Source organism: Paenibacillus mendelii, assembly GCF_024498075.1.
GTDB lineage: Bacteria > Bacillota > Bacilli > Paenibacillales > Paenibacillaceae > Paenibacillus_Z > Paenibacillus_Z mendelii.
Genome location: NZ_JANHOF010000005.1, coordinates 230686 through 461371, shown reverse-complemented (window position 1 = coordinate 461371; position 230686 = coordinate 230686). Strand labels below are relative to the sequence as shown.

At 51.4% G+C, this 230686-nt stretch carries 203 protein-coding genes, 2 tRNA genes and 1 other annotated feature (2 of these 206 running past the window's edge); of the genes, 36 read left to right on the top strand and 169 right to left on the bottom strand.

From position 1 onward, the window contains the following. The 10 genes from hisS to NNL21_RS19430 all read right to left on the bottom strand — a co-directional run. Positions 1 to 558, bottom strand: the 5' end (the start) of a protein-coding gene (gene hisS / locus NNL21_RS19475; protein WP_204818866.1) for a histidine--tRNA ligase. The gene continues 690 nt to the left of window position 1, outside the view; 558 of the gene's 1248 nt are visible here — the first part of the coding sequence; its start codon is at positions 556 to 558; the stop codon falls past the left edge of the window. 670 nt (positions 559 to 1228) lie between these two features. Next, positions 1229 to 1399 carry a hypothetical protein gene (locus NNL21_RS19470; protein WP_204818865.1) on the bottom strand — a complete coding sequence of 57 codons (171 nt, stop codon included), beginning with the start codon at positions 1397 to 1399 and terminating at the stop codon, positions 1229 to 1231. 139 nt (positions 1400 to 1538) lie between these two features. Next, complete coding sequence (gene dtd / locus NNL21_RS19465) at positions 1539 to 1985, bottom strand: D-aminoacyl-tRNA deacylase (RefSeq protein WP_204818864.1); 447 nt, start codon at positions 1983 to 1985, stop codon at positions 1539 to 1541. 29 nt (positions 1986 to 2014) lie between these two features. Further along, positions 2015 to 4198, bottom strand: a complete 2184-nt coding sequence (locus tag NNL21_RS19460; protein WP_204818863.1) for a RelA/SpoT family protein — start codon at positions 4196 to 4198, stop codon at positions 2015 to 2017. Positions 4199 to 4394: 196 nt separating this feature from the next. After that, on the bottom strand, positions 4395 to 4907 hold the full coding sequence (locus tag NNL21_RS19455; protein WP_204818862.1) for an adenine phosphoribosyltransferase: 513 nt from the start codon (positions 4905 to 4907) through the stop codon (positions 4395 to 4397). Next, positions 4904 to 7405, bottom strand: coding sequence for a single-stranded-DNA-specific exonuclease RecJ (gene recJ, locus NNL21_RS19450; RefSeq protein WP_256555338.1), 2502 nt, complete (start codon positions 7403 to 7405; stop codon positions 4904 to 4906). Before recJ ends, NNL21_RS19455 begins: the two co-directional genes overlap by 4 nt. A 19-nt stretch (positions 7406 to 7424) precedes the next feature. Further along, positions 7425 to 8333, bottom strand: a complete 909-nt coding sequence (locus NNL21_RS19445; RefSeq protein ID WP_204818861.1) for a cation diffusion facilitator family transporter — start codon at positions 8331 to 8333, stop codon at positions 7425 to 7427. A gap of 100 nt (positions 8334 to 8433) precedes the next feature. Next, entirely contained in the window at positions 8434 to 9351 is a 918-nt protein-coding gene (gene secF, locus NNL21_RS19440; protein ID WP_204818860.1) for a protein translocase subunit SecF, read from the bottom strand. Continuing rightward, complete coding sequence (secD, locus tag NNL21_RS19435) at positions 9341 to 10573, bottom strand: protein translocase subunit SecD (protein WP_204818859.1); 1233 nt, start codon at positions 10571 to 10573, stop codon at positions 9341 to 9343. The genes secF and secD overlap by 11 nt, the downstream gene beginning before the upstream one ends. Before the next feature lie 87 nt (positions 10574 to 10660). Further along, the gene (locus NNL21_RS19430; RefSeq protein WP_204818858.1) at positions 10661 to 10900 is read right to left on the bottom strand and encodes a post-transcriptional regulator; all 240 of its coding nucleotides are present in this window, start codon (positions 10898 to 10900) and stop codon (positions 10661 to 10663) included. Positions 10901 to 11092: 192 nt separating this feature from the next. On the opposite strand from NNL21_RS19430, the gene spoVB reads away from it, so the two are divergent. Then, complete coding sequence (gene spoVB, locus NNL21_RS19425) at positions 11093 to 12703, top strand: stage V sporulation protein B (protein WP_204818857.1); 1611 nt, start codon at positions 11093 to 11095, stop codon at positions 12701 to 12703. A 40-nt stretch (positions 12704 to 12743) separates the two neighbouring features. Here spoVB and NNL21_RS19420 read toward each other — a convergent pair whose 3' ends face one another. Next, positions 12744 to 13478, bottom strand: a complete 735-nt coding sequence (locus NNL21_RS19420; RefSeq protein ID WP_256555337.1) for a DUF421 domain-containing protein — start codon at positions 13476 to 13478, stop codon at positions 12744 to 12746. A 465-nt stretch (positions 13479 to 13943) separates the two neighbouring features. Between NNL21_RS19420 and NNL21_RS19415 the strand changes: the two genes are divergently transcribed. The 3 genes from NNL21_RS19415 to NNL21_RS19405 all read left to right on the top strand — a co-directional run bounded on the left by NNL21_RS19415 (position 13944) and on the right by NNL21_RS19405 (position 16458). Continuing rightward, positions 13944 to 14342, top strand: coding sequence for a TIGR04086 family membrane protein (locus NNL21_RS19415; protein WP_256555336.1), 399 nt, complete (start codon positions 13944 to 13946; stop codon positions 14340 to 14342). A gap of 119 nt (positions 14343 to 14461) precedes the next feature. After that, complete coding sequence (locus NNL21_RS19410; protein ID WP_204818856.1) at positions 14462 to 15322, top strand: phosphatase PAP2 family protein; 861 nt, start codon at positions 14462 to 14464, stop codon at positions 15320 to 15322. Between the two features lie 158 nt (positions 15323 to 15480). Further along, positions 15481 to 16458 (top strand): helix-turn-helix transcriptional regulator, encoded by a 978-nt coding sequence (locus tag NNL21_RS19405; RefSeq protein ID WP_204818855.1) that lies wholly within the window; start codon positions 15481 to 15483, stop codon positions 16456 to 16458. Between the two features lie 131 nt (positions 16459 to 16589). Here the strand turns inward: NNL21_RS19405 and yajC are convergent, their stop codons facing one another. The 21 genes from yajC to rplU all read right to left on the bottom strand — a co-directional run bounded on the left by yajC (position 16590) and on the right by rplU (position 35752). Further along, the gene (yajC, locus tag NNL21_RS19400; protein WP_204818854.1) at positions 16590 to 16937 is read right to left on the bottom strand and encodes a preprotein translocase subunit YajC; all 348 of its coding nucleotides are present in this window, start codon (positions 16935 to 16937) and stop codon (positions 16590 to 16592) included. 14 nt (positions 16938 to 16951) lie between these two features. Next, positions 16952 to 18085, bottom strand: coding sequence for a tRNA guanosine(34) transglycosylase Tgt (gene tgt, locus NNL21_RS19395; protein ID WP_204818853.1), 1134 nt, complete (start codon positions 18083 to 18085; stop codon positions 16952 to 16954). Between the two features lie 18 nt (positions 18086 to 18103). Next, entirely contained in the window at positions 18104 to 19150 is a 1047-nt protein-coding gene (gene queA, locus NNL21_RS19390; RefSeq protein ID WP_204818852.1) for a tRNA preQ1(34) S-adenosylmethionine ribosyltransferase-isomerase QueA, read from the bottom strand. A 9-nt stretch (positions 19151 to 19159) separates the two neighbouring features. Continuing rightward, a complete protein-coding gene (locus NNL21_RS19385; protein ID WP_204818851.1) occupies positions 19160 to 21301 on the bottom strand; it encodes a SpoIID/LytB domain-containing protein in 2142 nt (713 codons plus the stop codon). Further along, entirely contained in the window at positions 21298 to 21738 is a 441-nt protein-coding gene (locus NNL21_RS19380; protein ID WP_204818850.1) for a thiol-disulfide oxidoreductase DCC family protein, read from the bottom strand. The genes NNL21_RS19385 and NNL21_RS19380 overlap by 4 nt, the downstream gene beginning before the upstream one ends. Next, positions 21738 to 22775 (bottom strand): Holliday junction branch migration DNA helicase RuvB, encoded by a 1038-nt coding sequence (gene ruvB, locus NNL21_RS19375; protein ID WP_204818849.1) that lies wholly within the window; start codon positions 22773 to 22775, stop codon positions 21738 to 21740. The genes NNL21_RS19380 and ruvB overlap by 1 nt, the downstream gene beginning before the upstream one ends. A gap of 20 nt (positions 22776 to 22795) precedes the next feature. Continuing rightward, entirely contained in the window at positions 22796 to 23434 is a 639-nt protein-coding gene (gene ruvA / locus NNL21_RS19370; RefSeq protein ID WP_204818848.1) for a Holliday junction branch migration protein RuvA, read from the bottom strand. Beyond that, the gene (gene ruvC / locus NNL21_RS19365; protein WP_204818847.1) at positions 23431 to 23934 is read right to left on the bottom strand and encodes a crossover junction endodeoxyribonuclease RuvC; all 504 of its coding nucleotides are present in this window, start codon (positions 23932 to 23934) and stop codon (positions 23431 to 23433) included. The genes ruvA and ruvC overlap by 4 nt, the downstream gene beginning before the upstream one ends. 167 nt (positions 23935 to 24101) lie before the next feature. Next, entirely contained in the window at positions 24102 to 24791 is a 690-nt protein-coding gene (locus NNL21_RS19360; RefSeq protein ID WP_204818846.1) for a BofC C-terminal domain-containing protein, read from the bottom strand. A gap of 164 nt (positions 24792 to 24955) precedes the next feature. Beyond that, positions 24956 to 26587, bottom strand: a complete 1632-nt coding sequence (locus NNL21_RS19355) for a LysM peptidoglycan-binding domain-containing protein (RefSeq protein WP_256555335.1) — start codon at positions 26585 to 26587, stop codon at positions 24956 to 24958. Between the two features lie 162 nt (positions 26588 to 26749). Continuing rightward, complete coding sequence (ilvE, locus tag NNL21_RS19350; protein WP_204818844.1) at positions 26750 to 27631, bottom strand: branched-chain-amino-acid transaminase; 882 nt, start codon at positions 27629 to 27631, stop codon at positions 26750 to 26752. Positions 27632 to 27667: 36 nt separating this feature from the next. Next, a complete protein-coding gene (gene pheA / locus NNL21_RS19345) occupies positions 27668 to 28534 on the bottom strand; it encodes a prephenate dehydratase (protein WP_204818843.1) in 867 nt (288 codons plus the stop codon). Then, entirely contained in the window at positions 28531 to 29508 is a 978-nt protein-coding gene (gene thrB / locus NNL21_RS19340; protein ID WP_204818842.1) for a homoserine kinase, read from the bottom strand. Before thrB ends, pheA begins: the two co-directional genes overlap by 4 nt. Then, a complete protein-coding gene (gene thrC / locus NNL21_RS19335) occupies positions 29508 to 30575 on the bottom strand; it encodes a threonine synthase (protein WP_204818841.1) in 1068 nt (355 codons plus the stop codon). Before thrC ends, thrB begins: the two co-directional genes overlap by 1 nt. A 35-nt stretch (positions 30576 to 30610) precedes the next feature. Beyond that, a complete protein-coding gene (locus NNL21_RS19330; RefSeq protein ID WP_204818840.1) occupies positions 30611 to 31897 on the bottom strand; it encodes a homoserine dehydrogenase in 1287 nt (428 codons plus the stop codon). A 24-nt stretch (positions 31898 to 31921) separates the two neighbouring features. Next, entirely contained in the window at positions 31922 to 32359 is a 438-nt protein-coding gene (locus NNL21_RS19325) for an ACT domain-containing protein (RefSeq protein ID WP_204818839.1), read from the bottom strand. 173 nt (positions 32360 to 32532) lie between these two features. After that, positions 32533 to 33855 (bottom strand): GTPase ObgE, encoded by a 1323-nt coding sequence (obgE, locus tag NNL21_RS19320; protein ID WP_204818838.1) that lies wholly within the window; start codon positions 33853 to 33855, stop codon positions 32533 to 32535. 13 nt (positions 33856 to 33868) lie between these two features. After that, positions 33869 to 34606: a Spo0B domain-containing protein gene (locus tag NNL21_RS19315; RefSeq protein WP_204818837.1), complete on the bottom strand. Its 738-nt coding sequence runs from the start codon at positions 34604 to 34606 to the stop codon at positions 33869 to 33871. Between the two features lie 160 nt (positions 34607 to 34766). After that, the gene (gene rpmA / locus NNL21_RS19310; RefSeq protein WP_204818836.1) at positions 34767 to 35078 is read right to left on the bottom strand and encodes a 50S ribosomal protein L27; all 312 of its coding nucleotides are present in this window, start codon (positions 35076 to 35078) and stop codon (positions 34767 to 34769) included. A gap of 16 nt (positions 35079 to 35094) precedes the next feature. Continuing rightward, positions 35095 to 35430 carry a ribosomal-processing cysteine protease Prp gene (locus NNL21_RS19305; RefSeq protein WP_204818835.1) on the bottom strand — a complete coding sequence of 112 codons (336 nt, stop codon included), beginning with the start codon at positions 35428 to 35430 and terminating at the stop codon, positions 35095 to 35097. Positions 35431 to 35440: 10 nt separating this feature from the next. Continuing rightward, on the bottom strand, positions 35441 to 35752 hold the full coding sequence (gene rplU / locus NNL21_RS19300; protein ID WP_204818834.1) for a 50S ribosomal protein L21: 312 nt from the start codon (positions 35750 to 35752) through the stop codon (positions 35441 to 35443). Positions 35753 to 36080: 328 nt separating this feature from the next. Here rplU and NNL21_RS19295 point away from each other — a divergent pair, with 328 nt between their 5' ends. Then, positions 36081 to 36245 (top strand): hypothetical protein, encoded by a 165-nt coding sequence (locus tag NNL21_RS19295; RefSeq protein ID WP_204818833.1) that lies wholly within the window; start codon positions 36081 to 36083, stop codon positions 36243 to 36245. Positions 36246 to 36275: 30 nt separating this feature from the next. Continuing rightward, a complete protein-coding gene (locus tag NNL21_RS19290; RefSeq protein ID WP_204818832.1) occupies positions 36276 to 37643 on the top strand; it encodes an arsenic transporter in 1368 nt (455 codons plus the stop codon). A gap of 217 nt (positions 37644 to 37860) precedes the next feature. On the opposite strand, the gene NNL21_RS19285 is transcribed toward NNL21_RS19290, so the two are convergent. The 35 genes from NNL21_RS19285 to NNL21_RS19115 form a co-directional block, all read right to left on the bottom strand. After that, positions 37861 to 39105, bottom strand: a complete 1245-nt coding sequence (locus NNL21_RS19285) for an Rne/Rng family ribonuclease (protein ID WP_204818831.1) — start codon at positions 39103 to 39105, stop codon at positions 37861 to 37863. 48 nt (positions 39106 to 39153) lie between these two features. Further along, on the bottom strand, positions 39154 to 40038 hold the full coding sequence (locus NNL21_RS19280) for a site-2 protease family protein (RefSeq protein WP_204818830.1): 885 nt from the start codon (positions 40036 to 40038) through the stop codon (positions 39154 to 39156). Then, positions 40031 to 40978 carry a M23 family metallopeptidase gene (locus tag NNL21_RS19275; RefSeq protein ID WP_204818829.1) on the bottom strand — a complete coding sequence of 316 codons (948 nt, stop codon included), beginning with the start codon at positions 40976 to 40978 and terminating at the stop codon, positions 40031 to 40033. Before NNL21_RS19275 ends, NNL21_RS19280 begins: the two co-directional genes overlap by 8 nt. 181 nt (positions 40979 to 41159) lie before the next feature. Then, on the bottom strand, positions 41160 to 42332 hold the full coding sequence (locus NNL21_RS19270) for an FtsW/RodA/SpoVE family cell cycle protein (protein WP_204818828.1): 1173 nt from the start codon (positions 42330 to 42332) through the stop codon (positions 41160 to 41162). A gap of 7 nt (positions 42333 to 42339) precedes the next feature. After that, positions 42340 to 43131: a septum site-determining protein MinD gene (gene minD, locus NNL21_RS19265; RefSeq protein WP_204818827.1), complete on the bottom strand. Its 792-nt coding sequence runs from the start codon at positions 43129 to 43131 to the stop codon at positions 42340 to 42342. Positions 43132 to 43187: 56 nt separating this feature from the next. Continuing rightward, on the bottom strand, positions 43188 to 43847 hold the full coding sequence (gene minC / locus NNL21_RS19260) for a septum site-determining protein MinC (RefSeq protein WP_204818826.1): 660 nt from the start codon (positions 43845 to 43847) through the stop codon (positions 43188 to 43190). A 63-nt stretch (positions 43848 to 43910) separates the two neighbouring features. Then, a complete protein-coding gene (gene mreD / locus NNL21_RS19255) occupies positions 43911 to 44435 on the bottom strand; it encodes a rod shape-determining protein MreD (protein WP_204818825.1) in 525 nt (174 codons plus the stop codon). Then, positions 44432 to 45280: a rod shape-determining protein MreC gene (gene mreC, locus NNL21_RS19250; protein WP_309145340.1), complete on the bottom strand. Its 849-nt coding sequence runs from the start codon at positions 45278 to 45280 to the stop codon at positions 44432 to 44434. Before mreC ends, mreD begins: the two co-directional genes overlap by 4 nt. An 82-nt stretch (positions 45281 to 45362) precedes the next feature. Next, positions 45363 to 46394 (bottom strand): rod shape-determining protein, encoded by a 1032-nt coding sequence (locus tag NNL21_RS19245; RefSeq protein ID WP_204819104.1) that lies wholly within the window; start codon positions 46392 to 46394, stop codon positions 45363 to 45365. Positions 46395 to 46438: 44 nt separating this feature from the next. Beyond that, positions 46439 to 47128, bottom strand: a complete 690-nt coding sequence (gene radC, locus NNL21_RS19240; RefSeq protein WP_204818824.1) for a RadC family protein — start codon at positions 47126 to 47128, stop codon at positions 46439 to 46441. Positions 47129 to 47164: 36 nt separating this feature from the next. After that, complete coding sequence (locus NNL21_RS19235; protein WP_204818823.1) at positions 47165 to 47794, bottom strand: Maf family protein; 630 nt, start codon at positions 47792 to 47794, stop codon at positions 47165 to 47167. Positions 47795 to 47839: 45 nt separating this feature from the next. Beyond that, positions 47840 to 48082: a DUF4321 domain-containing protein gene (locus tag NNL21_RS19230; RefSeq protein ID WP_204818822.1), complete on the bottom strand. Its 243-nt coding sequence runs from the start codon at positions 48080 to 48082 to the stop codon at positions 47840 to 47842. Between the two features lie 60 nt (positions 48083 to 48142). Continuing rightward, entirely contained in the window at positions 48143 to 49588 is a 1446-nt protein-coding gene (locus tag NNL21_RS19225) for an SPOR domain-containing protein (protein WP_204818821.1), read from the bottom strand. 274 nt (positions 49589 to 49862) lie between these two features. Further along, positions 49863 to 51263 (bottom strand): UDP-N-acetylmuramate--L-alanine ligase, encoded by a 1401-nt coding sequence (gene murC, locus NNL21_RS19220; RefSeq protein ID WP_204818820.1) that lies wholly within the window; start codon positions 51261 to 51263, stop codon positions 49863 to 49865. Positions 51264 to 51270: 7 nt separating this feature from the next. Beyond that, on the bottom strand, positions 51271 to 52647 hold the full coding sequence (locus tag NNL21_RS19215; RefSeq protein WP_204818819.1) for a bifunctional folylpolyglutamate synthase/dihydrofolate synthase: 1377 nt from the start codon (positions 52645 to 52647) through the stop codon (positions 51271 to 51273). A 51-nt stretch (positions 52648 to 52698) separates the two neighbouring features. Further along, positions 52699 to 55362 carry a valine--tRNA ligase gene (locus tag NNL21_RS19210; protein ID WP_204818818.1) on the bottom strand — a complete coding sequence of 888 codons (2664 nt, stop codon included), beginning with the start codon at positions 55360 to 55362 and terminating at the stop codon, positions 52699 to 52701. Positions 55363 to 55474: 112 nt separating this feature from the next. After that, positions 55475 to 55719: a binding site (T-box leader), on the bottom strand. 154 nt (positions 55720 to 55873) lie between these two features. Then, a complete protein-coding gene (locus tag NNL21_RS36560; RefSeq protein ID WP_444875340.1) occupies positions 55874 to 57241 on the bottom strand; it encodes a LysM peptidoglycan-binding domain-containing protein in 1368 nt (455 codons plus the stop codon). Positions 57242 to 57327: 86 nt separating this feature from the next. After that, the gene (locus NNL21_RS19200; protein ID WP_204818816.1) at positions 57328 to 58308 is read right to left on the bottom strand and encodes an RluA family pseudouridine synthase; all 981 of its coding nucleotides are present in this window, start codon (positions 58306 to 58308) and stop codon (positions 57328 to 57330) included. A gap of 14 nt (positions 58309 to 58322) precedes the next feature. After that, the gene (gene hemL, locus NNL21_RS19195; RefSeq protein WP_204818815.1) at positions 58323 to 59624 is read right to left on the bottom strand and encodes a glutamate-1-semialdehyde 2,1-aminomutase; all 1302 of its coding nucleotides are present in this window, start codon (positions 59622 to 59624) and stop codon (positions 58323 to 58325) included. Between the two features lie 107 nt (positions 59625 to 59731). Beyond that, positions 59732 to 60727, bottom strand: a complete 996-nt coding sequence (gene hemB / locus NNL21_RS19190; protein WP_204818814.1) for a porphobilinogen synthase — start codon at positions 60725 to 60727, stop codon at positions 59732 to 59734. After that, entirely contained in the window at positions 60724 to 62295 is a 1572-nt protein-coding gene (gene cobA, locus NNL21_RS19185) for a uroporphyrinogen-III C-methyltransferase (RefSeq protein ID WP_204819103.1), read from the bottom strand. Before cobA ends, hemB begins: the two co-directional genes overlap by 4 nt. A 9-nt stretch (positions 62296 to 62304) precedes the next feature. Then, positions 62305 to 63267, bottom strand: a complete 963-nt coding sequence (gene hemC / locus NNL21_RS19180) for a hydroxymethylbilane synthase (protein ID WP_204818813.1) — start codon at positions 63265 to 63267, stop codon at positions 62305 to 62307. 1 nt (position 63268) lies between these two features. Continuing rightward, a complete protein-coding gene (locus NNL21_RS19175) occupies positions 63269 to 63934 on the bottom strand; it encodes a precorrin-2 dehydrogenase/sirohydrochlorin ferrochelatase family protein (protein WP_204818812.1) in 666 nt (221 codons plus the stop codon). Positions 63935 to 63977: 43 nt separating this feature from the next. Next, positions 63978 to 64796: a cytochrome C assembly family protein gene (locus NNL21_RS19170; protein ID WP_204818811.1), complete on the bottom strand. Its 819-nt coding sequence runs from the start codon at positions 64794 to 64796 to the stop codon at positions 63978 to 63980. A gap of 75 nt (positions 64797 to 64871) precedes the next feature. Beyond that, the gene (gene hemA / locus NNL21_RS19165) at positions 64872 to 66278 is read right to left on the bottom strand and encodes a glutamyl-tRNA reductase (RefSeq protein WP_204818810.1); all 1407 of its coding nucleotides are present in this window, start codon (positions 66276 to 66278) and stop codon (positions 64872 to 64874) included. Between the two features lie 177 nt (positions 66279 to 66455). Next, on the bottom strand, positions 66456 to 66854 hold the full coding sequence (gene speD, locus NNL21_RS19160) for an adenosylmethionine decarboxylase (RefSeq protein WP_204818809.1): 399 nt from the start codon (positions 66852 to 66854) through the stop codon (positions 66456 to 66458). Positions 66855 to 67190: 336 nt separating this feature from the next. Continuing rightward, positions 67191 to 67781, bottom strand: a complete 591-nt coding sequence (locus tag NNL21_RS19155) for a non-ribosomal peptide synthetase module (protein ID WP_204818808.1) — start codon at positions 67779 to 67781, stop codon at positions 67191 to 67193. 207 nt (positions 67782 to 67988) lie between these two features. Continuing rightward, positions 67989 to 68591 (bottom strand): ribosome biogenesis GTP-binding protein YihA/YsxC, encoded by a 603-nt coding sequence (gene yihA, locus NNL21_RS19150; RefSeq protein ID WP_204818807.1) that lies wholly within the window; start codon positions 68589 to 68591, stop codon positions 67989 to 67991. A 69-nt stretch (positions 68592 to 68660) separates the two neighbouring features. Next, the gene (lon, locus tag NNL21_RS19145) at positions 68661 to 71003 is read right to left on the bottom strand and encodes an endopeptidase La (protein WP_204818806.1); all 2343 of its coding nucleotides are present in this window, start codon (positions 71001 to 71003) and stop codon (positions 68661 to 68663) included. A 90-nt stretch (positions 71004 to 71093) separates the two neighbouring features. Then, the gene (gene lonB, locus NNL21_RS19140) at positions 71094 to 72797 is read right to left on the bottom strand and encodes an ATP-dependent protease LonB (RefSeq protein ID WP_204818805.1); all 1704 of its coding nucleotides are present in this window, start codon (positions 72795 to 72797) and stop codon (positions 71094 to 71096) included. 119 nt (positions 72798 to 72916) lie between these two features. Continuing rightward, the gene (gene ispG / locus NNL21_RS19135; protein WP_204818804.1) at positions 72917 to 74032 is read right to left on the bottom strand and encodes a flavodoxin-dependent (E)-4-hydroxy-3-methylbut-2-enyl-diphosphate synthase; all 1116 of its coding nucleotides are present in this window, start codon (positions 74030 to 74032) and stop codon (positions 72917 to 72919) included. A gap of 94 nt (positions 74033 to 74126) precedes the next feature. After that, positions 74127 to 75383 carry an ATP-dependent protease ATP-binding subunit ClpX gene (gene clpX, locus NNL21_RS19130; RefSeq protein ID WP_204818803.1) on the bottom strand — a complete coding sequence of 419 codons (1257 nt, stop codon included), beginning with the start codon at positions 75381 to 75383 and terminating at the stop codon, positions 74127 to 74129. A gap of 24 nt (positions 75384 to 75407) precedes the next feature. Next, positions 75408 to 75995 (bottom strand): ATP-dependent Clp endopeptidase proteolytic subunit ClpP, encoded by a 588-nt coding sequence (gene clpP / locus NNL21_RS19125; RefSeq protein ID WP_204818802.1) that lies wholly within the window; start codon positions 75993 to 75995, stop codon positions 75408 to 75410. A 396-nt stretch (positions 75996 to 76391) separates the two neighbouring features. Further along, positions 76392 to 77693 (bottom strand): trigger factor, encoded by a 1302-nt coding sequence (tig, locus tag NNL21_RS19120; protein WP_204818801.1) that lies wholly within the window; start codon positions 77691 to 77693, stop codon positions 76392 to 76394. A gap of 94 nt (positions 77694 to 77787) precedes the next feature. Continuing rightward, positions 77788 to 78768 carry a hypothetical protein gene (locus NNL21_RS19115; RefSeq protein ID WP_256555333.1) on the bottom strand — a complete coding sequence of 327 codons (981 nt, stop codon included), beginning with the start codon at positions 78766 to 78768 and terminating at the stop codon, positions 77788 to 77790. Positions 78769 to 78875: 107 nt separating this feature from the next. Here NNL21_RS19115 and NNL21_RS19110 point away from each other — a divergent pair. After that, positions 78876 to 78949: transfer RNA gene (locus tag NNL21_RS19110), tRNA-Gly, on the top strand. Positions 78950 to 79294: 345 nt separating this feature from the next. Here the strand turns inward: NNL21_RS19110 and NNL21_RS19105 are convergent. Continuing rightward, entirely contained in the window at positions 79295 to 80182 is an 888-nt protein-coding gene (locus NNL21_RS19105; protein ID WP_204818800.1) for a TetR/AcrR family transcriptional regulator, read from the bottom strand. Positions 80183 to 80200: 18 nt separating this feature from the next. Further along, positions 80201 to 83371 carry an efflux RND transporter permease subunit gene (locus tag NNL21_RS19100; RefSeq protein ID WP_204818799.1) on the bottom strand — a complete coding sequence of 1057 codons (3171 nt, stop codon included), beginning with the start codon at positions 83369 to 83371 and terminating at the stop codon, positions 80201 to 80203. A gap of 171 nt (positions 83372 to 83542) precedes the next feature. Between NNL21_RS19100 and NNL21_RS19095 the strand changes: the two genes are divergently transcribed. Together NNL21_RS19095 and NNL21_RS19090 are read left to right on the top strand one after the other, a co-directional pair. After that, positions 83543 to 83619 (top strand) — tRNA-Arg (locus NNL21_RS19095). Positions 83620 to 84146: 527 nt separating this feature from the next. Beyond that, entirely contained in the window at positions 84147 to 85025 is an 879-nt protein-coding gene (locus tag NNL21_RS19090) for an SDR family oxidoreductase (RefSeq protein WP_204819101.1), read from the top strand. An 87-nt stretch (positions 85026 to 85112) separates the two neighbouring features. Here NNL21_RS19090 and NNL21_RS19085 read toward each other — a convergent pair whose 3' ends face one another. The 3 genes from NNL21_RS19085 to NNL21_RS19075 form a co-directional block, all read right to left on the bottom strand. Next, positions 85113 to 86405 (bottom strand): 5'-deoxyadenosine deaminase, encoded by a 1293-nt coding sequence (locus tag NNL21_RS19085; RefSeq protein WP_373567581.1) that lies wholly within the window; start codon positions 86403 to 86405, stop codon positions 85113 to 85115. Between the two features lie 127 nt (positions 86406 to 86532). After that, entirely contained in the window at positions 86533 to 86658 is a 126-nt protein-coding gene (locus NNL21_RS19080; RefSeq protein WP_256555331.1) for a hypothetical protein, read from the bottom strand. 82 nt (positions 86659 to 86740) lie between these two features. Beyond that, entirely contained in the window at positions 86741 to 87124 is a 384-nt protein-coding gene (locus NNL21_RS19075) for a hypothetical protein (RefSeq protein ID WP_256555330.1), read from the bottom strand. 154 nt (positions 87125 to 87278) lie between these two features. On the opposite strand from NNL21_RS19075, the gene asnB reads away from it, so the two are divergent. Continuing rightward, positions 87279 to 89123, top strand: coding sequence for an asparagine synthase (glutamine-hydrolyzing) (gene asnB / locus NNL21_RS19070; protein ID WP_204819099.1), 1845 nt, complete (start codon positions 87279 to 87281; stop codon positions 89121 to 89123). A 103-nt stretch (positions 89124 to 89226) separates the two neighbouring features. Here asnB and NNL21_RS19065 read toward each other — a convergent pair whose 3' ends face one another. The 4 genes from NNL21_RS19065 to NNL21_RS19050 form a co-directional block, all read right to left on the bottom strand. Further along, positions 89227 to 90090: a DODA-type extradiol aromatic ring-opening family dioxygenase gene (locus NNL21_RS19065; protein WP_204818797.1), complete on the bottom strand. Its 864-nt coding sequence runs from the start codon at positions 90088 to 90090 to the stop codon at positions 89227 to 89229. 35 nt (positions 90091 to 90125) lie between these two features. Beyond that, a complete protein-coding gene (gene rdgB / locus NNL21_RS19060) occupies positions 90126 to 90764 on the bottom strand; it encodes an RdgB/HAM1 family non-canonical purine NTP pyrophosphatase (RefSeq protein WP_204818796.1) in 639 nt (212 codons plus the stop codon). Then, positions 90761 to 91507, bottom strand: coding sequence for a ribonuclease PH (gene rph, locus NNL21_RS19055; RefSeq protein ID WP_204818795.1), 747 nt, complete (start codon positions 91505 to 91507; stop codon positions 90761 to 90763). Before rph ends, rdgB begins: the two co-directional genes overlap by 4 nt. A 265-nt stretch (positions 91508 to 91772) precedes the next feature. Then, positions 91773 to 92828: a GerMN domain-containing protein gene (locus NNL21_RS19050; protein ID WP_204818794.1), complete on the bottom strand. Its 1056-nt coding sequence runs from the start codon at positions 92826 to 92828 to the stop codon at positions 91773 to 91775. 128 nt (positions 92829 to 92956) lie between these two features. Here NNL21_RS19050 and NNL21_RS19045 point away from each other — a divergent pair, with 128 nt between their 5' ends. Next, positions 92957 to 93496 (top strand): phosphatidylglycerophosphatase A family protein, encoded by a 540-nt coding sequence (locus NNL21_RS19045; RefSeq protein ID WP_204818793.1) that lies wholly within the window; start codon positions 92957 to 92959, stop codon positions 93494 to 93496. A 232-nt stretch (positions 93497 to 93728) separates the two neighbouring features. On the opposite strand, the gene hemG is transcribed toward NNL21_RS19045, so the two are convergent. The 3 genes from hemG to hemE form a co-directional block, all read right to left on the bottom strand. After that, a complete protein-coding gene (gene hemG, locus NNL21_RS19040; RefSeq protein WP_204818792.1) occupies positions 93729 to 95216 on the bottom strand; it encodes a protoporphyrinogen oxidase in 1488 nt (495 codons plus the stop codon). Between the two features lie 84 nt (positions 95217 to 95300). After that, positions 95301 to 96224, bottom strand: a complete 924-nt coding sequence (gene hemH / locus NNL21_RS19035) for a ferrochelatase (RefSeq protein WP_256555329.1) — start codon at positions 96222 to 96224, stop codon at positions 95301 to 95303. Next, a complete protein-coding gene (gene hemE, locus NNL21_RS19030) occupies positions 96217 to 97287 on the bottom strand; it encodes a uroporphyrinogen decarboxylase (protein ID WP_204818790.1) in 1071 nt (356 codons plus the stop codon). The genes hemH and hemE overlap by 8 nt, the downstream gene beginning before the upstream one ends. 218 nt (positions 97288 to 97505) lie before the next feature. Here hemE and NNL21_RS19025 point away from each other — a divergent pair, with 218 nt between their 5' ends. The 4 genes from NNL21_RS19025 (at position 97506) to NNL21_RS19010 (ending at position 101506) form a co-directional block, all read left to right on the top strand. Beyond that, positions 97506 to 99173: a PhoX family protein gene (locus NNL21_RS19025; RefSeq protein ID WP_204819098.1), complete on the top strand. Its 1668-nt coding sequence runs from the start codon at positions 97506 to 97508 to the stop codon at positions 99171 to 99173. Between the two features lie 22 nt (positions 99174 to 99195). Then, positions 99196 to 99411, top strand: coding sequence for a twin-arginine translocase TatA/TatE family subunit (tatA, locus tag NNL21_RS19020; RefSeq protein WP_204818789.1), 216 nt, complete (start codon positions 99196 to 99198; stop codon positions 99409 to 99411). Position 99412: 1 nt separating this feature from the next. Next, positions 99413 to 100141, top strand: a complete 729-nt coding sequence (gene tatC, locus NNL21_RS19015) for a twin-arginine translocase subunit TatC (RefSeq protein WP_204819097.1) — start codon at positions 99413 to 99415, stop codon at positions 100139 to 100141. A 153-nt stretch (positions 100142 to 100294) separates the two neighbouring features. After that, complete coding sequence (locus NNL21_RS19010) at positions 100295 to 101506, top strand: MFS transporter (protein WP_204818788.1); 1212 nt, start codon at positions 100295 to 100297, stop codon at positions 101504 to 101506. A 45-nt stretch (positions 101507 to 101551) separates the two neighbouring features. On the opposite strand, the gene NNL21_RS19005 is transcribed toward NNL21_RS19010, so the two are convergent. After that, positions 101552 to 102178: an O-methyltransferase gene (locus NNL21_RS19005; protein ID WP_204818787.1), complete on the bottom strand. Its 627-nt coding sequence runs from the start codon at positions 102176 to 102178 to the stop codon at positions 101552 to 101554. A gap of 114 nt (positions 102179 to 102292) precedes the next feature. Between NNL21_RS19005 and NNL21_RS19000 the strand changes: the two genes are divergently transcribed. Together NNL21_RS19000 and NNL21_RS18995 are read left to right on the top strand one after the other, a co-directional pair. Next, positions 102293 to 103453 carry a THUMP domain-containing class I SAM-dependent RNA methyltransferase gene (locus tag NNL21_RS19000; RefSeq protein ID WP_204818786.1) on the top strand — a complete coding sequence of 387 codons (1161 nt, stop codon included), beginning with the start codon at positions 102293 to 102295 and terminating at the stop codon, positions 103451 to 103453. A gap of 129 nt (positions 103454 to 103582) precedes the next feature. Beyond that, a complete protein-coding gene (locus tag NNL21_RS18995) occupies positions 103583 to 105520 on the top strand; it encodes an LTA synthase family protein (protein WP_309145337.1) in 1938 nt (645 codons plus the stop codon). Between the two features lie 146 nt (positions 105521 to 105666). Here the strand turns inward: NNL21_RS18995 and NNL21_RS18990 are convergent, their stop codons facing one another. From NNL21_RS18990 to NNL21_RS18970, 5 genes are all read right to left on the bottom strand, one after another. Further along, positions 105667 to 105969, bottom strand: a complete 303-nt coding sequence (locus NNL21_RS18990; RefSeq protein WP_204818784.1) for an iron-sulfur cluster assembly accessory protein — start codon at positions 105967 to 105969, stop codon at positions 105667 to 105669. A 98-nt stretch (positions 105970 to 106067) separates the two neighbouring features. Next, positions 106068 to 106307: a hypothetical protein gene (locus tag NNL21_RS18985; protein WP_204818783.1), complete on the bottom strand. Its 240-nt coding sequence runs from the start codon at positions 106305 to 106307 to the stop codon at positions 106068 to 106070. Positions 106308 to 106397: 90 nt separating this feature from the next. Next, positions 106398 to 107612 carry a M14 family metallopeptidase gene (locus NNL21_RS18980; protein ID WP_305880867.1) on the bottom strand — a complete coding sequence of 405 codons (1215 nt, stop codon included), beginning with the start codon at positions 107610 to 107612 and terminating at the stop codon, positions 106398 to 106400. A 144-nt stretch (positions 107613 to 107756) separates the two neighbouring features. Beyond that, a complete protein-coding gene (gene racE / locus NNL21_RS18975; protein ID WP_309145336.1) occupies positions 107757 to 108566 on the bottom strand; it encodes a glutamate racemase in 810 nt (269 codons plus the stop codon). Between the two features lie 291 nt (positions 108567 to 108857). Continuing rightward, complete coding sequence (locus NNL21_RS18970; protein ID WP_204818781.1) at positions 108858 to 110159, bottom strand: alpha-glucosidase/alpha-galactosidase; 1302 nt, start codon at positions 110157 to 110159, stop codon at positions 108858 to 108860. A gap of 188 nt (positions 110160 to 110347) precedes the next feature. On the opposite strand from NNL21_RS18970, the gene NNL21_RS18965 reads away from it, so the two are divergent. Continuing rightward, entirely contained in the window at positions 110348 to 111211 is an 864-nt protein-coding gene (locus tag NNL21_RS18965) for an AraC family transcriptional regulator (protein WP_204818780.1), read from the top strand. 43 nt (positions 111212 to 111254) lie between these two features. Further along, entirely contained in the window at positions 111255 to 111716 is a 462-nt protein-coding gene (locus tag NNL21_RS18960; protein ID WP_204818779.1) for a MarR family winged helix-turn-helix transcriptional regulator, read from the top strand. Positions 111717 to 111811: 95 nt separating this feature from the next. Here the strand turns inward: NNL21_RS18960 and NNL21_RS18955 are convergent, their stop codons facing one another. The 5 genes from NNL21_RS18955 to NNL21_RS18935 form a co-directional block, all read right to left on the bottom strand. Then, positions 111812 to 112213, bottom strand: a complete 402-nt coding sequence (locus tag NNL21_RS18955) for a YtxH domain-containing protein (RefSeq protein WP_309145335.1) — start codon at positions 112211 to 112213, stop codon at positions 111812 to 111814. A gap of 107 nt (positions 112214 to 112320) precedes the next feature. Further along, entirely contained in the window at positions 112321 to 112803 is a 483-nt protein-coding gene (locus NNL21_RS18950) for a DUF948 domain-containing protein (protein ID WP_204818778.1), read from the bottom strand. Positions 112804 to 113001: 198 nt separating this feature from the next. Further along, positions 113002 to 113664, bottom strand: coding sequence for a helix-turn-helix transcriptional regulator (locus tag NNL21_RS18945; RefSeq protein ID WP_256555328.1), 663 nt, complete (start codon positions 113662 to 113664; stop codon positions 113002 to 113004). A 119-nt stretch (positions 113665 to 113783) separates the two neighbouring features. Then, positions 113784 to 114209 carry a DUF86 domain-containing protein gene (locus NNL21_RS18940; RefSeq protein ID WP_204818776.1) on the bottom strand — a complete coding sequence of 142 codons (426 nt, stop codon included), beginning with the start codon at positions 114207 to 114209 and terminating at the stop codon, positions 113784 to 113786. A gap of 147 nt (positions 114210 to 114356) precedes the next feature. Beyond that, on the bottom strand, positions 114357 to 114644 hold the full coding sequence (locus tag NNL21_RS18935; protein ID WP_204818775.1) for a Dabb family protein: 288 nt from the start codon (positions 114642 to 114644) through the stop codon (positions 114357 to 114359). Between the two features lie 151 nt (positions 114645 to 114795). Here NNL21_RS18935 and NNL21_RS18930 point away from each other — a divergent pair, with 151 nt between their 5' ends. Then, positions 114796 to 115050, top strand: coding sequence for a hypothetical protein (locus tag NNL21_RS18930; protein ID WP_204818774.1), 255 nt, complete (start codon positions 114796 to 114798; stop codon positions 115048 to 115050). Positions 115051 to 115137: 87 nt separating this feature from the next. Here NNL21_RS18930 and NNL21_RS18925 read toward each other — a convergent pair whose 3' ends face one another. From NNL21_RS18925 to NNL21_RS18885, 9 genes are all read right to left on the bottom strand, one after another. Continuing rightward, complete coding sequence (locus tag NNL21_RS18925; protein ID WP_204818773.1) at positions 115138 to 115521, bottom strand: cupredoxin domain-containing protein; 384 nt, start codon at positions 115519 to 115521, stop codon at positions 115138 to 115140. A gap of 125 nt (positions 115522 to 115646) precedes the next feature. After that, positions 115647 to 116021, bottom strand: coding sequence for a YhjD family protein (locus NNL21_RS18920; protein ID WP_204818772.1), 375 nt, complete (start codon positions 116019 to 116021; stop codon positions 115647 to 115649). 150 nt (positions 116022 to 116171) lie between these two features. Next, a complete protein-coding gene (locus NNL21_RS18915; RefSeq protein ID WP_204819094.1) occupies positions 116172 to 116561 on the bottom strand; it encodes a phage holin family protein in 390 nt (129 codons plus the stop codon). Between the two features lie 133 nt (positions 116562 to 116694). Beyond that, complete coding sequence (locus NNL21_RS18910) at positions 116695 to 117837, bottom strand: Ger(x)C family spore germination protein (RefSeq protein WP_204818771.1); 1143 nt, start codon at positions 117835 to 117837, stop codon at positions 116695 to 116697. Beyond that, the gene (locus tag NNL21_RS18905) at positions 117834 to 119234 is read right to left on the bottom strand and encodes a spore germination protein (protein WP_204818770.1); all 1401 of its coding nucleotides are present in this window, start codon (positions 119232 to 119234) and stop codon (positions 117834 to 117836) included. The genes NNL21_RS18910 and NNL21_RS18905 overlap by 4 nt, the downstream gene beginning before the upstream one ends. After that, positions 119209 to 120321, bottom strand: coding sequence for a GerAB/ArcD/ProY family transporter (locus NNL21_RS18900; protein WP_204818769.1), 1113 nt, complete (start codon positions 120319 to 120321; stop codon positions 119209 to 119211). The genes NNL21_RS18905 and NNL21_RS18900 overlap by 26 nt, the downstream gene beginning before the upstream one ends. A 233-nt stretch (positions 120322 to 120554) precedes the next feature. Beyond that, entirely contained in the window at positions 120555 to 121349 is a 795-nt protein-coding gene (locus NNL21_RS18895; RefSeq protein ID WP_204818768.1) for an SDR family NAD(P)-dependent oxidoreductase, read from the bottom strand. 31 nt (positions 121350 to 121380) lie between these two features. Then, complete coding sequence (locus NNL21_RS18890; protein WP_204818767.1) at positions 121381 to 122547, bottom strand: UxaA family hydrolase; 1167 nt, start codon at positions 122545 to 122547, stop codon at positions 121381 to 121383. Further along, positions 122547 to 122876 (bottom strand): UxaA family hydrolase, encoded by a 330-nt coding sequence (locus tag NNL21_RS18885; protein WP_204818766.1) that lies wholly within the window; start codon positions 122874 to 122876, stop codon positions 122547 to 122549. The genes NNL21_RS18890 and NNL21_RS18885 overlap by 1 nt, the downstream gene beginning before the upstream one ends. 130 nt (positions 122877 to 123006) lie before the next feature. On the opposite strand from NNL21_RS18885, the gene NNL21_RS18880 reads away from it, so the two are divergent. After that, positions 123007 to 124035: a LacI family DNA-binding transcriptional regulator gene (locus tag NNL21_RS18880; protein ID WP_204818765.1), complete on the top strand. Its 1029-nt coding sequence runs from the start codon at positions 123007 to 123009 to the stop codon at positions 124033 to 124035. 267 nt (positions 124036 to 124302) lie between these two features. On the opposite strand, the gene NNL21_RS18875 is transcribed toward NNL21_RS18880, so the two are convergent. From NNL21_RS18875 to NNL21_RS18850, 6 genes are all read right to left on the bottom strand, one after another. After that, entirely contained in the window at positions 124303 to 126555 is a 2253-nt protein-coding gene (locus tag NNL21_RS18875; RefSeq protein WP_204818764.1) for a poly(ethylene terephthalate) hydrolase family protein, read from the bottom strand. A gap of 70 nt (positions 126556 to 126625) precedes the next feature. Then, on the bottom strand, positions 126626 to 128473 hold the full coding sequence (locus tag NNL21_RS18870) for an ABC transporter ATP-binding protein (RefSeq protein WP_204818763.1): 1848 nt from the start codon (positions 128471 to 128473) through the stop codon (positions 126626 to 126628). Then, entirely contained in the window at positions 128466 to 130220 is a 1755-nt protein-coding gene (locus tag NNL21_RS18865) for an ABC transporter ATP-binding protein (protein WP_204818762.1), read from the bottom strand. Before NNL21_RS18865 ends, NNL21_RS18870 begins: the two co-directional genes overlap by 8 nt. Before the next feature lie 24 nt (positions 130221 to 130244). Further along, a complete protein-coding gene (locus tag NNL21_RS18860) occupies positions 130245 to 130688 on the bottom strand; it encodes a MarR family winged helix-turn-helix transcriptional regulator (protein ID WP_373567576.1) in 444 nt (147 codons plus the stop codon). Between the two features lie 192 nt (positions 130689 to 130880). Beyond that, positions 130881 to 131123, bottom strand: coding sequence for a histidine phosphatase family protein (locus NNL21_RS18855; protein ID WP_256555346.1), 243 nt, complete (start codon positions 131121 to 131123; stop codon positions 130881 to 130883). A gap of 30 nt (positions 131124 to 131153) precedes the next feature. After that, the gene (locus tag NNL21_RS18850) at positions 131154 to 132068 is read right to left on the bottom strand and encodes an NHL repeat-containing protein (RefSeq protein ID WP_204818761.1); all 915 of its coding nucleotides are present in this window, start codon (positions 132066 to 132068) and stop codon (positions 131154 to 131156) included. Between the two features lie 181 nt (positions 132069 to 132249). On the opposite strand from NNL21_RS18850, the gene NNL21_RS18845 reads away from it, so the two are divergent. Then, entirely contained in the window at positions 132250 to 133281 is a 1032-nt protein-coding gene (locus tag NNL21_RS18845) for a LacI family DNA-binding transcriptional regulator (protein ID WP_204818760.1), read from the top strand. 36 nt (positions 133282 to 133317) lie between these two features. On the opposite strand, the gene NNL21_RS18840 is transcribed toward NNL21_RS18845, so the two are convergent. The 9 genes from NNL21_RS18840 to NNL21_RS18800 form a co-directional block, all read right to left on the bottom strand. Next, positions 133318 to 135465, bottom strand: coding sequence for an alpha-L-rhamnosidase C-terminal domain-containing protein (locus NNL21_RS18840; protein WP_204818759.1), 2148 nt, complete (start codon positions 135463 to 135465; stop codon positions 133318 to 133320). Between the two features lie 519 nt (positions 135466 to 135984). Further along, a complete protein-coding gene (locus NNL21_RS18835; protein ID WP_204818758.1) occupies positions 135985 to 136878 on the bottom strand; it encodes an AraC family transcriptional regulator in 894 nt (297 codons plus the stop codon). A 113-nt stretch (positions 136879 to 136991) separates the two neighbouring features. Then, positions 136992 to 138386 carry a sulfatase family protein gene (locus tag NNL21_RS18830; RefSeq protein WP_204818757.1) on the bottom strand — a complete coding sequence of 465 codons (1395 nt, stop codon included), beginning with the start codon at positions 138384 to 138386 and terminating at the stop codon, positions 136992 to 136994. Then, positions 138383 to 139795: a sulfatase family protein gene (locus tag NNL21_RS18825; RefSeq protein WP_204818756.1), complete on the bottom strand. Its 1413-nt coding sequence runs from the start codon at positions 139793 to 139795 to the stop codon at positions 138383 to 138385. The genes NNL21_RS18830 and NNL21_RS18825 overlap by 4 nt, the downstream gene beginning before the upstream one ends. Further along, positions 139792 to 140346, bottom strand: a complete 555-nt coding sequence (gene cysC / locus NNL21_RS18820; RefSeq protein ID WP_204818755.1) for an adenylyl-sulfate kinase — start codon at positions 140344 to 140346, stop codon at positions 139792 to 139794. The genes NNL21_RS18825 and cysC overlap by 4 nt, the downstream gene beginning before the upstream one ends. Then, positions 140343 to 141377: a Gfo/Idh/MocA family protein gene (locus NNL21_RS18815; protein WP_204818754.1), complete on the bottom strand. Its 1035-nt coding sequence runs from the start codon at positions 141375 to 141377 to the stop codon at positions 140343 to 140345. The genes cysC and NNL21_RS18815 overlap by 4 nt, the downstream gene beginning before the upstream one ends. A 13-nt stretch (positions 141378 to 141390) precedes the next feature. Then, the gene (locus NNL21_RS18810; RefSeq protein WP_204818753.1) at positions 141391 to 142788 is read right to left on the bottom strand and encodes a sulfatase family protein; all 1398 of its coding nucleotides are present in this window, start codon (positions 142786 to 142788) and stop codon (positions 141391 to 141393) included. 18 nt (positions 142789 to 142806) lie between these two features. Beyond that, complete coding sequence (locus NNL21_RS18805; RefSeq protein WP_204818752.1) at positions 142807 to 143643, bottom strand: sugar phosphate isomerase/epimerase family protein; 837 nt, start codon at positions 143641 to 143643, stop codon at positions 142807 to 142809. Between the two features lie 14 nt (positions 143644 to 143657). Continuing rightward, positions 143658 to 144650, bottom strand: a complete 993-nt coding sequence (locus NNL21_RS18800) for a Gfo/Idh/MocA family protein (protein ID WP_204818751.1) — start codon at positions 144648 to 144650, stop codon at positions 143658 to 143660. Positions 144651 to 144974: 324 nt separating this feature from the next. Here NNL21_RS18800 and NNL21_RS18795 point away from each other — a divergent pair, with 324 nt between their 5' ends. Together NNL21_RS18795 and NNL21_RS18790 are read left to right on the top strand one after the other, a co-directional pair. Beyond that, positions 144975 to 145757 (top strand): phytanoyl-CoA dioxygenase family protein, encoded by a 783-nt coding sequence (locus NNL21_RS18795; protein WP_204818750.1) that lies wholly within the window; start codon positions 144975 to 144977, stop codon positions 145755 to 145757. A gap of 146 nt (positions 145758 to 145903) precedes the next feature. Continuing rightward, positions 145904 to 146803, top strand: coding sequence for a helix-turn-helix transcriptional regulator (locus tag NNL21_RS18790; RefSeq protein ID WP_204818749.1), 900 nt, complete (start codon positions 145904 to 145906; stop codon positions 146801 to 146803). Positions 146804 to 146922: 119 nt separating this feature from the next. Here the strand turns inward: NNL21_RS18790 and NNL21_RS18785 are convergent, their stop codons facing one another. The 3 genes from NNL21_RS18785 to NNL21_RS18775 all read right to left on the bottom strand — a co-directional run bounded on the left by NNL21_RS18785 (position 146923) and on the right by NNL21_RS18775 (position 149683). Continuing rightward, positions 146923 to 147408 (bottom strand): GNAT family N-acetyltransferase, encoded by a 486-nt coding sequence (locus tag NNL21_RS18785; RefSeq protein WP_256555326.1) that lies wholly within the window; start codon positions 147406 to 147408, stop codon positions 146923 to 146925. A gap of 111 nt (positions 147409 to 147519) precedes the next feature. Further along, on the bottom strand, positions 147520 to 148380 hold the full coding sequence (locus NNL21_RS18780) for an AraC family transcriptional regulator (RefSeq protein ID WP_204818747.1): 861 nt from the start codon (positions 148378 to 148380) through the stop codon (positions 147520 to 147522). A 439-nt stretch (positions 148381 to 148819) separates the two neighbouring features. After that, on the bottom strand, positions 148820 to 149683 hold the full coding sequence (locus tag NNL21_RS18775; RefSeq protein ID WP_204818746.1) for a phytanoyl-CoA dioxygenase family protein: 864 nt from the start codon (positions 149681 to 149683) through the stop codon (positions 148820 to 148822). A 178-nt stretch (positions 149684 to 149861) separates the two neighbouring features. Here NNL21_RS18775 and NNL21_RS18770 point away from each other — a divergent pair, with 178 nt between their 5' ends. Further along, positions 149862 to 150728 carry an AraC family transcriptional regulator gene (locus NNL21_RS18770; protein ID WP_204818745.1) on the top strand — a complete coding sequence of 289 codons (867 nt, stop codon included), beginning with the start codon at positions 149862 to 149864 and terminating at the stop codon, positions 150726 to 150728. Positions 150729 to 150868: 140 nt separating this feature from the next. Here NNL21_RS18770 and NNL21_RS18765 read toward each other — a convergent pair whose 3' ends face one another. From NNL21_RS18765 to NNL21_RS18755, 3 genes are all read right to left on the bottom strand, one after another. Continuing rightward, a complete protein-coding gene (locus NNL21_RS18765) occupies positions 150869 to 152023 on the bottom strand; it encodes a DNA sulfur modification protein DndB (RefSeq protein WP_204818744.1) in 1155 nt (384 codons plus the stop codon). Beyond that, a complete protein-coding gene (locus tag NNL21_RS18760; RefSeq protein ID WP_204818743.1) occupies positions 152023 to 153159 on the bottom strand; it encodes a DGQHR domain-containing protein in 1137 nt (378 codons plus the stop codon). The genes NNL21_RS18765 and NNL21_RS18760 overlap by 1 nt, the downstream gene beginning before the upstream one ends. A gap of 148 nt (positions 153160 to 153307) precedes the next feature. After that, a complete protein-coding gene (locus tag NNL21_RS18755) occupies positions 153308 to 154402 on the bottom strand; it encodes a GntR family transcriptional regulator (RefSeq protein ID WP_204818742.1) in 1095 nt (364 codons plus the stop codon). Positions 154403 to 154556: 154 nt separating this feature from the next. Here NNL21_RS18755 and NNL21_RS18750 point away from each other — a divergent pair, with 154 nt between their 5' ends. After that, entirely contained in the window at positions 154557 to 157316 is a 2760-nt protein-coding gene (locus NNL21_RS18750; RefSeq protein WP_204818741.1) for an alpha-mannosidase, read from the top strand. A 96-nt stretch (positions 157317 to 157412) separates the two neighbouring features. Here NNL21_RS18750 and NNL21_RS18745 read toward each other — a convergent pair whose 3' ends face one another. Continuing rightward, positions 157413 to 158216, bottom strand: a complete 804-nt coding sequence (locus NNL21_RS18745; RefSeq protein ID WP_204818740.1) for a DUF6492 family protein — start codon at positions 158214 to 158216, stop codon at positions 157413 to 157415. A gap of 211 nt (positions 158217 to 158427) precedes the next feature. On the opposite strand from NNL21_RS18745, the gene NNL21_RS18740 reads away from it, so the two are divergent. Beyond that, the gene (locus NNL21_RS18740) at positions 158428 to 159237 is read left to right on the top strand and encodes an AraC family transcriptional regulator (protein WP_204818739.1); all 810 of its coding nucleotides are present in this window, start codon (positions 158428 to 158430) and stop codon (positions 159235 to 159237) included. Positions 159238 to 159328: 91 nt separating this feature from the next. Beyond that, a complete protein-coding gene (locus tag NNL21_RS18735; RefSeq protein WP_204818738.1) occupies positions 159329 to 160003 on the top strand; it encodes a phytanoyl-CoA dioxygenase family protein in 675 nt (224 codons plus the stop codon). Positions 160004 to 160102: 99 nt separating this feature from the next. Here the strand turns inward: NNL21_RS18735 and NNL21_RS18730 are convergent, their stop codons facing one another. From NNL21_RS18730 to NNL21_RS18695, 8 genes are all read right to left on the bottom strand, one after another. Then, on the bottom strand, positions 160103 to 160924 hold the full coding sequence (locus tag NNL21_RS18730; RefSeq protein WP_204818737.1) for a sugar phosphate isomerase/epimerase family protein: 822 nt from the start codon (positions 160922 to 160924) through the stop codon (positions 160103 to 160105). A gap of 78 nt (positions 160925 to 161002) precedes the next feature. Then, positions 161003 to 161521, bottom strand: coding sequence for a hypothetical protein (locus tag NNL21_RS18725; protein WP_204818736.1), 519 nt, complete (start codon positions 161519 to 161521; stop codon positions 161003 to 161005). Between the two features lie 72 nt (positions 161522 to 161593). Next, entirely contained in the window at positions 161594 to 162730 is a 1137-nt protein-coding gene (locus NNL21_RS18720; protein ID WP_204818735.1) for a Gfo/Idh/MocA family protein, read from the bottom strand. Positions 162731 to 162833: 103 nt separating this feature from the next. After that, a complete protein-coding gene (locus NNL21_RS36555) occupies positions 162834 to 163076 on the bottom strand; it encodes an S-layer homology domain-containing protein (protein WP_204818734.1) in 243 nt (80 codons plus the stop codon). Between the two features lie 73 nt (positions 163077 to 163149). Further along, complete coding sequence (locus NNL21_RS18710) at positions 163150 to 164940, bottom strand: L-fucose isomerase (RefSeq protein WP_256555325.1); 1791 nt, start codon at positions 164938 to 164940, stop codon at positions 163150 to 163152. A 43-nt stretch (positions 164941 to 164983) separates the two neighbouring features. Further along, a complete protein-coding gene (locus NNL21_RS18705) occupies positions 164984 to 165985 on the bottom strand; it encodes a LacI family DNA-binding transcriptional regulator (RefSeq protein WP_204818732.1) in 1002 nt (333 codons plus the stop codon). Between the two features lie 176 nt (positions 165986 to 166161). Further along, positions 166162 to 167169 carry a LacI family DNA-binding transcriptional regulator gene (locus NNL21_RS18700; protein ID WP_204818731.1) on the bottom strand — a complete coding sequence of 336 codons (1008 nt, stop codon included), beginning with the start codon at positions 167167 to 167169 and terminating at the stop codon, positions 166162 to 166164. 132 nt (positions 167170 to 167301) lie between these two features. Further along, positions 167302 to 168525 carry a purple acid phosphatase family protein gene (locus tag NNL21_RS18695; RefSeq protein ID WP_204818730.1) on the bottom strand — a complete coding sequence of 408 codons (1224 nt, stop codon included), beginning with the start codon at positions 168523 to 168525 and terminating at the stop codon, positions 167302 to 167304. A gap of 187 nt (positions 168526 to 168712) precedes the next feature. Here NNL21_RS18695 and NNL21_RS18690 point away from each other — a divergent pair, with 187 nt between their 5' ends. From NNL21_RS18690 to NNL21_RS18680, 3 genes are read left to right on the top strand one after another with little or no spacing between them, the layout of a single operon-like run. Continuing rightward, positions 168713 to 169426, top strand: coding sequence for a polyphosphate polymerase domain-containing protein (locus NNL21_RS18690; protein WP_204819091.1), 714 nt, complete (start codon positions 168713 to 168715; stop codon positions 169424 to 169426). Position 169427: 1 nt separating this feature from the next. Then, positions 169428 to 170168 carry an MgtC/SapB family protein gene (locus tag NNL21_RS18685; RefSeq protein WP_204818729.1) on the top strand — a complete coding sequence of 247 codons (741 nt, stop codon included), beginning with the start codon at positions 169428 to 169430 and terminating at the stop codon, positions 170166 to 170168. Between the two features lie 14 nt (positions 170169 to 170182). Beyond that, positions 170183 to 172291 carry a CotH kinase family protein gene (locus NNL21_RS18680; protein WP_204818728.1) on the top strand — a complete coding sequence of 703 codons (2109 nt, stop codon included), beginning with the start codon at positions 170183 to 170185 and terminating at the stop codon, positions 172289 to 172291. A 93-nt stretch (positions 172292 to 172384) separates the two neighbouring features. Here the strand turns inward: NNL21_RS18680 and araA are convergent, their stop codons facing one another. The 20 genes from araA to NNL21_RS18580 all read right to left on the bottom strand — a co-directional run bounded on the left by araA (position 172385) and on the right by NNL21_RS18580 (position 199872). Further along, positions 172385 to 173884: an L-arabinose isomerase gene (gene araA / locus NNL21_RS18675; RefSeq protein ID WP_204818727.1), complete on the bottom strand. Its 1500-nt coding sequence runs from the start codon at positions 173882 to 173884 to the stop codon at positions 172385 to 172387. Between the two features lie 148 nt (positions 173885 to 174032). Beyond that, positions 174033 to 174908 carry a class II fructose-bisphosphate aldolase gene (locus NNL21_RS18670; protein WP_204818726.1) on the bottom strand — a complete coding sequence of 292 codons (876 nt, stop codon included), beginning with the start codon at positions 174906 to 174908 and terminating at the stop codon, positions 174033 to 174035. A gap of 290 nt (positions 174909 to 175198) precedes the next feature. Next, positions 175199 to 176515 (bottom strand): FAD-dependent oxidoreductase, encoded by a 1317-nt coding sequence (locus NNL21_RS18665; protein WP_204818725.1) that lies wholly within the window; start codon positions 176513 to 176515, stop codon positions 175199 to 175201. A 322-nt stretch (positions 176516 to 176837) separates the two neighbouring features. Then, positions 176838 to 177284 carry a response regulator gene (locus tag NNL21_RS18660; protein WP_204818724.1) on the bottom strand — a complete coding sequence of 149 codons (447 nt, stop codon included), beginning with the start codon at positions 177282 to 177284 and terminating at the stop codon, positions 176838 to 176840. 287 nt (positions 177285 to 177571) lie between these two features. Next, complete coding sequence (locus NNL21_RS18655; protein WP_204818723.1) at positions 177572 to 178522, bottom strand: phytanoyl-CoA dioxygenase family protein; 951 nt, start codon at positions 178520 to 178522, stop codon at positions 177572 to 177574. Positions 178523 to 178607: 85 nt separating this feature from the next. Continuing rightward, positions 178608 to 181298 (bottom strand): pyruvate, phosphate dikinase, encoded by a 2691-nt coding sequence (gene ppdK / locus NNL21_RS18650; protein ID WP_204818722.1) that lies wholly within the window; start codon positions 181296 to 181298, stop codon positions 178608 to 178610. A 2-nt stretch (positions 181299 to 181300) separates the two neighbouring features. Further along, positions 181301 to 181474 carry a GapA-binding peptide SR1P gene (locus tag NNL21_RS18645; RefSeq protein WP_204818721.1) on the bottom strand — a complete coding sequence of 58 codons (174 nt, stop codon included), beginning with the start codon at positions 181472 to 181474 and terminating at the stop codon, positions 181301 to 181303. 209 nt (positions 181475 to 181683) lie between these two features. Next, the gene (locus NNL21_RS18640; RefSeq protein ID WP_204818720.1) at positions 181684 to 182358 is read right to left on the bottom strand and encodes an ABC transporter ATP-binding protein; all 675 of its coding nucleotides are present in this window, start codon (positions 182356 to 182358) and stop codon (positions 181684 to 181686) included. Beyond that, entirely contained in the window at positions 182355 to 184007 is a 1653-nt protein-coding gene (locus NNL21_RS18635) for an ABC transporter permease (RefSeq protein ID WP_204818719.1), read from the bottom strand. The genes NNL21_RS18640 and NNL21_RS18635 overlap by 4 nt, the downstream gene beginning before the upstream one ends. A 2-nt stretch (positions 184008 to 184009) precedes the next feature. Next, entirely contained in the window at positions 184010 to 185122 is a 1113-nt protein-coding gene (locus NNL21_RS18630) for a Fe(3+) ABC transporter substrate-binding protein (protein WP_204818718.1), read from the bottom strand. A gap of 190 nt (positions 185123 to 185312) precedes the next feature. Continuing rightward, positions 185313 to 186743: a HAMP domain-containing sensor histidine kinase gene (locus NNL21_RS18625; protein ID WP_204818717.1), complete on the bottom strand. Its 1431-nt coding sequence runs from the start codon at positions 186741 to 186743 to the stop codon at positions 185313 to 185315. Then, entirely contained in the window at positions 186740 to 187417 is a 678-nt protein-coding gene (locus NNL21_RS18620) for a response regulator transcription factor (protein WP_204819090.1), read from the bottom strand. The genes NNL21_RS18625 and NNL21_RS18620 overlap by 4 nt, the downstream gene beginning before the upstream one ends. A gap of 165 nt (positions 187418 to 187582) precedes the next feature. Then, complete coding sequence (locus NNL21_RS18615) at positions 187583 to 189055, bottom strand: arylsulfatase (protein ID WP_204818716.1); 1473 nt, start codon at positions 189053 to 189055, stop codon at positions 187583 to 187585. 27 nt (positions 189056 to 189082) lie between these two features. Then, positions 189083 to 190636, bottom strand: coding sequence for a sulfatase family protein (locus NNL21_RS18610; RefSeq protein ID WP_204818715.1), 1554 nt, complete (start codon positions 190634 to 190636; stop codon positions 189083 to 189085). A gap of 16 nt (positions 190637 to 190652) precedes the next feature. Next, on the bottom strand, positions 190653 to 192161 hold the full coding sequence (locus tag NNL21_RS18605) for a sulfatase family protein (protein ID WP_204818714.1): 1509 nt from the start codon (positions 192159 to 192161) through the stop codon (positions 190653 to 190655). A 317-nt stretch (positions 192162 to 192478) separates the two neighbouring features. Further along, on the bottom strand, positions 192479 to 194107 hold the full coding sequence (locus tag NNL21_RS18600; RefSeq protein WP_204818713.1) for a type 2 periplasmic-binding domain-containing protein: 1629 nt from the start codon (positions 194105 to 194107) through the stop codon (positions 192479 to 192481). 68 nt (positions 194108 to 194175) lie between these two features. Then, on the bottom strand, positions 194176 to 195060 hold the full coding sequence (locus NNL21_RS18595) for a carbohydrate ABC transporter permease (RefSeq protein ID WP_204818712.1): 885 nt from the start codon (positions 195058 to 195060) through the stop codon (positions 194176 to 194178). 15 nt (positions 195061 to 195075) lie between these two features. After that, a complete protein-coding gene (locus NNL21_RS18590; RefSeq protein WP_204818711.1) occupies positions 195076 to 196011 on the bottom strand; it encodes an ABC transporter permease in 936 nt (311 codons plus the stop codon). Between the two features lie 177 nt (positions 196012 to 196188). Continuing rightward, positions 196189 to 198450 carry a helix-turn-helix domain-containing protein gene (locus tag NNL21_RS18585; protein WP_204818710.1) on the bottom strand — a complete coding sequence of 754 codons (2262 nt, stop codon included), beginning with the start codon at positions 198448 to 198450 and terminating at the stop codon, positions 196189 to 196191. A 234-nt stretch (positions 198451 to 198684) separates the two neighbouring features. After that, positions 198685 to 199872 (bottom strand): AraC family transcriptional regulator, encoded by a 1188-nt coding sequence (locus NNL21_RS18580; RefSeq protein ID WP_204818709.1) that lies wholly within the window; start codon positions 199870 to 199872, stop codon positions 198685 to 198687. Positions 199873 to 200042: 170 nt separating this feature from the next. Between NNL21_RS18580 and NNL21_RS18575 the strand changes: the two genes are divergently transcribed. Genes NNL21_RS18575 through NNL21_RS18565 form a run of 3 tightly spaced genes read left to right on the top strand, consistent with a single transcriptional unit; the run spans position 200043 to position 203058 of the window. Beyond that, a complete protein-coding gene (locus tag NNL21_RS18575) occupies positions 200043 to 201161 on the top strand; it encodes a Gfo/Idh/MocA family protein (protein ID WP_256555324.1) in 1119 nt (372 codons plus the stop codon). A 14-nt stretch (positions 201162 to 201175) separates the two neighbouring features. Beyond that, complete coding sequence (locus NNL21_RS18570; protein WP_204818708.1) at positions 201176 to 202039, top strand: DUF6807 domain-containing protein; 864 nt, start codon at positions 201176 to 201178, stop codon at positions 202037 to 202039. Then, the gene (locus NNL21_RS18565; RefSeq protein WP_204818707.1) at positions 202036 to 203058 is read left to right on the top strand and encodes an NAD(P)-dependent oxidoreductase; all 1023 of its coding nucleotides are present in this window, start codon (positions 202036 to 202038) and stop codon (positions 203056 to 203058) included. Before NNL21_RS18570 ends, NNL21_RS18565 begins: the two co-directional genes overlap by 4 nt. Before the next feature lie 139 nt (positions 203059 to 203197). Here the strand turns inward: NNL21_RS18565 and NNL21_RS18560 are convergent, their stop codons facing one another. Both NNL21_RS18560 and NNL21_RS18555 read right to left on the bottom strand, forming a co-directional pair. Further along, positions 203198 to 203875 (bottom strand): GntR family transcriptional regulator, encoded by a 678-nt coding sequence (locus NNL21_RS18560; RefSeq protein WP_204818706.1) that lies wholly within the window; start codon positions 203873 to 203875, stop codon positions 203198 to 203200. A gap of 201 nt (positions 203876 to 204076) precedes the next feature. Beyond that, positions 204077 to 204898: a phytanoyl-CoA dioxygenase family protein gene (locus tag NNL21_RS18555; RefSeq protein ID WP_204818705.1), complete on the bottom strand. Its 822-nt coding sequence runs from the start codon at positions 204896 to 204898 to the stop codon at positions 204077 to 204079. A gap of 680 nt (positions 204899 to 205578) precedes the next feature. On the opposite strand from NNL21_RS18555, the gene NNL21_RS18550 reads away from it, so the two are divergent. Further along, positions 205579 to 206652, top strand: a complete 1074-nt coding sequence (locus tag NNL21_RS18550; RefSeq protein WP_204818704.1) for a bifunctional 3-deoxy-7-phosphoheptulonate synthase/chorismate mutase — start codon at positions 205579 to 205581, stop codon at positions 206650 to 206652. 100 nt (positions 206653 to 206752) lie between these two features. Here NNL21_RS18550 and NNL21_RS18545 read toward each other — a convergent pair whose 3' ends face one another. Both NNL21_RS18545 and NNL21_RS18540 read right to left on the bottom strand, forming a co-directional pair. Beyond that, positions 206753 to 208345 carry a SulP family inorganic anion transporter gene (locus NNL21_RS18545; RefSeq protein WP_204818703.1) on the bottom strand — a complete coding sequence of 531 codons (1593 nt, stop codon included), beginning with the start codon at positions 208343 to 208345 and terminating at the stop codon, positions 206753 to 206755. Between the two features lie 184 nt (positions 208346 to 208529). After that, positions 208530 to 208859: an ArsR/SmtB family transcription factor gene (locus NNL21_RS18540; protein ID WP_204818702.1), complete on the bottom strand. Its 330-nt coding sequence runs from the start codon at positions 208857 to 208859 to the stop codon at positions 208530 to 208532. A 223-nt stretch (positions 208860 to 209082) separates the two neighbouring features. Between NNL21_RS18540 and NNL21_RS18535 the strand changes: the two genes are divergently transcribed. Then, the gene (locus NNL21_RS18535) at positions 209083 to 209703 is read left to right on the top strand and encodes a hypothetical protein (protein WP_204818701.1); all 621 of its coding nucleotides are present in this window, start codon (positions 209083 to 209085) and stop codon (positions 209701 to 209703) included. Positions 209704 to 209804: 101 nt separating this feature from the next. Here NNL21_RS18535 and NNL21_RS18530 read toward each other — a convergent pair whose 3' ends face one another. From NNL21_RS18530 to NNL21_RS18455, 16 genes are all read right to left on the bottom strand, one after another. After that, positions 209805 to 211193, bottom strand: coding sequence for an MFS transporter (locus NNL21_RS18530; RefSeq protein WP_204818700.1), 1389 nt, complete (start codon positions 211191 to 211193; stop codon positions 209805 to 209807). Positions 211194 to 211224: 31 nt separating this feature from the next. After that, positions 211225 to 211650 (bottom strand): MarR family winged helix-turn-helix transcriptional regulator, encoded by a 426-nt coding sequence (locus NNL21_RS18525; protein ID WP_204818699.1) that lies wholly within the window; start codon positions 211648 to 211650, stop codon positions 211225 to 211227. A gap of 345 nt (positions 211651 to 211995) precedes the next feature. Continuing rightward, on the bottom strand, positions 211996 to 213009 hold the full coding sequence (locus tag NNL21_RS18520; RefSeq protein ID WP_204818698.1) for a hypothetical protein: 1014 nt from the start codon (positions 213007 to 213009) through the stop codon (positions 211996 to 211998). Next, the gene (locus NNL21_RS18515) at positions 212996 to 213361 is read right to left on the bottom strand and encodes a PadR family transcriptional regulator (RefSeq protein ID WP_204818697.1); all 366 of its coding nucleotides are present in this window, start codon (positions 213359 to 213361) and stop codon (positions 212996 to 212998) included. The genes NNL21_RS18520 and NNL21_RS18515 overlap by 14 nt, the downstream gene beginning before the upstream one ends. Positions 213362 to 213582: 221 nt before the next feature. Beyond that, a complete protein-coding gene (locus tag NNL21_RS18510; RefSeq protein ID WP_204818696.1) occupies positions 213583 to 214617 on the bottom strand; it encodes a family 20 glycosylhydrolase in 1035 nt (344 codons plus the stop codon). A 56-nt stretch (positions 214618 to 214673) separates the two neighbouring features. Beyond that, positions 214674 to 215627 carry a carbohydrate ABC transporter permease gene (locus NNL21_RS18505; RefSeq protein ID WP_204818695.1) on the bottom strand — a complete coding sequence of 318 codons (954 nt, stop codon included), beginning with the start codon at positions 215625 to 215627 and terminating at the stop codon, positions 214674 to 214676. 15 nt (positions 215628 to 215642) lie between these two features. Further along, positions 215643 to 216539, bottom strand: coding sequence for a carbohydrate ABC transporter permease (locus tag NNL21_RS18500; protein WP_204818694.1), 897 nt, complete (start codon positions 216537 to 216539; stop codon positions 215643 to 215645). After that, entirely contained in the window at positions 216540 to 219152 is a 2613-nt protein-coding gene (locus tag NNL21_RS18495) for a DUF5696 domain-containing protein (RefSeq protein WP_204818693.1), read from the bottom strand. It lies immediately after the preceding gene. Positions 219153 to 219193: 41 nt separating this feature from the next. Then, a complete protein-coding gene (locus NNL21_RS18490; protein ID WP_204818692.1) occupies positions 219194 to 221251 on the bottom strand; it encodes a YIP1 family protein in 2058 nt (685 codons plus the stop codon). A 14-nt stretch (positions 221252 to 221265) separates the two neighbouring features. Further along, a complete protein-coding gene (locus tag NNL21_RS18485; RefSeq protein WP_204818691.1) occupies positions 221266 to 222132 on the bottom strand; it encodes a carbohydrate ABC transporter permease in 867 nt (288 codons plus the stop codon). Between the two features lies 1 nt (position 222133). After that, complete coding sequence (locus tag NNL21_RS18480; protein ID WP_256555345.1) at positions 222134 to 223030, bottom strand: carbohydrate ABC transporter permease; 897 nt, start codon at positions 223028 to 223030, stop codon at positions 222134 to 222136. 4 nt (positions 223031 to 223034) lie between these two features. After that, positions 223035 to 225986, bottom strand: a complete 2952-nt coding sequence (locus tag NNL21_RS18475; RefSeq protein ID WP_204818690.1) for an extracellular solute-binding protein — start codon at positions 225984 to 225986, stop codon at positions 223035 to 223037. A gap of 90 nt (positions 225987 to 226076) precedes the next feature. Next, the gene (locus NNL21_RS18470) at positions 226077 to 227504 is read right to left on the bottom strand and encodes an extracellular solute-binding protein (RefSeq protein ID WP_204818689.1); all 1428 of its coding nucleotides are present in this window, start codon (positions 227502 to 227504) and stop codon (positions 226077 to 226079) included. Between the two features lie 432 nt (positions 227505 to 227936). Continuing rightward, entirely contained in the window at positions 227937 to 229073 is a 1137-nt protein-coding gene (locus NNL21_RS18465) for a GntR family transcriptional regulator (protein ID WP_204818688.1), read from the bottom strand. A gap of 243 nt (positions 229074 to 229316) precedes the next feature. After that, on the bottom strand, positions 229317 to 229790 hold the full coding sequence (greA, locus tag NNL21_RS18460; protein WP_204818687.1) for a transcription elongation factor GreA: 474 nt from the start codon (positions 229788 to 229790) through the stop codon (positions 229317 to 229319). Positions 229791 to 230142: 352 nt separating this feature from the next. Continuing rightward, positions 230143 to 230686, bottom strand: the 3' portion of a protein-coding gene (locus tag NNL21_RS18455) for an RraA family protein (RefSeq protein ID WP_204818686.1). It continues 113 nt past the right edge of the window; 544 of the gene's 657 nt are visible here — the last part of the coding sequence; its start codon lies off the right edge, out of view — the gene reads right to left on this strand; the stop codon is at positions 230143 to 230145.

The window sequence follows — 230686 nt, the reverse complement described above, 5'->3', positions numbered from 1 at the left end:
TTTAGGCGCCAGGAAGGCCAGCAGCCGCTCACGGAATGCAGCGCGGACAGCGGGGGTCCCGACCGAATTGATTTCAACCCGTACCCCTTTTAGTCCAACCTCCGTATAGAAGGTGTAGCCCAAAGCGATAACCTCCGCATCCAGCGCTGGATCGACGGAGCCGAGTGCTTCAACGCCGAACTGATGAAATTGACGGTAACGGCCTGCTTGCTGACGCTCATAACGAAACATGGGGCCGATATAATACAATTTCGTCAGATCAGGCTCGCCATATAGCTTGTTCTCCACGAATGCGCGAACGACTCCGGCGGTTCCTTCCGGACGAAGCGTGATGCTGCGGTCCCCTCTGTCCGTGAACGTGTACATTTCTTTCTCAACAATGTCCGTCGTCTCGCCCACACCGCGCTGATACAGCTCGGTTGCTTCAAAAATAGGCGTCCGGATTTCCCGGAAATTAAAACGCCGGCATATGTCTCTTGCCTTGCTCTCGACAAACTGCCATCTCTCTACCGAATTCGGCAGGAAATCCTGCGTGCCCGGCGGCTTCTGAAAGCCCATTCTAACCCCTCCTTAAACATCGCTTTGTCATTATGTCCGCACAGAGCTTCTTGCTTTTCTAAGACCGATTTGGGCCATCAAAAAAGCTCCCGCCCCTCGCCTATACTTAGGCAAAAAGGGACGAGAGCTGCGCGTTTGACGTAGCTACCGTGGTACCACCCACATTCCGAACCGATGAACGACGCATGAAAGATCGCGTGCTTAAGGATTCGCTTCATTCGGTTAACGCCCGACTACGCAGACCAACTACTAGGTACGGTGCATGTTACCCTCGCATCCGTTCCATTCGCAGGCTGTCCTCCGGGAAGTCTGTTCGTTCAAGCACGCTAAGGATTCTTGCAGCCTTGGAATCCCTCTCTGAGTAGGTGTAATTGAGCGAAGCGGTCCCATCTCTGGATCGACACAATATAACAATCATTTTATCCATGGGAATGTTGCCTGTCAAGGGGCAGAAAAAAACCTACAAACAATGTTGTAGGTCCAAATTATATATATATTCAAAAAAGGGGGTCGTCTATTAGTATAGGCGAACCATGTTAAAGCAAGATTGAAAACACGTTACATTATGATTACAAAAAATAAAGCGTTTTCCGCCTGATCGATTTATGCAATCCACTTGTTTTACAGGCACCCGGCAGCGCATACGGGATGCGGACACGCTGCTTGCAGACTATCGGCTTCCGGGCTTTTCCCGCCGGATGGACAAACCGCTTACCCCAAGTTCGGATGAGGCCTCTATGCTGGCTTCCATCTCCGCGAAAATCATGGCTTCGCGTCTGTCCGATTGAATCAGCTGTCTTGACGACCGTTCCAGTCCTTGCTCCTTGCGTGATTGATGCATTTGCAGGGCTCCTTCCACCATATACCGCTATTCGTGCAGCGGCTCTATTTTGCAATATGGCTTAGTGTTGCCTGCATTCGACCATCTAACTCCCTCGAGCAGAAAAAAAGCTGCTTCTTGCGAACAAGACAAGAAGAGCCTAAGACATTTTGCTGTCGATGATCAGTGTAACCGGTCCCCAATTGACGAGCTGTACGTCCATCATTGCACCGAAACGACCGGTCGCAACGCGAAGACCGGTCTTCCGTAGGGCTTCATTGAATGCTTCATACAATACTTCCGCTTGTTCTGGTCTGGCCGCAGCCATGAAATTAGGTCTTCTTCCTTTGCGGCAGTCCCCGTATAACGTGAATTGGGATACTGACAATATTTCGCCGCCGATTTCCAAGACGGACAAGTTCATCTTCCCATTCTCATCTTCGAAAATGCGCAGACCCGCGACCTTATCCGCCATCCACCTGACGTCTGCCTCTGTATCCTCATGGGTGATCCCGACTAACAGCACAAGCCCCTGCTCGATCGCACCGACATTCTCACCGCTTACCGTGACTGAGGCGGCTTTGCTGCGTTGAACAACGACTTTCATTTCCCCCAAACACTCCTTACGTTCAAACGCTATTGCATAATTCGTTGTACGGTATATACATCCCGAACACGTTTAACTTTCTCCACGACAGATTGCAGATGATCGATATTCCGGATCAGAATCGTCATATGGATGGTTGCTAATTTATTTTTATCCGAACGGCCGGATACGGCAGAAATATTCGTCTTGCTCTCCGATACCGCTTGAAGGACTTCATGAAGCAGGTTGTCGCGATTGTGACCGGTAATCTCGATGTCGACGCTGTAATTCGCCTCAACCGATTCCTCCCAATCCACCTCTATGACACGTGCTGCTTCATCCCCTTCGTCAGCTGTAGGGATGTTCTGGCAATCCAACCGATGCACCGAGACTCCCCTGCCGCGTGTAATATACCCGATAATCTCATCTCCGGGTACTGGGTTGCAGCAGCGGGCGAAGCGAACCAGAAGGTTGTCCACACCCTTGACCGTTACCCCATGCGAAGGTCTAGTCTTGCGATGGGCGGGCGCAGCCTTGACCTCTTTCATTTCTTTGGTCAGTTCGATCTGGTTGGCCTCTTCAGCCTCTCTGCGCATCTTCTCGGTCATCTTGTTCACGATTTGGGCCGCTGTAATTCCACCGAATCCGATCGCTGACAGCATATCCTCAATATCATTAAATGTGAATTTGGTAGCCGCTTCCTGCAATTTATCATCAACGAGCCACACGGCTGGCTCTAAACCAATACGTTTCACTTCACGCTCCAGAGCTTCGCGGCCTTTGGCTACGTTCTCCTCGCGCTTCTCTTTTTTGAACCACTGTTTGATTTTGCTGCGGGCATGTGAAGATTGGGCAACTTTAATCCAATCCTGACTCGGACCATACGAGTGCTTAGAGGTCAAGATCTCTACAATATCGCCGGTCTTCAGCTTATGGTCAAGCGGAACGATACGGCCATTCACCTTGGCGCCAATTGTCCGGTTGCCCACCTCCGTATGGACGCGGTAAGCAAAATCGAGCGGTACCGAGCCGGCGGGCAGCTCGAACACTTCCCCCTTAGGCGAGAACACAAATACAAGATCGGAGAAGAAATCCATCTTAAGCGATTCTACAAATTCCGAAGCATCGCGAGCCTCGTGCTGCAGCTCGATAATCTCGCGGAACAGCGTCATCTTATCTTCAAAATTGTCGCCCGGTATTACAGAGCCTTCCTTGTAAGCCCAGTGAGCAGCGATCCCGAACTCGCTCGTGCGGTGCATGTCCCACGTCCGGATTTGCACCTCAGTCGGTTCACCAGTCGGCCCGATGACCGTCGTATGAAGGGATTGATACATATTGGCCTTCGGCATCGCGATATAATCTTTGAACCTTCCCGGCATCGGCTTCCATAACGTATGGATGATACCAAGTGTAGCATAGCAGTCTTTAATATTGTCAACAATGATCCGAATGGCCAATAGATCGTAGATCTCGTTAAATTGTTTATTCCTGGCGGTCATCTTTTTGTAAATGCTGTAGATATGCTTCGGCCGACCGGAAATATCGCCCTCGATCCCCATCTCTTCCAGCTTCTCTGTAATTCTCTTGATGACATCTTTAATATATTGTTCGCGCTCGGCGCGCTTCTTCTTCATCAGGTTCGCGATCCGGTAGTACTGCTGCGGGTTCAGATATCGAATTGCGATATCTTCCATTTCCCATTTGATAGCAGATATCCCCAGCCGGTGTGCGATGGGACAAAAGATTTCCAGCGTTTCATAAGCAATTCTGCGCTGGGCTTCTTCTGATTGATATTTCAACGTACGCATATTGTGCAGTCTGTCAGCCAGCTTGATGAGAATGACACGAATGTCCTGCGCCATGGCGACGAACATTTTGCGATAATTTTCGTTCTGCTGCTCTTCCTTGGAGCGGAACTGGATCTTCTCAAGCTTAGTCAGTCCGTCCACCAGCATAGCAACCGTCTCTCCGAAACGTGAGCGGACCTCGACAAGCGGAACTGTCGTATCCTCTACGACGTCATGCAGAAGAGCCGCAATAATTGACAACACATCCATCTGCATATTGACGAGTATTTCGGCAACCGCAACCGGATGCAGAATATAAGGCTCGCCCGACTTGCGGACTTGTCCATGGTGGGCCTGATCCGCAAACGCGTAGGCTTCTTTGATGAGACTGATGTCTTGTTCCTTCAGGTAGGTTGATGACTTTTCGAGTAACTGCTCAATGCCCATGAAACGTCCCTTTCCGACTGCTATTTCTACTATTATGCCTCCTTGGATAGCGTGACGTCAACTATTCCTGCCAGCCAACTCCAGCATACTGCATCTTTAAGGAACTAATTAACCAAGCTCTTCGTCTCCAGGCGCAAAAAAGCGGCAAGCATCGGCTTTACTGCCAATACTTGCCGCTTTGTGAATCCATAACATCCTAATAAGTGATTAGCGAGAAGATGTCGATCCCTTCCAGTTTGCTGCGACCGTCCAAGTACCCGAGCTCGATCAGGAAAGCCGATCCTACGACTTCTCCACCAAGCTGGCGGATCAGATCAATCGTAGTTGCGATCGTCCCGCCTGTTGCGAGCAAATCATCAGCAATCAGTATCCGCTGACCGGGCTTGATGGCATCCTTGTGCACCGCCAATTTATCCTTGCCGTATTCCAGTGCATAGCTGGCTTCGACGACTTCTCCGGGCAGCTTGCCGCTCTTGCGGATGGGTACGAATCCGACCCCTAGCGTTACGGCAAGCGGTGCGCCGATGATAAAGCCGCGTGCTTCCGGACCAGCAATAAGATCGATTTTCTTATCCGCAACCTCGCGGCTGATGGCCTCAATCGCCGCCCGGTAAACCTCGCCATTATTAATAAGCGTTGTAATATCCTTGAAACGAATACCTGGTTGTGGAAAGTCCGGAATCACCCGGATATAGTCTTTGAAATTCATGAAACGGCAGCTCCTTCTTCTACTTGAGATCTAGATAATTGTTGTTGCTTCCTAATCCATTCAACGAATAATGTGAAATCCCCGAACAGAATTTGTTCCGCTTCCGCAGTACGCAATCCATTCCGGTATGTAGCAGAATGGGTAAGTTCCCGCTTTATAGGCGAGACGACCAGGCTAATCCGGTCTCCCTCAACCGTCGTAAATTCCAGCTCGTGAAATACCTTTAGCATAAACGCGATCGTATCCGCCGGCCAGCCCATCATCGTCGCCAACCGCTCTTCACATCCCGATTCTGCCAGAGGACAAACCCGGCGCAGCGTCTGATACAATTGCGCAAATTGTTCTCTTCCGGGAAAGTCCGCTGTCCATGCGGTCTCAACAGGCCGCGATCTATCCTTGCCCTTGCCTGATGAGCCGGACTTCATTTGACTATCCGGCGATGCAGCCTGATTATATACCGCATATATCCTCTCGATTGCGATGCAGCATTGAATGACAGCACTAAGCTTTACCGCGGATGGAGGTCTACCGAGCAGCAGCAGCGCTTTGCATTCCTTTTCACCCGCTTGCTCGAACTCGCCGTACGTATAGATCGGCAGCTTGCTCGAAATCGAGGAATCATGGCGAACTGCTTCTCGCCAAGCGTCGTCAGGCACAACGATAACAGCCGTATCGAGTGAGTCCTCTGCCATGAGCTTGCGCAAGCTTTGAAGAGACGAGGCATCACTGCGGCGGTCAATCAGCTGCACATGCTCCACACGAATATCCTGAATCATAAACTGCGCCTTACGCTGACCGTTCCATTCGTTCAAGGACAGCTCGCCGACAAGCTCTATGGCTGTCCCATCATTGAACCGGCTTGATAACGAGCCATAGCCGAAACCGATTGCATCAAGGAGCTTCCCTTGCGCGCTGAGCGACAGCTTTAAGTGTTTGCCTTCTTTGCCTATCACACGGCGATCGGCAACGACCGTATCGCGAAGCAGCAGCTTCGGGGCGGGATTGCCTGCTCCGAACGGTTCCAGCAGCGATAATTGTTCAATGACTTTCAGTGAGGCATCCTCGATCCCGCATGCGAGATCGACGGTCGTCTTCGGAATCCAATCCTCCGGCTGAAGCCACTTATCCGCCAGCTGCCCAAGCCGCTGCTCGAACGCCGCCAGATTGTCCCGGTGAATGCTCATTCCTGCCGCGGCCTGATGTCCACCGTAATGGTCCAATAAGTCGTGGCATTCGGTTAGAGCAGCATACAAATCATAGCCTTCGATCGATCGGGCGGAGCCTTTACACATTCCCGTCTCCGGATCTATACCGAGTATAAGCGCAGGCTTGTACAGCTTCTCAATAAACTTGGATGCCACAATACCGACAACGCCTGCATTCCAGTCTTCCCCCGCCAATACGATGACGGACGGTTCCGGGCGTCCCGCACGGGCAGCTTCCTCGCACTTGTCCATCCATAACGACTCGGCCTGCTGCACAATCGACTCCACAACCTGCTGACGTTCGCGATTTAGCGTGTCTAAGGTGATGGCGGCAGCAATAGCTGAATCCTCGCTGCTTGCCGTCAATAAGCGAACAGCACCGTCAGCATGGTCAAGACGTCCTGCCGCATTGATCCGCGGTGCCATGCCAAACGCAATATTCGTCGACGTTATGGACTGGAGGTCAATGCCCGCTACGTCAGCGAGCGCCCGAAAACCGTACTTATCCGTTTGACGCAGCTGCTTCAGTCCAAATTGAACAAGTATCCGATTCTCATCCTGCAGCGGCATCAAATCGGCAATTGTTCCAAGCGCAACGATGTCCGTCCATTCCAGCGGAGGCTCGCCGAGTATAGCCTGTGCCAGCTTGAAGGCGACACCGACGCCTGCCAATCCCTTGAACGGGTAGCCGCAATCGTGCTGCTTCGGATTGATGAGCGCAAGCGCCTCCGGCAGAACAGCCGGCGGCTCGTGGTGGTCTGTGACGATGACGTCAATCCCGACAGACTGCGCATAGGCGATCTGAGCAACAGCGCTAATTCCAGTATCCACTGTCACGATAAGCTGTACGCCTGCCTCAGAAGCTAAGTCGATCGCCCGCTCATTCAAACCATAGCCCTCAAGCGTACGGTGAGGAATGTAATGATCGAAGTCCATTTCCAGTCTTCGGAACAGACAAGTCATTAACGTTGTTGAGGACACCCCATCGGCATCATAATCGCCATAAATCCGGACCCGTTCCCCGCGTTCCCTCGCTTGATTAATGCGGTCGACGGCTTCCTTCATTCCTTTCAAACGGAATGGATCATGAAGTCCTTCTATTCCGCCGTACAAAAAAGCTTCCGCGGTATCCGCCTGATCGAACCCCCGCTGAATGAGCAGCTTGGCAACCAGCAGCGGCAGCTTCAATTTCTTCGCTAATACCGCTGCTTGCTGCTCGCCCTCCGGATCGAGCGATGCTACGATCCATTGTGTTTTGGCATGAATCAGAACAGCATCTCCCCCTTTCTTCAAAAAACAAACGCCGCCGCTGCTATTGCAGCAGCGTCGGCATTTGCTCCTGATTCGGATCGTGATTCGATTTGTATGGATATCCAGGATCATAAGGTTCAACATGCACCGTGACGTCCGTTACATGACCAAACCGTCTCATAAGAAAATACCTTACCCGTTTGGCGATTTCATTGCCTTCCAGAACGGTAATCCGCGGGTTGACACTGATTACCACATCCGCAACAACATAATGGCCATGCTCGCGCGCGCGCAGTTCTTCCACTGTGACAACGCCTTCGATCCGCTGCACGGCCGCTTTGAACTCATTAATATCTGCCGGCTCTTCCTCAAAGTATCGGCTCTTAAGGACCGATGCCGTCGCAATGCGATATCCGTTCGTGAAGATGATAACAACAATGATCATGGAGGCCGCCGGATCGAAATAATACAGCACTGGCAGATCTAACGGGCTGCCCAACGCCGCGGTCCCCGTTCCAACGAATGCCGCCAATGAGGCATATAGATCGGAACGGCGTTCCTTGACGGGAAATATGAATTCTTTAATAAGGAAAGCAATAATTACCGTGGCGACTGCAGGCCAGCCTGGCCCTTCCTCCACCCCGTCTGCAATCGACTTCATTGCCGAAATGCCGATCTCCAGTCCTATAATCATGAGCAGAATCGAAGCAATGACACCCGAGGCGCCTTCCGTCCTTCCGCGCACGGCCGGAACCGGAGCGTCAGGAGCTCCGAATTGACGGCATCGACGCAAACTCGTCAATGAAACGAACGAGGATGCCGCATCGGAGGCTGACCGGCACGCGTCTGCCAGAAGAGCTTTGCTCCCTAGCAATCCAACGCCGCCTTTTATCGCCGCGATCCCGACATTGCCTAGAAGACCCATCCATGCGGCTGCTTCCGCTTTCGCATATCGATCATTCGCAGACATTCAGAAATCCTCCTTCAAGTTTTCCGCCAGAACATCTCGCTGCTGCTTCCAAGTAAAAGCGGAAACCGCATAGAACCATGTTTGATCCATTGACATCAGCCTACAGTGATGCCGGAGTTTTTGCTGCTTTAGGCTTCGGATCACCTTTTAACTTGAGCCACAGCGGGCTGGCAATACAGATCGAAGAATACGCGCCGCTTGTCAGTCCGATGATCTTGGCCAGGGCAAACAGCTTAATGGACTCGCTGCCGAATATAAACAAGCATATGGCGACAACAAGAACAGCTAGAACCGTATAGATATTACGTGCCATCGTCTGCCAGATACTATTGTTAACCATATCCGCCAGCTGTTCTTTGTTTTTAAATTTACCAAACCGGAGATTTTCCCGAATCCGGTCAAAAATAACGATTTTATCGTTGATCGAGTATCCAATCGTCGTCAATACGGCTGCGATGAACGGCAGATCCACCTCAAGCCGGAAGATCGAGAACAGCGCAACGACAACGAATGCATCGTATAGGATCGCGATATTCGCCGCAAGCGCGAAACGCCACTCGAAACGGATCGTGACATAAAGCATGATGGCTACGCTTGCGATAATAACGGCATAGATGGTTTTGTATCCCAGCTCTTGGGCCATATCCGGAGACACGACGTTGACCTCGGCATCGACCTGATCGCCGAATTTAGCCTTAAAGGCATCTTGGATTTTTTTGATTTCGTCTTGACCCAACACTTCATCGAACCGTGCGGTTACCCGCTCATTGCGAGCACCGCCAATGGTAGGCGTCATTTCTTCATAGCCGGCTTGCTTCAGCACTTCTACGGCTTCTGCTTGTGTGATTGGTTTGCCTATTGCCAGATCCATACTGGTACCGGCTTTGAAATCAACACCAAAGTTCAAGCTAAAGAACAGAAGCGATAAGATTCCGATCACCGTCAATGCGATCGAGAATGTATAGAACTTCTTCCTGTGTTTAATGAAATCGAAATGTACCTTCGCATTAAAGTGCACGGATTTCTTCCTCCTTCACGCCGTAATAGCTTGGTTTGGTGAACAGCTTGCTCTGGATGAGCAAATAGATCAGAAGGCGCGATAGGAAGACGTTCGTCAGAATACTGACCAGAATACTGAATATCATCGTCAGAGCAAATCCGCGAACGGCTCCGTTCCCGATATAATAGAGAACAACGCTCGAAATAATGTTCGTTATGTTCGCATCCATAATCGTACGGAACGAGTTCTTGGAGCCTGTCTTGAGTGAAGAGAGCAAGCTCTTGCCGCTTCGTATTTCTTCCTTGATCCGTTCATACATAATAATATTCGCGTCGACGGCCATCCCGATCCCGAGCACGAACGCCGCAATCCCCGGAAGCGTCAGCGTCGCATTCAGTAGGTTAAACACGACGACGAGCAGCCATGTATACGTGATGACTGTGATTCCCGCAACGACACCCGGAATACGGAATAGAATAACCAGGAAGATCAGAATGATAACTGTGCCGATAACTCCCGCTTCCACTGTCTTTTGAAGCGATTCCTGTCCCAGCGTAGCGCCTACGCTTTGTGTATATTTCTCCGTCAGCTTGAGCGGAAGCGCGCCAAGATTGATGGTGTCGCTCAGCTTGGTCGCTTCTTCCATCGTGTAGTCACCGCTAATTTGCGCGCTGCCGCCGGGGATTGGATAATTAACCGATGGGTTGGAGAGCATTTCCTCGTCCAAATAGATACCCAGGGTTTTCCCTGTCAAACGCGTGGTCACGTCTTCGAACTTCTTGGCATTCTTGAGCTTAATGGTAACCATAGGCTTGCCTAGCTGATCGAACTCGACCTTGGCCCCATTCTGCTCAAAATCGTTACCTTGAAGCTCGATTGTGCCATCCGGCGCACGGAATGTCAGATTGATCGGTTTCTTAAGCATCGCGCGGACTTCGTCCTCGTTGGTTACGCCAGCAAGCTTGAGACGAATGCGGTTGCTGCCCTCAGTCGTGATCTCCGGCTCGGCGATACCAAACTTGTCGGCCCGGGCTTCCAGGCTCTTGGCCGTTTCCTTCAGCGAGGCCGGCGTTACCTTCTCGCCGCCTTCAATAGGCGACGCTTCGTACAGCACCTCGAAGCCGCCCTTCAGATCCAATCCTAAGCGGATGTCCTTCACAAGTGAAGGGCTTGTCCATGCGATAGCACCGAACATGATGACTACGATCGCAAGGAAGGCTAATAATCTCTTCCCGTTCATAACGTGCTTTATCCCCCTTATGATCTGATCTCAATATTGCTATTATACTTGGGTACAAAATTCGAGTCAAAAAAAAGAGCCCATATGTCAAAAATGGGTTCCCCGATACGCGCTGATCGTCATGAAATTCATAAACTTCATTACTTTCAGCGATAGAATATCGTTTACCACCTCATGCATGGCGGGTTCGCCTGTTTTTGCGTATTTAGAGCTCACACATTCCCAAACTTCCTTCGCGGTTACATGCTCGTACCCGACCAGCTTAAATTCCTCCACTTTGCTCTCGCAAAGCGTTTCGATGGTTTGGAGCCATTCTTCTTCCGTCACCCGCGTTACCCCCTTCAACAAGCCCTCTGCTCGTTATTCATTCGTGACGATAGGTAACGATTCCTGCTGGAGTGTTAATAAAATAACGCTTTACCAGCATGTAACAGACATGGAAACGGACATGCCGTGCATATGCTTGAGCATGGACTAGTCTTATTATCACTCGACCCTAGAAAAGAGAGGGAATTCGCCTTGACTAAACAATCGTTTATAAAAGGAGCGCTGATCCTGCTCACGGCCGGCGTCATTAACCGGATACTCGGTTTTGCCCCGCGTATCGCATTGCCTCGGATCATAGGGGCTGAAGGTGTCGGTCTTTATCAATTGGGCTACCCTTTTCTTATCGTCCTACTGACACTGATTACAGGCGGAATTCCGTTAGCTGTTGCAAAGTGGATTGCTGAAGCGCAAACGAATGGCGACACGAAAAGAGTAAAGCATATTTTCCGGGCTGCAATGGGACTGACGGTAACCATATCCGTTGTTCTCACTGGTGTATTCCTATGGCTAACCCCTTGGGTAACAAGGACATTGCTGACTGATTCCCGCGTCTACCAGACTTTCCTAAGCATGAGTCCCATGCTTATCATCGTCGGGATCTCCTCTGTTTATCGCGGGTACTTTCAAGGCATGCAGAATATGGTCCCGACCGCTGTATCGCAAACCATCGAGACGCTTTTCCGAATTGTCTTTCAGCTGCTATTGGCCGTTATGCTGCTTCCTTATGGACTGGCCTGGGCTGCTGCAGGCGCTATGCTTGGCGTCGTTGCCGGGGAAATTGCCGGACTTGCCATATTGCTCTGGCAATACAAGCGCCATAAAAAACATGAACCGGAAGCAGAGACAACTAAGGACGAGACTCTTACAGCTGCGCCTCTTCCGAAGTCCTTCTCAAAAGCGGGTATGCCGATGAAACGGCAGCCGGTTCTGCGTCGGCTTATCGGACTATCTGTACCTGTAACGGCAAGCAGGATGATCGGCTCGATTTCCTATTTATTGGAATCGATACTGACAGCTCGCGCACTTGCCGCGGCCGGGATCGCAACAGGTGTTGCGACTGCCCAATACGGCTCTCTGCAGGGCATGATCATACCCATACTCCTGCTGCCGACAGCGCTTACCTATTCGCTGGCCGTATCGTTAGTGCCCTCACTGTCGGAGGCGGCCGCACAAGGGAATCGGCCGTTGATTCACAAGCGGCTTCATCAATCGATGCGCCTCGCACTCGTATCCGGCGCCCCCTTCGTCGTCGTGATGTCCCTCTTTGCCGAACCGATCTGCCGGATCTTATACAATCATGCCGATATCGCCCCTATGCTTTTATTGATGGCACCTATTGGATTGTTTATTTATTTGCAGGCGCCGCTGCAAGCTTCATTGCAAGCGCTCAATAAACCAGGTACAGCGCTTCTTAACACGTTTATCGGAGCAGTTGTGAAGCTGCTGCTCATTATCAAGCTGGCGTCGGATCCTGAGCTCGGCATTTACGGCGCCCTGATCGCCATTAATGTCAATATTGTATTGGTTACGGTCTTGCACGCTATCAGCGTCTACCGCTTCGTAGGATTTCGGATGCAGCTCCTTGATTTCGTCAAGGTCGGTGCTGCGATGGTTATCATGGGTGCTGCAGCCCTGTGGGTTATGAACCGCCAGGCACTGCCGGCACTTTGGCATAACCTTATTATGGCCTGTATGGCAGGTGTTGTCGTTTATCTGCTCCTCATGATACTGCTCGGAATCATCAACCGTTATGATCTTGCCCGGATCCCGCTTATCGGACATTGGTTCAGCAAACCTGTTTAAGCAGAAAGAGGCCGCCAACTTCCTTCGCTCCTTGCGAAGGTTACGTTCGCGGCACTTTCTGTTTATTGATATACAATCTCCCACGCTGATCAACGGTACAAAGAAATACCTGTTTGAAATCCGAAACACCATTTTCTTTCAAATGGTTATTAAGCCAGAACCGGTCTTTTCCTAGGGATACTAAATTGTCGTTCATCAGCTTCCCGTCCATAATGAGCGGAACAGGCAGCGTCTCGAAACGATAATTTTTCGGGAAATTTAATTGCCCAGCGCTTCTGGGCGGGGACGTTTGTCCGGCTTCTGCGGGACTTGACGAGTAATCCCCATCCTTCTTCTGGATGACCGAAAGCTTGCCTGTCGTCTCCAAGATCGCAAACTCAACTTCTGATACGGAAGCCACTTGATTCTCCCGCAGCTGCTGCATCAAGTCATCCAAGTTATAGCGCTGCTTGCGCAACGCATCACGACTAATCTCACCCCGGTCAATCAATACCGTTGGTTTGCCATCGAAAAAATGCCGCAGCTTACGGCTCTTTAGCGTAAGCAAAGCCAAACCGACCTGAACAACCAGAAGCACCACCATCGGGATTACGCCATGAACGAATGGCCGGTCTGTATCTTCAATGACGATGACCGCAATTTCAGCCACCATGACGGAGATGACGAGGTCGAATACGGACAGCTTTCCAATTTCCCTTTTCCCCATCAAACGAATGACCAGGAACACGATAAAATAAATCGTAAACGTACGGATAACGTGATCCCACAGATCCAAGCGGAACCGCTCCCTTCGTTTTATTGTCCCAGGCGTGACTCCTACCTTGGCCGCCGTACAGCTATTGTCACCGGAGACCATGATCGTCATACGGAGGATGTATATCGAATATATGGCAGCAAATCCAGCTGGCCCTTAGCTCATGCAACTTAGAGAACATGCACTATCACGGATTACTCCTTATTCAGGAATAAGTCATCTTATACGCGAACTCCTTGTACTATTTATGCCTGCTTGACCATATGGTGTACTAATCATGCTTACGAACGAAGTTATACCGCAATATGTACATTACCGGGAGGCTCAGGCTTCACAAAAATGTAGTCCATGCTTTCGAAGATGTTTTGTTGCGAAGAGAATTCGTGAAGCTTAAGCTTCACAAAACTTAGTCCATGCTTTCGAAGTTGTTTTGTTGCGAAGAGAATTCGTGAAGCTTAAGCTTCACAAAACTTAAGGAGGAACGAAATGAAAACGGTGAATTCGTTAAAGACTCCACCCAAGGTACATGTTGCTTCGCCCATGCTCTCCGGTGTTTTGTACGCGGCCATATGGCTGGCTGTCGGTGCGCTTGTCCTGTCTGCTTTACTCCGCTGGGGGAACCTGCAGGAAGACCAGCTCCCAATGTACAGCATGATCGTGCATGCGCTCGCTTCCTTTGCCGGCGGGTTCGTTGCTGGTAAACGGTCCAGCAAACGCGGATGGTATTACGGTGGGTTCCTCGGCGCTGCGTATGGTCTCCTGATTCTGCTTATCGGCTTCCTTGCCTCCAATGCCGGGATCAATGGAAGATCGCTTACCGTATTAGCGGAAACGCTCGCCTGCGGTTCCCTCGGCGGTATGATTGGTGTTAATACGAGACGATAGTCTATCACTTCTTACTGGAAATAGTTGGTCGATTATGAACTCCCCTTTATATTGTGCTATACTAGACCGAGTACATCGACGAACGGATTTGCTACTTATTTTGGGGGGAAAGACTAGCCATGATTTTGTTTGACAATATGACGACCGTAGCCATTTATACCACGCTTGTCGTCATTCTCTTGCTTTGGTACGGAGCATTGACAAATCCATTTCGGATCGGCGGTCTTTTTCTAAAAGAGCTTGCCACCTCAAGGGCCTATTTGTTACATTTTGTTGCATTGATGGCGATTCTATTCTTAAATAAAATCGAACTCATGATAGAGAATAACATGACTTCGTATACCGTTGATTTCACTTCGTTCTTTCAATCTATTGAAGGCAGCTTCGTCAGCAATCTGCAGCATACGTTTGAGAACGAGATTCTCACCTTGGTCGTTTCTTTTGTATACGTCGTTGTCTTTCAAGCCATGCTCATTGCATCCATCGGGATCTATACGTTTCAGGACAAAACAAAACAAATGTACTATGCAACATGTTATGCGATCATGATCAATTATCTGGTAGCCATTCCATTCTACTTCTTCTTCCCGGTCAATGAGGTATGGGCTCATGATCCAAGCGTCCGGTTTCTCATGCTTGACGTGTTCCCTAATTTCGAAACCGAATATCGTGCCCTTTCTGGACTCAATAATTGCTTTCCCAGCCTGCATACCTCGATTTCCGTCACGCTAGCCGTTCTGGCACTTCGGTCTGGCAACAAGCGCTGGGCTTGGTTTTGCAGCATTTGCGCGGCAATCGTCATATTCGCCATTTTCTATCTGGGGATCCACTGGCTTATTGATATGCTCGGCGGCCTACTGCTCGGTCTGTTCGCATCGACAGCAGGCATATATCTTAGCAAGGCTGGATTGTTCCTGCGCAGCCGCAGCGGAAAGCGGCGTCTCGCCCAGCTCACATATGCTCAAGAGGATGCCAAGTAATTGATACGTGTTAATCAAATGTTATGCAGACCACCATGCCGCCATTATGACGGCATGGTGGTTTTTTCATTCCATATATGACAGCAGATGTCCTGATTCGTAAGCTATACTAGAACAGATGCTTGATTGTCTTCATCCGAAATTAAAGGAGCGTTGCTATGCGCGGCGATAGATTGCTTTCCATCCTTCTTATGCTTCAGGATTCCGGGTTAATAACCGCAAAGGTGCTCGCCGAACGACTCGAAGTTTCGGAACGGACGATTCACCGCGATATGGAGGCGCTTAGCTCAGCCGGCATACCTGTTATGGCCGACCGCGGATCAGTTGGCGGCTGGCGGCTGATGGAGGGCTACAAGACCGATTTGACGGGATTAACCCGCGAGGAGCTTCAAGCCCTGCTGCTTGCCGCTTCCGTCCGATTGCCCACCGATACGGATCTGCGTGTTAAGCTTGAATCTGCGCTGATCAAGCTGGTCACTGCCGCGCCGTCCGAGCATTTATCTGACGTGAGGCGCATACGTGAAAGGCTTCATATTGACGGGATCGGCTGGAACAACCATCATGAACCGACTCCTTGGTTGTCTCTTATCCAAGAAGCGGTATGGAATGATCATCGAATTGAATTTAGTTATAACAAAGGGGATCAAACCGTAGTACGGATCGCCGAACCATTAGGAATCGTTGCCAAGGGAAAGGTTTGGTATATGATTGCTACCGTAGATACGGAAACGAGAACATACCGTATATCTCGTATCACAGAAGCTAGGTTGACCGGCGATCACTACGACCGCCCCGTTGATTTTGATTTGGCTGCATGGTGGCAAGCGTCAACCGCTGCTTTCTATGAACAGCTGCCGCGGTTCCATGCGTTATTGCGGATGGAGGAGGATCAGCTCGCCAAACTTAAACGAATTCGATACGTTAACGTACAAGCAGTTCGAGACACTCCTTCCTTGCGTGTCGAAGATGTATCCCCAGAACATTTACTCGAGGTCGAGGTCGTATTTGATTCTATCGAGGTGGCCTGCGAGGTTTTATTTTCATTTGCATCTACCGTGGAAGCACTTGAACCTGCGATTCTGAGGGAGACCATGCTCGAGCGGGCTCAACTTCTTGTCGCGCGATATCAGGCGTAAAAAAAAAGCGGAGATTCGAGGCTATCGCCCCATCTCCGCTTTACCTATAACATATGCATGACCGTATTCACTTCTTACATGCCGGCGGAATTGACCGTCTTATGTATCACTCACACCGAAAGCTGCATGAATTAAGCCTTCGTTTCTTCCGTTTTGTCTTCTTTCTTCTCAACCGGCGCTGCGGCGCTCGACGACACATTATTAATCGCACTGCGGTCAAACGTGACCTTCGTCGTATCGTTGATGCGAAGAACTACCACATCATCCGTAATTTCCAAGATCGTACCATGCATCCCGCCGATCGTGACGACTTTATCGCCCTTCTTCAGCTGGTTTAGCATAGCGCTCCGATGCTTCTGTTTACGCTGCTGCGGACGAATAAGGAGAAAATAGAAAACCGCAAACATTAACACGAACGGTAGAATGGAGCCAAGCGCCCCTAAACCGCCTAAACCACCAGTCTCAGCTGCTACCCACATTGATTTCACCCCTTTCAAAATCCTTTATCATTGTCAAGCAGTCCGTACTTGGCGAAGAAGGCATCCCGGAAATCGAGCAGCCGATCCTCCATAATCGCTTGACGTACGTCCCGCATGAGCTGCAATAAGAAATGTAAATTGTGATACGTAGTCAACCGTAAACCGAATGTCTCGTCCGCTTTAATGAGATGACGGAGATACGCGCGCGAGTAATTCGTACACGTATAGCAGGAACACTCTGGATCCAACGGACCGAAGTCATCCGTAAATTTCGCATTGCGAATGACCAACCGTCCTGAGCTCGTCATCGTCGTTCCATTACGCGCAATGCGAGTCGGAAGTACGCAATCGAACATATCGATTCCGCGGATGGAGCCATCCAACAGCGCATCCGGTGAACCGACTCCCATCAGATAACGGGGCTTGTCCGCCGGAAGCAGCGGAACCGTGCTTTCCAGCACTCTATACATGATATCTTTTGGTTCTCCGACACTTAATCCTCCAATAGCATACCCCGGGAAATCCATGGAAGTCAACTCGGACGCACTCTGACGGCGCAAATCATCGTACATCCCGCCTTGCACGATAGCGAAGAGAGCTTGATCATGCGGTCTTGCATGTGATTTCAAGCAGCGCTCGGCCCAGCGTGTCGTACGTTCGAGCGATTGCTTCACGTAATCATACTCTGCCGGATATGGTGCACACTCATCGAACGCCATCATAATGTCTGGGCCGAGTGCGTTCTGGATTTCCATTGCTTTCTCTGGTGAGATGAACAGCTTGTCTCCATTCAGATGGGAACGAAAATCAACGCCCTCTTCCCTGATCTTGCGCATCTTACTTAAGCTGAACACTTGAAAGCCGCCGCTATCGGTCAAGATCGGACGATCCCAGTTCATAAACTTATGAAGACCGCCGGCCTGACGCACGATTTCGTGTCCGGGACGGACGAACAGATGATACGTATTGCTCAATATGATGTGCGCATCCATCTGCTTGAGCTCTTCCGGACTCATTGTCTTTACCGTTGCCTGTGTGCCCACCGGCATAAAGGTAGGGGTGTCAATAATACCGTGAGGTGTATGAATCCTACCTAAACGGGCTCCCGATTGCTTGCATACTTTGATTAACTCATATTTGATCGCCATTATACATTCGTCCAATCCTTAGTAGATAAACATTGCGTCGCCAAAGCTGAAGAAACGATATTCCTTGTCGATTGCCTCGCGATAAGCGTTCATCACGTGATCCCGTCCTGCCAGAGCACTGACGAGCATGACCAGCGTCGACTTCGGCAGATGAAAATTCGTAAGAAGAGCATCGACCAGCTTAAACGAGTATCCCGGGAATAGAAAGATATCGGTCCAGCCGCTGCAGGCTTGAACATCGCCGGAAGGGAAGCGCGCCGCTGCAGTTTCAAGCGTACGTGCTGATGTCGTGCCTACGGCTACAACACGGCCTCCTCTTGCCTTCGTTTGCCTCAATAATGATGCCGTCGAATCACTCAATTCATAGTACTCGGCATGCATCGTATGCTCTTCTACCCGTTCTACGGACATTGGCCGGAACGTGCCTAGTCCAACATGGAGCGTCACATATGCGATATTAACGCCTTTAGCGCTCAGCTGATCGAGGAACGGCTGTGTAAAATGGAGCCCTGCTGTTGGCGCAGCAGCCGAACCTTCGTGCTTGGCATATACCGTCTGGTATCGCTCCCTGTCATTAAGACGTTCCTTAATATACGGTGGCAGCGGCATCTCGCCAAGGCGATCAAGCAGCTCTTGAAATATGCCTTCGTATTGAAATTCCACTACGCGTGAACCCATATCTCCTTCGCCGGTCACAACGGCGCTCAGGAGTGGATTACCTGTCCCATCGTCTCCGAAAGCCAGCTTAGCACCCAGCTTGAGCCGTTTCGCAGGCTTGGCCAGCGTCTCCCAGCGATCGCCTTCGATCTGCTTCAACAGCAGCAGCTCCACTTTGGCCCCTGTGTCCGACTTGACGCCTAGTAGACGTGCAGGCAGAACGCGTGTGTCATTCAAAACGAGGGTATCGCCTGGTTGCAGCATATCGGCAAGCTCCGTGAAGCGGTGATGCCCGATTGCACCCGAGTCCTTGCTGAGTGAGAGAAGCCTTGAGGCCGTTCGTTCCAGCAGCGGTGTCTGGGCAATCAGTGATTCCGGTAATTCAAAATCAAATTCGTCAACATTCATCGAATAGTCTCATTCCTTAACGATCGATACGTCTCTATAGTAGTATTGCAAAATGTACTTATAGTCATACCCTGATTCTGCCAATCCGCGGGCACCGTATTGAGATAAGCCGACGCCATGACCGTATCCGTTCCCTATGAACCGGAAAGTCGGTTCCTTCGTGGCCGCGCGTATGTCTCCTTGACCATTCAGGATGAACAGGTTTCCGCCGCTTGGCTCCGCGGGTTTTCCGTCTCCGCCAAGCACCATCAGCGCACCGCTGTCCTTCGGGCGTTCAGAGACCCGGTTTCCGGATGCAGCTATCGTCATTCTCGCCGTTTCGTCAATCTCGAGCCTTGTGCTCGGAAGACCGCCCAGAGCCGAACGGAACGAATCCGGGTTCTTCACTTCAAGCGCTCTGCCATTCACAAGCAGCTCTGTCAAGCGTCCCGAAGGGCCCTTGCTGCCTGCTTCCAGTGTGCGTACCGGGCCTTGGACCGCTGCCGATATCTTATTCATTGAGGAAAGGAGCGTAGCCGGTGTGAAGGGACCGCGTACCCACGACATCTCGTTGGATTGAATAACGCGTTCCAGCACAACGACTGACGTATTGCGTCCAACTTGGCCGACCGGCGGAACATTATCTTGTACGAGCGGGATTGGCCGAACCATGACTCCGTCACTTTTAACCCGCATGATCTTGCTTCCCGCTGCCGTCGTATCTGCTGTCGTTTCCAACAAGTCTTCACGGATGTAACCTGTTTCACCGCTCGGCAGCACGACCCTGTACCAATACATCAGCCCTTTCTCTGAAGATTGATCGGGGCTTGTAACTGACTTCAAATAAGGGACGACGTTACCCCATATTTCTGAGGCGTCGGCGCTTGCTCCCCCTGCACTGGATGAGAACAGCGATTCGATCACCTTGCCGCCGTGCATCGCGATTTCACCGCTCGTCGCGTCAACCGCTTTGATCGTCGCCGGCTTCTCCGCACCGATGCCTCCGTATACTTGACTAAGTGTCGTATCCACGACATGCGCGATTTGAAAACCGAACCCTTGATAAATCGCGTAGGTCCTTGCCGCCACTGCTTGGGCTTTAAGCGCTTCGGCATGCCAGGATGCAGGCATCTCTCCGCCTACGACAGCATATAAATATTGCTCGAACGGCAGCTCATTAATAACCGCCAGCTTGCTGCTTAGCCCACTCAGTTCAAATTGCCCACGGTATGTACGGCCATAACGCTCAGCCAGCTTAATGCCGGTTGCGGCATCCGTCGATACCCATAGCTTCGTACCGGTCAAGGGTACCGAATATAAAGGCATTGAAGACTTTGCCGACTCCGATATGGAGTGGTCATCGCGTATGAGAACATACACCGTGCTGGCATCCGCGGCTTTCAGAGTCCCCCCGCCAGCTGCCTTCGCCTTCACGGCATTCAAGCCGGCTTGATCGACGGCTGCTCCAACGAGAACCGTATATTGTCCCGATCCATTGCCTGCTTGTTTCATCGCCGCGAAAGCGTCAACCCCCAAACCGCGGAAAGCTCCCGCCGCTTGTTCTGCTTCCGTTTGGGATGCAAACGTTCCCGATTCATAATGAAGAGGCCCCATCAACTCGACTTTGGAAGCGCCTTTCAGACCCGCGAGCACACTGTCCTTGCTCCAACGCTCCGAAGCCGTCTTCGCTTCAGCTGCACTCCGGTATGATCCTTCGAGGATTTGATAGAAAGCTGCATTGTTTTTGGACACGGAAGTTAAGAATCCGGTCCCGCCTGCTGCTTTCAATCGTTTGACCATGGCAAGCGCGGTTGTGAACTCGGATGTTTCCGCGACCTTCACCTTATAGTCATCCAAGGTAAAGCGGATGGTTGCACCGGCCTTCGTTTGAAGCAGCGTCTTCACCCCGGCAGGCTGCCTGACGCCCACAGCCATGGCACCAGCAGATGTGAAGGTTGCCGATGCCGTATTAAGCTTATATCTTGCGTGTTCGATAAACAGAGCGACTCGTATCGTCTCAAGCTTCGGTACAGCCCCTTGCGAAGGCCACACAGTCCACACGGATACGAGAAGCAGCAGCGACACGAGCAGCAGCAATAACCGTATAGGCTTTGAACGGTTTCGCTGGCTATCGTAAGCGGTCTGGCTGCCGCTTACATCCACGATTTTCATTTGCCGTTCATCCTCCTATCTTCCGGATGATGATTAGGCAAGGCGCATACACCATTCTCACAGCCTTCATCCGTCTTACCAAACCAGTCATAACGCCGCTTGGCAACATAGCGATACAAGATATCAGCCAACCGGTTCATCCCAGGAATTCTATACAGCACGGCCATCCAAGATAATCCCCTAGACGTCCGCATGATCCGGACGACACCGTCCGCTCCCGCATAAGCGCGTCCTGCTTCATCCACGACATGCAGCTTGGCAAGAAGCCTTTCCTTATCGATGGAGCCGAACTCCGGAACTGCTTCGCTTGTTCCTTCCAGATAAGATTGAATGGAGACAAAACGAAGCTCGGCTGACGTGTGAAGTTCCCTGAGCCGTTTAACGCTCGCCAAGCATAGCCTGCACTGATTATCATACAGTACGTAAAGCTTCTCCATTAATTCACATCCTCAGCCTGTCCTGCTCCTCCGCCGAACTGTTCCGGCACCGGCAAGCCTAGATGTCGATAGGCTTGCGGAGCAACAACTCGACCTCTAGGCGTCCGCTGCAGAAAACCGATCTGCATCAAGTATGGCTCATAGACATCCTCGATGGTCTGACTCTCCTCACCGATTGTTGCTGCAATGGTATCCAGACCGACAGGTCCGCCCCGATAATGGGTAATCATCGTTACGAGCATCTTATGATCGATACGGTCGAGACCAAGTGGATCTACTTGTATCAATTCCATCGCATCACGGGCAAGCTCATGCGTAATAATTCCATCCCCGCGCACCTGCGCAAAATCGCGAACCCGCTTGAGCAGACGGTTGGCAATGCGCGGCGTCCCCCTGGAGCGCATCGCAATTTCGCGAGCCGCTTCTCCAACAACGCCGACGCCGAGAATTTCCGAAGTGCGCGATACGATGTAAGCGAGCTCGTCTACTGTGTAAAATTCGAGGCGGCTCACGACCCCGAACCGGTCGCGCAGCGGCGCCGAGAGAAGACCTGCTCGAGTAGTCGCGCCAATAAGGGTAAACGGCGGCAGCTCGAGCCGCACCGACCTGGCGCTAGGGCCTTTGCCGATCATAATATCAAGCGCAAAGTCCTCCATGGCCGGATACAGCACCTCTTCAACCGTACGATGCAGACGGTGAATCTCATCGATGAAAAGGACGTCGCCTTCTTGCAAATTCGTCAGCAATGCGGCCAGATCTCCGGGGCGTTCGATAGCCGGCCCGCTGGTTGTTCGCAAATTGACGCCCAGTTCATTGGCAATAATGTTCGACAGCGTCGTCTTCCCAAGGCCGGGAGGCCCATAGAGCAGTACGTGATCCAATGCTTCTTTGCGGAACTTGGCCGCCTCGATGAATACTTTCAAATTATCCTTCACTTTGGTCTGACCGATATATTCAGCTAAATAACGGGGACGCAAGCTAAGCTCCACCGCAGCATCTTCCATCATGAGGTTGGCGGAAATAATCCGGTCTTCCATAGGCGTATCCCCCTTTCCACTCAACCTTTAAACAACTGCTGAAGCGCTCGTTTCATGAGCGAATCAACCGTCTCGTCCGGCTTAACCGTTTCTTGCAGCGAATGCCATGCCCGTTCAAGCTCAGCAGACGTATAGCCGAGTGCCATAAGCGCTTCCCTTGCTTCCTGCCAAGCTTTGCCGCCGTCTGCATTCCCTTCCGGCTCCGAGAACAGATCGTCCATCGTCGCCAACCCGACAGCAGCCGAAGCAAAGCCCGTATGAAAGGCATCCAGCTTGTCCTTAAGGTCCAGAACCATACGCTGCGCTGTTTTCTTGCCGATCCCCGGAAGCTTGGTTAGGAATCCGATATTCTCCTGTTTAATCGCAGCAGCTACCGATTCCGGCTTTCCGCCGGCCAATATGCCCAGCGCAACGCGCGGCCCGATGCCGGAGACCTCGAGCAGCTTGCGAAACATGGATTGCTCTTCTCTTGTAGTGAAACCAAACAAATATGTAGCATCTTCACGGACATGATGATGTGTAAAGATCGTGACATCGTCGTCGCTCTTGGCAAAGCTGTACGGATTAGGCGTAAACACACGATAGCCTATGTCCCGAACATCGACAACGACATATTCGGTATCCCAATGCACGACCCTGCCTTTTACATAATCGATCACCGGCGGGTCACCTCGTTAATTTTTTGTGTGAGTACGGATGAATGGGCATGGCAGATCGCGACGGCAAGCGCATCCGCTACATCGTCCGGCTTAGGTATAGCCGACAACTTCAGAAACATGCGAACCATCTCCTGCACCTGGCGTTTCTCCGCTCTTCCGTAGCCGACAACCGCCTGCTTTACTTGCAGCGGCGTATACTCCGTAACCGGGAGTCCCCGCTGTGCGGCCGCCAAGATGATTACGCCCCGCGCTTGTCCAACCGCAAACGCGGTTGTGACATTCTTGTTGAAAAACAGCTTCTCCACTGCAACTGTGTCCGGCTTGTATTTATCCATCAGCGCGCAGGCCGAATCATAGACTTGCTTCAGTCTCGTTTCTTGAGGCGTGTGCGCTTCCGTTTCAATGCAGCCGTACTGTACGGGAACAAGCTTGCTCCCGATCTTATCAATAAAACCGAACCCGGCTATCGCTATGCCCGGATCTATGCCTAGTACGCGCAACCTGGTTCTCTCCTCACGCCATAGGGAATTATTAAAAATAGGACTTCCTCTTATTATAGCAAATGATTCCGGGAATGAGAACACGCGTTTTGTTCCACATCGTCATACCTTTCGCCGCGCAACAAAAAAAGGACGGCAGCTCGTGCCCTCCTTTCTCTTCTATCGCATCAATAGGTTGGTTTCATGACTCGCTCGCTTTGATCGAGCGCATAGTCGCTGAAGGTCGACAGCACGCTGTTATACTCGTCCTTATCGCTGACGCGTATGCCGTTGTTAAGCTGCTCCAGCCGCTCTTTGGGAAGACTGCTTTCCATGTACTGGACATCGAGCTGAAAGAAGGTTCGCAGAACCTTTTCTTTTTTGGGCGGACCGTCAAACAGCGACAGATTCCCTGCTTTATCGACGCTAAAGTAAGCGCTGCGCTTGCATCCCTCGGATAAGTCGTCAATCTTCTGTTCCATCGTAACGGTGCCGTCCTTATCTAACATGGCCATCCATTCAGGATGCTGCCTGAGCATGCGAATAACCGTATTCGCATCCACGCTGCCGAGTGCGCTCCACTCTTCACCACACAGATAGGTTCGATGCAATTTCACCGTGAAAGGACCTTCCTGCGATGCTAGCTTCGCAATAACGCTCCGGCTTGGCTCATTTACTTCAATCCGGTCCAGGTTGTTAACCTTTGCCAGCGCGGGCAATAAGACCGGATGAGCGGATTGCTGCAGCGCATTCGCCGCAAGAGCTGTATGCGGCATCATAAGCGTGAGCATTCCCAGCAAACAGCCCAATGTCAGAACGGATCTTCTTCCTCGCCTCAGACGTTTCTTTAATTGTTTCCAGAGGCTGAATTCCTTCATATCGGAACTCCCCATTTCCCCTTTTTTGTTAGTCTCTCTCCACCTCTGGGGAAATATGCATGGAATAAGTGAAGCGTCCCTATGCACAAAGAAAAAACTCCCCAATTTAGCCTTGGAGAGTCCGCAATAAATTCTTTGTTCACGCCCAGCCCGTTCAACAATAGTTATTGATTAATCCAAGGGAGACTTCCGCTTCGGCGTTTGGGCGTCACGGGGCGGGATGAGTGTACGACGGCTTTCTTGGCAGGTTTGCGGGGGGCCGCTGTCTTATTGCTATGCGACAGCTTCACTTTCGCTTCCGGCTCGTCGTCTTCCGAATCTTCACGTTTATCTTTACAACCGCATTTGCAAGGCTTCTCGGATGTCTCGGCCGTTTGACTCGGATTCATCTGCCCTTGTCCGTGGCCGAACGGCATATTCCAAGGACTATTCGCTGCAGGAGATATACCCGATGGACCATATCCATATCCTTGACCATAAGGACCTTCACTCATCGGTGATACCATTCCGGAGCCGTATCCGTATCCATGCGGGCCTTCACTCATCGGTGACACCATTCCGGAGTCATATCCGTATCCATGCGGGCCTTCACTCATCGGCGACACCATTCCGGAGCCATATCCGTATCCATGCGGGCCTTCACTCATCGGCGACAGTCCATAAGGTCCGCAATCTTCACCCATCCCGAATGGGCTCAAACCCGTCTCTTGGTAAGGCGTGGCTTGGTAACCATAGCCATGCGGAACAGGATTCGGCGCTCCCCATGGCAGCGTAGATGCTCCAAGATTCTCGGGTGGACACCAATCCGGCATTCCTTGCGAGGCTGGGCTGACGAGCGGCTGCTGCCAGCCGTAGCCGCCGGCTGTCGGCGAGACTTGCGGCTGACCGTAACCATAGCCATGATGACCCATCTGTACAGGAGACACAGCCTCCGGCATTGTCGGCATATCATATAGTGACATCACTTCAGTCGCAGGCACGCCGTATTGTTGAAATAAATCGATGTGCTGCTCATATTGTACATGTACCGGGTAACCCTTCTTCTCTGCTGGCTTTTCTGCCGCAGGTTTTTGCAGCGGCATTGGAGCTGGCGCTACGTTAGGCGACACATTTGGTGCTACATTAGGAGCGATGTTCGGTGCAACGTTAACATTCGGCGATATATTAGGCTGTACATTAGGCGATACATTCGGCGTAACGTTCGACGAAACATCCGGTGCCTGATTGGATGCAGGCGCTGGTACCGGTGAAGGAACCTCCTTCGGTGCCGTCTCCGCTTTAGGAACGTTTGTCGCGATCGGAGCCGTTGGTTTCTTACCGACAAGCGCTCCAAGCGCTCCTGTAGGTATTTTGCCTGTTGGAATTTTGCCCATCAAGCCTTGAACGCCTTGCATCACAGACATCGGATGAAGCGGATGATGCGTTCCTTCTTCACTCTGGGATTCATTCGTGCCCGGTAACGTGGCCGTCATTCCCGGCTTCGGAATATTGACCACTTCACCTGTCAGCAGCACGTTCGGGTTTTTCAGCTGCGGATTTGCCTTGATCATGTCGCTTAACGGTACACCCCAAGCCTTAGACAGCTTCCACAGCGTGTCGCCCTGAACCACCACATGCTGGTGTAGAATGTTCATGTCGGCAGGCTTCGATGAAGGGATCTTCACTTTCTCTCCGACATCAATCACGTCCGGGTTCGTGATGTTCGGGTTAAGCTTCAGCACTTCTTCCAGCGAGACATCGTACTTCTGTGCGATCAAGTATAATGATTCGCCTTTTTTCACAATATGAATTTTCACTCGCCACTAACCTCCTGACACGTTCTTACATTCGTAACAGGCAATCGCCCGTTATCAATCCCTACATCCTATGCAGAACGTGGGCGAGTGTCCCCCCAAGAGGCAAAAAAAAATTGAGACCCGTCCGGCATACCGCCGGCAAGAGCCTCAACTTTCTATTCGTTATTTAAACACCTGCACGCCATCGATATCGACTAGCTTGCGGAATTCTTCCAGCAAATGCGTGGTAATCGGACCCGCTTTCCCTGTGCCGATCGTACGTCCATCTACTTCGCGAACCGCAATGACTTCCGCTGCCGTGCCCGTGAAGAAGACTTCATCCGCAACATAAACATCATGCAATGTGAAAGGAATCTCTTTCAGCGTATAGCCCAGTTTATCGCATAGTTCCATAATAGCCGCTCGCGTAATTCCTTCAAGCGCTCCAACATAACAAGGCGGCGTGTATACCACGTCATTCTTAATGATGAAGATGTTGTCGCTGGACCCTTCGGCTACATAGCCCTGCGAATTAAGCATAATGGCTTCGCCGACGCCGGCTAGATTAGCTTGAATCTTCACGAGAATATTATTCAAATAATTCAAGGATTTGATCTTAGGATTAAGCGCATCCGGAATATTGCGGCGCTGAGATACCGAGACCGAAATCAAGCCGTTCTTATACGCCTCCTCAGGGTAAATCGCCAGCTGTTCGACAATAATGATAACCCATGCACTCGGGCAGCGTTTCGGATCAAGCCCCAGATTGCCCGGTCCGCGGGAAACCACGAGGCGGATATAACCGTCCTGCATGTCATTGCGCTGAATCGTTTCCACTAATGCTGCCTCCATCTCTTCATAGGAGAGGGGAATGTCCAGCATGATCGATTTGGCTGAATCGTACAGTCGATTAAGATGCTCCTTGCATTTGAAAATGTTCCCGTTATAGATGCGAATGCCTTCAAATATACCGTCTCCGTATAGAAAGCCATGATCGTATACCGAGACTTTTGCATTTTCTTTCGTGACGAACTCTCCGTTTAAATAGATAACTTGCTCTGCCATGATAGGTAAACACCTCCAGGTTAATTGAACCTTTCGTTAGCCTTCATATGTAAAGCTCGGATAGCTACCTAAAATTCGGATTTGACAGCCCAGCGCTTCGATTTCGGTGAAAGCAGCCGGTAATAAGACGGAATCGAGCGACATCTCGATATCAATAAAGAAATAGTAGTTGCCCAGCTTCTTCTTCGTTGGGCGCGATTCGATGCGCGATAGATTAATGCGGCGCCATGCGAATACCGAAAGCAGCTGATGCAGGGCACCAGGGAAATCCTCCGGCAGCGTAACGAGGATGCTTGTCTTTTGTTTCTCCGAGGATCGGACCGTGAACGGCTTCTCGCCAACGAGAAGGAAACGTGTGTAATTGTTATCATGATCCGTTACGCCCTTGTCCAAGACATCCAATCCGTTGTTTGCCGCTGCTATCGTAGTGCCGATCGCCGCCCAACCGCTCTGAGGGTGATCGCGTACGATTCTGACGGCTTCAGCGGTGCTGCTCACATGCTCAAGGTCAGCGTGAGGCAGATGCTCGCGGATGTATTGCAGGCACTGCGCCATAGCGACAGGATGGCTTAACACCTTCACAACGCGGCTGTAATCAACCGCTTGATTATCGCCGGCGAGTTCATCGAGACGACCAATTAAATTTTGAATGGATGGATAGATCCACTCCGCCTGAATCGGGAGATCGACCTCATGAACGATCCAATCCATATGCAAGCTTACGGATCCTTCAATCGTGTTCTCGATTGGAATGACACTGTAATCGGTACGGCCGTTAGCTGTCGATAGAAAAACATCCGCAATGAGTTTATGGTAGTTCAGGTCCACCTCTGTTCCTGCAAACAGATAACGGGCCGCTTCGTCCGAGACCGAACCTTGCGGCAGCAATGCTACATTAATCATGCCTTGACTTCTCCTTTAATGCGCTCCATGAAAGCCGGAACGACTTCATCGCGTACCAGCGTGGTTACCTCTGGTCCGCCTGCGCATGGCTTCAGCCATAAAGTCTTTGCCTCGATACCTTCTCTGCGCAGCGTTGCAAGCAGAAATTGCTCAAGCTCGTCCTTCCGTGGACTGCTTGCTTCGACTAGTGCCAACAGCGTTGGTCCGGCTCCGCTCAGCGCAGTTCCCAGCGCGCCATGTTCCGTCGCTTTCTCCAGAATCTCCGCCATTCCCGGAATGAAAGCAGCGCGATAAGGCTGGTGAAGCCGGTCCCGCATGGCATGTCCGATCAGCTCCAATTGACCGCTTGCAAAAGCTGCAACAAGAAGAGAACTGCAGCCGACATTAAAGACGGCATCTCCCATTGCAATTTCCTTCGGAAGCGCATGACGCGCTTTCTCAGTAGCCAATTGAAACGCCGGTATAGCAACGAGCACTTCCAGCTCCGGATGCGGCTCCAGCCGCACCTTCTCCGCCCGGGTACCATCCCAAGCGGAGACGACAATGCCGCCGAACAGCGATGCCCCAACATTGTCCGGATGCCCTTCGAGCTTGGTTGCTAGCTGGAATAAGCGATCCTCGGTTAGCGGACTTCCGATGAGCGCATTCGCCGCAACCAGCGCCCCAACGATTGCTGACGCACTGCTGCCTAGCCCTCTTGTTAACGGAATGTCGCTGTACATCGAAATATGCAGCTCGGGTACAGCGACACCCGCTTCTTTAAATACAAGTTGCGCAACTTTATAGATCAGATTGGACTTGTCCCTAGGCACACCTTCCAAACCGCTGCCATAAAGGTTAATAACCGTTTCATCTTCAGATGCTGCTAGCTCGATCCAAGCATACAGCGATAGCGCCATGCCGAGCGTATCGAATCCCGGTCCGAGATTGGCCGTACTGGCCGGCACCTTCACGATTACCCGGCGTTCTGTCATTACGCTTCACCTTCCAGCTTGCGAATTGCCTCCATAACCGCCTCTTCGGTATCCGCAACGACCATCGGCTCTGCATTCACGCTTTTAATCGCGATATTAGGATCCTTCAGACCATGGCCTGTCAACACGCAGACGACCGTCTCGCCGCCCTTGAACACGCCTTCGCGCTTCAATTTCATTACGCCTGCAATAGAGGCTGCCGACGCAGGCTCCGCAAATATCCCCTCGCGTGCAGCAATCGTCTTATAAGCATGAAGAATTTCTTCATCCGTGACAAAGTTAATTTGCCCGCCTGATTCTTCCGCCGCCGCAACAGCTGTTTTCCAGCTGGCCGGGTTACCGATACGGATGGCAGTCGCCACTGTTTCCGGATCCGCAATTGGCTCTCCTTTGACGATGGCCATTGCGCCCTCGGCTTCAAAGCCGACCATCTTCGGCAGAGAAGAGATCTTGCCTGCGGCATGATACTCCTTAAAGCCTTTCCAGTAAGCGGAAATGTTGCCCGCATTACCTACAGGAATCGCTAGGTAGTCCGGAGCCTTGCCAAGCTGCTCGCTCACTTCGAATGCAGCCGTTTTCTGCCCTTCAATCCGGTATGGATTGACAGAATTGACTAGCGTAATCGGATGCTTGGCCGTAATTTCGCGAACGATTTCCAATGCCCGGTCGAAGTTGCCTTCGATGGCAATAACTTTGGCACCATATATGATGGCTTGAGCAAGCTTACCGAGCGCAATGTTATTATTCGGAATGATGACGATGCAGTTCAACCCGCCGCGTGCCGCATAAGCCGCCGCTGCAGCCGACGTATTACCCGTAGAGGCGCACATTATCGTCTTGCTGCCTTCCTCCATCGCTTTGGCTACTGCCATAACCATACCGCGGTCTTTGAACGATCCAGTAGGGTTTAAGCCTTCATATTTAAAGTAAAGATCCAGCCCGAGCTCTTCCGACAAATTTTCCGCCCGCACGAGCGGTGTATTGCCTTCTTGAAGGGTAAGCAACGGTGTCTTGTCGGTAACCGGCAAGTTCTCTTTGAATGTTTGTATCAATCCCATGTATCTCATAAACGGTTAAGACTCCTTTATTGTAAGGGTATTGGTTAGCCTTCGACGCGGTACACGCTCTTCACGCACTTCACAACGTCCATATCGTTGAACGCCGCAAGCACCTTGTTCACCGATGCTTTGCTCGCGTCATGTGTAATGATGATGATTTCCGCTTCCGGATGGGACGGGTTAGGCTGTTGAACAACGGATTCCAGACTGACCTCGGTGTCCGCGAACGCCTGTGTAATACGAGCGAGAACGCCAGCCCGGTCATCCACATGCAGCAGCATAAAATATTTCGAAGAAATCTGCTCGTCCGTTTTGAGCTTCTTCTCCTTATATGTCAGTGTCAGTTGTTTGCCGTTGACGCCGAGCTTCAAATTCTTAACGACAGCCACCAGATCGGCTACAATAGATGTTGCCGTCGGCAGCTCGCCTGCACCCGCTCCGTAGAACATCGTCTCTCCAACCGCTTCGCCATATACATAAACGGCGTTAAATACACCGTTGACGCCCGCGATCGGATGCGTGTTTCTAACCATGGTCGGTTGTACGCTGACGCTAATAAACTCGTCTTGACGCTCCGCAATGCCGAGCAGCTTCACTTCATAGCCAAGCCGCTTACCGTAAGCGATGTCTTCGCGGCTAACCGACGATATCCCTTTCACATCGACGTCCTCGAGTGCAACGTTCGCTCGGAAGCCGAGTGTCGCAAGAATCGTCATCTTACGCGCCGCATCCAGTCCTTCGACATCGGATGTCGGATCGGCCTCTGCATAACCAAGCTCCTGCGCTTCCTTCAGCACGTCAGCATAGGCAGCGCCTTCTTGACTCATCTTCGACAGGATATAGTTGGTCGTGCCGTTCACGATGCCCATTATTTTCGTAATCCGATCGGATGAGAAGCCCTCGATCAGTGTCCGTATGATTGGAATTCCGCCGGCAACGCTCGCTTCATATAGGATGTCGCACTGCTGCTCCTGCGCCTTTGCCAAAATTTCCGGACCGTGTAGCGCCATTAAATCCTTATTGGCTGTTACGACATGCTTACCGCGTGCAAGCGCTTCAAGAATATAACCTTTGGTTTGCTCAATGCCGCCCATAACTTCAACGACAACATCGATTTCAGGGTTATGAATAATTTCCCATGGATCCTCAGTCAACTTATCGGGATCTATGTTAATACTCCGAGCCTTACTCTTATTCTGTACGAGCACCTTCTCGATAATGATCGGCGAGCCAACCTGGCTTTCCAAATCAACCTGATGACCTTCTACGATGCGAACAACACCCGTACCGACCGTTCCGAGTCCGAGCAATCCTACTTTTACCGGTTTCATATGCGTCTCCCCCATCTTTTCGTTCTATCCTTGTCCGATGACTGAAGTCTTACGTACGCCATCCTGACTTCGAATCGCATCGATAAGCTCGGACAATCCGTCATTCATCCCTGATGTATCCATAGAGATGACAACATTCGCCAATCCTTGCAGCGGAATGGTCTGGTGAATCGTGAGCACATTCCCTTCTGAGCCGGCAAGCAAGCCCAGCACTTTGGACAATACGCCCGAGCGGTGCTCCAAGTCCATCGAGATTGTAACGATTCGCTCACGCTGCAATTGGTTAAGCGTATAGACGCCGTCTTTGTATTTATAGAAGGCACTTCGGCTTAGTCCCACACGTTCTGTCGCTTCATGGACTGTAGCCGCTTCGCCGCGCTGGAGCATATCTTTGACCTGGATCGTCTTGACGATCGCTTCAGGTAAAATGTCCTCGCGGACGACAAAGTATCGTTCTCCCACCGACCGTCCTCCTATAAAAGACATTTGTTCTCGTATAGTGGACATTATATCGAAAAATACGTTTATCGGCAATAGGCAATACGTTTGAATACAACAAAGGACTGACCCGCGCGCAGTCAGTCCAATATGCAGACCACTGGCGGGACAGCCCTTCGAAACGTCTAACTGGATGGTTATTCGTACATATAGTCGCTGCCTTCGAAAAACTCGAACGAGAAGTCACCGATCAATATGAGACTGCCATCCTTCGCTCCTGCTTTACGAAGAGCGTCATCCAGGCCCATCTTGCGCATTGTGCGGGCAAACCGCATAATCGCGTCATATGAATTCAAGTTTACACGCTTGATAAACCGTTCGATGGATTCGCTCTCGACGACAAACGACTCATTTTCCCTGCGGATCGTGAACGATTGGTCTTCCTGCTTCTCGAGCGTGTAGACCTTGCGCTCCGCAACGTCTCTTACTTCCTCGATAAGCGGCATTTCTGGAACGGTCTCCAGCAGGTCTGCCGCCTTATAGAGCAGTTCTTGAACGCCTTGCTTGGTCAGCGAGGACATCGGGACGATATCATATTGAATATCCGTGTCATGCTCAGCCAACTGTTCCCGGAACATGGCAAGCTGTTCATCCGAATCCGGCATATCCATCTTATTGGCGACAATGATCTGAGGCCGTTCCGCGAGAAGCGGATTGTACTGCCTCAATTCATCGTTAATTTTGATCCAGTCCTCGAACGGGTCGCGGCCTTCGGAGCCGGACATGTCCACCACGTGAAGAATGACACGAGTACGTTCCACGTGACGCAGAAAATCATGTCCCAAACCAACGCCCTCGTGAGCTCCTTCGATCAGCCCAGGCAAATCTGCCATTACGAAGCTCCGGCCATCACCAACATCCACCACGCCCAGATTCGGGGTTAACGTCGTAAAATGATAGGCGCCGATCTTCGGAGTAGCGGCCGAGACGACCGACAGCAATGTCGACTTGCCGACGCTTGGGAATCCGACCAAACCGACATCCGCCATAACCTTCAGCTCGAGAATTACCCAGCGCTCTTGGCCCTCTTCACCATTCTCGGCGAACCCCGGCGCAGGATTGCTCGACGTGGCAAAGCGCGCATTGCCGCGTCCGCCGCGTCCGCCGCGAGCAACCACTACTTCTTGACCATGCCGCGTCATATCGGCAATGATTTCCTGTGTATCCTCATCGAGAATAATGGTCCCCGGAGGAATGCGAACGATCATCTTCTCCGCATTTGCGCCATGCATACTCTTGACCTTGCCCCGTTCACCGCGCTCGCCCTTGAAATGCTTCTGATAGCGGAAATCCATAAGCGTACGCAGTCCCTCGTCCACTCGGAATATTACGTCTGCGCCTTTGCCGCCGTCGCCGCCTGCTGGTCCGCCTTCCGGTACATATTTCTCCCGACGGTACGAGACAATTCCGTCGCCGCCGTTGCCGCCTTTTACAAATATCTTCGCTTTATCGACAAACATGATGTTCCTCCGTTCAATTTCCGAGCTCCGCCTGAAGCAGCAATTGCTCCGGCAGTTGCTTGGCTCCCAGCGGCTGCAGCGGCGTATCCTTCACCCGCTGCCTCCACTTCTGCTGCCATTCGTTCACATCGCCGATCTCACCCTCGAATAAGAAAGCGAGCTGCAGCCCCTTCTCGTCCAAATCAAGCTCGACGGTCAGCTTGGCCACTTCCCCCAAGCCGGGTTTGATTGCAAATCGATATACATTAATGATTTCCACTATTGCGTTAGATACACGTTCTCCATCCAGCGGCAGCTGTGATAAATTAAGTTCCCCGTCAATATCCACTTCCAGCAAAAGGGAGTTCGTCATTGTACGGAACGATTGTATATACGTCACTAGCGAGGGTATACCGAGCTTGGCGATCTTGCTTTCTGTCACCATTCTGTCTCTTATCTGTTCCACGCACTGTACAGATCTATCCGCTTTTCCCATGCGAATATAACCATACAATACCTGGAGATCATTCATCCAGTCATGGCGGTGGTGATTGAGCGTGCGAATCGATGCGGTTTGCAGGGCGTGAGTCATTCTGCTCATTCGATTCGATTGCTCTTGCCGCTCGCACCATACCCATAACACCGCAGCTGCAGCAACCCAGCCGATAAAGACGGCAAGAAGCCACAACTCCGAGCGCCAGATCAGTACGCTTGCCGCAGGAAGCAGTATGGATGCGGCCGCATAGTGCTTCATTGTTCTTATGCGATTCATGCCCACAATCCTACCTTCCTATTCTTTCCTAGCCCTAAATAGTATAGCACGACAGCACAGAAAGATCACGCGAATAACACATGGAAGAGGGTTGTGCTGATCATAGGGATTCACATAAAAAAGCCCCGGCCTGCAAAGCAGACCGAGGCATTCATGACGATTAAACTTCCACTGCTGCGGCTACCGGAGCAGCATCGATTGGATAAACGCTAACTTTCTTACGATCGCGTCCCCAACGTTCAAACTTGACAACGCCCTCTACTTTAGCAAAAAGCGTATCGTCTTTACCGATCCCGACATTGTTGCCTGGATGGATCTTCGTTCCGCGTTGACGGTAAAGAATGCTGCCAGCCGTTACCGTCTGACCGTCTGCACGCTTCGCGCCAAGACGTTTCGATTGGCTGTCGCGACCGTTACGTGTGGAACCGACACCTTTCTTCGAAGCGAATAGCTGAAGATTCAGTTTCAACATAGTGTTTCCTCCTTCATCACCGATATTGTTCCCTAACTTCGACGTACTTCCCATAGGATTCGGCAATCGTGCTGAGCATGACAATCATAGATTCTATCAGCAATTGAACCTTCTCGTTAACCGAGTCGTTCTCCTGCGCGGGAATATCGGATTGCAGCCAACCGTTCTTCATGGAAGCCGGAAGCTCGAGACCCGTTAATTGCTCGATGGCGTTAACTGTTCCTACCGTAACGGCTGAAACACCAGCACACACGATATCCTTACCGGGCTTGGCGAACTTGGCATGGCCTTCAACGGCGAATGCTGCGATTCGCTTGTCATCCGTGTAACGTTCGATCGTAACGATAATCATGGCATTGTCCTTACGCTTGGATCTTGCCGATTGTTACTTTCGTGTACGGTTGACGATGGCCTTGCTTGCGGCGGTAGTTCTTTTTCGCCTTATATTTGTAGACGATAATTTTTTGACCTTTGCCGTGTTTCTCGACTTTAGCCGAAACGGTTGCGCCGGAAACGATCGGAGTGCCGGTTACGAGACCGTCACCTTTAGAAACAGCTAGTACGCGATCAAACGTAACGCTGTCGCCTTCCGTTACTTCCAATTTCTCGATGTACAAGACATCGCCTTCTTGGACTTTGTATTGCTTTCCACCGGTTTCAATGATTGCGAACATGGGTTGCACCTCCTTATTGTCGAAGACTCGCCTGATGCAGGTGTTGAACGACTGAGCCATTCAAGCTTCTTGACCTGTTCTGTGCGGTATTGAGCATGTGAAGAAGATAGCTCTTCCACACGCACCATAACATTCTACCACACGGGCACGCCCAAGAGCAATAACCTGCTCAAAAAAGTTTCTTCTGGGGATGAAATGTTCATTCATTCCGCTCATTTCGCCGCCATTCGTCCATTCCAACTCTATTGGCAGGACATAGATTAACAGTATCAATAGCTACTAAGGACATTTGGTAGTTTCAGATAATTGTCATAGGAGGCGAATAACCATGTTTGTTTTACTTGTTATCGCGATTGCGGGCTCTGTCCTCTATGCCCTGTTGAAACCCGCTGTTTCTGAGACGGAAGCATCTCCACAGCTCGAGAGCTTCCATGAAGCCGATGCACCTGTTCATCAATCCGAGCTGCCGCAGCACACACGCATTCATCTGTAATGATCCGGATCTGAAAGGGGTGAGATGACTATGTATGGGCCCGTCACCACTACGCTAACCATCTTCGCGTTTGCTATGACGGTACTGCTAATCCTATGGCGACCTAAAGACATGAATGAAGCGATACCTTCGACGATCGGAGCTGCGCTTGTCCTTGCCAGCGGGAGCGTTTCCCTATCCGATTTCGGTCAGATTAGCTCCACTGTAAGCGGCGCGGCTATCACGATTATGTCAACCATTGTGATGGCGGTCGTCCTGGAAAGCTTCGGCTTCTTCGTTTGGGCGGCGGAAGGATTAGCGGCCAGAGCAAAGGGCTCCGGTATCCGCCTTTTTTGGTATGTCAATCTCATTTGTTTTTTAATGACACTCTTCTTCAATAATGACGGAAGCATTCTGATTACTACGCCGATTCTCCTCATCCTGCTGCAGAACTTCCGGCTCAAGCATCATCAGAAAATTCCGTATTTACTCTCGGGGGCCCTTGTTGCAACGGCATCGAGCGCACCGATCGGCGTCAGTAATATCGTGAATCTCATCGCCATGAAAATCGTTCATATGGATTTGTACATGCATACCCTGATGATGTTCGTACCTTCGTCGCTCGGTTTGCTGTTTCTCGTTTTGTTACTGTTCCTGTGCAGCTACCGGATCCTTCCGAAGAAATTACCGCCCATCGCTGGCAGCATGTGGTTGTCTAGTGACGCCCGAAAGCATCCCCTGCAGACCCAGCCGAAATCCCCGCATATACCTATGGATGCCAAGCAGAAGACCCGGTTTATGCAAAAAATATTAGTGTTCGTGTTCCTGGTGCGAGCCGGCTTATTCATCGCTTCTTATTTTCACGTGCCCATTGAACTCGTATCTGTGATCGGGTCCTTCCTGCTCCTCGGCTGGCGGTGGTATTACCTGAAAATGGCACCGCTGGATATGCTGAAGAAGACACCCTGGCATATTCTTATCTTCGCCTTCGGCATGTATGTCATCATCTACGGGATGCATAACATCGGGTTCACGAATTGGCTCGTCGCTTTGTTCCATCCCCTTGTCAGCGGCAGTCTGCTGAACGCCAGCCTAATTATGGGCGGCATCCAGAGCCTCATGTCCACACTGTTCAACAATCATCCAGCGCTCATGATCGGCACATTGACCCTGACTGAAATGAATTTGGACCCCTTATCGCTGAAAATCGCCTATTTGGCCAATGTCATCGGGAGTGATATCGGCTCCTTGCTGCTTCCGATCGGAACGTTGGCGTCCCTAATATGGATGCACATTTTACGAAAAAACAAAGTGAAGATCCATTGGAAGGATTACACACGCGTGACGATTATCGTCATACCTCCGACAGTCGTCTTTACATTATTCGTTCTCTACTACTGGGTCAACTGGATTTATTGAAACGCGGGGAACAAAGGGGGCTGCTCGCAACGATCCAAGCTCCCAACCATGATACCGGCAGGAGCACAAACGTACACGAGGCTGCTTAGGATCCTTGTACAATTCCAGTAATGCCAAGCCGCGCCATGGCGGTATCCATGGTTGTATCCTTGCTTGTTGGAGGTCAATCCGATCGATCAGATTCCAGGGATGGAGATCTTGGCCTCTTGCCAATTTATCATTTGCCGAGGGATTGAATCTTTCCCCGGCCTTTACAGCTCATGCATGTTTCGTAAGGTTGGTTCATCGCATGATTGCGGGCCTTCTTGCGCGTCAGTTCAAGTAAGCCTAACCGGGTCCAGCCGACGACCTGGCACTTGGTCCGATCCAGCCGGACAAGCGCTTCAAGCCGATGCAGAATCTGTTCGCGGTGCTGCTCCAGCTCCATGTCGATGAAATCAACGATAATAATACCGCCTACATCCCGGAGCCTGAGCAGTCTGGCAATTTGTTCGGCTGCTTCCATGTTCGTGCGGAATACTGTATCTTCAAGATCACTTGTCCCAACGAATTTTCCTGTGTTGACATCGATGACCGTCAAGGCTTCTGTCGTATCCCATACCAGGTCACCTCCGCAATCGAGCCTTGTTCGACGATCGAAGGCCTCGTTTAATTGAACGTTGATCCGATAGCGGGCAAACATCGCTTCGCGCTGCTCGTAATGCTTCAGCCGCTTCAGCATCGAAGGGGCCATCTGACGAATGAGCGTTTCCGTTTCCATAAACCGATTGCGGTCATCGATCCATACCTCGTCGGTTTCGGCGGTCAGGAAGTCTCTAACGATTCGGTGGGCAAGGCCGGCTTCACGATGCAGCTCTGCCGGAGCGGTCATTCGCCGGGCGCGTTCCTCGATGCCTGACCACAACCCCCGCAAGAAATCCACATCCCCTTGAAGGGACTGGACACTCTCGCCTTCCGCCGCCGTTCTCAAGATGACGCCTTCGCCCTCCTGCCGGATGGAATCGCCAACAAAACGCAACCGGCCGCGCTCTTGCTCACCGTTCACCTTCTTGGATACACCGACATAATCCGCCTCGGGCATGTACACCAAGTAACGTCCAGGCAGGGAATAGTGCGTCGTAACTCTTGCACCTTTACCGCCAAGCGGTTCCTTCACCACCTGAACGATCAGCTCCTGCCCCGGCTGCAGCAGCTCCGTTATCAACGGTTTTTCCTTCGGCTGCCGCTCCAGATGCGGATGCAGCACGTCGTCAATATAGAGGAATGCATTCTTGATCAATCCGATATCGACAAAAGCGGCCTGCATGCCAGGCAGCACGTTAATAACCTTCCCTTTGTACAAGCTGCCGACCAATTGCCCCGCAGCCTCGGTTTTCTCCATATCAAATTCCACGAGACGACCTTCTTGTATAATCGCCGTTTGCAGCATATCGCTTTGACTATGTACCAACATTTGTTTCATCGCAAATTCGACCACCTATCCCAGCCTAGTCTGCTGTTCAGGTCTATTTTACATGAAAAGGTCGCAAACTGCACGGTCTGGCTTCCCATCTTCTAAAAATCCGTTAACGAGCTGCTGCTCTGGAAGGATGCCAAGTATGCGCCCCCGCTCTTCCATGACAACGATAAGGTGATAACGATCCCGCTTAAAAAGCCTTAGTGCCGCTGTCACGGTATGCCGCTGCGACACCACGATCGGCTGTGCCCAAACACCTCTAATAATGTGACGGGTCGAGGCCGTTCCGCGGCTCGTCAAGAATCTCAGAAACAGAAACGGGATATGACGATTGTAGGTCCAATTCGTCATAAACAGAAAGATCCCGACGGCAAGCAGATTTAACTGTATCCCTCTGCCGCCTCCTTGAAACAAAGGCGAGAAGGCGTATAAGACCATCCCCGCACTCAGCAGCAGGCTAATGCGAGCCCCCCACGTCAGCATTTGGTGATAGGTAAGCGAGCGACTTAAGACAACCTGTAGCAGCTTACCGCCATCGAGGGGCAGGATGGGGAGCAGGTTGAATAAGCCGATCATGATATTCGCTTGAAGAACATATGCCGCCCATTCGCTGTCCCACCAGCCTAATTGCCCCATCCCCCATGCAGCTGCCCCCATCCATACGTTCTGCAGCGGACCCGCTAAGACCACGACTGCCTCTTCCTTGGCAGGCAAGCCTCCCGTATCCTCCACCTCAGCAACGCCGCCGAAGGGCAGCAGCTTCACCTCGCGGATCGTCCATCCATAGCCGCGGGCGACGATTACATGACCAAGCTCGTGAACAAGGACGATGCCAAATAGGGTGATCAGCTCTGCAAAATAGCCCGTCACGATGGAAGCGATCATGACGAGCACAAAGAGAGGATGGATGGACCATACGATGCCGCGAAACTTAATCAATCGGGAAGACGTCAGCGGGATTGACGTACCGGCCTTTCTCCTTCACCGCAAAGAACAACAAGCTGTTCTCTCCATCTGCCGCGGCTTTGAGCTTCCCGATCGGCCGGCCTGCTTCCACCCAATCGTTCAAGGCAACCTGCGTTTCCTCCAGCATGCCATAAACCGTTACCCGCTGATTCGCATGCTGGATCACAACCGTCTTCCCGGTCTTCTCATCTTCGCTTACAAGCAGCACGCGCCCGGTTTCCGAAGCCAATACATCTTCATTGGCATTACCGGCGATATCGACGCCGCTAAGTGTCTCCGCAAACGACCTGACGATCGTACCTTGCTTCAGCGGAGCAAACGTCGGGAGCTCGATATCGCCCTCGGCTAACTCAGCTTGCTTGGTATTAGAACCGTCAAATATCGGAATAAACGAAGGTGCCCCTGCAAACACCGAACGGTACCATTCCGCGGCTGATTGGAAGTCCAGTGTGTCGGTGAGCGCGGCTGTCACGATTTGCTGTCCCTTCTTAGCAATCGGATGGTCCAATTTATACATAGCGAATACGATGACGAAGAGAATACCCGCAATAATCGTTTGAATGAATAGACCGCGTATGAAAGTACCTCCGCCAGGACCGCCGCTTTTGACCGAAGCTCTCTCGCCTTTAGGAGCTAGCTTGGTAGTCATATTCCACCCGGCGTTCTCCCACGGGCTGGTACGTTCCTTCCAATCCCGCTCAGGATCACGTTCTGCCAATCGGTCAACCGGTACACTGCCAGGAGAATATTCGCTATCTCTGGATGACTTTACTTCTTGCAGCGGAATCGGAAGCTTCTGATTGCGATCTTCTTTTGCCGTTGAACTCGGCGGCTTTGCAAGGTTCTGCTGTTCCTCCATGATACGGCGTATCCGCTCTTGACGGCGATGCCGAACCCCGCTTTTCGTATCCATGTTCATCCCCTCCATACAATCGGCATGCCTGTCCTCAAGTCCTAGCGGCACCTGTGTGTTATACGTGCTTATACATACAGACAAGCAGCAGCTTGTTCGATTTATGTATATGTGAGAGGAAACCTAATTATGTTGTACTTGCCGAATCGTCCTTGTTCTGGTCCAATAAAAAAAAGCCGTCTCAGCGGGCGGTCCGCTGAACGGCTACATGTTCGATCTCATATTTCTCCTGATGTGCCTTAACGCTGAACACCAGGCCGATACAGAGCATGTTAAGAAGCAAGGATGTACCGCCATAGCTGATAAAGGGCAGTGTAATACCGGTAATCGGCATAAGTCCGATCATCATCCCGATATTTTGGAAAATTTGGAACACGTACATCGATACGATGCCAATGATGATAAATGAGCCTCGTATATCATAGCAGTGGAAGGAAATGATGATCATCCGATATATGAGCAGAAAATAAAGCAGCAGCACGACCGCAGCGCCTTGGAAGCCGAACTCTTCGCCGATAACGACGAATATGGCATCCGAATACGGATAGGGAATGAATTTTCGGTTCTTGGAATCCCCCTGCATATAACCATCGCCTGTTAAACCACCTGAGCCGATAGCAATTTTAGCTTTATTCGCCTGATAAACTTCCTTGTCAGAGGCTTCGTTCGGGTTAATGAAGCCGTTGATCCTCTCATACCAGTGGACCTTATTCTTGCTGTCCAAGTAATCATGGATCTCTTGGCTGTATTGATTAAATAGAAAGACAGACACCATGAGTCCGCCGACAACGATGACCAGTCCTATGAGTACATGGGTGTACTTGACATTGCCGATCCACAGCATTCCTAGCACGATCACCAGATAGATGATCGCATTCCCAAGATCCGGTTGAATCATGACGAGCGCGAACGGAATGAAGGAGAAGGCGGCCACGACGAGTAAGTCATGCCGGATGCGAAGCGGATCCCCTTGGCGCCGCCCCATCAAGAAAGCGATCGTAATAATGAGGATGATCTTCTCCATCTCGGCCGGCTGAAACTGCAGTCCGCCGGGAAGCTCAAACCATGCGCGGGCGCCGTTGATCTCCTCAGCGGTCAGATAAACCACGATAAGCAGGACGATACCGATTCCGTACAGGACGTACCAGCCTTTTAACAAAACCCGGTAATCCAGAAGCGTCATCATAATGGCGAGAACAAAGCCCGCTCCGTAGAAAATAAGTGTCTTCGTATCATAATTCGCATAACCAGGATTGCCGAAAGTCGCGCTTCGAACAAGCAAGGTGCTTATAACCATTAGGACGAGGAGAATAAGAATGATACCCCAGTCGATTTTCTTCAGTTTACCTAACACGATTAAATCATCCTATCCCAAGAAACTTTCGGAACCGTTTCAGAACGCCCGATTTTTCCTCCAATGGCATAAGCGGAACCATGTCGCCAAGCATGCGCCGAGCGATGTTCCGGTAAGCAATGGCTGCGCGTGACGTCGGATCCATGACGGTTGGTTCACCCGAATTGGCCGCTTTGATCACTTTCTCATCATCGGGTACAATGCCGAGCAAATCAATCGCCAATACTTGGCAGATCTCGTCAATATCGAGCATCTCACCCGATTTCACCATGCTGGCACGAATACGGTTAATAATCAAACGGGCAGGTACACTGGCTTGCTCGAGCAGACCGATCACCCGATCGGCATCTCTGACTGCAGCATTCTCAGGCGTCGTAACGATGATAGCCCTGTCCGCGCCCGCAACCGCATTGCGGAATCCTTGCTCGATGCCCGCGGGACAATCGATAACGACATATTCGAACTCTTTCTTGAGCTCCAATATGATATCCCGCACTTGTTCCGGAGAAACGTCCTGCTTATCTTTGGTTTGCGCAGCGGGAAGCATATACAGCTCATCGAACCGCTTATCCTTCACAAGCGCTTGATTAAGCCGGCAGCGCCCTTCCGCAACGTCAATCAAATCGTAAATAATCCGATTCTCAAGACCCATCACGACATCCAGATTACGTAATCCGATATCCGTATCCACCATGCATACTTTTTTGCCGAGCAGAGCCAACGCCGTACCTAAGTTGGCTGATGTCGTCGTTTTCCCTACTCCGCCCTTACCCGATGTTACTACAATCGCCTCACCCATGACAGACACTCCCCACTGCTAATTCGATCCGGCCCTGTCACCGATCGTCTATACGATTATGCTTTAAATAGAATCGGTTGTTTTCGTAAACGGTTCAGCTGCGTCATCTTGTCGATCTTCATGACGCCTTCGTTCAAGTAAGCGAACTCCATTGAGGCATCCCCGGTTATCCACTCGTCAGGCGGCCGGCTGATGACATCTGCGATACGAAGCTGCGTAGGCCGCAGCAGTGAAGCCGCAATGACGACGTCCGTACGTCCGTCTTTCCCCGCATGCGCCAGCCCGCGAAGAGCCCCCAATACGTAGATATCGCCTGTACAGAGCAAGGATCCGCCCGGATTCAAGTCTCCCATGAGCAGCAGGTTTCCTTCATGCTCCACGGTCTGGCCTGAACGGACGATGCCGGTCAGCAGTTTAATATTGTTGCCTGGTTCATCCTCCGGAATCGCAGGGGCCTCGCTCTCGATCGACTGTACGAGCAGATTGCCCTGCGCCCGTATAATCGTTCGAAGCTGCTCCAGCTCCTCCTCGGAGAGATGGCGGGAACCCAGCTTGACTTGAACGTGAACGATCGGACCCGTCAGCAGCTGCTGATGCGACTTTTCCAATTTGTACTGCAGTTCTTCAAGCAACACGGAAAAATCGCAGGCATCGTCAAGTAGAAACACGAGACCTTCTTTGACGCCTTTAATCGTAATATGCTGCTTCTCGGTCACGCTCGTCCCTCCCCTATACGTATACGATTCTTTCCGATACGTGCCGATTCCTGCTTATCCGCTCTATTCTTCTTCTTCTTCACCTTTCTTTTTCGCCGTGCCCTCGAACCATCGCCGAGCCGGTACGTAGATGACAAGCACAAAGCCAAGCTGTAAGAAGAGACTCGGAATTATATGATCCATAAGTGCCCATTCATAAGTCTGATGCGTCAGGCGGAACACTCTATAAACAAAATAGACGACCGTTTCGTACACAAGCGTAGATAGTAAAATCATTGTAAGAGCCATCAACAGCGTACTTCTTTTGCGTTCCAAAAGAAGTCCTGTCATGTAACCAACCAATCCCATCGAGAACGAATGCACGCCGATGATGTTTCCATAATAGACAATATCCTGAAGGAGTCCGAAGGACAAGCCTAGCAGCACAGCCGTATGGCGCCCGCGGTACAACGAAGCGAACAGCACGAAAGCCAGCGTGAAATGAGGAACGACACGAGATACGAGGTTTCCCGGCAGCAGCCAATAGAAGATCGTGCCTTCTATGAAGAAGATGAGCAGCATAATGGGAATAATCCGCTGCATACTCATTCCGCGGTCTCCTCCATGCTCGGTACCTCGACGACGAACACTTCCGTCAAGTGATCGAAATCAGCCGCCGGTTTAATCGTGGCCGTACGGGTCAGACCGATGTCGCCAACCTGTACATTCTCAACCGTACCGATAATCATTCCTTGTGGGAATACATTGCCCTGGCCCGATGTAATAATGACATCATTCTTGGTCAAGGGGTCATTCTCTGCAATTCTGGACATTGACAGCTTCCCGGTTTCGGCATCGAAATTGTCCACCATTCCGAATGATAAGCTTTCCTTACCGAGTACCGTAGCGGCATACTGCTTCGAATCCGGCGATTTGTCATCCAGCTCTGTCAGCGGCATAACGTTAGACGAGAATGGCGTGACTCGGCTAATGTGCCCGACTAGGCCATCCCTTGTGACGACAACCATGTTCGGTTGGATCCCGTCCTTGGAACCGAGATTGATACGGATGGTCTGATTGTACGGATCGTTGCTCACCGCAATCACCTGAGCAATCAAGTAGCGGTAATCATTCAGACCTTTTTGCCTTTCAGTAAAGTTTAGATCTTCTTTCAACCTTTTATTTTGTTGCTCGGAAATATTGTATTTGTTCTTATCTCGCGCATAAGCCGCAGCCATCTTGCGGAGCTCCTCGTTCTCTTTATAGATGCCGCGCAGGTTGGTCAAATCTTCAAACAAGCCCGCTATGTATCCAGCGGGCTTGTAGAACCATTGCTGCACGACTCCAGAAGCATCGAGTACAAAGTTTTCCGGCCAGGTCAGCTTCTTCCTGTCCCCGATCGAGAAACCCATAACTGCCACAAACAAGACTACGATTATCATCAGCACGAACATCCGTCTGTTTCGCATCCAATTAAACACGTATCTTCACCCGCCCATTCCAATCATCCGTCCGTCCTATTTCCCCATCCGGAGATTAGCGCTTGGAACGGGAAACCGGGCCTCCCCGTGTTTTGAACAAATCGATATTATCAAGCGCACGTCCGGTTCCGATTGCTACGCAATCGAGCGGATTCTCCGCTACGATGACCGGCATGCCGGTTTCACGGGCCAGCAGCTTGTCCAGATTGCGGAGCAGCGCCCCTCCGCCCGTCAGCACGATGCCGCGGTCCATAATATCGGCCGACAGCTCCGGCGGACATTTCTCCAGCGTAACCTTCACAGCATCAACGATCGAGTTCACCGTGTCGGTAAGAGCTTCGTTAATTTCATCGGAAGTAATCGTGAGTGTCTTAGGCAAGCCTGTGACGAGGTCGCGGCCGCGGATTTCGGTAGTTTCCGTCTCTTCCAGCGCAAGCGCCGTACCGATCTCCATCTTCAATTGCTCCGCCGTTCTCTCACCGATCATCAAGTTATACATGCGCTTGATATATTGCGTGACCGCTTCGTCCATCTCATCGCCAGCAATGCGGATCGAACGGCTTGTAACGATACCGCCCAGAGAGATGACGGCAACTTCCGTCGTGCCTCCGCCAATATCAACTACCATGCTGCCTGTCGGTTCCCATACCGGCAGATCCGCTCCGATTGCCGCTGCGAACGGCTCTTCGATCGTGAAGGCTTCCTTCGCGCCGGCTTGCTCTGTCGCATCCTTCACGGCACGCTGCTCAACGGCTGTAATCCCCGACGGCACACATACCATTACATTGGGATGGCGCGGAAATAAGCTGCGGCTCTTTTGGGCTTGTCTTATAAAATATCTAATCATCGTCGTCGTTGTTTCAAAATCGGCGATGACGCCGTCCTTCATTGGACGAACGGCACGAATGTTGCCAGGCGTACGGCCAATCATCTTCTTCGCCGATTCGCCTACCGCTTCGATTGTTTTTGTATCGGTACGCAGAGCAACCACAGACGGTTCTCTGACGACAATGCCTTTGCCTCTCAAGTAAACAAGCGTATTCGCCGTTCCGAGGTCAATTCCCAAATCCTTAGAGCCACCAAACATATTCATTCTTCCTTTCCTTTTGAAAGACAATCCTATTTATTATATTACATCAGACCCTGCTCCTTCAAACTGATAAAACGGTTGTCACCGATTACCAGATGATCAAGCACGTCGATGCCGACAAGCTCGCCCGCTTCCTGCAAACGCTTAGTCATCGCAATGTCTTCCGGGCTAGGAGTTGGATCTCCGCTCGGATGATTATGTAAGCAAATGATCGAAGCGCTGCTGCACTTGATGGCGGCGCGAAATACTTCGCGAGGGTGAACGAGCGATGCATTTAAGGTTCCGACGGACAATGTTTCTTTAGCAATGACCTGATTCTTGGTATTCAGAAAGAGGCAGACGAAGTGTTCTTTCTTGAAGTAACGAAGCTCCTCCATCATGAGCTCTGCGGCGTCGGCTGGCTTGCGGATCGCAGGCATTTCCCCTTGACGGCTCTTAGCTAGCCGGCGTCCGAGCTCGATACCCGCTCGAAGCTGTACGGCCTTTACGGGGCCGACGCCTCGGATCGCGGTCAGTTCCTCAATACTCATATCGACCAATCCAAGCAGGCTGCCGCTTTCCTTCAAAATTCGGGAAGCAAGCAGCACAGCCGACTCGCTCTTCGTTCCCGTTCTTAATAATATAGCAAGCAATTCCGCATGACTTAACGCCTCAGCCCCAACAGTCATCAAGCGCTCTCTAGGTCGTTCTTCGTTAGGGACATCCCGCAGCACGTATTGGTGCGCTTCCATGTCCTTCCCCGCCTTATCGCCAGTGTGGTGGATCCTCTAAAACACCTCGACGCCGTAAGCTGACAGCATCTCCGCTAGCAGAGATATCGGCAGTCCGACGACGTTGAAGTAGCATCCCTCGATCGAGTCGACGATGACTGCGCCCAGCCCTTGAATGGCGTAGCTTCCCGCTTTATCCATCGGTTCACCGGTGGCCACATAGCGCTCGATTCGATCCGTATCCAATGCCTTCATCTTCACGCGTGTCATGCGGTGTCTGACAAGCTCCTTGCCATCGCCGGTTCCGATGCATGCGACGCCGGTATAAACCTGATGCTCCCGCCCTTGCAAGCGGCTAAGCATCTGCACGGCATCCGCCGCATCCTTTGGTTTGCCCATTACTTCTCCGCCTTGCACAACGATCGTATCCGCACCTACAACGACCGAGTTTAGCACTAGGTCACCCTGAAGTGATTCGATAGCAGCTCTCGCTTTGCGAAGTGCAAGCTGCTCGACAATATAAGCTGGCGCCCAATCCGCAGGCGTCGTCTCGTCCGCATCTGTCGACAAAATGAGAACCGGCAGGGAGAGGTCGAGCGATGCGACCAGTTCCCGCCGGCGCGGAGAAGATGAAGCCAGAACAAGCTGGCGAATGTGTAATGAATGAGTTGAGAGGGAAATATCCATCCTTGTAAGCACTCCTTGAGGCAGGGGATATCGATATAGATTTCCCTACATTTTACGATACAACCATATTGCGATGATTAGTCCAATAACACTCAGCAGGCTGACCTCGATTCGAATGGTGAGATCGTAGCTGAGTACAAGCAGATCGGCTGCTGGCGACCAGACGACTGGTGAAGTTTTCGTTAGAAAGGAAAGTCCGGGAACTGGCTGCAGCCACCGTGATACCAGTGCCCCAGCCAACATGCCAATGAGGATGAATAGCAGCAATATCCAAAAGTTTTTCTTCATCTTCCAACGTCCCTCGCCATATTTTGACACCCTCTTCATTATACGCGCGATAGAAACGCTTTACAATCCATCGATCGATGTAAACCATGTCTTCTCGATAAAGATGGCCTCCATGAGCGACGATTGAATCGACCATAAGTGGGCTTCCGAGGCTTTATTCTCATATTCACTTGCCGCAACGGCTGCATTATTAAGCGCTTGGCCAAGCTTGCGGAATGCCTCTATTCCCGCTTGATCCTTAATTCCCGCTTCCATGCCCGCCCGTTCACGCGTCCATTTCTGATGGGCTTCTTTCCAATCTCCCGCTTCTTGCTTCTGCTCTCCGAGATTCGCGGACGTGAACGTACTCAGAGCATGTATGAGCTCTCTTGTCTGATTCAGAAAAGTTTGTGCCGCAGACGCTTCACCGGCGAAAGGAAACTTGGCAAGTGCCGGAACTTCGATCAGCTTCATGTAGACCTCTCGATCGGCGAGCAGCTGACTGAGCATAAGGGCATTGCTTTGGTCGGCAGCCATTCCAATGTAAACTCTAAAGTCTTCTCCCGTCGTTAAGGAAGCCGCCGCAAGACCTTTCTCTTTCAGCTCAGCAATGGCGTTATCCATGCCCTCTTTATTGCTGAAGACACCGTATTGAAGCATATAATAGTCAGATTGCGGGACTTGGATGGCGACACTATTGACTGCTGCTCCGGAATTCGATGTAGGGTTTGCGCTGTCGTCTGCCCCGCTTGCTTGCGGTTTATCAGTCTTGCCCCCTGCAGTGGCGTTCCCGCTGCCGGCATTTCCGTTTCCTTTGCCACCCGGCTCGACGATCGCGCTGCTGCCTGCCGGCTCTGTCAGCACATTGGATTCCCCGGGTGAACCGCCGCCGGTGAACAAAGTTAGTACAAGATAACCGAAGACTGCCCCAGTTGCGACTGCTCCCGTAACCGATGCGAATACTTTATACCACGAAGGCCCCCGGGAGGTACGATAGGAAGGCTCCCTGTGGAATTCTGCAGGTCCTTTAGCCGGTTGCCTTGGGTCTAGCTCAGGATCAATGACTGGGCCTTCGCTAACCAGATCTTTCGTCGTTACTCCCCGATATAAGTCCGTACCCGGCCCATATCCATCAAATGCATCGCCCAGCGGAATCGAATTCAAGTCCTCTGCTTTCTCTTCCTCCAGGGGCAGCCCATTTGGAGTATTTGGCCCAAACTTATACGTAATTGACGTAGTTTCGGTTTTATTCAGGCCGCTTCCGCGCGGCTCATCCTGACGGTGATTATTTGCGGCAGAGGCTTCTGTCTTCTCGCGTTCTGTATCTCGAATGAGCTGTTCGAGCGCATGGGCATCGTCCTGAAAAGGGCTGTTCCATGTTCCGATTTCCGATGTGAATTTCAACTCCTCTTGGAAGAAAGGCACTACATTCGATTTGACAGGGGGGGCTGAGGGCTCCGGCTTCCGTTCCATGCGCGATCCATTGTTCTTGTCGAAGCGATACGTAATGCGAGCTTTAGAATTCATGTCACTCTCTCCTTGTCCACATTCTACTTTTAGTAGATTATGAACGAAATGAGAGAATTAGAACCTGAATTGCCTGCTCGCGAACCGCCGCGATTATGTGTCACTTATTAAGACGACAGTCAGGCAGCCTTTGCTTTAAAAACTTACTAGAAAGATCGAGAAAGCTCAATGAACAAGATTTACCTATTCTGTTCACCGGATCAAACCAGCTCGGCCTGCAGAAAAACAATAACCGGCTCTCCCGCCGTTGTATGGCGATCGAACCGGTTATTTGTTATGAACCGTATTGAACTCGCAAAGTTTTAGCCAGACCATCGGCCGCTTTCCAAATGTCGCCGGCCCCCATCGTAATGACAAGATCTCCTGGTGCCACGCGTTCCGCAAGATTATGCTGCACTTCTTCTTTGGTCGGAATGTATGTCGTGTTCGCATTGCTATTATTAATGATCATCTCGACTAGCTTCTTGGAATGGACGCCCTCGATCTGCTGTTCGCCGGCAGGAGAGTAAATGTCGGTAATAATGACCTCGTCCGCTTCCGTAAACGCCCGGCTGAATTGTTCCAGAAGGAAATAGGTGCGCGTATAGCGCTGCGGCTGGAAAATCGCGATAATACGTTTCCCTGTCGCCTTAGCAGCACTGATCGTCGCTTGAATTTCAGTCGGGTGATGCGCGTAATCGTCGATGACGAGTATATCATTCACTTCTCCGAGCACCTGGAACCGCCGTTTGGCGCCGCGGAACTCGACAATCGCCGCCGCGATCGCTTCGAATGAAACACCCGCTTCCAGACATGTAATGACCGTGGCCATTGCATTATAAACATTGTGGCGGCCCGGTACCGATAAATCGATCCGACCGAGCACAACTCCATGATGTGCCATATCGAACGAGACCTTCCGGTCGCCCAGCACGATATTTCGTGCGGTGTAGGCCGCTTCCCGGTCGATCGCATACGTAACGAGCGCCCCGCTGCCCAGCGGCTCAGTTTCGAGCTGGGGCAGTAATTCCCGAATCGTTTCGTCATCTGCGCAGACGATTGCATTGCCGCCTGGCTTAACTTGACTCAAAAACTGCAGATAAGCGGCTTTCAATTTCGCAAAATCGCCATCGTAGTTTTCGAGATGATCCGGTTCGATGTTGGTTACAATCGCAACGCTAGGATGATACTGCAGGAAAGAACCGTCGCTCTCATCCGCTTCCGCAACTACATATTCGCCTTTACCCGCCTTCGCATTAGTGCCGACGTTCACAATTTCACCGCCGATGATATAGGTCGGATCGAGCTTACAAGTTTCCATGACCAATGCAATCATGGAGGACGTCGTTGTCTTACCGTGAGCGCCGGCTACAGCTACGCCTTTACCGTTGTTCATCAGCCTGGCCAACATTTGCGCCCGATGCAGAATTGGAATATTAAGCTCTTCCGCAGCCTTCCGCTCTACGTTATCGCGTGATAACGCCGTCGAATAGACAACAAGATCCGCACCTTTGACATTCTCTGGTTCATGGCCGATATAAATGCGTGCACCTTTAGCCGCCAACTTCTCTGCAAGCTCCTGAAGCACAACGTCAGAGCCCGATACTTTATAGCCCATTTCCAGCATTACTCGCGCGATGGCGCTCATGCCGTAACCGCCGATACCGATGAAATGAACGTGTTCTGCCGTATTCAAAGACGGTTCACCATCCTTTTTCAGATTCCGTATTATAGAGCAACTTGGAGCGGACGTCGGCAATCAAATAGAGCGTTCCGGTTACGACCGCCAAATCGGCTTCGCCGGAAAGCGTCTGCAGCTGCTGAAGCGCCTGCTTCCAATTCGGTTCTACGATGAGCTCGAAGGAACGGCCGCTCTGCTCTCGCATAGAATGCACGAGTTCCGCTAGTTCTCCTGCGGGCATCGCCTTACGAAAATCAGGCTCGGTCACAACTAGCGTATCCACTAGAGGTAGTATATGCCGTAATGTGTCATGATGATTCTTATTTGCCAGCATACCCATCATGAGATGAAGACGCTCGTACCGGTATGTATCCCTTAGCGCAGCCGCAAGCGTCTCTGCTCCTTCCGGATTATGGGCACCGTCAAGAAGAAGACGCGGTGACTGCTTGACCATCTCCAGCCGTCCTGGCCATGTCGCATTGCGCAACCCTTGCAGTAGATTCTCCTCATCGACGATTAAGGCATAATATTGACGCAGCACTTCCAGCGCCATCACAGCTACAGCGGCATTCATGCGCTGATGCGCACCGTTCATCGTGATAGCTAGCGGCTCGATTGAGCGGAACGGTCCGTCGAACCGGAATGATTGCTCATCCTCGCGCAGCATCAGAGGCGTCTCCGTGAACTGCTCTCCCAATAGATACAACGCGCTGTTATTCGCCTTTGCGGTGTCAATGATGACTTGAGCCGCTTCTGGCTGGGTGACAGCGCTTATAACAGGCACGCCGGATTTAATAATACCGGCCTTCTCCCGCGCCACTTCTTCGATCGTATTGCCGAGAATGTCCATATGGTCGTGACCGACATTCGTAATGATCGAGACGACCGGCGTCACGATATTCGTCACGTCAAGCCTGCCGCCAAGACCGGTCTCCCAGACGACGTAGTCGGGGTAAGACTCACTGCCATAATACAATATGGCCAGTGCAGTGGATACCTCGAACATGGACGGCGAACCAAGCTCCGTTGCTGCGATGGCGTCAACATGAGGCTTCAAGCGGTTCGTTAACCGAAGAAGCGTTTCTTCCGGTATATCCGTTCCATTATATTGAAATCGGTTTGTGAACTTCGTTAAGTACGGGGACGTATAGGTCCCTACATCATAACCGCATTGCAGCAGCACGCTAGTCAAGTAAGAGCAAACGGAGCCTTTGCCGTTCGTTCCGGCAACATGAATAAACTTTAACCGGCGCTGCGGATTTCCAAAGGCCTCCATAAGCTGGTTAATTCGTTCCATGCCCGGGCGAATACCGAACGGCACAAGCCCTTCAATCCAAGCTCTTGCATCCTGATACGTCGCAAACGATTGCGCGGCAGCCTTCTCCAACTGATCCGTCATGGCTCTCTCTTCCTTCTTCCTGCTATCTTCATTTACTAGCCGAGCTTCGCATTATGCGCGAAGCTCCGCCAATCTTGCTTGTACTTTATCGCGTTTGTCCGCATAATCAGCCATCTTCGCCCGTTCCTCTTCAATGACCTTCTCCGGTGCTTTCGCAACGAATCCGGCATTCGCGAGTTTCTTCTCCACGCGCTCCACTTCGGCAGTCAAGTGGCTGATTTCTTTCTCAAGACGGACGATTTCCTGCGTAATATCAATCAATCCCGCAAGCGGCAAATACAGCTCCGCACCCGTTACGACAGCAGTCATCGCCTTGTCCGGAGCCGATAGCTCCAGGCTGATTACTAGCTTAGAGGTACCGCAGAAACGGCTGACAAACTCCTCGTTGCGGCTGAGAATTGCCGCTGCAGCTTCACTGGAAGGCTTGATGAGCAATTCGACTTTCTTACTCATCGGAACGTTCACTTCCGCGCGAATATTGCGTACAGCGCGAATCAGATCCATCAACAGCTCCATCTCTGCTACAGCATCCGGTGCTTCGAGAGCCTCATCATACACCGGCCAGGCGGCCAGAGTAATCGTCTCGCCCTCGTGCGGCAAGTGCTGCCAGATCTCTTCGCTTATAAACGGCATGAACGGATGGATCAGCCGCTGTGTACGGTCCAATACATACGCCAAGACCGATTGTGTCGCGCGTTTAGCCTCGGCATCCTCGCCATACAGGTTAAGCTTCGCGAATTCAATATACCAATCGCAAAGATCGTCCCAAATAAAGTTGGTCAGCGATCTGCCTGTCTCGCCGAATTCATAACTATCGATCAGACGGGTAACCTCACGCGATGTTTCACCCAGCCGGTGCAGAATCCAACGGTCCGCTGTGCCCAGCTTGCCTGTAATATCAATATCAGCCGCTGTAACGCCCTCTAGATTCATCAGCGCAAATCGGGAAGCATTCCATATCTTGTTGGCGAAATTGCGCGCCTGCTCCACACGTTCCCAACGGAAGCGCAAATCCTGTCCTGCCGTGCTGCTCGTGGACAGCATGAAGCGCATCGCATCGGCACCGTATTTCTCAATTACTTCGAGCGGGTCGACGCCGTTGCCCTTTGATTTGGACATCTTCTGTCCATTCTCGTCGCGAACAAGACCGTGCATGAGCACATCCTTGAACGGAATCTGGTCCGTGAATTCAAGCGCCGTGAAGATCATCCGTGCAACCCAGAAATATATAATATCGTAACCGGTCACAAGCACATCGGTCGGATAGAATCGTTTGAGATCATTCGTTTCGTCCGGCCAGCCGAGCGTGGAGAACGGCCACAGCGCGGAGCTGAACCAGGTATCCAGCACATCCTCGTCTTGACGGAGCGAAGTGCTTCCGCATTTGTCGCAAGAGGTCAGATCCTCACGAGCAACATGCATGGCGCCACAGCCGTCGCAATACCAAGCCGGAATGCGATGGCCCCACCATAATTGACGGGAAATGCACCAGTCGCGAACATTCTCGATCCAGTTCAGATAGATCTTTTCGAATCGGTCCGGTACAAATTGTACGCCACCGCCCGCGCGCTGTGCTTCGATCGCTCTTTCCGCCAGCGGTTTCATGGACACGAACCACTGTGTCGACAAGTACGGCTCAACCACGGCACCGCTGCGCTCGCTATGACCCACTTGATGGACGTGATCCTCGATACGGATGCACACGCCCTGCTCCTGTAGATCCGCTACGATCGCTTTGCGGCATTCCGCCCGGTCAAGTCCTTTATACGGTCCAGCCTCGTCATTCATGATTCCGCTCTCGTCCATTACGACGATTTGCGGAAGCGCGTGACGGGCCCCCACCTCGAAATCGTTCGGATCATGTGCTGGCGTAATTTTCACCGCACCAGAGCCGAACTCCTTCTCCACGTACTCGTCTGCAATAACCGGTATTTCCCGTCCAATGATCGGCAGGATCAGCGACTTACCGATCAAATGCTTATAGCGCTCGTCTTCCGGATGAACAGCTACGGCGGTATCGCCAAGCATCGTCTCCGGACGCGTCGTCGCAACCGTCAAATAACCGCTGCCGTCTTTGAGCGGATACTGCAAATGATAGAGATGGCCGTTCACTTCTTTATATTCAACCTCGATATCCGACAGCGCTGTGCGGGCAGCCGGATCCCAGTTAATAATCTTCTTGCCGCGATAGATCAAGCCCTTATCATAGAGCTTAACGAACACTTCGCGAACAGCCTGGGAAAGACCCTCGTCGAGCGTAAAGCGTTCGCGTGAATAGTCGAGCGAGAAGCCCATCTTCGCCCACTGATCATGAATCGTGTTCGCATAGAGATCCTTCCACTCCCATACTTTCTCCAGAAATTTCTCTCGGCCGAGATCGTAACGGGAAAGACCTTCTTCACGCAGCTTCTGTTCAACCTTGGTTTGCGTTGCGATGCCTGCATGATCGCTGCCAGGCAGCCATAAGGTGTCAAAGCCCTGCATACGCTTTGCTCGGATCATAATATCCTGCAGCGTAAAATCGAGCGCATGCCCGATATGCAGCATGCCCGTTACGTTCGGCGGCGGAATTACAATCGTAAACGTCTCCGCATCCGGTCTTTTGCCGGCTTCAAAAAAGTTTCCTTTCATCCAATATTCGTACCACTTCGCTTCCGACGCCTTCGGATCGTAAGTCGTCGGCATGGCAGTGGTCGTCGTTTGATTATCAGACATGGCTTCCTACCTCCAATGAATGTCGCAAACCGGTTGTTGACGCTTATGAACGCCTCTCCGGATGTCGTTTAATTATCGTGTATGGCAAAAAAATAAACCCTTCGCCCTTGTTGCAAAGGACGAAAGGTTAAGCTTCCGCGGTACCACCTTTGTTTCGCACGGCGCTGTACTTAGCTCATGCGACACCTCAAGCAGATAACGGCTGCGGACCGGCGGGAACTAACGAGGATAAGAAGTCTCGATTCATTCCGGCAACTCCGGGGCGACCTGTCGCAGTTTCATCCTGCAGAACCTCGCAGCCTATCGGTTCCGCTCTCTGAAGGCATCACTGCCACTCTTCCCCTTCAACGTCTTTAGAAGAAAGTATTACCGTATCTTAACTATCATACACGTAATTATTTATTATAGTCAACCCAAATAGGCTTAAAAGACAGCCTCTAATCGCATCCAAACGACAAAAACCCCCGAAGATGAATGATCGTTCATCTTCGGGGGTTCATTTACATCCAAATCAAGGGATATATAATACTTGCCCCTCCGCTACGTTCTGATCCGCTAAACGGTTGTACAACGCGATCTCCCGCGGCTGGAGATGGTACCTGACCGCGATGAGCTCCAGCGTTTCCTCCCGCTGCACGATGCAGATGCGCACCTTGCGGAACGAATTATCGTCAGAGGTTCGATTTAGGAAAAGCGTCTTCCATTCGATCTCGTCGCCGGAAGACTGCTTCGCCTCCTCCGCCGCTCGTTGTGCAGACTGCTCTGCAACAGCCCTGGCTTCCTGCTCTCGCTTGCTCGACTGCAGCAAAGAACGGAACCCAACTCCTCCGGATGGCTGCGCAGCCTCATCCGACGAAGGCTTGCTTCCCAGTGCAACCCGCATTTCCTTCCGGGTTGGCTCTGCTTCGGCAAGACTCATATCCCCATAGGCTTGTATCGGGATCTCCGCTTCAGCCTCCAGAACATCCTGGTCTGCTTCTTCGATCTGGGCTACGAGCTCGTCAATCTCACTGCTTCGATCAAGCTGCTGATCGTCCTGAGCTTCCACTGTTTCCTGGCCAAAGGATTCAAGCTCAGCAGCTTCACGCAGTATCGCTTCGTGAGCAGCGGCTTCGCGCTCAAGCAGCTCGGCGGCTTCGCGTTCCTGCTGCTCGGCTTGTTGACGCTCCCGTTCGGCGATTTCAAGCATATAGGCTTCATGCCGCTCTTGCTCTGCGAGTTCTTGTAAATAAGCGGCTTCCTGTTCCCGCTCCGCCTCCCGTATCAACTCTGCTTGATGTTCACGTTCTTCAGCTTCCCGGCCCGATGCCTCCCGATTAATCGACTCTTGAGACGATTGGGAGGGATCGGCAGCCCAACCTTGAGCGTCCGTAACCGGTTGAAAAAACGGAGAGGCTTGCGGCTCCTGCTCAGGAGCTGATGAGAGCTCTCCCGATTCAACAGGCTCCCGCCTGTGGACAACGGTGAACGGTTCCTCGTGCCAGCCCTCCGTTTCCCGCGGCTGTTCCACCTCGATGCCAAGCAGCGACAGAACGCCGGTTATATTAAGCGTTCTTGCCGAAAGCAGGTCCACATCGAAATTATCAATTTCCACCGATATGTCGTCCAGCCGGTTCACCCGATTGAGGGGTAACGTAATCTCAACAGGAATCCAATGCTCAAGCGATTGGATCTCGGATCGTTCGGTCTGCGCGCGATAACTTCCAGTAAGCAGCAGGTGGCCCTTTAACAGCACCTGCTCGCCTTGCTGTACGATTTGAATGCGGGGGACAAGCTCGATTTCGTCCAGCTCATCAATACCCGCCACGTCTTCGGGCAAATGTACGCGTTCGTACACGTCAAATCGTAAACCGCTCGTAAAGTTCGACACGTTAGTCATCCTCCTTTCCCCTTCTCATAGCTTGGTTATAGCTATCTTCCCTATTTATCTATATGGCAAGGGGTAGGCGGGCATGACTACGATTTTCACAGAACGCTAAGCTTTTGCCGCAAGGCGCGGAACCAGTCAGGTTCAACCGAATTAACCATGACGGGTAAACCGGTTAAGGGATGGGGGAATAGCAGCCGTTCACCCCGAAGCGCTTGATGGCGCAATAAATCAACGCGTCCTCCATAGAGCTGATCACCAACGATCGGATATCCTGCATGGCTCAGATGCACCCGAATTTGATGCGTTCTGCCCGTCTCCAGCTGAAGGCGAAGCAGCGAGGCACTCTTGTAGACGGCTAGCGTCTCATAATGGGTTACGGCATGATCGCCTGTTGGGGTGACGCGACGTCTTGCCCCGTGATGGCGGTCCTTGCCAATCGGTTCGTTGATGGTTCCCCGGCTCTTCGCGGGCTTCCCGTGAACGAGCGCTTCGTACTGTCTATCAACTCGCTTATCTCGCATCGCCTCGTCCAGAACCATCTGTGCCAGATCATTCTTGGCATATAGGACCGGCCCAGCCGTATCGTCATCGAGACGATGAATATGTTTCACCGGCAGCGCATCTCCGGTTTGCAGGCAGTGGCGGGCTGCAGCCTCGTCAAGCGTCCCCCGCTGCCGGGGAGCATTCGGATGAACGGGCATCCCGGTTGGCTTATCGAATACAAGGCACCAGTCATCCTCATAGAGGACGGGGACATGATCCACAGCAGTATCCCCACTCTTTAGCTGCGCAAGCTGATAGATCGGTTCAGCCTCAATGTCAACAGGTACGAATGTGCGCAAACCTACGATGCCATTCTCGATACGAATGCCCCCTACCGAGAACAACCGGTTAATCCATTTGGCTGGAAATACAGCAAGAGCCAGCAGCCGCTGCCGCACGTCATGCGGATGACTGCCAGCCCCCAAGGGCTGAAGAACGCCCGCAATACCGGTATGCTCGAAGCGGTTGAGCGCTTCGAGCGGAATCTCGAGCCACTGCCTATTACGGGTGAATTCAGATCTATAAGTGAACATGATGCCGCTCCTGGCTACAGACGACGGAGCGCTTCGTCATGCGCCGCAATCGTAGCGTCAATCGCTGCTTCATCATGAACGGCCGACACGAACATGCCTTCGAATTGAGAAGGCGCAACACTTACGCCAAGATCGAGCATGTTAGCGAAATATGCTTTGAATCGTTCCAGATCAGACGTTTTGGCTGTGTCATAATTGACCACATGCATCTCGGTAAAGAACGGGCATACCATTGACCCGACGCGATTAATGGTGCTCGGAATCCCATACTTCGCGGCATTGGCTTCAAATCCGAGCTGCAGCCGCACAGAAAGCCGTTCAAGCAGCTCGTAGACTTCTGGCGTCAATAGACTAAGCGTCGTGTAGCCAGCCGCCATCGCCAACGGATTGCCGGATAACGTCCCGGCTTGATAAATCGGGCCGCTTGGCGCGATCTGCTCCATAATTTCACGCTTCCCGCCGTATGCGCCTACAGGAAGGCCGCCGCCGATTACTTTTCCCATGCAGGTCAAATCCGGCGTAATTCCGAATAAACCTTGCGCACAGTTATAATGAACGCGGAATCCGGTCATGACTTCATCGAAGATGAGCAAGCTTCCGTATGTAGTCGTCACATCGCGAAGCCCTTGCAGAAAGCCAGGCAGCGGTGGCACAACGCCCATATTGCCTGCGACCGGTTCAACGATTATACATGCGATTTGTTCCCCGAATTTCTCGAACACAGCTTTGACTGCTTGCAGATCGTTATACGGAACAGTAATCGTGTGCGACGCGATGCTTTCGGGTACACCTGGGCTATCTGGAAGACCCAGCGTAGCTACGCCAGAGCCGGCTTTAATCAGCAGGCTGTCGGCATGTCCATGATATGACCCTTCGAATTTCAAGATCTTGGTGCGTTTCGTATAGCCGCGTGCCAGGCGCAGTGCGCTCATTGTCGCCTCTGTGCCGGAGTTTACCATTCGGACGACTTCCACGGAGGGAACACGCTCGCAGACCATCTCCGCCATCATGGTTTCCAGCTCGGTCGGAGCCCCGAAGCTTGTCCCTTTCTCAGCGGTACGCACGATCGCTTCAATGACTTTCGGATGGGCGTGACCCATGATAAGCGGTCCCCAAGAACCCACATAATCGATATAGCTGTTGCCATCGATATCATAGACGCGGTACCCTTCCCCGCGATCCACGAATACCGGATTCAGCCCTACCGAACGGAATGCGCGCACAGGTGAATTAACTCCGCCTGGAATAACCGTCTTTGCTTTGGCGAATGCCTCTTTGGATCGCTCATCCTGCCGTTTTTGAACCTTTTCGCTCATTGTCGACACTCCTGCCTTATCGTTTATGTGATCGAATAATGGAAGAAAGTCCAGCTACCCGGTGGGCAGTCAAGCCCGAAGCAGCTGGAGCCTCTAATGTCTATGAACTATTCGCCCTTCAACCAGCGAGCGGCATCTAAAGCATGGTACGTGATAATCAGATCGGCTCCGGCCCGCTTCATACCAAGCAGCGTCTCAAGCACGATCGACTTCTCGTCGATCCAACCGTTCGCAGCCGCGGCTTTAACCATCGAGTATTCCGCGCTCACGTTATATGCCGCAACTGGAAGATCGAAATGCTCCTTCAGCATGCGGAGTACGTCCAGATAGGCAAGCGCCGGTTTTACCATCAGCATATCTGCGCCTTCGATTACATCCGCTTCCGCCTCGCGCAGAGCTTCACGCACATTGGCCGGATCCATCTGATACGTCTTACGGTCGCCAAACTGTGGTGCGGAATGCGCAGCGTCACGGAAGGGACCATAGTACGCGGAGGAGTACTTGACCGAATATGATAATATCGGGATATCCTCGAAGCCCGCTGCATCCAATCCTTCACGAATCGCATGCACGAAGCCGTCCATCATATTGGATGGCGCAATAATATCGGCTCCGGCCTCCGCTTGAGAAACGGCCGTACGGACCAGCAGCTCTAGAGAAGCATCGTTCGATACTTCCGCAATCCCCGTTGCCATGTTCTGATGAATGACTCCACAATGGCCATGGTCGGTAAACTGGCAGAGGCATGTATCTGCAATCACCACAAGCTCCGGCGCCCATGCTTTGACGGCCCGCGTCGCTTCCTGCACGATGCCGTTCGGATCATAGGCGGAGGTGCCTGTAGCATCCTTCCGGTCCGGTACGCCAAACAGCAGAACAGATTGAATGCCAGCTGCCACAACGGCATCAATCTCCTCCTTAAGAAGATCGATCGAGAAGTGATGAACACCCGGCATCGAAGGAATCTCTTCCTTAATGCCGCTTCCATGCGTGACAAATATCGGATATATGAAATCATTCGTCGACAGTGTCGTCTCCCGCACTAAATTACGAAGTGCCGGAGTACGGCGCAGACGACGCAGTCTTGTGATCGGGTAACTCATTGTTCATGCGCCTCCTTCTTATTCAACCTTGATTCCAATCGATAAGCGGCCATAGCTTCGATAAGTGCATCGAGCGTTGAATCATTCGGTTGTATATTCACATGCAGCCCAGCCTTGATCGCCGTCTCGGCCGTAACCGGCCCAATGCAAGCAATCGTTACGTCCTTCAACAACGCCACTGGATCCTCTACTCCCATTCGCCTCAGGACGGCGAGCAGATTCGTGACAGTCGATGAGCTGGCGAAGGTAATAATATGAACTTTACCTTCCTTGAGCAGCTCCAACGTTTCCTCATCCTGATTCTCGGCAATCACCGTCTGATAGACATCAAGCTCGATTGGCGTTAACCCCCAAGCTGCAAGCTCGCGGGGCAGTATATCCCGTCCAAGATCTCCGCGGGGCAGCAGCACCCGTTGTCCGGGAAGAAGCGAGCCTTGTAAACCCTCTAGCAGACCTTCCGCCTGAAATAGAACCGGAAGAACGTCAATGGACAAGCCTCGATTCTCCAGTGCTTCTGCCGTCTTCGGCCCGACAGCGGCGATCCGTGCGCGATGAAAGCGCCGGATATCGATACCAAACCGTTTCAACCACTTGAAGAAATAATCGACGCCGTTCACGCTCGTGAACATGAGCCAATCATAGCTTTCCGCATCCGTCAGAGCGGCTTCCAGCTTGCCGATCGATTCGCTGTCATTCGGTTCCCGCATCTCGATTACGGGGAACTCGCAGGCCTCGCCCCCAAGCGATTCAATCTGATCGGCCAGCTCGCTGCTCTGCGTTCTCGCCCGCGTGACCAGAACCCGGGTCCCGAACAAGGGCTTACGTTCTACCCACTGCAGCTTCTGACGCTGCTTGACCACGTCGCCGACGACGATAACGGCCGGCGGCTGAAAATTAGCCGCATTCACGATTGCTTCGATCGTCTCCAGGGTGCCCACAAGGGTTTCCTGTTCAACGCGTGTTCCCCAGCGAATTAATGCGACAGGCGTTTGCGGCGGCTTCCCGTGCTTCATCAGCTGCTCCGAGATATAACCGACTTTAGACACGCCCATGAGGAAGATAAGCGTACCGGTTGCGTTCGTCACCTTGTCCCAGTGTATGGATCGATCCAGCTTGTCCGGACTTTCATGTCCGGTAATGATCGATAACGATGACGCCATATCACGATGCGTAACGGGAATGCCGGCATACGCTGGAACGGCGATCGCAGATGTAATACCAGGTACGATCTCGAATTCGATGCCATTGTCATGCAGCAGCTCGGCTTCTTCACCTACACGGCCAAAGATGGTCGGATCTCCGCCTTTCAAGCGGGTCACGACTTTCCCCTGCAGGGCCAAATCAACGAGAAGCTGATTGATATCCACCTGCTTCATCGTATGCCGGTCAGGCAGCTTGCCCACATACACTTTCTCCGCGCCAGGCTTAAGGTCACGAAGCAATCGCGGGCTGGCCAGCCGATCGTATACGATCACGTCGCAAGCTTTAATACATTCCAGACCGCGAAGCGTGATCAGCTTCGGATCGCCGGGACCGGCACCTACGAGGTAGACTTTCCCTTTCCCCATGTCCATCGTTCATCCTCCAACTTCCGCAAGTATGCGGTCTGCCCCTCTCGCCCTGAGCGCCTCTGCCGCTTCAATTCCAACCCGCTGGGGATCCGTTCCGAGGCGGGTTTCCTTCAACAGAACGGATCCGTCCGGTGATCCGACAATCCCTGTCAACGACAATTGCAGCGAACCATCAGCCGCCCGCTCTTCAAGCAATGTCGCATGAGCGCCGATCGGAATTTGACATCCTCCGTTAAGCGCACCTAGAAAGCTGCGTTCCGCTTGAACAGCGAATGCCGTTTCCGGATCGTTAATCATGTCCAGCAATTCGCGAACCCCGCTGTCGTTCACCCGGCACTCAATACCAAGGGCGCCTTGCCCGACCGCCGGTACACATACATCCACGGGTACGTATGAGGAAATCCGATCCTCCCAGCCCATCCGGTAAAGCCCTGCCGCGGCAAGAACGACCGCATCGAATCCTTCGGTTTCCAGCTTGCGAATACGGGTGTCAATGTTGCCCCGGACGGACTCCATACGCAAGTCCGGTCTAATGTGCTTCAGCTGGCTGGCGCGCCGCAGACTGCTCGTCCCAACCAAAGCCCCTTCCGGCAGCTGGTCAAACGTTAGTCCCCCGTTCGTGATCAGACAATCGCGCGGATCGACCCGCTTCGGAATCGCGCCGTTCATTAAGCCTTCCGGCAGGGAGTAAGGCATATCCTTCATACTGTGTACGGCAAAGTCAATCTCCTTGTTCAGCAGCGATTCCTCGATTTCTTTAACGAATAGTCCTTTACCGCCGACCTTCGAAAGCATGACATCCAGAATCCGGTCACCCTTCGTCACAATCTTGCGCACTTCGAAATCGTATGGCAGGTTATGCTCACTGCATACGGCCTTGAGTTGCTCGATGACTTGCCCTGTCTGAGTGAGCGCAAGTGCGCTTTGCCTTGTGCCCACGACGATAGTACGCTTGATCGCCTGTTTCATCTTATGTCAGCCTCCTGTCGGCCGCCGCTTGCAGCCGCCTTATCCATTCTTCCATTTGCTCTTCATCACCGTCATCACTTGGCTCAGCCGAGGATGCAGTGTTCAATTCTTCAGCCGCCAGTCTTAGCACGGCACGGCGTTCTTCCGGATTGGAGAGACGCTTCAACACCTGCTCTCTCAGCTCTCGTAAACGCACGACCTTCCCTGCATAATCGGGACCGTACCTCACCTGGAGCTCACGGCCGATTAAGCTTGCTAGTGCCGGACTTGCGCCTCCTGTTGTCAACGCTATGACTAAATCACCGCGCCTGATCACTGCTGGCGTAACGAAATCCCCCTGATGCGAGTCATCGGCTACATTGACCAATGCCCCCACGGCAGTTGCAGCGGCGGCCAAGGAATGATTCAATATCGGGTCGTCGGTTGCTGCGAATACGAGACTCGCGTTATTCAAGTCCTGTTCTAGGTATTCCCTTCGTTCCAGAACGATAGACCCGCCAGCCGCCAGTCCTTCAATGCCTTCCGTCACGACCGGACTTATGGCTCGCACACGGTCAGCATCAGCATCCAGCAGGCTGCGAATCTTACGCTCAGCCACCGATCCGCCACCGATCACAACGCATAGCTTCCCTTTCAAATCCAGCATTAACGGGTAGTAGCCGGCCATCCTATAGGGCTCCCTCCGGTTTTTTTGAACACTGTTGCTCCCGTCAAGACCAGCTGTGGAACGAAGAAGCATGGTTTAGAAACAGGTTCAACAGCATGACCGCAAAGCTGAACAGATTCCACCTGGCCGTCTTCCAGCTCGGACCTCCAAACCAATACCGCTGCAGGATGGTTCCGATATAAAGTCCCAATGCGAGAAGTGAAGCTAGCACTTTCAAATCAAGCAGAAGTCCATATCGGCCTTCCGTCAATATGGATGTCACTGCGATCGCAAGCGACATCATCAGCAGCGGAGTCCCGATCAGCGCACATCGGCACATGAAGCGATCTATCATCTCGAGACTCGGCAGCCTTCTCACCGATTGCGTCCACTGCTTTCCCTTCAACCTTCTGTGCAGAAATAAGTACATCCCCGAAAAAATCGCATTGATTGTCAAAGCTGCATAAGCGCAAATCATTAAGCTAATATGAGCATATAGCAGCTTCCTTACAATTTCCCAACGGTCAAGCGATACGCCCGAACCGATGTCGAATAAATTCAAGGCCAGCACGGCAAAGCCGACGACATTCACAATAAAAACGAAGAACTCAATTCGAAAAAAACGGCTGGCGACAAGTGAAATCGTAACAAGCAGCCATGAGAACAAGAGCAAGTTTTCAAATAAAGAGAGCGTCGTCATATCCAAATGAGACCAAATGCGGTGAACGAGAAATACGGTTTGTAAAACCCATACGAAAATAAGGAGCCCTGTTCCCATCTGTTTCGCTCTCCGGTTTCGGTCGACGAAATCGGAGAAGTAAAACAGGAGGCTCAGGGCGTAGATAATAAGCATCGCGTCATATAGAAAGTTTTGCGTAACCATGTGTGCCTCCACACTTTACGGTATCAGTATCGTCCACAAGCACGCTTGCATCCAGGGCGTTTCTGCAACCTTGTTCTAGTGCGTAACGGCAGCCGCAATCGCTGAAGCGACTGCAGGAACCTTCATACTCGGAGAGTTCCTTTGCACGCGCTGAGTAGAGGTAACGGCGTGCGGTTCTGGCGAAGCAGATCGAAGCTTTTCTTTCCCTTGTGTAATCGTCTCTTCAAGTGCAAACAATTTCACAAACATATCCATCGCTTCATCACTATGCTTCTCGCCAGCCATTTCTTTGATCCGAAGTATCGGATCCTGCATCATTTGGTTGACGATGCTTTTCGTGAGCTTGCGAATGACCTTCATCTCACGTTCATCAAGGTTCGGCAGCTTCTTGGTCAGACTGGACATCGTTTCTTCATGAATGGTAACGGCTTTATCTTGAAGCGCTTGAATGAGCGGTACGACGCCAAGCGTCTTATACCATTGCCGGAATACATCCAGCTCCGCTGCAATCAACGAATCAATCTTAGCCGTTTCCTGACGCCGCAGCTCCAGATTGCTCTCTACAATCCCTTCCAGGTCGTCAATGTCGTACAAGAAGACGTTCTCCACCGAAGCAATTGCGGGATCCAAATCCCTAGGCACCGCGATATCAATCATATACAACGGTCTCGACTTGCGCCTCGCCATTGCTGCGGCAACTTGTTTGCGATTCAAGACGTAACCTTCCGAGCCTGTTGAACTGATCAGAATATCCGCTTCATGCAGCCGGTCGATCGCATCGGCCATGGAGTATGGAACTCCGTTAAACTTGTCCGCAAGCTCCACTGCCCGATCATAGGTCCGGTTTACGACAATGACCCGTTCAATGCCGTTCGCATATAGATGCTTTGCCGTCAGCTCGCTCATCTTGCCAGCACCCAGAATCATGACGGTTTTGCCGCCGAAGTGGCCGAATATGCGCTTACCCAACTCTACTGCTGCATAGCTGACGGATACCGCGGTTTCGCCGATCGAAGTTTCGGAATGCGCTCGTTTAGCCACCGTTACGGCTTGCTTGAATATCATGTTAAAAATTGTACCTGTCGTCTTGTGCTCCTGAGCAAGCAAGAAAGCATTTCGAACTTGACCCAAGATTTGAGTTTCGCCGATCACCATCGAATCCAGCCCCGATGTTACACGGAACAAATGATCGATAGCCTGCTCATCCTCATACATGTATAAATGATTGGTAAACTGCTGTCTAGGCAGTTTGAACCACTGCTCCATAAAGTTACGAATGTAATGCCCGCACAATTGATGCCGGTCGACTACCGCATACAACTCCGTACGATTGCAGGTCGCCACAATGACACACTCCATGATGCCCTTCGTCTGCTTGAGCTGCAGGAGAGCTTCCGGCAAGTCCCGTTCCGCAAATGTAAACCGTTCGCGAACTTCAACGGGTGCCGTCCTGTAATTAAGCCCCACAACGACGATGTGCATGCGCGTTCACCTGCCCTTTCATTAGTGTTTTCATCATCAATTAGTATAGCACAATTCGACAACATGTACCCCCGCAAATATGAAAAATTTTTGAAAACGATGTGTCGGAGATGCGTCTGCCGGCATTAAAAAAGACCATGGAATTTCCCATGGCCTTTCGGATCTTTGTTGGTAGTGTTAGACGTATTGCGGCTGTTTCATTTCGGGCTCGACGACCTTCAGTTCGCCCATTCCCCGAACGAGCTTCTTCCCATGCGTGGTTGTAGGCTTAAGCACGGAAAGCATATAATCGATCGCAAGCTGCGGATCCACTGTCTCGCCACAAGTGTAACAATCAAGTGCAGCAAAACCTTTTTCCGGATACGTGTGAATCGAGAGATGACTTTCAGACAACAGTACGAGCACAGTTGCTCCTTGTGGCTCGAATTGTTTGGACTGCACAGAGAGTACGGTAGCGCCACACGCTTCGGCAGCCTCCACCATTTGGGCTTGTAAAAATTCCGCGTTGTTGAGTAACTCAAAGTCTACACCCCAAGTATCTACAGCAACGTGTCTTCCGAAAGTTGAGTATTCCATCTTCCGGTTCCCCCTTCCTAGGAATAAAATGTTTGAAAAATTTCATCCGCTAGGACCTACGTCATTCACTGCCCGAGGGAATAATCTCTCGCAACATTACCATGTCCTGAGTGAATCCTGGTTCCTATTTTTCATTTCAACGAGAATAAAAATAACATCTATCAGAGAGAAATGCAACCCTTTTTTTAAAAACAGATTCAATTGGCGGCAAGTTGCAACTCCAGTAATAAGCGTATGTCACAGGAAGTTGTCCTGTGAGCGGTCTTCGGGACGTTCCAAAATAAAAAAAGCCGCTTATTCGCGGCTTTAGGTCTTATTCTGTAAAGGACTTGAGTGCTACGCCTCCAAAACAAACAGCTGATGTGTATAATTCTTCAGTTTCTCATCAATCAAGTCAATTTGGGCACGATCCGTGCATTGGTTCCGCAAATCAAGCAGCTCATTAATGGTGCTCTGCAAATTGTCGATGGATTGCTCAATCATGTTGCTCTGGAATTGCGCCTCCAGCATGCCGAGCGTATCTTTGTATTCGAACACGACTCTTGCTTCGCCTTTCGCATGTTCTGTAATCTTGCGAACCGCACCTTGTTCATACTGATAATTCATCGTATAGTTCGGATAAATACGATTTACGATGGCATCCCCGTGAAAGGTCGAAACCGCCTTGCGCATGGCATTCGTTAATTTCGGATAAATCAAGCGGCAGGATAGTACACATACATAACGATCCTGTTGACGCTCAAAAATTAAGCGGACTTCTTCCCGCCCTGCGTCGTCTTCGAGAACCATTTCGTGATTGCCGTTATCGAGCACCCGCACCTGCTGTCTCACATGCTGCTCTTCAAAAAACCGGACAAATCCCGCCATCTCTTCAGAAGTTAATTGCAGAGAAGCTTTAACGTATTCCGTGGCTATCCGCTGAGCCATAAAAATCTCCTCAATTCTATAAACTTGCACGTTCCGTCACTTAGACGGGCGTCAACCGATTGTTTCTTGCTTACGTATATTATACTTGATAAGAGCTGTTTATTCCTGCCGCTTGGTCTTGATATTCACGCATATTTCAGAAAAAACACGGGGATTTTACGTTGAGTCCGTCATATTATCCGTTATCCTCACTTTTCGAAGGGAACATCACTGACTTTCTGCCGGATCCTCAATCGCTTTCATAATGACGCTCCAAAGTTGATCACGTCCAAGACCCGTTTCCGAGGATACCAGCACCATCGGGTCGGCCGGATCGGCTTCCAGCGTTACTTTGACAATCTTCATATGCTTATCCCATTTACTGCGCGGAATTTTGTCCGCTTTCGTGACGACGATGCAAACAGGGATCTGAAAATGTTTTAGCCATTTATACATCAGACAATCGTCCTTGGAAGGAGGGTGCCTGACATCGATAATGTGCAGCACCATCTTAAGCGGTTCCCTGTCGCGCAGGAACGACTCGATCATACCGCCCCATTGCTCACGCTGTGTCTTCGAAACCTTCGCATAGCCATAACCGGGAAAGTCGACAAAATATAATTGATCGTTGATTCGGTAATAATTCAACTGCTGTGTCTTGCCTGGCTGCGAGCTTGTACGGGCAAGCGCTTTACGCTCTAGCATTTTATTAATAAGTGACGATTTTCCGACATTCGAACGCCCTGCCAGAGCAATCTCCGGCAAGGCGTCCTCGGGATATTGATGCGGCTTGACCGCGCTGATGACGAATTCAGCCTGCGTAATCTTCATATTTCTCGTTAACCCGCTTTCTTCAATCCTCAGCCTCCTGCATCAGTCATGATGCAGGAGGCCGATTTTCTAGTGCGTTTCCACTGGTGCCTGTTCCAGCGCATGCTCCAATACTTCATCCATATGACCAACCGGAATAAAGACCATATCGCCTCTAATGCTTTCCGGAATGTCGCGAAGGTCGCGTTCGTTATCCTTCGGCATCAGTATCTTTCGAATCCCTGCGCGATGTGCGGCAAGCGACTTTTCCTTGAGCCCGCCAATCGGCAGAACCCGTCCACGGAGCGTGATTTCTCCTGTCATGGCGACTTCCTTCGAAACATAGCGTCCGGTCAATGCCGAGATTAACGCGGTAGCCATCGTTATTCCTGCAGAAGGTCCGTCCTTGGGGATGGCCCCTTCCGGGATATGAATGTGAATATCGTTCTTCTCATGGAAATCCGGTTCGATCTGCAGCTCCTTGGCTTTGGATCGCGTATAGCTGAATGCCGCTTGAGCCGATTCCTTCATAACATCACCGAGCTTGCCCGTTAAGGTGAGCTTCCCGCTTCCCGGCAGCACGGTCACTTCAATCACGAGGGTGTCTCCGCCAACCTCGGTCCAGGCTAATCCGGTTACCGCTCCGATCTGATCCTCGGCCTCCGCTAATCCATAGCGGAATTTCGGTGGTCCCAACCATTCTTTAACCTTATCCGGGTCGACCTGAATCGCGGTTCGATCCGGATCTGAAACGATCGTTTTGGCGGCTTTGCGGCATAACGACGCCACCTGCTGCTCCAGGTTCCGGACACCGGATTCCCTTGTATACTCTCGGATGACGAGCATCAGCGCATCTTCCGTTATTTCGATCTGTTCCTGCTTTAATCCATGCTCGCCTATTTGCTTCGGCAGCAAATAGCGCTCGGCGATCTGCATTTTCTCCAGCTCCGTATACCCTGGAATATAGAGCACTTCCATGCGGTCAAGCAGCGGACGCGGGATATTATGAATCGCATTGGCTGTCGTAATGAACATGACTTTGGACAGGTCAAAGGGCAATTCAATAAAGTGGTCGCTGAAGGTATTATTCTGCTCCGGATCAAGTACCTCCAGCAAAGCAGATGCAGGGTCGCCGCGGAAATCCATCGCCATCTTATCGATTTCATCCAGCAGGAAGACCGGATTAGACGTTCCTGCCGACTTCATCCCTTGAACGACCCGTCCCGGCATGGCGCCTACATACGTGCGCCGGTGACCGCGGATTTCGGCCTCATCGCGAACCCCGCCAAGTGAAATCCGGACGAATTGCCGTCCAAGCGACTTGGCAATGGAACGGGCCATGGACGTCTTGCCGACACCCGGAGGACCGACCAGGCACAGGATCGGGCCCTTGAGCTTCTTTACGAGCTGTTGAACAGCCAAGTATTCGAGCACCCGTTCCTTCGGCTTCTCGAGACCGTAATGATCCTCGTTCAGGATCGCCTCGGCTTTGGATATATCCAGGTCATCCTCCGTCAATTTGCTCCATGGAAGCGAGAGCAACCAATCAATATAATTGCGGATGACGCCGCCTTCTGCAGAAGTGGACGGCATCTTCTCTAGACGGTCGATTTCTTTCTCGACCTTCTCTTTTACTTTCTCCGGCAGCTCGGCTTCGGCCATCTGTGTGCGCAGCTCTTCTACCTCGCCCGCACGGCCTTCCTTCTCTCCAAGCTCCTTCTGGATCGCCTTCATTTGCTCGCGCAAGTAATATTCCTTCTGCGTCTTCTCCATCTGTTTCTTGACGCGCTGGCTGATCTTGCGTTCGAGCTCAAGCACTTCGCGTTCATTGTTCAAGATGTCGAGCAGCTTCTCCAGCCGCTTTCGAACGTCGATCGTCTCCAGAATGTCCTGTTTATCTTTAATCTTTAAGGACAAATGACTGCTTATGACATCGGCAAGCCGCCCCGGCTCATCGATGTCAGAAACGGCTGCATGTGTTTCTGGCGTCACTTTCTTCGATAAATTGATGTAATGCTCGAACTGATTCAATACCGTCCGCATCAGTGCATCGATTTCAGGATCTGTCGATTCAGCTTCCGGTTTTTCCTTCACCGTCACCTCATAGAAATCGTCATTAGGCAAATAATCGACAATTTCCGCCCTAACGACGCCTTCTACGAGTACTCGGATCGTACCATTCGGCAGCTTTAGCATCTGCCTTACCCGTGCAATCGTCCCCACACGGTAGATGTCTTCCTGAGACGGCTCTTCAATATTGACCTCCGACTGCGAACAAAGCAAAATCATATGATCGTCAATCATAGCGCGGTCTAGCGCGCGAACGGACTTTTCCCTACCCACATCAAGGTGAAGCACCATGCTGGGATATACAAGGAGCCCCCTGAGTGGCAGTAGGGGCAGCCGACGACCTTTCCATTTAGCAGGTCCCATACCAGCACCTCCATTATCGCTGAAGTTTTCTATAACTTCGTTTGTATAGAAAACTCGCTGAAGCATTTTCCACCTATCTATTCCATTTTATCACTCAACCGAATCCGCCTGCAAATAGGGCAAGCCGGTGGCGATGAAAACATCCGAAGCTTGGGCTTGCTGCAAGGGCGAAACTCTTGGCTCTTCAAGCGGAAACACATGCTTGAGCACATCATTGATATGATCCGCTGGAATGACCTCCAGCCCTTGCAGATCAGCAAATATAACCTGCCAGTTCTCGCGCGGAATGATAACGCGGGTTGCCCCCGCCTGGAATGCGGCTTCGACTTTAGCCAGTACGCCTCCTACCGGCTTCACGTCCCCGTGAATACCCACTTCACCGGTCATCGCGAGCTTATTGTCAATCGGTTCGCCTTTAATGGCCGATGCGATAGCAGTAGCCATTGCGATTCCGGCTGACGGGCCGTCAATTGGCGTTCCGCCGGGAAAGTTAATATGCAAGTCGTAGTTCTCGGGTTTATACCCAATACGGCGGAGGACCGTCAATACATTCTCAACCGACCCTTTGGCCATGCTTTTACGCCGCAGTGTCCGGCTTCCGCCGCCCAGTTCCTCTTCATCGACAACGCCCGTTATCGTGAAGCGGCCCCGGCCGGTACGGGCCGGTATCGCGCTGACCTCGATCTCCAGCAGCGTGCCCATGTTGGGACCATATACAGCCAAACCGTTGACGAAGCCCACTTGAGGGGCTGCAGGAACCTTACGGTCGGGACGAGGCGGAATCTGACTGCTGTTGACGACCCACTCGATATCCGCCGCTGTGATGCCATCCCGCTTCTCCGACAAAGCCAGACCTGCGGCAAGCTGAATAACATTGACCGCCTCCCGGCCATTCGTTGCGTAGCGCTGTACGACCTCCACTGCCTCCTGACAAGGAGGCAGCCCGATTTTCTTCAATGCGTTAACGGCAATTTGTCCGATTTCTTCGGCAAGCAGCGGCCGGAAATAGATCTCCATGCAGCGCGATCGCAGTGCAGGTGGCAGCTCCTGCGGCGAACGCGTCGTTGCTCCAACAAGCCGGAAATCAGCGGGCAAGCCATTCTGAAAGATGTCATGGATGTATGTCGGAATGTTCGTATCCTCGGAGTTGTAATACGCACTCTCCAAAAACACTTTCCGGTCCTCTAGTACTTTCAGTAATTTATTCATCTGAATCGGGTGCAGTTCGCCGATCTCATCAATAAACAGCATGCCCCCATGCGCTTTCGTGACCGCTCCCGGCTTAGGCTGCGGAATTCCCGCCACGCCCATGGCGCCGGCACCCTGGTAGATCGGATCGTGAACCGAACCAATTAACGGGTCGGCAATTCCACGCTCATCGAACCGGGCCGTAGTCGCATCAATTTCGGTGAACTTCGCCTCCTGCTGGAACGGCGATGTCGGATTCTTCTTCGCTTCTTCCAAGACGACTCTGGCCGCAGCCGTTTTACCTACGCCCGGAGGTCCGTAAATGATGACATGCTGCGGATTCGCGCTGCAAAGTGCCGCCTTAAGCGCACGAAGCCCGTCACGCTGGCCGACGATGTCGTTCATCGTTTGCGGGCGCGTCTTCTCCGAGAGCGGTTTCGTCAGCGATATGGAACGAAGCTTCCGTAATTTGTCCATTTCCTTGCGGGATTCCTTATCCACAGCACTGCGGTTCGATTTCTGATTGCGAAGCAGGTTCCAAAAATACAGTCCAATCACGATGGCAAAGAACACTTGAATTAGCATTAGAATCAAACTTAGGCTCATAGCGTAATTACTCCTCTCCAAAAAAAACATCCGGCATACCGGGACTCATACTTGTCAGTATTGCCCCTTGCCGGATGGAATAATCGCTATGAGCTCGCAAATTTGCGGCGAATCAATCGTTATATGGACGAAACATGATGTTCTTTACGTCCAGGAATCTCACCCGTCTCTTCAAAGACGCGTACGATTTCGTCAATTTCCTTCTTCAACTCGCTGAGCAGTTCCGCTTCAGGCACCTTACGGATCATCTCTCCATAACGGAACAGCAACCCTTCGCCACGCGCTCCCGCGATGCCGATATCCGCCTCGCGCGCTTCACCTGGACCATTGACAGCACAACCAAGGACCGACACTTTAATCGGCACTTTAATTTTGCTGATATATTCTTCTACCTCGTTAGCAATAGAGAACAGGTCGATATCCAAGCGACCGCATGTCGGGCATGAAACGAGCGTTGCCGCATTCGTAATCAGGCCGAAGCACTTAAGCAGTTCGCGTGCCACCTTCACTTCTTCTACCGGGTCCGCGCTCAAGCTGATGCGCAGCGTGTTGCCGATTCCCATTGCAAGCAAGGCACCGATCCCTGCCGAGCTCTTGATCGTACCGGAGTGAAGCGTTCCGGCTTCGGTAATCCCCAGGTGCAGCGGGTATTTAATACGCTCTGCAGCCATCCGGTAGGCTGCAATAGCCATCGGTACGTCTGATGCTTTAAGAGAAACAATAATATCGTGAAAATCGAGCTCTTCTAAAATCCCGATGTGAAACAAAGCGCTCTCGACCATAGCTTCCGGTGTAGGATAACCGTATTTCTCAAGAAGATGATTCTCCAGGGATCCTGCGTTCACGCCGATCCGAATCGGAATCCCGCGCTCCTTGCAGGCCCGTACGACCATCTCGATCTTGTCCCGCTTACCGATATTGCCCGGGTTGATCCGTACTTTATCGATACCGTTCTCGATGGCAGCCAGCGCAAGGCGGTAATCAAAATGGATATCCGCTACAAGAGGGATATGAATCCGCTTTTTGATTTCCTTAATCGCAGCCGCCGCTTCTTTGTTGTTTACCGTAACACGGACCATCTGACAGCCCGCTTCTTCCAAGCGCAAAATCTCGGCAACGGTTGCTTCCACATCCGCTGTTTTTGTCGTACACATGCTTTGAATAATGACTTCATCACTACCGCCGATCGTATGGAATCCCACTTTAACCGGAACTGTGTCTTTTCTTAAATACATCAGGTAACCTCTCCCATGAACGTCAAAGTCCACCCCTGTATAAACGGCTTTGAAGCCGTCTATCAAAGGTGGATGATTGACAGTATATAGTGGATCAGGCGCTTTCTTCTTTTTTCTTGCCCTTCTTCGACGTCAACTCAGGCATAATCTTCTCCTGAACAACCTTCTCCGTTATCATGCAGTTGGCGACATCATCGCGTGATGGCACTTCGTACATCACTTCGAGCAAAAAGTCCTCAATAATTGCCCGCAGGCCGCGGGCGCCGGTATTTCGTTTCATGGCTTCCTTGGCTATGGCTTCAAGAGCTGCAGGCTCAAAGTCGAGCTTCACATTATCCATCTCCAGAAGCTTCTGGTACTGCTTCACGAGCGCATTCTTCGGCTCGGACAGAATCCGGACAAGTGCGGGCTCATCAAGCGGCTCCAACGTCGAGATGACCGGCAGACGGCCGACAAACTCTGGAATCAGACCAAATTTGAGCAAGTCCTCTGGAAGTACCATGGACAAATATTCGCCAGCTTTCAAGTCCTTCTGGCCATCACCGGAGGTATTAAAGCCAATGACTTTCTTACCGATACGGCGTTTGATGAGCTGCTCCAGACCGTCGAACGCGCCGCCGCAAATAAAGAGAATGCTCGTCGTGTCGATTTGGATAAACTCTTGATGCGGATGCTTACGCCCGCCTTGAGGCGGAACCGATGCAACCGTTCCTTCCAAGATTTTAAGCAGCGCCTGCTGTACGCCTTCACCAGATACGTCACGGGTAATCGATGGATTCTCCGATTTACGGGCTACTTTATCGATTTCATCGATGTAGATAATGCCGCGTTCCGCTTTCTCCACATCGTAATCTGCTGCTTGAATAAGCTTCAGTAAGATATTCTCGACGTCCTCACCGACATAACCGGCTTCAGTCAGTGAAGTCGCATCAGCAATAGCAAAAGGTACGTTCAAGATCTTCGCCATCGTTTGGGCGAGGAGCGTCTTACCGGAACCCGTAGGGCCGACAAGCAGGATGTTGCTCTTTTGAAGCTCGACATCCTCAAGTTTGTTTTGCGAATTAATGCGTTTGTAATGGTTGTATACGGCTACGGATAGCGATTTCTTCGCTTGCTCTTGACCAATTACATATTGGTCAAGAATGTTGCGGATGTCCTTCGGCTTCGGAATGTCCTTCAGATCAAGTTCTTCCTCGTGTCCGAGCTCCTCCTCAACGATTTCCGTACACAGCTCGATACATTCATCACATATATAGACGCCGGGACCGGCAACCAGCTTGCGCACCTGATCCTGCGATTTACCGCAGAACGAGCATTTCAACTGGCCTTTTTCGTCGTTGAATTTAAACATGGGATCACCCCTTCATTTCGTAGATTACTGAACCGATGAAGTTACGACTTTGTCGATAAGCCCGTAGTTCAGCGCTTCTTCCGCGCTCATGAAATAATCACGGTCTGTGTCGCGGTCGACCTTCTCATACGGCTGACCGGTACGGTCGACTAGAATTTGGTTCAGCTTCTGTTTGGTTTTGAGTATCCAATCGGCATGTATCTTGATATCGGACGCTTGCCCTCGTACACCGCCGAGAGGCTGGTGAATCATAACCTCGCTGTTAGGAAGCGCAAACCGCTTGCCCTTCGCGCCTGCCGTAAGCAGCAGTGAACCCATGCTAGCAGCCAAGCCGACGCAAATCGTCGATACATCAGGTTTAATGAACTGCATCGTATCATAAATACCCATACCAGCGGTAACTGAACCGCCTGGCGAGTTAATGTACAAGTGGATATCCTTCTCCGGATCGTCTGCCGCTAGAAAAAGCAGCTGCGCAATGATGGAATTCGCAACATCATCGTCGATCGCACTTCCTAGAAAAATAATCCGATCCTTCAAGAGACGGGAGTAAATGTCGTAAGAACGTTCTCCTCGATTCGTTTGTTCAACGACAATTGGTACCAGATTCATGCGACCAACCTCCTTTAATGTGGTGTGACTCCAAATTCCATAAACGCATCAATATCCTAAAGCGCTGTCCACATCAAGTATAGCCCTCAATGGGTTGACTCAAAACTGGCGTATAAGGATAGTTGTGGTTTCTATGTTATTTTATCATGTTCCGAGAGCAATGTCATTTTTCAAGCGGGATAGCTTGTATCAGCGCTAAACGGCATTGTTCTCGGTACCGAATAATACATTATACGGCTGTGCCGCAATGATATGTACAGGGTCAAGCCCTATGGTGCAGGTATTACTTATGTACCCTCCGGGACGGGTTACAATCCCGATTGAGTTGAAAGCAGGCACGCATGTACGTGCCTGCCCATTGAAAGAATGAGCCGTCCTAGGACGGCTGCAGTCTCCTTACGCCACTTCGGTAGCGACTTTGCTGTTATCGAGGAGGAACTTGATGGTTTTACGGATGATGAGATCCGCTTTCAGGTTCTCCAGATTACCGTTACCGGAGAAGATCTCGCGAAGCTCTTCAGCAGGACGGTTATACATAGCTGATAATTTCTCGAGCTCTTCGCTCAATTCTTGCTCGCCTGCTTCAATGCCTTCGTTCTTGGAGATTTGTTCCAGAACCAGGTTGTTGCGCACGCGCTTCTCAGCGTCAATGTTCATTTGACCGCGCAGAGCGGACTCGTCTTGACCGGAGAACTGGTAGTACAGATCCAAGTTCATCCCTTGCGAACGCAAACGGTTCTCGAAATCACGAACCAGATAATCAACTTCAGCTTCGATCATAGCAGCCGGGATTTCGATTTCTGCTGTTTCTGCAGCTTTCTCCACGACAGCAACTTCACGGGCTTGCTCGTTTTCTTTCTCTTTACGCTCAGACAGCTTCTTCGCAAGATCTTCCTTGAATTCGTCAAGCGTATCGAACTCGCTGATGTCTTTGGCGAACTCATCGTCGAGTGCCGGCAGATTCTTGCGTTTGATTTCGTGAAGCTTCACTTTGAACGTAGCCGCTTTGCCGGCAAGCTCATCGGAGTGATAGTTTTCCGGGAACGTTACTTCAATGTCCTTGAAGTCGCCTGTTGCCATTCCCACTACTTGTCCTTCGAAGCCCGGGATAAACGAACCGGATCCAAGCTCAAGGGAGTAACGCTCGCTCTTGCCGCCTTCGAACGGCTCGCCATTGATATAACCGTCAAAATCGATGACGGTCATGTCGCCGTCTTGTGCTGCGCCTTCATCGATGACAGTAAGTTCAGCGTGACGCTGCTGCAGACGATCCAATTCTGCCGTAATTTCTTCTTCGCTCACGCTGACGTCAGCAGAAGGAATTTCAAGGCCTTTGTATTCGCCAAGCTTAACTTCCGGCTTAACCGTAACTTTTGCTTTGAATTTGAACGGCTGGCCTTTACCGAATTGCTCGACATCGATGTCCGGACGATCAACCGGCTCGATTCCTGTTTCTTTAAGCGCGAAGGAATAAGCATCGGGCAGCAGAATATCAATGGCATCCTGATACAGACTTTCTGCACCGAAACGCTTCTCAAACATAGCCCGCGGCACTTTGCCTCTGCGGAATCCAGGTACGTTAACTTTCTGAACGACTTTCTTGAAGGCCTTGTCCAACGCTTCCGTAACTTGTCCCTCTTCGATCTCGACATCGATGGCGACAAGATTCTTGTCTATTTTTTCCCATGTTGCTTTCATGTTATGCTTTCCCCTCCAGATAAAATCACGCATTCATGCGCACAAGTTTCACGAATCATAAACCATTACATTATAATCAACATTGGCCGGAATATCAAGGCTCGCTCCCGTTATCGTCGCCATGAAATTGTGCCACCATCCGTAAAGCCCGACATGCCTGTTCGTACCGGAAGCGAAGTGCGTCCGTAATACCGTATGTATCGCGTAATTGATCGTCATCCGATCTTCCGTATAATGACAATTCCAGCGACTGATGCAGTGCCGCTGCAAAGCAATCCACCGTCTCCTCTTCGTCCTTCACCATCAAGTTGTAGACTGATGTGCCATAGAGACATTGCAAGCATTCCTTCCACAATTCCTTGGCAAAATGCGGCAGCGTCGAATCCATCACTTCCGTCACGGACTCTACTCTCTCGACGACATGTGTCACAACAACCGGAAAATCATCCATCGAGAGCGGAGTCTCTTCGATTTCCAAATCAACGGTTTCACCCAGCCGCTGCAGGCGAATTTGCCCCGTAACTTCCCGCTTCCGCAAACATTGGAGCGCTTTAAATTGGAGAGCAGGATGCAGCTCTTTGCCTGTGAGCCAAGAAACGATGGCCTCGTCCACCTCGGGATGATCCAGATGCACGGCCCGTTCTAATGCAAGAATTTGCTGATCAACGACAGGATGATTCTGCATGATATACAAAATCTGCTCGACATAAGCATCGTCTTGCTTATCAGAGGTTAACACCTGCCGCCGGATTGAATCCTCATCTTCTTCCTCCTCTTCGGGAACCAATAGAGCATCGTTGTGCCCATTGCTTCCGCCCGTATCAGGAAAAGCCATATCCAGCCACGTAAGGAGATTACCCCATTCCTCATAATGGCGCCGGTCCTCGCCTTGGCACCGGAGCAGAAACAGAAGAAGAGTCTTCGCTTCTCCATATTGCTCGGCTTCAAGCATTCGGGTCAGCTGAATCTGGTATTGATCCAGCATGCTTGGGAACAAATAAACATTATCCTTGTTGTCGCCTTGCGACGTTCTTGAAGTCGTAATGGAATCACCACCTTGTATCGGGTGCAGCAATGTTAGATGCCGGCCCTAACCCCCGCTGTCTATTTCGTTAACGATTATAACACTGTCTATTATTGATTTCCATGAGAGGCTGTGCTATCATGATCCTACTTAACTTTGCGGGTGTAGTTCAATGGTAGAACGCCAGCTTCCCAAGCTTGAGGCGAGGGTTCGATTCCCTTCACCCGCTCCATAATGATTACGCTGCTTTAAGAAAGGGGATTGAACCCTAACCGGTTCGACCGTCCGTGGAAGCTTCTGTGAATCATCTCAGGACGAGCGTCGAAATCCACCTATTTAAGAAGTTTCCGTATGGGAACCCTTTAATCAGATTTCGAGTATTCCCTTCACCAGCTCCACTCTTATATCCATACACATTTGACTTGCAAATCAAACCTGCCGCCGGATCTTCCGGCGGCATTTATTTATTTTCCCTCTCTCCCCCCTCCACATCTCTTCCTGCATCCATCGAGTCAATGAAGGATCGTACACATCAAAACGCCCGCTCCCCATTTACGTGGACAGCGGGCGTTTTAGCTTATAGAAGTTCCAGTACCTGGCTCTCCAGCTTCACGACTTGCTTCTTGATTTTGGCCGAATGGATCGTCTTCAACAATGCAAGCATGCCTTTAATAACCACGGGCTGGGGCTCCGCTTTCTCGAACTCGGCACCCAGCACCTCCAGCGTCGAATGAACCTCGTCCAGTTCAGCCTCTTGCAAATCAGCTTGATCCACCGCCTTTTTCAAGGCATCGATTTCCAAGAGAATCCCCGTCTTCCCGCCTTGACCGGCTACAACGGTAGCATTCCATTGCTCCAGGGTTTCATCGCCTAGCATGGTAGCCGCCTGCGATTCGATCAGCTGATGGACTAGAACGTCCGTCCGATCCCGCACATAGCTTCCCAGCCTCTCCGTATCGAAGTTCTGGTTCCCCATCACGGCAAGGCCGAGGTAGCCATCCATGATCGCTTGAAAGAGTACCGCCGCATCACAAGCGTAAGGCCTCACACGTTCCCCGTATACACGTATAATCATCTGATGGCAATAGAACAGTCCCTGTCTGCGGGCCCCCACTATAAGCTCATGCATCTCGGCATTCACTTCAAGCCTCTCCTGCATCAGCAGCGAGAAGAAATTCTTGTGTTTATCGTACATGCGATAGCTCATAATAACGTGCTCGCGAAGCAGATCCTCCGTCGATAGATCAACGCGTTCGATTAATTCTTGGAATTCGTCATTAATGGTTTTCAAATAATATTTGATAATCGATAAGAGAAGATCCTCTTTCGACTTGAAATAAAAGTATAACGATCCTTTCGCAATCCCAATCGAATCCGCTATATCCTGAATGGAAGTGCCTCGATAGCCCTTTTCAGAAAAGCATTTGATTGCGGAATGAATGATTTTCTGTTTTTTTCCTTCCAAACGCACCTCACCGCCTTATTACTGTTCGTCTGCGGTTTTTCTACGGAACTTGGCCAAAAATTCGTAAACGATCGGTACGATAAGCAGCGTCAGCAGCGTTGAGCTGGCCAAACCTCCGATAACCGTTACGCCCAGTCCTTTCGAAATCAAACCACCGCTGCCCCCTTCGAAGCCCAGAACCAGTGGAAGCAATGCACCTATCGTTGCAAGTGCAGTCATGAGAATCGGTCTAAGACGCGTTCCGGCAGCTTCTATAAGCGCATCCCGGGTGCTCAGTCCCGCTTTCTCCATATGCAGAACGCGATCCAACAGTACAATCGCATTCGTCACGACGATGCCGATCAGCATGAGCATCCCCATCATGGCCGTGGCGCTGATTGTCTCCCCTGCCAAATAAAGACCTACCAATGCCCCGATAATCGTGAATGGCAGAGAGAACAGGATGGCAAATGGTGTTATGGCACCGCCAAACGTGATTACGAGAAGCAAGTAGACGATAGCGATAGCGGCAGCCATTGCAAGTCCAAGCTGTGTGAAGGTTTCGTTGATCTGCTCGGTCACGCCTCCGAAATCAACCTTAACCGATTCCGGCTTCTCGATTTTGTTTACTTCTGCCTGCAAATCCGTTGAGACTTTGCCGACGTTCTTATCTTTGACGTTCGCAGACACCTCGACGTAGAGCTTGCCGTCCTTGCGGGTAACGGTGTTGGACGAAGTCCCCTTCTCGACCTTCACTACGTCTTTGAGCGCAACCGTAACGCCGAGCGGCGACGTGATTGTCTCATTCTCGATATCCGCGATGGTCTTGTACTGCTTCTGATCCACTTCGATATACACTTTATACTGCTTGCCATCCACAGCGACTTCGGTTAGAACCAAACGTTCGCGCATCGGGCTCAGTTTCATCGCAACCTGACCAGCAGTCAAGCCAAGACTGCTCAGCTTCTCTTGATCGGCTACAAGCGTGTACTGCTCATACGTTTTGGAAAGCGAAGTATCCACTTTTTCTAATGAGCTGTTTTTCTCCATGAGACTTTGAATATTCTCCACAACTGGCTTGATATCATCCAGCGTGTCACCGTAAACGAACAGGCTTAGCTTACTCCCGCCCATTCCACCGCTAAAGTCCATCTGACTCCATTTACCGGTCGGCTCCAGCTTCTGAAGATCCTCAACAAGCTTTTCTTTCTCTGCAGAGAAATCGTTCATGTCGTTCTCATATTGAATGTAGAACAATGCGCTCTTGCTCGGACCGAAGCTCATCGGATTCTGTCCGCCGACGGAATACTGCAGGTTCGTCATGCCCTCACGCTTCATTATGAGCTTCTCGGCTTCAAGTGAAGTTTTCTCTACGTCCGTGAGCAGTTTGCCAGGACCCGGCGCATACGTAATCATCACGTACTTTTCTTCTTCTTCCGGCAAGAAGCTGACCCCTACAAGCGGGGTGAGGAAGCAGCTTGCGATTAGAATGACAACCGCCGTTAGGAATGTGAACAGTTTATGATTCAACGACCAGTTCAACACTTTGCGGTATTGAGTGCTTAGTCTTCCTGGCTTCTCCTCATGCGTTTGGCTCGCTTTGAGCCCTTTGCGGAACATCATATGCGTCATCATCGGCACGACCGTTACCGCAACAAGCAGCGACGCAAGAAGGGCAAATACCATCGTAAGCGCGAAAGGCATAAACATCTCGCCGATTGGACCGCTGACTGTGCCAAGCGGAACGAATACAGCAATGGTTACGAGCGTCGAGGACAGAATAGGGATAAACATCTCCCGTGTCGCATCGATAATGAGCTCCTTGCCTTTAAGCTTCTCGGAACGCATCGCCATCCGCCGGTAATTGTTCTCGATAACCACAATCGAATCATCGACTACCCGGCCAATCGCGACCGTCATGGCCCCAAGAGTCATAATATTAAGAGTGATATCCATCTGCTTCAATACAAGCAGTGCGATAACAAGGGATAGCGGAATCGAGACGACTGATATAATCGTCGTGCGGAAATTACGAAGGAAGAGCATGATGACAACAACAGCAAACAATGCACCGAACAGCGCCTTATCAATCATTGTACTTACGGAGTCTTCGATAGGCTTGCCTTGGTCTAACAGAACAACTGTACTGACACCCTCATGATTGCTCATGAATTTGTCGGCTTCATCCTTCACGCCATTGACGACCTCAACCGTATTCGCATCCGAAGTCTTAGTCGCATTAATACCGATCGACAGCTCGCCATTCGTCCGCGAAATCGACTCCGCTTTATCGACAAGCTTAACATCGGCTATATCCGACAGCTTCACGGTAGGAATGCCCGCTGCGCCTTGTGCGCCTGCAGCCGGCGCTCCTGCGACAGGTGCTTCTGGGGCAGATGCTCCGGGCGCCTGCATACCAGTGCCAGCGGCTCCTCCTGCTCCTGCACCTGCTCCGCCTGCCGAAGACGGAATAGCCGGTATCGCCACATTATTAAGCTGCTCCAGCGTTGTGACATTACCGTCAACGACAATCGTCTTCTCTGAATTGTCGAGTTCGAACAAGCCAAGCGGCGCCTTAATTGCCGATGCTTGTACAATTCCTTTCACTGTTTCTTCCGAAAGGCCAAGTGCATCCATCTTATCTTTATTAAAGACCAGGACAACCTCTTTCACATTCTGTCCCGATATAGCAACAGTTCCTATCCCATCTATGCCCTCTAGTGCAGGCTTAAGTTCGCTCTCCACGAGCTTCGTTACTTCTTCTAAAGACATCCCCTTGCCCGAGACACTGAGTGAGACGACTGGGAAATCATTCAGGCTAATTTTTGAAATTTGCGGATCTTGAGCCCCTTCAGGCTTCTCATAACCATCCACAATATCACGAAGCTCAGCCTCTGCTTCCTTCAAATCCTTCGAATAGTCATATTCAACAACGATGGAGGAGACATTCTCGCTGGAAGTCGAGCTTACCGATGTCACTCCGTTTAAATTCTCGATTCGCTGCTCTAGCGGCTTGGACACATTATCCGCCACTTCTTCCGGAGCTGCGCCGACATAAACTGTATTCACCATCAGAATCGGCACATTAATATTCGGAATCGTTTCTTGCTTCATGCTGAGACCGGAATAAAGACCTCCAGCCACTACGATGAGCGTCATGATCCAAATGGCAAACTTGTTATTCAGTGAAAACCGAATAATACCTCTCACACTTCCACTCCCTGTCTCTTCTAGTATCCGTTTTGACCAACGTTCGAATATAATAAGATTTTATTTGACCGATGTTCAAATGTCAAATGAACGAACGGTCAATGATCTGAAATAAATTATAAATAACTATTGCATTCATAAAATATACCGTGCTATAATAACGCTTGTCGTGTCCCAGTAGCTCAGCTGGATAGAGCAACGCCCTTCTAAGGCGTTGGTCGGGGGTTCGAATCCCTCCTGGGACGCCATTTATAATTATAAAGCCTCCTTTAGGACATATACAATGAACCAGCCCCTCTTCATGAAGAGGGGCTTTATATTTGTCACTTTTTGGACATGAAATATCCATTAAAAATACACAATATACAAAAACCGGAAGGACCGCCAATAGCGGTAACCTTCCGGTTTTCTTTGGGCTTCGTTATGATTTGCCAGATCTGGCCGCCAGCTCGATGATCATTACGACGAGTATGAGTAGTTGAATGAGCAGCTCTGCTCCCATTTCATTCCCTCCATAACGTGTAATGCTCCTTCGGTCCGGTTTCTCCTCTCACAGAGTAAAACCATTCACGTCTCCCACTCTATATCTATTCTGTTCTATCCATATATATGCCCCTCATATAAGATGTTCCCTTCGCTCATTCGATCCCGCCATATTGGCTTGCCACCGGTCAAATCGGGTAATAGAGGATAGCCGTAATGTGTAAAACGGCGTCAAGAAAGGAATGCTATCCCTTGGAAAGGAGTGTTTACCTTGACACAACAGCAGAATAACATGCCTCAGAGCCAGCAGCTGCAGCAGCGGCCGGCCTCGTTCCCGCCGCAGCATCAGAATCAGCAGCCCGGAATTGAATCTCAGATGAGTCCGCGGCCACAATTCGACTCGCCTGCCTACCTCCCGGCCGGCAAGCTTAAGGGCAAGGTAGCAGTAATTAGCGGAGGAGACAGCGGCATCGGCCGCGCCGTCTCCGTCGCCTTCGCCAAAGAAGGCGCAGATATGGTCATCGTATACTTGAATGAAGACGGCGATGCGCAGGAAACAAAACGTCTCACGGAAGCATACGGCGTGCGATGCCTTCTATTAACAGGCGATATCGGGGACCCCGAATTTGGCAAGAAAACGATTGATGAGACGATCCGCCAATTCGGCAAGCTCGATATTGTCGTCAATAACGCCGCCGAGCAGCACCCGCAGGATTCCCTGGAGCAAATTACGCCAGAGCAGCTGGAGCGAACCTTCAGAACGAATGTGTTCGGCATGTTTTACTTGACTCAAGCGGCGGCTCCGCATCTCCATAAAGGCGCTTCCATTATTAATACCGCTTCCGTTACCGCTTATAAGGGCAGTCCCAAGCTGCTTGATTACTCGGCCACGAAGGGCGCAGTCGTCTCCTTTACCCGCGCGCTATCCATGAACCTGAACGCGAGGGGCATCCGGGTCAACGCCGTCGCGCCAGGCCCTGTATGGACACCGCTTATCCCGTCTACCTTCGATGCGCAAACCGTAACGGCCTTCGGCTCGGACACGCCTCTGGGAAGGTGCGGACAGCCTGATGAGATGGCTGCGGCATATGTATACCTGGCAAGTGAAGATTCGTCCTACATGAGCGGTCAAGTAATGCATATTAACGGCGGAGAAATTGTGAACGGTTAGTCGAGTATACAAACAAGCGGATTGCTTAACGCAATCCGCTTGTTTCCTATGTTATGGCATATTGTGCCTAATCTGATATCCCCCCCATCAAACCCGCTTTAGCAGCCGTTTAATCGAGCGGTCCGATTCCCGCAGAACAACCCTTTTATCCATTGAAAGCACACGTCCGTTATGGACTAGACGCTTGCCGCCAACCCAGACCGAGTCGACATTGCCGCGAGAGGCCGCATATACGATACGGGAATAAGGATCCGCCTCGTAGGACGGGAAAGTGTGGTAATCATTCAAGTCGAGCAGCACCAAGTCTGCCTGCTTCCCCGCCTCGATGCTGCCGATCAGATGATCGAGGCCCAGTGTACGAGCACCGCCGATCGTTGCCATACGAAGCACAGTCCGTGCATCCATCGCTTCGGGTCCGCAGCGCACCTTATGCAGCAATGCAGTCAGGCGAATCTCATGAAACATATCCAGCGTATTATTGCAGGGAGCACCGTCGGCGCCTATCCCGATCTCGACGCCTTCCGCCAACAATTCAGGCACCGTCGCGATTCCAGAGGAAAGCTTCAGGTTCGAGCCTGGACAATGCGCCATTCTCGTACCCGAGCGTCTGAGAATCGCTTTCTCCTCCTCATCCAGCCAGATGCAATGCGCGAGAACGAGCCTGGGGCCAGTCAGCCCGATATGATCGAGATACACGATATTTCGCATGCCCCGCTGATGTCTAACCAGTTCGATTTCTTCCCGATTCTCGGCAGCATGCGTATGCACGAGTACTTGATGCTTGGCGGCTAAATCACGCACTTCCTTCAACAGCTGCTCTGAACAAGAAACCACGAATCGCGGACAATAGGCATATCCGATCCGTCCACCGTCATAGCCGTGCCATCGTTCTAGCAGCGCGGTGCTCTCTTCGATCGAACGGTTCGTGTCCTCCTGAAGACCAACCGGAATATCCCCGCCCGCATCCATCATGACTTTGCCGGATATGGCACGGATCCCGCTGTCTGCTATCGCACGAAACGCCGATTCGGTATGGCTGACCGTCTCCATATCAAGAATCGTCGTCGTTCCGCTCCGCAGCAGCTCACCGATGCCGAGCATTGCCGAGTAATAGACCGACTCCTCGTCATGAGCCGCTTCGAGCGGCCATATTCGCTTGCGAAGCCAATCCATGAGCGCCATGTCATCCGCTCGTCCGCGAAACAAGGTTTGGCATAGATGGATATGCGTTTGTACAAAGCCCGGAAGCAGTACTTTCCCCTTCGCCTGAACGATGGCCGTATCACCACTCACATCCAATCGTTCCCCAACCGCCTGAATAATCCCCCCGTTTATGAGCACATCCGCTGCCAACACTTCATCCTGGTTATTCATCGTCATAATCGTCGCATTCCGGATTAATGTTTTTGTCGCCACGCAAAAACCGCCTCCTCGCATTCGCACGCGCCACTATTGTAGCACGAATGAATACCAAGGAGACGGTGGCGGAGCTTGCGTTTGTTCGCAATTATTTATCGACGCTCGTACTTGCATTGTTTTGCGCAGGCTTCTTGGCGTTCTTCTCAATTACTTCATCCGCATAGTTCTGGTTCTTCGCGTATTTCTGGCTCTTATTATCCTTGATTTGCTCCATGACAGTCGTCACCTCCCTTCACAGACGGTCGGTTATCGGCTGTCAAAGCCCGCGAACGAAGCTTTCCTTACCATGGCTTCTATCAAGACAGCGTACCTTCCGGGAATAATCCCATCGATGCGATATGCCGCTTCGTCTCCGGCGTCCCCAGCTCGTGCAGCAGCTTATAGATATCCTCGATAAATCCATCGTAAGCCGAATTGATCCGCTCTACTGGAGTGCTGCCGTATGGGTGCGAGGTGAAATGAGCCGCTTCCGCCTCATCCTCGCTTACCAGCTCTTCGAATAGCTCCTGCAGCCGGTTCAGCTCCTCTTCATTCGCCCATATCTCCAATTCATAGGCAGCGGCTTCGGGATCCTCCAGGATCGAACCCGCTTGAACGGATACATAGTAATGTTTGCGGGCGTAGAAGGCTTCTCGATCCTCATCCGCAGCCGCTTTATAAGCGTCATGTTGTTCATGCATAGCAAATTCATCTCCTTAGCCTAACGTTTCCCTCCAAAGTAGCATCCCCACAGGGACAGACATTTTATCCTTTTTCACCGCATAACCATCATAGTATCGCTGTTTTCGAAACCGTATAGAAGCTATATGCCCTGCATAGAGAGGAATGAGAACCATGTGTGGATTTACGGGCTGGATTGATTGGACCGACGACCTCACCAAACATGCTGCCATACTGGAAAGAATGACGGAGACGTTATCGAATCGCGGACCGGATGCTTCGGGTACCTGGATTTCCCCCAATTGCGCGCTCGGACATAGACGCTTATCCGTCATCGATCCCGCTAACGGCGCGCAGCCGATGATCCGAGTATCCGGGGATGATACCTACGTTGTCGTATATAATGGCGAGCTCTACAATGCTTTAGAATTGAAACGGGAGCTTGAGGGAAGAGGCAGAAGGTTTACGACTACCTGCGACACCGAGGTGCTTCTCGTCGCCTATATGGAGTGGGGACCTTCTTGCGTAGAGAAATTCAATGGAATCTTCGCCTTTGCCATCTGGGATACACAGGAGCAGCAGCTGTTTCTGGCGCGTGACCGGCTTGGCGTGAAGCCGCTCTTCATCGCGAAGCAGCTTGGCCGCTTTATATTTGGCTCGGAACCGAAGTCACTGCTCGCGCATCCATCTGTGAAAGCAGAGGTTGGACCCGAGGGTTTGGCTGAGATCTTCATTCTAGGCCCCGCCCGAACACCAGGGCATGGCGTATACAGAGACATCAGCGAGCTGCTCCCGGGCCACTGCGCAACCGTCACCCGTTCAGGCGTCTCCATAACCCAATATTGGCGTCTGGAAAGCCGCCCTCATACGGAAGACGCCGAGAAGACCGCACAGACGGTAGGCGAGCTCCTGAAGGATACCGTCGAACGCCAGCTGGTCTCCGACGTGCCCTTATGCACTCTGCTGTCAGGAGGTCTTGATTCCAGCGCATTGACATCGCTCGCCGTCCGCTATTATGAACAAACCGGTCAAGGAGCCGTTCATACATTCTCGGTCGATTACGTCGATAACGACAAGCATTTTAAGGCGCATGACTTTCAACCCAATGCAGACGCCCCTTGGATCGAGCGAATGAATGCTTATCTGGGCACAATCCATCACCCTGTACAATTCGATACGCCTGAACTGATCACTGCCTTACGGGAAGCGATGCTGGCACGGGACTTACCCGGCATGGCTGATGTCGACGCTTCGCTGCTTCTCTTTTGCCGGGAAATTAAGAAAGAAGCGACTGTCGCCATCTCCGGCGAAGCGGCGGACGAGATCTTCGGCGGCTACCCTTGGTTCCACCGGGAGGAATCGCTGAACTCGAATACATTCCCGTGGTCGTTGGCAAGCGGAATGAGAGCTGGCCTGCTGTCTCAAGATGTAGCCGCATGGATTCGCCCACTCGAATATATTGGCGACCGCTACAGTGATGCCCTCAGCGAGGTGCCTCACTTGAACGGCGAGGATGAAGCCGCCGCCCGGATGCGTATTATGTCCTATCTGAATATCACCCGCTTCATGCCGACGCTGCTTGACCGCAAAGATCGAATGAGCATGGCCGTAGGCCTCGAGGTCCGCGTCCCCTATTGCGATCATCGTCTTGTCGATTATGTCTTCAACATTCCCTGGGAGATTAAAACCGCCGGCGACCGGGAGAAAGGCATTCTTCGCCGATCACTGGAAGGCGTGCTCCCTAACGATGTGCTATATCGCAAAAAAAGCCCTTATCCGAAAACGCATAACCCTAATTACTTAGATGCCGTACGCACACAGGTGCTGGACTTAATCCATGAAGGCACATCACCGCTATTACCGCTCATCGACGTCAAAAAAATTCGCGAAATTGCAGAGTCCGAATCCGCCAGCACCAATCTGCCCTGGTTTGGCCAGCTGATGTCCGGCCCGCAGCTGTTTGCCTATCTGCTGCAAATCGATATGTGGCTCCGCGAATACAAGGTTTCGATCCGATAGCGAGCCCCCTCTCTTCAGGCTCCAAAAAAAGCGGCCCGCAGTATCCTGCTGGGCCGCTTGTATGCGTAAATTGGTGGTATGAGTCACGCTGTAACAATTACAGCTACATAAATTGCCATACATTCAAGCTTAAAGATCCGTATTGATACCCTTGAAACAACCTCTCCGCTTGCCTGCCTTCATCGCCTGCCCCCATCGCATAGAACAGTGGAGCCAGGTGCTCGCTGCCACCTGGCGGAACCGCGTCTATCGCATGGGGTGCCAGCTCCGCATAAGCGAACAGGTTGTCGGTGTTCCATATGACCAGCTGCTCGGCGATCCACGCATCGAATTGCTGCGCCCAAGCTGTCTCTTCGTCTGCATTCAGGTCGATACGGCTCTGATTGTGCACCGTACCGCCGCTGCCAATAATGAGCACACCATCTTGGCGTAATGCAGAAAGCGCGCGTCCGATGGCATACTGCCTGGAAGGTTGCAGGGAAGGGTCGACAGATAGTCCGATCACAGGTATCGAGGCATCCGGATACATATGGATCAACGGAGCCCATACACCATGATCAAGTCCTCTGCCCGGTTTCATTCCGCATGGTGTCCCGATATCCCGCAGTAGCTTCAATATGCGCGTCGCGACGATACTGCTGCCATGAACCGGATAGGTGAGACGGTAAAGCTCTTCTTGAAATCCCTTAAAATCATGCAGTGTCCGGTGAAGCTTGTTGTCCTTGTTCGTCACCCGAACGCCCGGCTGCTCCATCGATCCGCTGTAAGCCGACCCGCCGTTTCCTTGTGGCCCTCCGTCGATCAGCTGCTCTCCCCGATGGTCCCAATGCGCGGAGAAGACGACGATGGCCGTTGGTTTCGGCCATTGCTCCGTCATCTCTTGCAGCTTGTTCGTATAACCGCTGCGTTCGATGGCAAGCGAAGGTTCACCGTGTGCAATAAACAAAGCAGGCATTAATGTATGCATGGAACCACCCCTACAATAATATGAAAGGTTTCTTATTATGATAACTGCTGTAAGAGCGCTTCAAGCGCCTGTCCCCGGTGGCTGATGGCATTCTTCTCCTCCGGCGTCAGCTCGGCCATGGATCTGCCGAACTTCGGCAGCCAGAATAATGGATCATAGCCGAACCCGTTCTGACCTCTTGGACGATCCGTGATTTGACCTGTCATAAAGCCCTCCGATTCGATGAACGTTTCCGCATGCGGATCGTATAGCGCAAGCGCGCATACAAATCGTGCATCGCTAAGAAGCTTCGATCCATCCGATAGCGTCTCTAACCCATCTGCTTCATCCTCTGTGCATCGCGAGAGCTCTGTAAGCAGCTTGACGTTGTTGCTGGCATCGTTAGCCCCCGGCCCTGAATACCGAGCCGAATAGATGCCAGGCTCGCCGCCAAGCCTCGCCACGTCCAGACCGGAATCGTCTGCAAGCACCGGTAGCTTCAGCGCCTCCGCAACCGTCCGCGCCTTCTTACGCGCATTCTCGGCGAAGGTGGCTCCATCCTCTACCACCTCGGGCAAATCCGGGTAATCAAACATACTGACGACATTCATGCCCAACTTCCCGAATGCATGGGCAAATTCCCGCACCTTGCCAGCGTTTTTCGTAGCTACGACAACCGTGTCGCCGCTCTTCATACGAGTGTCACTCCGATACGGCTTCCGATGGGACCAAGCGCTTCCCGCTGTTTGGCAATGAGCTGGCCAATGCCGTTCTCTGCAGCAGCAAGGAGGGAATCAAGCTCTTGACGTGAGAATGGAGACTCTTCGCCCGTTCCTTGAACCTCCACGAATTTGCCCGCTCCGGTCATGACCACATTCATGTCGACCTTAGCCTTGGAATCCTCTTCATAGTTCAAATCAAGCAGCGTCTTCTCTTGAATGACGCCGACGCTGACAGATGCCAAGTAGTCCGTAATCGGATATTTGGCGAATTCATGATTCTGGTTAAGCTTATGTACAGCCATCGCCAGTGCTATGAACGCCCCGGTAATCGATGTCGTCCTCGTTCCGCCGTCCGCCTGAATGACGTCGCAATCCAGCGTGATGGTCCGTTCACCGAGCGCCTGCAGGTCAACGACTGAGCGAAGGGCCCTGCCAATCAGTCGCTGGATTTCCATGGTCCGGCCGGTCAGCTTTCCTTTGGCGGATTCACGATGATTCCGGGATTGTGTAGCACGCGGGAGCATCGAGTATTCCGCTGTAATCCAGCCTTTACCCTGCCCTTTCATAAAGGGCGGAACCCTCTCCTCCACAGAGGCCGTGCAGATCACTTTCGTATCGCCAAATTCTATAAGTACGGAGCCTTCCGCGTATTTATTCGTGTTCATTGAAATGGTAACCGGCCGAAGCTCGTTCCATTGACGTCCTTCTGTTCTCATGTTCCGTAATCCTCCATATTCATCGTACACATTAGGTACCCGGCACTAAGCCAGCCCATACCATTTTAACAAAGACAAGCGCGAAATGCACCTGAAGCTCCCCACCTGCAATGATCTTATAAGGATAAATAATTCAGAAAAGCCGAATTTGAATCCTTTATAGAAAAAGAGCCCACGCCGCGATAGCAAGCAGCCTGAGCTCGAATCTCTTTATTACCTCGCCAAAAATCCTGTCCGGGCAGGCCCGAACAGGATTTGGATTGAATTATGATTTAAAGGCGTTCATATGTTCCGGACGGCTGACCGGTTGGCTGTAGGATTGATTATTCGTGTCAATCACATCGGTTTTTCCATTTATTTTAATCTGAACCTTGCCAAGACCTGTATTTTCAGTCAGCGCAAGCACGACAGCCTGAAGCATCTCTGCCGGTGTCTGGACCCCCGTCTTATAGGCGCTGTCCTCCAGATCGATGGTAACAATATCATTCTTCTTCGTAATATCCTTGACGACCACATCGGGTGTGATCACCGCATTCAATTGCGAGCCATTGTTAAGCGGACCGGCAATTAGCTGCTCGATAGCGGCTTTCGCCTTATTGTTCGTACGGTTAATGAGGCGCGTAACAGGCACATAATACGCTTCATCGTCTGGCGTAACCGCGGAGAAGTACAGCGTCACCGCAGTCGATTGGCTGTAATTGAGGCCTTCAGCGGCTTCGAGGTTGATGCCTACCGCCCTAGTCAGCGGCTCGTCTAGCGGCAAACCTTCTACGGGCATTTCGCTAAGCTCTTCGCCTTCCAGCCAAATCTGAACCTTCTGAATACCCTCCATACCTGTCAGCGTCCATGTCACAGCCTCTACGATTCTGCGCTCCTCGGAAGCGCTGTAGTCCCCGAAGGATTTGGAGAAATCGACGATGGCCAGCTTTTGATCAGGGACGGTCTTAAAGTCCTTTACTTGAGTCCCCTTCGGCAATACCGCCGCGAACCCTTCAGGCAATTCGCTTTCAAGCGCGCCGCCTTCAACCATCATCTCGAGTGCCTTCTGGCCTGGCTTCTCCTCTGTCCCGAGTGCAGCAAGCACAGTGACCGGGGCAAGTAAGTTATTGGAATCCTTCAAGTACACGGTCATCTGTGTCTGCCCTTCCGTGCTGATTTGTCCGGTTGTGTTGCTCGGGTTCGAGTTGTTCTGGGTTGCATTTTGAGGCGGATCGATCTGATTGCTTGCTTCCTGCGAGAATAACCCGCAGCCGGTTGTCAGAATGGGCAGCGCCAGCGCTCCGGCGAGCGCAGCCCGGCGAAACAGGCGGTAGTGAGTCATGTCGGTTTTTCCTCCCTTTTCGAATGGATGCATTTGGTACAAGTCTTCTTTTGTAGTACTATGTATACGAGCCCCAAATAGGAATTAGACCAGATTTGTCCCACAAATCGAGACAAGAGGTGCATCACATGACGAAATCCAATATGTACAGCTTAAACAGCCAAAAGGTCGCAGCAGCAACTGAAGAGTGGCTCACGAGCCGGGGCGTCACCAAGACCCAAATAGCCGAGCTTGTGCTCTTTCTTCAGAAGGACTACTTCCCGGATCTGGACCTTGAAGAATGCGTGAATAACGTTAACGCCGTTCTCAGCAAACGCGAGGTACAGAATGCTATTCTTACCGGCATTCAGCTGGATCTGCTCGCTGAGGAAGGGAAGCTGATGGCTCCGCTTCAAGAGATGATCGAGAACGACGAAGGCCTATATGGCTGCGATGAAATATTGGCGTTATCGATCGTGAATGTATATGGCAGTATCGGTTTTACAAATTTCGGCTACGTTGACAAACTCAAACCTGGCATTCTGAAGAAGCTGAATGACAAAAACGACGCCGCATGCCACACCTTTCTCGATGACATCGTCGGTGCCATTGCCGCTTCAGCCAGCAGCCGAATCGCCCACCGCAAGCAAGCCGAGCGCGAAGGCCGTGCAGACCCGCCGCTCGATTGATTGGTAACACAAAGACCGTTCTCGGAGCGCATAGCTCTGGAACGGTCTTTGTGTTATTGCATAGATTCAATGCTGCTGCATCTCAGCTATTACATTCAGCATAAATTAGGACGTTGTAACGGTATTAATAGGCTTTACAGATGGCTGGCTTAGCTTGGGCGGCCTGCTATAAGACCCTTTATAAGCTTTACAGACGCTTGGGCATGATGGATAGGCTCCACTCTTGCTGCTTCTACCGGCGCTCCAGCCGCTCAATCATATGTACCGCCGCTTCCTGGCTTTGCCGGATGCACGCTGGTAACCCAACACCGTCAAATGCCGTTCCGGTTACCCATATCCCCGGCAGCTTCTCCTCGAGCTCGGCACGGAAGGCTTTCATATGCCCGATGTGACCAACCGGATATTGCGGCATCGACCGGTGCAGCCTCGTAATCTCCGTGAAGATCGGCTCATCGGTAATTTGCATCAGCTCACGGATGTCACGCTTTACCTCAGCGGTCAGTTGGCCATCAGGTAGATCCACAATCGCATCATCCCCAGTGCGTCCAATATAGCATTGCAGCAGAACTTTATCTTCAGGACTCGAATGCAGCCATTGGGCCGAGGTCCATGTACATGCTGTAATCGTCGTTCCTTCTGCGCGGGGACTAACGAAACCGGACCCGTTACATTCCACTCCTAACGACTTTTTGTCGAAGGCCATTGCGATATTCGCCACCGATACGTATGGAACGGACCGGAGAGGCTTCGTATCCACATGCGTCTCTAAGAGATCCGCCGCATCGTACGCGGGTGTAGTGAGCACAATACCGTCCGCCCCGATCGTCTCGCCATTAGATAGCGCTAGCTTATAAGGAAAACCGCTATCTGCCTGCTCAACGCCCCTCCCTGCAGCCGAAGCTTCCTCGGCGGTCTCGATGCGTTCCACTTTCGTTCCCAGCCTGCGCTGAACGCCAGCCAATGCCCGGTCAAGTGCATCCACCATCGTCCCTAGACCGCCCTTGAACGTCAGAAAATCGGTAGCCGCAGAGAACGGCAGCAAATCCTTATCCCCGGCTGTAACTGTCGTCATGCTCCGGCCTTCCCGCAAGCCTCTAATAAGACTTCCGAATTTCCGCTCGGCTTCTCTAAACTGCGGGAACGTTGCCTGTACACTCAAGCCGCGCAGATCGCCGGCATATATACATGCCAGCAGCGGCTCTGTGATCCGTTCCATCGCTTCGGTTCCGATTCGTCTGGACAGGAAGCTGCTTAGCGATTCGTCCTCTGGCAGCTTCTGGGCAGGAAGCACGAGATCCATCATCGCGCGAAGCTTGCCTCTCCATGACAATATGCCAGTCTTCATGAATGGTCCAATTTCCGTCGGTATGCTGAGCACAAGACCTGAGGGCATGGGAAGAAGCTTGCCGCGATGTACGATATATGTCTTCTTCGCCGCCGGATTCGTACCGACCAGCTCCTGAGCAATACCAAGATCATGAGCGAGATCGATGATCGGTTTTTGGCGCGCCATGAACGAATCCGGTCCCCGCTCGATGACAAAGCCATCCCGATGCAGCGTACTGATCTTGCCCCCGATTCTTCCACCCGGATCGACGATCGTAATAGCAAGCTTCCGCCCTCGGGCTTCAGCTTCTTGAAGCAAATAAAAAGCGGAGCTCAGTCCGCTGATCCCGCCGCCAATCACGACGATACGATCAGGTTGTCCGTTTCTCCGCATAAGTTTCATCTCCTATAAAGATTCTGCGAGGCTGTGCAAAGGTTAGTCTGCCCCAGTCCTCGCATCTTCTATTGCGCGATCGCGCTAACGCCAACGATCCTTCGCTTCCACCGATTCCGCAAGAGTTTCCATGTAGAATGGATCCGTGTTCAGCATCTCGATACGCTCGAACTTCATCCCAAGCTCACTTGCCGCTGCCTTGGCTTCGATGTCGAGGTCATACAGCACCTCCAAATGATCGGAAACAAAGCCGACCGGCACCGACAGCACCTGCTTATAATTCTTGTCCGCAACGTCCTGCAGCGTCTCCAGAATATCCGGACCGAGCCATGGCTCGCGGGTTCGCCCGGCGCTCTGCCATGTAAACTCCCAGTCCGTCACACCCGCACGTTCTGCGACCGCTGACGAAGTCTCCATCAGCTGGCTCTCGTACGGATCATTCGATTCCCGAATTCGAACAGGCAAGCTGTGAGCGCTAAACAGCACCTTAATCGGCTCCTTGCGGTCAAACTTGTTGAGTGCCGATACGACACGATCCACCAGCGCTTCAATCAGCTTCGGATGAAGATGGTAACTCTCAACGGAAGCCATCTCAATGCCGAGCTCTTCCGCTTTCTCGTTAGCCCGTTTGTTATAACCGCCTACGCTCATCGTGGAATAATGAGGCGCAAGCACGACCGAAACAGCACGCTTAATTCCGTCTTCTGCCATCTTGGCGACGCCATCCTCGATGAAGGGCGAGGCATGTTTAAGTCCTTGATAACAGGCGTATCGTCCAGGAGCTATTGCATCCAGCGCAGTCTGAAGCCCTGTTACCTGACGATTCGTATTCTCGCGAAGCGGGAACACCCCGCCGACAACAGCTTCGTAAAGGGCAGTCAATTCCGCAAGCTGCTCCGGTGCAGGCGCGTTCCCGCGGCGGATATGTGTGTAGTAAGCTTCAATGCCATCCATACTCTCCGGTGTCCCGTAAGACATCACAAGCACGCCGATCCGGTTGTTAGACATGATGCGACTCCTTCCTGCCTAAGCGGGCAATAGCCTCCTCCGAGTAGCGGTGAATGAACTCGGTAAGCCCCAGCAGCTTGTCTGGAGATGCTTCCGGGAACAGCCCATGCCCGAGGTTGAAGATGTAGCCGGGTTCCTTGATTCCATCATTAATGATGTCACGTGCATAAGCTTCAATCACATCCATCGGAGCCGTCAGCACGTACGGATCGAGATTCCCTTGTACCGCGAACGCCCCTCCAAGACGACGGCGCCCTTCGGCTATCGATACCCGCCAATCCAGTCCGATCACATCGGCCTTTATGCTGCCAAGCACGGGCAGAAGTTCGCCTGAAGCCACTCCAGGGAAATAGATCTTCGGCTGCGGCAGGTCGGACAGTTCATCGAATATCCGTTCGATAGTTGGCAGGACATATCGCTTGAAGTCATTCGGAGACAGTGCGCCAACCCAGCTGTCGAACAGTTGGAACGCCTTGCCGCCTGCGGCCATATGGGCGCGCAAATAGGTAATGACCATGTCTCCGAGCTTATCCATCAATTGATACCAGATCGCGGGTTCGCTATACATAAGGGTCTTCGTCTTGATGTAAGACTTGGACGGACGGCCCTCGATCAAATAGCTCGCAATCGTAAACGGCGCGCCTGCGAATGTAATTAAAGGCACTTCGAGCTCACGATCCAGAATGCGGATGGTCTCCAGCACATGGGAGAGATCCCCTTCAACGTCAATCGGCTTAAGCCGTTCAACGTCGCCAGCGGATCGGATCGGATTGTCGATAACCGGGCCGACATTAGGCACGATATCGAAATCTATACCGATTGAAGCGACTGGATTCATAATATCCGAATATAGAATTGCCGCGTCAACACCCAGCCTCTTCACCGGTTGAAGCGTCACTTCAGCTGCCAGTTCCGGTTGGCGGCAAATTTCGAGAAGCGAATATTTTTCTTTTATTTTTCGGTAATCGGGATCATAGCGTCCCGCTTGTCGCATATACCAGACGGGCACGCGATCGACGGATTCCTTCCGACAAGCCCGGATGAATAGGTCGTTATAGCTCATTGACGTTCCCCATTTCTATCGTTTTCCCTTCGTTTCCATTATGCCCTTTTTGATAAGTCGTAACAACCGCCATGGATCGACTTTCAATGACAAACATATGACAAATGCTTTTACAAAACATTATTGAACCGTTAATACGCCATTAATGCTCGTCTACGAGAATAGAAGCTGTAACGAAAAGACCATAGAGGAGTTGTTTGAACGTGGCCAAGGAAAATATGGATCGCCGCACTTTCTTAACTTATTTAGGTTCTGGAGCAGCTGCGCTTGCCGTCGCATCGAGCGGACTTGGCGTTCTGAGTGGCAAGGCTTCGGCCGAATCCGCCGCAAACCATCTATTCGGCTTCAAGACGAATAAAGTATCCGGTTATTTCGAACCGATCGAGCCTTCGTCGGCGGACGAGCTCATCTTGCCTAAAGGCTTCCGATATGATGTAGTCGCCGCCTATAACGACATTATCAATCCAGCAGGAGATACATTCGGTTTCAACAATGATTTCACCCTCTACTTCCCTATTAACGGCTCGAATGAGCGTGGATTGCTGTGGGTGAACCACGAATATTCGAGTGAGGTATTCGTGCATGGGAAGAAAACGGGGGACCGCTATACGGCCGACCAAATCAAGAAAATGCTCTACGTTCAAGGCGGTTCCATCATTGAAGTGTACCGTGATGCCAATGGGAACTGGAAGCTCGATCCGACCTCGAAATACGGCCGCCGCGTGACAGGACTCACGCCATTCGAGCTTACAGGGCCTGCCCGCGGCGCGAAAGCCGTCAACAAAGCAACGAAGGTGCAAGGCACGTTCGCAAACTGCTCCGGCGGAATGACATTATGGAACACTGTGCTTTCTTGTGAGGAAAATTACGAAACGACCAGCGCCGATGCCGGTCTGGATCCCACTCACTACGGTTGGGTCGTTGAAATCGACCCGTTCGATCCGAGCTTCGCCGTTCGCAAGCACACAGCGCTGGGACGCTTCCATCACGAGAACTCTGCCGTCGGCTTAGCCAAGGATGGCAGGCTGGTTGTCTATATGGGCGACGATACGACAGATGCTTGTATTTATAAATTCATTAGTAAAGGCAAGTACAACCCTTCCGCTGGACGAAGCAACAGCGATCTGCTGAAGGAAGGAACACTGTACGCAGCGGACTTAAAAACAGGCAAATGGATCGCAATCACCATTGAAGCCGTAACAAAAGCGCTGAAGGACGAGAAGTTCAAGCTCCCTTCTTCTATAAAAGGAACGAAAGAGGAGCTTCTTGCCAAGTACAAGGAACAAGCCGATGTGCTCGTTAACGCGGCAGAGGCGGCCAATTTACTCGGCGCGACTCCGACCGACCGTCCGGAGGATTTGGAGATCAGCCCATTCGACAACACGATCTTCATCGCCCATACCAACAATGACAAGCACGGCAATATTCATGGCCATATTACCCGTTTCTTCGAAAAGGACAACGATCTCGGCGCACTCGAGTTCGACTTTGAGATCTTTGCTGCCGGGGGCCGCCAAAGCGGATTCAGCGCACCGGATAATCTAACCTTCGACAGCAACGGCAACCTGTGGACTGTGACGGATATCTCCTCCTCCAAGCTGGGGAAAGGCGTGTACACGACCTTTAAGAACAATGGCGTATTCGTCATTCCGACGCGCGGCTCTAACAAAGGCGAGGCGCTGCAATTCGCATCGGCTCCAATCGAAGCCGAGATGACCGGCCCTTGGTTCACCCCCGATGAGCGGACGTTGTTCATGGCCGTTCAGCACCCCGGAGAAGAAACATCCGATCCGAAGAAACCGACGAGCAGGTGGCCTCACCGCAAGGGCGACACCATGCCTCGCCCTGCCGTCGTCGCCATCAGCGGCTTCAATCTGCAAAAGTAAATAAGAGGAAGGAGAGAAATCGATGCCATTCGGAAATATCGGTATAGGCGGGCTTGTCTTAATTCTTATCATTGCTCTCATTATATTCGGCCCCTCCAAGCTGCCGGAGCTCGGGCGCGCATTCGGCCGGACGCTCAGCGAGTTCAAGGGGGCGACCCGCGGACTTGTGAATGGGGAAGATGACGAGACGAAGAAAGAAGCCGGGGATGCGCAAGCTCCTGCGGCAGCGAATAAGTAAGATGAATAATCCGAATGAGCAGAACGCGATCGGGCACCTGGAGGAAATGCGCAGCCGGTTGATTCGGACGCTGGTTACGTTCATCGTCGCGATGGCTGCCGCCTTCATCTATGTTCGCGATATCTATCAATGGCTTGCCAGAGATGTTGATCAGAAGCTCGTTGTGCTCGGTCCGTCGGATGTGATGTGGGTATATTTGATGTTAGCGGGCGTGGTCGGGATTGCCATTACAATACCAATAGCCGCTTATCAAATTTGGAAGTTCGTGCAGCCGGCTCTGCCCGCGCAAGCAAAGCGCTCCACACTTGTCTTCATCCCTGGCATAAGTCTGCTGTTTCTGATCGGCATCGCCTTTGGTTATTTCATTTTGTTCCCGATGGTGCTCGGCTTTATGGACAAGATGGCGGGGGACGATTTTGCAACGATGTATACGGCACAGAAGTATTTCACATTCATGATCCATATGACGGTCCCGTTCGGTTTTCTATTCGAAATGCCCGCCGTCGTGATGTTTCTGACCAAGCTCGGCATTCTGAACCCCAAACGCCTGGCCAAGGCACGCAAGCTCGCCTACTTCGTACTCGCTATCGTAGCCATCACGATTACACCGCCGGATATTCTATCCGACATCATCGTGATCGTGCCGCTCTTCCTGCTATATGAAATTAGCATCACGATTTCAAAAATCGTCTATCGCAAACAGCTTCGATTGCAAGCAGACCCCCAATAAATGCAGTTCGGGTTAACGAGCCGGCACCACTCCAGTGGGCCGGCTTTTCTTCGCCGCCGGCGGCATCCCTACATTCTGACTTGGCGAATCATTGTGCTATACTGGTTGTACCAGGCAATGAACGAGCGGTAAGCGCAAGGAGGCAGACTAACGTTGGAACAATGGAAAAAAAACCTCGTGGTGCTTTGGTTCGGTCAATTTCTCGTCATGGCCGGAATGACAATGATCATTCCATTCCTATCGCTCTATTTGCAATCTGAGCTCGGGCTCTCGGATCCTCACGAAATTGCAACCTGGGCCGGATTTATCTTCGCAGGCAACTTCGTTACGGCTTTCTTGTTTCAGCCGTTGTGGGGAAAGCTGTCAGACCGGTATGGGCGAAAAATGATGCTGCTTCGATCGGGCTTCGGCATGGCGATCGTCATGGTACTAATGGGTTTTGCCACAGAGCCTTGGCATCTGCTGCTGCTGCGTATGGTGAACGGTACAATATCCGGCTTCAACCCGGCTTCGGTCTCACTTATTTCCGCCACAACGCCGAAGAATCGCATGGGATTTGCCATGGGCACCTTGCAGTCCGGGGGGATAGCAGGCTCGATTCTCGGGCCGCTCATCGGGGGACTGCTGGCTGATCAAGTCGGCTACCGGCCGATATTCTACATTACGGGAGCATTGCTGTTTCTCGCATCGATGCTGGCTCTCTTTGTCGTAAAAGAATCCTTCGACCGCACCAAAGCGGCATTAAAACCGAATGTGTCCGTTATCGAAGGATTTCGCAGATTGGGACGAATCCCTCAGCTCATGTCGCTGTTCGCCGTCTCATTCTTGATCCAATTCGCCATGGTCGGGCCCATGCCGCTCATGCCGCTCTATGTACAGGAACTGCACGGAACGACAGTCAATCTCTCCTTCTGGGCCGGCTTCGTTGGATCCGCTGCGGGCTTGTCCAACCTGGTGGCGGCACCGCTGCTCGGTCGTCTAAGCGACCGGATCGGACAGGAACGCATTCTGGGCATCTCCCTGATCGGCGCGGCGGTCATGTTCATACCTCAGGCACTGGCGGACAGCGTATGGCAGCTTCTCGTATTCCGGTTCATACAGGGTATGTTTCTAGGGGGCTTAATCCCTTCCGTCAACTCGCTGATCCGCAAGCATACGCCGGACGGAATGGAGGGACGGGCCTATAGCTTCAACAGCAGCACGCTCAGCCTTGGCAATATGATCGGACCGATCGTCGGCGGCTTTATCTCCGGCTGGATCGGCATCGAAGGCGTATTCCTCGTCTCGTCCGCATTATTCATCATCAATTCGGTATGGGTTTGGCAAACCCTCGCCAAACGAAAACAATCGCGTCCCGCTAATTAGCGGGCTCGCGATTGTTTTCAATTCTGCTTCTATGAACAAAAGCCGCTATTTTACTAATGCCACTGTTAATCCATCATACGCCGGCAGAAGCGTACCCAGCAGTCTCTCGTCTTGAACCATCCGCTCATTGAATTGACGCATCGCGAGGACGGAAGGACCATTCTTGTCCGGATCATATATCCGGCCGTGTAGAAGCGCATTATCTCCCGCTATGACCGCCCCCGGCTTCGCAAGCCGAAGCGCCCAATCCAGATAGACCGGGTAACTTTCTTTGTCGGCATCGATGAAGAAGAAATCGAAGGTGCGCCCCTCCTCCGCCAGCTTAGCCAAATTTTCTTTTGCGTCTCCGATCTTATAGTCCACAACCGAGCCAAAACCGGCGGCTTCCAGGTTGCTCCGGGCAACATCCGCGAACTCTTGGACCAGCTCCAGCGACGTTAACCGCCCGCCTTCAGATAAGCCTCGCGCCAGGCATATTCCGCTATAACCGCCTAACGCCCCAATTTCCAGCACATTCTCCGCACGCGACATGCGCACAAGCATTGTTAGCAGCTTACCGTAACCGCGCGCAATTGAAATCTCCGGCATTCCATGACTGCGTATTTCTTGCCTGACGCGTTCTAGGTCCGCATCCTCCCCTAACAAGCCTTCGATGTATGATTCTGCTGACATCCGAGCCCCTCCCATTCTTCCGGATTGTATTTCATCCGTCGTTTGTCCTATACTTGATTGTATGATTTTAAGGGACCGGAAACAACCGGAGATTGCAGAAGCGGAGTGAGACTGATGGAGAACTTACAGTTAATCGCCACAGCCCCGATGGGACTTGAGGCCGTTGTAGCACGAGAATTGAAGGAGCTTGGATATACGGATACCAAAGTGGAGAACGGACGAGTGACATTCACGGGAGGCTTGGCGGATATATGCCGGGCTAATTTATGGCTGCGTACCTCGGATCGCGTTCTGATCAAGATGGGCGAATTCCCGGCAACCACCTTCGATGAATTGTTTGAAGGGACCAAAGCGATCGATTGGCCGGAATGGATTCCGGGGGACGGCGAATTCCCGGTCGAGGGCCGGTCTCACAAATCCCAGCTAACGAGCGTCCCCGCTTGCCAGAGCATCGTGAAGAAAGCCGTCGTCGAGAAGATGAAAAGCACTTATGGGACCGAATGGTTCCCTGAGGATGGACCACGTTATGTTATTGAAGTGTGGCTTCGCGACGATGTCGCCTTACTGACGCTCGACACGACAGGTCCGGGGCTGCATAAGCGCGGCTACCGCAAGCTCGTGACGGAAGCGCCGCTGAAGGAAACGATGGCCGCTGCGATGATCCTTCTCAGCCGCTGGCGGCCTGAGCGCCCTCTATACGACCCGTTCTGCGGCTCAGGCACCATCCCGATCGAGGCAGCTATGATTGGCTGGAATATCGCTCCTGGGCTCCGGCGGACGTTCAACAGCGAGGAATGGCCGCTAATCCCTGCAGAGCTGTGGGATTCCGCACGCGAGGAAGCGTTCGATTCCGTGAAGGATGATATCCCGCTGTCCATCGCCGGCTCCGATATCGATCCAAGTGCCATCGAGGTTGCAGAAGCAGCCGTGAAGAAAGCCGGCTTCGCCCGCGATATTAAGCTGAGCGTCCTGCCTGTGGCCAAGGTTAAGCCGGAAGGCGATTATGGCTGCATCATTACGAATCCGCCTTACGGCTCGCGTCTGGGAGATGAGACGGAAGCCGAGAAAGCGCTGCGGCAGCTCGGATATGCCGCACTGTTTTTGCCGACGTGGTCATTCTTTGCGCTTAGTCCCTCCAAGTCACTGGAGCATTATTTTGGACGATCCGCAGACAAGAAGCGCAAGCTCTTCAACGGACGGATCGAATGCGCCTATTACCAATATTTCGGGCCGCTCCCTCCATTTCACACGGACGATACGTCCTCAAAACCTTGAATTGATCATGGAGTGTACTATAATGGGATAAGGCATTATTGACTTTTTGTAAACAGAGAAAGGAACTGACATCTTATGGTTGGACCGTTGCAAAACGCCACCCGAAACACAGTACGAGCCTCTCGAGGTGTGATCAGAAGGCTCTGGGCAATCGATATGCTGCTTTTCTTCATCATCATGATGATCAAGCTTGTTATGTTTGACCGTTTCGTTAATGTTCCGAATATGAAGATGAGCGTGGACGACGTTTTCGTCGCGATCGGAACATTAGCGCTCGTATCCTTCTGGACACTGTGGCTGCCGCAGCGGGGAAGGATCCTTGCGCTCATTCTGCTAGACCTGCTTCTCACTTTTGTCATGTACGCGGATTTGGTTTACTTCAGGTACTTTCAAGATCTGATAACAGTGCCCGTCTTGACTCAAGCCGGACAAGTCGGTTCACTGGGGGAAAGCATCGGCTCATTGCTGCTCATGGTTGATATCTGGTTTTTCGTCGATTGGCCGTTTATCATTCTGTTCGCATTCTATGTGCTATTCCGCTTCAAGAAAGAACCTAGAGCGACTCTTTCCTTCGCTCCGCGCAACCGCTGGCGCAAATTCATTATCCGAACATCTCTTAGCCTGATCGTCTTTGCGACAGGAGTAGCGCTCGTGTTCGTACCGGTTAATATTGCCAAGAAAACATGGGCGCAAGGCTTATTCACCGGCAACTGGTGGAATTTATCGCTTTACAATGTGACAGGTGTTATTGGCTTTCACGGTTATGATGCTTACCGGTATATCAACCAGCATTGGATCCAGAATGGAGAAGCGCCGGAAGAGGATGTCGCCGCCGCGAAGCAGTGGTTTGAGGAACGCGGTAACCTTAGAAAGCAGCTGGAATCCGACAAGCTCTTCGGCGCTTACAAAGGAAGCAATGTCATTCTCATTCAGCTTGAAGCCTTCCAGAACTTCGTCATCGGCCAAAAAATCGGCGGTCAAGAAGTAACGCCAGTCATGAACAAGCTGATCGGCGAGAGTGCCTATTTCAATCGTTTCTATCATCAAACGTCGCAAGGCCGGACCTCTGATGCGGATCTGGCAGCCAATATCTCGTTACAGCCTCTGCAGTCAGGTTCGGTCTTCATCACGAACGCGCACAACAAATTTGACAGCCTGCCGGCCATCCTTAAGGAAGCAGGCTATGCAGCTTCGGTATTCCATGCGTATGAAGGCGGATTCTGGAACCGCAACAATATGTATGCCAATATGCAGTACGATTACTTCTACAATAAGAAGGATTATAAGATGAACGAACCGCTGGGCTGGTCACTTGGAGATGAATCATTCTTCCAGCAGTCTGTTGACGCCATGGTCCAGGAGAAGCAGCCTTTCTATTCGTTCTTAATCTCCTTATCGAGCCATCACCCTTACTCGCTGCCCGAGAGCTATCAAAAGCTGGATGTCGGTGAATTGAAGGATACGATATTTGGCGATTACTTGCAGGCAGCACATTATGTCGACAGCGCTCTTGGACATATGATCGAGCGGCTGAAGAAGGAAGGCTTGTGGGACAATTCCATCTTCCTCTTCTATGGCGACCATGATAACTCCATCAACGAATGGGAGCCGTTCGAGAGCTTTCTCGGCAAACCGCTAACGGATATGGATAAGCAGCAAATTCTGAAACAGGTCCCTTTCATCGTTCATCTGCCGAAAGGCGCGAATGCCGGGCTGCACGAGGAGGTTGGCGGGCAGATCGACATCACGCCGACGATCCTGCATCTGCTCGGAATCAGCAGCGCGGATAAAGTCATGATCGGTACGCCGCTCATTATGGAAAAGCCGCTGGAAGGCAAGAAGGTCGTATTCCGCAACGGCTCCTACACCGACGGCAAGGTCTGGTATAAGCCATCGAACGACGGCAATGAAGCAAACAGCCAATGCTTGAATGCAGATACCGGCGAGAAAATGGATTTGAACGCGTGTAAGGGCGGAGGCGAGGAGGCTCGCACAGAGCTGACTGTATCCGACAACGTCATCAGCTACGATTTAATCAAGCAATTTAGAAAACAGCAGAATCCTTAGCGACGCCACGTGAAGCCGCCTTCTGACGCAGCCGCAGCGCTAACCGCTGCCTGCAAACATTTCATAAGCTCCATAGAAAAACCCGCCAGATTCCCTGGCGGGTTTTCGTTTATTTGATTTATTCCAATCCAGCTAAGGCCGTTCCATTAATGATCGCCGTGATTGCCTTTGGCCGGATTCGAAATGGCGAAGCCTTCCTCCGGTACATAGAAGTAGTCAATCCGTACGCCATCGAGCAGCTCGACATCCTTCTCTAACAGAACCTTAATCCCCTTGTCCGTTTCGATCAATTCATCCTTCTCGCTGGCATCATCTACGCTCAGACCATAATGGGCATGATCGCCATGTGAATGGGTAACGTATACGCGCAAGTATTTCCCATCGTTCTCCGGCTTGTCCAGCTCTGCTTGCAATATCTTAGCGGCATTACGTGATATTTTGCAATTCATATCTTCCATCTCCCTCGGTCTATATCAAATGGTTTCTTCAGTCTTCCTTATTGTAATGAAAGGCGGCGCAAGGTTCAACTCGCATATTCAATGGAGAGTCAGCGTGCACTGCCGCCATATTTACGTTCCATGTACCTCGTATACCATTCGGCGGCCAGCATGGTAACCGCGATGTCGTCGACCGGGAGGAGCGGCATTACATCAGGAAGCACCCAATACAGCAATACGGGAACGAGATAGATCAGCTTGTCCACCAGTCTTACATCCTTCGACGCTAACAGCCGGAAGATCCGGACAAACACGTGACGCCAATGCCGGAGTGAAAATAGTTTCCGCATGAGGAAGCCTCCTTTTTGTGTTTATTATACCATATCAGGAGACTTCGCCTCACACGCGCATAAACAGATCTGTACGAGCCGTATATACCGTCAGGTTTGTCCTGCTGCTGCCGCTAATGCGGCAAGCAGCAGAGGACGAACTTCATCATACAAATCTTGAAAGGAATCGAGCGGCAGCGGATTGACCCCATATCCGATTTCCACCGTAAATCCTGGCTTGCGATAATCGTAAATAAACCAGTCTTTATAGCCTGCGTCGCTTCCCTTCAGCTTTACGGGTTTGTAACCGCTCGCCTGTGACATCAGCTTGGCGATCACTTCCGCTTCGGGCGGCTCATAGCCGCGGTAATTCCAATAGATTTCCTGCCCTTGCGTATGCAGGGCAACGACTAGGTCAAAGCATTCTTCGCGGGTGAAATCAGCGAGCGCCCTTGCTTCGGGCTCGCTTAGAGGCGCTTCGCCCGGATAATCCCGTGGTCCAGGGCCATGCACGTCCCTCCGCTCGACCTCTTCCTCCCAGAACGCTGGGAATTGGTCGTTTAAGTCAACGCCATGGACATTCGCCTTCCACTTGGTAAATCGCGTCGAGCCGCGATTCCACCGGAGCAGCTCCGTATAATAGAGATGCCCCGGATGCAGCCCTTCTTGAACCAATTCGACGCCATCGGGATTAACCATAGGAACGAACCAGACCGATACCTTCTTGAGCAAAGCTCGCATATCCATGTCGCAAAGCTTCTTGCCATGCAGGCATGCCTGTGCGGCATCCTCGATAAATGTCATCAAAAGAGGTGCCGTTATCCACTCATTGGCGTGCATGGCAGCATTCATATGAACCTTATGCGGACCTTCGCCAAGCTTAACAGCTAGAATCGGCTTCCCCATCACACTCTCTCCAATGGTTTTCACGTCCACGAACGGAAATTCAAGCTCCAGCAGAGCCACATCTTTCTCAAGCTCAACCTGTCCATATTCGGCCCTGGGGTCAATTATGCGCTGAGTTGTATTCGCTTTGATCTCCAACAGCTGCCCGGGCAGGAGATGCTTCAGATCAAGGTGCGGATTAGCTGCCGACAGCGCATGAATGGAGCATCCTAGTCGTTCTGCGAGGGCGATAATCGTATCGCCGGGCTGAATGCAATAAATTGTTCCCGCTCCATTCGGAATTCCAAGAAGAAGTCCAGGCAGCGGCAGCATAGTTGGTGATAATGCCGGATTGGCGGCAAGCAGCGCAGCTGCGTTAATATCAAACCGTCTAGCGATACGCAGCAGCGTATCGCCGGGCTGAACGATGTAAGGGTGCATGATGGAACCTCCTTAACGAATATGAGCAAACATTCGCCATCTATAGTCACAAGGTATGCGGGCGGGCAGAGCCGCATGACTCTTGACAAGCGCAATCAAGAGCGCTTCCTCTGCTGGGGAGAAGGCGCTCTTGATGGTTCGCAACTATCCGATATGAGGGATCTGCCAGACAACCGGCGACTGCTCAATCTGCTCCCCGAGCCATTGTTCGGCAATATGCTTGAATATCCCCGCTTCCCCGCTGCATAAGAACTGATGAACAGGGAGCTCTTCATAGCGCGCAAGCTTGTTTTTATCATGGAGGATCGTGCTGATTTCTCGGGCCGTTTCGTCTGCCGAACTAATCAGCGTTACCTGCTGGCCCATAACTTCAGATATGGTTTCCGATAAGAACGGGTAATGCGTACAGCCAAGAATGAGGGTATCGATCTGGCAGTCTCTAAGATGGTCCAGCTCTCGATGAACGGTTTCTAACGTCTTTTTCGAACGGAAATTCCCCTGTTCAACCAGCGGAACGAATGCAGGACAGGCTTCGCTAATAACCTTTATATGGGGGGAGAGCTCCTTCAATACCAGTTCGTACGCACAGCTCCGAATCGTGCCTTCGGTACCGATTACACCTATTACGCCCGTCTGTGTACGGCCGATCGCTGCCCGGGCACCGGGTCGAATAACACCAACGACCGGAACGTTCACCCGGGAGCGAATATCTTCAAGTGCCACCGCTGTAGCTGTATTGCAAGCGATAACGATCATTTTCGGGTGGTACTGAGCCAAGTAATCGACGATTTCACGGGTGAATCGCATGACCTCTTCAGCAGGTCTTGAGCCATAGGGGGCTCTGGCCGTATCGCCGAAATAGATGACCTTCTCACGTGGAAGCTGGCGCAAAACTTCCTTCGCGACGGTTAGGCCGCCCACGCCGGAATCCAATATTGCAATCGGTTGTTGCACAGACACACCGCTTTCTAGAACGTTTTGTCAGAACTCCATTAGAATATGAATGCAAGACCAGAAAGGTACCTGCATCTTCACGTAACGATGGACCCATTAATGAGTCGCCCATAAACCCAATTGACAATTACAAGAGCCGGTCCCCTTAGTTGAGGCCGGCTCTTGTATATCCCCATAGATGCTCATCATGATGCGCATACGATCACGGCGCTCACACTTTCAACGGGGCGAGGAAGGCAAAAAAAAGACAAGCTGCCGGCCCTCAGGCCTGGAGCAGCTTGTCTAGTACGCTTAGTTGTACTTCGGCAGCCAATCGCCGTGCGCTTCGATCAAATCGTCGCACATGGCTACGATATCATCCATCGACAGCTCAGCGGCTGTATGCGGATCAAGCATCGCAGCATGGTAAATATGTTCGCGCTTGCGCGTAATCGCCGCTTCAATCGTCAGCAGCTGGGTATTGATATTCGTCCGGTTCAGCGCTGCCGCTTGCGGCGGAAGAGCGCCGACATACGTAGGATTCACGCCGGAGCGGTCAACAAGACAAGGAACCTCAACGCAAGCCTCACGCGGAAGGTTTGTTATTAATCCTCCGGTGTTCATCACATTGCCGCCGATTTTGAACGGAACGTTCGTCTCAATAGCTTCCAAGATATAGGAAGCATATTCATGCGTGCGCTCATGCGAAAGCTCCGCATTGTTGATAAGCGCTTCTCTCCGGTTATTCCAGTCTGCAATCTGATTCACACAGCGCCGCGGGTACTCGTCCAGTGGAATATTGAACCGTTCGATCAGCTCCGGATAATTGCGTTTAATGAAGTATGGATGGTATTCGGCATTGTGCTCGGAAGATTCCGTAATATAGTAGCCGAATTTAAGCATCATCTCGAGACGGACCATATCCCAATGCTGTTCCTTCTGCTTTTCTTTGGCGCGGCGTTTAATTTCCGGATAGAGGTCAACCCCGTCCTTGGAAACTTCAAGCAGCCAAGCCATATGGTTAATACCTGCAATTTTGGATTTGACGCCGGTGCTATCCATACCCAGATTGTCGAACAAGCCTTGAACACATACTTGTACGCTGTGGCACAAGCCCACCGTTTGTACGCCGCCGTATGTATTCATAACATTGGTCAACACGGCCATCGGATTCGTGTAGTTGAGGAATAACGCATCCGGGCATACTTCTCGAATGTCGCTGGCAAAATCGAGCATGACGGGAATCGTGCGCAAATTCCGGAACAGTCCTCCAATTCCGACGGTATCGGCAATCGTCTGACGAAGACCGTACTTCTTAGGAATTTCAAAGTCGGTAATCGTGCAAGGGTCATAGCCCCCGACCTGAATGGCGTTAATCACATATTTAGCTCCGCGAAGCGCTTCCTTGCGGTCACTATAAGCATTGATCACGCAAGTGCTTCCACTCGTCCTATGAATATTCCGGAGCATGGTTTCCGACTCTTTCAGACGCTCCGGGTTAATATCGAATAGCGCAATTTCGAATCCTTGTAGAGAAGGGGTCAACATGCAATCCCCTAAAACATTTTTCGCAAAAACGGAACTTCCTGCTCCGATGAACGTAATCTTAGACATCTTCATCCTCCTTGTCATTGCCCCGCCGGTAAGCGGTTAACATGACCTAAATATAAGGGAAAATGGTAGATGACGACTAGGCGGAAAAGTGAGTTACATATGTACTTTTGTAGTTTTATCGGATAGGCTTAAGATATCGGATCGGTTCTTCCGAATCCCATCTCTATTCGGTGGAGGATTATTCGCCCATGCTGGAACATGTTTTCTTCAAGCTCGGCGTGAATTCGCTGCCCGCGCGCGGTGAGCTGTCCGTGCTGTTCAGCGGTCATGCCAAGCCTGTTCCTTCCCATCAAATCGGCCCGGCCGTCCACGACTATTATTTGGTGCATACCGTCATGTCCGGCAACGGTACATTTGAAATTGAAGGCAAACGATACGACTGCGAGCAAGGAGATACTTTTGTCATCTTTCCAGAAGTACTGTTCACATATGCTGCCGACCCTGTATGTCCCTGGACGTACCGCTGGGTATCGTTCAAGGGCCACTTGGCCCAGTCGCTACTGGGCAGTATGGGCATTACGCCTTCTGAGCCGGTTGTCCGTCTGGGTAATCTGCGCGCCGTCACCCGCTTATACCGGAGGCTTGAGCTGACGCTTCAGAGCTCGTCCTACCCGGAGCTTGCCGATCTGGAGGCTAATGGCTTACTTCGCCTTCTGCTTAAGGAATTCGGCGCCGATAATGCAGAGAAATTAGCCTTCGACACCCTCGAGATCGTCCCGGATATCGAGCGGCAAATTAATCAAGCGGTGCGTTGGCTTTCACTAAAGTACGCCCAGCCCGTTTCCATCGAGGATTTATCCAGGACGCTAGGTTATCATCGCATGCATCTGTCAAGAATGTTTAAACGAGCGACCGGATTGTCGCCTATGAAATTTCTTCTGAAGGTGCGAATGGAACGCGCGGGAGAGCTTCTCACAGAGAGCATGAATTTATCCATTGATCAAATCGCAGCATCCGTTGGATACGCAGATCCCTTATATTTCTCAAAGCAGTTCCGTAAGTGGTACGGATGCTCACCTTCGGATTATCGCGTGAACAACCGGATCTTATAGTCCACCTCATAATCATTCTTCTAAATAAAGGCGGTGAATCATAATGACTGACCCAAACATGGCGGACGTGAAGGAGATCGCGACTTACTCGGAGCGGTTTCAGAAGGCATTGTCGACTACGAATCGCAAGATCACCGCTGCGATCGCTAAGCAGCTGCCTGACGGGCTTACCGGTCCGCAATGTTATATCTTGAAGCTTATCGATGAAGAGAAACGCATGACTGCTTCCTTGCTCGCGGAGCACATGGAGGTGAAGCCAAGCGCAGTTACGGTCATGATCGACCGGCTAGTCCAGAACGGCTTTGTGGCCCGAACCCCGGATGAGTTTGACCGGCGCGTCATCCAGCTGCAGCTTACCGACAAGGGCAAGCTCGCAATCGATAATGTCAGGCATGAATTTCACACGATCTTGTCCTTGCTCATCCATGAACTGGATAGCGACGATCGTGAATGCTTCATCCGCAGCTTCGAAAGCATTGCACAGGCGACATCTAAACTTACGTAGTACACTAATGGTTCAATCTTTAAACCATCCTAATCAGCTTATAAAAAAAAGGCAATGCCTTCTTGCGGCATCGCCTTCTTTGTTCATGAATCGGACTAAGTATACTGCAGCTCCGACTCTTCTTCCTTTTGCTTGTCATCGGTGATCTCTATTTCTTCGATGCCATTCAAGCTGACCAGCGTCTGGGAGTCCTCATCGCTCGTTCCGTTTCGCCAGCTGCGTACCGTGCCAATGACGCTGCCTGCCGTATCTTTCGCCTTCACCGCAACTTGTGATGCGCCACTGCCGACTTGCTTGGCAATGCGTGTCGTGGTTTCTCCGACCTGACCTGCGATTCTTACGGTCGTTTCCCCTACCTGCTGCGCACCGTCAGCAATATCTTTCCGAAGTTCACGACCGGGTTTCGGTGCGAGCAGAAGTGCCGTCACTGAACCGATGATTCCTCCTGCCAAAGCACCAAATAAGAAGCTTTTCGTTGCATTACGGTTGGCCATCATTCATCTCTCCTTATCTACAACCGGTTGGCTCATCATTGCGCTAAGGGGCGGTTGTCATCTGTCATAACCAGAGACCGCTAAGACTTAAGCTGCGCAGGAGCTGGTTGTCATTCAGTAGTATCGTGCCCTTCGTCCTGCTCAGAACATGCAGAGGAACGGGTATCTTTTCGCTTCGATTGCCAAAATTGCCAGGCCGCGTAGCCAGCTTCAGCAATATCCAGCGCCTCCGCAATCTGATTCCTGTATTTACCGCCACGCTCCATATGCTTGATGGCGTGTTCAGATAATGCGGCGGACAACCGGTTAACCGTAGCTGATACCTGCTCGGCTGACTCCCCCATCCGCTTAGCGGCGTCAACTAGACGTGTCGCTCCATCAAGCTGCCGCTGTATGGTCTTGATCGTATCCGCTGCCGGAGCAACAAGACTACATACCTGTGCAGTCATCTCACCAGTGCTTCGCTGTATCGCTTCCGCCGTCTCCATTAATCGAGCCAGCTTACGATCTGCCGCTCTTAACCATAGCAGCACGCCAGCTACCAGCATGACGAAAGCTGCGACGAACGCCGCCTGAAGCCAAATCGCAATCATCACCCGTTCCTCCTTCCAGTGTCATCTAGACGAATGCCCAATTCGTAATGACATTATAAGCAGTATGGGCTTGACCTGACACAACCGATCGGCAATTAATTCAATGAAAGAGGCTTCGGCCGTTTCACAGCATACAAAATAGGCAGACAATGAAGCGAATATTCCGCTTCGTTGTCTGCCTGTTGATGGTTGAACACTTCAAATGTCTTTAATCAAGTAACTGCATTTGCCTCCGCTCTTGGCGAGGCATTCCGTCCGTTCAACCTGAGCGCCGAGCAGCTCCTCGAATAGCGCTAATTCACAATGGCAAGCCTGCTGATACTGACTGGCCACCTGTGAGATCGGACAATTATATTCATGGAGGATGAAAGCATCTTCCTGGGCTTCAAGCTGAACCATATAACCGCCATCATTCTGAATAGCGGCCAACTCCTCGACTTTCTGGCCCAAAGTCTTTCCTTCCATCCGAGATGCGTATCTCTCCAGAAGCTTATGCTTACGTTTTGTAAACACATGATCGACTAACTCGGCAGTGTCCGGATCAGCCTTCAATTGATCGAGCAAATCGAGGGCGAGCAACTTATAATTTTGTGGAAACAGATGCTCTGCATGCTCTGTCAAACCGAACATATGGGTCGGTCTTCCCATCGCTTGCCGAACGACTGTGGGTCGAATGAGTAGGTCGCGTTCCAGCGTACTCAGATGTCTGCGGACCGCCATCTCGGTGATCTGCAGCTCTTTTGCTAATTCGCCGGCGTTCATCTGGCCCTTTGTCTTAAGAAGCAGTAATATTCTATGCCTTGTAGACCCTTCTTGCCGAGCAAACGGCTCCTTCGTGAACGTTTCGCCTATTTGTTTCAAACCCATCACCACCTTGCGCCTTTGCATGGCCTGCTAATAGGACAATTGTATCCTATTTTGAAGGGTTCGTAAATCGACAAATGACGGTACATGTCCCGGGCAGTGCCTAATTATGACTGCTATTCGCCCAGCTCCTGAAGTAAATAAGCTTCCACAGCTGACTTAAAAGATACTAGGGACTCCGGCAGCTGCTGCGTCAGCGGATGAAGCATCTCGCGCGTCCAATCATAATAATCCTGCACAAGCGGCCGACGCAAACGAACGAGCTCCAGCAGCGTTTCTTTCAGTTCAGCAGGGAACACACCCTCACCTGCGATAATTTCGATGATATCCTCATAACTGCTCGCATCTCGCATAATAAATCCGTCAATGAGGTAGCTCCCGATATCGGTGACGGTCTCTACCGCCAGATGCAGCGCACGTTCCTGAGCCAAGCCCTGCAGCAGCTCGCCGCTCCACGATCTGGAGAGCGTGCTTAATGCTTCGGCGATGTCAGGAATGACCGCCAGCCGAATCGAAATTTGTTCGCGATTTACATAGTACATTCGCTTAGACACCCGCCTTATTCAAGATGTTAAGATCTCTTTTTCTTTGCTTTGCGCTTGAGCCACATGGTCATGACAATACAACTGATGATGATAACAAGCAGATAAAACAGCATTTCATAAACTTCACGCATAGGTCAATACCGCCTAGCTCTCGTAATCAACGCTGACGGAAGCTTCGCGAACCTGCGTCATATGTTCAATTACTTTCTGATGTACGGGATGTACTTGATAAGCGGACAACGCATCCATGGATTCGAACTTGGTTACCAGCGCAATATCATACGAGCGCTCCGAGTGCAGAATATCCGTTCCGACCTCTATGGAGATCAGTTCATCAATCTTACCTTCCATGTTCCGTAGAATTTGTACGGTTTGTGCCACGTTCTCCGCGCTGTTATCCTTCAATTTGAACATAACGATGTGTGTAATCATGTCAGTTTGTCGCTCCTTTAACGGGTTCATAAGTATAGGGCTCGTCCAGCATCAGGGGCGCATGCGGTCCCGCATGATGAACGTCCTTTTGTCACATAATAACCTAAGCTGCTGCTACTCGGCAATCTTCAAGTAAAGGGGAATCGCAACCATGCGTTATCCGGTAACGATTATTGCAACGCTCGTCGGACTTGCATTGTGTCTTTATAATTACACGGGATTCGACCCGCACAATATGGTGTTCTTCATGTTCAGCGTTCCCGCTTGGTTCGTGGACTTCTTCATCGATGTTCATCAAGTGAACGTCCTGCTCATGTATGTATTGACCATTGCATCCTGGGCGCTGATTGGGTACTTGTGCGACTGGATGATCGCCAAAGGGCGCCAAAGAAGACGTTCCCACTAACATACTGCTGAACATACGTATTCCGGGGTCCCAAGCCCGATACATGCGTTTGCTCAAAAAAAGGAGCCCTTGCAGGCTCCTTCCTTGTTATTCTACGACGATGACGGATTTCATGTCTCCGTGACCGACACCGCAGCCAACGGAACAATGCATTTCGAACGTGCCTGCTTCGTTGAATGTGACATCCTGCTCCATCTTGTCGCCTTGAAGGTCGATGCCCAGATCAGGAATTGCCAAACCGTGCACTCCGCTCTTGTTCACGAGCTTCAGCTTCACAGTCTCGCCTTTCTTCACCTTATATTCTTTCTCCCCGAATGTAAAATCGGAGTTGGCTTCCACTTTAAGCAATGTTACGCCAGGTGGTAAGGAAGCTGCTTCGTCAACTGGCTTTCCAGGAAGTTCGTTAGTCATCAAATAAATGCCCAAAATCGAAGCCGCTGCGAAAACGACGAACATAATCCACTTATACATTACTGCTTGCTCCCCTTTGTCATCAAAATGTCTACTTCTTATATTACCTAACATCGTCCGATTTTCTCAACCTTAAACTAAAGAAACCTGTGAACTTTTTTTGTTATTTGACAAAACGATGAACGTTATACCTTCAAATAGGCTTTCAGCAGCCTTTCTGCCTCCGCCCGGACGTAGCTCCAGATCATCGAGAACGAATGTTCATATCCCCGGCATTGGTAGCGGGCCGTTAGTCCGTCCTTGCCGCTGGTTTCGTCAAAAATCCGAATATCGCTCTCACGAAACTGTTTGCGCAGCGCCGCAAGCTCGAGCAGAACCCGGTCTTGCAGCCCTCTCAGCATCGATTCGTACAGCCGCGGAAGCTTCGTAGGCGAAGCCCCCACGATTCGAATATCGTGATTCAGAATGCGCGTTGTCATGCCTAACAGGACGTACCGTTTCACAAGCTCCAGCTCTCTTCCGATCTGCACGGGCGGCTGGTTATCAACATCCACGGCCATATACAACCCTCCACAATAAGAACATTTGTTCTCATTATAGCGGATGAAGACGTTCGATGCAACTTCTGAATAGCATCAAATTATTTCCACCTGGAGGATGGTGCCCATAAAAAAACGCCACTTCAAATGCGACGTCTCTCCTATTTAGGATCATTTCTTTTTCTTGAGCACTTCGATCATATCGCGAAGGCGATCAGGCAGCGGAACCCCGCTGCGGCCAAGATTTTCAGTAATGGAGATAAGCTCGTTGGTCAAATAGAAGTATATGGCGCCACCCATAGTTATATCGTCAAGATCCAGCAGCACGTCAATCCGATGAGCGAGCAGAATAACGAGCAGCATAAGACCTTTTCTCGCCAACCCCCATGAACCGACAACGCTGCTGAGCCCTCTCTTCTCCGCAAGTGCTGCTGCAAGTCCTGTCAAATAATCAATTCCCATGGCGACCAGCAGCAGAGTTAGCGATTCAGGCCAGATTCCGAATGAAAACATAAGAATCGAGCCTATAACCGCCCCAGCCGAGCATGTTATAAAATGCATCACGGACCGACACTCCTTTCCGAATGTAAGATAATACATCTTATTCGGCAAAGGCACAGGTTGTCCGTTGTTGTTGTACCGGGTCAATCGCACAATCATCCGGCTGCTTGAACGGTAATTGAGAAATACATGATTATTTTAGAATAAACCCACCGGAATGCTTCAGCACAACGTTTACTTTCACATCTAAATCGTTAATGCCAGGCAGCCATTTGGTTTGCTTATGGAGCTTCTTCCATTCCTTAGCGTGATGCCGGAACAGCTCTTCCTCCAAGTTAAGCAAGTCCTCGCCTTGCTTTATTCCTTGCTTATACGCTTCAAGAACTTGATCTCTCACTTTCTTCTCCAGCTGTTCGGTCATATCATTCCTCTTCATCCCCATACCCACTTCGGCCACCTCGCCTGTTAGTTTCAGCCGAACGGTGTACAGAGGCTCTCCATCCTTGAACTTCACCTCAATCTTATGCCTTGATTCCTCGATTGCAATCGTTGCCTTGTCCCCTCCCGCATCTACCACAGCTATCAGATAACGTTGAAAATCAGCGTTAAACCATCGTATCCCCTCAATTTTGTCGATCGGAAAGTATGTAGCCTTATCTTTAAGCTTGAAGGCATACAGACCGTCGATCTCTTCCGTCAGCAGCGGTTCCTCATTCTCCTTCCACGTACGGGTTGTCGTTCTAACCGAAGGCAGAAGGACGGTCATCGCTTTCTCGTTATAGTTTGCGACGAATCGCTGCATATTGAGCGGTTCAATCATGCTGACCCGTCTCATTTGATCCTTCGGATTGTAGAGCAGGCTCGTTTGCTGCGAACGCCCGAAGAAATGATCCGTCACAAAGACTTCTTCAATTTTCGCTCGAGTCCCAAACATCCAGGACGTATAGCGCGCAACTCGGACGCGGTTGAGCGCATCCAATATTTCATCCAGCTGTGTCATGGCCGGCTCTCGAATAACGACGACCTTGAGCTGCTCGGTACTCATCATGGTCTGCGATGCTTTCTGCATCTCGTTATAAGCATCATAGAACGTGATACCGCTGCCCCTCCCGACCCATACAGGCGATTTCTCTTTCTTAGGGCCTTCGGTTTTGGCAACCGCCGCGAAGTCGATAAGCTGTGAATACAGGATGAATTTCCCCTCTTTGTAATCCACGCCGATCGCTGTAATGTAATCGATCGTCTCCAGATTCGTCGAATCCCAGCAGCCGCATAGAACGGAACTAAACAGAACCATTCCTAACAAGCCCATCCTTCTCCACATTCGCCCACTCATATCGAACCCCCTTTCTTGGCGCGAAATTTCCATGGAAGCTGCAGCAGTGCCGTCATCAGCTTGCGGAAACGAATGGGAGCAACCGGTTTTAAATAGGGCATGCCGAATGATTCGAGATTACACATATAGAGGAGCACCGAGAAGAAGGAGACAAAGAACCCGAACAGCCCTAGCAGCGAGGAGACAAACATGATATAGATCCTGATGATCGTCACGGTTCCATTCAAGGACTGATTGACGAGCGTAAATGTCGCTACCGCCGTCACAGCTGACACGACAAGCATCGTCGGTGACGTCAGTCCGGCACGAATAGCCGCGTCCCCTACGATTAACCCGCCTACGACGGTAACGGTCTGCCCCACAGGACGCGGCAGCCTAACTCCTGCCTCCCGGAACAGTTCGAACATCAGCATCATTAAAAACAGCTCGAGCTGCGAGCTAAGCGGAAGCCCGCTGCGGGACATCGTTACGGTTGCAAGAAGCGGAAGCGGGATCTGGTCGGTATTAAAAGCAAGAAGGGCAATCCAGAATCCTGGAAGACAAATCGCGATCAACAGGCCAAACATCCGCAGGAGCCGCTCGAACGTCACATAAAAGAACGGCAGATGGGCATCCTCGGGTGACTTAATGAGCACCGACAGGTTGGCTGGGGCGATGAGGGCAGCCGGCGATCCATCCACAAGAATGGCAAATCGTCCGTTCATGAGCGATTGAACGACAAAGTCAGGACGACCGATGTAATCCACGAGGGGAAATAACGAGAGTGAACGGTCAGAGATGATTTCCTCTAATTCAGCGGCACCGTGAAGTGTGGCTATATTAATGTTCTTCAGCCTGCTCCTTGCTTCATCCACAACCTTGGGATCGGCCAGCTGGTTCATATAGAGGAGTAGGATCGTGGTTTGCGAGGCCGTCCCGATAATGTAACGCTCCATCTGCAGATCAGTCGTGCGCAGCCGTTTTCGGACAAGCGCCGCATTGACATCGATCTGTTCCACAAAGCCGTCTCTTGGACCTTTGAGCGAGAGTTCCATCGTCGATTCCTCTGGATTTCGGCCAGGCTGATTCGAAATATTGTACGCGTAGAATGTATCGCTCCTGTGCTCCCAAACAATTAGAAGACCTGAGAACAAATAATTAAATAGCTCCTGCCCATCTTCTCCGGGCAAGAATGCGGATACGAACGGAGTCATTCTCGATATCGGGTTCAAGCCATCCTGCTCCAGTATAATTTGCTGCATAACCGATCTGTTGATCATTCCTTCGCAGTACAGAACCGTCACTATGCTCGGCGAATCCCCGCCGACATTCATTTCGGTCATGAATACATCATTGCAGCCGCGAAGCTTTTCTCTTAACCACTCCGCCCGTTCAACCTGGCGTTCCTGTTCCAGCATCTTCCTTCACCTTCCCCTTGGACGGTTTGAACGATAACAACCATATGATGATCGTGAATCCCCCTAGCACGATAACATCGGCTACAAATAAGAGACGGGTTAACTTCTCGCTGTCGATCGTGTTGTTCATTAATTGTTGGCCCGCCACAATGTAGACCAAGCACAGGAACAGAAGAGCAGCCCGCTGCTTCTTCTGGCTTCGAATAGGCAGCAGATCGATAACGAGATACATGCCAAGCGAAATACGTACGAAGGCGCCGGAGAGCCATTGGAAGATGGCAAAAAAATCGAGATGCTCGATATAGCGTCCAATCGTGACGAGCCGCCACTGCGCAAAAGCAGGATAACGCAGCTTCTCGGCTTCGATGGGACCGAATTCTGCAATAGCTCCGATAGCCGGGCCTATTGTTAGGATGGAAACGAATGCGAGCAGCAAAACAAGATGCCACCACGCCACCTTCGTTTTCAGTCGCTGCTGGAAAAACAGGATCAGGGCGAGTTCCAGTGTTCCACCGAGGGAATAGAACGAACCGGATATTACCTGCGGAAATCCATCCGCCAAGATCGGCAGCAGCAAGTGGTAGTTCTTATCCGGCATATTGGCGGTCATCACGAAATCACCGAGCAGCACCACGGCCGGAAGCAGCAAGCAGGACATATATGTGATGGCACGGATACCGCTCCAAGCCCCGTAAGCAGTCAGTCCAATCAAACAAAGCAAGATGACGATCTCCGGTGTTGCCGGCAAATAAGTAGCTGATGTCCAACTGGCTGTTTCCACGAAGGTTTGAAAGCTGTTTGTTATAAACAGCAGAAGTACAGGCGTAAGCAGAATCCATCCGAGTAATTTCGGAACGCGCTGAAACAACCACTCCTGCAAGCGAGTCTGTTTTGTTCGTTTCATAATGCTGTGTACGATCCAAATGATCCATGGCAGTGCGACTAGAAACGAGCCAACCGAGCAAAGCCAAGCATCTCTGCCTGATGTTTGAAGAATAGTCGGGAGCACGATGACATGATTGGAGAGTCCAACCGAAAGAGCAAGCATCATTGCTACAGGCCAGAGACCGAACGATTTGAAGTTCAAGCTAGTCCCCCGCCTTCCTCATTCTTTTCCCTAATTTACCCCAACGGCTTCCGCTGCATGCATCATTTTCTAGCGGCTGTGAACAACGTCTTCCCTGGGACGCAGGGGCAGGTTGTGGTTGAGGCTGCGGCGCACCTTTTCTGTTAAGCGTTGCTTTTGCTGCCCTGATACGCAAAAAAAAGCCAGCCTCACCGGATTTGCGTCCGTAGGCTGGCTTCTCTTATGTGATTTAACTACCGTTCCATTTCGTCTTCTGGCTGAGCCGCTTTCACCGTCAAGCCACCATCAACCATCAAGAGATGTCCGTTAACCTGCATGGCTTCGTCGGAAGCCAGGAAGACTGCCGCATCCCCGATTTGACGCGCCGTACCGAGCCGTTTCATCGGATTGGCCTCAATCTCCTTGCGGCGGATTTCATCGTCACCCAAGTAATCGGTGCACATGTCCGTATCCACTGTACTCGGTCCAACCGCATTAACGTTAATGTTGAAGGGCCCAAGCTCAATAGCCATTCCCTTCGTTAACATATGAGCAGCCGCTTTCGAAGATTGGTAGTGCGGAATAACCGGACTCGTCACGACAAGGCTTGCCGTAGAGAGAACGTTAACGATTTTGCCGTAGCGGCGCTCTCTCATGGAGGCTGCGGCTCGCTGCGAGCACAGGAAGATCGATTTCACGTTCGTGTTATACGTACGGTCCCAGGTCTCTTCCGTGATTTTCATGAAGGATTCGAAAGGAGCTATACCGGCATTGTTCACGAGAATATCGACCGGTCCCAGCTGGCTTTCTACCTCGTCGAACATCCGCAGCACTTGTTCCTTGCTGCCTACATCCGCCTGCACGATGATCGCCCGGTTACCCAGCGCCCTTACCTGCTCCGCAACCTTCTCCGCCTTCTCGCGGCTGGAATCGGACGTGTAATTGATCGCCACGTCCGCTCCTTCTTCCGCAATACGGATGACGATCGCTTCGCCAATGCCTCTGCTTCCGCCAGTAACAAGTGCAATTCTGCTTTGTAATCTACCCATTGGTGCTGTATCTCCTTTGATCCCTTGCTTATTACAAGCTCGGTCCGATTCGGTTAATGCTGAACTCTTGATGTCCGAGAATTTCTGCTTTGGTCAGCTTACCGCTTGCGACGTCCACAATTTCTTCCCAAATACGTTCGCCGGCTTGCTCGACTCCCGAGGTGCCATCCAGAATCTGGCTGACATCCACGTCCATGTTGTCGGACATGCGCTCGAACATTTTTTTGTTGCCTGTAATTTTCACAACGGGCACGACTGCAGCGCCGGTCGGTGTTCCGCGTCCCGTCGTGAAACATACGAGATGCACGCCGCTGGCAGCCATGCCCGAAACGCATTCAATATCGTTCCCAGGGGAATCCATGAAGTAAAGACCATTACCTGGGATGGGATCTGCATATTCAAAGGCGCCCATCATCGGCGATGTGCCGCATTTACTAATGCATCCCAGCGACTTTTCTTCGATGGTCGTCAGTCCGCCGGCAATGTTGCCCGGGCTTGGATTGCCGCCGCGCATATCTGCTCCCATCCGCTCCACTTCACGTTCGAAGCGGCTGACGAACGCATACAGCTGCTGGGCAACCTCAGGCGTCGCACAACGCTCGGCGAGCACGTGCTCGGCACCGATAATTTCGGTTGTTTCACTAATAATAACCGTTCCGCCCTGCTCGATCAGCAGGTCGGAGGCTGCGCCAAGAGCCGGATTAGATGCCATGCCGGATGTCGCATCCGAACCGCCGCACTTCACGCCAATACGCAGCTTAGCGGCCGGAATCGTCTCCGGTACAAGCTGATTGAGCTCATTGCGCATCTCGCGGGCAAGCTCTACGCCATGCTGAATCGCCTTGACGGATCCGCCTATTTCTTGAATGTCGATTACTTCAACCCGTTTGCCGGTCGTGCGGATATCATCTGCAAGCGCGTATGGGTCTACGACTTCACAGCCCAAGCTGATGATGATGACGGCACCGACATTCGGATTCTTGCCCGTTCCCGCAAGCGTCGCGAACGTCCGGTCCTTATCGGCACCGATTTGGCTGCAGCCATGCTGATGCGGGATTGCAACCGTATCCGGCACAAGCTGCGTAATACGGTTACAAACCTGGTTCGAACAAATAACCGTCGGGATAATCAGAAGATGATTGCGAATACCATAATCCCCATCAGGACGCAAATAGCCTTGAATGCTGATTTCGTTCATCAGTTCGTCCCCTTTTCCTGAGCCGCTTGATCCCCGCGGCCGCGTATACCTTCCACATTATGGACATGTACATGCTCGCCCGTTTGGATGGCCATCGTGGATTGACCGATAACTTCTCCGTATTTGCGGACATGGGTCCCCGTTTCCATATCACGGATCGCCAGCTTGTGTCCAAAGGGAATATCATTCTTTACTTGAACGCTAGTTACATCGTGGCCGGAACGGTATTGGACCGTCTCACCGGCAGTTAAATCACGCAATGCAGTAGCAACGTCGTCTTTCGGATCTACGACCAGCGCGTCAGCGCCTGTTTCAATGACATGTGCCAATTAACTATCACCTCTTAGGGTTATCGATAACTCTAAACTATCAGTTGACCGCATTGCTGTCAAGTCAAGTTTGCGATATGATTATAAGGTATTATAAAACCTTATATAGACCGGAGTTTGTGAATAACCCATGGTAACCATTTATGATATAGCCAAGAGAGCAGGCTGCTCGGCGATGACCGTTTCTAGAGTTATCAATAACACTGGAAGGATCAGTGTTGATACCCGCAAGCGGGTCCTTAGCATCATGAAAGAAATGAACTATGTACCCAACTCGATGGCCCGCAGTCTGGTTAAGCAGGAGTCGCGCATCCTGTCGCTGCTCATTACGGATATTACGAATCCCTTCTACACCTCGCTTGCACGCGGAGCCGAGGATGCCGCGAGGCAGCTCGGTTATCGACTGCTGCTCGCCAATAGCGACGAAAGCATTGCCAAGGAGAAGGAATATATCGAGACCGTGCTTTCCGCACGGGTGGATGGCGTATTGTTTGCTCCTGCCGGCGACGATTCATTGCCTAATTTGCGGAAGCTGAAGAAGCAGAACCTGCCGCTCGTTCTGCTTGACCGCGAGGTGCCCGGCATCGATTGCGACATGGTGCTCGGAGACAGTAAGGATGGGGCAAAGCGACTTACGGAGCATCTCATCTCGCTCGGCCACCGGCGGATCGCGCTCTTGAACGGCGCCTCGACGGTCTCGACCGCCCGCTTGAGAAGGGAAGGCTATGAGGATGCGCTTAAGCTGCACAGCCTTCCGTTCCGTTCGGACTACATGGCGGAAGCGAATTATCGCATGGGCGTAACGGATACGCTGGTAGATCGGTTAATGCAGATGCCGGAGCCTCCTACGGCGTTATTCGCCGCGAACAACTTCCTTGCGCTCGGCGCCATTCGAGCCTTATTGAATAAAGGCTATCGGGTTCCGGAGGATCTCTCGGTCGTCTGCTTCGATGAGCTCGAAGCCGGATTCGTCGTTGACCCGTTTATGACGGTGATCGCTCAACCCGCCTATGAATTCGGGTACACGGGCATTCAGATGCTGGTTGACCGCATTCAGGATAAAGCACCCGCAGGCTGGCGCAGAATTATGCTGCCCTCCGAGCTTCATGTACGCAAATCGAGCGGCGAAGCCCGCTTTTCCTTCTTCGACAATGAATAATAATAAACTCACCTGAACATCGTTACGTATTCGTGCCGGAGCCTACCCTCCAGCTCACGATAGGTTGATGGTGTTTTTCTATTCCATCGCATGATATTGGATGGACGAATGAATATCCGAATATACCATTCGATACAAGCGTATCGTTGCAAATCGTGAATACGGGGATTACAGAATAAAAATGGCCTTGCAGCAGGCGTTTCCGCCGCCCCCGCAAGACCATTTTCCACTTTATACGAATCGAATATCCAAGGTGAATTAAAGCCATTAATCAGAGAAACCGATATCGTCGAGCATGATCTTCCCGGGTCCTCCCTGCAGATGAAACGTGATTGAGGCTAGTTGATCGGCAGGGATTGCAAATCCTGCTTGCTCGAATCGTTCCAGTGGAAGCCGATAGGTCTGGAAGACGGGCTCGGATGATTCCTTGTACTTCCCGTCCTTGATCAGCCGTTCCATCCAAGGGGCTATGGTGAACTGAGAGCGGGGAGGCGACAAGACGGCCATGAACTCTGTGAGCGGCAGCGTTACACGCGACCCATTCACAGTCTCCAGCTCAACCTCCACATCCGGCTGCGGAACAGCATCCCATTCTTCCCATAAATCCCGCTCCAGATTTGCCATCGAGAACATCAATACGTCACGCTCATTCCTCGATAGCCGTTGCCGGTAAGCATCCGATAAAGTAATGGTGTACGAACCGCTCTTGCCCGCATCCCATTCCAATATGACGCCGCGGGTCCCTTTGTTCCTACGCTCCCGGTCCAGTGCATCCGCTTCGGTCCATTTGACTCCTGCGGCCTCGACATTGCTGTTTGCCGTTACAGCCGTTTTGTCCCTGTCTTCATCGTACCGTGCCAGCTCCGTGAAGCTTCCGCTCTCGAATCGATTAAAGTACGTCGCCTCCGGCAGCCATTCACTGCCCTTCCGGTAGTCGCGGAACAATTCCTCATAGGCATGATTACCATGCAAGGCGGTCTCCAGAAAAGCAGATATATACACCTTGGCGGCTTCACGTTGCTCCGATGCATCCATCATCTTCCGGTTTAACAGTAAACCGCCGGGCAGGCTATCGTCCATCGTGCCCCAGCTTGTGTTGAACCGGCTATGATTTGCTTCACCAATGTACAGAGTGGTTTTGAACCGTTCCGAATTGGTCTGGAACGAGCTGCGCCCATACTGACGATCCCCATAAAAATTGTTGACGTCCCCGTCCATTGCGCCTTGAATCGTCATGTAATAGGTGTCCTTGAGATGCGCCGATGTCTTGTCAACCTGCTTATCCGTCGGTGCAATGGCGACTACGGCTTGGATATGGACGTCATCTAATCCGTCCAGCGAAGTGTCCGACGCGAACCATCTCGATTTATCGGCAGCCATTGCAACGGCTTGTCCACCGCGGGAATGGCCGATCATGGCCACTTGATCCAGATTGATGCGGTTGAATAGCGGGGTTTCACCCTGCTCATTGAAAGCAGCCAGCTGCTGCAAGTGCTTCAGCAGCATCCAAGCGCGCACCTTCATATCCTGATTCGGGATGCTGCCCCATACCGAATAATTGAGGAAATTCTCATCGACGGAGACCGCAATGAATCCCCTGCTTGCGAGAAGCTCTCCAAGATAGGCATAACCGGTGTCCGAGAACTGTTCCATGAGATGGTTGCCATGGACGATGAGCACTAGCGGGTATGGGCCCTTGCCTTCCGGCATCCAGACCCGGCCGTTAACGGGAAGCTCCTTCTCGTCAAAGCCCCAGAATAGAGATCGAATCCATGACCACTTGGTTATATACGCAGAAGCATCGGCACTGGGCGTAATCAGATCAGCACTGCCGGCGAATTCATCGCGGTGCTGATCTTCTCCGCTTCCATAGGTGAAATATCGTACGCCAAGCTCGCCGGGCAAAGCCGGATTGTCCAGTTCAAGAGGGAGGTCCGCCGCTTGATCGTAATCGGCAGTCATGGATACCGGTATTGCCGTCCCCCTCTGTTCGGTATCTGCAATGATAAAGAACGCGAGCATCACAACTGCCGCAGTCACTGCACCTGAGACCTTGGTCAGCATGCTCCATCGCGGATGGAGCAATACCGCGATGAATAGACCGAGCAGAGCACCCGACAGCGTAATAATCACGGCTAATATGACAGATACGAGCCAACCCATGTCCGCATAATAAAGAATGATATATAGGACAAATCCGGTATAGATCAGACTCCCCGCAAAAAAACGCGGAACCGGAACATAGATAAGCGATAATAGAAAGGCTGCCGCTCCTGCCCCGATGACCATCGCGAGGGTCCCCAGCAGCGCAGCCGTAAACGTGTCGAACATGATGCTCAGCCCTGTTGGCATGCCCAGCGCAGTAATAATTAGCGCGGCGGCATAAGCGGTCCAAACGCCGATTGTCGCATGACGCCAGAAGGGCGTATCGTTGTCCAGCATAGTTTGCATACGGACGACGAGCCAGTCCCAGAAGCGGTGTAAGCCGCTTCGAACATTAGCCCTCACATTTATATTCATGAATGTCTCCCCAAATCGAATCATGATGGCGAAGCTCAATATCTTCTATCTGATTATACGATGATTTGGGCTATCCGACACTCTGAAATTGTTTGGAAACTAGATTATAGTAAAACCCTTTCGCATCAATGAGCTGATCATGAGTGCCTCTTTCCATAATACGGCCCTCATTGACGACCAGGATTTGATCCGCATCGCGAATCGTGCTTAGACGGTGCGCGATAACAAAGCTTGTACGGCCCTGCATCAGCGTCTTCATGGCTTCCTGGATGTGCATCTCCGTACGCGTATCCACGCTGCTCGTCGCTTCATCCAGAATTAATATGGCCGGGCTTGCCAGTATCGCTCTGGCAATCGTGACGAGCTGCCGCTGCCCGTGGCTGAGATTGCCGCCTTCCGAAGACATGACCGTATCATAGCCGCCGGGCAGCTTGCTGATGAATCCGTCCGCGTTCGCCAGCTTGGCCGCTGCGCGAATCTGTTCGTCAGTCGCGTCAAGCCGTCCATAACGTATATTTTCACGGATCGTATCGGAGAATAAATAGGCATCCTGGAGAACGATGCCAAGCTGGCTTCGCAGACTGTTCTTGTCCAGCGAGCGGATCTCTTGCCCGTCGATCGTAATCGTTCCATCCTCGATTTCGTAGAAGCGGGTCAGCAGGTTAATAATCGTTGTCTTCCCCGCTCCAGTCGGCCCTACGAGCGCAATAACGTCGCCAGGATTCGCAGTAAAGGAAATATTCGATAGAATCGGGCTGTCGCCATAGCCGAACGTAACATCCTCAAAGACGACCTTCCCTGCGGCCATTCCCGTTAACTGCTTACCTTCGCTGCCCGTGTATTCCGTCTCCGTATCGATCGTTTCGAATACCCGTTCCGCCCCGGCGATACCAGATTGAATCATGTTGTACTGGTTGGCCAGTTCATTGACCGGGCCGCTGAACTGCCGCGAGTAGTTCAGAAAGCTGACAATGACGCCCACCGTCGTGAAGCCCCGATATGCCAGCCATCCGCCGGCCACGGCAAGCACAATAAAGCTGAAGTGGTTCATCATGTTCATGATCGGTCCCATCGTACCCGATAAGATCTGCGCCTTCGTTCCCGCCTTCGCAAGCTTGTCGTTGATGGCTTGAAAATGCTCCGCGGATTTCTGTTCGCGATTATAGATTTTGACGACCTTTTGTCCCGAAATGGTTTCTTCGATGTAACCGTTCAATTCTCCCAGATGCTGCTGTTGGTCTCTAAAATAGATCTTGGTCCGCTTGGCAATTTGCTTCGCCAGCAGCATGACCAGCGGAATCGTCACAAGCGCGACCAGCGTCAGCCAAACATTAAGCAGCAGCATCAAGGTGAACGAGCCGATTAGCATGAACGTGCTATTAATCAGCTGCATCAAGCTTTGATTGAGCGTATTGGAGACGTTATCGATATCGTTCGTCGCCTTGCTCATTAATTCACCATGCGTGGTCCGGTCGAAAAACCGCAGCGGAAGCTCCTGCAGGTGTGCAAACAAATCGCGCCTCATCTCCCATACAGTCCGCTGTGCAACTCCGCTCATGACGTAAGTCTGGAGCCAAGATACCGCACTGCCCGTTACATATACGGCCAGCAGAAGGACGCAGAGACTTGCAAGACCGCCGGCATCTTTCTTTAGAATATAGTCATCGACAGCTGTTCCGATCAAATACGGGCCGGTCAGGGTAAGGCACGCTCCCAAAGCTATGAGGAAGAACACGCTGATCAGCCCTTTTTTCTGAATGCTCAAATAGCTCCAGATTCGCTTTAACGTAGCTGCCGTGTTCTTCGCTCTGACTTTAGGCGCCGTTCCTCTGCCCCGTCCTGCGCCAAACAATGGAGGAACCGGAGCAGGCTCCAACTTCTTCGCTTCTTGAGGAGCGGTTGATTTGTTGTCATCCATGACTCGCTACCTCCTTATGCTGCTGGGAACGGTGAATATCCTGATAGACCGGACTCGTACGAATCAGCTCATCATGTGTTCCTGAAGCTGCAATTATGCCATCTTCAAGCACGATAATGTTATCAGCTTCCGTCACAGAAGAGATCCGCTGTGCAATGATGACACAGGTGCTCTCTGCCATGAGCGCTTTGAGTGACTGCTGGATGCGCGATTCTGTAGCAAGATCTACCGCACTCGTGCTGTCGTCGAGAATGAGGATTCGCGGACGCAGAAGCAAAGCCCGCGCAATCGATATGCGCTGCTTCTGACCGCCCGAGAGATTAACCCCCCGCTGCCCAAGCTCAGTATCATACCCGTCTGGCAGCTTGATGATGAAGTCATGTGCTTCTGCTGCTTTGGCCGCTGCCTCCACTTCGGTATCCGAAGCGTCGGGACAGCCGAATCGGATATTGTCTCTGATCGTTCCACTGAATAAGATCGATTGCTGGAGAACCATGCCAACCTGACGGCGCAGATGGCCGGCTTCGATCTGCTTCACGTTCGTGCCGTCGATATAGACGTTGCCCTCTGTAGGATCATATAATCGCGGAATAAGGCTCACCATCGTGCTCTTGCCGGAACCCGTCGCACCTAGAATACCTATGGTCTGCCCGGGAAGGATCGTGAAGCTGATCTCTTTAAGCACAGGCTCCATAGCATAGGAAGTGACGCCGGATTCCTGTCCGTAAGCGAACGAAACCCGATCGAATTCGATTTTACCCATCGTTACGGTTCCCGCTCCCCCGCCGCTAGGCTGCGTCATGCCTGGCTCTGTGTCCAGCACCTCATTGATCCGGTCAGCTGAAGCCTTGGCCCGTGAAATCTGGATCAGCATCATGCCTACCGATAAGAGCGAGAAGAGCAGCTGAGATAAATAGCTAAGAAAAGCAATGAGATTACCGATAGGAAGGGCGGATTCCCATGTCTGCGCTCCCCCATACCAGAGCACCGTAACGATGCTGGCATTAAGAACAAGCATCATGAGCGGCATGCTGATCGCCACCGTCCGGGATGCCTTCAGCGCGATATCCAAATAATCGCGGTTCGCTTTACCGAATCGCTCCCGTTCAAAGGCCGATCTGACGAACGCCTTCACGACGCGGATCCCTGATAGATTTTCCCGCATGACCGTATTGAGCCCGTCAAGTCTTCCCTGCATCCGATTGAACAGCGGGATAACCATCCGGCTCACAAGAACAATAATGAGCACGAGAATGGGAATGACTGCAACTAATACAAGCGCTAGGCGGGGACTGATATTAATGGCCATCACAATGCTTCCGACGGCTAAGGCAGGATCGCGGACCATCATGCGAAGAATCATTTGAACCAGATTCTGTACCTGCACGACATCGCCGGTCAACCGCGTTACGAGTGAACCCGCCGTCAATTTATCGAGGTTATCGAATGAGAACGTCTGCACCTTCTGATATAAACCGTTTCGCAGGTCCGCCCCGAACCGCTGGGAGGCAATGCTGGAGTAATACGTACAGCCGACGCCTCCAATTAGACCGATCAATGCGACTAGAATCATTGTCAGACCCGAATTCCAGATGTACCCCAGATTACTTTTCATAACGCCTTCATTCACAATGCCTGCCATCAGCTTAGGCTGAAGCAGGTCCATACAAACCTCCATAACCATTAACAGTGGCGCCATTATCGCGGCCCACCGATAGGGTTTGATATACGAACGCAATTTCCACACGGTTAAGATCACTCCATTATCGAATCAACTATGTTCACGACGGAACGCTTCTTGTTCTTCATGAATCTGCTGCAGCATGCGCCGAAATAGCTCTTTCTCATCCTCAGAGAAGCGCGAGAAGCTCCTCACCTCCAGCTGTTGAACGGCCTCCTTCACATCGACGGCTGCTTGACGGCCGCTGCCAGTCAAATATACCCGGGATACCCGCTGATCCAGAGGATCGGTTCTTCGTTCAACCAAGCCGGTCTTCGCCATTCGATTAATCATAACGGTTAAGGTAGCCGGCTTGACGTTCATCTTCATGGCAAGCTCCTTCTGACTTTGCCCGTCATGCTCCAGCAGCCTGGTCAATAGAGGCGGCTGGCCAGGATATACATCATCTTGGATGGCGATATGGACATTATGACGGTGAAGCTTCATGATATGACCCATCAGATGGATCAAGCCATCTCCATGCATGCGTTCCACGGAGACACCCCCTTTATTTAATTAGTCGGCTAACTAAATCTATGGGTTTTACAATAGAGGATAAGTAAATCCTTGTCAATTGAAAAAATAGAAGCGTACGCTCCTGGATCCCTTATCAGCAGTTGGATTCAACTCCTGAAATACAAGAAAAGGACCGTCGCAATGACAGTCCTCCACATTTTAAAACTCATCCTATTCATAGCTAATTCGCTCTATGTGCTGATTGGAGAATTTAAAGAAAGTCTTGTGCGAAACGTCCAGCTTCAAGGCTTCTTCTTTCTTCAATTGCTTGTACACGCCTCTAATTATTCGGCCTGTAAGACCGTGTGAAACGGCAATAACCTTCCGCTGATTCTGAACGCTCGCTAACCAATCGGTTACACGCTCAACAACAGCCTTGCAGCTCTCGCCATTGAAAAAGCAGCCCTGAACCAGCGTACACCGCTTCAGAGCTGCTGTCCTATGCTATTTCGATCGAATAAGCTTCGTCACTCGGCCATCTTCTACCCATTCGGCTACAAAAACATTGCCTTTGCCGTCAGCACAGACGCCGTGAGGCGAGCTGAAGCGATCCGGGCGGAAATACGACTTCGGCAAATTCGGCCAGCCTTGCTGCTTATAGGCTTGCTGATCTTCACCCAAATGCGTGATCAAGCGGTCATTGCCGTCGAATATCGTAATCCGGCTGTGCAGATCAGGGAAGTACATATCGCTCCCGTCAAAGTAGAAGCTGCATGGCATATCCATATCATTGTTAATGAAGCGTTTATGCTGCCCATCCAGCGTGAACACTTGAATGCGGTTATTCCCCCGGTCCGCCACATAGAGCTCAGGCTCAGATCCGCGCAAATTAACCGATATTCCATGCGGACAGCGCATCTGGCCAGGCTCCACGCCATCTCCGCCCCAAGAACCGATATACTGGCCATCCGCCGTATAGCGGTGTATATAGGATTGACCGTAGCCATCGGCTACATAAATATCGCCATTCGGTCCTACCGCAATGTCAGTTGGAACGAATGTACGGGATTCATCGTAAATATTCGGCAGATCGGGTGTACCGATCTTCAACAGCTCTTGCCCGTCCAGCGTATATTTGGCCACGAATCCTCTTGTATCCGTTACATATAGATGCTCATTATCGCCATCACGGTGCAAATAAAACCCGTGCGCTCCGCCCTCGAACTGTTCACCCCATGAATCGATGTACTGTCCCTGATTGTCAAAGATGACTACTGACGGTTTGCCTGTATGAAATACATAGACTCTGCCGGCTGCATCCGTTTCTATACCGTGTGTGTACCCAACCTTAACGGAATCAGGCCATTGTGCCCAATTCTCGACGACCTCGAACGAATAAGCGCTTGTTCCTGTCAGCATGATTGTCTCCTCCTATACGCCGCATTTTAGTTAGCCGCGGCCATTCCATAATGTTATTCGAGATAAATCGCCCCGCTCCTTCCTCAATCTGACGATAAATTCATGAAATTCCTATTCCGCTTATTGTTTGATATAATAAGCGATGGCTCATTACATAAATTTCTAGTTAGGAAGTGTCTTCATGGTCACCATTAAAGATATCGCGCGTGAAGCCAAGGTATCCGTCTCGACGGTATCATTCGCCCTAAACGGTACCGCACCGGTTGCCCCGGAAACGAAGCGCCGCATCTTAGAAATCGTCGAGCGTCTCCAGTATCAGCCAAGCGCTTCCGCCCGAAGCCTCGTTACCCGGAAAACGAATAACATCGCCTTGTTCGTGCCTCAGCCCGGGAAGGACATGTTTCATTTCTCCGGTAACAGCCTCTTCTCCGAACTGCTGCAGGGGATCGGCGAGGTGCTGCATGAACGCAACTACAACCTGCTGCTCGCCTGGGAGCATGAAAAAGCACCTGAAGAAGAGTTGAAAGCGCTTCAAATGGCAAAAAGAAAAATGACGGATGGCATCCTGTTGTTCAACCCCGAGAATGACGAGCATCTTGTTGAAAATTTAAATAAGCTCCATTTTCCCTTCGTCCTGTTAGGCAAAGGAAATATGGAGCAGCCCGTACACCGGGTAGATGTTGATAATTTCGAAGCCGCCTTTCACAACACGACCCATATGATCAAGCTCGGGCATAAGCGTATTGCATTCATAAGCCCGGGACCGCTCAAGTATTTGGTATGCTCCGACCGTTATGACGGTTATCGGGAAGCCCTTGAAGCGGCAAATATTAAATATGAGGAATCGTATGTATATATCGGCGACGATAATGAGAGCAGCGGCTATCAAGCCGCCGAAAGCTTCTGCGGGTTGAAGGACAAGCCGACTGCAATCATCTCAGGCCGCGATATCCAGGCAGTCGGTATATTGGCCTATTGTGCCGAGAACCAAATATCGGTACCCGATGACTTGGCTGTTGTAAGCTTCGAAAATTCGGATTTAGCGGTGAAACACGGGATATCCTCCCTGTCGACCGACCTTTATCAGATCGGCAAGGAAGGCACCCGTCTGCTGCTCAAGAACATCACGCGAAGCAGAGATTCACAGCCGCAAAATATTGTGATTCCGTTCGAGCTCAACATTCGGAAAACATGCGGAGCTCAAGCAGAATAGCCTGTGTTCATAGCTTCTCATCCCGAAATCGAATGATTACCGCGCCATCTCCATACGGATCACGTTGATTTGCTCCGGTGCTTCAATCAATGACTCCAGAGAGCCGTCTTCCCGCTTCTTCCATTCCACCCGCACAGGACCGTAAGGCGTGTTCACCGATCCGCTGCACCGGGTGGCTCCTTGTGGCGCATAAGGCTCGAAGACGACGGAGCGGCAGCCCGGCTCAGCAATTCTGACACCGAGTACATTCTCGCTGATCCACTTGATCGGCGTACTGGACCATGCATGGCATAGGCTCATCCGGTAGGAATCATAGGCTTTATAAGTGGTCAGGGCATCGTGGTAATCGTCCGGAAGCTCCAGCTTGACCCCTTCCCAGAACGTCGTAGCGTCCAGATCAAGCATCTTGCCCCAGACCGTTTCAATGACATTCCAGGCCTTGTCCTTCATGCCGAATGCAGAGTACGCTTCTGCCAGCGAGAAGGCCGAAAGCGGCGTAAACGGATCCTTCAGCTCATAACCGAGCAGAAACCGGCGAGCATCCTCTTCTCCGACATACCCGCTTTCGATACCGTGCAGCACGACAGCGAGTGCTTCCGACTGCAGGAACCGCTCTGCTGGAATATCCGGTACCGTCCACAGCTCGCCCTGCTCCAGCTCTGGAATCTCATCGGCAAGCATCCGCAGCCGGTTAGCCGTTTGACGCAATACCGCATGAACGCCTAGCTCGGCATCCCCTTGGGATATGGGTACCCATTCGATCAAGGCGCCTTCCAAACCACGCATCCAACCGGTTTCAGGATCGATATTTTCCTTGATCCACTCCACCTGGCGCTGCAGCGGCTCCTTCATCTCGAGAATGAATGAACGATCACCCGTATGATAGTAATAATCCCATAGCGTACAAATCCACCACATGGTATATTCCGGTATGCCATTCATCCAATAACCGCGCGGAGTGCCTTCGCCGACTTCACTGACCGCACGCTTCAACACGGCATAGTCATTCCATACGAAATATCCTGATTTAGCCGCGAGATAATAGTCGAAGGTCCAGTTCAAACGGTCACGCTTAACGCCATCCCACAAGCCGATCTGATGACAGATGAGACTTGTATGGGCGGATACGTCATAGATCTGGTCCATAATCGGAAGATCGCTAGCTACAGCTCCAACCCGCTCCAAGTCCACCCCAACCGCTTCAAAGCTAACTAGTAGATCAAAGCTGCAAGCCTGCTCGGAGAATACAATTAATTGAATATGACGGTACCCTTGTGGAAGCGTGATGAACGTTGCCCCCGCCTCCAGCGTAAACCATTCCGAAATGCAGCCGTCGTAAGCATCCATTTCATGAATCGATTCCGCGCCGTTCCATAGAAGATTGATCGCCTCCGTACCTTGGTTGACGACCTTCATCCTAGCGTTCTCTTCCTTCGGTAACGTAATCCGGATCACCGGATCGTTAGACCAGTCGCGAGCCTGCTGCATAGTTCTTACTTCTTTCCACTCCGCCTGCTTGCGCAAATGATAGAACAAATTCAAATCATTGCGCTGCGGCTGCACAAGCGGCTCGGAACCAATCACTTCACCTGTGATTCGCACGATTCCCGGGCTTTCCTGCTGCGCCTCTGAGTTCGCATACTGTCCAATCGTCACTTCGTGGATTGGCTTGGCTACAATATCACCAAAGCCGCCGGCTACAAACCACTCCGGACCGTCCTCTAAGTCGCCGAAAGGCTCTTCTCCAAGGCGGGCAACTACGGTTGCCGGGACATTATCGTCGCTGGTCCAGGATTCATCGCTGGACAGCCAGAAGCCTTCGCCCTCGATATAGGCGGAGAACCCTAACGTACGTCCTGCTAAATAACCATTTACCTCGACAATCGGAACCTGGCGCGTCGCAACAATATCGAATGTAAGGGTGTGTGTGCCTGCGTCCAGCTCGCTAGGGAACCCGTCTACAAGTGTGAAAGCCGCGGTATGTGCGGCAAGCTCTTGTATTTCAGCGATACGCTGTCCATCAAGCGATACAACCGCTTGACCCGTCAATGCAAATCGACAAGACAAACCGGAAGTCTTCTTGTCCAGATGAAAACGAACCGATAGTGTAAGGCGATCGCGACCACCTCGATCGGAGTGCCAGATCCAGCACGGTATGCTGCGACCCGCTAATAGTTTTTGCATAGAATTATTCCTCCTACAGCTGTATAATGCTTGCCAAATCATGCCCTGCCATTGTGCAAAAAGCCTTATCCCACCCGGTATAAAAACGTTTTTATAGAAGTTTTTTGAAAACCCTTTCATATTGCCATGAAAGGTACGCTGCAGCTTGCCGATCCTTCATCCCCAAGAAGTAATTCACATTATTTAGAGATAAAAACCATTCACTGTAAAAAACGCATTAAAAACCTCTGCTGCAAGACGAAACAGATCATCCCGTCCATTGGCGGTGAAGGCCGTTTCTTCCCTTAGACCCTATAGAAAGCACCAACTTTATTCATTCAAGCAGCAATTTCACTATATTAAATCGTTTTTATATTGTCAAGACGAACTGTCTCGTTATTCACCAAAGTGGGTAATATATATCACCTAGGCATTTCATTGCCTGCCAATACATGGTATGCAATCACAGATGACCTTCTACAAACAAGAAGCGGCAAGCCGGAGAGTACCGGTTGCCGCTTACTGTTCCCATCATGCGCTTCACTTTCCATGACCGCGAAATTTCCCAGGTGAACAGCCTACATAACGCCGGAATAAATGGCTGAAGAATGCCGGATCGTCGTAGCCTACCTTCTGAGCGACATGAAGAACCTTCTCTTCACTTTCCTTCAACATTTGCTTGGCGTGCTCGATCCGGATATGATGCACCCGTTCCACCACCGTCAAGCCTGTCTCTTGCTTAAAAACCCGGTTCAACTGCCTGTTGCTTATATTGAACATCTCACCCAGATCTGTCACGCACAGCTTTTCGTCGTAATGTCTTTCTAGAAAGCCGTTAATTCGTTGAACGAGCAAATGGTTAGAGCGGCGCTTCGAATCATCCCTGTTGGAGCTGACCCAATCCTTATAAATGCGCGAGAGCTGTATGAACAGCTCGACAAGCTTGAGACGAATAAGAGTCGTATACCCCGTTCTCTTCATATCCCACTCATGCATCATATACTCGAGCAGTTGAAGAATGGCTGACGTTTCGCGCTCGCTCAGCTTGAGCCTATGATGGAATCGCTCGTCTGGACTTAGAAAGGGCAGCACATAGAAATAGTCCATCGAATCGTCAACGCCAAGCTCTCTCAAGCAGGCATCATGAATAAGATCCGGCAAGAACAAGCAGTTGACGATCTCTATTTCTTGGCCTTCGCTGAATTCGAATGTATGATTCTCGTTCGGATTGATAATGAATACATCCCCCGCCTTGAGCGGATAGACATCCCCCTCAAAGCAGTGAAGCGCTTCCCCTTTGATCACGTAGACCAGTTCTACAAAATCATGGCTGTGCATCTTCGGCACGTTGGACGTGTTATGGGTACAGCGCATAATATAAAACGGAAAACGCAGCTCCTTCAAGTAATCTCTGCTTACGATTCGCTCTTCCATGGGCCCTCCTTGAGGTCGATACAAATCCAACAATCCTCATATCCCTATGTCGAAATCGTGTACTTCTTCTTTATTATATTAAAATTCCATCCATAATCCTAGGGCGTACTTATTTATAGTTTCCTGCCCTCCAGCAGCTGGCCATCGAGCCAGCTGCCGCGGAGAATGCCATCCCCTGTTCGTTTCAGCTCCTCATGGAGCGAACGCCTTAATCCAGCAACCGTTTCCTGACAATCCGGGTCCGCGATTCGATTGATTAATTCGTTTGGATCGTTCACCAAATCGTAGAGTTCATCCCGATCCGTCGGATTCCATACGTATTTCCAGTCAGTGGTCCGAATCATCCGTTGAACATAAAGGCCAAATTGCTGGCCGTTATAGGTCGATACGGCAGACGTGCGCCAATCCTCAGGAAGCTCCCCAGCGAGAAGCGGCTGGAGCGATCGTCCGTGAAACTCCTGCGGCACAGGCAGGCCCAGCAATTCCAGAAGCGTCGGCGGCAAATCCAGCGCGTTGTACACGAATGATTCACTGCGCTGACCCGCGGCTACAACGCCCGGGTAGCGAATGGCAAGCGGCACCTTCACCACATCATCATATAAAATATGATGCTTATCCATCATCCGGTGGCCGCCGCACATATCGCCATGATCCGAAGTATAGATGACAATGGTGTTCTCATCCTCGCCAAGCTGATTCAAGGTTTGCATAATGATACCGACTGCATCGTCCATCTGGCTGATGATGCCATAATAACGGGCAACGGTCGGTGCCCAGTCATCCCAGGTGTAATTCTCGATGCCCCAGTTCAGCAGCTGCTGCTGTTGAATATACGGCTTGTTCTCGAACGTATCACGGAAGCTGCCCCATTCCGGCACCTGCTTCGGATCATATAAAGAGGCGAACGGCTCCGACGGACGACATGGGGGATGCGGCTCGGAAAAATTGATTCTGGCATGCCACGGGCTTCCGCTTCGAGAGAGCTCCTCAAGCATGTCGCATGCTTGCCCGGCTAACCAATGCGTCGGTGCATCATCGAGCGGAACAGGATCTGTCTCCCCGAAAAATCCGCTGGTATACGCGAGGGACGGGTACTTGTCAGCACGAAATATGGCATAATCCTTATCTGCGTTGATATAACGGTCATACCCGAACTTGGTCGGATCAGCCGTAGCGCTGCCGCCCCATTTGCCGATGTATCCCGTCTCATAACCCGCATCCTTAAGATCTCTGGCCCAGGAATAATCGTGTTCAGACAAGCTCGATACGGAAAGTCCGATACCATCATTCCAGTAAGCCCCGAAGCTCTCCGGTCTCAGACCGCATACGAAGGATTGCCTCGAGGGTCCGCATACGGGAATCGGCGTATAGGCGTTCGTAAACCAGATCCCTTCCTTGGCGATCCGGTCGATATTCGGTGTCTGAACCGGGTATTCGCCGCTGGTGCCGGTACAATCATAGCGGTGTTGATCCGACATGATAATTAGGACGTTCGGCTGTCGTTTCATCGCCGCTCACTTTCCAACACCCGCTGCTTGCGCGATTGTTCAACTGCATCATCGAACTTACCGCGTACCGGGTTGTTCCACCATTCCTCCCACGAAAGCCCGTACTGCCCCAAAATAGTTTCGATCCGCTTGCGGAAAGGCAGTCCAACCTCCAACTGTCTCTGCATCGGATCTTCCCGTCCTGCCAATTTGCTGCGAACCCAAGCTTCCATAGTAAGCTGCAGCTTATCAGCCAGCTCAGGCTGAAGCTCAGCAATGTTATTCGTTTCACCCGGGTCGGCTTTCAGATCATAGAGCTCACGCGGCGGACGCTTGAATGGACCTGAATCATAGGTCACGATAAGCTTATAGTTGCCGTCCGTAATCGCCCTTGCCGCCTGCCATGCGCATTCGCTCAAGTAGACTTTATCATGGGTTCCTGACGCCTGGCCGTCAATTGCCTGCCAGAGACTCTTACCGTCCAGGTCATCCGGCACCGGCAGTCCTGCCGCCTCCAGCAAAGTAGGCATTAAGTCCACCTGCTGTACGAGACCCGGAACCCGGCGTCCACCGGCAATTCGGCTCGGCCATCTCATAATGAGCGGCACATTCACTGTCGTATCATAAAGACCGCAATGATCCCAATAAATATCATGCTCGGTCAAGCTCTCCCCATGATCGCCGAACAAGACAAGCATGGTATCTTCCGCTAGACCAAGCCTCTCCAGCTCTTCATCCAGCTCACGAAGCCGGTCATCCAGATAGCGGACTTCCGCATCGTATAAGGCGTTCATGTATTCGGCGTCCGTCACGCTGCCGAGCATGTCATAATGATGATATTTGAAGAACGGATAGGCTGCGCTGTTATAGGCGCCCTCCATACTCCGGTTGGCCGGATCGTATGGATCCTTATTCTGATCGTAGAAAAGCGGTATATGCTCTTCGGGCGGCAAATACGGTGTGTGCGGATCCCAATAATGGAGAAAGAGGAAGAATGGTTCTTCCCCTCGCTCTGAGAGCCACGATTTGGCCAGATCGTTGACCGTTCGGCCATCGATCCAACGCTTACTCCCGGAAGAGTTAATATAGTACTTGTACCCTCGAGCGAACCATTCCTTCAAATTGTATAAATTATCGACCGCAGCAGTCGTGTAGCCTGCGCTCTTCAGAATGGAGGGAAGCCACTTCACCGATTTCGGAAGCGATGTCAGCTCGGAGCCGTGAGAGACTACCCCCGTAGTCAAACCCACTTTCCCTGTAAAGATGCCCGTATGCGCAACCTCGGTCGGTATATCAGCCGCATAAGCCCTCTCGAACAATACCCCCTGGGAGGCAATTTTGTCCAAATAAGGGCTTGTCGGCTTCTTATAACCATAGGCGCCGAGTCGATCGGCGCGCAGTGTATCGAGTGAGATGAATATAAAGTTCATACCATCTCCTCCTTGCGTAAAGGTAAATAACCAGCTTGCTCCAGCCATTCGAACACGTTGTGGGCATTGCCCTGAATGCTGCCATCCTTCGAGAAAAGTGTAATTTCAGGGTGATCCGGAACCTCGTAAGGGTCTGAAATGCCGGTGAAGCGCTCGATTTCATTGTTGCGCGCTTTGGCATACAACCCCTTCACATCCCGCCGTTCACACTCCTCGAGCGGACAATCAACGAAAACCTCTGCATAATTGGCAATAGCTGAGCGGGCGTAATCTCTCATCTCCCTGTAGGGCGTGATCGCCGATACGATCGCAATGACGCCATTACGGGCAAGGAGCTCGCTCACATAAACAATGCGTCTAATGTTTTCCATCCGTTCTTCACGGCTGAAGCCAAGTCCTTTGCAAATCCCTGTTCTTAGCTCATCGCCGTCAAGCAGCTCTGATTTAATACCTTTTGCGCGTAGTTGCTGAAGCAGCTCGCGAGCCGTTGTCGTCTTACCCGCGCCAGACAGCCCTGTAAACCAAACGACGCAACCGCCTTTCTCGCTCATCCCTGCTGCACTCCTTCTTGCGTGTCTTCATCGATATCCGTAATACTCATTGGCGCGCCATTCTCCTGCTGGGAGCGGATAGCCGCCTCAATAATTCGCTGCACCGCCAGGGCGTCAGCACCGGAAGCTGAAATCTGATCCGGAGGAACACCATCCCGAACCTCTGAAATAAAGGCCCCGATCCGGTTAAAGAAGGTCGAGTCGAACCCTTGCGAGTTCGAGAAGATGGAATTCTTGAACACTCGCTGCTCATCGCTCTCGCGCGGATACAGCGTTAAGCTCTCATATACGTTATCCAGAACAAACCTTCCGTTCGTTCCTGCTACTTCGCATCGTTCAATGGGATGACCACCGAACATATCGTAGCTGCCGGTCAAATGACCGACCGCACCGGAAGCGAATTCGAGATTAATGGAAGCTGTCGACCAGACGGAACGCCCGGGAGCCTTCGTCATAAACGCCTGCACCCTAGCCACATCGCCTGCAAAATAACGCAGTACATCGAATGAATGCGGATGCAGAGCCCGCATATGAATCCAAGGCGACGTTTCATTCGGATTGCCGATGGTCAGCTTCATATTAATAAACAATAGATGGCCGAGATCACCTTGCTCGATCCAGCTCTTGGCCCTCTGGGCCGCCGGAACAAACCGGTGGTTCAGGTTGCAGGCAAGCCGCACGCCGCGTGCTGCCGCAGCATCCGTCATGATGCGGGCTTCACTTAGACGATTCGAGATCGGCTTCTCGACCAGAACATCCTTGCCGGCTTCAATCGCCTGCATGACCGGTTCCAAATGGTGAGAGCCATTCTCTACGCCGCCAGTTGCAACGCTTACGACATCGATGTCCTCATTAGCAAGCATGGATTGAACGTTGTCATACGGCCTTGCACCGAACCGCTCGGCAGCCGATCGGGCCATGTCGCCGCGTAAATCACACACGGCGACAAGCTCGACATCAGGATGCTCCTTATACACGCGGCAGTGAATGAGACCGATATGATTCAAGCCAATTACAGCGACTTTAATCATACATTATCCCTCGCTACTTTTTGTCTTTTTCTTGAAGTTTGCGGGCTGAGCTCGCATTACCGATTCGCATAGTATCGTATGCTTGCTGGGAGGTCTTGAACGCTCCAACATTATGTCCGTGCCAGTTCAGATTCGTATACATCGGATTGACACGGCCGGTTGCATCCTGCCTGCGGTTGATGTGGGCTTCCAGTCTGCCGTTCAGCAGCTTAACAACCTCCGGCTCCTGCTCAGCCACGTTCTCAAGCTCAAGCGGATCCTTAATCAAGTTGTACAGCTCGATTTCCGGCTTGAAGTGAAAATCCGGCTCCAGCGCGACGATCAGCTTCCACTCCGGTGTGCGCCAGCCGTGCTTGCGCATCCAGGTACATTCCGTAATGTAGAATTCCGGCTCCCGAACCCGCTCTCCGCCATTCATATAATCGACGAGGCTTCTGCCGTCGAAAGCGATGTCTGTCTCAATGCCGAGAACTTCGAGAACAGTCGGCATCAGATCCTTCATCTGGGTGTAGTCGGATTTTCTTTGGCCTGCAGGAACTTTGCCCGGGAAACGAAGAATGAGCGGTATGACCAAATTCGTTTCATACAAGCCGTGATGGTCATAATAGCAGTCATGCTCGTTCAAGGTTTCGCCATGGTCTGCCGTAATGACGACCAGCGTCTCTTCCTCGATGCCCAGATCTTCGAGCGCCGTGAATAAGCGGCGGATGCATGAATCCATATAGGCGACAGCGCCGTCATATTGAGCATCCACATAAGCCGAGTCGGTGCAGTCCTCCGGTATCCAGGAGCGAAGATAGTGAACGAACGGCTCGAAACTGTCCATTCCTTCCAGCGACTGGTTGTCGGGATCATTCTCATTGCCTTCATAGAAGATCCGGTCGAACGGCTTGGGCGGCAAATAAGGTGAATGCGGATCCATATGTCTGAGGAAGAGCAGGAACGGCTTATCTTCAGCCGCAAGACGCTTCAGCTCTGGAATCGCAACATTATTCAGGTTCTCCGCCTTAGGACTGCGGCCCGAGCTGTCTGCGGCCCAGCCCTCGTAATCCAGATAAGTGTCGAATCCTCTTGCGGACGGATTGCCCGTAAACCCGATACAAGTTGTATTATAGCCTTGTTCGCCAAGCACTTCAGCAAGAGTTTTAACATGGCCTCCCAGTCCGCCTTCATGGCGAAGGGCAACAACGTCCGTTCCGAAGCAATCCATGCCGGTCAGCATGGAAGCATAACCTGGCGTCGTTGGCACGCTTGGGCTGAAATGGTTCTCGAATAGCGTACCTCCCTTAGCGTATTGGTCGATATGGGGGGTTGTCAATTTCTTATATCCATATGCGCTCATATGATCTCGACGCAAGCTGTCGATGCCGAGAAACAGAACGTTCGGTTTCTTATTCGCGTTTGTGCTCATGGCCGTCAATTCCCCTTTTTATCCGTTTTGACGCTGAAGGGCGTCATCCTTCGATTGTCTTGCTCCAAGCGCGCGAAGGCAGCCGTTCAAGTAACCATAACTCTCAGCGGCAATGATCGATACTTCGGCAAGCGAATGCCCTGCTGCACCGATAACCTCAAGACATACAGGACCATCGTATCCGCCGTCTACCATAACTTTGCAGTAAGCAGCCAGATCGATATCGCCACGGCCGCATGCTTGCTGCGGAATAGGGCCTGGGCCGGCGCTGCGTCCTTTGCAATCGCGGATGTGAACATGCTTCACTCGGGACAGAACTTGAGGCAGTGCTTCTTCTGGATTCTCGCCAGCACGATATACATGGCTTGGATCCATATCGATACCGAAACCAGCGCTATCGATGGCTTCCATCGCGCGAAGCGTAGTCGGCGTATTGTAGATGGCGTTCCCTACATGCGCTTTAACGCATAGCGTTACGCCGTAAGAAGCGGCCAGATCGGACAGATGAGATAGTGTTGCGATCGATTGCACCAAATCCGCTTCTTCATTGCTCTTGCCGCCCGGGCCGACGTTAACAACCGGGATTCCGATTGCTTGCGCAGCCTCGAACGCTTTGGTCAAGCGTGCTTCATCCAGGGAAGCCACTTCCATGGACAAGTACGAAATGCCATATTCAGCGGCCAGACGTTTCAGCTCTTCCGCTTGATCCTGCCAAGAATCCAATACCAAATGCTCGCACATGCCTTGAATGGCAGAAAGCTCTACACCATCATATCCACATAAAGCAATATGGCGAACGGCTGTTTCTACGTCGAAATCTTTAAATAGTACTGAATTTACGCCCAATTTGATCATGTTGTTTGCTCCCCCTAGTCCAGTTCAACAATCGTTCCGGTTTCCCATGAACGGATAGCTGCTTCGATAATGCGTTGTGATTTCAGTGCGTCTACGCCGGAGCCGTTAATTTCGTTGTAAGCGGCGCCTGCTTCCAGTTGGTCAATCCAATCGCCGATACGGCTCTTGAACGTTTCGCCGAACGAGCGCATGCCCCCCAAATAGCTGTAGGACTCGGTTTCGATACTATGGCGCGGATAGAAGGTCAAGTGCTCGCAAGCATCCTCAAGTACGAAACGCCCTTTGGAGCCGACAACCTCGCACTGCTCAAGTCCGTAGCTGCCGCCAGCGTCGTAACTTCCGACCAAGTTGCCGATTGCGCCATTCTCGAAGTAAAGAATGACTTGCGTATTCGACCAGATCTGACGACCTTCGCCCTTCATCATGAATGCAGCAACACGCTTCACATCTCCGCAGAAATAACGGATAACGTCGAAGGAATGCGGGTGCAGCGCACGCAGATGGAACCAAGGAGACGTCTCGACTGGATTATTGATCCACATACGCATATTGATCATATGCAGCATGCCAAGGCGGCCTTCATCAACCCATGACTTCGCCCGAACGGCTGCAGGTGTGAAGCGGTGATTCAAATTGACGCCATAAGGGATCTTCTTTTCTCCCGCAAGATTAACCATTCTTTCGCCTTCATCGATCCGGTTGGAGATCGGCTTCTCACCTAGCACAGGAATGCCGGCTTCAAGAAGCTGCATCGTCGGCTCATAATGCTCGCCGCCATTCTCTTCGCCTTTAGTTGCAACACTGGCTGCATCCAGCTCGATGCCGCTATCTATCATTTCTTGAACGCTGTAGAAAGCGCGGCAGCCATACTTCTGTGCTGCGGCATCCGCTTTCTCCTTGACGAGGTCGCATACGGCGACGAGCTCGGATTTCGGATTGTTGTGGTAAATTTCCGCGTGAATGGACCCAATATTGCCGACACCTACGACGGCTGCTTTAATTGTCATTGTAAATCTCCTCCTAAAAGTTTTGTGAATAGGTAGTCGTCTTAATAATTGATTCTTGTGACCAAACCTGTCTGAAAAACTTATGTCAATAACAAAGGGGATAGTCCGTTTGTGTACATTCTAGTCGATGGCTCCCCGGGTCTCAAAGCCTTTTCAGACAAAAACATGGCGGATCGCGCCATGTTTTTGTAATCGTTTACAGGCTCATGCCTTGATTTCTCCCAATCCGCAAGATCGACCATGTTTTTGATAACATCACCCAAGTGCATGACGATTTTCGCATGATACATTGGAGCTAATATAAGGACGAAGGAGTTGTTGAGAATGGATATGCCTGTGAGTCAGGAGCAGATCGATTTCTACCGTGAGAACGGTTTCGTTCAAATTGATAATGTATTGACACCGGAAGAGGTAGACGAGTTAGCCGAAGCCATGGAAGAGGCGATGACCGAGAAATCGGGTAACGCCGTTGCTACGGATAAGAGCGGCGGCGCTTATTATCGAGTGCTGAATCAGAAGGTTAATGTTTGGCGCGATCATGGCGTAATGGCCAAGTACTCCCTTCATCCCAAGGTGGCTGAAATCGCCAGACTGTTGAACGGCGCATCCAAAATGAGGCTTTTTCACGACCATGCCCTTTGGAAAATGCCAGCCGACTCCAAGGCGACTCCGTGGCATCAGGATGCACCCTATTGGCCTATGAATGAAACTGGCGCATTATCCGCCTGGATTCCCGTGGATGATGTTGACGAAAACAATGGCTGCATGATGTTCGTCCCCGGCTCACATAAAGAAGGAAAGCTGAAGGGAATCGATTTCTTAGAGCCGCAGAGCATCTTCGATTACGTACAGGATAAGGAAGCGAACCTGAAGAAGCCTGTCGTCGTTCCGCTCAAGAAGGGCAGCTGTACCTTCCATAGCGGTCTGACCTTCCATTACGCATATCCGAATATGAGCGACAAGCCCCGGCGCGTGCTGGCGCTCATCTACATGCCCGACGGGACGACTTACAGCGGCGCAGGACATCTATGCACCGATAATCTCGGCTTTCAGAAAGACGATCCGCTGCGGGGCGGAACATTCCCGCTGCTGGCCAAAGGAAATTAGTCACACAGAAGAGAAGAGCCGATTCCATGGCTCTTCTCTTCTTGCGTGAATAAGGTTTTTTCCTTTCCAAGCCCGCCGCCGTCTCTTATAATAGAAGGGAGGAAAAGTGATAGGTAAATTCACCGGAGGACGGTGTTAAAAACAGCATGCGGATGACAAATGAGGAACTATTGGAAAGCCGCGACTTTCCTTTCTATATCAATACCGTGACGATCAACCCGGGACATGCCGTCGACGATCACTCCCACGAGTTTATTGAGCTGGCTTACGTGTACTCTGGAATTGGGGAGCATCGCTATGACGGAGGCGAATACCACATCATTAAAGCGGGTGATGTGTTCGTGATCGAGCCCGGCATGGAGCATGCCTACCGGGGCAGAGCGTCCGAGAGCATGACCATCTACAACGTCCTCTTCACGCACTCGCTTCTTAAAGAGGAACTGAATACAATGGCTGCTTTCACGTCATTTCTCGATTTCTTCTACGTCGAGCCCTTGCTGCGCAACGATGTCCGGTTCCGGACCAGACTTACGCTGCGCGAATCCCAGCAGGCTGAGATGAAGACCCTGCTTGATCGTCTGTTAAACGAACGTGAGGAGAAGACGCTCGGTTACCGCATATTCATTAAGACGGAGATGATTCAGCTCTTTATCTTCTTAAGCCGATGCCATCAACAGAAGGAGGAGCGTATGCGCTCCCAGCCGCAGCATGAGAAGACCATGCAGCACATGCTTGACTTTATTCACCGTCATTACGCCCAGCCGTTAACGCTGGAGCAGATCTGCCGGATCAGCGGTTGGAGCCTGTCGGCCTTCTCACATAATTTCAAACGGATGACCGGCCGGACATTCATCGAATACCGTAACGAGGTCAGGCTCAAGATGGCCGAGGAGGCATTGGCCGATTCTCCGCACAAAATCGCCACGATCGCAAGTGAGGTCGGATTTGACGACTTGAGCTTCTTTAATAAACTGTTCAAGAAAAGAACCGGGCTGTCGCCAGGTCAATTCCGCAAGCGCGCTCTGGAGGATGGAACGAATACGTAGCGTAGTGTTCCTTCGGACTAGTAAAAGGCTCCTGCAGCCGCCGTGCTTCCGATGACTGTGCCGCTTAGACGGGAGGGACTGGCTATACCGGCCCCCTCCCGTCTCTTGAAGGCAGCATCTCATTCACGATCCACCGCGCGAACCGTAAGCCTCATAGACATAAATTCGATTTCATTCCCGGAGACACTGCTCTGAAACCGAATGCCCGCCTTGAATCCAACCCTTGTATATACCTTGATTGCCCTCTTATTGAATGACGCGACGACGAGCTGCAGCTGCTGCACGTCACTATGTTTGACAACATACCTCACGCTCTCTATGACAAATTCAGACCCAAGCCCCCTCCCAGTGAAGCCCGGGTCCAGTCCAAGACCGAGATCAACACAGCCTGGATCCTCGTAGATCCCTACAGCGTATCCGCCTGGCACGCGGGCTGAATTCTTCGTGCAGATAAAGCCTATTAATTCTCCGCGTTGATCCACGGCAAGCTCATAATCCCCATTCATCAATTCCAGCACGCTTCCAGCTTCACCGTCCATTCCATACATCGCATAGGGTTCTGGATAAGCCCAACGCGATATCCGCGAAGCTGCCTCAAGTGTCATTGGCTGAAACCTATAACATGACATACGGCCCAGCTCACCTCTCTCATATTAGCTGCAATAGCGCAACGAAGCAAAAAGGCCCTGCCCCTTGGGCAGAAACCTATTTATCCCTTATTCGGCCAGTTTTCTGAATTGACGTGGAGACAGCCCGAATTTGCGCTTGAACATCCGCTCGAAATGCGGCAGTGTATTAAAACCTGCGGCAAAACAAATTTCCGTAACGGGCAAATCGGACACTTTTAATAGCGAGCCTGCGAACTGCAATCTTAATTCCTGAAGATACGTTTGAAACGAGATGCCGAACTGTTTGTGAAAGCATTCGCTGTAGTAGTTGGGAGACAAACGAGCCTGCTTGGCAGCGTCATCGAGTGTAATCGACTCACGAAAATGATGCTGGAGATACGTCAGCGTCTTACGCACGGCGGTCTGGGCGTGAGATTCGTTCGAACTGCTTCCTTGCGCACTCAGATCTGTCAAAGGAGTGGCGCGCAAGGCTCTGGCTAACTCGATCACAATTCGCTCCAAGGCGCCTTGAATGACGATTGGCGTTGCGAATTGCCGATTGGAGGATTCCATCCAAATCCGCATGAATTCGGATTCGATAACCGCTAAGCGTTCACCTTCGAACGTATATTGCAAATCCGCCGCGCTCTGAAACGAATCATAATATAGATCCTCCCGCAGCGTTCGCTCGGAGAAGATAAAGTTATATAATTCCACCGGCGTGCCGGGTGATGGGACAATTTCATGAAAATCGGCAGGCGAGAGCAGGAAGAGAGAACCCCGCGTAAGCGGATAGGACGTACCGTTCAGGATGTGGGTCCCCTCTCCTGAAGTCACGAATGCCATCTCAAAAAACTCATGCCAATGCACCGCAATCGTGTCCGCAATCCGATGCCGGAAGATGCCGAAGTGAGAATCATAGCTCATATAGCTCTCGCTTGTTAAGCGTTCCGGCTGCTTCTTGTCCATCTTTTCTCAACTCCTCTGCCGGCCCGATAATTTCGGACATCCGCTCCGATAACGCTAGAGGCGGCTGCATCCGGTTTCCGTGCACATGTTCAAAAGCAGTGCAGATACCTCTGGTTCCGGGTTGCCCCCGGTTACTTCGGAGTTACCGGCCTTACGATTTGTTCAATGCGTTCATGCAGCGATGCGATCTTTAGACTGAGCTCCTGCAGGTCGCGCAGGATTTGCATCATCGATTCTTTGGCCATACGCATCCCTCGTCTTCATAGAGATAAGGTTACGATATCATATGTCCGATCAAAATGATACAATTCGTATCAATGCTGAGCAACCTCAGGAAAACTTATCATAATCGGTTCCAAGCTTTATTGCAATATTCTGCATCCAACAGAAAGCTCCTGCCGCAGCATGAAATTATCGCGAATTCTTCTCGCCAGATCACTTATTCCACGCGTTCCGCACGACCAGCAAGCCAATCCTCGAGCCTTGCCACTCTTTCCGGATGGCGGTGGCTGCGCGCTAAGAAACCGACTCCATGCGCTAGCATAGGATCCTGATCAGTTGGCTGGTATCTGAGATCCACGCTCCATCGTACTTCATTGGAAAGGTTAGGCGTGGACATGTGAAGACAGCGGTCATTAAACAGAATCGCGCTGCCTGCCGGAACAGGCAGCGGGACGGTATCCGTCTTGCCTAGCTGGCTGTTCTTCAACGAGGTATAACCTGTGCCTGTCTGCTGTTCTTGATGCCATTTAAGCAGACGTTTGCGGTGCGTTCTTGGTTTGATTTGCAGGCAGCCATTTACTTCGTTGGCATCTACGAGCGGAATCCACACGGTAATGACCGGGTTCGAATTCGCATCCGGCCAATACGACTTGTCCTGATGCCATGGAACCGCCCCTGCGGCTACCTTCGGAATCTTCGGTCTCGTATTGTAAACCGGATTAGAGAACAGCTCTCCGCCAATAAGCGACTCGACCGCATCCAATATTTTCGGATTGCTCATCAGATCGAAGTACCCGGGAAGCCGGTCACGCCAGCTTCTTCCATGCTTCAAGAAATCTTCTGCCGTCAAATTCTGAAACAGCTCCGCCAGCCGGAGCGGGAATGGACGCTCCTCCAGCCGGTCCGTTATGAGCCCTTCCCGGTACAGCTCGTCTGCGATCATGGACACTTTCTGATTCATGGCTTCCTTGACCGGTGCCATATCCTGATCGGTCAGCAGCCTAGGCAGCACCAGGTAGCCTTCCTCATTATAAAAATCGATTTGTTCTTTAGTTAAACTTCCGCTTATATTCATATTCATACCGTATCCACTCCTCCGTGATAAATCATTAACCATAAATAAAAAATAACACAGGATCGCCTTGTATGTATTGGGGCGGCGTTTCGGAAATTGATCATTTATTCCGGTTAATTGTTCAAGCGTCAACTCGGCCTATGGTATAATTCCATCATGAAGCATCGAGAAAGGGATGAATACGATGGTAGCTATGGATCCATTGCAGCAATTGCTGCCTTATATAAGGGTTGCGCATCATTACCGGTTTCCAAGTGAAAGAAACCGGAGCGAGAGTACCCGAATTGGATACTGCTACGCCCTCCATCTTGTAGATGAAGGCAAAGGATCGATTACGGCATCGGGCCGCACTCACCAGCTAAAGAAAGGCGATCTTGCTTTTATTCCGCCCAGACTGCTGCATTCCTTCTATTCGAACCCGGATCACCCCATGGCGACTTACAATATCTATTGTGAGCTTTGGTCGGATGCGCCAATTGCAACACCTCATCATCTCGTATGGGACGAAGCGGACTTTGACGATCGGCTGCTGGCCGTTGAACGCCACGGAACACCGCTGGACCGGCTGTCCTTGATTAATCCGCTGCAGCACCGAAGCGCCATGACAGATCTTCTCGCGCATGCCGTCAACCAGCATCAGCAGCAGGCGGCCTACGCGGAACAAATTGCAAACAGTCTGCTTAAAGCGATCATGCTGGAATTGCTGCAGGCAGGTATGGACACATTAGTGCCGGATTACCGCATGAATCCGATCATGGAGCGTATAGACAAAGAGGCAAGCGCCGGGTCGCGTTATGATGAGTGGCTGGCTGGCAGCGGGCTGCGCAAGACGCAATTTCATGAACGGTTCAAGCAGGCGACCGGCCTCTCGCCCAAAGCCTATTGGACCAAAGCGGTCATGAAGCAGGCTGCAGCCGCCTTGTGGGAAAGCAATCGGACCGTGACTGGAATTGCCGAGGATCTCGGTTATTCATCCATTCATCACTTCTCGAAGCAATTCACCGCCTACTACGGCGTCTCGCCGACAGAATTCCGCAAGCGAAAGAGATGAGCTGAAGGGGGTCTCCTGTCCGCAGCTCGCAGGTTGTCCGAATGCTAGTTTGCGGAGTGAAGCAAGCGCACAACAAAGAAACGGCTCCGTTAGGACGGAGCCGTTTCTTATAAGTGATTCTATTCGGATCGAAAGGGAGCTTATACTTCCGCAGTTTCCCGCAGCCCTTCCAAATAAGCGACAAAATTGAGATGCTTGCGCATCGATTTCTCGTGAACCAGGTTTAGCTTTCCGTTATCAAGCTGGCCGAACCGCTCGATGAGCTCCTCGTTGTCATGCGACCAATCAATTTGACTGAGCACTTCCAGGCAACTCGCCCACTCCGTATTATATTTGCCGTCCTTCACCAAATAACCGTTCGCATAGAGCGCAATGGCCTCCTGAACGACACGGCTCGAGGAGATGAACTGCGCGGTACCCGGCATTTCAGGCATATGCGGCAGGACGCCGTTAAAGAATTGATGCAGCAGCTCCACATGAGTCGTTGAATCCTTGCGGATGCGGCGAGCAAGCTCATACGACAGATTCATCTTGCCCGTAAAGAGCAGTGTAGCCGTGGAGTACAGCCAGCTGAAGCAGGTGAAATTCTTGTTGTAGGACGTTAAGTTATTTCTGCGCTCGATCCCGACAGTCCGCAGCAGCTCATTATGATCCGCCAGCTGCTGCAGCACAATATTCAGCGGATCGCTTCCGTCGAATGAATGTCCGAGCTCCTTGCTGACCAGCTGCACCTTGGAGTTAATGTCTCCGAACAGCTGCTTCTCCTCTTCTTCTCCCAGACCGATATACAGCTGGACGGACAGCAAGCTCTCCAGCAGGTCCAGCCTTCTTTCTTCCACCTTGGCGAGCAGCCCTTCCGCTTGCTCCAGCTCTTCCTTCAAGCTTTCGTCATCCGGAAGTCTGCGGCTCTTCAGCTTCAGCTTGGCAACCTCACGCTCATGCTTCCTGCTCTCTTTAATCAGCTGCTCGTTCGTGTATCCGAGCGCCATGATCCGGTGCTGACCGTCCAATATGCTCAGCTTGGAGCCATGAAGAAGAATGAGATGATCCTCGCCCTTGGCGAGCGACCCGACATCGCGCAGCGAAAGCGTAACGGGTCCGAAGAAGACATGGTCCAGTTCACGTTCCTGCAAATAATTTGCGATTTTACGGCGCTGCATACCGCTAAGCTTACGCTGCACCATGGGATCGATCGTAGAATAGTTGAGCAAATCGTGAACCCTTAAGGAAACAGTCGCGAGTCCAAACCGTTCGCAATAAGGGTGGATCGTCATATTGAGTCGCAACCCGTCCATTAGCCGACATCCTCCTTATCCGATATGAGCATGAGATGCTCCTTATCATAATAATCCTTAATAAAGTGATACGCCTTCATAATCCGGCTTCTTCTTGGCAGACGGTCCTTCTCGTCGTTCTTATAGATGAGATTCCAGTCGATATGAGGTAAGATTTTTACCGCATATTCAAGCGTATATTTGTTAAACTGCCCTGACTTGAACGCTTCCTCGTGGAGGAAGAGGCCGAGCGCAATCTGGACATTCTCGGTCCAGCACAGCTCTCCCCTATCCGGAGCGGGCAAATATTTAAGCAGGAGCTTGAAATAATGGGCGGCATGGTCCAGATGCTCTTCCAAAAACTCCTCCGTGTAATGATAGCCGTTATTGCGGGCAGCCGACTTCAACCGGCCCTCGAACAATGCAATCAGAAGCTCGGTGACGAGCGAATAGGCAAATAGATATTCAGAGCTCTTGCCTCGCTCGGAGAACATATCGGTCGGCAGCTGGTCCATAACCGAATGTTCCTGTACAAGCCGAGAAGCCATAATATGATAGAACCGGCGTTGGTCGCGCAGCACGGCCAAGTTGCCGCCAATTTTACGGGGAAGCTTGTTAATATCAGAGAACAGCTGCCGTTCTTGACGGGCGCTTATGTCCAAGTAGAACATGACCGACATCGGAAATTCATAGAGCTTACGCAGCTTCTGCGTAATTTCATCGACACGGTCGTACTCCCTTCTATCCTTGGCTCTGGCCATATTGCTCTGCAGCGTCTCCATAACCCGGCGGAAAGCCGCCAAGCGATGCTGTCCATCCACGACATAGCACTTCTCGACCGGCTGCAGGTAGTATTTCTCCCGCTCCGTATCGTAGCTTCCTGCGCCCCGTGCGGATAGAATGACACCTGGGAAGTAGATGTTCTGCCCATGATCCAAGTAGAGCAGAATGTAATCTACAAGTCTGGAAACATTCTTCGGAATCAGCTGTCTCTGCACTTCCAAATCAATTTCATAAATTGAGAAAAGCTTGCTCATCGGCAGCGTGGTCGATAGCGTCGTTTGCCCAAAGGTTCGCGCTAATCTCCCCGGCACTTCAATCGAAGCTCCGGAGTGACCCGTGGATAGCAAGTCAGATAGCGATTGCACCGGTTCCATTATAAAACCTCCATTAAAGAATTGTTAAATTGTTAACTCTAGGATAAACGATGAAACGGTAGGAAGCAAACGGAATACTCCTAATTTCCAGCAATAACCTTCACTAGTGGCCGCTTCCAATCCTCTTAATTGAACGCCTGCCTCCAGTTCAGCCAGGAGGCGCCGTCGAGCGCCGGACAATCAGCTGTGCCGGTACCCGAATCCGGATTCGCTCCTGATTAGGCCGTTCAAGCAAAGAGAGCAATCTTTGCGCCGATTGCCTGCCGATCTCAACTCCTTGCTGAGCAACGCAGGTTGGTGGAATCTTAGCATCTTCGGCATGATCATAATCGTCAAAAAAGACGACGGACAATTGTTCCGGAACGGATTTGCCAATGGCTTCCGCTGCCCGGATCGATGCGAGCCCAACGCCGTCATTGGCAGCGAATAGAGCCGTCAAGCCGCTCTGCTCCGATAGAAATCGGCGTATAGCTTCCGGCTCTGCGCAATCCAAAACCCGTCTGCGGTCGAAGGCAACGCCGTGATCTGCAAGCGCCTGCTTATAGCCTTCAAGCCGTTCCTCAAGACTAGTCGTTCCGGTAAAGGATGTAGAGATGAATGCAATCTCGCGGTGCGAGAGCTTCAGCAGATGCTCGGTTGCCGCATAAGCCCCGGCAAAATGATCCGAGCAGACACAGTTTGTATCCACACCCCGGAGGTATCGGTCAATAACGATAATGGGAAATCGATCCATCGAGAGGCGCAGCATGGTCTCATTGTAGGTTTGCCCGTCCGCCGGATAGACGATGATCCCCTTCACGCCGGACCGAACCGCTTCATGAAGGAGCTGTTCCTCAGCTTCCTGGGAATCGTTCGTGCGAAGCAGCATAATCCGGTATTTGGAATGGGCAAGCTCATTATCCACCCCGGTCAATAAGCTTGTTGTAAACCTGCCCTCCACTCGCGGGATCATGAATGCAATAAGCTGCAGCTCTTCTTCCGCCTTCTGATAACGGACCGGCTCCCCGCTCTGCTCGTTCATCGTTACGAAGGAGCCCCGCCCCTGTATACGGTATATGATGCCTTCATCCACGAGCTGCGTTAAAGCGCTCCGAATCGTGATCCGGCTGACGTCAAACTGCCTGCTCAGCTGAGTCTCCGATGGCAGTCGATGCCCTTCCTTCCACTTCCCTTGCTGAATCTGATCCCTTACATAATCGCGGACCTGGCTGTATAACGGCGTCCGCTTCTCTTTTTTGTCCAATTTCAACCACCTCAATTAATATAACCAATAAACAACTTTATTCCATACAACTCATTATGTATGTTTACAGTTGCAGCATGACTTTATTATTATTGGATTATAACAGGTTCTCTTATACTTGTATATTTGTTATATAAACAAAGGAGCTGAAACGATGGCCAGAAAAACCGTGCACGTCATCTCCCACACACATTGGGACCGGGAATGGTACATGCCCTATGAGAAGCATCATGTCAAGCTGATTGCATTAATGGACACGCTGCTGGAAACATTCGACAGAGACCCGGAATTTCATAGCTTTCATCTGGATGGACAAACCATCATCCTGGACGATTATTTGCAGGTCCGCCCGGAACAGCGGGAGAAGCTGGTCCGCTATGTCCAAGAGGGCCGGCTGCGGATCGGGCCTTGGTACATCCTGCAGGATGAGTTCCTCACGAGCAGCGAAGCCAATGTGCGTAATCTGCTAGTCGGGCATAAGGACGCCAGGGCGTTCGGGCCAATCACGAAAATTGGCTACTTCCCCGATTCATTCGGCAATATGGGGCAAGCCCCTCAGCTGATTAGACAAGCAGGGATGGATACCGCTGTATTCGGCCGGGGTGTCAAGCCCACCGGCTTCAACAATTCCGTCTCCGATTCGGAGGCTTACGAATCACCTTACTCGGAGTTGACCTGGCGTGCGCCCGACGGCTCTGAGGTGCTTGGCATTCTGTTTGCGAACTGGTATCACAACGGCATGGAAGCTCCTGTTGATGAATCGGCGGCTCGAGCCTATTGGCAGAACAAGCTGCCCGATGTTGAACGTTTCGCATCGACGCCGCATCTGCTGTTCATGAATGGCTGCGACCATCAGCCGGTACAGACGGACCTTTCTATCGCCCTTCATCAAGCACGCGAGCTTTATCCCGACTATGATTTTGTACATTCGAACTTTGAAGACTATGCCCGGTCCGTAACGGCGGCTATCGATACCCCTCTCGCCGTCGTGAATGGCGAGCTTCGGAGCCAACGGACGGACGGATGGTCGACTCTCGTCAATACAGCATCCGCACGCGTCTATATCAAGCAGGCCAATGCTCATGTGCAGACCCTTCTCGAGAAGGTCGCCGAGCCGGCTGCTGCGATTGCTAGTCTTCTTGGACGAAGCTATCCGCATCATCTGTTCACTTACGCCTGGAAGACGCTGATGCAGAACCATCCGCATGATAGTATATGCGGCTGCAGCGTGGATGAGGTCCATCGTGAGATGATGTCACGCTTCGCTAAGAGCCAAGGCGTAGCCGAGACTCTTGTCGAGGACAGCCTCCAGGCTATGCTGAAACAGATCGATACGACAATGTTCGATTCATTCGAGGGAGCCGTACCATTCGCAGCAGCCAACTATTCAGGCTGGCGGCGTACGGGAACCGTTCAGGTGGATTTGGAAGTTGCCCGCAAGCCCCTATACGAGCCTTCCCCTTCCGAAATCTATGCGGAGCTGGAACAGATGGATATCGCGGGCGGGTATATCGTGGATCATGAAGGCAGAACACTGACCACGGCACAGATCGAGGATCTAGGCGTCAAGTTCAATTATTCACTGCCGGACGATCGTTTCCGCCAGCCCTATATGGCACGGCGCGTTCGTGTCACCCTCGGCGTCGAAGATGTGCCGCCGCTCGGATACCAAACCTTCGCATGGGTCCCGGCTAGCGGAGATGCTGCTGCCAGGATGAAGGCTGCCATCCTTCCTGGCGCCGATGAAGGGAATGCCGCGACCCCGCGATTGCTCGAAAACGAATTCATCGCCGTTATGGTACATGATAACGGAAGTTTGTCTATGGAGATCAAAGCTACCGGTCAGGTCTACCGCGATTTATGCGTATACGAAGATGTCGGCGATATCGGGAATGAATATATGTTTAAACAGCCTGAAGGCGATGAAGCATTAACAACGAAAGGGCTAACGGCCGAGATATCGCTTATGGCGCAGACCCCTTCGCAGACCACAGTCGAAATCGTTCACCACTGGTCACTCCCGGCAGATGCGGATGCTCTGCTGCAGCGCGAAATGGCTGCCATGGTTCCGCTCCAGGCTCGTAAGTCGCAGCGTTCGACAACCATGACGCCTTTCGTCATTCGGACTCAAGTGACCGTCCAGCAAGGTGTACGCGCAGTGATGGTAAAGACTTCATTCGATAATCAAGCCAGTGATCACCGGCTTCGGGCCTTGTTCCCGACCGATATCCTGGCAGCCTCCCATCATGCGGATTCTATCTTCGAAATCGCTGAGCGGCCGAACATCCCATCGCCGGAATGGCGGAATCCAAGCAATACCCAGCATCAGCAATCCTTCGTGGCAGTAGACGAGGCCAAGCGCGGGCTTGCCGTTGCTAACATCGGTCTGAATGAATATGAGGTGCTGCGCGATAATCGGGGCACGATTGCGGTCACGCTGCTGCGCGCGGTTGGCGAGCTCGGCGACTGGGGAGCTTTCCCGACACCCGAAGCCCAATGTATCGGAGAACAGAGCGTTCAGTTTGCTCTCATTCCATACGACGGCTCCCAGCAGCGTGAGAAGGCAGCGGCCGAAGCTTACCAATTCCAAATACCATGGATCGCCGCTCAGACGGATATTCATCAAGGCTCCCTGCCTCCTGTCCATGGTTGGTTGAATTGGGAAGGCGATCGTCTTGCTCTCTCGACCGTCAAGATCGCGGAAGAGAGCCAGGACTTGATCGTACGCTGGTATAATCTATCTACCGAGCCGACCGAGCTGATTGTACAGGTTAGTGATGACCGGACAGCTTGGTATGCAAGCAATATTATGGAGGAACAAGGCGAGCCGCTCACGGCGGCTTCGGACGGACTGCTGCGCGTGAACATCAAGCCAGCAGAAATCATTACCCTCGGCCGCAGATTCAGCGAATAGAATCATAGAGAATAAGTAAGAGCAGCCATCTGGATTCAGAGGGCTGCTCTTGTTCATTTATATCCCGCACGAACAGCTGCTTATGATGCCGCAGCATTACCGCACATAACATTTTCGCTTATGGAACGAGATCGAACGATATTTCTTGGCAAGCTCTTTCATCCGTGCGGAGGACACCTGCGATGCATTCATGGACAGGCTTTTATTCATGGCACTTCTTATCACGAGCTGCCCCGGCTGGATGGAATGGATGTAATTTCCATAAGTCTCATATTCGGAGAAGCCGAACTGCTTCGTTTTGTCAATGCTGCGAATGATGGCGGTATACCAGCTGGTGCCATGCTTCGCGGCAATCTTCTGTTTCAATTGAGCGACCTTCGCCTTATTGAACAGCATATAATGCGTCACGAATGAAGAGGCTGCCGTCTTCTTCTTCCCCATCAGCTTACTGTACGTTCTAAAGTATTCCGGCTGGCTCCACTTCCGGCAGTAAAACACAGGCTTGCCCCCGGATTTGAACGTATGCGGGCGAATGAGCACCGTATCCGCATCCATAACCAAATAGTGCTTCTGGCTGCCTAATTTATCGCCGCCAAGCTTCAACAGCTGCTGGTAAAGCCACCCCGAACGATCCCACTTCTTGGATCGGTAATGGATGTCCGCCTTCGTAATTGGAAGCAGCGATCTTTCATTGACAAAGGTACAGCCTTTGCGCCGGCAAACGCTCTTGATTCTGGCGCTGTCCGGCGATACCACATAAATTCGGCCGATCGGGTGCTGAACATGTTTCTTCGCACTATCGATCACATAGGGCAGGGTCCCTAGATCCTTCTCAATCGCCGGAATAAAAATATCAATTCTGGAACCTTCTCCAGTCTGCTTGTTTGATCCGCCTGACATCTCTTCAACTCCCAATCGAAGGTGTGGAGCTAGCTCCAATAGCGTATGTCAAACGGCATACAATCGTGACGTTAACAGGAAAACGATGGGCGCTGCGAGAATCATTAAGCAATTGCTCATTTCAGACACAAAGAAGCGTTTCTTATGCATTTCACAATCATCCAAACTACGCTACTTTTAGAGTACCGAGTCGGGATTGGGGGACTAGAGGATGCCGGCAGACGGTGAGAAAAATTTCTTGTCATTCGAGGCGCTAGAATGCTATGCGGGTACGATTGTGAATGCGCCCGGCTGCACGTACGGACCGAGAATGCAGAGCGAGCTGCAGCTCGTGCTTCTGCACAGCGGATCCATGCACATCGAGATTGACGGTATTGCGAAGCAGCTGCAGCCCGGCCATGTGTTTCTCATTCTGCCTGGGCACCAGGTGTATATCGCCTTCGATGAGAAAGAAGAAACCTGGCACCGCTGGATCACCGTGTTCACGTACCGTATCGAGGCGGAGGAGCTCGATGTATTGGAGGGGCTGCCCGAGTCGCTTCCGATTTCGGAGCAGCTGAACCAGCTGCTTGATATTATGGTCGGATTGCAGAAGCAGGGCATTCAAGGCGGCAATAAAGTGCGAAACACGTTGGCGCTTGGCGCATTCCAGCTGTATGCTGCCGAGTGCCGCAGCGGCGCAATCGACTCCGCCGTTCATCCGGCCATCCCTCAAGTAAAATCGCTTATTCAGGAGCGTTATCACGACGAGCTCGCGCTGGCTGATCTGGCGGCCAACGCAAACGTATCGCCGGGGCATCTTATTCGTCTGTTTCGCAAATATGAAGAGATGACTCCTACGCAGTATCTATGGCGATATCGCGTAGAGCGGGGTGTCGAGCTGCTCCGTACGACCGGACTGGCCGTCGGAGAGATTGCCGAACGATGCGGCTTTAAGACATCCTACCATTTCGCCCGCATGGTTAGAGCCTACAAAGGACGGCCGCCCAAGGACATCCGCTCAAACGTCTGGAGCAGCTGAAGTTAATCAACTGCTCCTAGTTTCTCGGTATCGGTCGATTGTTGAATGCCCATTATAAACTTCCTCGCATGGAAGAAGGAGGTCCACCCGTATGGAGGACACGTTAAAGGAACAATTTGATCGGCAGGGATATGTTGTGCTGCCGCAGCTTTTTTCAGAGGATGAGGTTCGATTGCTCAAAGAAGAGGCCCGTGCTGTTCTAGCTGACAAGGGGGCGGATAAAGTAGGGGTCTACGTGGGAATGTCGATAGCGAGCTCCATGTTCAAAGCAGCTGCCGCCAAGCCCGAATTGGCAGCCGCGTTAAAGGAAGTCATCGGGGATTCCGTCATCTTTCTCAGCGATAAGATCGTATTCAAGAATGCCTCGACCGATTTTGGATCACCTTGGCACCAAGATTATCCGTACTGGGAAGGCAGCCATAAATTTTCGGTATGGATCGCTTTGGATGATGCCACTCCCGAGAACGGATGCTTGCGTGTTGTACCCGGCTCCCATCTGCTCGGAGCCGTACGCCATGGCGGAGATGCTTCGGATGGGATGGGGTTCGGTAACCGGCTTGGGCAGGAAGAAATTAAGGAGTCCCAAGTGGCCGATCTGCACGCAGCTAAGGGAGACGCCATTATATTCCATGATCTGTTGTTCCATTCCTCTTTCTCGAACACATCGGGCAAAGACCGCTGGGCACTCATATCCACCTACAAGGACGGCACATTGGAGGACCCCGAATACCCTTGGGCACTCGCAGCCTTTACGGTAAGCGGCTAGCAGCATGTGCGGATGGACCAGTGACATCGATGTCGATGTCAGCTCAACATAACGGGACGGTCTCAAGTCATTCCAGACATGAGACCGTCCCGTTTCGCACTAGGCTTGCAGCCAGGTTTGTAAATCCACGACCGTTCGCCTTATATCGTCCTTCTGCTCTTGCCCGGATATTTCGCGTTCGATGATCAAATCGCCATCGAAGCCGATTTGCTTCAATTTGGCGATGAAATTCGGGAAGTCGACCTTGCCCTCTCCCGCTCTGACTTCCAGACCCAGAGTATCTCCGTTTGTCGGATAGAAGCCATCCTTGACATGAACGTTGCGTACATAGCTCCCAATGACTTCAAGCGAATCAATCGGATTGCCTTTTCCGTACAGAATCAAGTTAGCCGGATCCAGATTGATGCCAAGATTGGAGGTCCCGATCCGTTCAATCGTGCGCAGCAGGACGATAGGCGTTTCTTGACCCGTCTCGAACCAGAAGCCCAGCTTCTTGCTCTCGCAATAGACGGCTACCTCGCGGATGGCTTCTACAACGTCCGCATAGCCGGGATCGGTCATGTTCTCGGGAATAAATCCGCAATGTGTTATGATGGCAGGTGCTCCAATCCACTCCGCAAAGTCCGCCCAGCGCTTCAGAGCCTCTACGCGTTCCGCGCGATAAGCCTCTGGAACAAGCCCTAACGTAATGGGGCCCTCCGTGAAGTTCCAGCTGGCAGGACCGGGGACCCCCGCCCAAACCGCGCAAATACGCACCTTCGCTTCTTGCGCTTCCTTCACAACCTTAGCCGCAGCCTCCCTCGTGGCCAGATTGAGGTCCCAGCAGCTAAGCTGACATACATGCATATCGAATTCGCTGACGGCACTGAACATACTGCCCGGCTGGTCGATATGAAGCGAATGAATGACTCCGATTTCCATTGCTATCACTCCTCTTTCTTACGAATATGTTTGCCTGCGTGCCATTAAGCGGGATTAGGTGAAGCGGTGCGCTCTTCCTTACTCCATAATGATTTTACGATTAAGAATCGTCAGCTTTACAGGTAAACTAGATATTTTCACAAAAACCTGATCCTCGTGTTCAAAGAGCTCCACCCCGGAGTAATAGAACGTCGAGCAGTGAAGTGCAATGGATTCATGGCCAGGGAGTTCGAATGTATAGCAGTATCCTTCTTGGGATAAGTAGTTGTAGAACACTTTAGCTCTAATATAACGCTCATTATCGAGCATCATGAACGGGTAGACCGGGTTTTGTTGAGGATAGATATCGAATATCGGAGACTCGATCTGATAGTGCGGCGAACGGCTTTTAATTTGATTGATTTGACTTGTCGTTAGAGGCATCCCAAGCAGTCTATGGTTATTGTCTCTATTCATATCGATGAGCTTAGACAGCGACATCAACACGAATCCGCAGGTAATCGCCATCACCAGCACGTAATAATTACCGGAGGCGAGCCCGATCAGCGAACCTGCCAGCAGAATACACAGGCCTAGAATACGTTGAACCGTGGTCAATCGCGTCCCTCTCCTCACTATTCATCCGCTGCACGCCACAGAGCCCCCTAATTAGGAGGCTCCATGAATGTTTTATCGAACCAGTACCTCTTGGACTTCGACTTTCCGTTTGTTCTGGGCCGATTGCATCACCGCGTCGATCACATGCTGGACACGGTCGGCATCCTTGAAGTCCGGAAGCTCCGGAAGCGGATCGTCCCCACCGAACTTGGCTGCCAATACGGCATTCGCCCATTTCCACGCTTCATTCTTCTCCGTATTCCGATAAGGCCGGAAACGGTCCTCGCCCGGATCGGAAGCAAGATCCCAATCATACAGCGCCGGCAGTGAAATAAACTCCCACGTTCCTCCCGCATCCGCTGACAGAAGCTTATATCCATAGCCCTCTATACTCAGCTTGAGACCGCCGCCCGTGCCGAACAGCTCCAGCGTAATGGTCTGGCCGCCATTGCCCTGCGGCCGAATCCAGCTCGTATGGAAGACGCCATGCCAGCCGCTGTTAAAGTCGGCCTGGAACATAATTGTATCTGCGGCTTGATCCGGGTTGGTCCGATCTGCGAAGTCGACCAGACGCCCTTCTTCCAGACAACGAACCGAAGACTGCACGGCTGCTACCGGGTCGCCTGTAATATATTGGGCCAAGTCAATGATATGTGAGCCCAGATCCTGAAGGACGCCGCCGGTTCCGCCTTCACGAACAGAGCCTCTCCAGCCCGGTGATCCTGATAGCGCATAATCCCCGGTATATTCGAAGCGGCCCTCCAATAGGCTTCCGAGTCTTCCTTCTTTGACAGCATCACGCAAGTATTGAACACCCGGATGCTCTCTTACGGAGAAATTGACCGCGTGAACAATCCCCTTCCGTTCCGCTTCCATCCTCATGATTTGAGACTGACTGCCGTCCAAGGCCAACGGTTTCTCGCATAATACATGGATTCCCCGTCCTATTGCTTCCATGGATAGAGGAAAATGCGTATCGTTCGGTGTGATGATGCAAACCCCATCGAGCTGTTCGGCGTCCATCATATCAACAGCCGAGGTGTATATGGCTGGTATGCCATACTTCTCCGCCATGCGGCTGGCATTGGTACCGTTTCTGCTGCATATGGCTGCAACGGTAACTCCGGGATGTTTAGAGAGAACGGGTAAAAACCACAAATCAGCAAACCAACTGGCTCCGATGAGTCCGACGCGAATCTGGTTAGACATGGATAGTCCCCCTTATACGAATGCTGGCCGTAGAAGGCCGTCCCCTTAATAATACGACACTCGGCAATTAGCTCCTGCCTATATGGGAAATATAGTCATATCATTATGGGCGAATCGCGTTTAACACCCGCATGAGCAGCACACCTGCTTCAGCACGAGAAACAGAAGCCTGAGGACGAATACGGTCTGCAGCACCGCCTGCGATCAAGCCTTGCGATAGCGCGATAGTCAGGCGATCTGCTGCCCATGACGGTACCACATCACGGTCCTTGAAGAAATTCAAGGACACGGCTGCCTGTCTATTTGAACCGAATCTATGGGAGGCTCGGCGTTTCTTCGTGAACACAAGCGCTGCTTCAAGCGCAGGACCTGCGTTTACTTGAGCCGAGCTAACCGCTCGGCTGCATGGCTTTATTCTCTTAGCGGTATAAGGGACCGAACGACTGGCATGCCCGGAAGTCCGCCCCAACCGGATCCATACCGCCAAAGGCGGTCCAAGCGCTCGGGCGGAATACCCGCTCCTCCGGCACATTGTGCATGCAGACAGGAATACGAAGCATGGAAGCCAGGGTGATCAAATCGCCGCCAATATGGCCGTAGCTTACGGCTGCATGATTGGAGCCCCAGTTGTTCATAACCGTATACACATCCTTGAACAATCCTTCTCCAGTCAAATTCGGCACGAACCAGGTCGTTGGCCAAGTCGGATTGCTGCGCTGATCGAGTTTATCGTGCACGTCATCGGGCAGTTCGACCGTATACCCCTCCGCGATCTGCAGAACAGGTCCAAGCCCGGCGACCAAGTTAATGCGGGCCATTGTGACCGGCATTCCTTCACGCGTCGTGAAATCGGTGGAAAATCCGCCTCCCCGGAAGAAATCGACGGCCGGACACCATGCTGTAGCATCCAGACATGCCTGTACCTCATCTTCTGTAATATCCCAGAATGGTTTCATTGCCGGCTGGCCGTCAATGGTCTGTCTTCCTGTAGCGTCAAGCGCCGCCGGACCGGAATTGATCAGATGGATAATGCCGTTAGCTGCTTTGTCCGCAAGCTGATGTCCTGTTACCCGCTTGACCGCTTCCGGACTCCAATAGGTGCGAACATCAGCGAAAATTTGGGCTGCATCGGTAAGCAGGTGACCCAGCAGCATCGTAATGCCGTTCAACGTGTCGTTCTCCGTTGCCAGCATGAAAGGCTCGCGGATCCCGTTCCAGTCAAACGATGAGGTCAGTATGGCTTCCATGAAATCCCCATTCGGGAAAAAGTCCGTCCATGCGCGCTGCCCTTGGAAACCGGCAGCGATCGCATTGTGGCCAAAAGCCTCTTCGCCATAGCCGATTTCGCCCAATTTCGGATTGCCAACCATGAGATCACGTGCAATGAGCGCCATCTTCACGACGACTTCCCAGTCTCCTGTCTTCTGCTCCTCCGTGCGGCGGAGATGCTCGGGGTTTACCTCAGCGCCTTCCTTGCAATTCTCCTTCGTCCACCGTAAAGCTTTCTCGAATTCGGCTTGATCGTATATACCGAGCTCCATCCGGCGGACGAATTCCGTCATATCCACATATTCATTGCGGATGCCCAAATAATGCTGGAAGAAGGTTTCATCCACGATACAGCCTGCGATGCCCATCGATACCGAGCCCATCGACAAATAGGATTTGCCCTGCATAGTCGCAACTGCCAATCCCGCCTTCGCGAACTGCAATAGCTTCTCCTTCACATCAGGAGTAATTTCCGTATCCCCGATATCTTGAACATCACGACCATAAATAGAGAAGGCCGGGAGCCCCTTCTGATTATGAGCGCCCAGGGCAGCTGCCAGGTACACAGCACCCGGACGCTCCGTACCGTTAAAGCCCCATATCGCTTTCGGTCTAGTCGGATGCACATCCATTGTTTCAGTCGGATAACACCAGGATGGGGTAACGGATATCGTGAGGCCTACGCCTGCCCGGGCGAACTTCTCCTCCGCCTGTGCCGCTTCAGCTACGCCGCCGATACAAGTATCGGCAATAACGCATTCCACGGGAAGTCCGTTACTATGGCGAAGCTGCCCCGTCAGGAAAGCGGCTGCATTCTTTGCCATTTCCATGGTACCCTCTTCGAGCGATTCACGGATGCCGCCCCTGCGGCCGTCAATGATAGGACGGATACCTATTTTCGGAAGACTGCCTTGAAGCCGATTTCCCACTTGAACGTTCATTTGAAGAAACATCCTCTCCGATTAGAAATACGAATTCCATTCCTCATGGAATACGCTTGATTTCATTGCGGTAAATATGGACCATGCATGCCTGCTCTTCCTTGCGAATCCGCTTCAGCAGGATTTCCCCGGCTTTCTTCCCCATGTCATACGGATTCTGGTCGATATAATAGAGCCCGGGATGCTTGAGCAAATTCCCCGCCTCGACTTCACCGAACGACGCGACTGCCACATCGTCTGGAATTCGAAGACCCCTGTTCACCAATTCCAGAAGGACGCCAAGGCTCATCTTGTTGTTGAGCGAAATGATCGCCGATGGCGGCGACTTCTCTTTCAGAAACTGGCCGACTGCGCGAATTCCTCCCTCTGTGGAGAAATCGCCATTGTATAGAAGCGGGTCACGATCAAGCCCGTGCTCCTTCATCGCCTTACGCACACCGTCGTAACGTTCTCGTCCGGTACTAGCCCGTGCAGGTCCGTTCACGACACCGATTCGGGTATGCCCGTCTTCCAGCAGCTGCTTCGTCAGCAGGTAGGCGCCCTGTGCATTGTCTTCCGCAACCAAATCCAGCGGCCTAGCATCCCATTGTCCCTCGAGCTTACGGTCGATCAGAACGATCGGCTGCCCGCTATTCGCCAGCTTATGGATCGTTTCACCGTTGCCTCCCGAGGTTGCCAGCACGATCGCATCCACGCGTTTCTCATAGAGCAGCTGCAGCAAACGGGACTCCTTATCGGAATTCTCATCCGAGCTGCAGAACATCAGCTGGAATCCGTCCTGGCCGACGATATCCTCGATCCCTCTTGAAATCCCCATAAAATAAGGATTGGATATGTCCGGGACGATGATGCCGATCATGAACGTCTTATCCTGCTTCAAGCTTCTGGCTATCGCGCTGGGCTGATAATTCAGCTTGGCGATGGCATGGAATACGCGTTCTCTGACTTCGGGACTGACATAACCGCTATCATTAATCACTCTAGACACCGTCGCTGTAGAAACATCCGCTTCAGCCGCGACTTTCTTTATTGTTGCTTTGGACAACCTTCGTTCACTCCAGTCATAAACCCTATGTAATCGTTTACGTAATCGGTTACACATATCGTACCTTGAACCTGCATTTCCGTCAATATCCATCTGCAAGCAATAGTCTGTCCCTCAATCTCCATACAAAAAAGAACAGCCTCAGCTGTCCTTCAAATACTTTCCTCTAAGGTTGCTTATTTTAACGACTCGCGTTGAACATAAGCAGTAGGCATCGTTACATTAATGGGATAATCCCGTTCACCGCGAATGCGCTCAATCGCCATCTTCACAGCTGAACGCCCAATATTGAATTTAGGCACATCGATCGTCGAGAGGGGGGGCGAGACATAGCTGCTCATCTCCACGTTGTCGAAGCCCAGCACCTGCACGTCTTCCGGCACACGAATGTTATGCTGTCTCAAAGCGAGCATTCCGCCGATCGCCTGAATATCGCTTGCGCAGAAGAATGCTTGCGGCAGCTTCCCACCGCCTTCCAAGAAAGCTGTTACAGCCAATTTAGCTGCGTCTGTGCTCCAATCCTTGGCAAAGATGGAGTAACCCGGGTTGATCGGGCGTTCCATCAATTTATGAGCATCCTTATAAGCTTGATAGCGGACGGTTGCCTCATACCCGATATAACCCACATGCTCGAAGGTATGCATAAGCTTGTCCATGATCCACTTTCTTGACTCGCCATAGAGATCAACCCCGACGTAATCCGAGCCGGGCAGTGCCCCCTCCAGCTCGATTCCCGCCAATATCGTGTGAATATCTCTTCTGCCCCGTAATACCTCCAGTAAGGGCGAATAGGACATATAGATAACCGCTCCGACCTTTGACTCTTCTAAAATCCGTTCGAACACCTCTGGTTGATATAAATCAGGGGTAAAGCATCCGAACGGAATATGCACACCCGATAGCAGCGCTTCATGCTCAATCCCTCTCAACACTTGTGAATAGTAAGGATCATGGTGCTGCTCCGTCGAGCTTCCAAGAACGTAGCCAATCCGAAGCTCCGTTTCACTATCCTGATGGGGACGATTTTTCTTTTTGGGATTGTAGCCGACCTCTTTGACCAATTTCCATATCAAGCTTTGCGTTTCTTCACTGCATATGCTCGTATCCTGATGATTGACGACGCGCGAGACCGTTGTGACCGATACGCCCGCCTTCTTTGCAATATCTTTTAATGTTGCCGACATGATCCAGCTCCTTCTTTGGTGCAAGCACAACCTTTAATTAAATCAATTTTAAACTAAAATAAGTTAAACTGCCAGCGTAAAGTAAATACCTGCCATCCAATGTTACAAGATCATTCAATGCTACAAGATCATTCAATGCTTCAATATAAACTCATCCAGCAGTTTCCCATCGACATCGTAGGCCTTGTAGGTCAACCTGTCCTCTTCGATATGAATTCCCGCGAACATTTGGTTTATATTCTGAAAGTGAACCTGGTGGTAGTACTGATCATCCTTCTTCTCATTGAACTTCGGGCCAGAAGTATTAACGGTCGCATAGACCGTGCCCCCGGATTCGACGATCTTCCCCTCCTTTAGCGGATACGATCTTGAATACTCGTGATTGTGGCCCTGCAGCACGAGATCCACGCCGAATTCATCGAATACCGGCACCCATCTCTTCAGCACGGATTCATCCTGGCTTCCTCCATACGCCGGTCGGTGAATGGCCGCTATGATCCATTTTTTGTCGCTTGCTTCCAAATCGCTGCGCAGCCACTGCGCCTGATCCTTCGCCTTCGATTCCGTATTCAATACGACGACGTGCACGGGTCCGTAATCAAACGAATAAGATGTCCCGGTTATGGAACTGGCCGATCCGTTAGCCGGCAAGTCGAAGTGGGAGACGAACCGGTCCGCATTCTTGTCAACCTGCTCATGGTTGCCGGTCACCGGCATGAGCGGATAGGACCTGACCCAAGGACGCGCCTTATCAAAAAAATGCCTCCACGCCTCTTCATCCTCTGGATATTCGGTTAGGTCGCCATTATGTACAATAAATGCCGCTTCCGGGAATATGTCGAAGGCTTTGTTAAGCGTCTTCCCCCACAAATCAAAATCCTGCTCCTTAATTCCCTGCGAATCCGTCACGTTAATGAAAGTAAACGAACCGGTATTCTGCGCTTCGGTCTTGAAGGCGGCCGGTTCACTCCAGCCCTCGCCGCTGCCGTCTCCTGCTCGGTACATATATGTGGTGCCAGGCTCCAGCCCGCTGGCTTCTACTTTGTGCACGCTATGAAAGATACCTTTGTCTACCTCAAGGGTCGTCGTCGAGCCTTGGAAAACAAGGACTTCATCTCCCTCAAATGAAATCTCGGAGGTCCCTTTGACCACCTGCAGAACGGCTTTGCCCTTCGTGTCACCGGTATGCCAAGTAAAGGCTCTGCTCGTTTTGGGATCGCCTTTGAAGGTCGTCACCAAAGACTGCGGTTCGACCGGTGACCGGGCGACCTTCTGGCTCAGCTCCACCCATATTAATCCGATGGCAACCAGTACAAGAAGTATCGCTAACAGCCAGTATCCATAATTACGTATCACTTGATCTTACCTCCCGCCTCTGTATCCAACTTTCACAAGCTTGCCGTGAATCGGCCGTTTCGTCAACACCGCTATCAACATTCAGCGAACATTCAGTTTGTTTTCAGCTTAATATTAGGTTCGGATTGTAAAGTGAATGTAAAGCAATTGTAAATCACGGTACGGACAGAAAGCGAGGTGCATGAAATTGAATCCAAATCTGAAATATCGTCACGAGTTAAAATATTACGTCAACCATCATCAATATCACATTATTCGCCAGCAGCTGAAAAGATTGCTGGCACCGGATAAGAACGCCGATTCCAGCGGGCAATATCATATTCGCAGCCTATACTTCGATGACATCGACAACAAGGCGATCCATGAGAAGCTCGGCGGAATCCGTGATCGCGAGAAATACCGCATCCGCATTTATAATTTCTCCGACAGAGTCATCCATCTGGAGAAGAAAATCAAGTATAACGATTATATTACCAAGGTGAAAGCTACGCTTAGCCGGGAGGTGGCCGATGCGATTCTGGCTGGAAATTACGAGGTTCTGAACGACCCTCGAAAACCGCTGCTGTACGAGATGTATCAGCAAACGACCAAGCAGATGCTAAGACCCAAGGTCATTGTCGATTACGTTCGCGAAGCATATGTGTCCGCTGCGGGTAATGTGAGGATCACATTCGATAAAAACTTGAAGACGGGCTTAAACGCGACGGATATTTTCAATTCGAAGCTTAACACGATTCATGCTTTTGACAATAACTTCATTGTGTTCGAAGTCAAGTACGATGAATTCCTTCCAGATTATATCCGGACGGCTATTCAAGCTAACGGACTCGTTCGACAATCAAATTCCAAATACGTCATATGCCGAAAATGGCTTAAATTCAACTCTTGGGAGGACCAATAAGATGGCCGATACAACCACGGCAGCCGCAGCTGCGGCTGCGACTGCGACAACCGAACAAACGAAGAACAGCTTTTCCGATATCATCAAAAACTCCGTTCTGCAAAACTTCAATTCCGACATCAGTATTTCAAAGATTTTATTAACGCTAGCGATCGCATTTCTCATCGGCTTGTTTATTTACTTCTTATATAAGCGGATTTTCAGCGGTGTCTTGTATTCGAAAAGCTTCAATGTTTCCTTAATCGGTATGACGTTAATTACAGCTATGGTCATCATCGCGATTAATTCGAATCTTGTGCTGTCACTCGGGATGGTCGGGGCGCTCAGTATTGTCCGTTTCAGAACGCCGATCAAAGATCCGACGGATTTGATCTTTCTGTTCTGGGCTGCAACAGTAGGCATCGTAACCGGCGCAGGCTTTTATACGCTTGCGATTATCGGCTCCGTCGTCATTGGACTCGTATTATTTATTTTCATTAAAAATGCTTCGTTCGAGACGCCGTACCTGCTCGTAATCAACTGTGACGGAGACGCAAGCGAGAAAGCGATCAACGAGAAGCTGACCCAGCTGGTCAAACGCTTTAATGTGAAGCAAAAAACAGTCACGATGGACAATATCGAGATGACGGTTGAACTCCGTCTGGGCACCAACGAGCCTCGCTTCGTGAATGAACTTACGAATCTAGACGGCGTGAAGAGCGCCGTGCTGATTAGCTACAGCGGCGACTATGTATCTCAATAACGGGCGGTGGTGATATGAAACGAAGAAGAAAGTATTCCTTGCCGATCATCGCATTAGTCTGTGCCGCTATTGTACTGATCGGAATAACCGGCCAGATTGTGGCGAAGGAAGACAGCAAGCCCGGACAAGCCGCCACTTCAACGGAAGAGAACGCGGCATTGATCGCGGAGCAGGTTTTTCCCAAGGATAAAGTTATTGACGTGAAGATAACAATTGACGCGGATGAGTTCCAGGACATGATCGACAATGCTTCGCAAGAAGTCATGAAATCGGCGACCGTCGAATATAACGGGATTCAATACAATAATGTGGGCATTCGGACTAAAGGCAATCTTAGCTTGCGAAGCGTTGTCAGCATGACCGATTCCGACCGCTACAGCTTTAAGCTGTCCTTTGACGAATATTTGGACAATCAGACCCTGTACGGCATCAGTAAAATCAACCTGAACAACAACTACAGCGACGCGAGCTATATGAGGGAATTCCTGACCTATGAGCTGGCTTCGGAGATGGGCTTGCCGACGCCAGGCTTCTCTTATGTCAATGTCTACGTAAACGGCAAGCTGTGGGGGTTCTACCTGGCGGTCGAACAAATTGGGGATTCCTATCTCGAAGCGAATTTCGGCAATTCGACCGGTGAGCTGTATAAAGCGGAAATGATGGGCAGCGGCGGCAATGACTTGAAGTGGATCGACGATAACATCGATTCCTACTCCTCGCTTGTCCGGAAGTCCAAATCCTCAGACAGCGACCGACTGATCGAGATGCTCGACGAGCTGAACAACGGCAGCGATTATGAGACGGTGCTGGATGTTACGGAGGCGCTTCAATATGTGGCCCTCAATGTGTTAACCGTAAACACGGACAGCTATTTGGGGCAAAATAAACAAAATTATTATTTGTACGAGGACGATGGAATCTTCAACATTCTACCGTGGGACTATAACATGGCCTTCGGCGGTCTGGGCAAATCCTCGCTGCTCATTGACGAGCCGACCCAGGGTGCCGTTGCCGACAGGCCGTTGATCGCCAAGCTGCTGGCGGTTGAGGACTATAAAGATAAGTACCACAGCATGATACGGGATGTACTGGAAGGTTATCTTGCCAATGAGACGTTCTCTGCACGCGTACTGCAGGTGTCGGATTTGATCAGCACCTATGTCGAGGACGATCCTTCATCGTTCTACACTTATGATGAATATAAGTCCGGCGTACAATCGTTGGTATCGTTAAACGCGAGCAATGTGGATACCTATACGCAGCAGCTCGATGGAAAAATCGCAATCTCCGGCGACGGAAGCGGCAGCGGCGGCGGGATGGACGGGTTCATGGGTGGTAATCGCGGCGGTGGAAGGGACAGGAACGGGAACGCAGCCGGGGACGCTGCTCCAAGCGGAGATGCTCCTGCCCAGCAGAACGGTGCCACTCCAAGCGGAAATGCACCTGCCCAGCAGAACGGTGCAACTCCGAGCGGAGATGCCCCTGCTCAGCAGAACGGTGGCACTCATAACGGAGATGCTCCCGCTCAGCAGAACGGTGACACTCCGAGCGGAAATGCACCTGCCCAGCAGAATGGCGGCGCCCCTAGCGGCGGGACTCCTTCTCAGGGACAACCTGATTCGTATGGACCAAGCAAGGCGAACAGCACGGCAACACAAACGTCGTTATCCACGGCACAGGATGCCTCGATCGTTCTTGCTGCCGTTGAGGGCGGAAGCGCCCCGACGAATAATCAAGGTGCGCAAGAAGCGCCGAACACTCAAGGTAATGGCCAAGAGCTTCAAGGCGGTACAGGCGGCCCAAACGCTGCCCCTGATGGCCAAGCTCCAAACGGTCAAGGGGGCGGGCTGGCTCCAATGGACGGACAGGGCAATTTCGGCGGCGGTAACGGGATGGCTCCTCCGGAAGACATGGGCGGAGGTCCGGACGGGATGGGCGGCGACTTCGGCGGTCGCGGCGGTATGGGCGGCGGCGGTATGGGCGGATTCCCAGGCGGCATGAACGGCCAGGTTAACGCCGTAACGGAAGACAACACACAGGAAGCCTATATGGTCCTGGGCTCTTTAGTCGTCTTGGCTCTTGCCATCACTTTTATCGTATTCTTCAAAAGAAAGCGGATCTAAAGCCGAATAAAGATATCAACAAAAAGCGATCCAAACCATTACGGTTTTGGATCGCTTTTGTTACATAGCGTGATGCTGCTCGAATACGATTTTTTAGTTGCTGGCATTCAAGCGATAGTACAGATCATTCCATCGGAGCTCATTCTCTATGCTCTGAATCGTCGTTCCATTGTTAATGATCACACATTCGATTCCAGCCATTTTGGCCCAGTCGGCCATCTGCTCGCTTGTGACATGATGGGAATAGACGAAGTGGTGTGCGCCTCCCGCCGTAATCCACGCTTCTGCCGCGCTCTCCAGCGACGGCTCCGGCTTCCACAGTACGCGTGCAACAGGCAGCTTCGGCATCTGATGCGGGTTCTGAACCCCTTCTACCTCGTTAACGATCAGACGGAATCGGTTGCCCAGGTCCACGACCGTCGCATTAATGGCTTTGCCTTCGATACCGTCAAAGATGAGACGGGCCGGATCTTCCTTGCCGCCGATGAATAACGGATGCACTTCGATCCGCGGTTTGCTTGCCGTCAAGGTCGGACAGATCTCCAGCATGTGGGATCCAAGCACCATAGCATTACCCTGTTCCATATGATACGTATAATCTTCCATGAATGAAGTCCCTTTATTGCCGGCCATCACCTTCATCATACGAACGAGCGCGGCGGTTTTCCAGTCACCTTCCGCCCCGAAGCCGTAACCGGCTCCCATCAATCGCTGGGCTGCCAGCCCCGGAAGCTGCTTCAAGCCATGCAAAGCCTGAAAGCTGGTAACGAAGGCGCTGTAACCGCCCTCCTGCAAGAACGCCTTGAGGCCGATTTCGATCTTGGCTTGCTCGCGAATGGCATCCCTTTCTTGGCCTTCGGCACGCCCTTCCGGCGTAAAGTCATACAGATCCTCATATTCATCCATAAGCTCCCGAACTTGACCCTCTGAAACCGCTTGCACGCGCTCTGCTAAATCGCCAATGGAATACCCATTGACTGACCAGCCGAACCGGATCTGACCTTCCACTTTATCGCCTTCCGTTACAGCCACATAGCGCATATTGTCGCCGAAGCGGGCGATTTTGATCGTTTGGCTCTCCGTGCAGCCTGCGGCGGTCTTCATCCAGGAGCCAATTCTCTCACGGGCCTTCCCATCTTTCCAATGACCGGCGATGATTTTGCGGGCAATTCCGAGGCGGGCCCCGATATATCCAAACTCCCGATCTCCATGGGCGGCTTGGTTAAGATTCATGAAATCCATATCGATGCTGTCCCAAGGGATTTCAACATTGAATTGGGTGTGAAAATGAAGGAGCGGCTTCTGCAGCTGCTTTAAGCCGGGAATCCACATTTTCGCCGGTGAGAAGGTATGCATCCAAGCAATGACGCCCGCACATAGCGGATCTGCATTCGCATCCTGACAGACACGATGGATCGCTTCCGTCGACGATACGACGGATTTCCAGACGATCGGGTATGTAACCGCTTCATCCTGATCGAGTCCAGCCACGATTTCCTTCGCATTGCGTTCAACCTGCTCCAGCGCTTCTTCGCCATATAAGCCTTGGCTGCCAGCCACGAACCAGAATACGTAGGGTTTAGTTTGAAGCATGATAAGACCTCCTAAAAGTTTTGTGGAGCATAACATATATTCTAATCATCGCAACAAAACTTGCTTCGTAAGCATATGCTTCGTTTTGTGGAGCATAACCTTCATTCTAATCATCGCAACAAAACTCGCTTCGTCTGTGAAGCGAACACTACGCTTTGCCGCTGCTCCGGAAAGTACGCATAATTCCTTGTGCGTCTTCCTGGAAATCAAGAATGACATTCATCATGAAATCATGATAGAACAGCTTCTTCTCATTTTGAATCATCCGTTCCTTCGCCTTGTCCATCACCTTCAAAGCCATCCCCGTATAATAATTGATCTTGGCGACGCCTTGATCGATGGAACGGTGGAAATCCTCGTCTGAAAGCCCCGAGCCGCCGTGCATGACGATCGGAACCCCGGCTGTGCGGCTAATTTGGGCGAGGCGCTTCAGGTCCAGCACCGGCTTCTTCAAGTAGACGCCGTGAACCGTACCGAACGCTGCCGCCAACGCATCAATCCCTGTCCGCTCGACAAATTCAGAAGCCTGCTCTGGGTCGGTGTACAGCGTCGTATCATCCGTAATGGAATCGTCGTCTTCCCCTTCCGCACCACCGCTCTTAGGCCGGGTAACATAGCCGAGCTCGCCTTCTACGGAAACATCCAGTGCCTTAGCGATCTTCACGACTTCCGACGTTCTTCGGACATTATCCTCATATGCATACTCCGAACCGTCGAACATAATCGCATTGAACCCCAGATGCATCGCTTTCATAACCGCCGGGAAGCTCTTCCCGTGGTCAAGCAGGATGCTGACTGGCACCTTAGCCTGGTTCATCGCGTCCACCATGACCGGAGCAATCTGCTCCAGCGGTGTATACTTAAAATGAATTTCGGCGTGGCATAGAATAACCGGTGATCGTTCCTCCTCAGCTGCTTGAATGATGCCTCGAATCATATCAAGATTGATTGCATTGAAACATGGAACAGCATATCCTCGCCTGGAAGCATCCCGCAGCAGTTCCCCCATGGAAACCTTCGACATGTCTTCGCTCACCCGCTCTTTCTAAAAGCGATTTCATTACACCTTAATCCACAACTTATTTTAGTTTAATTACAACTTATATTCAATGAAAACATTATTTAAATGCTACTTTAAAATAGATATCTCTGCTCAAAAGACCTCCACCTGCAATAGTCGCGGGCGGAGGTTCTTTTGTCGTTAGATATGCAAACGGAAGTTTATAATAAGGTGCATTATTGTACATCGCCAAATAGCGCGCTCCCACGCATTAGCGGAATTCATTCGCATCGGCTGCGACTGCCGCTTCTAAATCACTGTCGCGGAACGATTGCGCCATTCGCTTCAAGCTTCTCGCGCAAGACGTCAATATCTACGTGACCGACGGGTATGTTCATCTTGGCTGCCATAACGGCCGCCACACCTGCCACTTGTCCCGTAGCCGAGCATGAAGCCTGTACCCGGTATGCGGAATTGGCTTCGTCGTCGCCAGATATGGAGCGGCCAGCCATAATCAAGCGGTCACTTCCTTGCGGAATGAGCGCACCGTATGGAATCGTCGCAACCACGCCGTCCTCCAGCGGGCGGATATCGATCGCATTCCCGTTATGTTGATGGATATCAATCGGATAATAGCTGTAGCATACGGCATCGTTCCAGACATAGCCCGTCTTATACGCTTCCCCCGTGATACGCGTCTGGCCTACGATGCGCTTCGTATCGCGGATGCCGCATTCGCTCGCCACATAATCGACTGACAAATTCTCGCATCCGGGCACAGTGCGCAGAAAACGATACGCCCTCATCAAGGCCGCCCTCGCCTTCAACTCCGCCTCCGTCTTCGTGCGGGAGGTAGAGCCGTCGATGCCTGTAATATGATGATGGTTGCCGCCCCCGCTGCGCAGCTCTCTCCAGAACGGCGGATGCTCCCGATCCGCATGGGAGTGATCGGTCACCAATACGTCCCCCGCTGCAAGCGCCTCATCATAGAGCGCCTGCAGTACGCTAGGCGTGACGTGATTCAGATCATATCCTGTCAAATGATAGATCAGCGTACCCGGTTGACGGCTGGTCGATTGTTCCAGCGGATAGGCCATCATTTCCGCCACATTGGCATCGCCGGTCGCATCGACGACGACCTTCGCTCTTAACGCCTCTGGTCCGCTCTTGCCCGCTACGACGACGATTACTCCATCCGCATCCTGCCTCACATGAACCGGCATTTCATGGAATCGCAGCTGTACGCCCGCTTCCAGGCATAAATCATCCAACACGGTGCTGTAGATAAACCGGTTTACCAGAATATGATGCTGGGGGTGATGCTTCGGCTTATAGGGAATGGAGAAGTCAGGAAGAACGGCGCCGCCCCGTGCAACGGTTGCTTCGATAATCTCCCAGCCAATACCGGCAATCACCTGACGGCCCAGCCGAGTGTGAAACAAGCCGGGAAAGTTGACGGACGCGACTACGGTCGTTCCGCCGAGAATGCCGTTCTTCTCGATCAAGGCCGTCCGTGCGCCTTCCCGCGCTGCCTGTATGGCGGCGGCGCATCCTGCGGCTCCGCCCCCGAAGACGATCACATCGTATTCCGCTTCGACGTCCAATACAGCTTTATATTCGATTTGCTCCATACTTCTCCCGCCTTTCGCAATATACAGAGGGAGATCTGACTCCATCCCCCTCTGTCCCGTCTCATATTATTGTATGAAGCCCAATGCCTGCAGCTCGCTTGACGCCTGTTCGATATATTGATCCAATTGATAGGTCTTCTTAAGTCTGGATAAAGTCTCCGAATTCCGAGACCGGGCGTTTGCCGTATACGAACTTGATCATTTCTTCTTTCTCGTATTTGATCTTGTCGGTCACGTTGACGCCTTCCGGCACCGAAACAAAACCATCGTACACTTTAATGAACGGCAGTCCATTCGCGAATTCGAAATAATTCTTGATAGGTCAGAATCTGGCATTGAGATATTCCATCTCGATCCGCCCCGTCAGCTGATGCATCGTCGCATGTCCGACTTCCGTCACGGTCTCCTGGTTGAGCGCCCTAGTTCCCAGCTCCATGTACGGCTCGCGATCGCGCCTGCCTCTTCTTTCCTCTAGAATCAGCTCAATTAATCCAAGCACCGACTGGCGGAACCGCTCCTTGTCGAAGGGCTTGAGAATATAGTCCGTTACGCCAAGCTTAATGCCCCGCTGTGCATATTCAAAGTTATTGTATCCGCTTACAATAAGGATCTTCGGACGATATTCCGCCACAAGAACATTCTCGACCAGCTCCAAACCGGTCATCTGCTGGAGCACAATATCCGTAATAATGATACCCGGTGCCTGCTCTACGATCAGCGCCAGCGCCTGCTCCGCATTATCGAAGGTATAATTGTTTGACAGTAGCATGGACCTCTAGCAATGAGTCCTTCATGCCGTTCAGAATATCTTCTCATCTTCAACGATTACGATTTCCATGGTTTCATGACTCCTTACACAAACAGTAAACATCAGGCAATGTTATAGATCATATCAGTTACAGTGCGGAATTGTAAACCGAAACAAGAAGGTGCGTCCCGCTCTGCTTGGGTAGAAGGCGCAGAGTGCTGAATAGGTCAAGCGGACATCATAAGTCTGCAATAAAATGAACGAAGAAAAGACGGTCCCGCTTGCGGGATCGTCTTTTTCTCCAATCGTTAGCATATCTTTTCCTTCTGCCAGCGCACGTTCTCGTCCCAATCTGAAAGCTGCAGGGGAAGTTCCTTCCAATAATACTTCAGATTATCATTCATCCAGCCCTCATATACTTCTTCCCACGGCAGTACAGCTTCCCCGCCATGCGGCTGAAGCGAGCCCCGGTCGATCGGCAGATGGGCGGGCTGATAGCGAAAATCACAGGAAAGCCGGATCTGATTTCCCTGCTGGTTAGGGAGCGCTTTATGAACGGTATGGCTGTGAAAAATAATGACGTCGCCGATTTCGTAATCGCCTTCCGCCCATTCCAGATCCATATTGCACAATACCGACTCCAGCCCGCCTGCACCGCCATGCTCCGTCACACCCAGTACCCCGGACTTATAGCTCCCCTCCAGCATCGATAAGCCTCCGAGCTCGCGCGGGCAATCCCCCAGCGGAAACCAGGCGGTCCATGTCACAGGCGTCCCTTGAATATGAATGAAATCCTGATGGGAAGGCGTTGCCTTCAGCTCACGGTGAGGCATCACAATCCGGGCGATGTTGCGCGGATGCGGCAGAACCTCACAATCGAATAACGTGCGGAATGCCCCAAGCAATGCCGGCTGATGAGCCAGCTCATGGAAGGATTCGAGCCGCTGTACCTGTTTATATAATTCCCATGGTACACCGTATCCCCGGAATGATTCGAGGGATAGCTTGTTAATGGCCTCGTGATCCCCTATTCCCTCTTCGATTGCATGCTGGCTGCTCAATAATCCCCATTGCTTCATCACATGCAGCATTTGAGAACGTGCTTGCCGCAATTCATTCTTGTCGAGCAAGCCTTTGAAGAACAGATAGCCATCCTTCTCGGCTCTTTCCCTTAGCGCTTCCGGCTGCTCCAGCAGCGGCACCGCATCCTTGAATATCCGGGTTGCTGCTTTCTTGTCGTTATCCGATACCCTGCTCATCGTGCCAGCCTCCTCATTCTTCTTACTTCCATCATAGTAAAAAGATGAGTGGCTGGCTTTAGCTTCTTCCTATAAAAGTTGCACTTTACAGGACTGCTGCCGGTGTGCGTTCTGCCGCAACCCCTACCTCAAGCCGTGCTTGAGCGGCAGCAATTCTAGCCAACGGTACACGGAACGGGGAACAGCTCACATAGTTCAAGCCTGTACGCTGACAGAACAGAATGGAAGCCTTGTCACCGCCATGCTCACCGCATATTCCTGTTTTCAGAGCAGGCTTTACGGCTCTTCCGCCGGCAACAGCAAGATCGATTAACTGTCCAACACCGTCGGTGTCCAGCACCTGGAATGGATTGTACGGGAGCAGCTTCTGATCGATGTAACGAGTCAGAAACTTGCCTTCGGCATCATCCCTGCTGTATCCGAAGGTCATTTGCGTCAAATCATTCGTTCCGAAGGAGAAGAAGTCCGCATGCTCTACAATCTGTTTGGCTGTGAGCGCAGCCCGTGGAACTTCGATCATGGTGCCTACTTTATAAGCAAGCAGCCCGCTCTTCTCTGGTCCCAGGATCCGCTTCGCGATATCTTCGATTCTCTCGCGAATCAATTGCAATTCCGCAGCGTGCCCTACCAAAGGAACCATAAGTTCAGGGCGAACGTCTATGCCTTCTTCCATGCAGGTGTCGGCTGCGCGGAATACGGCTTCGATTTGCATATCATAGATCTCAGGGTATACGATACCCAGTCTGCAGCCTCTCTGTCCAAGCATCGGATTGGTCTCATGCAGCAGACGGACCTTACGGATTAGTACCTGCAGCTCCTTCTTCTTCGCAGGGGTTTCCGGATCCTCATCATTCAGCTGGCTGACCTGCCGCAGAAGCTCCTCGAGGTTCGGCAGAAATTCATGAAGCGGCGGATCCAGGAGACGAATCGTTACCGGAAGTCCGGCCATAATACGGAATATCCCCTCGAAGTCGGCTTGCTGCATCGGCAGAAGCAGCTTCAGCGCGCGATTGCGGTCGTCGATATTGTCGGCCAATATCATCTGCTGTACGACAGGGAGTCTCTCGGGCGCGAAGAACATATGTTCCGTCCGGCATAGGCCGATTCCTTCGGCGCCGAAGCGTCTAGCCGTTTCCGCATCCTTCGGATTATCGGCATTGGTGTACACCTGCAGGGTACGGATCTCATCTGCCCATGCCAGCATTTGCGTCAATTCCGGCGTCATCTCAGCTTCACGCAGCGGAACTTTACCTGCAATCACGCGCCCGGTAGTCCCGTCCAGCGTAATCCAATCGCCCTCTTTCAACACTACGCCGGCGATTTGCATCGATTTTTCCTGATCCGTAAATTGAATACCTTCGCATCCGCAGATGCATGGAGTTCCCATACCGCGGGCAACTACGGCAGCGTGGCTTGTCATCCCGCCTCTGCTCGTTAAGACACCCTCCGATGCGATCATGCCATGAATATCTTCCGGTGTCGTTTCCTGCCGTGCCAAAATAACGGGTTTGCCCATCCGATTCCATTCAACGGCAGTATCCGCATCGAACACGACCTGACCGGTTGCGGCACCAGGCGAAGCGGGAAGGCCGGTTGCAAGCACTTGTTTGATCTTGCTCTCATCCATGCCTCTATGCAGAAGCTGATCCAGATGACCGACTTCGATGCGGCGCAGCGAATCCTCTTTGCTAATGCTTCCTTCGGAGACGAGGTCGACCGCGATTTTCAATGCAGCCTGTGCGTTCCGCTTGCCGTTACGAGTCTGTAAGAGGTACAGCTTTCCGTTCTCTACTGTAAATTCAATGTCCTGCATATCTTTATAATGCCGCTCAAGCTGCTTGGCAACCGAGAATAGATGATCATATACCGCGGGCATTTCACTCGCAAGTGTTGCAATTGGCATCGGCGTTCTTACTCCGGCTACCACATCCTCACCCTGCGCGTTGACGAGATATTCGCCAAACAGAACATTCTCGCCGTTAGACGGGTTACGCGAGAAAATAACACCTGTACCGCTATCGTCACCCATATTGCCGAATACCATGCTTTGGATATTGACTGCAGTACCTTGATGATCAGGAATATGATGCACTCTACGATAGATTTGGGCTCTCGGATTGTGCCAAGAGCGGAATACCGCTTCCACAGCCAGGAACAGCTGTTCATTAACATCCTGCGGGAATACCCGTTTGGTCTTCTGAAGGATGCATTCTTTATAAGAAGCAATGAGACGCTTCCAGCCTTCAACGCTAATCGACTGATCCAGCTCCGTCCCTTCCTGCTGCTTTAATTCATGCAATAACCGTTCGAAGTGATAAGCTTCGATATTGAGTACGACATTGCCGTACATCTGGATAAAGCGTCTATAGCAATCGTAAGCAAACCGAGGATTATGTGTATGGTTGGCTAAGCCTTGAACCGTTTCATCGTTCAAACCTAAATTTAATACGGTATCCATCATGCCTGGCATGGACGTTACCGAGCCGGAACGTACAGATACCAGCAGAGGGTTGCGCGAATCGCCAAAATGCTGTCCTTTTTCGATCTCGAGCTGCTTAAGAGCCGTGGATATTTGAGCGCGCAAGTCTTCGGAGGTCATTCCGCCTTGCTCATAAAAGTCCCGGCAAGCTTCGGTCGTTACCGTAAATCCTGGTGGAACCGGAAGTCCGAGGCGGACCATCTCAGCCAGATTGGCCCCTTTCCCCCCCAATAGATGAAGCATCTGTGCATGGCCTTCTTGAAAAGCGAATACTTGTTTATGCGGTACACCTGACATTCTCAATGTCCTCCTTTAGAAAGTTGTTGGCAGGGTTCACTTTGGCATACCCCATAAAATTTCTTGACACCATTTGTAGGAATCGTACCCATCAGGCAGCCGCAATATTTGCACAGGATCATACCCAAATCCAGCTTCCGTTCCACTTGGTTGATCACGATTTTATTGACATTCATACCTTGTTCCCCTCCTCAACAACTTTAGTACAACATAAATATAACAAAAACTCATTTAATGCACAATATATTTATTTATGATGCACTATATATTTTTTTATCCCGATCAAACCACTCTCTTTCGAACCCTATCAGACACTTATATGCATCATATAAAACAAAAATGACGACCCATTGGGTCGTCATCATGAATTGTTTCATTCGCTTGGCTAAGAGGAATTGCGTTCCTGCGAAATCTCGTCATTGGCCTGCATATACACAATTCGATCGCATATCGCATCCGCGTCTTCTTTATCATGCGTCACGAGTATCGATGTCATCTCAGCGGCTCTTAGCAGCTGCCGCAATTCGGAACGAATCTCGCCTCTCAAATTCGCATCCAGATTGCTGAACGGTTCGTCCATGAGCAGGAGAGCGGGCTCCGGCGCAAGCGCCCGCGCAAATGCAACACGCTGCTGCTGCCCGCCGCTAAGCTCATGGGGATAACGTCTGCGGTAATCCTGCAACTTGACCAGCTCCAGCATCTCGCCAAGGCGCGCTGCCCGATTCTTCTTGGATAGACGATGCAGGCCAAAAGCAATGTTCTGTTCAACCGTTAGATGGGGGAATAGGCCGTAATCCTGAAATACCATCCCTACTCCGCGTAATTCGGGATTGACGAACTTCCGCGCGTCCACCATCGTTGTTCCGTCGATGACGATCCTGCCGGTGACCGGCTCTTCCAGCCCGGAGATCAGGCGAAGCAGGGTGCTCTTACCGCAGCCGCTTTGTCCCAATACACCGACGGACTCTCCTTTATCCAAACCGAGCGAAAACCGGCGCAGCACGGTTCGGCTTCCTTTGTCATAGTGAAAAGAAACGTCGGACATTTCAAAAAAGGTCATTGTGAATTCTTCTCTCCTAACCAGTGATAGAAAAAGACGGATACCATGCCTACCCCGATGATGAATAACGAAGGAACGGATGCTTGATGAATTTGTTCATCGCTCGCATACTGATAGGCTTTGGTTGCCAGCGTATCGAAATTGAAGGGGCGCAGCAGCAGCGTAAGCGGCAGCTCCTTCACGATTTCCATAAACGTCAGAATGCAGCCTGTCAGTACGGCTCCCTTTATTAAGGGCAGATCGACCTTGAAAAAGGTGCGTGTCATCCCGAAGCCAAGCAGGCGGGAAGCTTCCGTATACCGGTTACCCGTTTTCTCGAATCCGGCTTCAACCGCGTTATAGCCTACGGCCAAAAAACGGATGACATAGGCGAATATGAGCATGGCAAGCGACATGCTCAGCACAAGCTTTCCCTCGCCTAATCCCAGCCATCCGTAGACGCCGCTGAGCTGTTCATCGAAGGAGATGAATACGGCCAACACGCCGATCGACAATACCGCACCGGGAACAGAGTAGCCCATCGAAATCAGCTTTGAGAGAACAAGCGTGAACAACGAGCGTCCGGTCCGATTGACATTGGCGGCAATTACGGCATGCAGCATAAGAGCCACGATGGATAGAGCCGACACGGACAGCGTATTCACGAGCAGCTCTGCGAATTTAGCATTCAGTACGTCCCGGTACGTCCACGCAGCCCATACGATTAGCTGCAGCACCGGAATGAGAAAAGAAAGAGAAACGATCACCGCGCCGAATCCACATGCAGCCCATGCGGGCAAGCCTCGCAGTCTTCTTCTGGATAGCGGACTCGTCCTGCTCGTTGAAGCATTATATTTTTTCCGTTTACGAAGCAGTCGTTCGATCAGGAATACACCGATGATGACACTCATGAGCCATGCCGCCAATCGTATAGCCGAATCGACATCATACATGCCGAACCAGGTGGTGAAGATCGCTGTCGTGAACGACTGTATGCCAAAATGCTTGGTCACGCCGAAATCGTTCAACACCTCGAAGGCAACCAGACTCACGCCTCCCATTATCGCCGGCTGCGACAGAGGCAGCACGACACGGAAGAAGATATGCAGCGGGTTTTTCCCGAGCAATCTCGCATTCTCGATAAATGAGGCGCTCTGCTTCTCAAAAAAAGATCTCGTAATCAAGTAGACATAAGGAAATAAAAACATCGTAAAAACAAAAATAGCACCCTTCATGGACATGATGTCAAAGTACTTCTGATCCGGTGCCCAGCCTAAAACGTTGCGCATGAAGACTTGTACGCTTCCGGTGTAGCTAAGCATAGAGCCGTACGTATAAGCCGCAATATAGGGAGGAATAGCCAGTGGCAGCACAAACGCCCAGGAGAACAATCTCCTGAGCGGGAATTCATACGCTGCTACGAGCCAGGCAAGCGTTACTCCGATCATAACGGTTAGCGTTCCCGTACCCAGCACCAGCCATAATGACTGCAGCGCATAATCTTTAAGCATGAATTGCTGGATATGCTGCCAATTCTCATTGGGCTTCTGGAAGAGACCAATGAGAATATATAGAGACGGAAGAAGGGCCACGAGGGCCCCAATTACGCTTATTACCATCCAAGTATTGCTTCTTCGTTGTAATCTCCGCAGCCAAGCAAAACCATTCATGTTTATTTCCAGCCTACTTTGTTAAGAATTTCTGTTGCTTTCTTGTTGTGATCTCCCAGCTTCGCATAGTCGATTTGTTGGGATTTGAATTCGCCCCACGCTGTCAGCAGCTCGGGCTTCTCCGCTGCTTGGTTGACCGGGAACTCGAAGCTTCCTTGCGTCAGGATCGTTTGTCCTTCTTTGCCTGTCAAGAACTCGATCAGCTTGATTGCATTCTCTTTATTCTTGGTATGCTTGGTCAATCCCACGCCGCTGATATTAAGATGCGTTCCGGTCGTGTCCTGGTTAGGGAAGAATACGCCGATATTCTCTGCTACCTTCACTTCTTCCGCGTCTTTGGAATTCAACATTTGTCCAACATAATAAGTATTCATGATCGCGACATCGCCGACTTTGGCGGCAATCGCCTTGGCTTGGTCGCGGTCTCCGCCTTCCGGACCGCGCGCAAAGTTATTGACGATACCCTTAGCCCATTCCTCCGTCTTCTGTTCCCCATTCAACTCAACAAAAGAGGCGACGAGCGACTGATTGTATAGGCTCGTTGAAGAGCGCGCCAATAATTTTCCTTTCCACTTGTCGGTTGCAAGGTCCTCGTATGTAGACAGCTCCTCTGGCTTCACGCGATCCTTTGCATAGACGATAACGCGTGCGCGGGTTGCAACTCCAACCCAGTTGTTATCCTTGTCGCGCCATTGTTCCGGGACATTCTGTTTCACGGTCTCGGATTCAATCGGCTGAAGAACATCATTCTGCTTCGCATAGTTCAACACACCGCCGTCGACGGTAACGAACAAGTCCGCTTCGGAGCTCTCGCCCTCACGCTTTAACCGCTCTACAAGCTCTTCAGCCGTTCCTTTGATCTCGTTAACCTTGATGCCCGTCTGCTTCGTGAACTCTTCATAGAGCAGGCTGTCCACATCGTAATGCCTTGCGGTGAACACGTTGACGACCTTTTCCTTGCCTGATCCTTCCGTATCTTCGGGCTTCTTCGCATCATTAGCTGCGTTGGGCTCCGAATTCTCTGTTGTATTGTTCGTAGCGTTAGACCCGCAGCCAGTCATAAGTACGAGCGAAGCCATGACCAGAAGAATGATGCCGATGGTAACCTTTTTCATTTGAATGCTAACCCCTCAATCGTTATTATTATTTTGCCTGGTGTTACGAACAACTGAAAATAATATTCATTCTCATTTGAAGCTAAGAAGCAAGACCGAGTTATTTGATAATGAATATCATTACCACTTGCATCGGCTATTGCCTATTGTAGCGGACCAAAATGAGAAAATGATGTGAAAACAAAAAAAATTAAACCTCTTCTTGCACCTGATGTAATGCCTGGAGGCAGACGGATACTGTCGTGCCCTCATTCTCCTTGCTTCGAAGAGAGATCGTTCCCTTGTATCGTTCCGTCAGACGTTTAGCAATCGAAAGTCCGAGGCCGTGCCCGCCCTGTTCTCCGCTTCTAGCTTTGTCGACCCGGTAAAACCGGTCCATCACTAGCGGCAAGTCATGTTCGGGTATTCCCATGCCGCAGTCGGTAATCTCCAAACAAACCGCATCCTTGTTCATAAATCCGCGGACCGAGATCACTGCCCTCTCCGGCGAATATTTGACCGCATTATCCAGCAGAATGAGAAGAATTTGCTCGAGATGCTGCACGGAAATGACGATTGCGGCATCCGCTATCCCTTCCAGTTCGGATTCCAAGCGAGCCGAAGGATAAAGAACTTCCATATTTTTGAGGATCGTTCGTATGACCTGATCGGGATTGGTTACAACGTCTTTCTCATCGATGCTGCCCTGCTCAACCCGTGTCAACACAAGCAGCTCCTGCACGAGCCCCTTCAGACGGGACATCTCTTGAATGGAAGCCTCCAGGGATTCCTCCAATATGGCGGGATCCGTCTTCCCCCAGCGCTGCAGCATGGATAGATGCCCCTCTACGATCGCAACCGGCGTTCGGAACTCATGGGAAGCGTCCTCAACAAACTGTCTCTGCTGCTGAAAAGACTTTTCAACCTGATCCATCATTTCGTTAAACATCTTCATCAGCGTGGATATTTCATCTTGATTGTCGCTAATCCGCACCCGTTCGTGCAGTCCTTTGTGCTTCACATTCCTCATCGTTTCTGCCATCGATTGAAGCGGCCTAAGCAGCTGACGCGCCAGCAGCATGCCGCCTAAACCGCTAATGACGACAGCCCCTAAGCCGCATAGGATCATGACATAGAGGATAGCCGACGTTAATTCATGGAAGGCTTGCGTGCTCTTTACGATCTCGATCGTTCCGTTGAATTGAAAGATCGTCAAGGGACTCCTCATAACGAGCAATTGGTTACCGCTATACTTCCCTTCTTCAAGCGATGTACGGGTAACCGGCCGGGGAGCGACCCATTCAGCGGGAATGTCATTGGACACGACGATGATTGGCATTCCGCCCTCGTCCAGGACGCGCAGGAGCTGGTCCTGGCGGTTGACCTTTTGCAGGAAGCTGCGAATTTCGCCTATCTCATTCTCCCCGAAGGAAGCTTCCTTCTCTAGAAAATAGTTCAGAATTTCCCTCATATTCTGCTGCGCGCGGGTTTCTTCCCGCTTGAGCATCCACTGCTCGACGAATACATATTGTACCGCGTTATAGGCTGCGAACAGCAGAAAGAGCAGCAAGGCTGACCAGATCGTCAACCTCCACTTAATCGGCATCCGGGAGAAAGGGACGGTTATCGCCGGTTTCTTCATGGTCTCATCACGTATCCAATTCCGCGTAATGTTTGGATGCAGCTGCCCTCGCGGGGACCATCGATCTTATTTCGTAAATAACGGACGTAGACATCCACGACATTGGTATCGACCGCTGCTTCGAACCCCCACACTTTATCCAGCAGGGTTTCCCGCGTCAGCACCCGGTTCACGTTCTCCATGAACGTAACAAGGAGCGCATACTCTCTCTTCGTCAGCTGGACCTCCTCATTGCCTTTTCGTACAATTCTGGAATCCAGATTGACACTCAAGTCCTGGAAGACAAGTATAGGCATATCTTGCTCCGCTGCATCCTCCTGCCTTCTCAGGATGACCCGAATGCGGGCTAACAGTTCTTCGATTGCAAATGGCTTCGTCATATAGTCATCGGCGCCATGATCCAGCCCCAAGACACGGTCCACGATACTATCTTTGGCCGTCAGCATAATAATCGGCGTCTTCTTAACGGAACGTATCTGACGGCATACTTCGATGCCGCTTAATTTCGGAAGCATGAGGTCTAAGAGAATAACATCAAAGTCCTCTCTTAGAGCAAGCGCCAGCCCCTGCCTCCCGTCGGAAACGACTTGAACCTCATAGGATTCATGCCGGAGCTCAAGCTCAATGAAACGCGACATATTTTTCTCGTCTTCAATCAGTAATATTTTTGTCATCATTGCCCCCGAAATGTCCATCGATTGAGAATAATTATCAGAATTATTGTACTCAGTTTAATACATTCACAATAGACGTTCAACACACGTTGAAAATCATAGCCGCATACAGAAAGGCCGCCGTATAATCCCGGCAGCCTTTCTGTGAATCCTTCTTATGTGAAATCATCTTCCAGCTTTCACTCTAGCCTTATAGTGAGGCGAAACGATAGGCGGTTTTCCGGCTTGATTGATCAAATTGACACCATCCGTAAGTCCCGCGTTCCGCTCGGCAAGTATATCGATCAACCGTCTTCTCCATTGCTGCAGCCGCTGCTGCTCTTCTTGCTGCCTTGTCAGATCGCGGCATTCGCCCGGATCCGCCTCCAGATCGAACAACTGCTCGCTATTCATCCGCGGGAACCAAATATACTTGGTTCTCCCATCCGTTAAGTAGTGCATCTCCTGCTCGTCCGAATAACAGGCGCAATGCTCCCCATGTACGAATTCACGCCAGTTCGCGGAAGCCGTCCCCTGCCCTTGCATCAGACCTCTCATGCTGCTGCCGTCAAGAGCACCCGGGATATCCACGCCTGCGATATCCAATATCGTTGGCATGACATCCTGAATCGCAACCGGCTTCGAGACTCTGGCTTCCGTTCGGCCGTAGGAGCGCGGCAGCTTAACGATCATGGGGATATGAGCGGATCCCTCATAGGCATAGGTTTTGCGCCATAGATTGTGATCCCCCAGCATATCCCCATGGTCCGACAGAAACACGATCATCGTGTTCTCGTACAGTCCTTCGCGCTGCAGGCATTGGATCAACCGTCCCATCTGGTGGTCGATATGATGAATGAGACCGTAATAACCCGCACGTGCCCGCCGGATTTCCTCCGGCTTGCGTACCCCCCGCCAAGCGGTGGGACTGACCGCGTCCTCGGGTTTATTGTGCATATGCGCCCAATCGCCGATGAACGGCTCAGCGAGCTGCTTTCTATCGTACAGATCGAAATAGACCGGGGGCGCATCATATGGAGAATGCGGTCTTGCGAACGATGTTTTTAGAAAAAATGGTTTACGCGGGTCTCTCCGTTTGATGAATGCAATTGACTCATTCACGGTCCAGTTGGTCGGATGCAAATATTCAGGCGCGTGATAAGGCCTTGCCATCCATGAATTCCAATGGATGCCGTGATCGACGAAATCATACGGGCCGGTCTTATGGCGATCGAACCATTCCCGGTAATCCGAGACGAACTGGGGATCCTCTACTCGGCCCGATTCGTCCAGTAAGGTATGGTGAAAGCCGTTTAGCGAACGTTGGGGATAAAAATGCATTTTGCCAATGCCTTGGGTATGATAACCCGCATCGGACAGCACGCCGGGAAGCGTGTGGGCAAATCCTGTTTCCATCGGGCCTTGGCCGGCTCCCATCCCCAATAGTCCGGTATGCCACGGATCCAATCCCGTCAGCAGGCTTGCCCGTGCGGGAATGCATGACGGAGACGGAGTATATGCGTGATCGAATACCGTTCCTTCCGCTGCCAATGCATCCAGGTTCACGGTTTCAATAATCTCGTTCCCATAGCAGCCCAGCGTGTCCCATCGCTGTTGATCGGTCATGAGCATAACGATGTTCGGCTGTTTCGACGACATGACTATTCCTCCTTCTAATCCGCTGTGCTACCATTGAGCCGACTTGCCAAGTGAGGGACGGTCCGTTAGACAATGCTGCTCCAGAAGAGCGGCATGCAAGTTCCGCTCGACGTCCGCAATGCTAGGCATGCCCGCGATGTTATCGGTTTCGTAAGGGTCACTCACATGATCATACAGCTCGCGTTCTCCCGTTGCCGGGTACCACGTATACCTGTAGCGGTCGTTCCATAGACTGAAATTATGTCCGGATGGATCATCGTCATAACAGGTCACCTGCACTGGCCATGATTCCGCTTCCCCTAGCAGCAGCGGAACGACACTTCGGCCCTGCACGCCATCCGGCACGGGAACACCGGCCAGTTGGCAAAGCGTTGGCATGACGTCCGTATTGCTCATTGCCGCATGACATTCCTTCGGCAGCTCCGCCAGCTTCTTCGGCACTTTCATCATGAAAGGCACGTGATTCAGCGTTTTGGAGCCGTAATTCGCCTTGAACACCAATCCATAGTCGCCGAGATAATCGCCGTGATCGCTCGTATAGACGATGATCGTATTCTCATCCAAGCCTAAATGCTGCAGCGTTTCTCTGATCCTCCCAACAGAGATGTCGATCAGATGAATCATGGCGTCCGTGAACTGTCTCGCCTTATGGACAAAACCGTCGCCATAACGGACCGCGTTCTGAAGCTTGTCCCCCTCATAAAGCTTACGGACGGGGGACGGAACCCCTCCTGTGCCCGCCGCCCGCTCCTGATAAGCCATCGTTCCGCGGTCTTGAAACCGTTCGGCCAGCTCGGCCGGAGGGGTGAACGGAAAATGCGGATCTGGAAAGCCGAGGAACAGGAAGAATGGCTCGACCTGATCTGCCGCGCTGTTCAAATAGGCGATCGCACGGTCGGCAATCCACGTTGAGCTGTGTGCTTCCACGGGTACGACGCTCGGATACAGCGTCCACTTGGCAGGCCCGCTCCCCCGGAAGCTCCCCGACCGCACCTTCTCCGCCACCTCCGGGTAGGTCTTCCGCAGCCAGCTCCCGTAATGACCCGTATAATCCTCTCCATGTCCGATTGTCAGCTCAACCTGATCGAAGCCATAATAAGGACCGCTCCACGCCGACATATCCTCCTCAGACCAACGAATGCGTGATTCCTCAAAGCGGCTGCTCCGGGGGCCGTTCGTACAAGTGAAGTGCAGCTTGCCTATCGCAGCCGTCCGGTAACCCGCTTCCGAGAACGCGTCCGGCATGGTCGGAACATGGCTGATTGCCTCCGCCTGAACCTGAGCCCCGGCATTCATGGGATGGGCCGTCACATGCGTCTTTCTTGGCAGCGCGACACCGTTGGCGTAGACACCGCTCGCATTCGGGTAGCGCCCCGTGAAGAACGAGGCACGCGATGGCATGCAGACCGGATGGGCCGTTACATGCCGGTGGAACAGCGTTCCCTCCGCTGCGAGCTTGTCAATATGCGGTGTGATGGCATGCAGGTTGCCAGTACAGCCCAGACTGTCGTACCGCTGTTGATCCGTATGAATGATCAAGACATTCGGCCGCTTGCTTCGAATTACGGCGGATGATTTCATGTCGCTCCCCTTTCGTTCATGCATGATGAAGCCGGGGCATCGGCATCGGCTCCTTGCCCATCTCCGCCCATAAGAAGTGGAGCAGCAGCTGCCCTTTCAGATCACGATGAGCGGGATCGTCCCAGAGGTTGCGAAGCTCGCCGGGGTCTTCCTGCAGATCGAATAATTCGCCGTAAAGCCGTTCAAAGTAGACCGTCAGCTTGTAACGTTCGCTCACATAGGTCTTGACGTGCATCAAGGTCGGTTCGTTGCGATTCTCGCAGATGACATAATCCCTCGCGGCGGATGGCTCCCCGCGCCATACCCGGCTTTGATCTACGCCCGTCATCGTCCGCGGCACCGATGTACCGGAGAAGCTAAGAAATGTCGGCGCCAAATCGACCAGCGACTGCATCGATGATTCGATCCGGCCAGCGGGAACATGTCCAGGGTATCTGACGATGAACGGCAGCTTCAATAAATCCTCATAATGGAAGGCGCCCTTATACTGCAGTCCATGCTGTCCGAAGAAATGACCGTGATCCGTTGTGTAGACGACAATCGTGTCTTCGGCAAGTCCAAGCTCATCAAGCTTATCAAGAATTTGCCCGACATACTTGTCCATGAAGCTAACCATGCCGTAGTAGACCGCCATATTCTTCTGCTGCTTCTCCAGCGGAACCTGGTGCGTGTATAGACCGTGCACGCCCTTCCCCGTCTCCTGATAAGCCGAGAAGTCAGGCCGTTCAAGCTGGGTCATGCCAAAGTGAGGCGGATTAGCCTCATGCTCTCCTGGCGTCATCTTTGGCAGCGTTAGCTCCTCAGGGTCGTACATCTTATCCCATGGCTCGGATACGAGGTAAGGCGGATGCGGGTCCGGGAAGCTCGCCCATAGGAAGAAGGGCTCTTCATCTGCGGCATAACGCTCCAGCAAGGCATTCGTCCGTTCGGCAATCCACGTATTGTAATGATAGGCTTCAGGAAGCGTCCAGCGATGCTCCGCCGATAAGGGAAGGGATCCAGTCGGCTCGGCAAAATGCGCCTTCCAGTCGAATCCTTGCTCTTCCATCCAAATGGCATAATGCTGTCCGACCAGCTGCTCGTGCGCATGATTCCGCAGCATCTCGGCATGCTCGAAGCCGTAGAACGGTCCAGTAAAATCCCGCCAATAGTCCAAGTCCTGCAGGAGCGGCATCATCTCCAGAGATGGAAACTCGTCGGTCGATGCAAGCGGTTGAAAATGGGCTTTACCGACCAGCGCGGTCCGGTAACCTTCCGCCTGCAGCTCGTCGCCCACAGTCCGGACGTCCTCGGACAGCTTGGTTCCGAGCGCCCAGGCGCCATGCTGGCTCGGGTACATCCCGGTAATAATCGACGAGCGGCTGGGCGTGCATGTCGGATTCGGGCAGTAGGCGCGCGTGAACGTGGTCCCCTCCCGCACCAGACGGTCAAGATTCGGCGTTGAAATTTCATCGTTGAACGCGCCGATCGTATTCCAATGCTGTTGATCGCTCGTAATCAAGAGAATATTCGGCTTCTTGGCCATTTCAATCAGCCTCCTAAAAGTTTTATGAGCCTTGTGCCTCGGGGGCGAGTAAAACTTAACTTCGAAAGTATAAGCCTAAGTTTTATGAGCCTTGTGCCTCCGCTGGAGCGGAGCAGGAAGAATGATTCTGAAGAAGCGCCAGCGGTCGCCTTTGTTCCCGGATATCAACCTTTACCATAAATTCATAGAAATCCGGGAACAACAGCGATCGGAAGAACATTCTGCCTGCGCAGCGGGTTCGCGTGTCTAATCCTTGGTTCAAGCGATAAAGCTCGCCCCGATACCGGAGGACCAATATCGGGGACGATGGACCGCAGTTATTTCAAAGTCTGATAACGATCATAATTCGATTGGAGAATCTCCAGCATTTCTTTCATTCCCATATCGTTCAGCTTCTTGATAAACCCATCCCACTCTTTATCCACGGTTCCGTTCATGATCCAGTTCGGCTGCATCTGCAGTACGTAGTTCATAATGTCTGCCTTCAGGATCGCCATGCGTTCCGTGTCTTCCGCAGAGAACAGCATGTTCGGATAAGACGTGTTTTGCATGAATGGCTCGTACACCTTCAAATATTCCATGCGTTCCACTTTCGCTTCATTGCTCTCCAATTTATCGGCCATGTCCATCAGAATCGCGGTTGCCGTCGTATTGCCCGGAGCCTCGCTATGTCTAAACTCATCGAAGTTCATGCCTTCCGGCGTGGGCAGGAACGTATACTTGCCGTCCGGGTTTTCCTTCAAGGTCGTACCGATCGGGCCGTATGCCCATTGAAGCGCATTCTTTTCCTTGTACAGCTCGTCTATCCAACGGAGCGAGGCTTCCGGATATTTATTCTCGGACGTAATCGCGAATCCGGCACGAGTAAAGTAATGCGGATTATACTCGTTCCAAAGCTGCGTACCGCTTGGTCCCTTCAGCGGCGGAAGCGGAACATACTGTGCCATATGCTCAGCCCCGACCACATTCACCGCACGGAATCCGCTAAATACGCCGTAGAGGGCGACGCCTTCGTTCTTCCCTTTGGCGAAATAAACATTGCGGTCATGTGTGAACACTTCCTTGTCGATCAGCCCTTGCGTAAACAGCTTGCCCAGGTAGGCCGTCGCATCCTTGTACTCCGTTTGCGCCGGATTATAGATGACCTTGTCGTCCTTGACCGATACATGCGCCGGCGAATCCAGCAGGCCGAAAGCGCCGTGGAAGGAGGATATCCCGTTCAACGAATTTTCATAAAGGAAGCTAAACGGAATTTCATCCGCTTTGTTGTTGCCGTTCGGATCCTTCTCCTTGAACGCCTTCAACGTCTGTTCGAACTCATCGGTCGTAGCCGGGATCGGAAGTCCCAGCTTATCGAGCCAAGCTTTGTTGATGAACATCACTTCACCCAATGCTTGCTCCGGACCTTCCTGGATCTGAGGAATCGAATAAATATGGCCATCCGGCGCCGTGATCATCTTCTTGATCTCCGGATTCGCCTCTAGAATCTCTTGAATATGCGGGGCATACGTAGGAATCAGATCTTCCAGCGCGATCAGCATCCCTTGAGGACCGTATTTCATGAGATCATCGTCCGTTAGACTTTCCGCACCGAAGAAGGCGTCAGGCAGCTCGCCGCCTGCGAACATCAGGTTCTTCTTTTCGGCATATCCTTCTACAGCCGCATCCCATTCGATATGCATGTTGGTTGCCGCCTCAAAGTCCTTGACAACCTTCATCTCTTCATGAGGCTTCTTCTGTTGAGCAGCCTTGGTCGTCATGAATTTCAATGTGATTGTATCCTTCACAATCGGCAAGCCGGTCAGATTAACGTCAGCCGCCGCCTCGCCTTCCTTCTTCGTTGAACCACCAGTATTGTTATTCTTGTCCGATGAGCAGGCTGACAAGAGAAGTGAGGAGGTAAGCATCGTGATTAACCCGATTTTAGTCCATTGTTTGGTCTTCATGGCCATGTGATCCCCTTTTCGAATTATCGTTCATTCCTATCATGTGAATAGGCCTCAGATGGCCGCGGTTACCCTTTGATCGAACCGATCATAACCCCTTTGACAAAATAGCGCTGCAAGAACGGATACAGAACAAGTACCGGCAAGCAAGCCACGATAATAATCCCATATTTCATGACGTCCACGATGCGCAGCATCTCGGAATCGGATTGCCCGATCGTCAGCGCATTCTCCTGCGTCTCATTGACGATCAATATTTCGCGCAAGACGATTTGAAGCGGATAGAGCGCTTCCTCTCTCAAATAAATCAATGCTTGGAAATATGAATTCCAATGCCCCACTGCGCTGAACAGCACCATGACCGCAATAATCGGCGTGGAGAGGGGCAGAACGATTTTCCAGAAAAACACAACATCCGAGCAGCCATCCATTTCCGCCGCTTCATGCAATTCATTGGGTATCGTTTGCGCGAAGAAGGTTCGCGTAATGATGATATTCCACGCTCCGACAGCTGTCGGAATGACCTGCGACCAAATGGTATTATACATGCCTAGCTCTTTGATTAACAGGTAAGACGGGATGAGGCCGCCGCCGAAGAACATCGTGAACACGATAAGAAACATAAACCAATTCTTGCCGACTAGGTTGCGGGATAAGGCATAGCCGCCCGTGAGCGTCAGCACAACGTTAATCGTTGTTCCCAGCGCGGTATACATCAATGAATTCCGGTAGCCTCGCCAGATCCGCTCGTCTTGGAAGATGCGTTCATAGCCTTCGAACGTCAATCCTTTCGGGAACAGCCAGACTTGGCCGGCATTGACGCTGTTCGGATCGCTGACCGATGAGATGATGATCACGTATAAGGGATACAGGACGATTAGCATAAAAAGCGTCAGAAAGCTGTAGTTAAGAAAGTCGAACCATCGGTCGGAAGCGTTTGATTTTACGGTCATCTGTATTCAACTCCTCTACCATAAGCTTGCCTGTTTCATTGATTTTGCCAGTTGATTGAATCCAACAAGCAGGGCAAAATTGATGACGGAGTTGAACAAACCGACCGCCGCCGAATAACTGTATTGCGCGCTTAGCAAACCGGTTTGGTAGACGTAGGTTTGAATCACTTCCGACGATCCGAGATTGAGCGGATTCTGCATCAGGTAAATTTTCTCGAAGCCTACTGCCATGAAGCTCCCGATGTTTAATATGAGAAGAATCATAATGGTTGGCATCAGGGACGGCAGATCGATATGCAGGATACGTTGAAACTTGCTTGCCCCGTCGACGACGGCCGCTTCATGCAAATCCTGGCTGACAGCCGTCAAGGCGGCTAAGTAAATAATCATCGACCATCCGGCATTCTGCCATACGCCGGAGAATACGAAGATCGTCTTGAACCACTCTGCACTGGCCATGAAGAAGATCGAATCGCCGCCGAACCACTCAATCAGCTGATTGAACAGTCCATTTCTCGGGGATAGAAACAAATAGAGCATCCCGACAATAACGACAACCGATATAAAATGCGGCGCATAGGTAACGGTCTGCACCAGCTTCTTGAATCTGGCGTTCGCGACCTGATTCAACAATAGCGCCAAAATAATCGGAATCGGGAAGGCGATGATCAGCTCGTACAGGTTGATAATCAACGTATTCCACATGACAGTGGCGAATTTATACGAGGAGAAGAACCGTTCGAAATGCTCGAAACCGACCCACGGGCTCCCCATGATCCCCTTGCTGGCCATAAAGTTTTTGAACGCAATCGTGACGCCATACATCGGGATATAATGAAAAACAAGAAAGAACAGGATCGTCGGAAACAGAAACAAATACAATTGATATTGTTTGCGTATCCGCTTCCATTTGGACATAAAAATAGATGATTGAGATGGATTCGTGTTCATAACCCCCTTGAGTCGACATCGTTAACGCCGCGGCTCCTCTAACGATAGGGGGTGAGGCTGAGATCGTAAATATGTGGAATGTATTCTCGGTTGTCGAAACAGATTTGGCCCTATTTCCGCATATAAAAAGACCTCCCGCACGCTCATAGCAAGCTGGCGGAGGCCCTTTCGTACAAGCTATTCTGTTCCATTCTCCTTCGTGTCGTAGAGCTTCCGGTATTCACCGGGAGTCACCTGGAAGGCCTGCTTGAACTTGCGGATAAAGCTCGGCACATCGAAATAACCGATCTGCTGCACGATGTCCTTGAGCTTCATATCCGTCGTCCGCAGCAGATGCTTCGCCTGTTCCATTCGATAGTGATTGAGAAAATCGGTGATGGTCTTCCCGGTCTGCTCCTTGAATTGCCGCTTCAAATACGAAGCGGAAATTGAGAAGTGATCCGCCATACTCTGCACCGAGAATTGTTGGTCATGATAATTGGCTTGAATATAATCTAACATCTCCGGCCTCTGGCCGGCCGTCTTCGAATCCGACTGTGCATGAACGATATCCGCGCACAAACGCTCGCACATCACCTCAATGACATCTGCCAGCTCCTGGATCGTATCGAATCGCGTCAAGCTAAACACGTCGGGATACTGCCCGTTCGATGTATCGAGCGTCCCGTTCAGCCGGTACATTTCCTTAACGATGCAATTAATCATGTCGTAGCAGATGCATCTCACCATATGAAGCGGCATCGCGCTCGACTCGATGGAAGTCAGTATGCCTCTGACGACCTTCTTCAGCGCTTCCGTATCCCCTTGGCGGATCAACACCTCCATCGCTTCGATATCCTGCCTCGGATAGTTATAGCCAAGGTTGGTCTGCTCGGCAATATCGTCATAAAGAATCACTTCGTTATAGCCTTTCAACAGTCTGAAATCTAGCGCCGTAGATGCCTCGATGAACGATTTGCCAAGCTGGCGGATATCTTGAGAACGATTGCCTACGCCTGCCGTAACATCAACACCGTAACGTTCCCGGAAGCCACCGTGTAAAGCCTTCATATCACCGGCCCAATCCCCGTCCTCGGATTCAATCGCACATATAAAGTTGACGAGGGGTCCCTCTAGCCCTTCCACTCTGTAGCACTCAAATTTGCCCCGCAGCAAGTATTCCAAACCTTCGAGCATGTCGAGCTGCTGCTGCCTTGGGAGATTCTCCATATCCCGAATCGCAAATCGGACAACGAATAACCAGGACTTGGTGAACCGGATACCCGCTTCATCGGCCTTCACCATGAAAGCTTCCGGATCGGTGACCCTGCCGGTTATTAGGGTGACCAGCATATGCTCATGAACGGCTAGCCGGCTGTCGATCAAGGCACGTCCCATAATCTGCTTTTCTTCCGTAATTTTGTGAACGGCATGAATGACATCATTTAAATTCCGGTAGGATTCGCCCCACTGCTTGCCGGTGAAGAGCAAGAACCGTTTAATTGGGTTATAGTTGAAGTGCAGCATCGCATAGATAAGCGCACACCCGATGACAAGGACCATGCCTAGCGATAATAGCGCTCTGGCTTTCACCTCATCGACTCGCTGCATGAATTGCTCAATCGGCAGCATCGTTACATAAGTCCAGTTGAATTCCTCCGACCTGACCGTGGAGAAGGCAAATTCCTTGCCGCCTAGCATGCCTGTGCTCGTCCCAACGGGCAGCCCAGCAGCTTGTTTATAGAAGAGCGGATCTTCCAAATAAGCGGCATCGCGCAAGGAGACGATCAACTCCCCCTTTTCGTCCAGGATGATCGTATTTCCGTCGCTGTTCTCCAGCAGCCCTTGCAGCATCTTGCGCGCGGTATTCTCCTCAATCATGAACATGACTCCGCCATATGGCGACACGCTGTTCAAAGGAAGCGGTACCAAATAAGTCATGACCCGGTCGTCCGTCAGCCTTGCCGAAGTTATCGGTTCCGAATGACGCAGAACGGGACGGCTGAGCTCATTCATATCCTTCGTGAATTGCGCGTAGGACCAGTTCTTGTACCGATAGAACGTGTCGATAAACAACGACGAGGGGTACGTACTGGAGCCGGAGTATATATAGGGCTGATCCTTTATATAGAGAAAAACTTCTTTAATGAAATTGTTGGCCGACGTGTAGGTAAGGAATACATTTTTCGCTTTCACCGCATTGTACATATTCTGCTTCAATTGATAGGGAGTCAGCTCCGGCTTGGAGGCGATCTCCGCAGATATCTTGTGCAGCTCCTTGATCTTCAAGTCGAACGAATCTTGAATCTGCTCGAGCATCCGTTGATGATTGGACGTGATTTCATCCTGCAGGATCGCCACGGAATGCTGATAGACAAGCAGCCCGATCAGCAGCAGCGGAATGACGAGCAGTGCAAGGTATGAAACCAAATACTTATAGAATAGTGGTATCTTCTTCAATTTTTCTTCCCCCAGTTGCCAATTCATTCTCTCTGTTGTCATCCCATCATAGCATAGGATCGATAATTACGGATCCGACGTAATGGCCAGGTGTAATTATGCGATACGTCTTATGCGGGTATGCAAAATGTCTATTGAATGAAGTACCAACTATACTGTAATCGCTTTCAGCCGTATATATGTGAGATGGATTTTCGGTTTGCGAAATGGTTTATCGGGACGGATATCATTGGGTCAGTCAGCTGTTCCCTTGGCTTTCAGACGATAATCATTCGGCGTCATGCCTGTTTCCCGTTTAAACAGCACACTCATATACTCCAGATGCTTAAAGCCGATACGCTCCGCGATCATGGACAGTGACAGCTCCGTCTCCGTCAGAAATTCCTTAATCAGCTTGACCTTCATCTCCATGATGAAGGCATGGGGTGTACGGCCGAGCGATCGCTCGAACCGGCCTTCGAAGGATCGCCGCGATACGGGAATCCAGGACAAGAGATCGCCGACATTGATATCTTCATAAATCTTCCCGCGAATAAGTCTAACCGCATCTGCGACGAGCTTATCGTCCACGGCGACCACATCGGTCGACATTCGGGTCACGATATCCAGAGGCGGAATGGACGTCATGCCGCTCTCCACGATTTCGCCGTTCAACATCCGGTCGAGCAGCGCTGCAGCACGATGCCCCGTTTCTAGCGCGTTCGGCATGATGCTCGATAAGGGAGGATCGGATAAATTACAGAGCAATTCGTCGTTATCCACCCCGATAATGCCGATTTCGTCAGGTACAGCCACATTCGCCAAGCGGCAGGCTTCCAGCAGCTTTTGTCCCAAAATATCATAGCAAACGAGAATCCCGGCCGGTTTGGGGAGCGACTTCACCCAGGCCGCCATATCCCTGCGCTGCTCATTCCACGTTTTCCCGGAGACCACGCTGCTGATGCTGCAGGAATGCCCATATTCAGCCAGAAGCCGGACGTAATGATTCTGCCGCTGTCTGGACCAGGTGAAGCGCTCTTCGCCGCAGAAAGCAAAGTGCTTAAAGCCCCTCTCGATCAAATGCCGCACGGCCAGCCTGGCGATCGATTGATCATCCGTCTCCACGCAGTGCAATTCCGGAATGAGCCTGGAAGCGCTAAGATCTACAGTCGGAAGGCTCAAACGGCGTATGTACGCGGCAATTTCTTCGTTCTCGATTCTCGCGATGACACCGTCCCCCTGCCATCCGTTTAGCCAAGTCAGATCGGTCTGACTGCGGCTGTGCTCTCCCATGTAGATCGACCAGGGCCTGTTCTCCCGAATATACGAATGTATGCCGCGCAGAAGTCCTCTGCCATACTCATTGGATGTTTCAATTAACAGAGCGATTTGCCGATTCCGCGTTCCGCCGCCTGCCATGTTCAAATCCTCCAAAAAACGCAAGTTGACTCCCCCTTCCAGAACCGATAGCGATATAGAACTTAACCAATTTATAAGCTTTTTCTTCCATAGCCGTCAAGGTGAAAATTCACAATTCAAATGCGTAAAAGTTCCTTCAATTCGGAGCATCCATAGACTATAGTAAGGGTAATTCATAGTTGGGAGGTTATTTCTTGGGTAAAAAAATAAAGATGGCCCTCGTGGGTCTAGGCTTCGGCGCTGAATTTATTCCCATCTATCAGAATCACCCGAACACGGAATTAGTCGCGATTTGCCAACGCTCGAAGGACGGCTTGGACCGCATCGGAGATCAATTCAACATTCCGCTGCGCTATACGAGCTTTGAGGAGCTGCTTCGGGATGACAGCATCGATGCCGTCCATATTAACTCGCCGATTCCCGATCATGCCGAGCAATCGATCGCCGCGCTGAATGCCGGGAAGCATGTCGCTTGTACAGTGCCGATGGCAACCTCGATCGAAGATTGCCGCCGGATCGTGAAGGCCCAGCAGGCATCAGGAAAAAATTATATGATGATGGAAACGGCCGTCTACACGCGTGAATTTCTCTATGTGAAGAGCCTAAGAGATAGCGGTCAGCTGGGAAGGATCCAATTCTTGCGCGGGGCGCACCAGCAGGAGATGGCCGGATGGCCCGGTTATTGGGAAGGGCTTCCTCCCATGCATTATGCTACGCATGCGGTAAGCCCTCTTCTGGCACTGGCGGAGAAAGAAGCGGATCGCGTCTACTGCCTCGGTTCCGGCCAAATCGCAGAGCGGCTCGCCTCTATCTATCAATCCCCTTTCGCCGTTGAGTCCGCCCTCTTCCGGTTGAAGGATTCGAATTTAGCGATGGAAGTTACCCGCTCGTTATTCGAGACTTCCCGTGAGTACATTGAGAGCTTTGATGTCTATGCCGACAAGATGAGCTTTGAGTGGCAGCAGCTGGAGGAGGAGCAGCCGGTTATTTTCAGAGGAGAGGACGGTGAGCGGGTACAAATTCCAGACTATGCTCATCTGCTGCCGGAGGGCATTCGTAAATATACGATGCAGGGCATCTATGATTCGGATGAGAACCAGCACCTCTCGTTCAAGCAGGGAAGCGGACATGGCGGTTCGCATCCGCATCTTGCACATGAGTTTGTCATGAGCATCGTGGAGCAGCGCCCACCGTTCCCAGATGTATTCACGTCAGCGAATTGGACCTGTGCCGGATTGTGCGCACACCTATCCGCTCTGCAGAATGGGGAACCGGTTCAATTACCTGATTTCCGTTCCGAATTCGGCCAATAATGGAGGCGCATACAATGAACGACAAAGCTGCCGGAATCCAAGTTCTTCGCGTTGACAGCAGTGCGCACCAGCTGGCGTTATATCGCCAAGGGCAAGACACGCCGCTCCTTGTGCAGCAGGCGAAGCCCGATCACCGCCCCTACATACACCCTATTCTTGCTCCGGACGGAATCGGCGTTCTAACCGAGGATGCTCCCCCGCATCATCCCTGGCAGCATGGGCTTTATGTGGGACTGAATGATGTGAACGGATATGGCTTCTGGTCGGAGGGCTTAACCGACTCGCCGTCGGACGGCACGTTTCACCCCATCGCAATTAGCAATGTCCGTTCGAGGGAGAATCAGGCCAGCTGGACGGTGACGACCCAGTGGCGCGAGCCCGGCGGTGAGCTTCTCCTTCTGGAACGGCAGCACTGGACTTTCTCGGACAATGGCACTTATTATGAGCTGGACATGGAATGGACGCTGCAAGCCGAATTAGAGATCCGCTTCGGCGTATCGCCATATGGAGGGTTGTTTCTGCGTATGCCATACCGGGAGGAGCTTGGCGGCCGTTTCTTGAACAGCGAAGGTATGGGACTCGAGGAAGCGGAAGGCCAGCGCGCCCGCTGGGGAGCCGTCAGCATGCCAATCGAGGGCCGGGATGACTCCGCCGGCATCGCCATTATGGATCACCCAGGCAATGAGGAGCATCCTTCCCCTTGGCGGGTGGATTATCAGTTCGGCATCGCGCCGAGCAGGTCGATTGCCGGAGCCTGGCATCTCGCTCAAGGGCAAACCGCAACGTCGCGCTATCGGGTATATATTTTTAATGGTGATATTAATCCCGCTGCGTTAGAATCAAACTGGCAGCGCTATTCAGGGAGGCAGGAATCATGAAGAGTTTAATTGTCGTTCATCCGTATTTTGACCGTACGTGGCCTTACGCCGCAGACCGCTTTCAGCAGCAGCTGCAGAAGGACGGAGAAGCTGTAATCATCCGGCTCGAGCCTCACTCCACCCAGCAGCTTGACGATGTGGTCGATAATCCGGAATCCATCGTTCGTCTCATCCTGCTGCAAGTGCCGGCTAGCTTGGCGTGCATAGAGAGGTTTACTGCGCTTGAAGAAGCGGTCATCATACCCGGAGGGTATGAATTCACACCGGCGGCAGAGCTTGTTGAAGCGCTGCAGCGACGGCATGTTCGGATCTATTCCCACCCGTCCGAAGGCTTCTGGGGCCAATCGGTCAGTGAATTTGCGCTGGCCCTCACCTTATGCGGCTTGCGCCGGATTCCTCAGACGCATCATGAGATGATCACCAGCCATCAGCCATGGGTGTATGAACCGCCTGGCGGGATCGGCAAACCCGGTGAGCGCGGCGAGCAATTCGGGGACGACCCGCGGTTCACGAACGGCACCGTACAGGGCAAGCGCATCCGGATTGTCGGAGCAGGCAACATCGCGAGCCGTTACGCCAGCTTTGTCCATATGCTCGGTGCCGACGTGGCATCCTGGGACCCTTACGCAACCGAGCCAAGCTTCCACAGGGCCGGCGCACGGAAGGAATGGCATCTGGACCGGCTGGTTCAGGATGCGGAAATCTTCGTACCTATGGTCCCATTGACCGAGAAAACGAGAGGCATCGTAACGGCCGAGCATATTCGAGCACTGCCAACGGGAACACTGGTCATTCTCGCTACCCGGGCTGATATTTGCGATATGCCGGAATTACGCAGACGCGTGCTTGCTGACGAGCTTAGTCTGGCCGCCGATGTATTCGATATTGAACCCTTGCCGCTGGATGATCCTCTGCTCGGCCGCGGCAATGTCGTGCATACCCCGCATAATGCCGGACGTACAAAGGAAGCCAACTATCTGTTCGCGGATAAATTGATCGAGCAATTTCTGCCGAGATAATCGATCTATAATGACGGTGTTCTTGGGGAGCCGCGCACTTGCGCGGCTCCTCTTCGTTATGCTATCGCTGGCTGCTCCATAAAAAAAGAAGCGCTTACAGCGCTTCTCCGATTTACTGGATCAGGATTCAATGAAAGAATCAATCCTCCAACGTCTTACTGATCCGATCCGTAATGATATTGCTGGCAATTGAAATATGTTCCCGCAATTCATCCAAACACTTTGGATTTCTCTGAATGATCAGGTCAACGATTCTGCGATGATCATCGTAGAAATCCTTGAAGCTGTCCTTCGTCATGTTCGTAATCTCCAGAACAGCTTGAAGAATATTGGCCATCGTATTCCAAGCGACTAGAAGCGGCTGATTGCCCGACATAATCAACAAGCTCCGATGGAACTGAATATCCAGCTGGGAGGTGAGCACGCTTGTAATCTCCGTCTTCTCATTCATGAGCTGCTCGAACTGCTCCATCATATCGAAGATCGGCCGATAATGAAAAGTCGGATTAGCCAGCAGCGTCTCGACGGCCTGCAGCTCAAGCGTCAGGCGCAGGTTGAATAAATCCGTGCAATAACGCGCCGAGAAGCCCACGACCTCCGTACCGCCATTGGACAGGTTGAGTACGAGCCCTTCCTGCGACAACAATTGGAGAGACGTCCGTACAGGAGCGCGGCTTATTCCCATTTGCTCTGCAATCTTCGACTCGATCAGACGTGTACCCCGCTTATATTTTCCTAGAATGATATCGTTGCGCAGCTTCTTGACGATATCTTTTGTGTACATCGTTCTGGCTAAAGGATCGTCATACTTTGTCACTCTTTTACCCCCTTGCCAAGATCTAAGGCTTATTCACTAATTTAATAATTCTATCAGTTATCGTCAAAAAGTGTCAATCATATACACGAGCTCTGGGCTGCAGCGTACGACAAACATAACCTTATGAAAAAGAGTATACCCCCGCTTCAGAACGGGGGTATGCATTCGATATGGCTCGTTTTCTATATGCCCGGCTCCCTCTTAACCTCGTGCAGGCTCAGGCATCGTTTCACGCATCTTCGCGCTTAATTCCGCCAAGTGACCGTCATTGGCCATGACCTGCTCCAGATGAACCATCCGGCTTGGCGATGCGGTATTCATCATCGTATCCGTATAGCTCCGATCGATCCAGAAGCGCGCAGCTCCGGAGATATAATCACGCAGCTCCTGTAAATCCTCATCCTGATAACGCTCGCATAAATTCATCGTGAACATCCTGCGGTTCGGGCCGCCATTGAACGCGGCATGGAAGGTATTATGGTCGAACACAAGAAGGTCTCCCGGCGTTACATCCAATGAAATAGCCGGCACCTGGCTGCCTGCAATTCCCCATAGTTCACTGCTCTTGCGCATCTTCTCAGTCAAATCCTTACCATACTGGTCATCCAAGCGGTGACTTCCCGGAATAACCCGAAGGGCGCCCGAGTTCCCATCCAGCTGATCCAGATAGAACGCGACTTTGATGTGCCTATACTTGTGATGGAAGCCGTCGCGATGCCAGCCGGTTTCACCCGAATAGTAATTACCGTCGCTGCCCATGTAATTGAAATTATCCCCCACGAGCGACTGTCCGATTGCTTTAATTCTCGGATCGTCCAATAGCGTGTTCATTTTCTCCCGCTGATCGATAAAACGGGCGATACAGGTGCGCTGCGATCCATCATGCGGCTTGATTCCCTCATAGTCGGGGAAGGTTTTGGTGAACTCATCGGTAATCCAATCGATGCTGTCTGCTAGCAATTGCGGAAATTTAATGAATCCAAACGTTTCAAAAAAATCGATCTGGGCTGCGGTTAAACGCATGTAAACACTCTCCCTGTAATTTGGATTGGAATTCAGGTCCGCTTTCTTCTGCCAAGAAGATACTCGCTGCTGCTGCATCCCACATACTCTTGGCCATATCGCTAGCAGGGGAATACTCCCCCCGTGCAAATGTACAATGAAAGCGCTCCAATAACATCTAGAATATAAAACACGCCCGAATAAATGTCAACTAAAAATAGTAATTGTATACATTGTTTCTGTATCGAATGGTAAAGGTGGGTGGCGTGCACTTGTTTTGCTGCGTACACCATTCACTGCGATAAAGCAATTACGCGGTGAAACATGGGCTTGACGAATGAGAAGCATCTGGTTTAAGATGAGTCTCAATTAATCTTATACCGTTCACAAGCTATGAAGGAAAGAGTAAGCGAGGATAGCTGCTAACAGAGACGGCGTGCCATTGACTGAGAGCACCCGAGCATAGAGCCCCGCCGAAGTTCACTCCTGAGCTGGTCCCAAACGGCTGCCTAGATGGGCAACCCCGAAGGATTTCCGTATTCCCTGCGTTAGAGGGTTAAAGTGAGATAACTATTCCTAGCCGGCATGGCCAAGGCATAGAGGTCTAATTAGGGTGGTACCACGGCTCCTCGTCCCTTGCGGCGAGGGGTCTTTTTGTTGCATACAAATACAACGATCAGGACGAAAAGGAGTGGAAGGCAATGAGCCAAGGAACTTTGGAACAGTTACGAGGACAACTAGATCAAATTAACCTGCAGCTGCTCGAGCTGCTGTCAGAGCGGGCCGCAATCGCCCAGCAGATTGGACAAGAAAAAGAAAAACAGGGTGTGCCGAAGTTTGATCCTGTCCGCGAGCAGAAGATGCTCGAGGAATTGGCCGCCCGCAATTCCGGACCGTTCGATGACAATACGATACGGCATCTGTTCAAGCAAATTTTTCAGGCTTCCCTCAACCTTCAGCAAAATGACTCGAAGAAGCAGCTGCTTGTGAGCCGCAAGAAGCAGAAGGAAGATACGATTATTAAGCTCGGCGACACCTTCGTAGGAGGCGGCAAGCCGATGATGGTTGCCGGCCCATGCTCGGTCGAGAGCTATGAGCAGGTTCGTCAAGTCGCTGCGGCGCTGAAGCAAGCGGGGATCACCGTCATGCGGGGAGGAGCCTTCAAGCCCCGAACGTCCCCTTACGACTTTCAAGGTCTCGGGATCGAGGGCTTGAAAATCTTGAAGGAGGCGGCTGACGAATTCGGTCTGAAAACCATAAGCGAAATCGTTAATCCCGCCCATATCGAGCTGGCGTGCGACTATATTGACGTCATTCAAATCGGGGCGAGAAACATGCAGAATTTCGAGCTGCTGAAGGCGGCTGGCGATGTCCGCACACCTGTTCTGCTCAAGCGCGGCTTGGCGGCAACAATCGATGAATTCCTGCATGCTGCAGAGTATATCGTATCTCGCGGCAACACGCAGGTTATGCTCATTGAACGCGGTATCCGCACCTATGAGAAGGCCACGCGAAATACGCTCGATATCTCGGCCGTACCGATCTTGAAGCAGGAGAGCCATCTGCCCGTTCTCGTAGACGTTACCCATTCGACGGGCCGCAAGGACATTCTCGCGCCCTGCGCCAAGGCTGCTCTCGCCGCAGGTGCGGACGGTATCATGGTTGAGGTTCATCCCAATCCCGCAGTCGCCCTGTCCGATGCCGCCCAGCAGCTCAATATTGAAGAATTCAATCGCTTCTATAATGACGTGAAGCAATCTGGCTTACTCCGGTAAGGAACAGGATCAACATCCTTATCTCCTCGGTGCTTATCCACGGCAAGGAAGGCTTCTATTATGAGGGAAGCCTTCTCGCCGCTAAGGGAGCGATTTAGGTTCATCCGGATTTTTCAAGAAAGCGGTTTTCCCCGATAAGACGGTATAACCCGGTTTTCTTCATCATGGCAAGCGGCTGCGGCTGAATTCCTCGAACGAATACCACACCGCCGGCGTTTAGGATGGGCTGAATATAGGCAGCAAGCTTATACTCTCCTGTCATATCCATATAAGGCATCTTGTCGAGCTGGAGTACGACCGCAACTGATTCATGCGGCATGCCTCTACTCATCGCCTTCTCAAACCTATTGGATGATCCGAAGAACAAGGGACCTTCTATCGTAATCTGGCACGGATGCGGACATTCGCGATCTTGAGCCTCCGCCCCAATATCTCCTTCTGTCCCATCAAGCCTTCCATTGACTACCGTCAATCCATCGCTCATTCGCTTCACAAAAAGGATAACAGCCAGTATCAATCCGACTTCAACAGCCGTCATTAAATTGACCCACACCGTAAGCAGAAAGGTAATAAGGAGCAGGAAGGAATCGCTTGTTCTTGTTTTCGCGATACGCAGGAACTCCCTCCGCTCGCTCATGTTCCACGCGACAAGCATGAGTAATGGGGCGATGCTCGATAGCGGTATTTCCGACGCATAGGGAGCAAGCAAGATAAGTACGAGAAAAACGACAATCCCATGAATAACGCCGGATAGTGGCGATGCAGCGCCGGACTTTATGTTGGTTGCAGTCCGCGCAATAGCTCCGGTAGCCGGAATGCCTCCGAAGAGGGGTGCTGCCATGTTGGCGATCCCTTGCCCAATCAGCTCCCGATTGGCATGATGCTTGCTCCCGCTCATTTCATCAGCCACCACAGCCGATAACAACGATTCAATTCCGCCCAATACCGCAATTAGGAATGCCGGATATAGCAGCATTTCTATCCGATCCCAGGTGATGACAGGAAAATGAAACTGCGGCAATGTACTCGGAATGGCTCCGAATGCCGACCCGATCGTCGCTACCTTGCCTTGGAAGAATAGGGCCGCGACCGTACTGGATACAATAAGGCCGGCTAATGAAGCCGGAACTTGCGGCAGAACTCTTGGCAATAGGACAATAATAAGGAGGCACACAGCTGCCGTTATAACGCTAGGGCCGTTCACCGTACCCAGATGCAGCGCGATCTCCTTCATATTGACCCCGAATTTATCGCTTGCCTCGATTCCGCTCAGTCCCAGGAAGTTGGCAATTTGCCCGCTGAATATGATAACGGCTATGCCGGCTGTAAAACCAGTGACTACGGGACGTGGTATGAATGCGATCAGGACACCGAGTCTGAAAACACCCAGCAGAATAAGAATGATTCCCGCCATAAAGCCGGCAAGCAGCAAATTGTCGTAGCCATAATGCATAACAATTCCGAAGAGAATGGGAATAAAGGCGCCTGTCGGCCCCCCTATTTGAAACTTGGAGCCCCCGAATAGTGAAATCATCACACCTGCCACAATCGTGGAATATATGCCGTATTCAGGATCGACACCGGAGGCAATAGCAAACGCCATTCCCAGTGGAATGGCGATTATACCGACGATAGTGCCCGATATTAGATCTCTGCGTAACGCGGATATGTTGTATCCAGCAAATCTCTCCATTCATCTCATCGCCTTATCTTTTATTATTCATATATTTGATTATTTGAATATATATGAAATATACGCCCGCCTCACTCAGGTGTCAAACCATAAATTACGGCTTCATTCCTGCAATGAGCATGAATAGTTCCATTGTACAAGGGGATCCTTTATTTTGCTTCAAATCCCCTTGAATTCATCGAGATTACGTTTCTTTCCGTATGACCTCCAGCATGGATATGGCATCGTCCAGATGATTATCAAATATTCGCCTAGCCACCGCGAGCAAATCCTTTATTAACGGATCGCGCAAAGAATAGATGACGGACGTTCCGTCCTTTATTCCATACACGATATTCTTATTACGCAATATGGCTAATTGTTGAGAGACAGCGGAACCCTCCGATCCTAGAATCGTCTGAAGCTCGTTAACGTTCCGATTCCCTTCGCATAAAACCTCCAGTATTTGAATTCTCATCGGATGCGCCAACGCTTTGAAAAATTCTGCTTTAAACGTATGAATATTGCGACTCATGGCACTGCCCCTTAGCAACGTACTTTTGAAATGTATGAATAGTATAGCATATTTAGTAAAACCATTAGTAATGCTCTGAAGCGGTTGAAGCAAGTTTTCCATGCTAACGAAAGAGCTATATGCCGGTCTTCTTGTTAACCGTTTCCGCTTGTCGTATAATAGATGTTATTTTTGAATTTCTGAATATTTGATTATACCGACATACATGAAGGGGTGGGTACGAATGTCCGGCTTTACGCTCCAAGATCAATCGACGCTTCATTCGCATGTTCGCTCCGAGCTCCCGCATACGGTTAGCCGACAAGCCATCATCGATACTGGCATGCATTACTTAAACGCAATCGGAACCGATCCGATATGCAGCGTATGTATCCACAGCGGAGGGTCCTGCTGTAACGGCTGCAGCCATCTGGCGAGCGGGAGCGGCTGTCAGCTTCGCAATACAAGCTGCACCGCCTGGTTATGCGGATTTCTAAAATATGTGCTGTACGAAACAAGAAGCTTGAAGCATTGGTATGAGTACTGGGATCAGGTACCCGGACAGGATTATCGAACCGATACGACCCCGGATTACGTTTTTCTAGAGAAGATATTATACATGCCGAATTTGAACGAGCTCTGCGAAGCATTGGCTGCCGACTTGAAGGAGCTCGTACGAACCCATCCAGCGATCGGGTTCATATTCACGCTCCGTGAGAAGCTCGATAAGAATATCGATCGTTATATGGATAGCAATGGAGATCCCGCGATTGAAAAGAACAGCAAACGGAATATAAAAATTTTGTCGAGCCACTTCCATCATTTTCATCGCGCATTGAATGAATTCCGCCGCCAGCAATCTTAGCCTTCTATCTCGATTATACCGCCCGCACCATCTTTTGACGGCGAAAAAAAAGGAACATTATCGTAAGCAGCAGACTGCCTGCGATAATGTTCCTTTATCCGTCAGCTCCCCTTCGTCTTAATGCGGAAGGCAGCCGCGAAGCTTAGTAGCAGAAATACCAGTTGGATGGAAATCGCCAGCATAATTCCCGTATAGATACCCATCTCTAACGATTCGCTTATTGCGATGAGCGCGCCCCCTATACCTATGCTCAGACCTGGACCGAACGCATCGATGAACTGGATATTCGACGAAACCTCGCCTTCCTTGCCGGAGCTTGCATGCTGCAGCGCAATCGCTCCGGTCGTCGGATTGGAGAGGCCCATGCCGAAGCCCGCTAGAATCTGGGACATAACGGCGAGCGCGATTCCGCCGCCCGGCCACCCGATGGTTGTGATGACCATCGCGATCCCGACGATCATGATCCCTATTCCGACGATGACCCGCTTCTCTCTCCCGCTCCCGCCATCCTTCTCATCCAGCTTGGACTGCAGCCAGGCAGCGAACGACCATGCAAGCGAACCCCCTGCAATGATTAAACCGGCTATGTCCGACGAATATCCCTTCAGCTCCGTGAATGCCAGAACGACGTAGCTTTCGGCGGCAATATAGCATGCAAAATAGAGACCTCTTGTGAGGATCGTTGCCGCCAGTCCCCTCTTAACCCGAAAGCTGCCTTCCGGAAGAAGTTTACGCAAGGGCTGGATCATGACAACCGCACCGACGATTGCAAGTATAATGCCTTTCCAATCCGTTATCATTCCTAATCCGGTTAGCAGCAGCCCTGTCCCGATCGCGATCAGAACGGCGTATATTTCCGTATGGGTGCCCTTTTGGTCAGGCGCGTGTTTGATGGCCTTAATATTGCGGAAGGTAGGCAGCGTCAAGAAGACCGCCAACGCAATCAACGGAAGAACAAACCAGAAGACGAATCGCCATGATACGAATTCCGCCAATACTCCGGCAAAATAAGGACCGATTAAAGCGGGTAAAATATAGGCGCTTGAAAAAGCAGCGAGAATCTTCGTTCTTAGCGCGTCGGGATAGCTTAATGTGATGCTGTAATAGACGCAGGTGATAATGGAGCCGGCTCCAAATCCCTGGAACGCTCGGCCTGCGATCAGCATCAGCATATTATAGGACAAAGCTGCGATCACGATCCCGACGACGAATAATCCGATCGCCCATACGAATGGCTTGAACACGCCTCGTTTATCGACCTGCTTCCCCATCACCATCGTACCAATGATCTGCGAGAGCATGAAGGCCGTGAATATCCACCCGTACAGCTGGAGTCCGTTCAATTGCTGCGCCAGCTTCGGGGCGATCGTCGTAATGGCCAGCCCCTCGAATGCGACGGTTGTAACAGCTAGAATGATACCGATCGTTAATGCCCGGTATGGAGCGTCAAATATACTAACCTTGGTTGAGCCTGTTGTCGTTGATGTCATGCTGCTACCTGCACTTTCTCCTGATCCTGGTTTAAAGGTCTTTGACATTGTTGTGTATAATGGTTAACGTCTTTCTAAATTGCTCGACTTCCTCTTCGGTTAAACCTGCGATCGTTCGCTGATAAGCATGCCTGGAGACTTCGAGAATCTCGTCCTTGCACGCCCAACCCTTGTCGGTCAGAAACAACCGAAGCGCTCTCCGGTCCGTCTCATGGATGCGCCGTTCAATGAATCCTTTGTTCTCCAGCTTGAACAGCATCCGCGCAATGTTCGTTTGATCCTTGTACAGCCTCTCCGCAAGCTCTTTTTGCGTGATGCCTTCATGCTCCCAGAGCACGACAAGAATCTCCCATTGGTCGATTGTAATATCGAAGGGCGCATTCACTTTCTGATAATAATGGGTAAGCTTCAGATCTGCCCGATGAACGAGGACGCCGATATACTTGTCTAATTCCAATGGTGGGCCTCCATATATATGACATGGCGATAGTTGCTATGACTATTATATTTACGGGATGCCATGCTGTCAATTTGTATCGGGCTGTTGCAGTCACCAATTATTGCCTTCCACCGATTATCCATCCATCAGAACTCCCACTAATAAAGCAGAATAATCCCCTTTATTTGAACCTGCAGGGGATTTTCTACGTTTGAGGGGGACAACACAGGCTGTGTTGTCCCCCTCATAACGATCTTTGAATAGATTCAATAATAGCGGATAAATGCAAATCCTTCCCGATTCATATCGATAAGCACGTAATTTCTCGAAGCGCAAGCGGCCATGGCTTGGCTTGAGGGTTCATCATGCCGTTTGTTTGATCCGGTACCACTTGTACGTCTCGGTTATAATGTCGATCAGAGCGAACAATCCAATGATGTTAACGAGCCACTCGGTTACTTCGGACCATATCGAAACGACCGTATCGTAGCCTTCTGCGCCGGCGGACAAAAACCCCGCCGCTTCCAACTGCTGGATGAAATCGGGATTCCAGATAGCCGGATCGGCCAGCATGATGCAGATCAATACGGTTGCAGCGACTCCAACCACGATGTGCAGCGCCAGCATTTTGCCTGTCCTTTTGCGAACGATGATCCGGATGCTTTCCTTTAAGATGCCCAGTGCGGCAACTACCCAAATGATCGGCATGTAATTTTGGAAGACATCGGCATTCAGAAACGGAATGACATAACGTTCTCCGTCATGCAGCCTCCAGACGCCGAGCAGTTCGATCGAATACAGGCAGAGCACCGTAAACAATACCGTGAAGATGATGCCGGCAATCGGCTCGCTCAACTTGATCTGCGTATTCATATCTGGGATATGCGGCAGGTCGGACGGCTTCCACCCTTTGTTCACGCTGGCGCTGGCGGCCTCCTTCTGCTGGCGGAAATCGATCAATGCGCATACGATAGTAACCCAGCCGAAGCCTTGGGCGCCGGCCGTCACCAGGGACACAAGGTAACTTGTGAAATGCTCCAGAATATCCGTAGGCGCTACAATCGTTTCGATCGCAAACACGACGGTCAGGGCAATCCCGATTGATATGAGCACGATTTTGAGCGTAGTCAGATATGGCTCGAACATCATCGGACCGATCAAGTAACGGTCGTATCCGCGATACTTAGCAGCCAATGCATTCGGATGGCCCAGCTCCAGCAGCACGCTCTCCGCATCTTCCCGGGTGGCCTGATGCGCCGGTGCCCGCTCCTCCAGCATATCATCGATCAACCCTCGCAGCTCTTGCTTAATATCCGCCCTCTGCTGTTCGGGCAGTCGCTGCGTTACCGCATAAATGTACCGGTCAATCACTTCCATCCGGTTCTCCTCCTTTGTCCTCGTCCATAATGGCTTCCATGCTGATGATCAGCTTGCGCCACTCCAGGCACAACCCCTCATAAACTTCACGTCCGAACGGGCTAAGCAAGTAATATTTGCGAGGGCGCGCTTCATTCGTATCCCACTTGCTCTCCAGCAGCTCTTGCTTCTCGAGCCTGCGCAGCAGCGGATACAAGGTGCCGGCATCGACAGCCAGCCCTTTCTCCCCCAATACCGGGACAAGCGAATAGCCGTACTGCGGTTCGGACAATTGACTGAGCACGCCGATGACGATCGTTCCGCGCCTCAGTTCGCTCAACAAACCGTTAATCGTTTCATTCACATCAGCCATATGATCAACTCCTGAAGATATTATACTGTACGACACACACTATTGTAAATACAATACTAATAATTAATTTCGAATATAGGTTTATATCCTTTGATATCAATGACCACCGCGTACGCGCTTGAGAACAGCTGCACCCGTATCGTATCGTCCTAGTATTTCCAGCCAATCGGGGACAAAATAAAAAACCTAACGAGAAGCCGTTAGGTTTTTTGGATTCCTATTTATATCGAATGAATATCTGTCTCCAGCTTCTTCATCACCGTCTTGAGCGTTGCCGCAATTCCCCGAATATCGCCAGGGTCCTCGCCTAAATCGCCTTCGCCGAATAGAGCGGCAACCAGCTTCTCCCCAGTTGCATTCCATCCGGTCACCAGCATGCCCGGCATCCGGTCAAGCGCATCCCTTTCCTTCGCTTGCCGCACGGATTGCTCGAGCAGGTCAAGCGCGGCATCCGGTGTTTTCCAGCTGGAAGGCCATACCGTGAATCCTTTATCCAGTAGATGGCCCACAGATGGATAGGCGTCCAGCTTATCGTAGTGCCAGTCGCATAGAATGACATCCTTCGGAATGCGGTCCACCGCCGGCCATATGCCGTAAATATCGCCATCCCATTGCGTATAGCCCATGCCTTCCGCATCGATCAGCCGATCGGCCCACATCAGCATCTGAACGTTCCGTTTCTGCACGAGATGTCCATAATAATCGCAGGCGGCCTGCGCAAACAGCTCCGCCTTGTTCTTCCCCCGGCAGCGCGGACACTGCTCATCGGCAATGGCGAACACTTCATCCATGCCCACATGCAGCGCATCCGCTTCGAAAGCATCCAGCAGCTCGTCCATCAGATCGAAGACTAGCGGATTAATAGCCGGATGGGACGGACACCAGCTCGGACAATAGAACTCCGGCCACTTGGCATCTACCGGAACATGAGGCGTTTCATCGAATTCAGGATGAGCCCGCAGCAGCGAATTGCGGCTCCCGCCCCAGCCTTGATGACCCAGACAATCGAACAACGGAATCAGCCGTATGCCATTGGCTTTGCATAACGCAGATAGCTCTCTGGCATCCTGCTTGTTCAGCGTTCCTCCGGATACTTCAGGATGCGATTCGAATACGAACGAGGTGTTGCACTCCAAGATCAACACGTTAACTCCCATCGGAACCAACGCATCGCGAATCACCCTCTTCAAATTACCCACATCTTCATGCGATCCGAATCGCATATGAAATCCTCGCAGCTGTCCATCCTTCACCATGGTGTACACCCTCTCTGATATAGGAATAGGAATCCAAGCCAGGCCTCAGCCTGAGATTAACCGACCAATCCAGTTCTTTCCACGCTCTCGACAAAGTAACGCTGCACAAACAAATACATGATAATCAGCGGAGCCATCGTAAGGAGCACGCCTGTATTCATCAGCATCGATTGATACACGGGATCCGGTTCTGCACCAATAGCAACCCCCATGTCCATCAGACCTGTAGACAGCACCTTCACTTTGCTGAGGAACAAGGACACGTAATAGCTGTCATTCCATTGCCACACGAAGGAGAACAGCAGGACCGTTACAACCGCAGGTATCGCGTTCGGAACCATAATGCGGTAGAAGGTCTTGAACACCCCGGCCCCATCCACCAATGCGGCTTCTTCGATTTCTTTGGGAATTCCTCTGAAAAACTGGCGGAAAATATAAATATAAAGCCCGTTCTTCAGTCCCATTGCGGTCGCGGACGAAATTAAGAAGGGCCAGAACGTGTCAATCAGATTGACGCTTTCCTTGCCGGAAAACAAACCGACCAGCCCGAAGAAATCAAAGTAACGATACGTTAAGTAGAGCGGAATCATAATCGTCTGCGGCGGAACGACAATCGTAAAGATAACCATCCCGAACAGCAGGCCGCTGCCTCTAAACTTCAGCCGTGCGAAGGCATACGCCGCCAAGGCGCAAGCCGCTAATTGAATGAGCGTCGTGCCGCTCGAAATGAGAAGCGTATTAAGCAGCGTTGAGAAGTAATGCGTCGTTTCAATCGCAATCTTCAAATTATCCAATGTAAAATGCTTCGGAATCCAGAGGACTGTCGGGTCGTAAATATCAACCTTGCTCCGGAACGCAACCGACAGCCGGAGAAACAATGGAAACAAGATGATGAAGCAGAAACCGGTCACAAGCAGCGTGCGGAGGATAATCCAACCCCATTTTTTCGTTTTCTCCGCGGGATTGTATTGGATGACGAATTGTTCGGCATAAGCGGCAGGTCCTTTCATCTTCCTTCCCTCCCGTCAGTCATAGTAGAATACCTTCCTCGACATCAGCCAGGTCGATAGGAGCAGAATGATGCCTACGACAGCGAAGTAAATCCATGACATCGCCGCACTTAATCCGAAGTCGAACGTTCGGAAGGCCGTCTCCGATATGAGCTGATTGATATTGTTATGGCTGAACGAATCAATGATGGAATAAACCATATTAGTCAGTACAAGCGGTGTCAGCATCGGGAAGGTAACCTTCCAAAAAATCTCATAGCCCGTAGCCCCTTCGATCCGTGAGGCTTCATACAAGGAGGGAGAAATAGACTGCAGCCCCGCCAGAAAAATGAGAATTTGCACACCGGAGGAGCTTATAATCTCATAAATACGGTCGACCGCACCGGTTACATAATCGACAAGCAGCGGTGATATTCCCGATTCAAGCAGCATCTTCTTCAGCTCGAAGCTCTGCATTAGATTTCCGCCTCCGTCGCCTCCTCCGGAGGAAGCCACTGCGCCCCCGACAAAGCTGCTGATATCCAGGTTCGCGATTGCGCTCGATGCAAGAATAACCGGCAGGAAGAAGATCGCTCTGGCTATCGTGCGTCCTCTGAACTTCTGGTTCAGCAGTACGGCGGCGAATAAGCTGAAGATAATGATAATCGGCACATTGACGACCATATTGACGACGGATTCCGTCAGTGCTCTCGGGTAATCCGCATTGGAAGTAAACAAGCTGTTAAAGTTCTCGAACCCTTCATACATGACGGAGAATCCGCCCTCCACCAATTCGATGGAGCTCAAGCTGAAGCGGAACGACTGAATGAGCGGCAGAATGAACAGCATGACCAAGCCCAGCATGAGCGGGACGCAGAAGATGACGCCCCACATCGCTCTATTCTGTTCCAGCGTTAATCGTTTCTTGAGCATCTACTCACCACCCAGCTTATAGCTGCGGGCGTCGATATGAATACCGTTCACCTGTACAGCGGTTTTGTTATAGTTGACGATAATCGACGTACCGCCCTCGAAGGTGGTTTGGACAACATGGCGCTGCAGCTTGCGGTGATCCGTAATCGCCATGCCGCGAACCTGCTTCAAGATGCTGTTCGCCTCCTTATAAAGAGAGACGGCTTCGTCAAACCAATCCTTATAATAGAGGGCATACATATCGTTAAACGGCGTATCCTTAACGTCGGACGAGGGGCTGTAGCTCCACTGATAATAGAGATTCGAGCCCGTTTCCAAAGCTTTGAGCAGTGAATAACGCGGATCTTGGCGTTCTTCCATATTGAAGGGGGCTCCAGCCAGGTCTACGTAGCCGTGAAGCGCGATCTGATAGAACGGAACATCCTCATCGGCCAGATTAATTCCGCTGCTCTGCGTCGGCGCATGAACGACATGGCTTGCAAAGGGCAAGCTGTATGCATTTCCCCCGCTCACCATCAGCTGCCCGACCTGCTTTTTTAATTTCCCGGCGGCTTGCGCGCTCTCATGAAGTGCATCCTGCCGACTGATCGGATGATCCGGATCGAAGTCGGAATTCACTTCGCTGCCCAAATCCCGTAAAGATAAGCCGCCGATCCCAAGCTTCGTATAGTCTGCGAGAAACTGATCCGTCAGCTTGTCCAGCCCCGTAGCCGATTGGATATAATGCGAGAAGGCGCTTGTATTCTTCACATTATGAATCGGATCATAATCATAGATCTTAGCAGTCTGCCGGTCGAGGAATGACGCAGTCCGGCTTGGCTTCTCATAAGCCTGCAGCAGGGCCGTATCCGGATAAAGCGCGATGCCGCTTTCCTTCGTATAGCTAACCAGCGACTCGAATGCGCGTTTGCCGCCAAGTGCTCGGACAAGGTCAATATCCGATGGGCGATCATGGCGGATACCGCCATTAAACCATCCGATGTAACGCAGGGCGATGCTATTGACTCCATTCTCCTTCAGCTGGCGAAGCATCCTCTCCGCCTCCGAATAGCTCGTGAGCGATTCGGTCGATTCATAGGGAATACCCAGAAACGATTTCTTCCTCGGGAAGGCACCTATGAGCTCCAGCAGGAACGGTGCATCAGCCGACTGAACCTTCTCCAATCCGTAGGCCTGTACCAGATAGTTCCTGTACAGACGAGCCATTCCCGTATAATTGGCCGAATCCCCGCTTAAGAATGCGTAACGGATTTGGATATCGCCCTGATAGGTTTTCGTCTGAAACATCGGAACCGAGCTTGTCTTCGTCCCGGAGGTCAGGGTGTAGAAATCCATAGAGACGATCTGGAATTTCGCGGAAGCCGTATTGAAGGAATCGTTCCTCCCGCTAATATCTGCCGTGATGTCAGCCATTGCGTCCCCGCTTTCGATCACGCCCAGGAAGACGTGGTCGTTTTGCTTCATACCGAAGACCGGAAGGCGGGCGGTTTCATTCCGCTGGGTTTTCTCTTTGACGTCGAACGTTCCGTCCTTCCCGTAAATAGGCATGTTATACGGCTCGACATTCAGACGCTTATTATTGAGATGAATGAGCGCTCCCGAACCGTCGGGTACGAAGATATATCCCTCCTTCTCTTCGCCCGCCGCACCAAAGTGCTTCAGCACATGCAGGGAAGCAATCGGGTATGTCTTCGTGTATGTCAATTCCGAGGCTGGAATCTTCACGACCAACTGATCGCCATCAAGGACATATTCGAGCGGAATCGTAAATTCGGGTTTATCGGCGGATGCCGCTTCCCCGCTGCCGTTACCGGCGTCCTTAGCCGCATCCTCGGCTGAATACCCGATCGACTCCAGCGCCTGGGACAGCTCCTCCAGTGCATAATCCTGGAGCTTGCGAATCTCGTACTGCTGCGTTTCTTCATTGAACCGGTAGCGGAATTCCACACTGCTCCGTGTATCCTCCTCGGAGATCCGGCTTAAGATCACCTCTTCAAATCTATCCTTGTCGATGACAGACGGGACATTATCGAAGCCTTTGGACACATGACCGAGCTGATAGACCACTTTGAGGCCGTGTTCCGTCTTGTCGATCGTGAATTGTTTCTTCATTACACTGTCATTGTAGCTGTTCAAGCTGTTGATCTGGCCCTTCTCATTGAAATACGAAACCAGCACTTGCGAAGCGGATTCCGCCTTGAACAGAGGGGACGCCTTCGAGTCCTGATCCCGGCCGACCGGATTCGAGAACCAGGCATAGCCATCGCGTTTATCCTTCACCGCAATTTCAGCGGTTTCCCGGTTTACGTACAGCATCAGCGTCTTGTTCTCCGCCGCAAGCTCCATCGCGCTAAGCGCCTGGAGTTCAGCCGCCGTGGGAGGCGTAACCGCTCCCGAGATGGCTGAAGAAGCTGCGGTGGCAACGACTCCCTTGCCCTGCTTGCCTGCGGCCATTGTCAGCTCGGCGAATGCTCCTGCGTCAGCGGCATCAACCGGCGAAGAGCCGCCAGCCTGCCGGGATGCCACTTGCCCCGCCGATTGAAGCCCGGCGAAACCGCCTAGGATTAAACAGGCGCAAACAATGCCAAGAAGCGCTTTATTACGTCTGCTCACGTTATATCCCACCTTCTTCTTCTGCTTCTTCCAAGGCGCCCCTAAACACGGAACGCCAGCTCGTTATAGATGGAGGTAACGAAATTAATCATCTGCTGCATCATGCTGAAGAAGAGCACGCCGAGGAAGATGAGAATTCCGATCACGACCAGCGTAAGCACCATCGTAACGATGGTTTTGCCTGCGGTGTATTGATGAACCGTCATCGTTCCGACGAACAACAGCCCGACAAACCAAATCAGGGCAATCGCATCCAGCAAATAGTAGAACGAGCTTTCTTCACCCGTAATCACCTGGCTGTACAGCACCTGTGGAATGTAGAGGATAACGAGCGGCATGAGTGCATAACCGGTCGCCATGACGATCTCTTTGAACTTGCCTTCTCCATCCATCAACGTGGTAAGCGACCAGTTCGATACGCACCAGAGCAGGAAAGGAAGCAGGATATACTTCAATTCGTCGATGCTGTTCAGGTCGGACAAGTTGTTATTGTTGACGATAAAAGCGCTGTACTGCCGCTTAATAATGGTGACGATAACCAGCAGGAGTACAATGCCTACCGCCACCTTCACCCGGCCTTTATTCTCGAACTTCATCTCCCAGAAGCCGTTGAACGGATGCAGCATCGTGTAGAACGGATTTTTCAGGATGCCGATTTCCTCATAATGGCGCCCTGCCATACGCCTGCGTCCGAGCTTGACCGCGAGGAACCCGAGAACGACGGCGGCAGCAATACCGGCTACGATATAACCGAACCGGTCAATTACGATTTCCTTCCGGTATCGCTTGAACGCCTCCGAGTAATACTCACGGTTATTGCCGAGCTCGAAGTAGGTCATGGCTTCACGGTTCTCGCCTTCCTTCAGCAGCGATTTGCCGATGCCGATATAGCCGACTTCGAAATTCGCATTGAGCTGAAGCACCTGGCGCCAAGCTTTGCTCGACTCATCCGACTTGCCGTTATAGAGCGAAATGACGGCCTCCCGGATCAAGCTCCCGTAGCGCGTCGGCTCGAACAATGAGATTCTTCCGTGATCCTTGTCAAGAACGATTATCCGATTGCCCAGCATATCAATGGCTGCGGGAGTGCGGAAGGTATCATGCTTACTGCCCAGCTCGCCGAACGTAAACAGCAGGTTCCCGTCTTTATCGTACGTAAAGATCCGGCCCCGCTTGGAATCAAGCGCATTGTACAAGCCGCCTTCATCGGAAGCTACATCGACAAGAATCGAGCTGCCCGGCGTACTTCCAATATTGAGTGTGTTAATGTCGCCCTTGGGCGGAAAGTATCCTCTACTCCGCAAAATGTCGGCGCCCGATGGATTAAGCATCTTGAGCGGCCGGTCGGAATTCTCCTCCGAGGTCGTCGTATAGATGAATCCGTTCTCATCCAGATCGAGATTATTAAATTCCAGCGGGATGAACAGCTCCATCTGGTCCCGCTGCGCTTTCGTTGAGATTCGCTTCCAGAACAAATCCAGCGGGTCAAACCGCACCCGGTTAGTCCCGATAAAGCCATTGAATGATCCGTCCGATTCGAACTCGATGATGCCCTCATATGATCCTCGGCTGACGACATAGATCCGCTCAGCCCGGTCAACGATCACTTTGATCGGCGCAAATTGAAAGCCGGCCCTCAGCAGAATCGATTTCGGCTCACTTATGATCCGATTGAGCGTACCATCCGGCTGCAGTACGACAAGTCTTCTATTCTGCGTATCTGCGACATATATCCGGCCCTTCCCGTCTACGAACAGGCCTTCCGGCTGCTTAAACGTATCTTGCTTGCCGGCGTTATCGAACGTTTCGATGACACGCACGAATTGAAGCTGGTCATTCAGGACGACAATCCGGTTATTGCCGGTATCGGCGACATAGATATGATTATCTTGGCTAACGAACAAGTCCTGGGGTGTGGCGAAAGCGCCGATATCCAGGTCCCTGCCCGTTACCAGCTGTTCCAGTACATAAGGACTTGGTGACGGTACTGCTTCACCCCAATAGTTGTAGTTGTAGCTGCCCTTCGGTTCGGCGGATACAGGAGCTGCCAACCCGGCCAAGAACGTCAAGATGAATAGTACGGCTATCGTTCTTCTCAAACGGCTCCCCCCTGTTATTCCTTCAGACCCGATGTGGACATCGTCTGAATAATATTGCTTTGCGTCACGATGAACACCGTTACGGGCACCGTCAGCATAAGCAGCGCAACGGCCGACATCGGCCCCGTTCGGACGAGTCCACCGGCTCCAACCTGCCCGAATACATAGTCAACGGTTTTCAATTGCTCGCTGTAGATATATTTGACCGACCCGCTCGTCCATAAGTTTTGAAGCGAGAAGATGATAAGCGTGAGCCATGCGGGCTTAACAATCGGCATGATAATTTGCCAGAAAATCCGGTATTCGCTGGCGCCGTCAATCTTTGCCGCCTCGAGCAGCGCATCCGGTATTTGCTCCATAAACTGCTTCATTAAATACAATCCGAGTGTCATGCCGAAGGCGGGCAGAATAATCGACCAATGCGTATTGATCAGACCCAGCCAAGAGATGGTCATGTAGTTTGGCACCTGAGTCACATAAGAGGTGAACATCAAGGACAGGACCACAATGCTGAACAGGATGTTCCGGCCCGGAAATTTAATTTTCGCAAGCGGATAGGCGGCAGCCGAAGCCAGAATAACATGGCCGACCGTCCCGGTGATGGTGATGAAGAAGGTATTAAACACATACCGGGAGAACGGCACCCAGGAGTCAGAAAAGATATTGATCAGATCGGAAAAGTTTTTGAATGTCGGATTGCGGACAATCAGCTTTGGCGGAAATTGAAAGATTTCATCAATAGGCTTGAAGGCGTTGCTGATCGTAAACACGAGCGGCAGCGCCATGAAGCTGGCCACGCCGCCGATTAGAATGAACAGCGCGATATCCATACCCCATGAGCGGTTTAGACGCTTCCCTGCTTTTAACTTTCGTGTCTTCATGCTAATCGCCCACCTTCTTCAGCAGGGTCTGAATGATCAGGTTGGTCAGGAGCATAATCGAGAACAGTACGGTCGCGATGGCTGAAGCATAGCCCAGTTCAAATCGAATCGTACCGTAATCGACCAAGTGCGTCACAACGGTATGCGCCGCATAATCGACGCTCGGGAATCCGAGCAGCTGCATCGATACCTCTGCGACGGCGAATGCAATGGAGATCTGGATAACAGCTCCAAACATCAGCTGCGGACGCATCGCCGGCAGCGTGATAAACCAGAGCTCCTGCCATCGATTGCGAACCCCGTCGATCGCCCCGGCCTCATACAAGCTGCGGTCGACATTCTGCAGACCGGCGATGAAGGCCAGGAAGGAGGTTCCCAGGCTGAGCCACAGCTGTACAATAATCAGAATGCCAAGCATATAACGCGGATCCTGCAGCCATTGGATCGGTTCAAGAATGAAGCCCCAGTTAATTAAGAAGGCATTGGCAAATCCGTAGCTGTCGCTCGCGAACAGAAGCTGCCAGATCAAATAGGTATTGCCCGATATCGACGGCACGTACAAGATGAGCGTCAGCACGGCGCGAAGCTTCGGTGGAAACTCGTTGATCAGCCAGGCGAACAGAAAGCAGGCCATGTAGCTGACCGGCCCTGTGATCGCAGCGAACAGCAGCGTATTCTTCAAGGCCAGCATGAATACATCATCTTGGACGAACAAACGGGTAAAATTCGACCATCCCGCCCATGTCGGCGGCTCCAGCATATTGAAGTTCGTAAAGCTGAGCAGCAGGGACATCACAACCGGAAGAACCGTAAACGTTATGAAAATAATGAAATACGGGGCCATCAATACATAGGCCTGTTTATGCTTCTTGATTTCGACGACTGTCTTTATGATGATCCCCTCATTCCTTGTAGGGAAGTTTAAATTCTTTTCGCTTCAGCGTTATTTCTTCATTAATATAGCGAACATAGTTGTCCATCGATTCGCGCGGATCATCGCCCTGGACGACCACCTTGCGAAACGCATTGTCGATATGGCGGCCGGTCATGTAACCTCCGGGCACCTCTGGAATGCCATGCACCCACTCCTGCTGCTTCTTGAGCTGCTGATAATCCTTCGAAGGCCACGGAAGCAATGACATTGCCTCGAGATTAGCTGTCGGATAACGCGCCGAGGTGCCCAGCCGGATTTCCATCTGCCGTCCGAAGGCCAGCTGCGTCTCCTTGCTCGTCCACCACTTCAAGAATGTCCACGCCGCTTCTTTATTCTTCGTCTGCTTCAGAATGACCGCCGATGAACCTCCGCTGCCGACATCGCGGCGAATTTCCCCGCTCGCCGTCTTCGTCCCCGGAACCGCCGCAAATTCCCACAGCCCTTTGATTTCCGGTGCGAATACACTGAGCTTGTTGTACATCGTATAATCCGCAATCCCGATCGGCATCTCCCCGGTGCGGAAACGATTCGCAAAATCAAGCGCGATCGGCAGCTTGTAATTCACGTACATATCGGTCCACTTCTTGAACACTTGAATGGCGGTCTCCCCGTCCAGCTCACTCGTCATGCCATCGGAGCTATACAATTGACCATCATTCTGATACAAGAGCATAACCAAAGACGGGCTTGGAGGAAGAGCCGCTGCATTGGTTGTCGCAATCTCGTTGCCCGTCATATCAAGCGGCCGCTGCGGCAAACCGAGCTCGAGATTATGCTTCTGCAGAGCGGGAATTAATTCATATACATCCTCCCAGGTTTCCGGAACCTGAAGCTTCAGCTCATCCTCCAGAATGTCCTTCCGGTAAAACAACATCGGGAATGTCTGCTGTTCAGGAAGCGCATAGTACTTTCCCTTGTATGCGTACGGAACCATCGCGCTTTCATGGAATTGTTTCGATACATCGGCGAAATCCGGGAATGCCGACAAGTCCAGCACTGCGTTGCGTGTCGCGTAATTCACCGGCAGATCGTTGCCCATTTGCAGAGCTGCATCAGGACCTTGCCCCGCTACGGTCGCCGAGAGAACGACATCCGCGGAGACCAGCTTCAGGTTGACCCGAATGCCCGTATCAGGCGTGAACGTATCGTCAATCAGCCGTTTGAGAACCTGAGCCTGGTCTCTGGCGGATGTCATCCAGACCGTGACCGTATCGCCATCCCCGCTCTCATCGGTGAATTCATCATACTTCTCGGTAAACGAAGCTAAGAAGGACTGCACGCCGGCTTTAGCGGTTCCCCATGTCGAAGCTTCAGGATCGGGCAGCTTCGCTCCCGGCGAACTGACGATTAAATAGTCGATGGCCAGCGGCTGTTCCTTGAAGGAATTAAGCCAATCACCAAGCCCTCCGACATTCGTCTTGAACCGGTCGATCCGGGAAGGAACCGTATCCGGCCGGTCCGCCATATCCTTCAATTGATAGGCAAGCGATTTCAAGACGGCGGAGCGGTCGCTTCCCTCGCCAGTCCCATCAATGAGCCTTGCGACCTCGTACAGTAAATCACTTTCCTTATGAAACAGCTCGCTCATATGCGGAATCCGCTTGTCCAGCTGATAGTCGCGGAACGTATCCGGAACCGTTCCTGTGAAGCTGATGATTTGGCGGTACATCGCATTCAGCTGCAGAATAGAAGACTCTACAGTCCGGATCACGGGCGCCATGTCGCCGAGCGTCGTTTCAAGACGTATCGCATGCGTACCCTTCGTCAGATAAAAAAGATACGGCTCATCAGCCGATTTGCCCACAACCCCCATTTGCCAATTGGATGCGTACGGGAATGGGAGCATGTTAGCTTCCTGGAAGGGGACTTGTCCGTCAATGTATAAACTGCGGAGCGCATAGCCTCCCTGCAAATAGTTTTGCCTGTGCTTGAAGGCAATTTGGTACAGTCCGTCCTCAGGGGCTTCAATCTCCCATTCCATCCATTGACCCGGCATCCGCCAGCCCCAGCCCCCCATCGCATTATTCCTCAGCTTCGATACATGGTAAGGCTCGATGGAAGGACTGGAACGGTCGTTGTAAGGCAGCAAGGTAGCCGATGATTTGTTTGCTGTATGCTCACCTTGAATTTTGATCGATACATTCTCGATCTTACGGTATCCCTTTTCCATATATATGGCAGCCAGCTGATCGTACGTGGGCATTACGTCCTTATTCGTAAGCTTGAAGTAATCGATCATCAGCGGTTCTTTCACGGATGTTAATGACAAGGTATGCTTGCCTGGCGTGAAGTAAAAAAGATAGGGCTCTGTATAGTAGCCCGTCGCGTCCTTCAGGAATGTTTCCTGCCACATCGGCACTTCAACCTGACCTGGAATTAATTCGTTGTTCCGGTCATCCCGCACGAATGCGTTTGTTTCATTCTTCCATATCCGGTTGAACACCAGACTTCTTGCTTCGGAGAATGGAAGCTCTCCGTCAATAAGCAGCTCCCTTTCCACATCGGATTCCTTGCCTTCCGGCACGAAAAATTTCAGCTCTAGATTATACATTCCTTCCTGGGGGACGTTAAATTCCCATTCCACCGTGCCCGATTCACCCGTCGACAAGGCCTTCCCCTGTCCGCCCTCCTGGTGGTCGACTACAGATACCGCCGTATCCCGAGTGCTCGTGTAGCTTTCACCCTCAATTTTCAATTCGAGGTTGGGTCGTTCTACGGACGATCGGAATTTCGACAGGTATTCGTCGTAGCTCCCTTTCTTATAGGAGTCACTTTTATCCGCAAGCTGTATCGTGTCGATCTGCGTATTCCCGGCCATAACGGCTTGGACGCCGGAGCTGCCGGACCCTGACAGCGAAACGGATACGGCCGTGATGAGTACAAGCGAGATACCAAGGATTATATAAATCGGCCGCCGCATTACTTTCCCCCTCTTCATCCGCTCCCTCTTGCATGCTCGCCACGCAGGATGTGACGGCATGCAGGAGAGTGCTCTATGACTTGCTAAGCCTTACTTGACTTCTTCAAGAAGCTTCTTGATGTTGGCGTCAAATTGCGGCTTCACCTTGTCGACAGCCGTTGCCGGCGACACTTTGCCTGCCGTAATGTCCTGAATGACCTTGTCAAACAGCGTGCCTGCATCTGGAATCGCATAGAATGAAATGTATCCGATGTTGTCGGCCATTTGTTTGCGCGTATCCAGCGACTCTTTGTTCGGATACGAAGTCTCCCAAGCTTGCTCCGACAGCTTGCGTCCTTCATCATGCAAGCTAATGGCATCCATAATTAGAATGGCAGCTTCTGGATTCTTCGAATATTTGGACAGCATATACATATTGCCGTACGGGGTGTAGCTCGTATATTTGTCGGCCTTCGGACCTTTCGGGAAGAAGACGTACCCAAGCTCCTGGCCTTTCATGTTATCCATGAGACCGCCAAGCTCCCAGCTGAACCCGCCATAGAAGACGCCTTTGCCGGCGATGAACTCTTTGCTCGCATCATCGGGAATCGGCTGCATGATCGACTTGTCGACATTGAACAGGTCGGATACATACTGAAGCGCTTCGATTGCATTCTCACTGTCGAGCGAGAATTTGATCTCGCCACTCGCGTCTTTATCCACGGAAGCATTGTTTGTGTGCAGGAATTGCTCGGTCAGCGAATTAACTTTACCGTAAGCCCCCGCTATGCCATAGACATCCGTTTTGCCATCGCCGTTCGTATCCTTTGTAGCGCTTTTTACGTATTCGCGGAACTTATCGAACGTCCACTCGCCTTTTTGCTGAAGCTCATACGGATCTTCCAATCCGAACTTCTGAACCAATGTCTTGTTGTAGAAGAAGCCATACGGTGAAGGTGACGAGTCGTAGAAACCGTATTGCTTGCCATTAAAGCTGCCGCCTGTCTTCATCCAATCGTTATACTTCGGGTCGTTCATGTCGAGATATTGATCGATCGGCTCAAGGAATCCTTTGTTGACGAGTGTCGGGAACGCCCAGAACAGCTCCATCACGACGATATCTGCGAATGGCTCTCCGGCAAGGGAGGTTGTCGTGAAGTTCTCGACGTATTTGCCATAGTCACCGAATTTCACAAACTCGATCTTGGCATTGAATTTCTTTTCCGTTTCTTCGATTTTCTTGATTTGCGCTTCAATGGCAGCCGTCCGCTCTTCCGTTTTGGTTTCCCGGGGATCGGCGCCATCCCACCATAAGCCGATTTTGATTTTCTCACCCTTCAAATCAAACGCTTTCACTTCCGGCTCAGCAGGCGGGTCATTGGCGGGCTTCTCCGTGTTCTCACTGGTTTGATCGGAGCCTTGATTGTTCGTATTGCTTGGTTTCTCATTCGTTTCTTTCCCGGAACCACTGGAACAGCCGACCAGAGCAAGAATAAGAATTAAGGCCACTAAAAAAAACGGTTTTTTAAGCGCTTTCATTTGAACTCCTCCATCAATCAATTTTTTCGTAAAATGAGATGTTTGCGATCAAACATGACGAACCGGATGATGCCCCCTTATAATCCCCACTCCGCCTCCTCGCCTTGAAAGGATGAAAGCCATGATATGACATAAATAAGCAGCATATGGTATATCCCCCGCATGTCGTTAGTATTGAATGCAGCCATATTTCCGGCTGACGCAACCTGCAAGGGAGCTTAACATGGTTTAAATCATGTCAATATGATATACCATATAACTTATTTCTGTTTGTATTATATCTTCGAAAATCTGAATTGTAAATATTAGATATATCTTTTATTTTATGAATATATATAGCCTATATCTACTGTCCAAGTATGCTGCAAAAAAAGAGCCCTCCTCATGGTGAGGAAGGCTCTTGCCGACAGTTGAATTTACCAGCTCAGAAGCTCAGAACAGGATGATATCTTCACGGTTAGGCTGGACGCCTGTAGACTCCCGTTCAATCAAACGCACAGGAACCTTGATTCGCCGTCTTTCAGAATCTTTGTTCTCAATCCCTGCGACGATCAGCTCCGCGGCGCTGCGCCCTAATTCATAATAATTTTGCGCGATCGTGGTTATCGGGATTTCAGCATGACGCGACGTCTCATGATCGTCGAATCCCACGATTGACAGCTGTTTTGGGATGCTGATGCCTGCATCCAATGCATTCCGGAGCAGCTCACCGGCCAGTATATCATGCTCAGCTTGGATCGCCGTCACCTTCTGACTCAGCAGCTTTGCGAGCAACGATTGATAGAACGTCTTCGAATTTTTTTCATTCACGTCCCGGTAGAAATCGGTGTACACCCACTCGGAATCAATCGGTATCCGGCTATCCTTCAACGCCTGACAATAGCCGAGATAACGATCCCGTACGGAGCTGCGAAATTCGATACTGACACTGGAAATAAAGGCAATCCGCTCATGACCCAGCTCGATCAGCTTGCTTGCGGCCAGATAGCCGCCTGTATAATTATCGGAGACGACACTGCTGACGTTTAAGCTGTCGAAATATTGATCCATCGTCACAATCGGATAGCCGTTGCTGCTGATGGCATTAACCATATCCACATTGCTGATCGTACTTAACGGGTACAGAATAATGCCGCTCAGGCCGCTCTTTGATAGCTTTAGGAGCAGTTCCTTCTCTTTGTCCTTGCTCCAATTGCTGTTATGTATACTCAAATAATAACCCTTGGCATCCAGATAATCGGTAGCCGCTCTAATGTACTCGAACTCATTCGTTGCCATATAAGGCAAAATCATGGAAACGATTGAATTCGAATTCTGGACCCCGTTGTAAGGAATCACATCCGAATCATCGGGCTGTTTCACATAACTGCCGCTGCCCCGTTTCCGATAGATAAGTCCTTCCCGCTCAAGCTCAATCAACGCCCGCTTCGAAGTAATCCTGCTGACCCCATATTGTTCAGCAAGCTCAACCTCCGTAGGCAGCTGTGCCTCAGGCGCATATAGGCCTACTTCGATTTTGTCCTTCAAGTCATCAATAATAATTTTATATAATGGTCTTTTGTCGGGCACGTCGAGTCACTTCTCTCCATTCCATCTCGAAATACAAATTCTTCATACTCTGTATCGAATAACTCGATTGTAAATTAAATATACCAAATTATCAATTGGCAGATCGCCATTATCTTTCATATGTATACGAAGCTGTACTCATCGTCGCCAAAAAGAAAAAGAGAAGCCACTGTCGCAGCTCCTCGAATCCGGCATATAAGGAAGTATAATACACACGCTCTGAATGAACGCTTCTCGCGACATTTAATCCGCTCTGATTTCTAGCAGCTCGTATTCTATGGTTCCCATCGGTGCGGTTACTTGAATGACATTTCCGACCTTCTGCCCCATGAGGGTTTTTCCCAGCGGACTTTCATAAGAAATCTTATTATCCAGAACGTCCGCCTCTGCAGGACCTACAATCCGATACTCTAATTTCTCAGAGAACTCCTTGTCGTTCAGTACAACCAGGCAGCCTACTTGAACCGTATCCAAGCTTGCCACATCAGCTACACGAGCCCTGTTAATCATATGCTGTAAGGTTAAGATGCGGGTTTCCATGAATGCCTGATCATTCTTGGCTGAATGATATTCACTATTTTCCTTTAGGTCTCCGTAACTAATCGCTAATTTAATCCGAGCCGCTAACTCTTTACGTTTGACTGTTTTAAGATCCTCAAGCTCAAGCTTTAGCTTCTCCAATCCCTCTCGGGTTAACACAACATCTTCCTTAGACATCCATACAGCTCCTAATTCATTGGCGATTTTGTAATAAGATTTCTTCTATTCAATTCTACACTATATCCGGTTCCCGCGCGAAAAATACTTATTTCCTATTACCCGGGCAATAAGAACCCGTCAAAGACATCCCACTCTCCTTCCCCTAGGTCTATTGCCTATAGTCCCGTCAGAAGACCTACAGTCGCCGACTAATCGTTAATCTGGCCCTATACAGGTTTCCGATGCAATATCGCTGGATAATGAATAAAGCTCACGTCTCCAATTCAGAGACATGAGCTTGACTACAAATGGTCTTTCATTTGCCGTGTTGCTACTGAGCAATAATGTATGGAGAGGATTACTCCGCTATCTACAGAACGCCGTATTTCTCGTATACATCCTGCAAATATTTGCCATCGAGTAAATCATCCCGGGTGCTGTTTTCGCGATTCACCTTCGTGAATGCCTTCTCTACAACGACATCCAATACAGCATGCGGAATAACAGCGATTCCATCACGATCCGCAAAGATCACATCATTGGGATGGATAGTCACACCACCGCAAGTTACCGTCACATCATAATCAATGACATAGGTACGGCCTTGGGAATCCAGTGGATTCATCCCTTTCGTGAAGACAGGAAAGTTCATATCGATAATCTTCTTGCTGTCGCGGATTAATCCATCAACGATTGCGCCTCTCGCACCTCTTACGGTTGCGGCCGTGGAGAGGAGCTCGCCCCAAATCCCGCTTTTCTCGGAATCATTGGTGCACACAACAACGACTTCATTCTCTTTGATGCTGTCTACAGCTTTAATTTCTTTATCGTATGGATTGCCATGAACCTCACTAACATCGACCGCATGTATCGTTTTTGCGCGACCCGTAATGACCCAGTTGTTCTCAAGAGGT

Bases quoted from the DNA above. Each gene is read 5' to 3' on its own strand.
- NNL21_RS18540 (WP_204818702.1), bottom strand. From the start codon at position 208,859: ATGAGTCGCAATATTCATACGTTTAAAGCAGAATTTTTCAAAGCGTTG.
- NNL21_RS19470 (WP_204818865.1), bottom strand. From the start codon at position 1,399: ATGCATCAATCACGCAAGGAGCAAGGACTGGAACGGTCGTCAAGACAG.
- NNL21_RS19085 (WP_373567581.1), bottom strand. From the start codon at position 86,405: ATGACGATGAATAACCAGGATGAAGTGTTGGCAGCGGATGTGCTCATA.
- NNL21_RS19045 (WP_204818793.1), top strand. From the start codon at position 92,957: ATGACGAAATCCAATATGTACAGCTTAAACAGCCAAAAGGTCGCAGCA.
- thrC (WP_204818841.1), bottom strand. From the start codon at position 30,575: ATGAGATACATGGGATTGATACAAACATTCAAAGAGAACTTGCCGGTT.
- NNL21_RS18765 (WP_204818744.1), bottom strand. From the start codon at position 152,023: ATGGACGGGTTGCGACTCAATATGACGATCCACCCTTATTGCGAACGG.
- NNL21_RS19445 (WP_204818861.1), bottom strand. From the start codon at position 8,333: ATGTCTGCGAATGATCGATATGCGAAAGCGGAAGCAGCCGCATGGATG.
- NNL21_RS19380 (WP_204818850.1), bottom strand. From the start codon at position 21,738: ATGGAGAAGCTTTACGTACTGTATGATAATCAGTGCAGGCTATGCTTG.
- NNL21_RS18815 (WP_204818754.1), bottom strand. From the start codon at position 141,377: ATGATTAAAGTCGCTGTAATTGGCTTGAATCATATCGGTCTCATTCAC.
- NNL21_RS18720 (WP_204818735.1), bottom strand. From the start codon at position 162,730: ATGTCTAACCAGATTCGCGTCGGACTCATCGGAGCCAGTTGGTTTGCT.
- NNL21_RS18470 (WP_204818689.1), bottom strand. From the start codon at position 227,504: ATGAAAGCGCTTAAAAAACCGTTTTTTTTAGTGGCCTTAATTCTTATT.
- NNL21_RS18825 (WP_204818756.1), bottom strand. From the start codon at position 139,795: ATGAACTTTATATTCATCTCACTCGATACACTGCGCGCCGATCGACTC.
- NNL21_RS19245 (WP_204819104.1), bottom strand. From the start codon at position 46,394: ATGTTTGGTGGCTCTAAGGATTTGGGAATTGACCTCGGAACGGCGAAT.
- NNL21_RS19005 (WP_204818787.1), bottom strand. From the start codon at position 102,178: ATGTCAGCAGAATCATACATCGAAGGCTTGTTAGGGGAGGATGCGGAC.
- NNL21_RS18590 (WP_204818711.1), bottom strand. From the start codon at position 196,011: ATGAACACGAATCCATCTCAATCATCTATTTTTATGTCCAAATGGAAG.
- rplU (WP_204818834.1), bottom strand. From the start codon at position 35,752: ATGTTCGCAATCATTGAAACCGGTGGAAAGCAATACAAAGTCCAAGAA.
- NNL21_RS18745 (WP_204818740.1), bottom strand. From the start codon at position 158,216: ATGTCAGGCGGATCAAACAAGCAGACTGGAGAAGGTTCCAGAATTGAT.
- rph (WP_204818795.1), bottom strand. From the start codon at position 91,507: ATGAGAACAGAAGGACGTCAATGGAACGAGCTTCGGCCGGTTACCATT.
- obgE (WP_204818838.1), bottom strand. From the start codon at position 33,855: ATGTTTGTCGATAAAGCGAAGATATTTGTAAAAGGCGGCAACGGCGGC.
- NNL21_RS18680 (WP_204818728.1), top strand. From the start codon at position 170,183: ATGAAACGAAGAAGAAAGTATTCCTTGCCGATCATCGCATTAGTCTGT.
- mreC (WP_309145340.1), bottom strand. From the start codon at position 45,280: ATGTTCGTGCTGATGATAATCGTAGTCTTGTTTGTGGCAGTTATGGGT.
- NNL21_RS19080 (WP_256555331.1), bottom strand. From the start codon at position 86,658: ATGGAGCAAATCAAGGATAATAAGAGCCAGAAATACGCGAAGAACCAG.
- NNL21_RS18950 (WP_204818778.1), bottom strand. From the start codon at position 112,803: ATGATTGCGATTTGGCTTCAGGCGGCGTTCGTCGCAGCTTTCGTCATG.
- ispG (WP_204818804.1), bottom strand. From the start codon at position 74,032: ATGTATTTAAGAAAAGACACAGTTCCGGTTAAAGTGGGATTCCATACG.
- NNL21_RS19050 (WP_204818794.1), bottom strand. From the start codon at position 92,828: ATGACTCACTACCGCCTGTTTCGCCGGGCTGCGCTCGCCGGAGCGCTG.
- NNL21_RS18610 (WP_204818715.1), bottom strand. From the start codon at position 190,636: ATGAAATCATCCGCCGTAATTCGAAGCAAGCGGCCGAATGTCTTGATC.
- NNL21_RS18685 (WP_204818729.1), top strand. From the start codon at position 169,428: ATGGCCGATACAACCACGGCAGCCGCAGCTGCGGCTGCGACTGCGACA.
- NNL21_RS19455 (WP_204818862.1), bottom strand. From the start codon at position 4,907: ATGAATTTCAAAGACTATATCCGGGTGATTCCGGACTTTCCACAACCA.
- tig (WP_204818801.1), bottom strand. From the start codon at position 77,693: ATGAAAGCAACATGGGAAAAAATAGACAAGAATCTTGTCGCCATCGAT.
- NNL21_RS19410 (WP_204818856.1), top strand. From the start codon at position 14,462: ATGATTTTGTTTGACAATATGACGACCGTAGCCATTTATACCACGCTT.
- NNL21_RS18920 (WP_204818772.1), bottom strand. From the start codon at position 116,021: ATGGCCGTGGATGTTGATAACCAGCCGCCCGTGCAGATCGGAAGAGAG.
- clpX (WP_204818803.1), bottom strand. From the start codon at position 75,383: ATGTTTAAATTCAACGACGAAAAAGGCCAGTTGAAATGCTCGTTCTGC.
- NNL21_RS18515 (WP_204818697.1), bottom strand. From the start codon at position 213,361: ATGGCTGATGTGAATGAAACGATTAACGGTTTGTTGAGCGAACTGAGG.
- NNL21_RS19215 (WP_204818819.1), bottom strand. From the start codon at position 52,647: ATGACGGATCAGTTGGAGAAGGCTGCCGCGCAATCGTTTGCGACGTAT.
- NNL21_RS18760 (WP_204818743.1), bottom strand. From the start codon at position 153,159: ATGGAACCGGTGCAATCGCTATCTGACTTGCTATCCACGGGTCACTCC.
- NNL21_RS19000 (WP_204818786.1), top strand. From the start codon at position 102,293: ATGGAGAACTTACAGTTAATCGCCACAGCCCCGATGGGACTTGAGGCC.
- dtd (WP_204818864.1), bottom strand. From the start codon at position 1,985: ATGAAAGTCGTTGTTCAACGCAGCAAAGCCGCCTCAGTCACGGTAAGC.
- NNL21_RS19415 (WP_256555336.1), top strand. From the start codon at position 13,944: ATGAAAACGGTGAATTCGTTAAAGACTCCACCCAAGGTACATGTTGCT.
- lonB (WP_204818805.1), bottom strand. From the start codon at position 72,797: ATGAGCCTAAGTTTGATTCTAATGCTAATTCAAGTGTTCTTTGCCATC.
- speD (WP_204818809.1), bottom strand. From the start codon at position 66,854: ATGGAATACTCAACTTTCGGAAGACACGTTGCTGTAGATACTTGGGGT.
- NNL21_RS18990 (WP_204818784.1), bottom strand. From the start codon at position 105,969: ATGAATTGCAAAATATCACGTAATGCCGCTAAGATATTGCAAGCAGAG.
- NNL21_RS19285 (WP_204818831.1), bottom strand. From the start codon at position 39,105: ATGAAACAAATGTTGGTACATAGTCAAAGCGATATGCTGCAAACGGCG.
- NNL21_RS18550 (WP_204818704.1), top strand. From the start codon at position 205,579: ATGAGCCAAGGAACTTTGGAACAGTTACGAGGACAACTAGATCAAATT.
- NNL21_RS18570 (WP_204818708.1), top strand. From the start codon at position 201,176: ATGAACGACAAAGCTGCCGGAATCCAAGTTCTTCGCGTTGACAGCAGT.
- clpP (WP_204818802.1), bottom strand. From the start codon at position 75,995: ATGAATCTGGTACCAATTGTCGTTGAACAAACGAATCGAGGAGAACGT.
- NNL21_RS19315 (WP_204818837.1), bottom strand. From the start codon at position 34,606: ATGAATCGCATAAGAACAATGAAGCACTATGCGGCCGCATCCATACTG.
- NNL21_RS18940 (WP_204818776.1), bottom strand. From the start codon at position 114,209: ATGTACTATGTAAATCGCGAACAAATTTCGATTCGGCTGGCGGTCATT.
- NNL21_RS19225 (WP_204818821.1), bottom strand. From the start codon at position 49,588: ATGAATTCTAAAGCTCGCATTACGTATCGCTTCGACAAGAACAATGGA.
- rpmA (WP_204818836.1), bottom strand. From the start codon at position 35,078: ATGTTGAAACTGAATCTTCAGCTATTCGCTTCGAAGAAAGGTGTCGGT.
- hemL (WP_204818815.1), bottom strand. From the start codon at position 59,624: ATGAGCGAAAAGGTTCAAAAACGGCAGGATGAGCGATCCAAAGAGGCA.
- NNL21_RS18555 (WP_204818705.1), bottom strand. From the start codon at position 204,898: ATGCGTTTAACCGCAGCCCAGATCGATTTTTTTGAAACGTTTGGATTC.
- NNL21_RS18475 (WP_204818690.1), bottom strand. From the start codon at position 225,986: ATGCGGCGGCCGATTTATATAATCCTTGGTATCTCGCTTGTACTCATC.
- NNL21_RS18615 (WP_204818716.1), bottom strand. From the start codon at position 189,055: ATGTCGTCGAAACAGCCGAACATCGTTATGCTCATGACCGATCAACAG.
- NNL21_RS18645 (WP_204818721.1), bottom strand. From the start codon at position 181,474: ATGAATGTCAATAAAATCGTGATCAACCAAGTGGAACGGAAGCTGGAT.
- NNL21_RS18795 (WP_204818750.1), top strand. From the start codon at position 144,975: ATGGATATGCCTGTGAGTCAGGAGCAGATCGATTTCTACCGTGAGAAC.
- tatC (WP_204819097.1), top strand. From the start codon at position 99,413: ATGAATAATCCGAATGAGCAGAACGCGATCGGGCACCTGGAGGAAATG.
- NNL21_RS18935 (WP_204818775.1), bottom strand. From the start codon at position 114,644: ATGATTACACACATCGTTATGTTCAAATTGAAGGATAACAGCGCGGAG.
- NNL21_RS18925 (WP_204818773.1), bottom strand. From the start codon at position 115,521: ATGTATAAGTGGATTATGTTCGTCGTTTTCGCAGCGGCTTCGATTTTG.
- NNL21_RS18785 (WP_256555326.1), bottom strand. From the start codon at position 147,408: ATGACACTTGAGGCAGCTTCGCGGATATCGCGTTGGGCTTATCCAGAA.
- NNL21_RS18805 (WP_204818752.1), bottom strand. From the start codon at position 143,643: ATGATCAAATTGGGCGTAAATTCAGTACTATTTAAAGATTTCGACGTA.
- hemC (WP_204818813.1), bottom strand. From the start codon at position 63,267: ATGAAACAGGCGATCAAGCGTACTATCGTCGTGGGCACAAGGCAAAGC.
- NNL21_RS18955 (WP_309145335.1), bottom strand. From the start codon at position 112,213: ATGATGGCCAACCGTAATGCAACGAAAAGCTTCTTATTTGGTGCTTTG.
- ruvB (WP_204818849.1), bottom strand. From the start codon at position 22,775: ATGGAAGACCGGATTATTTCCGCCAACCTCATGATGGAAGATGCTGCG.
- NNL21_RS18895 (WP_204818768.1), bottom strand. From the start codon at position 121,349: ATGGGTAGATTACAAAGCAGAATTGCACTTGTTACTGGCGGAAGCAGA.
- NNL21_RS18595 (WP_204818712.1), bottom strand. From the start codon at position 195,060: ATGACCGTAAAATCAAACGCTTCCGACCGATGGTTCGACTTTCTTAAC.
- NNL21_RS18905 (WP_204818770.1), bottom strand. From the start codon at position 119,234: ATGCTGGAACAGGAACGCCAGGTTGAACGGGCGGAGTGGTTAAGAGAA.
- NNL21_RS36560 (WP_444875340.1), bottom strand. From the start codon at position 57,241: ATGACTAACGTGTCGAACTTTACGAGCGGTTTACGATTTGACGTGTAC.
- NNL21_RS18620 (WP_204819090.1), bottom strand. From the start codon at position 187,417: ATGACAAAAATATTACTGATTGAAGACGAGAAAAATATGTCGCGTTTC.
- NNL21_RS18830 (WP_204818757.1), bottom strand. From the start codon at position 138,386: ATGAAACGACAGCCGAACGTCCTAATTATCATGTCGGATCAACACCGC.
- mreD (WP_204818825.1), bottom strand. From the start codon at position 44,435: ATGAGTATGCAGCGGATTATTCCCATTATGCTGCTCATCTTCTTCATA.
- NNL21_RS18965 (WP_204818780.1), top strand. From the start codon at position 110,348: ATGCTGGAACATGTTTTCTTCAAGCTCGGCGTGAATTCGCTGCCCGCG.
- lon (WP_204818806.1), bottom strand. From the start codon at position 71,003: ATGGGACCTGCTAAATGGAAAGGTCGTCGGCTGCCCCTACTGCCACTC.
- NNL21_RS19155 (WP_204818808.1), bottom strand. From the start codon at position 67,781: ATGGCTCAGCGGATAGCCACGGAATACGTTAAAGCTTCTCTGCAATTA.
- NNL21_RS18700 (WP_204818731.1), bottom strand. From the start codon at position 167,169: ATGTCGGCAACATTAAAAGATATTGCAAAGAAGGCGGGCGTATCGGTC.
- hemH (WP_256555329.1), bottom strand. From the start codon at position 96,224: ATGTCTAACAACCGGATCGGCGTGCTTGTGATGTCTTACGGGACACCG.
- secD (WP_204818859.1), bottom strand. From the start codon at position 10,573: ATGAACGGGAAGAGATTATTAGCCTTCCTTGCGATCGTAGTCATCATG.
- minD (WP_204818827.1), bottom strand. From the start codon at position 43,131: ATGGGTGAGGCGATTGTAGTAACATCGGGTAAGGGCGGAGTAGGGAAA.
- NNL21_RS18605 (WP_204818714.1), bottom strand. From the start codon at position 192,161: ATGGCCAAGAAGCCGAATATTCTCTTGATTACGAGCGATCAACAGCAT.
- NNL21_RS19330 (WP_204818840.1), bottom strand. From the start codon at position 31,897: ATGAAACCGGTAAAAGTAGGATTGCTCGGACTCGGAACGGTCGGTACG.
- NNL21_RS19275 (WP_204818829.1), bottom strand. From the start codon at position 40,978: ATGGATACGAAAAGCGGGGTTCGGCATCGCCGTCAAGAGCGGATACGC.
- NNL21_RS18730 (WP_204818737.1), bottom strand. From the start codon at position 160,924: ATGGAAATCGGAGTCATTCATTCGCTTCATATCGACCAGCCGGGCAGT.
- NNL21_RS18880 (WP_204818765.1), top strand. From the start codon at position 123,007: ATGGTAACCATTTATGATATAGCCAAGAGAGCAGGCTGCTCGGCGATG.
- NNL21_RS19170 (WP_204818811.1), bottom strand. From the start codon at position 64,796: ATGGTTACGCAAAACTTTCTATATGACGCGATGCTTATTATCTACGCC.
- NNL21_RS19235 (WP_204818823.1), bottom strand. From the start codon at position 47,794: ATGGATATTTCCCTCTCAACTCATTCATTACACATTCGCCAGCTTGTT.
- NNL21_RS18510 (WP_204818696.1), bottom strand. From the start codon at position 214,617: ATGGTGAAGGATGGACAGCTGCGAGGATTTCATATGCGATTCGGATCG.
- NNL21_RS18800 (WP_204818751.1), bottom strand. From the start codon at position 144,650: ATGACAATTAAAGCAGCCGTCGTAGGTGTCGGCAATATTGGGTCCATT.
- yajC (WP_204818854.1), bottom strand. From the start codon at position 16,937: ATGTGGGTAGCAGCTGAGACTGGTGGTTTAGGCGGTTTAGGGGCGCTT.
- NNL21_RS19295 (WP_204818833.1), top strand. From the start codon at position 36,081: ATGTTTGTTTTACTTGTTATCGCGATTGCGGGCTCTGTCCTCTATGCC.
- NNL21_RS19305 (WP_204818835.1), bottom strand. From the start codon at position 35,430: ATGATTATCGTTACGATCGAACGTTACACGGATGACAAGCGAATCGCA.
- NNL21_RS18750 (WP_204818741.1), top strand. From the start codon at position 154,557: ATGGCCAGAAAAACCGTGCACGTCATCTCCCACACACATTGGGACCGG.
- NNL21_RS19230 (WP_204818822.1), bottom strand. From the start codon at position 48,082: ATGAAGAAAAACTTTTGGATATTGCTGCTATTCATCCTCATTGGCATG.
- NNL21_RS18875 (WP_204818764.1), bottom strand. From the start codon at position 126,555: ATGAATATAAATGTGAGGGCTAATGTTCGAAGCGGCTTACACCGCTTC.
- NNL21_RS18910 (WP_204818771.1), bottom strand. From the start codon at position 117,837: ATGAGTGGGCGAATGTGGAGAAGGATGGGCTTGTTAGGAATGGTTCTG.
- NNL21_RS19075 (WP_256555330.1), bottom strand. From the start codon at position 87,124: ATGCATGAACAACATGACGCTTATAAAGCGGCTGCGGATGAGGATCGA.
- NNL21_RS18870 (WP_204818763.1), bottom strand. From the start codon at position 128,473: ATGGATGACAACAAATCAACCGCTCCTCAAGAAGCGAAGAAGTTGGAG.
- NNL21_RS19025 (WP_204819098.1), top strand. From the start codon at position 97,506: ATGGATCGCCGCACTTTCTTAACTTATTTAGGTTCTGGAGCAGCTGCG.
- NNL21_RS19090 (WP_204819101.1), top strand. From the start codon at position 84,147: ATGCCTCAGAGCCAGCAGCTGCAGCAGCGGCCGGCCTCGTTCCCGCCG.
- NNL21_RS18790 (WP_204818749.1), top strand. From the start codon at position 145,904: ATGCGGATGACAAATGAGGAACTATTGGAAAGCCGCGACTTTCCTTTC.
- NNL21_RS18985 (WP_204818783.1), bottom strand. From the start codon at position 106,307: ATGCGGAAACTATTTTCACTCCGGCATTGGCGTCACGTGTTTGTCCGG.
- NNL21_RS18505 (WP_204818695.1), bottom strand. From the start codon at position 215,627: ATGAAAGGACCTGCCGCTTATGCCGAACAATTCGTCATCCAATACAAT.
- NNL21_RS18640 (WP_204818720.1), bottom strand. From the start codon at position 182,358: ATGACCTTTTTTGAAATGTCCGACGTTTCTTTTCACTATGACAAAGGA.
- NNL21_RS18735 (WP_204818738.1), top strand. From the start codon at position 159,329: ATGGAGGACACGTTAAAGGAACAATTTGATCGGCAGGGATATGTTGTG.
- NNL21_RS18655 (WP_204818723.1), bottom strand. From the start codon at position 178,522: ATGAGCAGGGTATCGGATAACGACAAGAAAGCAGCAACCCGGATATTC.
- araA (WP_204818727.1), bottom strand. From the start codon at position 173,884: ATGCTTCAAACTAAACCCTACGTATTCTGGTTCGTGGCTGGCAGCCAA.
- NNL21_RS18930 (WP_204818774.1), top strand. From the start codon at position 114,796: ATGCGTTATCCGGTAACGATTATTGCAACGCTCGTCGGACTTGCATTG.
- NNL21_RS18915 (WP_204819094.1), bottom strand. From the start codon at position 116,561: ATGCATTTTATAACATGCTCGGCTGGGGCGGTTATAGGCTCGATTCTT.
- NNL21_RS19385 (WP_204818851.1), bottom strand. From the start codon at position 21,301: ATGAAAATCGTGGATGTAAGCGGCAGCCAGACCGCTTACGATAGCCAG.
- rdgB (WP_204818796.1), bottom strand. From the start codon at position 90,764: ATGAAGAGCGGCGACACGGTTGTCGTAGCTACGAAAAACGCTGGCAAG.
- NNL21_RS18960 (WP_204818779.1), top strand. From the start codon at position 111,255: ATGACTGACCCAAACATGGCGGACGTGAAGGAGATCGCGACTTACTCG.
- ppdK (WP_204818722.1), bottom strand. From the start codon at position 181,298: ATGTCAGGTGTACCGCATAAACAAGTATTCGCTTTTCAAGAAGGCCAT.
- NNL21_RS18665 (WP_204818725.1), bottom strand. From the start codon at position 176,515: ATGGAGCAAATCGAATATAAAGCTGTATTGGACGTCGAAGCGGAATAC.
- NNL21_RS19175 (WP_204818812.1), bottom strand. From the start codon at position 63,934: ATGGCCGGCTACTACCCGTTAATGCTGGATTTGAAAGGGAAGCTATGC.
- queA (WP_204818852.1), bottom strand. From the start codon at position 19,150: ATGAATGTTGACGAATTTGATTTTGAATTACCGGAATCACTGATTGCC.
- NNL21_RS18660 (WP_204818724.1), bottom strand. From the start codon at position 177,284: ATGCTACTGTCAAACAATTATACCTTCGATAATGCGGAGCAGGCGCTG.
- tgt (WP_204818853.1), bottom strand. From the start codon at position 18,085: ATGGCGATCAAATATGAGTTAATCAAAGTATGCAAGCAATCGGGAGCC.
- NNL21_RS18780 (WP_204818747.1), bottom strand. From the start codon at position 148,380: ATGGACAAGAAGCAGCCGGAACGCTTAACAAGCGAGAGCTATATGAGC.
- NNL21_RS18530 (WP_204818700.1), bottom strand. From the start codon at position 211,193: ATGACATCAACGACAACAGGCTCAACCAAGGTTAGTATATTTGACGCT.
- NNL21_RS18845 (WP_204818760.1), top strand. From the start codon at position 132,250: ATGGTCACCATTAAAGATATCGCGCGTGAAGCCAAGGTATCCGTCTCG.
- NNL21_RS18740 (WP_204818739.1), top strand. From the start codon at position 158,428: ATGCCGGCAGACGGTGAGAAAAATTTCTTGTCATTCGAGGCGCTAGAA.
- NNL21_RS18840 (WP_204818759.1), bottom strand. From the start codon at position 135,465: ATGCAAAAACTATTAGCGGGTCGCAGCATACCGTGCTGGATCTGGCAC.
- NNL21_RS18770 (WP_204818745.1), top strand. From the start codon at position 149,862: ATGGTAGCTATGGATCCATTGCAGCAATTGCTGCCTTATATAAGGGTT.
- NNL21_RS18535 (WP_204818701.1), top strand. From the start codon at position 209,083: ATGTCCGGCTTTACGCTCCAAGATCAATCGACGCTTCATTCGCATGTT.
- hemB (WP_204818814.1), bottom strand. From the start codon at position 60,727: ATGAGTTACCCGATCACAAGACTGCGTCGTCTGCGCCGTACTCCGGCA.
- NNL21_RS18485 (WP_204818691.1), bottom strand. From the start codon at position 222,132: ATGAAGACACGAAAGTTAAAAGCAGGGAAGCGTCTAAACCGCTCATGG.
- radC (WP_204818824.1), bottom strand. From the start codon at position 47,128: ATGGAAGCGCACCAATACGTGCTGCGGGATGTCCCTAACGAAGAACGA.
- pheA (WP_204818843.1), bottom strand. From the start codon at position 28,534: ATGATTAATGTAGCATTGCTGCCGCAAGGTTCGGTCTCGGACGAAGCG.
- NNL21_RS18890 (WP_204818767.1), bottom strand. From the start codon at position 122,547: ATGAACGAAATCAGCATTCAAGGCTATTTGCGTCCTGATGGGGATTAT.
- NNL21_RS19460 (WP_204818863.1), bottom strand. From the start codon at position 4,198: ATGGGCATTGAGCAGTTACTCGAAAAGTCATCAACCTACCTGAAGGAA.
- NNL21_RS19405 (WP_204818855.1), top strand. From the start codon at position 15,481: ATGCGCGGCGATAGATTGCTTTCCATCCTTCTTATGCTTCAGGATTCC.
- NNL21_RS18500 (WP_204818694.1), bottom strand. From the start codon at position 216,539: ATGCTCAAGAAACGATTAACGCTGGAACAGAATAGAGCGATGTGGGGC.
- cobA (WP_204819103.1), bottom strand. From the start codon at position 62,295: ATGGGGAAAGGGAAAGTCTACCTCGTAGGTGCCGGTCCCGGCGATCCG.
- NNL21_RS19210 (WP_204818818.1), bottom strand. From the start codon at position 55,362: ATGTCTGATAATCAAACGACGACCACTGCCATGCCGACGACTTACGAT.
- NNL21_RS19200 (WP_204818816.1), bottom strand. From the start codon at position 58,308: ATGTTCACTTATAGATCTGAATTCACCCGTAATAGGCAGTGGCTCGAG.
- NNL21_RS18635 (WP_204818719.1), bottom strand. From the start codon at position 184,007: ATGAATGGTTTTGCTTGGCTGCGGAGATTACAACGAAGAAGCAATACT.
- cysC (WP_204818755.1), bottom strand. From the start codon at position 140,346: ATGAGCGAGAAAGGCGGTTGCGTCGTTTGGTTTACAGGGCTGTCTGGC.
- NNL21_RS18810 (WP_204818753.1), bottom strand. From the start codon at position 142,788: ATGAGCACAAACGCGAATAAGAAACCGAACGTTCTGTTTCTCGGCATC.
- hemG (WP_204818792.1), bottom strand. From the start codon at position 95,216: ATGCGGAGAAACGGACAACCTGATCGTATCGTCGTGATTGGCGGCGGG.
- tatA (WP_204818789.1), top strand. From the start codon at position 99,196: ATGCCATTCGGAAATATCGGTATAGGCGGGCTTGTCTTAATTCTTATC.
- NNL21_RS19360 (WP_204818846.1), bottom strand. From the start codon at position 24,791: ATGAAGGAATTCAGCCTCTGGAAACAATTAAAGAAACGTCTGAGGCGA.
- ilvE (WP_204818844.1), bottom strand. From the start codon at position 27,631: ATGGCAGAGCAAGTTATCTATTTAAACGGAGAGTTCGTCACGAAAGAA.
- hemE (WP_204818790.1), bottom strand. From the start codon at position 97,287: ATGAGCTATAACGACCTATTCATCCGGGCTTGTCGGAAGGAATCCGTC.
- NNL21_RS18670 (WP_204818726.1), bottom strand. From the start codon at position 174,908: ATGTCGAAGGTTTCCATGGGGGAACTGCTGCGGGATGCTTCCAGGCGA.
- NNL21_RS18850 (WP_204818761.1), bottom strand. From the start codon at position 132,068: ATGCTGACAGGAACAAGCGCTTATTCGTTCGAGGTCGTCGAGAATTGG.
- NNL21_RS18600 (WP_204818713.1), bottom strand. From the start codon at position 194,107: ATGAAGACCAAACAATGGACTAAAATCGGGTTAATCACGATGCTTACC.
- NNL21_RS18775 (WP_204818746.1), bottom strand. From the start codon at position 149,683: ATGAATATGAATATAAGCGGAAGTTTAACTAAAGAACAAATCGATTTT.
- hemA (WP_204818810.1), bottom strand. From the start codon at position 66,278: ATGCACATCGTCGTTGTGGGGCTTAATTACAGGACGGCACCCGTTGAA.
- NNL21_RS18565 (WP_204818707.1), top strand. From the start codon at position 202,036: ATGAAGAGTTTAATTGTCGTTCATCCGTATTTTGACCGTACGTGGCCT.
- NNL21_RS18980 (WP_305880867.1), bottom strand. From the start codon at position 107,612: ATGCACCCTTACATCGTTCAGCCCGGCGATACGCTGCTGCGTATCGCT.
- NNL21_RS19065 (WP_204818797.1), bottom strand. From the start codon at position 90,090: ATGCATACATTAATGCCTGCTTTGTTTATTGCACACGGTGAACCTTCG.
- NNL21_RS18630 (WP_204818718.1), bottom strand. From the start codon at position 185,122: ATGAAAAAGGTTACCATCGGCATCATTCTTCTGGTCATGGCTTCGCTC.
- NNL21_RS19290 (WP_204818832.1), top strand. From the start codon at position 36,276: ATGTATGGGCCCGTCACCACTACGCTAACCATCTTCGCGTTTGCTATG.
- NNL21_RS18970 (WP_204818781.1), bottom strand. From the start codon at position 110,159: ATGTCTAAGATTACGTTCATCGGAGCAGGAAGTTCCGTTTTTGCGAAA.
- asnB (WP_204819099.1), top strand. From the start codon at position 87,279: ATGTGTGGATTTACGGGCTGGATTGATTGGACCGACGACCTCACCAAA.
- thrB (WP_204818842.1), bottom strand. From the start codon at position 29,508: ATGACAGAACGCCGGGTAATCGTGAAGGTGCCGGCCAGTACGGCCAAT.
- NNL21_RS18835 (WP_204818758.1), bottom strand. From the start codon at position 136,878: ATGGAAGAGCGAATCGTAAGCAGAGATTACTTGAAGGAGCTGCGTTTT.
- NNL21_RS18710 (WP_256555325.1), bottom strand. From the start codon at position 164,940: ATGAACGTTCAAGTGGGAAATCGGCTTCAAGGCAGTCTTCCGAAAATA.
- NNL21_RS18625 (WP_204818717.1), bottom strand. From the start codon at position 186,743: ATGAAGAAACCGGCGATAACCGTCCCTTTCTCCCGGATGCCGATTAAG.
- greA (WP_204818687.1), bottom strand. From the start codon at position 229,790: ATGTCTAAGGAAGATGTTGTGTTAACCCGAGAGGGATTGGAGAAGCTA.
- yihA (WP_204818807.1), bottom strand. From the start codon at position 68,591: ATGAAGATTACGCAGGCTGAATTCGTCATCAGCGCGGTCAAGCCGCAT.
- NNL21_RS18545 (WP_204818703.1), bottom strand. From the start codon at position 208,345: ATGGAGAGATTTGCTGGATACAACATATCCGCGTTACGCAGAGATCTA.
- NNL21_RS18520 (WP_204818698.1), bottom strand. From the start codon at position 213,009: ATGGAAGTGATTGACCGGTACATTTATGCGGTAACGCAGCGACTGCCC.